Genomic DNA, 230,686 nt, shown 5'->3' on the forward strand with positions numbered 1-230,686 from the left:
ACCGCCACCCCAGCCCGGCTGGGGCGGCGGCTGGCGCGGCGCCGGCTGGCGTGGCGGCGGATGGGGCTGGGGCGGCCCCGCCGCGGTCGGCATCGCGAGCGGCCTCGCCCTCGGGGCGCTCGCCGGTTCGGCTGGCCCGGCCTATGGGTACGGCGGCTGCTACCTTCAGAACCAGCCCGTGTACGATAGCTGGGGCCAGTTTGCCGGTTATCAGCGGGTGCGCGTCTGCTATTGACCGCCTGCCAAAATGGCCCTCCGGCGAACTCTCCGGAGGGCCAAACGCTTTAAAGTGGCGAATTTGACACGCCATCCAGCGATCGATTCTCTGGTGTTGCTTTTTTCATATTTTTTTGCTGGAGCCCTGCAACCTTTCAGCTTCAGCTGCGTTTCTTGTGTGTTGTCGCACAGCACGGCCTCTTCAGATGGGAGAGGTTCACGTCAACGGATGTGCTGGGGCGGACGGGAGACGGGCTCATGTTTAATTCACGCAAGACGATCGGAATGCAGGCGCTGAAGATCACCATGGCCAGCGTCGCGGTATCCTGCCTTGGCGTGGCTGTCTTTGCGGCTCCGATGACCATGACGCCAAAGGCCAAGATCGCATTGAACGGCGACATCGTCGAGCACAGAAGCGCTTATACGCCTGGATACGCCCCCTTGGCAGCCGGCCCGGCGCTGCAGCTTGGCCGCGCGACCGTGGGCGAAGAGGAAGATTGCGTTCGCGTGACGCGGATGGTTGGACCCGATGGCCGCATTTATGTGAGCCGCGGTCTTGTCTGCGCCAATTAAGAGTTTCCGTGCGGCGCAAGCCGCCGGCCTAGCTTGCTGACGTATGGTCTCTTCCCCATCTCGGGATCATGTCGTCAGCTCATTTCCTCTCCCTTTCGCCCGCTGGCGTCTATTGCGCAGCGGGCGATTTTTTTATCGATCCCCTGCGGCCAGTCGCCCGCGCCCTGATCACCCACGGACACTCCGACCATGCCCGCGCCGGCCATGGCCACGTCCTAGCCACGCGCGAAACGCTGGCGATCATGGCGATCCGGCTTGGACAGGGCTTTGCCGGCCGGATACAGGCGATCGATTACGGAGACAAACTCCGACTGGGATCAATCGACGTCAGCTTTCATCCGGCCGGCCATGTCATCGGCTCGGCGCAAATCAGAATGGCGGACGGCAAGACGATCGTCGTCGCTTCAGGCGACTATAAGCGCGAGGCCGACCCGACCTGCGCCGGCTTCGAGCCCATAACCTGCGACGTCTTCATCACCGAGGCGACCTTCGGGCTCCCCGTATTCCGGCATTCGCGGACGGCGGATGAAATCGCCAGGCTGCTCGCCTCGCAGCAGCTGTTCCCGGATCGCGCCCATCTCGTTGGAGCCTATGCGCTCGGCAAGGCGCAGCGGGTCATCGCTTTGTTGCGCGGGGCCGGCTACGACCGCCCGATCTATCTGCATGGCGCGATGGAAAAGCTTTGCGCCTTCTACGAGCGGCAAGGCGTCGAGCTTGGCGATCTGCTGCCCGTCGCCGCCAACGACCGCGCCAAGCTCGCGGGCGAAATCGTGATCTGCCCGCCGGGCGCCTTGCAGGATCTCTGGTCGCGCAAATTTCCAGATCCCGTCGCCGCCTTCGCCTCGGGCTGGATGCGTGTGCGCGCGCGGGCGCGTCAGCGCGGCGTCGAGCTGCCGCTTGTTATATCCGACCACGCCGATTGGGACGGGCTGACCCAAACCATCGTCGAGACGCGATGCGAAAAAGTGCTGGTCACTCACGGCGAGGCTGACGCCCTCGTCCACTGGGCGCGCGGGCGCGGCCTTGCGGCGGAGCCTCTGCATCTGCTTGGCTATGGCGACGAAGAAGCCGACAGCGTCCCGGCGGAGAGCGAGGCTTGAATCAGTTCGCCGAACTGCTCGACCGCCTCGCCTTCGAGCCGTCCCGGCTCGGCAAATTGCGGTTGATGAGCGATTTCTTTCGCCGCACGCCAGATCCCGAGCGCGGCTACGCGCTGGCGGCCCTGACCGGCGCGCTCTCGTTCCAGCACGCCAAAGCCGGTCTCATCCGTGGGCTGATCACCTACCGCGTCGATCCGGTGCTGTTCGAATTGTCTTATGATTTCGTCGGCGATCTGTCGGAGACTGTCGCCCTGCTCTGGCCGGCACCGGCGGAGAATTCTTCTATGGGCAACGACGCGCCGCTCCTGCTCTCCGACGTCGTCCGCGGCTTGAGCGCGACCGGCAAGCTCGATCTTGCGCGAAACCTCGCCGGCTGGCTCGATTCGCTGGATGAAACCGGCCGCTGGGCGCTATTGAAGCTGATTACCGGCGCGCTGCGGATCGGCGTTTCGGCGCGTCTCGCCAAAACGGCGCTGGCCGAGCTTGGGGGCAAGACGCCCAATGAAATCGAAGAAGTCTGGCATGGGCTCGCCCCGCCCTATCTCGATCTTTTCGCCTGGCTCGAGGGACGTGAGGCGCGCCCCGACTCGTCCGACCCGGCGCCCTTCTGCCCGGCGATGCTGGCCCACGCCATCGAGACGAAGGATTTCGACGAGTTGCCGCCGTCCGGATTTTCCGCCGAATGGAAATGGGACGGCATCAGAGTGCAGGCCGCGAGCGGCCTCGCCGCGAATGGGCGGCGCGTGACGCGGCTGTTTTCAAGGACAGGGGAAGATGTTTCCGGCGCGTTTCCCGACCTCACGGACTGCATGGCCGCGCTTCCCTTCGAAAATTTTTCGCTCGACGGCGAACTCCTGATTCTGCGCGAGAGGAAAGTCCAGCCGTTCAGCGTGCTGCAGCAGCGGCTGAACCGCAAAACGACTTCGGCAAAACTGCTCGCCGATTTTCCCGCCCATGTCCGCGCCTATGATCTGATGCGGCACGACGGCGAGGATCTGCGCGCGCTGCCCTTCGCCGAGCGGCGCGGCCGGCTCGAATCCTTTGTCGCCCACGCGTCCTGTGAGCGCCTCGACCTTTCGCCGCTGGTCTCTTTCGTCTCATGGGCCGAGCTCGCGGAGGCGCGGAAAAACCCCGCCGCTTTCGGCGCCGGAGCTGACGCCGAGGCCATCGAAGGCTTGATGCTGAAGCGTAGGGACTCGATCTATGTCCCCGGACGGCCGAAGGGCCTCTGGTACAAATGGAAGCGTGATCCCTTCACGGTCGACGCGGTGCTGATGTACGCTCAGCGCGGCCACGGGAAACGCTCCTCCTATTACTCAGACTTCACCTTTGGCGTATGGCGCGATGAGGAGGAGGGCGCACGGCTTGTGCCTGTCGGCAAGGCCTATTTCGGCTTTACCGACGCAGAGCTGCGCGAGCTTGACCGCTATGTCCGCAACAATACGGCGAACCGCTTCGGGCCGGTGCGCGAAATCATTCATGGGGAAAGCCAGGGGTTGGTGCTCGAAATCGCCTTCGAGGGGCTCAATCGATCGAGCCGCCATAAATCAGGCGTCGCCATGCGCTTTCCCCGCATTGCGCGAATCCGTTGGGACAAGCCGGCGCGCGAAGCCGATCGCATCGAGAATTTGCAAGCGCTTCTGAAGGAAACAGGCCTAGGCGGCAGCCCGGCCGGATAACACGAGTCGAAAATTACGGCTGACGATATTTATGATTTGACAGACGGCATTTTTCGCCACAATCCTGCCATATTCTGGCGACCTTCGAGCAATTGGATTTCGGCGGCGCCTTGGGGGACCAGGCCATGGATCGAAGAGCGTTGTTGAAATCCACTCTGACCTCTGCCGCGCTCTTAGCCCTTGCGAGCGGCGCGGCGAGCGCGCTCACAAGGATTGCACCGCCGAGCTCCGTGTCGACGGCGGCGGATGATTCAAATGTCCAATCCGTCTGGTGGCGACGCCATTGGCATCACCGGCATTGGAGACACTGGCGGCGTTGGTAAGATCGCCTCGCCCCGGCCTTGACGCTCGGCAAACAAGATGAATCTGGATTGAACTTATTCCAGATTCAACTCCTGGACCGGCGCGCAGCAATGCGTTCAGTCCCTGGCGGGCGGCGTCAGCTCGCTTTTGCCGTCTGATCCAGAATCGCCTGGAAGCGTTCGAAGGGAATGCGGTAATGGCCGCGGCCGCCCGCAAGCGCCTGGAAGTAATTCGGCGCCATGCGGCACAAAAGGTGGAACCAAGCCTGAGCGCTCATATCGACGGGACGATTGTCGATTGTGTTGACGGCTCCATCCGGGAAAAAACGGACATTGACGATCACGTCTCCGAGGGTCTTTAGCGCCGGGCTGGCATTCGCTTCTTGGGGCGCATGAATTTCGGCTGTGTTCACGCTTTTAGAATCAAGATCCAGAGTCATCATTTTCTCCGCTGGAGCATGACGCCGAAAACTTGGGTTTCGGAGCGCTCATGCGTTTAGATCAAAGCTCGAAGCGGGATTGATTTCCCGCCCGGCCAAGGCCAAGACCGTCAACAGCTCAATATTGTATATTCGATTTATATTTAATGATGGAGTTGCTGCAGCCCGCCCTCGCGCCGTTGCGAATGTTGCGTCGGCGTCACGAAAATGACTCATCCGCAGCGCTCCCGCTTTGATGTCAAACAAGTTTATAAATCTTACAATTTCCTGACGCATCAGGGCGCGCCTTCTCAGTCTCGCGACGCAAAATGTTATTTCATATAGTCCGTCTATATGAATTGCGGCGCGACGCTGCAGACCTGCCGCGCGATTTGCTCGTTGCAAACGCGGCGCGCCCGGCTATTCCATCGCTGATCGACAGTAAACACTCCGGCGGCCCTCATGAAGCTCGACCCCAAGGAACTCGAAGACGCCGCGCGCCTGACGGTGAAACATTATGACGATTCCGCGGAAAGCTTTTGGGAAGGCACGCGCGACCATGACGTGCGCCAGAATATTGCGGCGCTGCTGGATCACCTTTCGGGTGAACCGCCGTTCAAGCTGCTTGATTTTGGCTGCGGGCCAGGCCGCGATCTGAAGACCTTTGCGGATCTCGGCCACAGCGCGATCGGGCTCGAAGGCTCCGAAAATTTCGCCGCCATGGCGCGCGCCCACAGCGGCTGCGAGGTGTGGCGGCAGGACTTCCTGAAACTCGATCTGCCGGCCGATCATTTCGACGGGGTTTTCGCGAACGCCACGCTGTTTCACGTGCCAAGTCAGGAATTGCCGCGCGTGCTCCGACAAATATGCGCCTGCCTCAAACCGGCTGGAGTCCTGTTCGCCTCAAATCCGCGCGGCGGCAACGAGGAAGGCTGGAATCGCGGCCGCTACGGCTCCTATCACGATCTTGCAGCCTGGCGCGGCTTTGCGACGTCGGTCGGATTTTTCGAACTGACCCATTATTATCGTCCGGAAGGGTTGCCGCGCGAGAAACAGCCCTGGCTCGCAACCGTCTGGAGGAAAGCCTAGGCCCGTTTCGCAACGCCCTCGCCTCCCCGCGATCTCTGCAAACTCAATCCGCGGCGAGAATGACATGCGAGGCGTTGAAGATCGCCTCGAGCCTGTCTCCCTCCGCGACCCCGAGATCGTCGGCGGTTACGCGCGGAGCTACGGCGATGAGAATTTTGCCGCCGCCGATGTCGAGTTCGATCTCGCTGTTCGTCGCGCCGTCGACCCGGCGCGCCACCCGCCCCGCAACCCGGTTGCGGCCCGCGGCGACTGCCGTCTCACCTGGCAGCGCGAGCATGACGAAAGAGGCCTTTACCAGCGCGATCGCGCTCCGCCCGGGCGCAAGCCGGAGATTCTCCGCGGCGCCACGCGTCACGACGGCGGTTATGTTGTTTGCCTCCGAGACCTGCAAAGTGACATTGACGTCGACAGGATCCAGATCGATTCGGGCGACCTTGCAGCGGAACGCGTTGCGGGCGCTGATTTTGACCGAAAGCCCCCAAAACAGGAGGTCGTCGAAATTATCGAGCCCTTCGGCGGCGATCGCATTTGAGATGCGGAGCAGCTTTTCCTCAAGCCTGTGAAAGGCCGAAATCAGCTTGCGGCCCTCCTCGGTGACTTCGGCGGCGCGACCGCGCTTGCCTCCCGCTTGCGTGACGAAGGCTGGCTGAGGCAGGAGGTTATTGATCGCCTGGACGGCGTCCCACGCCGCCTTGTAGCTGAAGCCCGCAACTTTGGCCGCTTGCGTCATGCTGCCATGCGCGATGACCGCTTCGAGCAGGGCGATGCGGTCGCGCCCGACGAGAAGGCGTCCCTCGCTTCGCAAGCTTAGCAGAGCATCAAGTTGATCGACCGGCATGACTATAATTCTCTTCACAAAGTCGGCGGCGCGGCCCTCGAGCATGTCGCGTTCGCTACGCTCGCCCGGCAGCCGTCGCAATTTTTCGGCCAGAGCGCCCAAACGCCCTCCTCCGGAATGCCCCCCGCATCTTTCGCGCATGGGTTGAAATCGGCGACAAGATGGCCCAAACCTGTTCGATGGGTTGTCCTGCCTTATTTCGGCCGCGCATTTTTCCTGTTATGCGCCGTTAGTCATGGCAAAAGAAATCCAAGCCGCGAGTTCTGATATCCGGCCAGGAAACATCAATCGAGAAAATGGCTTGCCAAGTCGAATGATGACAATCTAGGCAATAGCCCCTATGGTGATAGCTGGAGTCTTTCCGATGTTGTCCCGGTCTAGCGCCCGCCAAACCGGAAAACTCGGCAAAAGCAGAAACGCGGTCGCTGTTTATCGAGGTTTATTGCGTCGCAAAAACTGGCGCACTGAGGCTCGACTGCCGCTTGTCTGCCCGTTCATCTTCAATCCCAGCGGGCGACGCTTGCTTTCGACCGGCGGACCTCCGCCCCGCGCTCAAAAGCGCGTTGAACGAAGACAGCGCAGTGCTGGCGGCGACGCCAGGAAATGCTCTGGAGTTCGAAGTTAGGACCATCCATGCCCGTGATCGCGCTGGTCGACGACGACCGCAATATTCTGACGTCCGTCTCGATCGCTCTTGAAGGCGAGGGCTATCGCGTCCAGACCTACACCGACGGCTCGACGGCGCTTGACGGGCTGAAGAGCGACCCGCCCGATCTCGCCATCTTCGACATCAAGATGCCGCGCATGGACGGGATGGAGCTGCTGCGGCGGCTGCGTCAGAAATCCGACCTTCCCGTGATCTTCCTCACCTCCAAGGACGAGGAAATAGACGAGTTGTTCGGCCTCAAAATGGGCGCCGACGATTTTATCCGAAAACCTTTTTCGCAGCGGCTGCTGGTCGAGCGCGTCAAAGCCATCCTGCGCCGCGCCAATCCGAAGGACGCCGCCTCCCAGAAAGAGGCCGACGCCAAGATTTTGGAGCGCGGGCTGCTCAAGATGGATCCCGAGCGCCACGCCTGCACCTGGAAAGACGATCCCGTCACCCTGACCGTCACGGAATTTCTGATCCTGCAGGCGCTCGCCACCCGCCCCGGCGTCGTCAAGAGCCGCAACGCCTTGATGGATGCCGCCTATGACGACCAGGTTTATGTCGATGACCGCACAATCGACAGCCATATCAAGCGGCTGCGCAAGAAGTTCAAAGCCGTCGATGATGATTTTGAGATGATTGAAACCTTATATGGCGTCGGCTATCGCTTCAAGGAATAGCAAGCGGCTTGATTGACGCGCTCATCCGGGATGCGCTTTCTTGGGGGAAGACGCTATGACCCTTGAATTGCAGCAGGACGTCGAGTTCGAGCGAAAACGTGACGCGGCGGTGCGCGCCAAGCGCATGCGCCGCAGCGCCTCGGCGCGGATGCGCGGTCTTCTTCGCGCCATCGGCTCGCGTTTTTCATCGTCGCTGACCCGACGGATCGTCGTTTTAAACCTTGGCGGTCTGGTCGCCCTGCTGCTCGGTTTCCTTTATCTCAACCAGTTCCGCGAAGGGCTGATCGACGCACGCGTGCAAAGCCTGCAGACTCAGGCCGAAATCATCGCCGCCGCCGTCGCCGCCTCGGCCACGGCGGATAATGAGTCGATTACGATCGATCCGGAAAAACTGCTTCAGCTTGCTCCCGGCGAGAGCTACGGACTCTCCGAGGATACGGCGCCTTCGCTGGAATTCTCGATCAATCCGGAGCGGGTCGGCCCGGTGCTGCGCCGCCTCGCCTCGCCGACGCGCACCAGAGCCCGGATCTACGACCGCGACGGCTATCTCCTGCTCGATTCGCGCTCGCTCGCCAGCCGCGCAAATATCCTGCGGTTCGATCTGCCGCCTCCCGCGGCGAGCGACGAGGCCTCATTCTTCGAGCGGATCTGGGGCAAGATCAAATCCGTGATCTGGCGCTCGGATCTGCCGGCCTATGAGGAAAACGGCGTCGATAATGGCAAGGTCTACCCCGAGGTCACGCATGCGCTCGGCGGCGGCGTGCAGTCGATCGCCCGGCTCAACGCCAAGGGCGAGACGATCGTCTCCGTCGCTGCGCCGATCCAACGCTTCCACACCGTGCGCGGCGCCGTGCTCCTCTCAACCGAAGGCGGCGATATCGACAAGATCATCGCCTCCGAACGCTGGGCGATCGTGCGGATCTTTCTTGTCTCCGCGATCATCATGTTTTTGCTGTCCCTCTTCATCGCCGGCGCCATCGCCGAGCCGATCCGCCACCTCGCGGAGGCTGCAGAACGCGTGCGGCGAGGAACAAAATTACGTCGCGAGATCCCGGACTTCACCGATCGCGCCGATGAGATCGGCCATCTCTCCGGCGCGCTGCGCGACATGACCAAAGCGCTCTACAACCGGATCGAGGCGATCGAAAGCTTCGCCGCCGACGTCGCGCATGAACTCAAAAATCCGCTGACGTCGCTGCGCAGCGCGGTCGAGACCCTGCCAAACGTCAAGAAGCCGGAATCGCAGGCGCGTCTGCTTGCGGTCATCCAGCACGACGTCAAACGGCTCGATCGGCTGATCAGCGATATTTCCGACGCCTCCCGCCTCGACGCCGAACTCGCCCGCGCCGACATGGATATTGTCGATCTCGAGAAGGTGATGAATACCGTCACCGCCGTCGCCAATCAGGTCAAGGCCGAGTCGAACGTGCATATCAGCCTGACTGTCGCGCGCGGCTGTCATCACGACATTCGCAAGAGCGCCTTCCGCGTCCTTGGCCATGATTCGCGGCTCGGCCAGGTCTTCAATAATCTGATCGACAATGCGCGCTCCTTTTCCTGCGACGGCGGCTGGGTGCGCGTGCATATGCGGCCGGCCGAGGATTGCTCCTCCGACGACGGCCAATGGCGCGACGGCTTCGAGATCACCGTCGACGACGACGGGCCGGGTATTCCGGCCGACGCCTTCGAGCGGATTTTCGAGCGGTTTTACACGGATCGGCCATGTCAGGGTTTTGGCCAGAACTCTGGGCTCGGCCTCTCGATCTCGCGCCAGATCATCGAGGCGCATGGCGGCCGCATTTCGGCGCGCAACCGGATGGGGTCGGTCACGGAGGACGATGACGCGCCCGTTCTAGGCGCAAGGCTCACCATATGGCTGCCGCGCGCCTGAGACCCGCCCCAAAGCCTGGCGAGTCGCTCGATCTGCATGCCAGCGCCATCGTAATTCAGGAGGCCGGCGTATTGATCTGCGGCGCTTCGGGCGCGGGCAAGAGCTCGCTGGCGCTGGCGTTGATCCAGACGGCGACCAATGCCGGTCTGTTCGCCCGTCTCGTCGGCGACGATCGGATCAAGGCGAGCGCTCATCACGGCCGGCTGGTCGCGCGAGGCCACAAGGCGATCCTCGGACGCATCGAGCAACGCGGCGTCGGCATTCTCGAAAGACCTTACTCCAGCGCCGCCGTGATCCGGCTCATCGTCGATCTCGTCCCGCTGGAAGAGGCTCCCCGCATCCCTGAGGCCGCGCGCGGCCTTGCGGCTGGCCCGGAAACGCGGGAGCCTTGCGTCTGCGACGACTGGGATTTTCGCGGCCTCGAGCAAACCACGCTTTTGGGCGTCCGCCTGCCCCGCCTCAGGCTGCCGGATCGCGGGGCCGCCGCCGACCTCGCGCTCGCTATTCTGCAACGTTTTGGCTGCGTAAGAAGCGGCGACTGAAACATTTTTGACAGAGCGCCAAACAAAATCACGAAATCGCGCGCAGGATGATTCATTTCACTTGCCAAGCTGGACGCAACGCACAAAATGAGCCGACTACGCTAAGGCGAGGCGCTCGAGTGGCCCGTGCAGCGCTGCCCGGCGTGTGGAGACTTTCTTTATAAATCAGGAACATATACCTGATTGTCGTCATCTCGGAACTGTCGGTTCGATGGAATTTCCGGATCGCCCTTTGGCGCTCTGGCCAGAGCGAGCGAACAGCGCGTGGTCCTTCCCTTGAAGAATGTTTTCCTTGCAAGCGCTGATGATCGGCAAAGCTCCGGCATGATCGGGAGCTTCCGTTGATCGGAATGGTCCTCGTGACGCATGGGCATCTCGCCACCGCGTTCCGTGCGGCGTTGGAACATGTCGTCGGCCCGCAGAAACAGATCGCGACCATTTCAATCGGACCCGACGACGATATCGAGCAGCGACGCAAGGAGATCGTCGAGGCCGTCGAAGACGTCGACAGCGGCTTCGGCGTCGTCGTTCTCACCGATATGTTCGGGGGCACCCCCTCGAACCTCGCCATTTCGGTCATGAACGGCGCTCATGTCGAGGTCGTCGCCGGCATCAATCTGCCGATGCTCATAAAACTCGCCTCGGTGCGGGAAAGCTCCAGCCTTGAACAGGCGGTGATTCAGGCGCAGGACGCGGGGAGGAAATATATTTACGTTGCAAGCCGCGTGTTGAGCGGGAAATGAACGAAGACGAAGGCGACCCCTGCGACTGCGACAATTCCGCCGCGTTCACGCCGCCGGACGGCGCGCTGGTGCGCGAGTTGAAGATTGTCAACCGCAAGGGGCTGCACGCGCGGGCGACAGCCAAATTCGTCCGCTGCGTCGATAGCTTCGAGGCCGAAATTCTTGTCGGCCGCTGCGGCGACATGGTTGGCGGCACATCGATCATGGGCATCCTCACGCTCGGCGCAGGGCTCGGCTCGACGATCCTCGTTGCGGCGACCGGGCGCCAGGCGCAGGAAGCAATCGAGGCGATTACCGAACTGGTGGCGAACCGTTTCGGCGAGGACGAGTAAACGCCGCAAGGCCAGCGGTTGGCGCGTCGCAATATGAGGCAATAACGCCCATATTCGGCGCTGCGCCGGATCTGAAGCGAGAGCTTCACCATTATCGACATAAATCGAGCTGGAGACTTGAGGCCTTGACCCAGCCTGTTCTTTCGCCGGAAGAAATCGAGCGTTACGCCCGCCATATCGTGCTGCGCGGCGTCGGGGGCCCGGGTCAGCAGAGACTGCGCGCGGCGCGCGTCCTCGTCATCGGCGCCGGTGGGCTTGGCGCTCCGCTGTTGCAATATCTCGCCGCAGCTGGCGTCGGCTTGATCGGCGTCGTCGACGACGACCATGTCTCGCTGTCGAATCTGCAGCGTCAGGTGCTGCATCGAACCGAAGACGTCGGGCGCGCCAAGGTCGACAGCGCCGCGGACGCAATCGCAAGGCTCAATCCGCATGTTGAAGTGAAGCTGCACGCTTTGCGGCTTACAGAGGCGAACGCCCGCGCGCTCGTCGCCGGCTATGACGTGATCGCCGACGGATCGGATAATTTTGCGACGCGCTATAGCGTTTCCGACGCCTGCTTTTATGAACGCAGACCGCTTGTCACCGCCGCAGTCGGCGCCTTCGACGGATCGCTGACCGTGTTGAAGCCCTATGAAGCAGGCCCGAACGGCGAGCCAAATCCAACCTATCGCTGCCTTTTTCCGCAAGCTCCGCCGTCGCGGCTCGCGCCGAATTGCGCAGAAATCGGGGTGCTTGGCGCCTTGACCGGCATCCTCGGCGCAATGATGGCGCTCGAGGTCGTCCGCGAAATCGTCGGCTTTGGCGAAAATCTCGTCGGCCGGCTGGTGCTGCTCGATGCGCTCGACATGCGGTTCGAAACCGTGCGCTATCGCTGGGATCCGGAAAATGCGCTGAACGGCGCGACGTCGGCCGCCGCATCGGCCTCTCAACTCCCGGCCGGATCAGCGTTGACAGCGGCAATCCGAGGAACTAGATGACGACGGCGCTTACCGCCCAGCCGCCGCGTCGACTTTGGCTCGCAGGCCTCCGGTGGGGGATAGTTCAACGGTAGAACTGCGGACTCTGACTCCGTCAATCTTGGTTCGAATCCAGGTCCCCCAGCCAAATCCCAGTTTGAACCCGTAGCCTTTCATCTAGGCGCCAGGCCGCATCAAGGCGACGCCTGCCGGCACTTCAATTCCTGCGCGAGCAGCCATTCCGGCCCGAACATGTGTGGATCGACGCCCCGCCTGGGCAGGACCGAGGCGTCAGCCGGCGGGTTGGTCATATAGACCAACTCCCATTTGATCCCTTTCGTCTCGGGATTCGTGCGGGAGACAAAGCGGGCCGACTCAAAATCGGATTTAGACGGATAACCGTTCTTTCCCGGCGGCGCGCCCAGCACGACGACCAATTTGATGCGTTCGAGTTCGTTTGGCTTCAGTTGTTTGAGAATATGCAGCACGTCGTAGCCGCCGCCCGAAAATCCGTAGATCCCGGCGTATGATGAATCGTCTCGCAGCTTCAACACGGCCTGCACGGTCTGCGGATTTTTGTCGCGATCGCCGTCCTTCAGCGGATCGCCCGACACGTCGAGCACATCCCCGTCGTATCCCCTGCATGTTGCATAGTCCTTCGCGGCCTTCTCATGCAACGCCCCGTCGGGATAGGCGACGTTGTCGCCCTTCTCGTTGGGATATGTCGGCTTTTTGGCGCTGTTACCCCGCAGGATCAGCATCTTCGGATTCGACATCATCGTCTCTTGGTGTGAAGCGGCGCAGATTTCCGGAAGGCCCGCGCCCCGGGACTATCAGGCTACCTCGACGCCGCTAACTACGCGCGTGTGCGGGCGCACGCGACGCGCGTCCGCATCGCGGCGCACCACTTCATTGTTGCGGTCGGGGATGAAGTCGAAGCCAGGCTCGCGCTTCCGGTCCCTGCACGCGTCCCGCATAGACTTCGTCGGCCCAGCGGCTTTGGCCGCTATAGGTTGTTGTTTGCGTCGACGTTTGCGTTGAGGTGTTGGTGGACGTGTTCGTCGCCGTATTTCCAGAACTCGTATTTCTGGGTTGGGCGCCCGCCGCATAGGCTGCGGTTGACATCCCTATGCCGGCGAGGGCGGCGGCGACACAGACAATCAGCGGGTGGCGTTTGAACATATTTTCATTCCGTTTGACCGCTGCCTGACCCGCCGTCCTTCATTTGAAGGAGACGTCAGAACCCTCTTACCATCGACTGTCGGCTGCAACCGCAGACGCTCGCCTACGCGCGCCGGATCATGCTGGCGATAAGCGAAATAACAAAGAGGACGATCGCGACCCAGAACAGGATTTTCGCCGCTTCGACGGCCGTGCCCGCGACGCCGCCAAATCCAAACACCGCGGCAATAATGGCGACAACCAGGAACACGACGGCGTAGTACATAAGATTGCCCATATCGAAACTCCGCTAAGCAGCTCGTGACGAAGACGATCGGCGCAAACAACGCCGCTGTGCTTCAAACTGGCGGCGAGCCTGTTTGGTTCCGGCGCACGCCCGCGCTGAGGCCTGAATTCAGCGCCATTCCAGCTCCTTATAGGCTGCGATGACGTTGCGGCCGTTGTAGTCGTCGAACAAGGTCCATCGGTCCTTTTCGTCCTGCGCCACACGGGCGGATGCTTCTTCGATCGCGACGCCGGCCTCGATGGCTTTCTCGACGCCGCGCTGCAGCGTGGTCAGATAGCGGTCGATATCCGCAGCGCCATCCGGCCATGCGATGGCGACCGGTCCATGGCCGGGGACCGCACGGGGGGCGCCGATCTGCTTCAGTCCCTGCAGTTCCTTCAGCCAGCCCGGCAGCGAGCCGTCGAGCGAGGGCATGCGCTGGACGAAGACGAGGTCGGCTGTTAGCAACAGCCCCGTTTTGCGGTCGATCAGGCTGAGGTCAGAGGTCGTGTGCGCGACGCCATGCGCATGGGCCGAAACAATCCGGTCGCCGAGGTCGAACTCCGCCCCGTCCCGCACCGCAAGCGTCGGCGGAACGATTGTTCCGGCCCGATCCTCGCCGACAATGTCGGCCAGCACGCCGTGATAATAATCGCCGCGCTGGCGCATCGCCTCGGAAAGCGCATGATGGCCGACAAAAACAGGCTGATCCTCCAGGAAGGCGGCCGCGCCAAAAATATGGTCGGGATGAATGTGGCTCATCACCACATATTTGATGGGGAGCTTCGTCTTCTCGCGAATGGTCGCCCTCAGGCTTTGCCCGTCGATGAGGCTGCCGCCCGGATCGACGACGAGGACGCCGTCGCGGCCGATGATGAAGCCAATATTGGCGATCGCGTCGTCATTGGCGGCCGTTGCGTCCTGATCGACGCCGCGGCGAATGTGTACGCCCTCGGCGACCTCCTCCGTCGCGAAGGGCGCGACGGCCGCGAAGGCCCGCCGCGCCGTTGCGGGCAGACAGCAGAGGCAAAAGCCGCCGGCAAGCAGCTTCCGGCGCGTCAACACACTGAGGTCCAACTGTTCTCCTCCCAAGAATTTCCGGCGCTCTTGCGGGCGCCGTTAGCAGTTTCACGCGGTTCCGGTCAAATGCGCTAAGGCATTACCGGCGGCGTGTAGACAAGGGTCAAGCCGAGCGCCCAGAGCAAAAACAGTACAATCGGCAGATGAAAAGTGAGCTGCAGCGCTGTAAAGCCGACGATGTCGCGCGCCTTGACGCCAAGCACGCCGAGCAGCGGCAGCATGAAAAACGGGTTGATGAGGTTCGGCAAAGCTTCGGCCGCATTATAGACCTGCACCGCCCAGCCGAGATGCACTTTCAGCTCATTTGCGGCCTGCATGACATAGGGCGCCTCAAGCACCCATTTGCCGCCGCCTGATGGAATGAAGAAGCCGAGCGCGGCCGAATAGAGGCCCATGACGACGGGAAAGCTCTCCCGCGTATTGATGGCGGAAAAGAATTGCGCCAGCCGGAGCGCCAGCGAATGACCCTCCGGCGTCATCGCCGTCATGATCGCGGTGACGCCGCCATAGAGCGGGAACTGGATCAATATGCCGACCGTCGCGGGAACCGCTTTCGCCGTGGCGTTGAGGAAGCTGCGCGGGCGCCAGTGCAGCAGCAAGCCAAGCATCAACAGGCCGAAATTATAGGTGTTGAGATTGGAGATCGCCAGGATCCAGTTCTTCGCGGCGAATTCCTGAATGAGCCAGCCGCCGGCGAGTGCGGCGAGCAACAACGTTATAGCCGGACTGTATTCGAAAAATTCGCCGGGACGCTCGCGCGGACGCAGGGGCGGAGTTCTTGTTGCAACGTCGATCCCCATCATCGCCGCCGTCACCGCGCGCGAGGCTGAAGGCGCGGACCAGTAGGCGATCAGCGTCGAGACGACCGTCAGGACGGCCAGCATCGCCATCGATTGCCAAAGGAAGATCGTTTGCGTGAATGGGATGACGCCAGTAATCTCAATCAAGGCCTTGGGCATCGCGCTGGCGTTCGCCTGCAACTGGGCGGCCGAGGAGCTGATCCCGAGCGCCCAGGTGCAGCCAAGCCCCATATAGGCGGCGGCGCCCGCCGCGCGATAATCCATCTTCAGATCTTCGCGCTCGGCGATGGCGCGCGCGAGCAGCCCGCCAAAGACGAGGCTCAGCGCCCAGTTGACCAGCGAAAGCATCATGGTGACGAGCGCAATGAAGGCGATCGCGCCGCGGCCGCTGCGCGGCAAGGCGGCGATGCGATCGATGAGGCGCGCCACCGGCGGCGAGCTCGCGATGACATAGCCGCTGATCACCACCATGACCTGTTGCATGGTGAAGGGAATGAGACTCCAGAAGCCGTCGCCGAAGCTTTTGGTCACGACGGCGATCGACGCGCCATTGGCGAGCGCGGCGACAGCCACGACGACGACCGCCACGGCGGCGAAGATGAAGGCGTCAGGAAACCAATGTTCCGACCAGGCCGCAAAGCGCAGGGCGATGCGGGCGAGCAGATTTTCCCCTTCCACGCGCGGCTTTAGGCTCGCCTCAAAACTCATGCCTTCCCCCTGCCCTGTTCATTCAACTGTGATGCGCACGATTTTCGAGGCGCCCGGCCGCAGCGGCAAGCGCAGTTGAAACTGGTGCGCGCCCTTCTGCAGCGGCCAGTTGAGCGGCGCGTCGGGGTCGGCGAGGGCGAAGGGGGCGCCGTCGACATACCACACCACTTGCGGCGTCTTCGGCTCGACCAGCGCTTTCAGGGATATACGCGAGAGACCCGCGGGCGCGTCGGGATTGCGCCAGACGCGGATATCGTTTTCGGGCGAGACGATCGAAAGCCGGATGTTGTCCCGCGCCGTTTCCACGGAAGCGCCTTCTTCGCTTGTCACGCGATAGCCCTCCGCGATGGCCCAGGCCCTTTGCCGCGCCGGAATCGGCGCCTCGGCTTCCTCCACGGGTATTTCGTCCGGCCGCAGCCATTCGGTCAAGGTCTGGCCACACCCCTTCGCCGAGGACGCGCGCATGGCGCCAAACAGGCACAGTTCGACGGGGACGCGGCCCTGCGGCGGCGGAAAGCTGAGATCCTCGAGATCGCCGGGCCTTGCCTTGTGCAGATCGACCAGGATCGCCCGCGCCAGCCGCGCCGCCGAATTGGAGCCGGTGAGCCGCGTCATCGTTCCGGCGTCGGGCCGCCCGAGCCAGACGCCGACGATATAATCGCGCGTGAAGGCGAGGGTCACCGCATCGCGATATCCCTGCGACGTGCCGGTCTTGACTGCCGTCGGAAAGGGATATTCGAGCGGGCCGTAGCGCGGAAAGCTCGGCAGCCGCGCCATAGGATCCGACAGAAACGACGTCACCAGCCGCGCCGCGTCGGCGGACATCACCCGGACGGAGGGCGGGCGCGCGCCATCGTGGAGCCAAACGAGTTCGCTGAGCATCCCGTCATCAGCGAGCGCGCCATAGGCTCGCACCATTCGCTCCAGCGTCGTCGGCAGCGCGCCAAGCGCCATGGCCACGCCAAAGCTGTCGGCCGGCGCCGAAACCTCGGCGAGGCCAAGCTTGCGCAGGAAGCGCAGCGCCTCGTCGAGGCCGACGCCGCGCAGGAGATTGATCGCCGGCACATTGCGGGAATTGGCAAGCGCCTGGCGCGGCAGCATTGGCCCGAGGAAATGCCCGTCGGCATTGCTGACGCCCGAGGCCCCCTCGGGCAGATCGGCGAGGACGCCGCCCGGCCGCGCCACGCCGCGATCGAGCGCCAAAGCATAGATGAAGGGTTTTAGCGCGCTCCCCGGGGAGCGCGGCGCGCGGGTAAAATCCACCGCGCCGGCGCGCTTGTCGGCGTAGTCGCTGGAGCCGAGCGCAGCGACGACCGCGCCGCTGCCCCGCTCGACGACCAAAGCCGCAACCTGGCCCGCGCCGGCGCCGCGCCAGACGTTGAGAGAGCGCCGCGCCAAAGCCGTCAGCCGTCGCTGCGCGTCGAGGTCGATGCTGGTTTTGATGCGAGGATCATCGCCGTCGCGCAGGGGCCGAAGCCGCATGCGATTTTCATAGCGCAGCACCAGATGCAGCGCCTCCGGGCGGCGCGGCGGCGGCTGCGCCGACAGCGCCCTCAGCTGATTTTGCGCCAAGGAAAGTTCAGCTCCGTCGATGACTTTCTGGCGCGCCAATTCGGCCAGGGCGCGGGCGCCGCGCCTCTTTGCCTGAAACAGGCCAGACGGCCGCAGCGGATTGAGCCGCGTCGGCGATTGCGGCAGGCCCGAAAGCAACGCGATCTCGGCGAAACTCAGATCCTCGGCGGGCTTGTCGAAGTAGAAGCGCGCCGCATGGGCGATTCCATGGCTTCCGTTGCCATAGGGCGCGAGGCGCAAATAATGCGAAAGCAGCGCCTCGCGGCCGTAACGCCAGGTCAGCACGACGGCGGTGACAGCCTCCTCGATCTTGGCCTTGAGGCTGCGCGGCTGCGGGTGCTGCATGCGCGCGATCTGCATGGCGAGCGTCGAGGCCCCTGCCCGGCCACCGGAGCGCAAGCGGCGCCACGCGGCGCCCGCAACCGCAATGGGATCGACGCCGGGATGAGCGTGAAAGCGGCGATCCTCCAGAGCCAGCGTCGCGCGAACGATACGCTCGGGCGGATTTTTCAGCGGCCAATAGCCGTAGTCGAGCAGACGCGCCCCGGCTTTGCCACATGAAGCGGGATGAGGAAAAGTGGATGCCGGTTTTCCGCCCGCATCCCGCTCCAGACACTCGAATCGATCGCGTCTCATGGTTTTGGATTGATTCAATCCAAAACCATCGCGATCTATGCGCGGCGCGCCGATCTGCGCGATGAAACTTCCGCGCCGATCATAGAGCATCGGCGTCGGCGGCGGCGATGTGAGATGGGCGCGCTGATCGACGACGATCGCAAAACGCACGCCGAGCGCCGCCAGCGCAATGCCGCAGGCAAGCGCCAGGGACCGCCGCCAGTTCGGCGCGCGCGCTCTATCTGGCGATAATGATTCGCCGTCCGGCGCTCGAGCCATGGACCCCTGCCTGATACATCGTCTCAGTCTCGCCGGGCGGCTGCGTAAAGCTCCCCTCGATCATCGCCTTGGCGCGGAAAGCGAAGCGGTAGTTTCCTTTCGGCAGAAAATCATAGGCATAAAATACCTGATCGTCATCGAATGCGGTCCAGGTTGGCAGCAGCGTCGGAGCAAAGCTTGGCGAGGCCTCGCGCGGCGCCGTCGCGAGATTGGGATTGAGCGGGTCGAAGCCGGCCGCAAGCGGGATGGTGATTGCAACATGCGTGCGATCCTGCGGGCTGACAACCTCGACCGCCTCCTCGATCACATCGCCGCTTTGGAGGTGAAGCGCGCCGTCGGGGCCGGGCTCCAACAGCAGCGGCGGCGCGCCCTCCGTGATCTTGTAGGTCTTGCGTGAGACGACAAAACCCTGCGCGCTCGCCTGCGCCAGGTAGCCCGGCTCCGCCTGCAGATAGGAAACATTTGAAAGCGCCACGATCGGCGCGGCGCCCGCATTGGCGATACGGACTTCGCCGGCGCCGTTTACGCCAAGCCGGGCAAGGGGGACGCCGGCGCTGAGGCTCGCCTGCTCCGTCTTGCCGTCCTGCGTCACGCTGACATCGGTTTGCGCGGAAGTCTTCCGCCAGATCGAGGCCAGCGCGCGCATGGCGGCAGAGTTGGCGTTGGTGTCGCCCCAGCCGTCGCCGGCGCCAAGACGCAGCAAGCCGTCGCGCAGCACATTCGAGCGCGGATCCTGCGGCGCGACGAGCGCCGCCGCGCGGGTCATCTCGGCGAGGCCGCGCGTTTCGGAGGGCAGGACTTCCGGATCGCCATCATCAGCCGCTTGCCCGGCATAAACCTCTTTACCGTTGCGATTGAGGAATTTTACGCGGGTCCACATGTCTTCAAGAAGAACGCCGGCGATCTGCTTGCCGTCGCCGGGCAGCTGCATGGCGACCTGCGTCATCAGCGCCACCGAGACATTGGGCATCGCAGCGGCGCGCCGGCTGAGCTCGGCCGCATAGGCCTGATCGAGCCGTCCGCCATCGGCGAGCGCCGTCAGCGCCTCGACGCGCTCGCGCAATTCCTCGCCGGTGCGAAGCCGCGAATAGTCGGAGCGCAGCGACTGTTTCAAGACTGCGGCAAGGCGCTCGCTCAGCGCTTTGTCGACGGGTTCGCCCGCGCGTTGCGCCGCGACGAGAAAGCCATAGGCCCAGGCGGTGAGGGAAACGCTTCCGCGCGCTCGCGGCCAGAAGGCGACGAGGCCGTCGGCGTCGACGCTCTGCGAGATCGCGATGATGGTATTATGAACGTCATTCTTCAGCCGGTCGCCAAGATCGGAAGCGGCAAGCACCGCTTCGAAGGGTTTTAGCGCGAGCGCCGCGGAGGCGAGCGAGATACGCTGCTCGGTGCAGCCGTAAGGATATTCGACGAGATAGTTTAGGCCGGCGACAAGCCGGACGATCGCGGGATCGGAGGCGACATCGAGACTGCGCCGCAGCGATCCGGGACGCAGCTTCGCCGCGATGGCGGGAAGCGTCAGCGCGCCGCCTGCAGCAATGTCGAGCATCTTGCGCTCGCGCGTCACCGGCCTGTCAGGTCTGATGGGCAGCTCGATCTCCACGGCGTCGCGCGCCTGATCGGCGTCGCGCTTCAGGGTGAAGCGCAGGCGCGCGCTGCCGCCCGACGGCGGAACAACGACAGGAAAATCGAGTCGCGCCGGATGGTTTGGCTCGAAAGTGAAATTGCGTTCGCCGGACCCTTGCAGCGTGAGCCCGTCGACAGAAAGACTGGCGCGGCCGGAGCCCGCCGGCCCTTCCACCACGCGGCCCAGAAAAGCTGCCGAGAAGGCGTCGCCGTTGCGCAGAAAGCGCGGCAGCGCCGGCTGCGCGACGAGATCCTGCCGGATCAGCATTTCGCCCGTGGCAAAGCCGAACCGCTCCGGCCCGCTGATCGCCTTGGCGCGCAGTTTGAAGATGGTCAGGGAATCCGGCAGCTTGACCTTGATTTTGACCATCCCGCTCGGACCGACGATGACTTTCGGCAGATAGATCGGGACGGGCGTGAAATTCTTGCGCACCGACACATTGTTGTCTGAGCCCCATTCGTCGAGGCCGGCGTCTCCGCCCGGCGCCTCATCAAGGGGGATCAACCCGAACGCCATGTTGCGCGTGTCGCGCGCAGCCATCGTCGTCGGCCGGTCGACGATGAAATTCGGCAGCGGATCGAGCGGACGCTCCTTGGCGAGCGAAAGCACCGCCTGATCCACCATCCAGAAGGTCGCCTCGCCGGCGACCGGCTTTCCGAGATCGTCGGAAAGTTTCAGCGCGATCTCGATCTCCTGGCCCGGCCGCGCCTTCTGCGGATAGTCGAGCGCGACGGTCACGATATTCTTGACCGGCGTCACCGTGATCCATTTCGTCGCAGCGATGGTCACGGGCTTGCCCTGATCGAACGGCGCCGAGGCGTCGGCGCCTCCGTCCGGCAGCCGCCCGCGCATGATCAGGAAATGCACCGCAAGCCTCGGCAGATCGGGTGTCGCGACAGCGACCTCGAAACGTCCGAAACCATTCGTGATATTGACCCACTCATAGCGGAAGCGGCCGCCCGGATCCTCGACGATCGCCAGAGCGCGCGCGTTCTGGAACGGGCTTTGTATGATGAGGCTCGCCGTCTCGCCGGGCGCATAGGCCTCCTTGTCGGCGGCGACCTCGGCGGTCTGCGATGGCGCGCGCGCGAATGTCGCGGGGCTATCGCCGCCGACGAAGAAATCAACCGCGATCTTTTGCCTTCGCCCGCTGCGGTCGGAAGCCTCGAGCTCGACGAGATAGACTCCCGCCGCGCGCGCCTCGAAGCCAAGCTTCTGCGCCTCCTTGCCGCTCGTGATCTGTTTCTCGCTCACTGTCTCGTCGACGATTTCGGTTACATATTTCGCCGCGCCCTGGCTGAAGTCGCTCGCCTGCAGGGTCGAGCTCCAATTGCGCCGGACGAGGCGCGCTGTCATCGCGACGCCCTCGATCGGCGCGCCCTTGGCGTCGACGGCGAGGATTTCGGCGTCGATCGGCCCCGGCTGCTTCTGGTAGCGCGGGGTTTTGACGCCGAGCACGAAAGGCGGCAAAGCCGCGACCGAGACGATGTTGCGCACCTCGGACTGATCGTCGCCGGCGACGGTGGCCTCGATCTGATAGCGGCGCGGCTGCGCCGTCGGCTCGATCGACGGATCGAAGGTGATTTTCGCCGCCCCGGCGCTGTCTGTCGTCCCCTCGCGTTCGAGCACGGGCGTCGATTTGAACTTGCCGTCGCCCGAAAAACGCGCGTCGGTCGAAAAGAACCAGCCCTCGCGCCCGGGCGGCGTCCAGGCATAAGGGAACTGGCTGGCGCGCCATTTGATCGGCCGGTCGGCGACGAGGCCGCCGGCGAAATAGCGCGCCAGAAGCTCCACGGAAAACGCGCCGTCGAGCGCTGCGGTCTGCGGCGCGTTGAGCAGCACCTCGAAGGTCGGCAGGCGATAAGCCTCTTTCTTGAAGGGCGTTTCGCCGCAGGAGACCGGCCCCTCGTTCTCCGCTTGAGTTGCGTTCTCGTCCGGTTGCTCGGCGCCCTCGTCCAGCGCGCCTTCGGCAACCTCGCGATCGGGCTCGAAGGCCACCGAATAATCGCCCGTCGCCGGCGTCGCCGCGTCGAATTTGCGGTAGACATTCCCGGTCTCATCGATCGTCGCCGGCAGACGCCATTCCTGCCCGCCGGGGCCTTTGACGAGCAGCGTCCCCGTCCCCTTCGCATAGCTCAGCGCGCCGCCGAGATAGCGCCTGACATAGCCCTTGATCTGAACCGGCTCTTCCGGCCGGTAAATTGGCCGCTCGGTGAAAAGATGGCAGAGCGTGCGGGGCGCCTCTGCGCGGTCGGTCTGCGGATCGACCGTCCAGGCGAGCCAGGCCTCATCGGGCTTCGTCCAGTTCTCGCCCGCATATTCAGCCGGGCCATGCGCGGGATCGAGCGCCAGCACATCAAGGCCCTTGGCGACCGTGATGCGCTTGATCGTCGCCTTGGCGGGCTCGCCGACGCCCCATGTAAAGGCGCCTTCGGCGTCGGTGCGGCCGGCGACGAGGGTCTCATATTTATCCTCGCGCAGCCCTTCCAGTTTGACCTCGGCGCCCTCGACCGGCTTTGCGGTCGACAGCGAAGTAACGACGAAGCGGACGCGGCCCGTTTCCTCCACGGTGGTCAGCGTCAGGTCGGTGACCTGCACGCGCATAAAACTGCGCGTGTCAGCGCCGATCGGGCGCATCCCGACAAGATAGGCGCCGGCTTCGCCAGCGCCCTTGATCCGGTCGAAGAAGGGTTTCAGATCGAGCCCGAATTTGCCGCCCGCGCCCTGCCGCCCGATCGGCAGCGCCGCGAGTTCGGAGACGGCCGGGGAGCCGAGCGCCTTGATCCTTTGCGCGATCGCGCCGCCGTCGGCATCCTCATCCTTGCTCCACCGCTCCGGCGCATTGCCCGGCAGCGGCGGCTCTTTCGAATCGTCGGTATCGACGCCCTCCGCAGGAAATGGCCAGAAATCGCGCGAGAGCGGATCAATAGCGTAGATGCGCAGGTCGACCTTGTCGAAGCCCGCCCCGCGCATCGGGATCAACTGCGGGCCGAAGCGTTCGACGATCCCCTGCCGGACGTCGAAGGCAAGGCTGGCGCGCGCCGGCGCAAAGGCGAAGCGCTGCAGGAAAGGCGCGCCCGCGAGCTGACGCTTGCGGTCGTCGGAGAGACTGCCCGGCGCTAGGATCAGCTCATAAATCGTGTCGGCCAGAAATTTTCCGGAGATTTTGAGACGCGCGCCGTCCGGCTCAACAGCGAGGCGCTCGACCGGCGGCGAGATGCGCAGCGCGTCTCGCGCTTTTGCGATGTCGAGCGGCTCGGGCGTCGCGCTGAAGCCGAGCGAAAGGCTCCGCACGCGCGGCTCGTCCTCACCGCCCGCGGGCGCGCAGTGGAGCAGCCGGTCGCGACTTGCGCTCTCAAGCCCCTCGCCGCAAGAGGCGCCGGTGACGGCAAAGGGTGTGGCGCTTTGCAGGCGCAGCGCGAAGGAAGGCTCGTCAAGACCTGGCTCGTTGGAGAGTTTTAGCCGCAGGATGACGACGCGCCCGTCGGGAACCGCGTTCTTCAACCGGACAAGATAGGACCGGCCGGCGTCTTTCTTGGCTCCCTCAAGCGGCAGAATCGTAAAATCCTGCGCGGTGAGAAATTGCCCGTCGCCGCCGGCAAGGCCCGGCGCGGGGCGCAATTCGATCGACGTCAGCCGGCTCAAGGCGGCGAGATCGACAGGACCAGCGAAGGTCATGACAACATGATCGAGCTCGGCGATCGGCTCCGACTCGGCGGCGGGACTCGTGGTGATGGGCTCTGGCAACAGCGGGATCAGGCGCGTGGCGGCGCCCTCGGCCTCGAAAACGACCGGTTCGAGCGGGCGCCAGGCAGCTGAAGGCCGAAATTGCAGCGCGCGCGGGCCGAGCCATTGCCACGCGCCGGGAATGTCGGGCGTCATCTTGACGAATTGCGCCGGCGCGTCCTCCGGGCCGCCGCCCTGCGGCCCGGCGTCGCTTCTGAAAAACAGCGTTACAGGATCCCAGCTGCGCAGAAACCGCTCGGGCACGATCCGCGCGCCGTCCGCCCGTTCGAGAATGTCGAATTGCGGCGCGCCATCGGCCCGTACCGGATGCGGAGCAAATGACAAGCAAACGGCGGCGAGGAGCATAGCGCAGGCGAGCGCCAGATGTTTCATGGAAGCGTTCCTTGCGAACCTCGTCATGGCGCGCGGCTCGGTTTTAATCCGACAAGTTCCAGATAATGCTGCGCCACATCCGGCGGTGGTCCGTCCGAGGGCGGGGTCAGGCCGACAAGCGCCGGCCGCACCGTCAGCGTTGCGCCGTCAGCCGGCGCGCGCGCCTCGATGATGTAGCGGCCAGGCTGCAAGCGCTGGAGCTGCGCGACGCCCTCGCCGAGGCTGCGGCCGGACTCATCGAGCAGCCGCACGCGCGCGCTGTCGGGGTTGGAGCGGACGCCGACGCCGATGGTCGCCGCGCGCGGCAGATCGAAGGCAAACAGCGCTGCGTCGCCCGGGCCGAGCGTTTGCGCCGCGCCGACGCCTTCGTTGATCGGAATCAACGGATCGAGGGCGAGGGAGAGCGCGCCGGACAGCGGCCCGTCATGCGGCGAATAGATATTGAGTTCGGCGTCGCCCGCCGGCGCATAGGCGCGGAACTCGGCGCCGGCCGGAAACAGGGTCGGTTCGCCCAAAACGCCATTGCTCGAAAGGGCGAGAATGACCGGCGCGTCGGAGCGCGCGACGAGAAGCCCCGGCGCCGCAACGGCAAAGCGCAGCTTCATCGCCGCGCCGCCAAGTGCAACGCGCTGCGGCGGCGCAACGCTCTGCGGCTCGGTGCGCGGCCAGGGCGATTGATCGGCGTTTTCAACCCAGGCGGCGAGGAGGCCAGCGTCGTGGTCGAGGATCGCTGCGCCCGGACCCGGCAGGATCAACGAGCCGCCGCGCAGAACAGCGCCGGCGTCGCCGACGAAAGTAGTGTGGGCGCCTGCTGTGACAAGACGATCTCCCGCGGCGGCCTCGACGCGTAGCGCGGACGATCCCGCCGCGCCGAAGAAGCGCTTCATGATTGCGCCGGCGGCGAGCGGCTTGTCGTTCGGGGCGGGCGCCGATGCGAAGGACGCCGGCGCCGGCGCGGAGCCGATGTTGAACAAAAGAATGCGGGTCCAGGCGCCGGTGAGCCGGCGCGACAGCGCGCTGTCGCCGCCAAAGATCGTCGCCGGCGCAAAGCCTCCGTTCAGCACGGCGCCAGCGCCCGGCCCGAGATTGATCTCGATCTCCTTGCCGCCGGCGGGCAGCGCGACCATCTGCACGACGCCAACGGGAAGCGTCGCGGCAAAGCGGTCCGTCTCGGCGGCCATCGGCTGCGCCATGAGATCGAAGGCTTTGAGGCTGACGCGCAAGGCGCCGTCGTCGCCGGCGTTCCAGACGCGAAGCGCCTCGCCGCCGTTGAGCGCGAGCGCCTCACCGACCGGACCGGTCGACAAAACGCCCATGCCCTTCCCAGCCGAAAGCCCCGGCTGGCCGAAGCTCGAGCGGGCGCGCCAGACGCGCAGGCTCCCCTCGCCGGCCTTGGGCTGGGTCAGGGTCGCAACATCGCCAGCCGCCAGATCAAGCTCGATTTCGCGAAGGTTCGACGGCAAGGGCGCGACGGCAAGCGCTCCCGCGCCGCCGCGCTTGATAAACCACAATCGCTCCGACTGCGGCGCAAGCACGCCGTCGCCAGCCTCCGTCAGCACGCGTCCCGGCGCTGAGCCCTGCCGCAGGCCATCCGGAGCGTCGCCGAGGCGGACGAGGCTTTTTGCCGGGGCGCCCACCGCCGCAACCAGTACGGGCGGCGACATGCCTTCGATGGCGAGCGGCCGCAATTCCGGCGCGCGAAGACTTTCACGCGGATCGACGGCCCGCGCCGCGACGGCCATGGAGGCTTCGCCATCAAGCGGCCAGAGGGTGACGCGGAGCGGACGGTTTTCGTCGCCATCCGAGGGAATGGCGACGACAGGCGCGCGGCCGCGATCCTGCCCCAGCACGCGCCAGGCGCCGGCAGTCTCCTGCCGTTCCAGCGACAGTGCGCTATCGGAAGACGATTCGACAGCTACGACGAGCAGCGCGCCGGCGGCGACCGCAGGAAGCGCCATTTGCCGCGCGCCAGCGCCTTTAAAGCGCTGCACGCCCTCAAGATCGAGGTCAGGTCCTTTCATGGTTTCCGGCAGGGAGACGCGCAGTTCGACGGCGTTTCTGGCGGGCCGCGTGGCCTCAATCGGCTGTTCTTCGGCAGCCGCATCTCCTGTCGCTTCATTCTGATCGTCGGAGGAAGCGCTGTCTCCATCGGTGGCGTCTTCCGTGGACTCCTCGTTTGCAGAGTCGGCCTCGGGCTCGCCGCTGTATTCACGCGAAGCTGCGCCGCCGTCCATCGCCGCAAGTTCGAGCCGATAGGCGCCGGCGGGCAGGCGGCGCGCGAAGCCGAGATTCCAATCGTCCACGCTGCCCGCGAGCCGTTCGATCGTTCGCCCTTCCGCATCCTTGAGGACGCCGGTCAGCTCCTTTGCGCCAAAGCTCGTCAGATTGACGATATGCTCCGCGGCCAGTCTGAAGGGCACGGTCGCCGGCAGATTGACGCTGCGCGGCGCGCCGGGCTGAAGCTCGACTGAGGTCAGGGTCAGCGTGTAATCGAGCCGATCGTTGCGCCCGATCGCGCGAGCCTCGACGACATAGTCGCCCGCCGCAAGCTCACCGGCGAAACCATGCGAGGCCGAAAGGCGCGCCAACGGCGTCCCGTCAGCGCCGGATTTCATCAACTCCGCGCTCATGCCGTCGCTGACGCCGAGCGTGATTTGCGCCGGACCGGCAAGCGCGAAGGTCCATCGGTCGGGCTCGCGCGGCGCGGCGGAATCCGCCGGCTCGCGCCATTGCAATTTGGCCGGCGCCTCGAAGGCGAGCGGATGCGGCCCATGGCCCATGAGCGACTCGGGTTCGCGCGCATCGCGCAGCCGCGCGACGACGCGGGCGTCGCTTTCGACCGGCGGCACGACCAGCCGATAGCGTCCTTTATCGAGAGATTGGCGCAGCTGCGTCATCGGCCCAGGCGGCGTCAGCGGCCAGCCTTCGGCGTCTTCGAGACGGGCCGAAAAATCCTCGCCCAGCGAATAAAGGTCGAGTTGGTAGGGCGCGGCTTGCGGCGCGACGACATCGAACAGAGCGCCGGCGCCATTGCCCAGCGCCGCTTTGGCGCTTTGTTCGGGAGCCAAAGTACCGGCATCGTTCAGCACGGCGCGCCTTGCGACGACGCCGAGCCGTCCTTCCGAGCCGAGAGCCTTTATGGCAATCCGGTAGCGGCCGGCGCGCAAATAGATCTGCAATAAAGCGTTGTGGCCAGCGCCATTGTCGGAGGCGCTGTCGATCGACGGTTTGAACGAAGTTCCGATCGCAGCCGAGGTCTTGAGCCGCCCGAGGGTCTCGATGCGATAAAGGCCGCCCTCCACGACGTCGAGATTGAATTCGCGGGTTTCTTCGCGCGCGAGATCAAGAAAGCGCGGTTCGCCCGGCGCCAGAATAAGTAAAGCGGATGCGGGCGGGATCGCCGGGACGGCGGCGAGCGGCGCGGCCTTCGACCATGCGACGATCACGCGCCGGTCGTGGTCAGCCGGCGCAATCGCCGCGACGAGCGTACGGCCGTTGTTGTCAGCGACCTCGTTCAGGAAGGTCACGGCGATAGGCTTGCCGGCAACGTCGACCGCCGTAATCATTCCGCCTGCCGGCGCGCGCAGCGGAACGAGCAGGGCTCCAGGCGCCGCCTCGGCCTGCGCTTTCGGCGGCGCGGATTTGGCCACAGGTTTGGCCAAGGGTTTGGTTTCTGCTTTTTGCGCGGGCTTCGGCGCCGCCTGGCCCGCCGCCGCGGGCGTTTTTTTGTCCGGCGACTTCGGTGGCGCGAGGGGCTGAGGCTGCGGCGGACGGGGCGGCGGCAGCGGCGCAGCCGGCGCTGTCTCGGACGACGCAGGGCGCGGCTGTTCGAGCTGCGCCGCCTTTTGCTCGATGACCAGCGGCGCGGCGGAAAGGTCGGCGGGAAGTCTTCGCGCGACCGGGCCGAGCACGAGGCTCGGGGCGCTATTGGCGAAGATCTGGAAGTAGGCTCCCTTGTCAATCTCACGCAGGCCGAAGTCGATCGAATTGCGTTTCGGCAAGATCGCAACAGGCGGCGTGAGGCCGGGCTGGCCGAAAGTGAGGTCGATCACGCCGGCAGCGTCACGAATGGGCTCGAGCTTTAAAATGTAGTAGCCGGCCTCGACGTCCCAGGCTCGCAGCGAGGCGCCGTCGGCGCGCGGCGCGTTAACGCCGAGCAAAGGCTCAAGGGTCGCCGTCACCCCGGGCCCCTGCGTGCGCAGCGCCACAGGGCCGGAGCCGGTCATCTCGAAAATGAGACTTGTGGGGCCGCGGAGATTGAAGCGGCTGCGCCAAGCCTCGCCGGGCGCGACGCGTAGTGCTTTTGAGACGACAACCGCGCCTTTGCCTTTGGCGAAGCGCGCCAGCAGCACGGTCGCGGGCGCCTCGTCGCCGCCCTCCCCCGCGACGTCGACCGAAATCAGATGCGGCCCCGTCCCGTCGATCTTTAAATTGTCGGCGGGTTCCAGAGCGCGCAGCGCAAAGCGCTGGCCTTCAAATCCGGTCACTTCGGCGATGGCCGGCTCATTGCCCTGCAGAGGCGCGACGACGGATGCCAGCGGCTCGCGGCTGGTTTTGAGGATTGCAGCCGTCTGCGGCGCGGCGGCGGCCCGCGTGACGCTGAGCCGAGCCGGAGCCGATTCGGGCAGTTCGAGCCGGACATCAGTCGCAGGCGGCGGGATCTTGAACCGCGCCGAGCCCGACGCATCGATCACGCCCTCGAACCACCCCCCGGCAAGACTGCGCGGCGGACCGGCCCGCACATGAAGCGGGTTGTCTGTCGAGAGGTCCGCCCAGACGGCTGGCGGACCACCATAGGCTGTGGCGAGATAGAGACCCGGCTCGACGTCGCCCTCGAGCCTTATTCGCGTGACCGGATGGCCGGGCTGCGGCTCCGCCTGCACGACGATCGGGGGAAGATCGACAAGATCGGCGCCATTGCGCCAGAGTCGCAGATCCTTCAGAGCGCGCCCGGCCGCCTCGACCGATATGCGATTCCCGCCGCTGACAAGGATCCAGAAGGAGCGCTGCTCAAGATCGCTGAGCGTCGCGCTGATCGCGCCATTGCGCAATAGCTCGCCGGACACGGGAGCCGCCGCGCGAAAGGGGGTGAGGATGAGTTTGGCTTCGCCATCGGCGCCCTTCGCGCCGAAGCTGCGTAGTTTGTAGACGCCGCGATCGAGGAGAACATCGAGGCGGCCATCGTCCGCGCCGGCTTTTCCGGCGATCGCGCCGGGTCCGGTCATCATGTCGACGAGTTGCAGTGCGACGCCCGAGCCGCTCTGCGCGCGCAGGGAAAACCGTCCGGGCGTCTCGACCGTGAGCAGAACAGAATCGTCGGTTGCGGCCGATACGCTGGCGCGGGAGAGGCTGCCGGCGGGGTCGGCCGGTCCCGGGGGCAAAGCGCTCGCTGCGCGCCCCGCGCAGAGCGGGCTGCTCTCGCCCGGGCCGCCGCACTCCGCCGCACGCGCAATGGTGGCGCCGGAGTGGATCGACAACAGCGCCGCGAGCGTCAGCAGCAACGCCGAAATGAGTTGGCGGCTACGCCGGAAAGACCACGCTGCGCAGCCAGAATATACAAATCTCACCGGCGCGATTCCCGCTCTTGACCCCGCGACGGCGACATCTGCGCACGGAGCGGGCCGCCGGGATAGACGCATTTGAACAAATTTTTTGCGCCCGCGGCAGATCATCGACCGGCTCGATCACGTCGATGAAAAATAATATCGTGACCGATTGCAAAAGTTTGGAGCATGATCCCAGTCCGAAAAGTCTGCGGCTTTTCGCGTCATCGCCTGAAGCGCCAGAGGCCGAGATGGACTATCGCAAGCTGTTTTTCGTTGATCCGGGCCGACGCTTTCAGCTGAAGGACCAGGATCCCGACGCCTCACCGGGCCTTGACTCCAAGGCGGAGGGCGAAGCGGCCCTTGCTGCTGCCGGCGAACAGCTGACCCATCTGCAGCGCCTGCTCTACGCCGAGAAGAAGCACGGCCTGCTGATCGTGCTTCAGGGGATGGACGCGGCCGGAAAGGATGGCTCGATCAGGCGCGCCTTCACTGCGTTTCATCCGCTCGGCGTCATCGCCACGAGCTTCAAAGTCCCGACCCTTGAGGAAGCCGACCATGATTTTCTATGGCGCGTGCATCCCCACGCGCCTCGTCTCGGATCGATCGCCATCTTCAACCGCTCGCATTACGAGGATTTTCTGGTCAACCGGGCGCATCGGCGGCTCGATGACAAGGCCGCAGCTCTGCGCCTCGAGCAGATCCGCGATTTCGAGACCCTGCTGGCGCAAAACGGCGTCGTGATCCTCAAGTTCTTTCTCCACATCAGCAAGGAGGAACAGCTTGCCCGCTTCAAGAAACGTCTGCGCGATCCCGAAAGCAATTGGAAGATCGAAGAATCGGACTACACCGAACGCGTGTATTGGGACGCCTATATGAGCGCCTATGAGGAGGCGATGGCCGCAACCAGCCTTCCCGGCGCGCCCTGGTATGTGATTCCGGCCGACCGCAAATGGTTTCGCGACGTCGCGCTGATGCAGATCACGCTCGATGCGCTCAAGGCTCTGGATATGAAATTTCCAAAGCCCACGGTCGATCTTGCCGACATTGAACGCAGGTATCATACGGCGATGCTTGAACAAGAGAACAAAAGCTGAGGATGACGCCGAAAGGCTTTTGGATCAGGAGGGCGCGCTGCGGATCGAAAACCCCGACGCAGCGCGGGCGTTGCCAGCGGATTGCCGTAACCCTTTCGGTCAAATAACGTGGGTCCCTCCGATTGCAATTGGCGCGAAGGGGGCGGGATTTGAGACGGGCGCTGTATCTGATCTCTGGAATTGCGGGAGCGCTTGCCGCGCAGGAGCCTGCCGCGGCGCGCTCGCCCAATAGTCTGCCGCTGGAGCTTCGGCGCTATATCGTCGAGCTGAACAACTCCTGCAAGGAAGCCGGCGGCGCGCCGGGAAAATCGTCGAATCTTGTGAAATTCGTCGATCTGACCGGAGACGCCGTGATCGATTATGTTGTCGACGTCAGCGCCTATGAATGCGGCGGCGCCGCTTCCGCGCTCTCGGCCGGTCAAAGCGGCTCCGCGGCAGCGGTCTTTGTCGGCGGCCCGAACAACACCGCCGTCAAAGTCTATGACAACACTGTCTATGGCGTGAATGTAGACGAAAGCGGTCCGAAGCCGCGACTCTATGTTGACGTCGCAGCGCTTGACTGCGGGCAAAAGAATGCGGCGAAACTGCCCTTCAGCAGTTGGAAATTCTGTTCGCGGCCACTCGACTGGAACGCCGCCAAAAACACATTCGTTTTCGCGCCGCTCGCCGAAGCGCGGCCTGTTCGCTAAATCCGTGCGGCGACGCGCTCCAGCGCGTCCCGCGTATCGATGTCGATGAGGGAAAAATCGTCCTCGACCGGGCACTCGATCAGACGGTCGCCCGCGGCCTCGATCAGCGCCCTCGCGCCGCGATCACCCTCCAGCAGGGAGAGCGCCGGAAACAGCTCGCGGCCGATCAGCGCCGGATTTCCACGCGCGCCGTCGCGTAACGGGACAGCGGCCAGCGGCGGCTTGAGCGAAGCGCCGGACCTCACTTCAAAAGCGCCGATCAGGCGGTCGATCAGCGCCGCTGAAACGAGCGGCATATCGCCCAACAGGATAAGCGCTCCGGCGGCGCTGGCGGGAACGGCGGCGAGCCCCTGCTTCAGCGAGCTTGCAAGCCCCGTAGCATAGGCTGGATTATGCGCGAACATGAGCGGCAAACCCTGCAACGCCGCCTCGACCGCCTCGCTTTGATGGCCGGTGACGACGATGACCGGCCGCGCGCGCGAGGCAAGCGCAGCCTCAGCGACGCGGCGCACGAGAGGCCGGCCGTGGAGCCGGGCGACAAGCTTCGTTTCGACCTGATCGTTTTGCGAAAAACGGCGCGATCGGCCTGCCGCTAATATGATGGCCGCAACTTCAATCATGGCGCATTCAATCCTGGGCGGGCCGGCGCGGCTGCGGCCGCGTTTTGATTTCGCTGAGCAGGCCGCCAACGCCCATGCGCCTGATGTCGGCGGCGCCGACGTCAAGACCGGCGAGCATCCGGTGCAGGACCATGTCGAAGCCGTTCTCCTTCGGCGAGCGCGCGCAGCCTGGCGCGCCGATCACCGGCTTTTGCGGAAAGCCCGGCAGCGCGCCGATGAGGAGCAGATTTCCCGGATCGACCGGCATGCCGAAATGCGAGACGAGGCCGCCGCAGACCTCGATCGCCGCCGGAATGACGTCGCGCCGGTCGGCGATAGCGCTGGCGCCGAAGATGATGATGAGATCGCAGGCGGGCGCGACGCGCTTCAGCGCCCGCGCCAGCGCGGCAGTCTCATGCTGCGCCCGTTCCTCGACGGCAAGGCGTGCGCCTGTCCCGTCAAGACGCGCTTCGAGCGTCCGCAGCGTCTTATCGACGATGGAGGGTTTCAACCCGGGCAGAAGCGTCGAGACGACGCCGATCCGTAGCGGAAGAAAAGGTGCGATGCGCAGCGGTTTTTCGCCCGCCCCCGACATCGCGCGCTCGAGCGTCGCCTTTGGAAGCGCGAAAGGAATGATCTTCACCGTCGCCGCCGTCTCGCCCGCCGCGATGCGGCTCATGGGGCAAAGCGTCGCCACGGTCACGCTTTCATCGACGGCGTTAATCCGATCGATCGCAGCAGCGTCGACAAGCAGCACGCCGCTGCGGCCAGCGATCAGATTGCAGCGTCCGGTAAAGGCCTTCTCCAAGTCGAGATGCGCACCGGCCAGAAAGGCGGCGACGGTGTGCGCCGCCGGGTTCTCTTCGACGTCACCGTCTTCCGCGATCGCCACGACAATCTCCGCGACCCCCGCCTCGCGCAGCGCGACGACATGTCCCGCGCCGATGCGCTCGCCTTTCCGGAGGCTGAGGCCCGGCCGGCTGATCGCGTGGGCGAGCACGCCGCCCTGCGCCTCGTCGATGGCGACCGGGCCAAATCTCATGCGGCCTTTCCGGACGAGCCGGACCTTTGCTCGCGACGCAGATCCTCGATGATCTCGCCAAGGATGGCGACAGCGATTTCGGCGGGGCTTTTTGCGCCGATGTCGAGGCCGATCGGCGCATGGATGCGGGCGAGCGCGCTCTCGCAGAAACCGTCGGCGCGCAGCCGCTCCAGCCGCCGCGCATGGGTTTTGCGCGATCCAAGCGCGCCAATGTAAAAGCAATCCGAGCTGAGCGCGCCGCGGGCCGCTTCGTCGTCGATGCGCGGCTCATGGGTCAGCAGCGCGACCGCCGTGGCGGCGTCGAGCGCGAGGGCCTTCAGCGCCTCGGCCGGCCAATCCGCAACAAGACGCGCGCCGGAAAAGCGCGCGCTGCTCGCAAAACCCGTGCGCGGATCAACGATAATCGTCTCGAACCCCGCGACCGTCGCCATTGGAGCCAGCGCCTGCGAGATATGGACGGCGCCGATGGCGATGATGCGCGGCGACGGCGTGAAAACAGAAAGAAACGTCGGCTCTTCGCGCCCGGCGACAAGCCCGCTCGCACGCGCCGCAAATCGCGCCCCAAGCTCGGCCGCCAGCGCATCGCCGGCGAGTGCGCCCGCCGCAGCCACACGCTCCGTCCCGGAGCTGAGGCCGCTCACCAGAGCGCAGCTTTTCCGCGATGCGCGGGCGCGGTTGATTTCGGCGATGATGGCGGGCGCGAGGGGGCGCAAGAAGACGCTGATGCGGCCGCCGCAGGAGAGCCCGACCTTCCAGGCTGTCTCGTCCGCGACGCCGAATTCGAGCAAGCGACAATGGCCTAAGCCGATCGCCTCCTGCGCCTGCGCGATGACCTCGCCTTCGACGCAGCCGCCGGACACCGAGCCTAGAAATTCTCCGGCCGCGTCGATGATCAGGTGGCTGCCCGGCGGACGCGGCGCCGAGCCCCAGGTCTCGACCACGGTGGCGATGGCGACAGCGCGGCCCTGCCGGGTCCAGCGTTCCGCCTCAAGAAGAATGTCCTCGTCCGACGCCAGCATCGAAAATTCTCCGCCTCCGGGGCAAATGCCATTTTGGAATATGGGGCCGGCGGGTGGCTTTGCCAGCGAATGACTTTCATAATGATAGTCCGTCGCGACAAAGTCTAATCGACGGCGAGGCGCGGGGGCGTCGTCTCGGGAACCAGGATCTCGAAGACGATCGACACCAAAAGCAGAATGACGAGACCGAAACTGACGCCGCCGAGGCGCTCGACGGCCGGCCAGATGCTGGTCGGCGGCCCAAACCCCTGCACCAACGTCATGATGAAAACAATGGCTCCCTGCGTGCCGACATAGCCGATCTTGCGCGGGGTGGCCTGAAGGTGGCAGCCGATCCAGACGCCGCCCATCAGCGTTGCGAGCCAAACGACGAAATTGGTTAGCGGCGCGGCGAGGCAGACAAGCGCAATGACCCCGCCCAAAAAGCAGCCGAGCAGGCGGTGGAGCGCGCGGCGGACCATCATCAGGCCGGGGTCAGGCGTCGCGGCCGACGGCGCCGGCACGGCCATCACGGCGCTGATCGTAATCGCCATCTGCGCAAGGCTTGGCAGTTCGGCATAGCTCCAGACAATCGGAATGAGCATGACGGTGAACGCCGCGCGAAGCGCGTGCAGCCGCGCCATGGTTTGAGGGTCATCGAGAAAGCCAGCCCATCCGGCGGCGGAAAGCGTTGCGCCGCCGTCCTTTGGCGAAAAGAGAGCCGCAATCAGCAGCGCCGAGCCGACCCCGATGGCGACCTCCATGATGCGATAGATAGAAAAATAGAATGTGTTCTGCGGCGAGGACAGCGCCAGGAGGATAATAAAGTTGAATGTGATCGAGCCGAGCAGCCAGGCATAGGCGTGTGCGCTGAGCTGAAAGCCGAGCGTGCCGATGAGGGTCGACATAAAAAGGAACAGACAACAGGCGACCCAATCATAGGCGAGCCAGGACACAAGCATGAGTGCGACGAGGGCGCCGACGATGGTGCCAATCATGCGCAACACGCCTTTTGTCAGGGACGCCGGCAGGCTCGCCTGACTACACATAAAGGCGCTGATCGCCGCCCACCATACGTCGTCGACGTGCATGGCGAGCGCGACGATCGTCGCCACGCCGACGGACAGAGCAGAAGCAGCGCAAAATCGCGCGCGCGGACCTGAGAGGCTCGCTTCCTTGAGATCGGCGGCGAGCTCGCTGAAGATCGAACTTAAGGCCTCGCCCTCGGCTCTGATCGCGTCGCCGATTCCACTCACGGAAAAATCACCACGCGGGCGTCGGCGCCCATGTAGAGCGTCTCCGGCGGATCGACGAGCGTCAGGGTGACGGGAAAGCGCCTTTGCAGGCGGATCCAGTCCGTCGTCGGCGCAACATAAGGCATCAGCTTCTGCGCCCCCTCTTCGCGGCTGATGCCGCGCGCAATGCTTTTTATGCGCGCGCGATGAAAGCGCCAGGGCTCCGAATCGAGCCACACCCAAGCGTTCGCGCCAAGTGTGAAATTACGAATATAATCCTGCTTGTAGTTGGCGATGATCCTCCATCCCGTGGCGGCGACGATGCCGATCAAAGGATCGTTCACTGTTCCCGTGTCGCCGACGCGCACCGTGAGATTGTTGATGGCGCCGTCGAGCGGAGCGACGATCTTTGTGCGATCGAGCCGCCATTGCGCGATCGCCAGATCCGCCTCGGCCTTGCGTAGCGAGGCCTGATGCATCGCAGCGGTGGAAAGCGTTGCGGCGGCGTCGGATTGCGCCGACGCCACGCTTGCCTCGGCTCGGCTCAAGGCGTCATTGGCCCTGTCCACCGCCGCCTGCGAAACGTCTTCCGCGCTCATCAGCGTCGATGCGCGCTGTTGCGTCAGCCGCGCGAGGGCCAGCGCCGATGTTGCGCTTGCGACGGCGTCATTCGCCGCGGCGATGCGGTCCTTGTCGATCTCGACCTGCGCCCGCGCCTCTTGGGCCAGCGCCTGCCGCTGCCCGAAGTCGAGCTTGAAAGGAACGGGATCGATTTCAACGAGGAGATCGCCCGTCTTCACCGTCTGATTGTCGACGATATGGACGGCGACGATGCGGCCGGTGATCTCGGGAGCCACCGCGACGAGGTCCGATCGCACGAAAGCGTCGGCCGTATAGGCGACATAGCTCGTGACGACCTCATAAGCGAGGAAAACGGCCGCGACAACGCCGACGATCAGAGCGAATCGAATCCATCGCTTCACGAAACGTTTCGCCTCCAGGCCGAGCGTCAGATCGCCTGCCGCTGCAGCTCAGTTTATGGCATGATCGCGCCAAAGCGAAAGGGCCGCGTGAGATGCGGCCGCCGCTTCGGGAGGCGACATGTCCGATTTTGAGATTGACGCGGTGCGCGCCCTGCTCGGCTCGAAGCCGCGACCGGTCGGTTTCGCTGAGCGCCGCGAGCGGATCGAGGCCGTCGCCGGGCATCCGGCCGCCGCAGACATCGCGCTTGAAACGGAAGTTTTAAATGGCGTCCCGCTCGAATGGTCCCTCGCGCCAACGAGCGATCCCTCGCGCGCGCTCTTGTTTTTCCACGGCGGCGGCTATTGCTCCGGCTCGATCAAGAGCCACCGGGGCATGGTGACAGAGGCCGGACGCGCGGCCGGGGCGGGCACGCTTGCGGTCGGCTACCGGCTCGCGCCCGAACATCCGTTTCCGGCCGCACTCGATGACGCAAGGTCCGCCTACGCGCTGTTGCTTGATCGCGGATTTGCGCCCTCGCGCATCGCCGTCGGCGGCGACAGCGCGGGCGGCGGACTGTCGCTCGCCCTGATGATCGCCCTCCGCGACGAGCGAAAGGCCCTGCCCGCCTGCGTCTGGCTCATCTCGCCCTGGGTCGATCTCGAGATGACTGGCGCGAGCATGGAGACAAAAGCCGCGATCGATCCGCTGATTCACAAGGCCTATCTCGAAGAGCTGGCCGAGGCCTATCTGGCCGGCGCCGATCCGCGCAATCCGCTGATCTCGCCGCTCAACGCCGATCTGAGCGGCCTGCCGCCGATCCTGACGCAGGTCGGCTCAGCGGAAACCTTGCTTGACGACGCGGTGCGCATCACGGGAAAGGCCGGCGCGGCCGATGTCGCCGCAATCCTCGAAATCTGGCCCGACATGATCCACGCCTGGCCGCTCTGGGCCGATCGGGTCGGCGCCGGGCGCCGCGCCCTTGCAGCGGCCGGAGCCTTTATGAGATCGAAATTCGCGTAACTTCGGGACGCGCCGCGAGGTCGTCTCACGCCGCCCTGGCGGCAAAGCTTTCTTCGCTTTCCCGCAACAGCAGCGGATCGCTCATCGGCCGCCGCTCGGCGATGAGCGCTTCGATTTCGGCCGCAAACTCCGACCATGTGCGCAAGGGAGCTGCCTCGATCCTGCATTGAAATACAGCGCGCTGATCGGCGTCGAGAAGGCGCCGGATCGCGCTTTTCATGTCGTCGATATGATGCGGCGAGAAGGCGGAGCAAAGATTGCGCGCCACGGGGCCGATCGATTGCGCGTTCGACGCCGCGCATGGCTTGCCGAACCAGAAGCTTTCGCCGACCGGCAGGCCCCATCCCTCGAAGAGGCTCGGGAAGACGGTGAAGCTGCAGGAGGCGTAGAGCCAGCGCAATTCATCATCGCTCGGCGTCTCGATAAAGCCGATCGGTCCGTCCGGCTCGAGCGCGTCGATCCGGTTCAAGGTCGCCTGCGCCTTCCAGCCGCGCCGCCCGGCGATGACGAGCTTGGGCATATCGCCGCCACGCTCGGCCGCAAGCTCCTCCCAGGCGGTCATCAGGAGAAAATGATTCTTGCGAATCTCGATTGTGCCGACGCAAAGCGCGAACCCCTGCATGGAGAGCGCGGCGAGACGCGGCGGGGGAGGACCCGCAATTTCATTGCGCGGCGACCCTGGAAACTCATCAGCGAGCGGCGTAACCGTGGACGAAATGCGGCCGCCCCAGCCGTCAATGCGCCGGCGCGCCCGCTTGAGCTCGCTGCGCGTCTGTTCGGTCGTCACCACAAAATGGGCGGGAAGGCTCAGCATTTCGCGATATTCGCGCGCGAAATCATGGCCCGTGAATGAGGGCATCGACAAGGGAATGAGATCGTGAAACAGGACGACGAGATTGGCGCCTTTGGCGGCGGCGTCCTTGCACAGATTGACGATCTCCAGGTTAAGCCAGAATGCGCCGCCGATTAACAGCGCATCCTGCGGCCGCAGGTCCGGCGCCTCGGCGAAGGACTCGATATTGAGATTACGGCGGCGCCGGCGGAGCGCCAGCCGCGCTCCTTTGGCGTTCCAGCCGATGTCGCAGAAAGTCTCTTTTAGCAGAGCGAAGATCTGGTCGACGTCGCCATCGGCGGCAACGATCAGCGGGCCAAGATCACGCCATTTGTTGCGATGCCAGCCGAGCGCTTGCGCCATCGGATTGCGGGCGAGAAGGGCGCGGGCGATCTCAAGCTGCACGCGGGGAATGCCGGCGCAGGCGTCATGCCAGACCGCATGGCAGACCACATCGGTGAGATCGATGATGACGCGTGGCGGCGCGTCTTTGTCGCGAGCGCGCTCCCGCTGCGCCGGCGCAGCTTTACGACGCCTCACCCAATTTGGCAGGATTTTGCGCAGAAAACCGGATGGCGCGCGCGCCGGACGCAACGCGTCGCCGGCCTCGGCGGGATTTTTCACGGATTCAGCGAACATGGGCATGTCCTTGCAAAAAGGCGATCGACGGCGCCTGCGCCAGTCGTCGCATCGGCAAATTCAGGAACGAGCTTCGGGGGTCAGGGCTTCGGGGAGGCCGGACGGTCGAGCTGGATCGCGCCATAGGGCGATGTCGCGGAAATCTCGATCGGCCAGGCGCGGGCGGCCTGCAACTGCGCCTCGCTGTGCCGGGCGGCGATCGCCAGCGGCAGGATGAGGCTGGTGCAGACAGCGGCAAAGACGAGCGCGCGACAGAGCGCCTTCCCATACGGAGAGGCCTCCGAGCCGCCGTTGGCGCGCGATTGCGCGCGCCCGGCGAGCAGCCTTCTAATTTCTCTCTTGCGGGCGAAAGTGGAAAGAGCGCCAAACATGTCGGCTCCTCGGATGTGGGAAAATGTCTGACCCGCAAGCTACGTGGGTAAATTTCCCACGTCAAGTCCTTTGTGGGATTGTATCCCACGCTTGTTTCCGCCATATCTGTGGCGATGGACGCCCCGAACCTCCCTCCTCCCAGCCCCGACCGGCTTCAGTCGCCGATCGCCCGCTTGCTGCGGCCGCTCGTGCGGCTGTTCATCCGGAGCGGGATGACGTTTCCCGGCGTGGCCGATCTCCTGCGCGAGCTTTATGTCAATGTCGCCGAACATGATTTCGCGCTGCCGGACAAGGAGCAGACCGACAGCCGGGTGAGCCTGCTGACGGGCATCCACCGCAAGGAGGTCCGCCGCCTCCGAGGCGCCGGCGCGCCAATCTCGACAACGCCGGCCTCGGTCTCCCGCACAAGCGCCATCATTGCGCGCTGGCTGGCGGCGCCCGAATTCACGGACGTCGAGGGGCGCCCGCTGCCGCTCGCCCGCCTCTCGGACCAGGGCGCAACGCCATCTTTCGAAACGCTGGTCGCCTCCGTCACGCGCGACGTGCGGCCCCGCGCCGTGCTCGACGAATGGCTCGACCGAAAAATCGTCGCCATCGACGCCGATGGATGCGTTGTCCTCGCCGAGGGCGCCTTCGTGCCGCAGCGCGGCGCGGATGAGCAGCTTTATTATCTCGGCCGCAATCTGCACGATCATGTGGCGGCGGCGGTCGCCAATGTGCTGGAAGGGCCGCGCTTTTTCGAGCGCGCCGTGCACTACGATGGTCTTTCGGAATCGCTCGCCGAAACCCTTGAAAAAAGCTCGCGCGACATCGCGACGGGGGCCCTGCAGGAAGCCAATCGACAGGCCCACAAGGCGTGCGAATCCGATCCTGGCGGCGATCATCGCTGGATCATGGGAATCTATGTCTACCGCGAGGAAAATCCGGCGGCCGCCGGTCAGCCGGAGTCGATGAAGGCGACAACGACAAGCAAGTCCAAACCGCCGGGAAAGACGCCGTCGTGAGCCGATCGCCGGTCTTCAGCCGCAGGGATTTCTTCGCTGTTCTTGCAGCGCTCCCCGGCTGCGCCGGATTCGCCGCGCGCCTCATCGCCGACCCGCGCGATCAAGGCATCGGCGGTACAGGCGCGAGCTTCGCGCCCGACGAGAAAGAAAGCGACCGCGGCATTGGCGGCACCGGCGTGATCGGCACCATTCGAAAGTTCGGCAGCATCATCGTCAATGATCTGCGCATCGCCTATCCGAAGGACGCGATCGTTCGGATCGACGGCGAGACGGCGAGCGCGAGCCAGCTTAAGATCGGCCATGTCGTTCGGATCGTCGCTCTCGATGTTGGCGGTCAATTGTCGACGCGCCGCATCAACGTGACCAGCGAGGCCGTCGGCCGCATCGAATCCGCCGACGCCAACAAGCTGACCGTTCTCGGCCAGAAAGTCGCGCTATCTGGTCTGCCGAAGACCGCGCGGCGCACATGGAAAGTCGGCGATCATATTGCGGTGAGCGGTCTGCGGCGTCCCGACGGCGTCATCGCCGCAAGCCTCATTGAGCCGCGCGCATCCGATCTGCAGCAGGTTGCAGGTCCGATCGACGTCGCCGCGGACGGAACGCCGACCATCGGCGGGCTGAAGCTCGCCAATCTCGATCCCACTCTCGTCGGACAGCGCGCGGTGCTGCGCGGCGCATTGGCCGGCGGGTCCTTCAAGGTGACGGAAGGCCGCGACGAAGCCATGCTGCTCGGCGGCGTCCGGAAACTTTCGGTGGAAGCCTATGTCGAGCGCACCCGCGACGGGCTTCGCCTCGGCTCCGGCCTTCCGGTCCAAGGCGATGACGACGCCTTGCCGTTCGGCCGCCCGGTGCGCGCCATCTTGACGACCGCGCGCGACGGCGCGGACTGGCGGCTTCATTCGGTTCGCCTGGACCATGGCGGTATGCCATTCGGCGGCCCGAACGGGCCCCCGGGCGGCGGTGGTTCGGCGCCGGGGCCGCGCGGAGGTTCCTTCGGGACGCCTCCGCAGGGCGGCGCGCACAACGCGCATCCGGGGGCGGATCCGGGCTCACCTAACAAATTCTTCCCCTCTGGCGCCCCATCCAGCCCATCCGGTCCGCCAGGTTCTCCGCCGCCCTCCCCCGGCGGGTTCGGTGGTCCGGGGAGCTTCGGCAGCCAGGGTCCGGGGGGCTTTGGCGGCCAAGGTCCGGGCGGATTTGGCGGCGATGGAGGTTTCGGCGCCCCCGGGAGCGGAGGCAATCCCGGCGGCGGTAATCCCGGAGGCGGCTTCGGCGGCTTTGGTGGGGGCGGACGGCGCTAAAATCATCGCCGCACCTTTTCGGTTTCGGCGCTACAAGGTTACGCCGCGCCCGAACGCGAAAGGATGATATTCCAGATGAACACTGCCGAGCCGACGCCCGCCATCGCCGTTCTCGACGACTATCAGAACGTGGCGTTGGAGATGGCTGACTGGACGCGCGTCAAAGAGCGCGCCGCCATCACCGTCTTCAACGATCATCTCGCTGATCCCGAGGCCGTCGCCTCGCGGCTCGCGCCATTCGACATTCTCTGCGTAATGCGCGAGCGAACGCCCCTTCCGCGCGCGATGCTCGAACGCCTGCCGCGGCTGAAGCTGATAGTGACGACTGGCCGCCGCAACGCCTCGATCGACGTCGCTGCTGCGTCCGAGCGCGGGATCGTCGTCGCGCACACCGGCTATTCCTCGGCGCCGACCATCGAATTCGCCTTCGCGCTCATTTTGGCGAGCGTGCGCAACATTGCATCCGAGAACGCCTCGCTCCACGCGGGCGGCTGGCAGCGCTCGCTTGGCGGCTCGCTGCGCGGCGCGACATTAGGCGTGATGGGCCTTGGCAATATTGGCGCAGAGATCGCCCGCCTCGGCCTCGCATTCGGCATGAAGATCATCGCCTGGAGTCAGAATCTGACCGCTGAGCGCACGGCCGCAGCGGGCGCGACGCTCGTCTCAAAAACGGCGCTGTTCGAACAGGCGGACATCCTCTCGATCCATCTCGTTCTCAGCACCCGCACGAGGGGCCTTATCGGCGCGCAGGAACTGGCCCTGATGAAACCGACGGCGCGCCTCGTCAACAGCTCTCGCGGGCCGATCGTCGACGAGGCGGCGCTGATCGCGGCGCTGCGCGAAGGAAAAATCGCCGGAGCCGCGATCGATGTCTTTGATTGCGAGCCCTTGCCGCAGGACCATCCGTTCCGGACGCTCGCCAATGTGCTGGCGACGCCGCATATCGGCTATGTCTCTGAAGATATGTATCGCGTTTTTTACCGCGATACGGTCGAAAACATCATCGCCTATCTCGACGGCAGGCCGCCGCCGTTTCTGCTCACGCCCGGAGGATAGGCTGCGTGAATTTGCGCTGCGCCGCCATGTGCGCTTTCTCACGGACAGGGCGGGGAAAGCCAAATGGAGTGGCGGCTTGGCGTTTTGCTCTGGGGGAAGCTAAGCCCATGCGCACGAAGGTCCTGCCCGCCGCCGCCGCGGCCGTCGGCGTCTCTCTTCTCGGCTCGATCGCGGCTATGGCCGGGGCGCCCGAACAGATCTCCTTTCGCGGAGGCGACGGCGCGCTACAGGGCTGGCTCTATGCGCCGGTGGGCGCTGGCGCGCATCCGGCCGTCGTCGCCTTGCATGGATGCGCCGGATTGACCGACAAAAGCGGCGCGCCAAGCGCACGCCACGCCGACTGGGGCCAGCGCCTCGCCGCCGCCGGCTTTGTGGTGTTGTTTCCCGACAGTTTTGCCTCGCGCGGGCTTGGACCACAATGCAAGGAGAGCAATCGCGAGGCGAGAGCCAGCCGCGAGCGGGTCGCCGACGCCGAGGACGCCTTGCGCTTTCTTGCCGGACGACAGGACGTCGATCCGCGCTCGATCTTCCTCATCGGCTGGTCGAACGGCGGCTCCTCGACGCTTTATGCGGTCCAGCCGAAACACGGAGCCGATGGCGTCGATTTCGCGCGCGCCGTGGCTTTTTATCCCGGCTGCCGCACGCCGCTCGAAACGGGCCGGTGGAAAACGCGCATGCCGCTCTTGATCCTGATCGGCGGCGCGGACGACTGGACGCCGGCAGCGCCCTGCGTCGATCTCGCGGCGCAGGCAAAAGCGCAAGGCGAGGATGTAGAGACCGTGGTTTATCCCGACGCCTATCACGACTTCGACCATCCGGGACTTGCGGTGCATGTCGTCGACGGCCTTGCCTACACCGCTTCCGGCGCCGGCAGCGCGCATACGGGAACCAATCCCGCGGCGCGTATGGAGGCGATCAACCGCGTCGCCAGCTTTTTCGGCTTCGGACGGTTTCCGGCGCATTGAACAGCGGATGCGCGCTCAGCCCAAAACCTCGATCACGACGCCCTCATCCGGCCTCAGACCTAGCTCTTGATCGAACGTCTCGCCAGTGCGGTCGCAATAGGTCGAGATCGCCACGCGAAACGATGAGCCAATGGAATCGAGCCGCCGAAGCCTCGGCGCGGCGCCGAGATTGAGCGCGACGATCGTGCGTTCTTCGCCGGACCGGCGTTCAAAGACAAGCACATCACTGCCGCTCTCAACAAGACGCCAGGAGCCGAGCGACAGCGAGCGATGCGCGCGGCGATAGTCGAGCAGCATGCGCGTCAGATTAAGCAGCGATGCGGGGTCCTTCTCAAAGCGCTCGACGTTCCGCTCGGACCAGTCCGGCGTCAGCGGCAGCCAGGGTTCACCGGTCGAGAAGCCGGCGTTGGCGCTGCGATTCCATTGCATGGGCGTGCGCACCGAATCGCGCCCCACGGGAAGCGAAGGTTCGCGCAGGGCCCAGGGATCGCGGATGCGAGGCGGAGGAATGTCGACATGGCCGATCCCGAGCTCATCGCCATAATAGAGCGTCGGCGTGCCGCGCAGGGTCAGGAGCAGCATGGTCGCGACGCGCGCCTGGGCGTCGACGCGCGTTGCGACGCGCGGCCGATCATGGTTGCTAAGAACCCAGTTCGGCCACGCGCCCTCCGGCAACAGGGCTTCATAGGAGGCGATCATCGCGCCGAGCGATTCAGCCTCCCAGCGCGTTTCGAGAAGCTGAAAATTGAACGGCAGATGCGCGCCGGAAAGCGCCGCGCCGTAATAGGCGACGAGGCGCTCGACGGGCAGATAGATTTCGCCGATCAGCAAGGGATCGCCGTATTCGGCGAGCACGCCGCGCATTTCGGCGATCAGCGGATGAATATCGGCCTGATCGCCGGAATAGAGCTGCTCCAGCTCCTCGATCTGCGGGCGAAGCGGCGTCCAATGAGGATTAACCGGATTGTCGCGCAGCGCTTCGTCCTTCATCAACTGAGAAATGACGTCGACGCGGAAACCGTCGACGCCGCGCCGCAGCCAGAACCGCAGCACATCGAACATCGCCGCCTTGACGTTCGGGTTACGCCAGTTGAGGTCGGGCTGTTGCGGCAGAAAGGCATGATAATAATATTGGCCCCGAACCGGATCGAAGCTCCAGGCTGGGCCGCCAAAATGGCTGCGCCAATTGTTGGGCGGACCGCCGGAGGAGGCGCCGTCGCGCCAGATATACCAGTCGCTCTTGTCGTCCCGCCTTTGCCGGCTCGCCTCGAACCATTCATGTTCGATCGAGGTGTGGTTCGGTACGAAATCCAGCACGATCTTCAGGCCGCGCCAATGCGCGTCCGCCAGAAGAAGATCGAAATCCTGAAGCGAACCAAATATCGGATCGACGTCGCAATAGTTCGAGACGTCGTAGCCGAAATCATGCATCGGCGAGGGATAGAACGGCGAAATCCAGATGGCGTCGACGCCAAGACTGACGAGATAATCCAGGCGGCGCCGGATCCCTTCGAGATCGCCTACCCCGTCGCCGCCCGAATCCTGGAACGAGCGCGGATAGATCTGATAGATTACGCCGGCGCGCCACCAGGCGCCGGATGTCGCGGGGGCGGCGGCGTTCGTCATAAAATCTTCATCTCCCGATGCTCGAACGGTTGCGCGTCCCGTGCCGGAAACCTCAATCATGCTCGATCAGCCGTCCCGGATCATCGTGCGCCACTCGACCGAAGTCGACGTGCCCGCCATGGTCGAAATTTATGCCTATCATGTCCAAAACGGCCTTGGCGACTATCAGGCCGAGCCGCTGCGCGACGATGATCTGAAGCGCCGGCGCAAGGCTATGCTGAAACGCCGCCTGCCGCATATCGTTGCCGAACTTGGCGGCGCGGTCGTCGGTTACGCCTATGCCGTGCCCTTTTTGAAAAGGCCGGCCTATCGCTACGCGGTCAAGCATTCGATCTATGTGCACAAGGATCATCTTCACGCCGGCGTTGGCCGCATGCTGCTGCCGGTGCTGATCGAGGCCTGCGCAGCGGCAGGGTTTCGCCAGATGATCTGCTATGTCGACAGCGCCAATGCGCCGTCGCTCCGCCTGCACGATTCGACAGGCTTCGAGCGCATGGGCGTCCTGAAGTCGGTCGGCTTCAAATTCGGACGCTGGACCGACACTGTGCTGCTGCAGCGGCAGCTTGGCGACGGCGCCGCCTCGCCGCCGGCCGCACTCGACAGTCCGGGCGAGTACGCCGCGCCGGCGGCCGGTTGAGCCGACCGCTGCGATCAAAACTTCTAAATATGTTTCGATTTATGGATTGGCTGGCGGATCAGCCTTCAAAGCATCGGCGAATTTGCGCATAAGACGCACCAGCTCGTCGATGTCGCGCGCATCCCAACTCTCGAAGATGGCGCAGCCGATCCTCTCGCGCGCGGCGTCGACGAGGTCAGTCATGGCCTTGCCTTTCGGAGTGATGGCGGCCTCGCGCACGCGGCGGTCAGCGGCGCTTGCCTGCCGCTCCACCAGACCGAGGCTTTCAAGCTTCGCCACCTGACGGCTGACGGTGGTGTAGTCGCGTCCCACACGGTCGGCCATCTCCACCACGCCGATCGGCCCGAACCGCTCGATGCCAACGAGCAGCGGGAACAGCGCCCGGTCGAGGGGAATCCCAGCCTCCCTGATCAGCGCCTCGTCGCGCTGCGGCCGGTTCATGGCGCCGACGATATCAAGGACTGATCCGTGAAGCTGCCGGAGCTTGTCGCTTATATGTGTATTATGCACTTTCTTTCTTGACGGCATCGTCGACTCCCACATATATGCATTATACACATATATGTGGAATCTAAAAGGAAGACCCCGATGAAAGCCGCAATCGTTCGGAAAGCCGGGCAAACGCCCGTCTATGGGGATTTCCCGGAGCCGGCGCCGACCGCGGGCGAGAGCCGTATCGCCGTGACAGCGGCCGCCATCAGCCATGTCGTCAAAAGCCGCGCTTCCGGAGCGCATTATAGCTCATCCGGTGACTTCCCCTTTGTCGCTGGCGTCGACGGCGTGGGACGTCTCGAAGATGGAAGCCGGGTCTATTTCATCCTGCCGCGAGCGCCCTACGGCAGCATGGCGGAGTGGACAGTGGGGCCTTCGGCGCAATGTTTGGCGCTCCCTGACGGGTTGGATGACGCCACGGCCGCAGCCATCGCCAATCCCGGCATGTCGTCCTTCGCCGCCTACACCGAGCGCGCCAGACTCAAAGCCGGCGAGACTGTGCTGATCAACGGCGCTGCCGGAACAGCGGGGCGCCTCGCCGTGCAGATCGCCAAGTATCTCGGGGCAAAGAAAGTCATTGCGACCGGCCGCAATGCGGACGCTCTGCGTTCGGTCGCGGCCCTCGGGGCGGATGTGACCATCCCGCTCGTCGAGAGCGAGACAGCCCTCGAAAACAGTTTCAAGGAACAATTTGCCGAAGGCGTTGATGTCGTCATCGACTATCTATGGGGAAAGAGCGCCGAGCTTCTTCTAATCGCCGGCGCCAAAGCCGGAGCGGATGGTACGCCGATCCGCTTCGTTCAGGTTGGGTCCGCGAGCGGGCCGGACATAACGCTGCCAAGCGCCGCGTTGCGCTCGTCTGCGATCGAACTGATGGGCAGCGGCCTCGGCAGCATTCCGCTCGAACGCCTTCTCCAAGCCATCGCCGCGTTGCTGCGAGCGACTCAGGCCGGCGGCTTCGAAATCGCGTTCAAAGCCATCCCCTTGTCGGAGGTGGAACAGGCGTGGCTCACCGATGACAGCGCCAGGCGCACCGTGTTCACCGTGGAACAGCGCAGCGTCGTGATGTAATTCATCGTCTTCGACGCGCGTTATTCGCGCGCCACATAGGTATAGAATCGCACATGTCCATCGGCCTCGATCTCGCGATAGAGGCCCTGGATCTCCGCTTCAAATCCCGGAAACAGATTGGCGCTGCGCTCAAACATTTTAAGATAGTCGAGCATTGGCGAATTTTGCGCGGCGATGCGCTCGCCTGGCACCATCGTCGCGATGCCCGGCGGATAAACGACGAACAGCGTCGTCGCGATCCGGCCGGGGAGCTTGTCGAGCGGCAGATAATCGACTTTGTTGCGCACCATCAGCCGCACAGCCTCCTGCGGCGCCATCGCCATTTCCGGCAAATTCTCCGGGGCGAACTGCGCCTTCTGCAATTTGCTGACGCCGCAGCTTTTGTAGAAGGCATGCATCTCGCCACAGAGATCGCGCAGCCGCATGGTCTTGTAGCGAAGAGGCCGCGCCGCAACGAATTCCGGAATGACGTCGATCAGCCGCGCATTGTCGTCATGCAGCCTCTTGAAGGCGACTAGCGCGCTAAGGAGCGTCCATGCCTTGCTCGACTGGACGCCCGGCGTCAGCAGGAACAGCAGCGAATTGAGATCGTTCTTTTCCGCGACGATGCGGTTTTCGCGCAGATATTGCGCGACGACGGGCGCCGGAATTCCATGCGCCTCATAGGCGCCTGTCGCACGGTCGAAGCCCGGCGTCAGAATCGTCAGCTTCAGCGGATCGGTGATCGCGAAATTGTCCGCAACATGCGTAAACCCATGCCAGGCGACGCCAGGCGCAAGCTCCCAATAGCGCGCGTTGGAGGCGAGTTCTTCGGTCGAAACATCCTCCCAGGCCATCTCGCCGCCGCCGCCCGGCAGGCTGACCTTGTCGGCCACGAAAGCGTCGAAAAACCATTTGCGCGACGGATCCTGTTCCTTGACGTCCAATTCGCGGCGCACGGCGCGGATTTTCTTGCGCAGCTCGATTCCGAGCCGGATGGTGTCGTCCCACAGCACTTCGCCGGAACGCCCCTTCATCATCTGTGCGCCGACGTCGAGCGAGGCGAACAGCGGATAGAACGGCGAGGTCGAGGCGTACAGCAGAAAGGATTCATTGAAACGGCGGTGGCCGACATAGCGGTCCTGCCCGCGCAGATGACTGTCCTTCACATGAATCTGCGAGGCCTGCGAAAAACTCGCAAGCTGCTTATGCGTCGATTGCGTTGCGATGACGCCAGGAGACTCGGGTCCAAGTCCGCGCAGTCCCATAGCGAATCTGTTGGCGAAGAGCGGGTGGAATTTCATAAAGCCGGCCCAGGCCTCATCGAACAGGATGTAGTCGCACAGCGGGCCGATCGCCTCGAAGATCATCTGCGCATTGTAGATTGTGCCGTCATAGGTGCATTGCTCGATCACCGCCGCTCGGAACGGACGCTCCTTGCGCCAGGCGTCCTTGTCCTTCACCAGAGGGTTGTCGCGGATCTTCTCCCTGATCCGCTCCGCATTCAGCGCCTCCGGGTAGATCGGCCCGATCAGCCCATAGGCGTTGCGGTCGGTCTCGAGAAAAATCGGCACGCCGCCGGCGATCGTCAAGGCGCCGTGATGCGCCGCCTTGTGGTTGTTGCGGTCGAACAACACGAGATCGCCTTCGGCGACGAGCGCGGACAGCACGATCTTGTTTGAGGACGAAGTGCCATTGAGAACGAAATAGGTCTTTTCCGCGCCAAAGATGGCTGCGGCTTCCTTCTGGGCGCGCAGCGCCGGGCCTTCATGCGTCAGAAGATCGCCAAGCTCCAGCACCGAATTATCGAGATCGTCGCGAAACACGGCTTCGCCGAGATGCTCGACGAAGATGCGCCCGATCGGACTGCGGCTGTAGAAAATCCCGCCATTGTGGCCGGGGCAGGTCCACAGCTGATTGCCCTCATTGGCATAATCGACAAGCGCGCCGAAAAACGGCGTCTTCAGCGTGTCGGCATATTGGCGCAGGCGGCTGACGAGATTCTTGGCGATGAATTCCGGCGTCTCTTCGGCAAGAAACACATAACCGTCAATGTAATCCAGCACCTCAACCGGGATCTCCTCGAAATGACGGCGGCGGACAAGAATGACGATCGGCATTTCAAGGCCGCGGCGGCGCATCAAATTGATCAGCGCCGGGACTTTGCCCTCAAATCCTTTCTTGCCCCAGTCGATCACCATGCAGCCGATCGCGGCGTCGGTCTGTACGGCGATCTCGGCGTCTTCCGTGCGTCTTGCCCGGATGACTTCAACGCCGACGCTTTCGATCGCCGTGATGATTTGTTGCAGACGCTGCCCTTCGAGATCCTTCTCGTCGAAGGCCGGGGCGCACACGAGGAAGGTAAAACGCCTGTAAAAATCCATGGACCCAGCTCTTCGCCGATGCTTCGCGAAGGCTTTGATAGCAGAGCCGGGCCGTCCGCGTCGCGGCAAAAGGCGCTGCCGGAGCCGTCATAATTACGTCATTTCAATAGGGTGCGCCGCTCTCTTGCGCTCGGCAAAGGGCAAGCGCGCGCGGAAGCGGCCGGGCCGATTGGCGCGGAAGACGAATTCGCGCTATGTCAAGCGAGCCGCAAAACGCGGCCGCGCTCCGCCCGCAGTCGACGCAGCAGCGGCGCCCCTTGCCAAGGATATCTCAAAACTTGCCTTTCCAATCATCGAACCCGGCGCTGGCGCGCGCGCTCGCCGAACGCAATTACGATCAGGCGACCGACGTGCAGACGGCGACGCTTGAGCCCGCCGCCGCCGGGCGCGACCTGCTTGTCTCGGCGCAGACGGGCTCGGGCAAGACCGTCGCTTATGGTCTCGCCATCGCCGAGGATCTCTTCGCCGGCGCCCCGGCGCTCGGCGCCGCCGGCGAACCGCTCGCGCTGATCATCACGCCGACGCGCGAGCTTGCGCTGCAGGTGCAGCGCGAACTCGAATGGCTTTATCAATACGCCGGCGCCCGTGTGATCTCCTGCGTCGGCGGCATGGAGCCGCGGCGCGAGCGGCGCGATCTGGCCGCGGGCGCGCATATCGTCGTCGGCACGCCCGGACGCCTGCGCGATCATATCGAACGCGGCGCGCTGATCGTCTCGCGCCTGAAGGCGGTGGTGCTCGACGAAGCCGACGAGATGCTCGATCTCGGCTTTCGCGAGGATCTCGAATTCATCCTCCAAACGACGCCGCCCGAACGCCGCACCCTGTTGTTTTCCGCAACTATTCCGAAGGGCATCGCGACGCTCGCCAAACGCTTTCAGAAGAACGCGCTGCGCATCGAGGTCGCCGGCAAGGAACGCGGCCACGCCGACATCGAATATCGGGCGATGCGCGTCGCGCCGAACGAGATTGAGCACGCCGTCGTCAATGTGCTGCGCGTGATCGATCCGCCGGGAGCGATTGTTTTCTGCAATACCCGCGAAGCGGTCCGCCATCTGCACGCCTTTCTGGTCGAGCGCGGCTTTTCGGCGGCTCTGCTGTCGGGCGAACTCAGCCAGAACGAGCGCAACCATGCGTTGCAAGCCTTGCGCGATGGCCGGGCGCGGGTCTGCGTCGCGACCGACGTCGCCGCGCGCGGCATCGACTTGCCGGGCCTCGCGCTGGTCATTCATGCCGATCTTCCGCATGACGCCGAAATTCTGCAGCATCGCAGCGGCCGCACCGGGCGCGCCGGGCGAAAGGGAATCAGCATCATTCTCGTGCCCGCCGCGCGCAAGCGACGCGCCGAGCGCCTGCTGATGGAAGCCGGGTTGCGGCCGACCTGGAGCGGCCCGCCGACCGCCGAGGAAATCCGCCGGCTCGATCACGAGCGCCTGCTGCGCGATCCGCTGCTTGACCAACCGATCGGCGACGAGGATGCCGAAATCGCCCGGGCGCTTTTGGACGAGCGCTCGCCGGAAGCGATCGCCGCCGCCCTCGCCCGCCTGTTGCGCGCGCGCCTGCCGGCGGCCGAGGAAGTTCAAGATCCGGGCGAAGGCGCTCGAAGCCGGCCCTTGCGCGAGGGCGGCCCCCAACGGCCGCAGCGCGAAAGCGAAGGCGGCGTCTGGTTCAAGCTCGACATCGGCGCGCAGAAAAAGGCCGATCCGAAATGGCTGCTGCCGATGCTTTGTCGTCGTGGCGACGTGACCAAGCAGGACATCGGAGCAATCCGAATTTTCGATCGGGAAACCTGGTTTGAAGTCGCCGAACCCGCCGCGAAACAATTTTTCGCCAATGTGCAGCGTCAAGGCGGCGGCCACGGCAAGGATCAAGATGCGATCCGGATCGACCTGGCGGATGGCGCACCCCAGCCAGGCGCCTATGGCGGACCATCGCGCGGCGCGCCGCCCTCGCGCCGAACGAATCGTACAAAGGCCTGAGCGTGACGGACGGCGGCGCGACCGACGGCGCCTCTCCGCAAACCATTGAAATTTTCGTTGACGCCGACGCCTGCCCGGTGAAGGCCGAGATCTACCGCGTGGCGCAACGGACAGGCGCCGTGAATGTATTTGTCGTCGCCAACAGTTTTATCTCTGTTCCGCGCGACCCGGCGATCCAGCGCATCGTCGTCGACGCTGCGCCCGACGCCGCCGACGACTGGATTGCCGCCCGGGCAAGACCCGGAGCGATCGTCGTCACCGCCGATATTCTGCTGGCCAGCCGATGCGTCAAAGCCGGAGCCGACGTCATTTCGCCGACAGGCAAAGCCTTGACCGAGGCAAGGATGGGTCTTGTTCTAGCAACGCGAAACCTTCTTGACGATCTGCGGTCGCAAGGCGAGATCACCGGCGGGCCAAAGCCGTTTTCACCAAGGGATCGCTCTGCATTTCTGTCTGCGCTGGATCTCGCCATCGTCCGGCTGAGACGGCGCGGCTTCGCGTAAACGCGCTCAAAGTATGGAGCATGAGGCCGACTCTCCGGCCGGCCCCATACTCCGAATTTTGCGATCATTTAAGAGATGCTGGACCGATGCGGTCCAGATCCTCGCGGTCTATTGCGGCGGCTTTTCGTTGGAATTCATGTTCGACTTCGGCATTTCGCCGCTCTGCGCCCCCGGCTTGGCCGGAATTCCCGGCGCTCCGCCGCCAGCAGGCGTCAGCTGATCTTCCGCCGACCGGCCTTCCTGCTTCTGGACGGCGGTGCTTGGCTGAACGTTCTGGCCCGCCGCGGAGCCCGACGAGGTTCCCGCCGATTCCGCAAGGGCGGCCCCGGCGAACAGCAGCGGAGCAGCGGCGAGGGCAAGCAGTAAGCGTTTCGACATTTATTCCTCCCGTTTTCGTTGAACGGGGCTTTAACCGGACCCTGTCGATTAGGTTCCACGGTCAAAAGCGCGGCTTGCAGGCGGAGCAGCATCGTCATTCGCAGCTTGTGCGAATGACGCTTATTCCACTAGACGGATAGCCGGCAGGTCGAAACTGTCATATCAGGGTGATATAATTCACGCAATTAATGCAAACTGGTCCGATCGGATTGATTCGACCGATCGGGGCTCAAGCTTTACGCGCGGGCGGGCCGCGCCGCCAAGGGCGCGTGCTTGGCGTCAGGATGCTATGGCCAAGATCAGCTCGTTCAACGTTCCGGATTGAACGTTAGGCGAGATCGAACGTTTAAGGCGGCGGAGAATGGCGCCTGAATTTATTGAAACATCCCTTTCCGTCCAACTCGCCAAGGCGAAGATTGAGGTGGCCTCCGATTGCGCAAACCCCCGGCAAGGAAACCCTCGCCTGTCAGCCTTCAGTACGGCGTGCTGCCATATCGGTTCACTCAGGCTGGATCGCTCGAAGTTCTCTTGATCACGACGCGGCGGAGCAAACGATGGATCGTTCCCAAAGGTGATCCGATCAAGGGACTGAATCCGGCAAGATCCGCAGCGCGCGAAGCGTTCGAAGAGGCGGGGGTTCGCGGGTCGGTTGCGGACAAACCCTTCGGATCGTTTCGTTTCCATAAGACTCTTGAGGGCGCCCCGAGCTTGCTTTGCCATGTCAGGATCTATCCCTTGCTCGTCAAGGAGCAGATGCGTGACTGGCCAGAAGCGCAGCAGCGGGACTTGTGCTGGTTCGAGCCCGCCGAAGCGCAGAAAGCCGTCAATGACAGGGGGCTTCAGGAGCTGATCGCCCGCTTCGCCGAAAAGATTGAGGCGAAAGCGACGCGCAGCAGGAAATCGGCTGTGGCGACAGCCTCGGCGCCGGCCGGATCGCCGTGACGCGACGTCATCTAGACGGCGAGCGCCCAGACCGATAGCGGATAAGATAGGATAAAGCCAAACGCCGCCCCGGCGCAGATGTCGCTTGGATAATGATGGCCCGTGGCGATTCGCGCCCAGCCCATCAGAAGCAGCAGCGCCAGCGCGGCAGGAAGGCAGTCGGGCCAGGCGAGCACAATCGGCACAAGGACGCCGCAGAGGGTCATGGCGTGGCCGCTCGGAAAGGAATGTTCGTCAAGAACGCCCGACAGCGACAAAACCCGCGCATCCATACGAAAAGGCCGCGGCCGGCCGATCATGCGCTTGATGAGCGGATAGAGGCAGTGCAGCAGCCCCGCGTTGAGGCCGGCGGCCAGGATCACCCGCCCCCCCTTGCTGCCGAAATGTTCGACGATCATCAAGGCTAGAATCGGGTAAATCCAGCCGTTGCCAAGCCTGCTGATCAGCACGGCTGAGGTTCTGCCGACCCGCCATCGCGCCGAGCGGGAAAAGAATCGGACGGCGCCGAGGTCTGCCGAAGACAGCCGCTGCTTGGAGACGGCCCAAATGCGCCCGCCACGGCCGCCTTGGCGCGGAAGCGGTCGCGCCGGCGCTTCGGCTACGCGTTCGCCCTTCGCGCCGTCTGCGTCGAGCCGATCAGCCGTTGAGGCTTTTTCCGTCATGCGCGGCAATGTTTTGTTCCTTCGAGACCGCCGGCCCCATCATACGGGCCGGTCGCCGTCTCAACCAAGCACAACAATTTGACAATTTGATTGCCGCATGCAGGCGCAGCCTGCGACAGGTTCGCCGAGGCCGGCGGCCGTCGTCAAGCTCATCCGCTTCGAAGCCAAAGCACTTCAATTTTTTTGTCGTCACGTTTTTTAACGCGGAATTGCGCGAGGCATGACGCAAAGCGCAAAGCTGCGCGAGAAAAACTCCTTTTTTACCAAGCGCCTGTTTTCCGGCCGATTTCGGCGCCCGAGAGCGCTTTCCGACCACATTGAGACATGTGATCCGCAAGAAATCGCTCTACATCAATAAGTTGGAGCTTGTCCTTATCGTCCAGATGATTCCATCTGAACGGGACATGCTCTAAAATCGGTTTTCGGACTGCATTGGCTGCGTTTCGATCCAATTCGAGGATTCGTCGCAGTCCGCGACGGCGGTTCGCCGTCCATGAGAGGGACTGCCTTGTCCGCCGCAAGCGCCACCGAGATCGTAAGCTACATCATGGTCGGCCTCACCGCGCAGGGGAAGATCGCAAGCTGGGACGCGGCTGCGGAAGCTTTGACAGGGTTCGCGGCGCAGGACGTCACTGGCGGCGATATCGAACGCCTTCTCGTGGCCCCGACGCCTGAGTCGCATCGTGCGATCGCCGCCCTGCGCGCCGGGTTCGCCGCCCGATTCGGCTCCCTCATTCGCTGCAAGGACGGCGGCTTCGTCGCGGTTGAGATCGAAGCGAAAGCCCGCGGCGACGCGCCGGGCGCGATTTCGCTTCGCGATCTGACCGCCGAACGGCTTGCCGCCGGCGCCTCCCGCCACGCTGCGGAGAGGCTGAAACTCGCTCTCGGCGCGGCCGCGATCGGCGCGTATGAGATCGACCTTTCGACGCAGCGCTATCAGCTCGACGGGCGGGCCGCCGCAATGTGGGGCCGCGATCCGGGCGAATCTGTTTGTTTCGCCACGCTCGCCGATCAGGTGCTCGACGAGGATCGGCCGTCCGCCGAAGCGGCGCTCGCCGCCGCCAGCGATCCCGCCGGCGACGGCTCCTATGCGACTGAATTCCGCATTCGCCGGCACAGCGATGGCGTCTTGCGCTGGCTGTCGCTGCGCGGACGCACCTTTTTCGAGAACGGGCGGCCGGTCAGCCGCATCGGCGTGATGCTCGACGTCACGCAGAACAGGCGCCTTGAAGAAGACAACGCCCATCTCGCCGCTATCGTCGAAACCACCGGCGACGCAATCTACAGCCTGACGCTCGACGGGGCCGTGAAGAGCTGGAACCCCGCCGCCGAACGGATGTTCGGCGTCGCGTCGCAGGAGATGATCGGCAAGGCAGAGACGGCGCTGACCCCGGCGGAGTTGCAAGGCGAGGCCGGGACCCTTTTCGATGCGGCAAAGGCGGGCGCTATCGTGCGCCGCGAGACAAAACGCCTGCGCCGCGACGGATCGTCCTTCGATGTCCTTTTGAGCATCGCGCCGATGCGCGGCCGCAACGGCGAGACCGTCGCCGCCATTTCGGTGCTGGCGCGGGATATCTCCCATGAGAAGCGCGTGCTGGCGCAGCTCGAGCAGGCAAATGCGCGGATGGCGCAGCAGACCGCCGAGCTCGATGCGGTGTTTGAGGCGTTGAATGTTCCAGTGACGGTGTTCAACCGCGATGTTGCGATCGCCCGCACCAACGCTGCCGCCAGAGCCGTCTGGGGCGTCACCCCGGATATGCCACAGCCGCTCCCGTTCGAGGAAGTCGCCGCTCAGCTCAGCGTGCGCAATTCCGCAGGCGAGACAATCGACCCCGCCGCCCTGTCGGCCCGCCGCGCTCTCGCCGGCGAAAGCGTCGCGGCGCAGCATTACCAGATCACCTCGCCGAGCGGCCTGAAACATGATTTCGAGGCGGCGGAGCTGCCGCTGATCGTCGATGGCGCAATCACTGGCGCCGTCGCCGTCTGGCACGACGTCACGGAGGCGCGCCGGCGCGACGACCAAGCCTCGATCCTTTTGCGCGAACTGTCGCACAGATCGAAGAATCTTCTCTCGGTCATCGAATCGATCCTGCGCCAGTCGGCCAAGGGAAGCGTTTCGAAGGATGATTTCGTCGCCCGCTTCAGCGACCGTCTGCGCGCCCTCGCCAGTTCGCACGATCTGCTTGCCAAGACCAATTCGCTGAGCGTGTCGATGACCGATCTCATTTTTTCGCAGGTCGGCCATCACTGGGAGCCCGGCCAGCGCCGCATCGTGCTTAGCGGCCTCGGCGTCAGGCTGAAGCCGGATGCGGCGCAGATGATCGGCATGGCCCTGCATGAGCTTTCGACCAACGCCGCGAAATATGGCGCGCTGTCGAATGCGACCGGCCGCGTCTCGATTGGCTGGCGCGTCGATCATGAGGTGGAATCCGAACCGATGTTCGTTCTGAACTGGGTCGAACGCGGCGGGCCGCCAGTGCAGGCGCCCGAGCGCGCGGGGTTCGGGACGACCGTCATCCAGCGGGTCGCGGGTCAGTCCCTGCGCGGGACCGCGAGCCTCGCCTATCCCGAGGAAGGCGTCGCATGGACGCTGCGCGCGCCGCGCTCGTCGGTGATCGACGCGACCCAGCAGGACGCGCCCCGCGCGGAGCGCATCAGATCGCCCGCGCTCGAAAAACTGCAGGCCCTCTGGATCAATCTTTACCGCGACGGCAAGCTCCCCCGTCTTGATGATCTGGCCATCGACGAGATCGAGCCGCAGGACCATCTCATCGTCGCCGACGTCGATAATGCGATCAATCCGCCAGCCGTGCATTTCGTGTCGATCGGCAAGGCGCTGGTGGAGCGCATGGGCCTCAGGCGCGAATGCCAGGACATCGAAGTCTCCGAGACCGAAATCCTTGGCTCGGAGGACGGCGCCTACCGCCGCTGCATCCGCTCCGCGCGGCCGGCGTATGAATATGCCTATTTCAACCTCACGCAGGGCCGATCGTTCTTTTTCGAGCGGCTGCTGCTGCCGCTCTCCGACGACGGCCAGAGCATCTCCCGCATCATTGGCATGGCGAGCTTTGACGACAGCGCCTCCGCCGGAGCGAACTAAATCGCGGCGGATTTCGTGGCGGCCACGTGAACCCCACGGCGATGACGGCGTTGCGCTTGGCGAAAGAGAGGTCGAAATGTTTGCCTTTACATCAATCGATATCCTCAGAAATGCGGCGTTAGCCGGAGCCCTCGCCGCCGGCGTCGTGGTTGGCCTCGCGGCGGGGCCGGCAGAGGCAAGACCCGGCTGCCTCAAGGGCGCGCTCGTCGGCGGCGTCGCCGGGCATTTCGTCGGCCATGGCGTTCTCGGCGCGGCGGCGGGCTGCGCCTATGGCTCGCACGAGCGACATAAATACGATCGCCAACAGAATGACGAAGGGCGCTCGTCCTACGCGCCGCGGCACAATCCATATTGAAATCAAGAGACGAGAGAGCGGGCCGGGATGGCTGCGCTCTTCTCGAAACAGCCGTCCCTCCTAAATCTTAGGCAATGTGCCGCAGCGTGCGGCGAGAGACGCCAAACGGGCCGTCCCTCCAGCGGAACCTTGCCCGCAAGTTAGCGCCTGGATTTCCGGGAAGGTTCGGCTTTATCGCCCTTCGCCCATGGTCTAGCATGGCGCTTCGACCAAATGATCGCGAAGCGCGCAGCATGGCCCGCGCTTTGCTCCACAGCTGGTCCGCAGCGCTGTAACGACCTGCGCAGGAAGGGAGCGCCGCTCAGATGGATGGACAGGCCGATGCCTCGCTTGTGACGAATGTGGAGGCGACCGCCGCTGGGGCGGCGCCGGCGGTGACGGAAGTCGCCGAAATCCGTGACCGCATCCTCGAAAAGCTCAAACATTCGGTCAGCAAGAACGTCGCCTCGGCGACGCCGCACGACTGGTTCATCGCGACCGCGCTCAGCGTGCGCGACAAGATCGTCGAAAGCTGGCTCAACTCGATCGACAACGCCAAGAAGACCGGACGCAAGCGGGTCTATTACCTCAGCCTTGAATTCCTTATCGGCCGTCTGCTGATCGACGCCCTGACCAATATGGAGCTGATCGACCAGACACGCGCCGCGCTCGCCGAACTCGGAGTGGATCTCGAAACCCTGCGCGAGATCGAGCCGGACGCGGCGCTGGGCAACGGCGGCCTCGGCCGACTCGCCGCGTGCTTCATGGAAAGCATGGCGACGCTTTCAATCGCCGCCTATGGCTATGGCATCCGCTACGATCACGGCCTGTTCCGTCAGCGCATCAAGGACGGCCGTCAGCTCGAATATCCGGAAGACTGGCTCTCCTATGGCAATCCGTGGGAGTTCCAGCGGCGCGAACTCGTCTATGGAATCGGCTTCGGCGGCCATATCGAGACGCAGACGCTGCCGGACGGCGAATTGAAGCAAGTCTGGATGCCCGGCGAGACGGTTGAAGCGCTCGCCTATGACACGCCGATCGCGGGGTGGCGCGGCGCGCATATCAACACGCTGCGGCTGTGGGCCGCGCGCGCCGCCGATCCGCTGCGGCTCGACATGTTCAACAGCGGCGATCATGTCGGCGCCCTGATGGACCGGGTTCGCGCCGAATCGATCTCCAAAGTGCTCTATCCCGGCGATACCAGCCCGGCCGGGCAGGAGCTGCGCCTAAGGCAAGAATATTTCTTCGCATCGGCCTCGCTACAGGACCTCGTGCGGCGGCACCTGTCCTTGTTCGGAGACATCCGCACCCTTGCCGACAAGGCCGCCATTCAGCTCAACGACACCCATCCGGCGATCGCCGTCGCCGAACTGATGCATATACTGGTCGATCGCCACGACATCCCCTGGGATGAGGCTTGGGGGATCACCAAGGCGACGTTCAGCTACACCAACCACACCCTGCTTCCCGAAGCCCTCGAAACCTGGCCGGTGCCGCTCATGGAGCGGCTGCTGCCGCGTCATATGCAGATCATCTATCTCATCAATGCGCTCCACCTTGAAAAGGTCGGCAAGGGGCCCGATGCCAGCGGCGCGCGGCTCGCAGCGCTTTCGCTGATCGACGAATCGCATGGACGGCGCGTGCGCATGGGACATCTCGCCTTCCTCGGCTCGCATAAGGTCAATGGCGTCTCGGCGCTGCATTCCGACCTGATGAAGACGACCGTTTTCCGCGATCTTGAATCCGTTGAACCCGGCAAGATCACCAACAAGACCAATGGCATCACCTTCCGCCGCTGGCTCAAGGAGGCCAATCCCGCGCTCACCTCGTTGCTGACCGAGGTCGTCGGAGATACGCTTCTTGACGACGCCACAATCCTCGAGAAAGTCGCGCCCTACGCCGATGACGCCGCCTTCACGGAACGTTATGCGGCGATCCGGCGCGCCAATAAGGTTGCGCTCAGCGCCCTCGTTCGTGACCGGCTCGGCGTCAAGCTCGATCCAGACGCCCTGTTCGACGTGCATATCAAGCGTATTCACGAATATAAGAGACAGATTCTCAATATTCTCGAGACGGTGGCGATCTTCGAGGAAATTCGCGCTCAGCCTTTCCGCGAGTGGATTCCGCGCGTGAAGATTTTCGCCGGCAAGGCGGCGGCGAGCTACACAACGGCCAAGCTGATCATTCAGCTCGCCAATGACGTCGGCAAGGTGGTCAACTCGGATCCGACGGTGCGCGGACTGCTCAAGGTCGTGTTCCTGCCGAACTACAATGTGAGCCTCGCCGAACGCATCATTCCCGCCGCTGATCTCTCCGAGCAGATCTCGACTGCGGGAATGGAGGCCTCTGGAACCGGCAATATGAAGTTCGCGTTGAACGGAGCGTTGACGATCGGAACTCTCGACGGGGCCAATGTCGAGATCCTCGAAAGAGTCGGCGCGCCGAATATCTTCATCTTCGGACTGACGGCGGATCAAGTTGAAGCCAAAAGGACGCAGGGCATCAGCGGTCAGGAGGCGATCGCCAAGTCGCAGCGCCTGTCCGAGGCGCTGGAGTCGATCGCCTCGGGAGTGTTCTCGCCGGAGCAGCCGGATCGATACCGCCCGCTGGTTGACGCCCTGACCTACAATGACTTCTTCCTGGTGACCGCCGACTTCGACAGCTACTACAATATGCAGCGCGACGTCTTCAGGCGCTGGCGCGATAAAAAGAGCTGGTGGCGCTCCGCTGTCATCAACACGTCAAACATGGGGTGGTTCTCTTCGGACAGGACCATCACGGAATATGCGCAGGAGATATGGAACGTTCCAACGACGCCGCCCGGACGCCACTGACGATGAAACAAAACGCGGGCGCCCCGGCGAGGGACGTCCGTGGCTGGCGGCTTGGCGAGGACCACATCGCCGCCATCGGCGCTGCCCTGCACAGCGATCCCTTCGCTGTCCTCGGGCCGCATGAAACGCCCGAGGGCCTGGTCATCCGGGCCTTTTCGCCCGACGCCGACACGCTTGTCGCGGTGACCGCCGACGGCAGCTATTTTAAACTCGAGAACCGCGGCGGCGGGGTGTTCGAGGGGCTCGCCCCCGGCGTCTCCGCGCCGTTGCGCTATGAGCTCGAGGCCGCCAACGCCGGCGGCTCCTGGCGCTTCATCGACCCCTATTCCATTGGCCCCGTGCTCGGCCAGATGGATGATTATCTTCTCGTTGAAGGCACCCATCGCGCGCTCTATCAAAAACTCGGCGCGCATCTGATGCAGGTCGAGGGCGTCGCGGGCGTTCATTTTGCAGTTTGGGCGCCAAACGCCGCGCGCGTCTCGGTCGTCGGCGACTTCAATCGCTGGGACGGACGGTTGCATCAGATGCGCAAGCGCATCGATTCCGGCCTTTGGGAGATTTTCGCGCCGAATGTCGAGGCGGGAGCGGCCTATAAATATGAAATCATCGCCGGCGACGGCCGGCTGTTGCCGCTAAAGGCCGATCCTGTCGGCTTTGCCGGAGAAATGCGCCCCTCGACCGCTTCGATCGTCGCGCGGATCGATGATTTCCAATGGACCGACGACGCTTTTCTGGAGCTTCGCCGCAAGCGAGAGGCGTGGCGCGAGCCGATGACGACCCTCGAGGTTCACCTCGGTTCGTGGCGGCGCGGCGAAGGCGGCCGTTTCCTCACCTATGATGAACTCGCCGATCAGTTGATCCCCTACGCCCTCGATCTCGGTTTCACCCATCTCGAACTGATGCCCGTCTCCGAGCATCCGCTCGACGCCTCCTGGGGCTATCAGCCGATCGGGCTCTTCGCGCCGACGCGGCGATTCGGCGATCCGGCCGCTTTCGCGCGCTTCGTCGATCGGGCGCATGTCGCCGGGCTCTCTGTGATCCTCGACTGGGTGCCGGCGCATTTTCCAACCGACATGCATGGGCTCGCAGAGTTCGACGGCGCCCCGCTCTATGAGCACGCCGATCCGAGACGTGGATTTCATCCCGATTGGAACACGGCGATCTATGATTTCGGCCGGCGCGAAGTGTCGGCCTTCCTCATCGCCAACGCCTTGTTCTGGCTCGACCGCTATCACATCGACGGATTGCGCGTCGACGCGGTCGCCTCCATGCTCTACCTCGATTATTCACGCAATCCCGGCGAATGGCTGCCCAATGAGGACGGCGGCAATGACAATCGCGACGCGGTCGCGTTTTTGAAGCGCTTCAACGAGCTTGTGTATGAAACCCATCCAGGCGTCGTAACCTTGGCCGAGGAATCGACCTCCTGGCCGGGCGTCTCCGCGCCGACGGCGACGGGCGGGCTCGGCTTTGGCTTCAAGTGGAACATGGGCTTCATGCATGACACGCTGGAATATATGGAGATCGATCCGATCTACCGGCGCTGGGCGCATGACAAGCTGACCTTCGGCCTCGTCTACGCTTTTTCTGAAAATTTCGTGCTGCCGCTGAGCCATGACGAAGTCACCCATGGCAAGGGCTCGCTGCTCGAGAAAATGTCTGGCGACGACTGGCGCATGTTCGCCACCCTGCGCGCCTATTACGGCTTCATGTGGGGCCATCCCGGCAAGAAGCTGTTGTTCATGGGACAGGAGTTCGCCCAGCGCCAGGAATGGCGAGAATTCAGAGAGCTTGACTGGTTCCTGCTCGACGCGCCTGCCCACAAAGGCGTGCAGAATTTGATCCGCGACCTCAACAGGCTCGTCAAGGAGACGCCCGCGCTCTACCGGCGCGACAAGGATCCGGCCGGATTTTCCTGGATCATCGGCGATGATTTCGACCATTCCGTGTTCGCCTTCCTGCGCTATGGCGACGACGGCGACCTGCCGGTCGCGATCATCAGCAACTTTACGCCGGAGCCGCGCTACAACTACACAATCGGCCTGCCGCGCAGCGGGTTGTGGCGCGAGGCGATCAACACGGACGCCTCGCCCTATTGGGGCTCGGGCGTCGGCAATTTCGGCGCGATCCTGGCGCGAGACGAGCCTTCGCATGGGCAGCCAGCTTCGGCGCAAATCACCCTTCCTCCTCTCGCAACCCTGTTCTTCATTCCGAATATTTGAAACTGAGCAACGTCGAGCTGAAGCGAGCCGTCCCTGTTGAACGCGTCCAAAGGAATCAATCGATGAGAACGAGCGCGCCGATCGGCCGCCAGGCCATGGCTTTCGTGCTCGCCGGGGGGCGCGGCAGTCGCCTGCTCGAACTGACCGATCGCCGCGCCAAACCCGCGGTCTATTTCGGCGGCAAGATGCGCATCATCGATTTCGCGCTGTCGAATGCGCTGAACTCGGGCATCCGCCGCGTCGGCGTCGCGACGCAATACAAGGCGCACAGCCTAATCGGCCATCTGACGCGCGGCTGGAATTTCTTCAGGGCCGGCAGCAACGAGACCTTCGACATCATGCCGGCGAGCCAGCGCGTCTCGGAGGATCAATGGTATGCCGGCACCGCCGACGCCGTCTTCCAGAACATCGACATCATCCGCGACCGCGCGCCAAAATATATGGTGATCCTCGCTGGAGACCACATCTACAAGATGGACTATGAGATCATGCTGCAACAGCATGCCGATCGCGGCGCCGACGTCACGGTCGGCTGTCTTGAAGTGCCGCGCGAGGAGGCGTCCGCTTTTGGCGTCATGCATGTCGACCCCAAGGACCGCATCATCGACTTCGTCGAAAAGCCCGCCAATCCGCCGCCGATGCCGGGCAAACCAGACAAGGCGCTGGCGTCGATGGGCATTTATGTGTTCGAGACCAATTTTCTGTTCGATCAGCTCGAGCGTGACGCCGCCGACCCGCATTCGAGCCGCGATTTCGGCAAAGACATCATCCCCTATCTCGTCAAGCACGGCAAAGCGATCGCCCATCATTTTTCCGATTCCTGCGTGCAGTCGGGCGAGGCGGGCGCCGACTATTGGCGCGACGTCGGCACGGTCGACGCCTATTGGGAAGCCAATATCGACCTGACCGACATCGTCCCGGAGCTTGACCTGTTCGACAAGGAATGGCCGATCTGGACCGACGGCGCCGTTACGCCGCCCGCCAAATTCGTCCACGACGAAGATCTGCGGCGCGGCATGGCCGTATCCTCCGTCGTGTCGGGCGGCTGCATCATCTCCGGCGCCTATGTGAAGCGCTCGATGCTGTCCACCGGCGTTCGCATCAACTCCTATTGCGAGGTAGAGAACGCCGTCATTCTTCCCTACGTCGAAATCGGCCGCTCGACGCGGCTGCGCAATGTTGTGATCGACCGGGGCGTCAAGATCCCCGGCGACCTGGTCGTCGGCGAGGACGAAGCGCTCGACGCCGAACGCTTCCGCCGCACGGAGAAGGGCGTCTGCCTCATCACGCAAACGATGATCGACAAACTCAAATGAGCGATGTCAGCGTTCTCGCCATCGTTTCGGAAATTTATCCGCTGATTAAAACCGGCGGTCTTGCCGATGTCGCAGGCGCGCTGCCCGCAGCCCTCGCCGGAGAGGGAATCGAAGTCGCAACGCTTGTGCCGGGCTATCCGGCGGTCATGGCGCAGATCGAGTATGCCGAGACCGCGATCGACGCCAAGCCGCTTTATGGCGCGCCGGCGCGGGTGTTGCGCGGGACCGCAGCAGGCCTCGATCTCTTCGTGCTCGACGCGCCGCATCTTTATGATCGTCCAGGCAACCCCTATTTGCAGGCGGACGGACGCGACTTCCCGGATAATCCATTCCGTTTCGCGGCGCTGTGCCAGACCGGGCGCGAACTCGGCTTTGGCGCGGCGCCGGGATTTTTGCCCGATATCGTCCACGCCCATGACTGGCAGGCGGGATTAGCCGCCGCCTATCTTCACTACGACGGGCGCGAGCGCCCCGGGACTGTCGCCACCATCCACAACCTCGCCTTCCAGGGCAAATATCCCGCCGAGCTGCTTGGCGCGCTCGGCCTGCCGCCGCAGGCTTTCTCGCTTGAGGGCGTCGAATATTACGGGACGATCGGCTTCCTCAAGGCGGCGCTCGCCCTCTCCGACCGCATCACCACGGTCTCGCCGACCTACGCCGCCGAGATCCGCACGCCCGAACATGGCATGGGGCTCGACGGTTTGTTGCGCACGCGCGCCGAATACGTCACCGGCATTTTGAACGGCATCGACGACGAGGTCTGGGACCCCTCGAGCGATCCGCTGATCACCGAACCCTATGACGTCGAAACGCTGGCGCGTCGGCCGGCCAACAAGGCCGCGCTACAGGACAAATTCGGCCTCGATCCCGATCCCGGCGCGCTTCTTCTTGGCGTCGTCAGCCGGCTTTCCTGGCAGAAGGGCCTCGATCTTCTCCTCGCCAATCTCGATCTGCTGGAGCGCCTTGGCGTCCAGCTCGCGGTTCTCGGCTCCGGCGAACCCGAACTCGTGCGTCAGCTCCTTGAGGCCGCGGAAGCCCGGCCCGGCCGGGTCGGCGCAGTGATCGGCTATGACGAGGCGATCGCCCATCGCATTCAAGCCGGCGCCGACGCGATTGTGATCCCCTCGCGTTTCGAGCCCTGCGGCCTCACCCAGCTTTGCGCTTTGCGCTATGGCGCCTTGCCGATCGTCGCGCGGGTTGGCGGCCTCGCCGACACCATCATCGACGCCAATGAAATGGCGCTCGCCTCAGGGATCGGCACAGGCCTGCAATTCTCGCCGCCGACGGCGGACATGCTGGGAGCGACGCTTGAGCGAGCCGCCCGGCTTTGGGCCGAGCCGGAAATCTGGGACGAACTCGTCGAGAATGGCATGATGACCGACGTCTCCTGGAGGCGCCCGGCGGCGCTTTACGCCAAGCTGTTCCGCGACCTCGTCCGCGAACGCTAAAACCCCTGACCATTGCACCCCGGATCCGGACGCAACATGATCGAGACTATCGCCACGACGCCCCTCGAGGGACAACGGCCCGGCACCTCGGGGCTGCGCAAGAAGACGCCCGTTTTTCAGCAGAAGAACTATGTCGAGAACTTCGTGCAGTCGATTTTCGACTGTCTCGAAGGGTTTGAAGGCTCGACCCTCGTCGTCGGCGGCGATGGTCGCTTCTTCAATCGCGAGGCGATCCAGATCGTCATCAAAATCGCGCTCGCTAACGGCTTCGGACGCATTCTCGTCGGGCAAGGCGGGCTGCTGTCGACGCCGGCCGCCTCCAATGTCATCCGCCAATATGGCGCCTTTGGCGGCATCGTCTTGAGCGCGAGCCACAATCCAGGCGGCCCGCATGGCGACGTCGGGATCAAATATAATGTCGCCAATGGCGGCCCGGCGCCCGAAAAAGTCACCGAGGCGATATTCGCCCGCACCAAGGAAATCACGCAGTACCGCATTCTCAATGCGCCAGATCTCGATCTCGACGCGCTGCAAAAGCTGCGCTTCGGCGCGGCTACGGTGGAGATCATCGATCCTGTCTCGGACTATGCCGCCTTGATGCAGAAGCTGTTCGATTTCGAGCGCATCGCGGCCCTGTTCAAATCCGGCTTTCGTCTGCGCTTCGACGCCATGTCGGCGGTGACCGGCCCCTATGCGGCGCGCATTTTCGAGGAGCTTTTAGACGCGGCGCCCGGCTCCGTCCTGAATGCGACGCCGTTGCCTGATTTCGGCGGCCATCACCCCGACCCGAACCTCGTCCACGCCAGGCATCTCTACGATCTTGCGATGACGCCGGACGGCCCGGATCTTTGCGCCGCCTCCGATGGAGATGGCGATCGTAATCTCATCATCGGGCGCGGCCGCTTCGTGACGCCCTCCGATAGCCTCGCGCTGATCGCCGCCAATGCGCATCTCGCGCCCGGCTATGCCGGCGGCGTCAAAGGCATCGCCCGTTCGATGCCGACCAGCCGGGCGGCCGACAAGGTCGCCGAGAAACTCAAAATCCCGCTGTTCGAGACGCCGACGGGATGGAAATTCTTCGGCAATCTGCTCGACGCCGGAATGGCGACGATCTGCGGCGAGGAGAGCGCCGGCACCGGCTCCGATCATGTGCGCGAGAAGGACGGCCTCTGGGCCGTGCTGATGTGGCTCAACATTCTCGCCGCACGCGGCGAAAGCGTCGACGCTATCGTCACAAAACACTGGGCCGAGTATGGCCGCAATTATTATGCGCGCCACGATTACGAAGAAGTCGAGTCGGACGGCGCCAATGCGCTGATCGATGCTTTGCGCACCGCCCTGCCCAGCCTGAAAGGACGTCAGTTCGGCGACCTCCGGATCGCCGGCGCCGATGATTTTTCCTACCACGATCCGGTCGACGGATCAGATAGCGCGCATCAGGGGCTTCGCATCCATTTCGAGGATGGCGGGCGCATCGTCTATCGGCTTTCCGGCACCGGCACGGCGGGCGCAACCCTTCGCGTCTACATTGAGCGGTTCGAGCCAGATCCCGCGCGCCAGCAGATTGAGACGGCAGCTGCGCTGGCCGATCTCATCACCCTGTCGAATGAGATTGCGGGCATCGCCAAATTCACCGGCCGCGCCGCGCCCTCCGTCATAACCTGAGGCGCATCATTTGAAGCTTTATTCTGTTTCCCCGGGATCGCCGGAGCCGCTCGGCGCGTCGGTTCAGGACGACGGCGTCAATATCACCGTCGTCTCAAGCGCAGCCACAGCGATCTTTTTCTGCCTGTTCGACGACGACGGCCGCGAAATCCAGCGCATTAAATTGATCGGCCGCACCGGGGATGTCTTCCATGCGCACATTGGCGGCGTAGGCGCCGGCGCGCGCTACGGGCTGCGGGCGGAGGGCCCGTTCGATCTGTCGCAAGGCCTTCGCTTCAATTCGGCGAAACTGCTCGTCGACCCCTACGCGAGCGAACTCGACCGTCCGTTCAAATTGCATCCGTCCCTGTTCGACGCCCGCATTCATGGCGCGCCGGACGATTTGGCAGACAGCGCCGCTTTCGTTCCGAAAGCAATCGTAACCTCGCCGCCCGCGCTGACCGCGCCGCGCCGTCCATTGACGCCCTGGCGCGACCTCATCATTTACGAAATGCATGTGCGCGGCTTCACGCACAATCATCCGGACATTCCGCAAGAGATTCGCGGAACCTTCGGCGGCCTCGCCCATCCCGCCGCGATCGCCCATCTGACACGGCTCGGCGTCACCGCGGTGGAGCTGCTGCCGATCCAGGGCTGGCTCGACGAACGCCATCTGCCGGCGCTCGGCCTTACCAATTACTGGGGCTATAATCCGGTCGCCCTCAACGCGCCGGACCCGCGCCTTGCGCCCGGCGGCTGGCCAGAAGTCCGCGCGGCGGTGGAAGCGCTGCAGGCGGCCGGGATCAGCGTCATCCTCGATGTTGTGCTTAACCATTCCGGCGAAAGCGATCATCTCGGCCCGACCGTATCGCTGCGCGGGCTCGACAATCAGCTTTACTATCGGCTCGACCCGCATAACGCGGCGCTCTACGAAAATCAGGCGGGCTGCGGCAATGTGCTGGCGCTGGAGCGCCCGCAAGCGCTTCGCCTCGCGCTCGACGCGCTGCGCACCGCCGCGATCCGCGCCGGCGTCGACGGCTTCCGCTATGATCTTGCGCCTGTCCTGGCGCGCGGGCCGCAGGGCTTCGATCCCTCCCATCCCTTCCTCGCGGCCGTTGCGCAAGATCCGACCTTGCGCGAGCTGATTCATATCGCCGAGCCCTGGGATCTCGGACTTGGCGGCTATCAGCTCGGCGCCTTTCCGGCCTCATGGGGCGAGTGGAACGACAAATCGCGCGATACGATGCGCCGCTTCTGGCGCGGCGATCATGGTCAGCTCGGCGTGATGGCGACGCGCTTTGCCGGCTCCGCCGATATTTTCGCAGGGCGGCGCCGCGCCCTGTCGCGTTCGATCAATTTCATCACCGCCCATGACGGCTTCACCCTCGCCGATCTCGTCGCCTATGCCGGCAAGCACAATGAAGCGAATGGCGAGAACAATCGCGACGGAACCGACGACAATCTGTCATGGAACTGCGGCGCCGAGGGAGCAACGTCTGACCCCGCCGTGATCGAGCGGCGCAAGGGCGATGCGCGGGCGATGCTCACGACGCTGATCGCCTCGCGCGGCTCGCCCATGCTGACCATGGGCGACGAACTCGGCCGCAGCCAGCAAGGCAACAACAACGCCTATGCGCAGGACAATGAGCTCGCCTATGTCGATTGGGCGAACGCCGATGAGGAGCTCGTCGATTTTTGCGCGCGGCTCGTCAAACTTCGCCGCGAAACAGGAGCGCTCAACGGCGAGACGCCGCTCACCGGCGCGCCTCCTGACGCCTCCGGGGCGCCCGACGTCGAATGGCTCAGCCTTTCGGGCGAACCGCTGACGCCGCAGCAATGGGAGGACGCCGCCGCCGACGCCCTGACCGTCGTCTTCTACGATCAAGGCGACGCCGCCCGGGCGCCAAGCCGCGCCGCCGTCCTCATCAACCGAGGCTACGCCCTGCTGCACGCCCGCCTGCCCGGCGCGCGGGAAAACCACATCTGGACACTTAAGATCAATTCGGCCGAGCCGCGTGCAACGGGGGCTGAGGCGCCGGACGGAGCGGTCAGCCTGCCGCCGCGCTCCGTCGTCATACTGACCGAGACTGCAGCCGCCTCCACGGCGCCCCGCGCGGGCGTTGACGAGCGCGTGCTCGACGCTCTGGCCGCCGCCGCCGGCATCGCGCCCTATTGGCACGATATCGAAGGGCGCCGGACCGATGTAAGCGTTGAGACGAAACTCGCTCTGTTGCGCAGCCTCGATCTTGCCGCCGCCAATACCGGCGAGGCGCGGGGGCGTCTTGCCGAACTCTCGGAGGAACGCGCCTTCCGGCCGCTGCCGGTCGCTACCAGTCTCGTGCAGGATGGCGAACGGACGATCCGGCTCGGCGGCGCGCTCGCCGAGCGGCAGCTGCCCTTCGCCCTGACCATCGCCTGTGACGACGGGTCGACCCATGTCGTCGAAATCGGGCCGGAGATCGGCCGACGCGGCGAAATCCTCGCGCCGGACGGGCGCCGCGCCCTGGTGCGCGAAATTCCCCTGCCGGATTTGCCGCTCGGCCGTCATGAAGTGATGAGCGAGGCCGCTCCCGATTGCCTCGGCCATCTTGCAATCGTCCCGGCCGCCGCCTTTCTGCCAGACGCCTTGCGCGAGGGCCGTGTGTTCGGCGTCGCCGCACAGGTCTATGGGCTGCGGCGCGAGAGCGGCGGCGGCGATCAGGGCATCGGCGATTTCACCTGCCTGCGCCTCCTTGCCGAAGAGGCCGCCCGCGCCGGCGCGGCCTGCGTTGGCGTCAATCCGTTGCATGCGCTCTATCCGCACGATCCCGAGCGGGCGAGCCCCTACCACCCCTCGGACCGGCGCTTTCTCGATCCGCTGACGATCGACGTGTTCGATCTGCCGCCGGAATTGATGACCGAGGCAGTCGTGGCCGCGTTGTCGCGCGCAGCGCCGGAAGCCGCCGCGCTCTCGGCGGCGGGCTTCGTCGATTATCGTACCGTCTTCGCCCTAAAGGATCGGCTGTTCGACGTTATTCACGCCGCCTTCCGGGCGCGCCGGTTCGCTGCGCCCGACGATGCGCTGGTGATGGAGTTTGAGCGCTTTCTGGTCCTTGGCGGCGAGAGCCTGCGTCGCTTCGCCATTTTTACGGCGATCGAGCGCGCGCTCGGTGGAACGCTCGGCCAGTTTGGGTCCGAACTGAACGCTCCGCATGCGCCGGGGATCGAAAGCTTTGCGGCGCAGCATGACGATGAGGTCAAACGCGCAAAATTCCTGCAATTTTTGGCGGACAAGCAATTTGCCGCGGCGGCGCAAGCAGCGCGGGCCGCGGGATTGTCGCTCGGTTTCTATCGCGATCTTGCGGTCGGCTGCGCGCCGGACGGCGCCGAAGCCTTTTCCGAGATGAATCGGCTGATGCAGGGCTGCTCGATCGGCGCGCCGCCCGATCCGCTCGGGCCGCAGGGCCAGGTCTGGGGCTTGCCCCCGTTCGATCCGCGCGCCCTGGCGCGGGACGGCTATAATGGCTTCGGACGGCTGATCGCCGCCAACATGGCCTATGCCGGCATTTTGCGCATCGACCATGTGCTGGGCCTGAAGCGTCTCTTCCTCGTGCCGGAAGGCGCCGAGGGCAAGGACGGCGCCTATCTCGCCTGCCCGTTCGAGGCGCTGATCGGACAGGTCGCGCTCGAAAGTCAGCGGGCGCAAACGGCTGTCGTCGGCGAAGACCTCGGCACGGCCCCCGCCGGCCTGCGCACCGAACTGGCGGACGCCAATATTCTCTCCTACCGAGTCATGCGGTTCGAGCGCGAGGGCCGCGAATTTCTGCCGCCCGAGTCTTATCCGGCGCTCGCCGCAGCCTGCGTCGCGACGCATGATCTACCGCCGCTCGCCGGCTGGTGGAGCGGCGCCGATCTCAGCGAGGCCGCGGCGCTCGGCCATATCGAGGATGAAGCAAGCGCGGCGCGCGACCGGGCCGAAGAAAAAGGCGAACTGCTCGCCGCCGTCGCGAGCGGGGATTTCTCGGTTGACGGCGTCGACTATGACGCGCCATTGACCGAGACGGCGGCGGCGGCGATCCATGGGTTTGTCGCGCGAAGCGGCGCCGCTCTTGTGCTGATTCAGGCCGATGATCTGGCCATGGAGGTAGTGCCGACCAATCTGCCCGGCACCGATCGCGAACGGCCGAACTGGCGGCGGAAAATTTCAGAGCCGGTGGAGCAGATTTTCGGACTTCGCTCGGCGCGGACCATTCTGGACGCCGTCAGGCGCTGGCGGGGGAGTTAGGGCGGAGGCGCGCCAAGGCGCCTTTATCGAGCCCCACCCCCATCCTTCGAGACGCGCCTTTCAGGCGCTCCTCAGGATGGAGGCCGATCGGGTCATTCGATCCGATCGGCAGGTTTTTCAGGCCCCGCGCGGGCGGCGCAGGTCCAGCGTCAGCGGGAAATCGGCGGTGCGCTCCTCCGGCGGAACCTTGATCGCTCCCGGCGTATGGCCGAACGCCTCGAACCGTGCAAGGCGCCGCGCTTCGGCCTCGTAGGAATTGACCGGAAAAGTCTCGTAATTGCGCCCGCCCGGATGGGCCACATGATAAACGCATCCGCCGATCGACCGGCCGGACCAGGCGTCGATGATGTCAAAGGTCAGCGGAGCATGGACCGGCACGGTCGGATGCAGTCCGACGGCCGCCTGCCACGCCTTGAAGCGCACGCCGGCGACAGCCTCGCCCGAAACGTCGGTCGTCGTCATGGGCATGCGTCTGCCGTTACAGGCGATGATGTGACGCCCTTCGACAAACCCCTCGCATTTGATCTGCAGCCGCTCAATCGAGGAATCGACGAAGCGCACCGTGCCGCCGATCGCGCCTGTCTCGCCCATGACGTTCCACGGCTCAAGCGCCTGACGCAGCTCCAGCTTGAGGCCGCTATGCTCTATCGCGCCGTAGAAGGGAAAGCGGAACTCCCATTGCGCCTCGAACCAGGCCGGATCGAAGGCATAACCGGCGCGGCCGAGATCGGCGAGAACGCCGAGAAAATCCGCCCAGACGAAATGCGGCAGCATAAAGCGGTCGTGCAGCGTCGTTCCCCAACGCACCAGACCTCCCTGCTGCGGCTCACGCCAGAACCAGGCGATCAGGGCGCGCAACAGCAATTGCTGCGCAAGGCTCATGCGCGCGTCGGGCGGCATCTCGAAGGCGCGGAATTCGACGAGCCCGAGCCGCCCCGTCGGACCGTCGGGCGAATAAAGCTTGTCGATGCAGATCTCGGCGCGATGGGTGTTGCCGGTCACGTCGATCAACAGATTGCGGTAGAGCCGGTCGACCAGCCAGAGCGGGATCGATCCTTCCGGCCCCGGCGTGTTGGCGAGCGCGGTCTCGAGCTCATAGAGCCCGTCGTGGCGCCCCTCATCGACGCGCGGCGCCTGGCTCGTCGGGCCAATGAACAGGCCGGAGAAGAGATAGGAGAGGCAAGGATGGCGCTGCCAGTAGATGATGAGGCTTTTGAGGAGGTCGGGGCGGCGTAGAAACGGGGAGTCCGACGGCCGCGCGCCGCCGACGACGACATGATTGCCGCCGCCGGTGCCGGTGTGGCGCCCATCGACCATGAATTTATCGGCGCCGAGCCGTACCTGCCGCGCGTCCTCATAGAGGCCCTTGGTCGTCTCGACCGCCTCGCGCCAGCTGTGGCAGGGCTGGATGTTGACCTCGATGACGCCGGGATCTGGCGTCACCTTGATGACGTCGATGCGCGGATCATAGGGCGGCGGATAGCCCTCGATATGCACGGGGGTGTTCAGATCCTCGGCCGCGACTTCAACAGCGGTGACAAGCTCAAGATAGTCTTCGAGCCGTTCCGTCGGCGGCATGAAGACGCAGATCACGCCGTCGCGCGGCTCGACGCTGATCGCCGTGCGCACGGCGCCTTCGATCGCCAGTTGCTCGATGACGTCCTGGCGCGTGCTCGACGGTTCGAGCGATTTCTGGAAATGCTCGACGCGCTGCTTCAGTTTTACCGCGTCGGGCAAGGGGCCGCGGTCCTCCAGCGGATCCTGCGGATGGATATAGGGATAGGAAGATGGCGCGACATGAGGCAGCGAGGCCAGCGGCAGCCGATATCCGACCGGGGAATCGCCCGGCACCAGAAACAGCTTGCCGCGCCGCATGCACCATTTCTCGCTGACCCAGCGCAGCCCGCGCGAGAGCGAGGGCGGCGAATTCCAGCGCTGCACCGGCAGGACGAAGCCTGTCGGCTTGGTGAGCCCTCGCGCGAAAGCGCGGATCATGCGGTTGCGTTCTTCGGGATCCTCGATTTTTGGATCGAGCGGATTGACGTTGTCCGGCAGGTTGCCTTCCTTGACGACCCAGACCGCCGGATCCTCATAGGCCGGCATGACGCATTCTTCCGACACCCCGAGAAAATCGGCGACGCCGCGAGTCAAAGCCTCCGCCTTGTTGCGCTGTTCGTCGGTGAAGGACAGCTCGGCGGCCCCGGGCGTCTTTTCGGCCTCGGGGGCAATCGTGCGGCCGACCGAGCCGATCAGTGCGGGATCGCGCCAGATCGGCTGGCCGTCCTTGCGCCAATAGAGCGAGAAGCCCCAGCGCGGCAGTGATTCGCCGGGGTACCATTTGCCCTGGCCATAATGCAGGAGGCCGCCCGGCGCGACGCGGTTGCGAATCCGGCGGATAAGGGCGTCCGCGAAGGAGCGCTTGGTCGCCCCGACCGCCGCGGTGTTCCACTCGGAAGATTCGAAATCGTCGATCGAAACGAAGGTCGGCTCGCCGCCCATCGTCAGGCGGACGTCCTGCCGTATCAGATCCTCGTCGACCTGCTCGCCGAGCGCATCCAGCTTTTCCCAGGCCTCGTCCGAAAACGGCATGGTGATGCGCGGCTTTTCATGGACGCGCGTCACCGTCATGTCGAAGTCGAAATCGACCTTGGCGCCGGCCTCGACGCCGCCCGAGATCGGCGCGGCCGAAGAATAATGCGGCGTCGCGGCGACTGGAATATGCCCTTCGGCGGTGAACATGCCCGAGGTCGCGTCCATGCCGACCCAGCCCGCGCCGGGCAGATAGACTTCCGCCCAGGCGTGTAGGTCGGTGAAATCGACCTGCGTGCCCTTCGGCCCCTCGATCGGCTCGATGTCGGCGCGAAGCTGAATCAGATAGCCGGACACGAATCGCGCCGCGAGGCCGAAATTGCGCAGGATCTGCACCAGCAGCCAGGCCGAATCGCGGCAGGAGCCCGTCTTGAGCGTCAGCGTCTCCTCAGGCGTCTGCACGCCCGGCTCCATGCGGATCACATAGCCGACCGCCTTTTGCAGGCTGGCGTTGAGATCGACGAGAAAATTGACGATATGGACCGGCTCTTTCGGCAGCTTCGCCATATAGCCGGCAAGCTCCGGCCCCAATGGCTCCGGCTGCAGATAGGGCGCGAGGTCCGCCTTGAGTTCGGGCTCATAGGCGAAGGGGAATTGCTCCGCATAGGGCTCGATGAAGAAATCGAACGGGTTGACCACCGAGAGATCGACGGTCAGTTCGACCTCGACCTTGAATTCGCTGACCTTCTCCGGAAAGACGAAGCGCGCCTGCCAATTATTGTGCGGATCCTGCTGCCAATTGACGAAATGATCCGGCGGCGAAACCTTGAGACTATAGTTCAGTATCTTGGTGCGCGCGTGCGGCGCCGGACGCAGCCGCACAATTTGCGGGCCGAGCGAGACCGGACGATCATAGATGTAATGGGTGAGGTGGTAGATAGCGGCCGATATGGACAATGCTTCTGACCCGCGTTCCGCCGAGCGAGCCGGTCCCGCGCTTCCCGCGCCTGGACCTCAAGCCGCCGACAAAGCCTAATTTTCTATAGCAATCGAGCGTTTGTGGCGAAACAGCAGGCGCCTCCCAAGGCGCCTATGTTTTATTCACTTTCGCGCCAAAGACTCGCCAAAACGCTCGCGCCGCATGTCTTGGGCAATTCGCGCGCCAAAGGGAGCGCTGCGCCCTATTTCTCCGGCATGTTGAGCTTGATCGAGAGCTCGCGCAGCTGCTTTGCCGTCACATCGGAGGGGGCGCCGAGCAGCAGATCCTCGCCCCGCTGGTTCATCGGGAAAGCGACGATCTCGCGCAGATTTTCCTCGCCCGCGAGCAGCATGACGATACGATCGACGCCCGGCGCAATGCCGCCGTGGGGCGGCGCGCCATAGTGGAAGGCGCGATACATGCCGCCGAATTTTTCCTCAAGCACCGTCTCGTCATAGCCGGCGAGCGCGAAAGCCTTGCGCATGATGTCAGGGCGATGGTTTCGGATCGCCCCCGACGACAGCTCAAAGCCGTTGCAGACGACGTCATATTGAAAGGCGTTGATGCCAAGGATCGCGTCCTTGTCGGCGCCGTCCAGCGCGATGAAGGCGTCGGCGTCATAGTTCGGCATCGAGAACGGGTTGTGCGAGAAATCGATCCGCTTCTCGTCCTCATTCCATTCATACATCGGGAAATCGACGATCCAGCAGAGTTCGAACACGCCGGTCTTCGACAGTTTGAGCTCCGAGCCGATGCGAAGCCGCGCCGCGCCTGCGAGTTTGGCGGCCCGATCCGGCTTGTCGCAGGCGAAGAACACGGCGTCGCCGGATTTGAGGCCGGCCTTGGCGGCGATCGCCTGCTGCACGCCGGCCGGAAGGAATTTCGCGATCGGCCCCTTCCCGACGAGCGCGTCGGCTTCGCCCTCGAAAATCACATAGCCCAAGCCGGCCGCGCCCTCGCCCCGGGCCCAGTCGTTCAGCTTGTCGAAGAAGGAGCGCGGCTGCGCGCCGGCTCCCGTCGCTGGAATGGCGCGCACGACGCCGCCCTGCTTGATGACGTTCTTGAAGGCGTTAAAGCTGACGTCCTCGCGCGAAAACTCCTCCGTCACGTCGACGATGACGAGCGGATTGCGCAGGTCGGGCTTGTCCGTGCCATATTTCAGCATCGTCTCGGCGTAAGGGATGCGCGGGAATTGCGGCGTCACCGCAAAACCCTCGCCGAACTCCTCGAAGACGCCGCGCAGCACCGGCTCGACGGTGGCGAAAATATCCTCCTGCGTGACGAAGCTCATCTCGATATCGAGCTGATAGAATTCGAGGCTGCGATCGGCGCGCAGATCCTCGTCGCGGAAACAGGGCGCGATCTGGAAATAGCGGTCAAAGCCGGCCGTCATGAGCAGCTGCTTGAACTGCTGCGGGGCCTGCGGCAGGGCGTAGAATTTGCCCGGATGCAGACGCGAGGGCACGAGAAAATCGCGCGCGCCCTCGGGGCTCGAGGCGGTCAGGATCGGCGTCTGAAACTCGAAAAACCCCTGCCCCTTCATGCGCGCGCGCAGCGAATCGATCACCCGGCCGCGCAGCATGATGTTGTTGTGGAGTTTTTCGCGCCTGAGATCGAGGAAGCGATAGCGCAGCCGCATGTCTTCCGGATAATTCTGGTCGCCGAAGACGGGCAGCGGCAATTCGGCGGCCGCGCCCAGAACTTCGATCTCGGTGACGTAAACCTCGACCAAGCCGGTCGGCATCTCGGTGTTCTCGGTGCCCGCCGGGCGTTGGCGCACGAGTCCGTCGATGCGCACGACCCATTCGGAGCGCAGCTTTTCGGCGAGGGCAAAGGCGCCCGAATCAGGATCGACGACGCATTGCGTGATTCCATAGTGATCGCGAAGGTCGATGAACAGCACGCCGCCATGGTCGCGGATGCGGTGGCACCAGCCCGAAAGCCGGGTCGGCTGCAAAGCGTCGGTTTTGCGCAGGTCGCCGCAGGTATGGGAACGGTAGCGGTGCATCGTGTCATTCAGCCCGGAAGGAGTTGGCGCGGAGAAGGCATGGCGGTGCAGTCCTGTCAAGGCGCGGCCGGAGCGGGCCGCCACGCCTTGAGGGGAAGGATCGGCCTTGCCGATAGCGGCAAGGTAGCGGAGCGGCGAGCTTTGCTTTATCTAAAAAACATGAGCCTGATCACGACAACCGAGGCCCTGGCGGACGTCTGCCGGCGGCTTGCGACCCATGCATTCGTCACCGTCGACACGGAATTTCTGCGCGAGACGACGTTCTGGCCAAAACTCTGTGTGGTGCAGCTCGCCTCGGCCGACGAAGCCGTGGCGGTCGACGCCCTCGCCGACGGGCTCGACCTTGCGCCGCTATTCGCGCTGATGGCCGATCCCGCCATCGTCAAGGTGTTTCACGCTGCGAGGCAAGATCTCGAAATCGTCTGGAATTTGGCGAAGATCATCCCGGCCCCGCTGTTCGACACGCAGGTCGCTGCGATGGTCTGCGGCTTCGGCGATCAGGTCTCCTACGGCGACCTCGTGCAGACGGTATGCAAGGTCTCGCTCGACAAATCCTCGCGCTTTACCGACTGGTCGCGCCGACCGCTGCTGCCCGCGCAGGTCGATTACGCGATCGCTGACGTCACCTATCTGCGGGATATTTACGCCATTCTGCAAGGCAAGCTGAAAGAGACCGGCCGGCTCGGCTGGCTCAGCGACGAAATGGCGCTTCTGACATCGCCCGCGACCTATGAGCAGCACCCCGACAACGCCTGGGAGCGCTTCCGCAACCGCGTCCGCAAGCCGCGCGATCTTGGCGTGCTGATGGAAGTCGCCGGCTGGCGCGAGGCCGAGGCGCAGGCGCGCGATGTGCCGCGCTCGCGCATTCTGAAGGATGACGTGCTGATCGAGCTTGCCCTCGCCGCGCCGCGCACGGCCGACGCGCTCGGCAATCTGCGCGCCTTTCCGCGCGGCATGGAGCGCTCGCGCGCCGGAGTCGACATATTGGCCGCGATCGAACGCGGCCTCGCGCGCGACCCGAAAACGCTGCCGAAGCTTGAGCGCGACCGCCGGACCGGCGGCAATGGCGCGACCGTCGAGCTTTTGAAGGTGCTGCTGCGCCAGATCAGCGAAAGCCATGGCGTCGCGGCGAAGATGATCGCCAACGTCGAGGATCTCGAAGCGATCGCCGCCGACGACAACGCCAAGGTCGCGGCGCTGACCGGCTGGCGGCGCGATCTGTTCGGCCTCAAGGCGCTCGAACTGAAGCACGGCCGACTCGCGCTGACGGTGGAGCGCGGCCGCGTCGTGATGCTGGAATGGCAGGAGGCGCCGGAAGAGGCCGCGCAGCCAGCCGCGCCCGAGGCGGCGACCGGCTAGCTAGACTAGGCGCACTGTTAACCTCGGAGTTTCGAGCGACGCGTTCATGCGAGGGGCTCCGTCCCATCCTCGCGCGAACGGACGCCGCTCGCGGAAAGTTGATCTTCTGGCGGATCGCCGAGGCCCTGCTGCACATAAAGAACCTCCAGCGTGACGATCAGGAGCAGGGTGAGGGGCGCCGCCAGCAACACTCCTAAAGGCCCAAACAGGAGACCGAACGAGACAGTCGACAGAAGAGCGAGGACCGGTGGCAACGAGGTCGCTTCGGCCTGCACCAATGGGGTAATGAAGTTGCCTTCGACGAAATGAACGCCGGCATACATCAGGATGACGAGCGCGGCGTCGCCAGGTCCCTGGGTGAGGGCGACCAGCGTCGCAGGAACCGCAGCCAGTATGGCCCCGACAAACGGAATGAAGCAGAGCAACCCCCCCATTAATCCGAGCGCGAACGCAGCTTCGATGCCGAGGAGCCACAATCCAATGCCTGTCAGCAAGCCGATCGTGCACATGACGACGAGTTGGCCGACCAACCAGCGCTCAAGAATGTTCCCAATTGCGTCAAAAAGGTGTTCGGCCTTCAGGCGGTGCGCTGGCGGAACCAGGCGAATGCATAGATGACGATAGAGGTCGGGCTGGGCGGCCAGATAGATCGCCATGAAAAGTGCGATCACCACATAGCCGAGGCCGTGCGTAATCGAGCCGACTGCCCCGCCGCCAACCGATGTGGCCCAGCCGGTGGCTCCAGCGACATTCATGCCGCGCACCTGATCAAGGAATTGGCGACCGTATGGATTGCCAGTCAGCTGGTCCATGACGAGCTTAAATCCGGCGGGCGCGACCTTGAGCACGTCGCTCAACTGGGCCGCGATGACGGATCCGAATAGCCAAAGCGCGGCCCCAAAGGCGGCAAGACCGGCGACGGCAACGCCCGCCAATGCAAGCGCCTCGCGAACGCCGGTCCGGCGCGCCAGACCTCTTGCCGCCGCGTGAAGTCCTATCGCAAGCAGGATGGCGCCGAAGAGAAGCACGAGGACGTTGATGATCCGCCAGAGCGCAGCCGCCAGAGCGGCGATGACGACGACCACGAGCAAGCGCCCGGTGAATGCGCCAAGCGAGCGGTCTCCGGAAATAAGGGCTTTTCGACTCTCGCCGAACTCTGTTTGACCGCTCATCGCAAAATCACGGCAGCCGCGACAGCCCACGCCGCGGCGATCGACAGGAGGAGGCCTGGAACGATGCGCAGAGCGAAACCATGTGAACCTGCGGCGAGGGCCATCCCAGTCTTGGCAATTACATTGGTCGTCATCGCCGCCAGAATCGGCAACACGGCCTCTTGGGGCGTCAGTTTGGCCGCGGCGGCTAGTGAGGCCACGGAAATCGCAGCCGAATGGGTGTCGACGAAACCGGCAACCGCCGCTCCCGCAAGGATGCCTGTTTCCCCGAGCCAGTTCTTCAAGGCCGCGCCCGCGACCAGCATGACCGCCATCATCGCCGCCAGCCCGAACGCCGTGGAGACGCTAAAAGCCCGTCCTGGTTCCGAACTCTCGGCGGAGGTTGATGAAATGCCTGCAACTGCGAAAGCGAGCCCATAGATCGCGGCCACGATGCCACCCGCCGCCAAGGCAGGCGCGATCATGATGAGTGTAGGTGGGCTGATGGCGAGCAGCAGCAGCGCCATCTGAACGAAGGTGGCGACGGTCGATAGCGCCGCTCCAGCGACCGCGCCTCCCAAACTTGCTGGATCCTTCGCCGCCCGGCCGGCCATCGAGCCGATAGTCGCCGTGCTCGAGACAAAGCCGGAGGCGAGTCCGGCGATCGGCAGGCCGAAACGCGGCCCAAGCAGTCTCGTCGCCGCATGCCCGCAGGCCCCGAGCGCGAGCACCAGGACGACCAGCAACCAGATGCTATGCGGATTGAGCGCCTGAAACGGCCCGATATAACGATCGGGCAACTGCGGCCAGATCACAACGCTCACGACCGCGAAAACAAGACCATCATTGACCTCGGCGTCGGTGAGCACGCCCTTGACGAAACGGTGCAATGGCATCTTCGAAGCGAAGACGACGGCGACCGCCACGCCGAGCGCGGAGGCGAGCGCCGTATCGGACATTGCGAGGCCGCCGAGAAGAGGCGCAGCCATCAGGCCGACCTCGGTCGTCAGGCCAGGGTCGGGATCGCGGCTATAAGACAGCGCGGTCAAAGCGATGACGCCGCCCGTTGCAAGCGCAAGAAGCGGGACGCCTCCAATGTGAGCCGCGATAGCGCCGAAGAGCGCGACAAGCCCAAATGTCCGGATGCCCGCCGGGCGGCGGCCCAGACCTTCGCCTTTGCTGCGTTCGCGCTCGAGCCCGATCAACATGCCCAACGCGAGGGCGACCACAAAATTGAACCATGGCGAAGTCATCATTGGTCAAGAGCCAGACGCTGAGGCAGGACGCACGATCGAAGGGAGCGCCCGGCCTCCAACCTAGCTCTGGGCTCCCGGGCGCTTGCGGCCCGTAATCATGGACAAGACGAGGTTCTCTCGATGCGCTACGCTCGCTAGACCAACGCCAAGTACATGCAGGATGATGAGGCCGAGCGTGATGTTCGCCAGCACACCATGCAAGTCGCCAATGGCGCTCTCTGCGCCCTCACCTCCTTTTTTGGACCCGCCGTGCTCGTTTTCCTCCGCAACCGCCTGCGCAACCATGCCGCCGCCCGCGTTCCCGGCAGCTTGCTTGTCGCCGCCGCTGTTGGCCATCAGCCCGGTGCCGACGGTTCCCGCGAGAGAGAGTAGCAACGCGAAGACCATGACCGCGCCGGCCGGACTATGACCGATGTACCGCCGCGCCCGGCCCCGAACAAGTTCGCCAAGGTAGAGGATTCCGGCTATTGGACCGAAGGCGAAGTCGCCGAACCGGGCATGGCCCGCGGCGACGAAGCCCCACAACACCCGAGCCGCAACGATCGCCCCGATCGCGTATCCGCTCCAGACGTGAAGCTGGCTGGCGCCGCCGCTTTCTTCCTCCCCGCTGAGATAGGCGACAATGAACGCCGCCACCATGGCCCAATGCCCCGAGCGCACGAGCGGATCCCAAACATTGACCGATTTTTCCTGACTTGCGGAGGTCATCGCCGGATTCCCCTTTTTTTGCTGTTCGTCGCGAAGAGAGATGCGGTCAAGCCGTGCGTCATCGCCGGACGCCTCGTAGGGAGATCCGCTAGATCTATTTCCGAATGCTACTACGATCGATCACAAACGGCCTTGACCATTATCAATCCGCCCGGAGGCCGCTAACCCTCTAGCTAAAGCTCGCGGTTGCCCAGAGCTAGCCAGCGACGGCGATCGCCGCGTCGCGCCCGATCAGCCGGGCGAGCTGCTTGACGCGGCTGTACAGCCTGTCGCTAGCAAGATCGGCAAGATCGATGGGAAGCGTCAGCACGACCTTGTTCTTCGCACAAGTCAGCGGCGTGCGCGGCAGAACGCCCGGCATGGCTCCGGAGGCGATATAGGCGAGGCGCATCATTGCGGCGACGATCCGCGCGCGGTCGAGCACGCGGGCGGAGGCGAGCGCCCGGATCTGCGGACTGATTTCATCATCGTCGAGACCAAGATAGCGGTAGGCCATGGTCAAGGCGAGAAACGCGCGGCCGGAATGATCGATAGCGGTCAGGGACGAATTCTCGACGAGGTTGATGCTCTCTTCGCTGCGGTAGTCCGGATGCGCGCGCCAATTGACGTCGGCGAGCAGGCAGGCGGCATGCCGAAGCCGTTTTTCCTCTGGCAGCTCATCGAGTTGCGATGATTTGATAAAGTGATCTGTCCAGTCGCAAAGATCGTGCGCGTGGGCCGGCGCCCGGGAAAACAGCAGATTGGCGTCGGCAGTCGCCCGCAGGAGGGGATCCTCCCGCCGCTGCTGGGCGTCGAGCTTTTCATAGAGCAGCCCCTCGCGCACGCCGGCGCTGGATATCATGATTTCCTTGGGGCGGCCGCGGCGGATGATCTCGGCGATGACCGCAGCGCCATAGGGCAGCAGCGGCCGGCGCTGCGCGTTGACGGCGTCGATCGAAAGCAGCGTTTCCGTATTCACACGGGCGACGATATTGGCGAAATCGGCGGCGTCCTGCGCCGGGATGACATAGCCATGCATGACGGCGAGCGGATAGTTGCGCTGGCGCATATGCAGCTTCGCAAAAGCGCGCCATGTGCCGCCGACTGCATAGAAAGTGCGCCCTTCGAGCCGTTCGACGAGGCGCGAATCGGCAAGGGCGTCGCGCACGATCCTTGCCGCCGCGCGGGCGGATTTCTTGGAGGCGTCGATCAGGGTCAGGCCGCCGAGCGGCAGCGTCACGCCCTTGCTGAGTTGCGAGCCCTTGACGTCGATCATTTCGAGCGAGCCGCCGCCGAGATCGCCGACAAGGCCGTCCGGCTTGTGGACGCCCGAGACGACGCCATGGGCGGACAATTCGGCCTCGCGCGGACCCGACAGGAGCGAGATCGGCGCGCCGATCGCCTGCGTCGCCTCAGCGAGGAATTCAGGGCCGTTGGCGGCGTCGCGCGCCGCCGCCGTCGCCAGAACATTCAGTTCGCCGACGTCGAGAATCTCACACAGCACCTTGAACCGCCGCAGCGCCGCGAGCGCCTTTTCCATGCCGGATTTCGACAGGAGGCCGGTCGTTGCGACGCCGTCGCCCAGCGCGCAAAGGGATTTTTCGTTGAAGATCTGCCGCGGGGCGCGGCTCAGCCCTTCATAGGCGACGAGCCGCACCGAATTCGATCCGATGTCGACGATGGCGACGGGCTTGCCGCCGCCCGCCCTTGCTGCGCCGGAGGCCGGGCTGGCGTCAACGCCCATCCAGCCTCTTAAAGAGAGTTTTGGGGCTGGATGTTTTGAGAGATTTTCCACGGCCGGACAGACTCGGATTTGTCATGAAATAGGAATGCGCGTTGAAGGGCTCGGCCCCTGCCGGCGCCTGTATGCGCGCGCTCGAACCGTCAGGCAAGACGCTATAGCTCTGCTGATTGTCGATGAGGTTCGCGACCATGATCTGGTCAAGCACCTGCTCGTGGACGGTTGGATTGAGGATCGGCGAAAGGACTTCGACGCGCCGGTCGAGATTGCGCTGCATCAGATCGGCCGAGGAGATATAGACCCTCGCCTTTGGATGGGGCAGGCCATGGCCGGCGCCGAAGCAATAGATGCGCGCATGTTCCAGAAAGCGGCCGATGATCGATTTGACCCTGATGTTGTCCGAAAGGCCCGACACGCCGGGCCGCAGGCAGCAAATGCCGCGCACGACAAGGTCGATCGCGACCCCGGCCTGACTCGCCCTGTAAAAGGCGTCGATGATCTCGGGATGAACGAGCGAATTGCATTTCGCCCAGATCGCGGCGGGCTTGCCGGCCTTGGCGAAGGCGATCTCCTCCTCGATATGCTGCAGCAGGCGCGCTTTCAGCGAAATCGGCGACACCGCCATCAGTTCAAGCCCCTCGGGCTCGGCGTAGCCGGTGATGTAATTGAAGATCCGCGACACGTCGCGCCCGATGGCGGGATCGGCGGTGAAGAAAGAGATGTCCGTATAGATCTTCGCCGTGACAGGATGATAATTCCCCGTTCCGACATGGCAATAAGTGGTGAGGGCGCCGCCTTCGCGGCGAACCACCATCGACAGCTTGCCATGCGTTTTGAGTTCGATGAAGCCGAACACCACCTGCACGCCGGCGCGTTCGAGATCGCGCGCCCAGCGGATGTTCGCCGCCTCGTCGAAACGCGCCTTGAGCTCGACCAGCGCCGTCACCGACTTGCCGGCGTCGGCGGCGTCGATCAACGCACGCACGATCGGACTGTCCGACGAGGTGCGATAGAGCGTCTGCTTGATCGCGACGACATTTGGATCTGTCGCCGCCTGGTTCAGGAACTGGACCACGACGTCAAAGGATTCATAAGGGTGATGGACGACGAGATCCTTCTGCTTGATCGTGGCGAAGCAGTCGCCGCCATTGTCGCGCAGCCGCTCGGGAAAGCGCGGATTATAGGGCTTGAATTTGAGCTCTGGCCGATCGAGGCCGACGATCTCCGACAATTCGTTGAGGGCCAGCATGCCGTCGACGACGAAGATTTCCTCCGGCAGCACGTCGAGCTCTTCCTGCACGAAGCTGCGCAATTCGTCGGGCGTAAGGCTGTCGAATTCGAGCCGGATGACCGAACCGAGACGGCGCCGCTTCAGCGCTGTTTCGAACAACAGGACGAGGTCTTCGGCCTCTTCCTCGACTTCGAGATCGCTGTCCCGGATGACCCTGAAGACGCCGGCGCCGCGCACGCGATAGCCGGGAAAAAGAGCATGCGTGAACATCGCGACGAGATGCTCCAGCGCGAGGAACCGCGCGCCCGGACTGTCCGGATTTTCCGGCAGCCGGACGAATCGCTGGATCTTGGCCGGCAGGCGGATCAGCGCCTTCGACATTTTTCGGTCGACCGGCCCGATCAGTTCGAGCGCGATGGTGAAGCCGAAATTGGGGATGAAGGGAAAGGGATGCGCCGGATCGATAGCGAGCGGCGTCAGCACCGGAAACACCTGGGACAGGAAATATTGCTCGAGCCAGGCCTTGTCGCCGGCGTCGAGCTCGTTCCGGTCGAGGATCGCGATGCCCACTCCGATGAGTTCATCGCGCAGCTCGCGGCAGCGGCGCTGCTGCTCCACCGCGAGAAGGCTCGCGCGTTCGCGGATGCGGGCGAGCTGTTGCGTCGGGATCAGCCCATCCTCGGAGGGCGTCGTGACGCCTTCGCGCACCTGACCGCGGAGGCCCGCGACGCGAACCATGAAAAATTCGTCGAGATTGGTCGCCGAAATCGACAGAAAGCGCAATTGTTCGAGGAGCGGATGATTGCGGTTCGAGGCCTCCTGCAACACGCGCCAGTTGAATTCGAGCCATGAGAGTTCGCGATTGATGAAACGGTGCGGCGAGCGATGGAGATCGGCGAACTCTCCTTCCTCGCGCGGCTCGTCGGAAAGCGGCGCGGGGCCGGCCTCGTCGGCGACAGCCGCCGCGGCGATCGCGAAATCGGGCTCGCCGGCGAGTTCCAAAGGCAGGATCTCCTCGATGTCCTCTTCCAGGCATTCGGCCGAGCGCACGGCCGCGACCGAGTCCGCCTCTGGCGCGGAAGCTGGCTCCGGTTGGATCGCAGCGGCGCGCCTGCCAGGCGAGCGTCTTGCTCGCCTCGGTTTCATTGGCTCGGCTTCCGACGTCACTTCGGTTATCTCCTGCGGGAAAACGGGGGTGGGCGCTCTCAATGGAGGGCCAAAACGTCCGGCCCATCATGAGGAGCCGGCACGACGGTCGCGCGATAGCTTGACGGCCGCACCCGCGCTTGTAAAGCCTGTGCGGGTTGAAGACAGCGTTGGACAGGCCGCGCCCGGCGATCGGCAAGGCTCAACCCCGCAGACCGCCTGCACAACTGAATCGCTGCGTCGTTTCGCAGCGCCGCCGCGCAGTCTTGTGGCCCGCAATCGCCTGGAACGGCGCGCCGTTCGGAGAGCGCGGAAAAGAGCTTTAAAGCGCCGGTTAATGTGCTTTAGCGCTGGCGCAAGTTCAAGAAAGCGTGCAGCTCAAGCTATTGCGAACAACGACGCTTTCAGATAGGTTCCGCGGCGTCGATCCTAAAGAAACGACGGAATTTTGATGCAGAAGATTGTTATTCCTGCAACGAATATCTCAACATCTCGCTTTATATTTGGAACTGCCAGCCTTTTTAATGCAGGCTCCTTTCGTGACCGGCAGAAATTATTGGACGGCGCCGCAGATCACGGCTTTTCCCATTTTGACACCGCGCCCTATTACGGCTTCGGCATGGCTGAGCGCGACCTGCGCCATCTGCTGGAAAGGCGCCCCTCCCTCACGATCACGACAAAGGTCGGAATTTACTCGCCGGGCGGCGAAATGCAGCCGGCCGCCGCCATCCTTTTGCGTAAAATCGGCGGAAAACTGCTGCCTTCGCTGTCGAGGCCGACAATCGACTGGAACGTTGCGCGCGCGCGCAAAACTCTAGAGGGCAGCCTCCGGCGTCTCGGCCGCGAGCGGATCGACCTTTATATGATGCATGAACCGCTTCTGCCTCTCCTTGATGCGGACGAATGGCTGCGATGGCTGGAGCAGGTCAAGGCCGCAGGCCAGGTGGGCGCGTTCGGCCTCGCGCTCACAGCCGATAAGCTGGAGCCGTTCCTCGCTGCCGGGTCGGCGCTCGCCAATGTCGTCCAGACCTTTGACAGCCTGGAGAAAAAGGAAGCCGATGTGTTGACGCGCTACCATCGGCCTTTCCAGATCACCTACGGCTATGTCTCCGGCGCTCGGGCGCAGGGAAATCATTCGTCGGTCACGGACATTCTCCAAGAGGCGCTGAAGCGCAATCCGGACGGCGCGATCGTCGTCAGCACCAAGCGGCCGGAGCGCCTTGGCCAATATGCTGATCTCCTGGGGCATGGATAATGATCCGCGATCTTGCCGGCTATCAGGACCAGGGTTCCGAGCCGGTCACAGCCGATGTGCTTGTTATCGGCGCCGGCACTGCGGGTCTCGTCATCGCTGCTCGTCTTGCCGACGAAGGTTTCAGGGTGATAGTGCTGGAATCAGGCGATCGCCAGCAGGAAAAAGACGAGCATCCGCTCAATGAAGTGGTCCAGCTGCGGTCAATCTATTCCGGCGCGTCGCGCGGCCGCTTCCGCTGTCTTGGCGGAACCTCGACGCGATGGGGCGGCGCGCTCATCCCTTTTGTTCCGGCCGATATGGATCCGGCCCTGTGGCCTGTGTCTCACGACGAGATCTGCGCCTATTTGCCGGATGTCGAGGCGCTGTTTGGCCTCGCGCCGGGAACCTATGACTGGACCGACTGGGCGAAGTTCGGCGGCGCGCAGTCCGACCACGTCGCGCGGCTGGCGAAATGGCCTCCTTTCGGCAAGCGCAACGTCGCCAATCTGCTGTCGTCGTCGATCGATCGCCCGGACGGGGCGGAGATCTGGCTGAATGCGACCGCCACCGGCTTCGACATCAGCGATGACGGACGCTTGAAAGAGGTGACCGCCGAAGCGCCGGACAGATCGAAACTGCGCATCCGCGCGCAGCACGTCGTCATCGCTGCCGGCGCGATCGAAAGCACGCGGCTTCTGCTGCTCGCGGATCGACAGAATGGCGACAAGTTCTTCGCGCCGGACGGCGTGCTGGGCCGCTATTTTCACGACCATCTTTCGGTCGGCGTCGGCGATATCGAAGCAAAGGACAGGACGGCCCTCAACCGCGTCGCCGGATTCCGCTTCGAGAAAGGCGGCAGCATGCGCAACCTTCGCTTCGAGCTGTCCAAAGACGCGCGGCGGCGGGAGCATCCGCCGGCCTGCTTCGCCCATATTGCCTTTGAGGAAACGAGCCGCAGCGGCTTTGAAGCGTTGCGAGACGTTTACCGCCAGCTGCAAAAGCGGCGTAATCCCAGTTTCAAGACGCTGATGGAGCTTGCGCGCGGCTTTCCGTGGCTGACGCGCGCGGTGTGGTGGCGATTCGTCGAAGGGCGGCTGCTCTACCCGTCCGATGCCTCGATCAAGCTCATCATGGTGCTCGAGCAGCCGCCGCGCGCCGAGAACAGGATCTTCCTGTCCGACGATCGGCGCGATGTCTACGGCCAGCCTCTCGCGGTGATCGACTGGGCGGTCGGGGCGGAAGACCAGCGAGCCATGACGAAGGTCACGGACATGTTCTTGAAAAGCTGGGCTGAGACCGGGCTTGCGGGCCTTGGCCGCATCAACAGGCGACCGCCGCGGGAGGCCGAAGCCGACGTTGCCGGCGGCGGCGGCATCTATCATCCGGGCGGCACGGTGCGGATGGGGCGAACGCCCGCGGACGGGGTATTGGACGGCGATCTGCGCGTCTTCCGGCTTCCGAATGTGCATGTGATTTCGACCGCGGCTTTCCCCACGGGCGGCGGCGCCAATCCGACAATGATGCTCATGATGTGCGCCATGCGCTGCGTGGCCCAGCTCTCGAAAGAGCTGAAACCAACCGCCATGGGCCATTCCCCGACGGCGACGGCAGTGTCGACCCAATGAATCCATACGGTCGGAACGCGCTCAGGGGCTTGTACCGACTCGGTCCAAATTCATGAAACGCGATCGATTCCAGGTCTCCCTCTTTTCGGCGTGATGCTCTAAGCCTGATCGGCGTGAGCGCCGCCGCTGCGCCGACAAGGGGATGCGAGGCCAGATGCGCCGCCGAAAGAATCCATTCCGCCAATCCAATGCGCCGTCGTCGCCGTGAGTGAAACAAAGCCGCGGCCTTTCCCGAGGCGTCGGGCGTTCGCCCTTTTCTTCCTCATCGTCGCCGCAGCGCTCGCATACGCCGCAGCGCTGCGCATGTTCGACCTCACTGAAATTCCGATTGAACGCAGATTCGCCAAAGATCCGGACGCTGCGCCGCGGCTCAAGATTTATATCGAGCCTATCTCCGCCGATCCGGCCAGGGAATCGATTCAATTTCGCGTTCATGTCGCGCCGGGGCAAGGGATGCTCGGCAAGCGGCCGAACGCCGCCGATCGTGATCTGTACGTCATCGTCAGGTCGGGCGACGCCGTCGCGCAGCAGGTTTTTCGCGCCGATGAGCCGATGACCTTCCTGACAGTCGACGCAGATCTCAATGAAGGCAGCATCGCGCGCTACCCGTTTGATCGCTACGTCATCGACCTGCGCGTGCAGGCGCTTGAGGGCGTCGACGCCACGCCTGAAAACGAACACCCGATTGCGCTCGACATCACGGTCTGGGAGGGATTGCTCGGCTACAAGATCCGCTCCAGCCTCGCTCCCGGCGGCAACGCGGGCGATATCCGCCTTCGCTTCGAGCTTCGTCGCGTCGACGCGCATGTCTTCTTCGCGCTTGCGACCTATGGCGCGATGATCGTCCTCGCCTGCAGTTCGCTCTTGATCAGTTTTCTCGTCTTTCTGGGATATCGCAAGCCGGAGGCGGCTCCGCTCGGCGCGCTGGCGGCGCTGGTCTTCGCCCTGCCCGCGCTGCGCAACGCTCTGCCCCTCGCGCCGCCGCTCGGCGTTTGGGCGGATATTCTCGTGTTCCTCTGGGCCGAATTGGCGGCGGTCCTGGGCCTCGCGCTGTTTGTCGTCGCCTGGGCGCGCGAAAAACCCTTTGGATAGCCGCGAACCTCTCCGGGACTACATCGGCCGCGCCTTGAGCATCCGCGGCGCTTTTGCCTTACTGTCCGGCGCTGCGACATTCCGCCAAACCCCTGCATCAAGAGTGGATCGAACGAATGCTGACCAAAGCCTATGCCGCGCAATCGCCAACGACCCCGCTGTCGCCCTTCGCCATCGAGCGCCGCGCGCCTGGACCGCGGGACGTCGCAATCGACATTCTCTTTTGCGGCGTTTGCCATTCCGATTTGCACAGTGTGCGCGGGGAATGGCCAAACATTCCGTTTCCTTGCGTGCCCGGCCATGAAATCGTCGGCCGAGTCACCGCTGTCGGCGCCGAAGTCTCGAAATTCAAGGCAGGCGATATCGCTGCGGTCGGCTGCATGGTTGGCAGCTGCCGCCGCTGCATCTCCTGCGACGACGGGCTCGAGCAATATTGCGAGCATGGTTTCATCCAGACTTACAATGGTTCGACCACGGGCGTCGGGGAAAACACCTTTGGCGGCTATTCCGCCGCAATCGTCGTCGACGAGCATTTCGTGCTGCGCGTCAGCCACCCCGAAACCGATCTTGCAGCGGTCTCGCCCCTGCTCTGCGCCGGAATCACCACCTGGTCCCCGTTGCGCCACTGGAAGGCGGGGCCTGGCAAAAAGGTCGGGATCGTCGGCATTGGCGGCCTCGGCCACATGGGCATAAAACTCGCGCATGCGCTCGGCGCCCATGTCGTCGCCTTCACAACCTCGCCCGGCAAGACCGAGGCGGCGCTGATGCTCGGCGCGGACGAAGTTGTCGTGTCGAGGAATGCGGAGGAGATGCGCGCACATGCGCATTCTTTCGACTTCATCCTGAACACCGTCGCCGCGCCGCACGATCTCGACGCGTTCATCACGCTTTTGAAGCGCGACGGAACCATGACCCTCGTCGGAGCGCCGTCTTCGCCGCACCCCTCCCCCAATGTCTTCAACCTGATCTTCGGCCGCCGTTCCATCGCCGGTTCGCTGATCGGCGGCATCGCCGAGACGCAGGAGATGCTGGATTTTTGCGCAGAACGCGGCATTGTCGCCGATATCGAAATGATTGCGATGCAGGAGATCGAAAAAGCTTACGCCCGGATGCTGAAGAGCGACGTCAAATATCGCTTTGTCATCGACATGGCGACGCTGAAGCAGGCGGCGTAATCGCGATCTTCATCGCGCAGGCGCCGCAGTCGGAGCATTGCGATCAAAGCGTCGGACAAAAAAAAACGCCGCTCATCAAACGCTCGAAGGCGTGACGGAAGCGGCGCTGTTCAAGTTGGGGACCTGCCATTGAACAGCAAGTCTCAAGCAATTGCGGCGCCAACGGCTGGCCACGCCTGTACGTCTCGGCGTCGCCGGCCGTTGGCGCGCGAGTCAGCCCATGAGAGTGACATCACGGCCACATCGGCGAGCGAAATGCTTATCGACTGCGCATAAGCCCCTGTTCGATATGGTCAAGCCAAGGCTAGCGCCTTGCCGGAGATTCGTGATCGTGACATGATCCCTTCGAGTTCCGCTCGATCGTTTTCGTAAGGTTTGCCCAATGGCCCGCAGCAGATTCGTGTTTTCCCTCCTTGGCCTTTGCCTCGGAGCTTTCGCGCTTCCGGGCAGCGGCGCGGCCAATTCCCTCGGCGATGTCGACGGACTGCCTTTCTTCGGGCGGCCCTACCCTTACGGCTATGTTTATCACCGTCCCCCGGCGGAGTGCTATGATGTCAGCCCGGTCGACACGCCGGACGGCTGGCGCTGGAAGATCACCTGGATCTGCGACGGTCACGTCACCGCGAAATATTGATTCGCGATTTGCCCTGACGGCGGCTATGCGCCCTTACCGCGCAGCGCCGCCAGTTGGCTGCGTAGCTGCGCCGGATCGGCCAGCCGGAATTGCGCCGCGCTCGACGCCTCCATGGCGGCGATCCTGATCGAAACCCCGCCCTGCTCATTGACGAAGCCAAAGCCGATCTCATCGGTCAGATCGTCGCCGATAAATACCGGCGCGCGGCCAAGGAATGGCGCGCGCGCCATCAGGCTCGCGATGCCGGTCGCTTTGGTATGGGCGGTCTGCTTCAGTTCGGCGACCATCTTGCCGGGTTGAACCGAAAGATCCGGCCGGTCCACGAGGGAGCGCATAAAGGCCCGCGCCTCTTCGCCCAGCTCCGGCCGCTGACGGAAATGCAACGCCAGGGTCGCGCCCTTGTCCTCCAACCGTAACCCTTCATGCTTTTGCACGAAGGCGCGCAGCTTTGGCCGCGCGTCATCGACGGCCGAAGCGTCGGCAAAGGTGCGGGCGCCGTCTGGAAAACGAATCTCTGCGCCATGCAGCCCGGCGGCAGGCAAAATCAGGGGATGGAAAATCCGGTCGAGATCCACGATCGCGCGCCCACTGACCAAGGCGACGGCGCCGCCGCAAAACGCCGTCATGTCGCCGAGCAGCGCGCGCAGCGTCGCATCGGCCAGAACGTCTTCCGGCTGCGGCCTGAGCTCCAGCAGCGTGCCGTCGACGTCGAGAAAATAGGCCGAGGTCGCCGGCGGAGCGATCTTTTGCAGTTCGCCCGGCGCCAGAAGCGTTGGAGCGCTCGCCGCCGCTACCAAGCTCCGACATTCTCCATCGAGGCCCAAGGCTCTTGTTTGGCTTTCGCCTCGCCCTTCTGCAAAAGCTCGATCGAAATCGCGTCCGGCGAGCGGACGAAAGCCATGCGGCCGTCGCGCGGTGGCCGGTTAATCGTGACGCCCGCTTTCATCAGCCTGTCGCATGTCGCGTAAATATCGTCTACGGCGAAGGCAAGATGGCCGAAATTGCGGCCGCCGCTATAAGGTTCCGCGTCCCAATTATAGGTGAGCTCCAGCAAGGGCGCGTGTGCCTCCTTCGCCCGGCCGACGTCGCCGGGCGCGGCAAGAAAGACAAGGGTAAAGCGGCCGGCTTCGTGCTCCGTCCGACGCATCTCTACAAGGCCAAGTTTTTGCGTATAAAACTCGAGCGATTGGCCGAGGTCTGAAACCCGCACCATCGTATGAAGGAATTCCATGCCGCAGCTCCTGTTCCGACGCCTCTTTCGAGACCGGCGCTTATGATCCGCGGCCGCGATATAGCACAAAAGGCCCTGGCGGTAGGCGCCCGGCTGCGCGACGCCCTTCTCGCGCTGCCGAAAGCCTGGCTGATCCGTCTTTCCGCGATGGCGTCCACTGCGCCTCAAGAAGAAGCCGCCAGCGAGGCGAGTCAGGCCGAGGCGAATCAACAGCGCAAGGAGCGCGTCGCGCTCGTCTCGATCGCGGTTTCGACGACAATGGCGATCGCCAAGCTGATCGCCGGGCTCGCCTCGGGATCGCTGGCGGTGATGTCGGAGGCCGGCAATAATTTCGGCGATGTCGTGACGACCGTGCTGACCTATTATGCGATCCGAATCTCGAACAAGCCGGCTGACGACGAACATCATTACGGCCACGCCAAGGTCGAAGCGCTCACCGCGCTGATCGAGACTGGTTTTCTGTTCGCCCTCGCAACCTTCATCCTGATCGAGGCGGCGCGGCGCTTCTTCAGTCATGATGTCGCCGTGGAGGCGAGCCCGCTGGTATTTGGCGTGCTCATCGTCTCCATCGTGGTCGATTCCTTCCGCTGGCGCGCGCTCGACAAAATCGCCAAGGAAACCCGCAGCGAGGCGCTCGCCGCCGACGCGCTGAATTTTTCAAGCGACATCGTCGCCTCCTCGCTCGCCATCGCCGGCCTCATCGCCGCCCATTTCGGCTTTCCGCAGGGCGACGCCGTGGCCGCGCTTGGCGTCGCCGGCTTCATCGGCGTCGCCGGTTACAATATCGGCCGCCGCACCATCGACACGTTGCTCGACGCGGCGCCGAAGGGACTGACTGAAAAGGTCTGGGGCAGCGCCGCCGCGGTGCCGGGCGTCATCGAAGTGCCCTCCGTTCGGCTGCGCCCGGCCGGAAACGAGATTTTGGGCGATCTCGAAATTGCCGTCGCGCGCACGCTGTCGCTCGAAAGCGTCGCGGCGATCAAGGCGAATGTGGCCGAAGCGATCAAGGCGAGCCATCCGGACATCTCCGTCACGATCGCGACGCGGCCGATCGCAATCGACAGCGAGACCTTTCTGGAGCGCATTCTGCTAATTGCCGCCAAACGCCACGTTCCGATCCATCACATCACCATTCAGGACGTCGACGGCCGCGCCTCGGTCAGCTTCGATATCGAACTCGACGGGCGCATGTCGCATGGCTCCGCTCATGAGATCGCCTCAAGCCTCGAAAAGGAGATTCGCGAAGAGCTTGGCTCCGACGTCGAGGTCGAGAGCCATATCGAGCCGATGGAGCCGCGCCAGCTGGCCGGCCAGGACGTCGACCCGAAGATAAAGGCGAAGATCGAGGCGGCGCTGGTCAAGAAGGCGCATGATCAGGGCGCCCTGCTCGACGTCCACAATGTGCGAGTGCGGCGGACCCCATCAGGACTCGTCGTCAACTATCATTGCCTCGTCGATCCGGCGCTGAGCGTCGACGAAGTGCATGATCAGGTCGATGCGCTGGAGCGCAAGATGCGCGCAGGCTTCTCCACCATCACCCGCATCGTTGGTCACGCCGAGCCCGCGCGATGATGAGCGCGCTCCTGCGGCGCAACGGTCGCACGTGAAGGACCCCGGCTCGCCAAGCGGTCTTGCGACGCTCGCCGCGCTGATGCGGTCGAGACGATTCGCGCCTTTGTTCTGGTGCCAGTTTCTGTCCGCCTTCAACGATAATTTCGTGCGCAACATGCTCGCCATGCTGATCCTGTTCCGGCTTGGCGAAACCGGCGCCGGCGCGCTGATCACGCTCGCGGTCGGCATATTCGTCGCTCCGACGCTCATCCTGTCGGGGCTCGGCGGCGAAATCGCCGACGCCCAGGATAAGGCGCGCTTCGCCCGTGCGCTCAAGGCGGCGGAAATCGCAGTGCAGGCGCTCGCCGCGGTCGGCCTTTGGATGGCTTCCCTGCCGGTGCTTTATGCGGCGCTGTTCGGGCTCGGCGTAATCAGCGCGCTGTTTGGCCCGTTGAAATATGCAATCTTGCCCGAGCTGATGGCGCGCGATCAGCTTGTCGCCGGCAATGCGCTCGTCGAGGCGGCGACGTTTGCCGCGATCCTGCTCGGGCTCATCGCGGGCGGACTTTCGGTCGCCCGCTCGCCGGCTTCGACAATGTTGCAGCTGATGGCCATCGCCCTTGCCGCCTTTCTGACGAGCCTGTTCATCCCTTCGACCGCCCGCGCCGCCCCGGGCCTGTTGGTCACGCGCAATATTTTCGCCTCGACGGCCGGGCTGATCGCCGAATTGCGGCGCGACGGAAAGCTCTGGAGCCGCGCCATCGCCGTCTCCTGGTTCTGGATGGTTGGAGCAGTGGCGCTGTCGCTGACGCCGGTCATCGTGCGCGCCAAGACCGGCGGCGACATCGCCGTTGAGACCGCGATCAGCGCTTTGTTCGCGCTCGGCATAGGCGTCGGATCGCTCGTCGCCGCTCTGATCGCGAGGGACCGCATCAGCCTCGCGCCCGCTCCCTTCGCCGCGCTGGCAATGGGCCTGTTCCTGATCGATCTCGGCGTCTCGACCGCAGGGCTTCCGGCGGCGACGAGCGAGACGGGACTTGTCGCCTTCTTTACCTCCGCCGCGGGCGTTCGCGTCGCTATCGACGTTCTGGGGCTCGCCGGCGCCGGCGGGCTCTTTGTCGTGCCGCTATTTGCCGCCATTCAGGCGGACGCTCCCGCCGCATGGCGGGCGCGCCTCGTTGGCGCCGTCAATGTCTTGAATTCCAGCTTCATCGTCGCCGGCGTCGCCGCCACCGCCATTCTGCAAAGCGCTGCCATCGGGCTGTCCGAGCCTATGCTGTCGGCGCTGCTGGGGGCGCTGACGGTCGCCTTCGCCTTTTATGTCCGCCGCTGCGTCGCGCCCGCGACGGTCAAGACCTGACTCAGCGCGTCTCGCGCAGAAACAGGCCGAAAGAGCGCGGGCCGTCGCCAACCTCGATCTTCGCCGTGACCTTCAAGGTCTTTGGATCAATCGCCTGGACGTCATTCGAGAACCAGTCCACGACATAGAGCACGCTCCCGTCGGCGCTGGCCTGAAGCCCCTCGGGATATTCGCCGACCGACACGCGGCCGATCGGCTGGAGCGTTTCGAGATCGAAGGCCGAGACCGTTCCGCCATATTGATCGCTGGAAAAGCCACGACCGCCGGCCAGCGCGACGACATAGGGGCGCTTGCCGACGGGGACCGTTCCGATCAACGCGCGCGCCTTGAGGTCGATCACCGAAATATCGTTGCTTTCGACATTCGCCGTATAGGCGCGCGCGCCCTTGGCGTCGATCGTGACGCCGAAGGGATGCGCGCCCGTTTTCACCTTGGCGATCGACTGGAAACTGCTCGCATCAAGAATGGAGACAGCGTCGTCATCGCGGTCGGCGACGACGATCAGGCCCCCATCAGGCGACACTGCAACTCCTGAGGGCGATGCGCCGACCTCCGCGGTCGCGACGATGGCGCGCGCTTCGAGGTCGATCTTGTAGATGCGCGGCTGATAGAAGCCCGAGACATACAGGAAGCGCCCGGCCGGATCGGCGGCGACGCCGAGCGGCGTGTCCGGCATATCGATCCGCCCGCTGATCCGCCGCGAGGCGGCGTCGATCAGCGTGACGAATTTGCCCTCGGTGCTGGTGACGAAAGCGGTTGCGCCATCTTTCGACATGGCGATGCCGGCAGGCTTTCCGCCGACCTCTATACGGGCGATGGTCTTGCGCGCGACGAGATCGACGACGCTGACGCCGCCGCCGCTCTGCTCGGTGATGAAGGCTTCATCCGCCTGCGCGCGCGTCGCCGCGCCGGTCAGAAGCGCAAGCGCCGGAGCAAGCCGCAGCAGCAGAGGGGCGACGCGCCAGGGAATCCGGCGCATCAACCGATTTCGCAAACCGGCCGCCGTAGGGGGCGCATCATTTAGTTGGTCGCTTCGAGCTTCTTCTTGAGCGCCTCGAGCCCCGCTTTATAGACGCCGGTCACGGCGGTTTTGGCGGCTTCGTCGCTGAGTTCCGGCGGCGGATCATTGTTCGGATAGCCGCGATAAAAGGCGCCATGCCATTCGACCAGGCTCTTCTTGCCGTCGTCTTCCGCCTTCACCTCGAGCGTCGAGGAGTAATTGTTCACCGGCAGAACCTTCACGTCGACCTTGTCGATGCGATAGGAATAGCTGTGATCCTCAGCGCTATATTTATAGAGTTCTTCGTCGATCGTCGCGCCATTGCCGAGATCGAGCTGGCGCTTGGCGACGTCCGGCGTATTGCCGCCCTCGCCGGTCGTCTTCTGAATCGCGGGATGCCAGCTCATGTCCTGAAAATTGCCGATGACCGCCCAGACCTTGTCCGGCGGGGCGTTGATCTCGACGGATTCGGTCACTTTCTGCCGGGTCGGCCCATGCGCCAGCGCGGCGCCCGCGGCGCAGGCAATAAGGGCTGCCCCGCAGAGCGCAGAAGTGAGTAGGCTTCGAGCCATGGTGTCGCATCCCCTCGTTGCTTATTCTAAGTGTGGCGCGTCGCCGACGCCGCCGAACCGCGCTTCCCTGCACTTTGCGCCGCGCGGACGCAAGCCCTATGATCGCGGCAAAATCGGCCGGCGCCGCTTTCCGCGCCGCCCATTCTCCACGCCGAGGTCTTGATGCGTACAGACAGCGCTGAACCGGTTCGCCTGAAGGACTATAAAGCTCCCGACTATTTGATCGACAGCGTCGATCTCGCCGTCAAACTCCATCCGACCGCGGCAAGGGTCGTTGCGCGCCTCAACATCCGGCCAAATCCGAAAGGCCGCCCGGACGCCGCGCTGATCCTCGACGGCGACGGGCTGGTCGTCATCGGCGTCGCTATCGACGGCGAGTCGCCGGCGGAAGGAGCCGCCGCGATCAGCCCGCAGCAGTTCACCCTCGCCAACCCGCCGCAGCGGCCCTTTACCCTGGAAGTCGAGACCGAGATCAACCCTTCCGCGAACAGCCGCCTGATGGGCCTCTTCCGCTCCGGTTCGGCCTATTGCACGCAATGCGAACCGGAAGGGTTCCGCCGGATTACTTTTTTCCTCGACCGGCCGGACGTGCTCAGCGTTTATACGGTGCGGTTAGAGGCCGGCCGCGTCGAAGCGCCGCTCCTGCTCGCCAATGGCAATCTTGTCGAGGCAGGCGATCTTCCGCTCGATCAGGACGGCGGGGCGCGACACTACGCGGTCTGGCATGACCCTTTTCCAAAGCCCTCCTATCTCTTTGCGCTGGTCGGCGGCGACCTCGGCTCGATCCACGATGAATTTTTGACGCGGTCCGGCCGCAAGGTCGCGCTTGGCATCCATGTCGAACACGGCAAGGAGCCGCTCGCCGCCTATGCGATGGATTCGCTGAAACGCGCGATGACCTGGGACGAGACCGCCTTCGGCCGCGAGTATGATCTCGACGTGTTCAACATTGTCGCCGTATCCGATTTCAACATGGGCGCGATGGAGAACAAGGGCCTCAACGTCTTCAACGACAAATATGTGCTGGCCTCGCCGGCGACCGCGACGGACGCCGATTACGCCCATATCGAGGCCGTCATCGCACATGAATATTTCCACAACTGGACCGGCAACCGCATCACCTGCCGCGACTGGTTCCAGCTCTGCCTGAAGGAAGGCCTTACCGTCTTCCGCGACCATGAATTTTCGTCCGACATGCGCTCGCGCGCCGTGCATCGCATCGCCGACGTGCGCGCGCTGCGGGCCGCGCAGTTTCCCGAGGACGCAGGGCCGCTCGCGCATAATGTGCGGCCTGAAACCTATTACGAGATCAATAATTTCTACACGGCGACGATCTATGAGAAGGGCGCCGAAGTCATCCGCATGCTCAAGGTTCTGATCGGCGCGGAGAGTTTTTCGCGCGGCATGGATCTTTACTTCGAGCGTTTCGACGGGACCGCCGCAACGGTCGAGGATTTCATCTCCTGCTTCGCCGAGGCCTCTGGCCGCGACCTTGCCGATTTCTTCCGCTGGTACAAACAATCTGGCACGCCGCTGCTCGAAGCGGCTTCGTCCTATGACGCGAACGCCCGGACCTTCACGCTGCATCTCGCGCAATCGTCAAAGCCGACGCCCGGACAGGATCACAAAGAGCCGTTCGTCATCCCGGTCGCGCTCGGCCTCGTTGGTCCAAACGGAGATCTGCCGCTCACAACCGCGTCTGACGACGCCGCAAGCGCGCGCGAGATTGAAAGCGGCGTGTTTGTGCTGTCGACGCCGCAGCGAACCATCGCCTTCCGCGACGTCGGGAGCTGTCCCGCCCTTTCGATATTGCGCGGCTTTTCGGCTCCCGTGAGGCTCGATTATGCGGCGAGCGAAGCCGATCTCATTCGTCTCATCGCGCGCGACAGCGACAGTTTTACGCGCTGGCAGGCGGCCCAGACCTATGCGAGCCGGCTGCTCACGCGCGCGGTCGCCGACATCGTCGCCGGCAAGAACCCGGGCGAGGATCATGATTTCGTCGACGCGCTCGCCAGCGTGCTGACGGAAACCGCCGATCCCGCCTATGCGGCGCAAATGATTACCTTGCCGAGCGAGGCTGACATCGCCCGCGATATCGGCGAAAACATCGACCCCGACGCCATCCACGCCGCGCGGCTCGGCTTGCGGCGCGCGATCGGCAAGGGCCTTTCCTCGCATCTTCACGCCGCCTACGCCCGCCTTGCGCCGAACGGTCCCTATTCGCCCGACGCCGAGGCGGCCGGGCGGCGCGCGCTGCGCAACGCCGCGCTCGATCTTTTATGCGCGGGCGCGCCGGAGGAAGGCGCGGAGCTGGCGGCGCGGCAATTTGCGGCCGCCGACACCATGACCGACGAGATCGCCGCGCTCGGCGCTCTTGCGCAAACACAGGGCGAGGCGCGCGAGGAGGCTCTGACGATCTTCTACCGGCGGCACGCGCATGAAGCGCTTGTCATCGACAAATGGTTCGCGCTGCAGGCGATGCTGCCGGACGCCGATACGCTTTCCCGCGTCAAGGATCTGACGAGCCACCCGGCTTTCTCGATCGCCAATCCGAACCGCGTGCGCTCGCTCGTCGGCGCCTTCGCGACCGGAAATCTGACGCGGTTCAATGCGCCGGACGGCTCCGGCTTCGACTTCGTCGTCGAGATCGTTTTGAGGCTCGACTCGAAAAACCCGCAGGTCGCGGCGCGTCTCCTTTCCGCCTTCAAGAGCTGGCGCACGCTGGAGCCGGGGCGCAAAGCCCTCGCCAAGGCGGCGCTGCGCCGTATCGCGGTGCGCGATCGACTTTCCGCGGACGTCAGGGATATCGTCGACCGATCGCTCGGCTAATTACGGATGGACTTATGACGGAACAGCTTTGGACCGAGGTGGATTCTTATGTCTCCGGCCTGTTTGCGCCGGATGACGCGGCGCTCGAGGCCGCCCTCAAGGCCAGCGTTGAGGCCGGCCTGCCGGCGATCCAGGTCGCGCCGAACCAGGGCAAGTTTCTGCAGCTGCTCGCGCGCGCCATCGGCGCGCGGCGGATCCTCGAAATCGGCGCGCTCGGCGGCTACAGCACGATCTGGCTCGCCCGCGCGCTTCCCGCCGATGGAAGGCTGATCACGCTCGAAGCCGATCCGAAGCACGCCGCGGTCGCAACGAAAAACTTCGCGACGGCCGGCCTTTCCGACAAGATTGAGCTGCGCCTTGGCCTTGCAAAGGACACGCTGGCGCAGATCGCCGCCGAGGCGCAGGACCCATTCGATTTCGTCTTCATCGACGCCGACAAGGCGAACATCCCGGCTTATTTCACCGCGGCGCTTTCCCTGTCGCGCCCCGGCGCGCTCATCATCGTCGATAATGTGGTGCGCAAGGGCCGCGTGATCGAGCCGGACAGCGCTGATCCGGACGTAGAAGGCGTGAGAGCCTTCAATGACCTTGCCGCGCGCGAAACCCGGGTCAGCGCGACAACGATCCAGACGGTGGGATCCAAAGGCTATGACGGCTTCGCCCTGCTTTTGGTTAGAGCCTGAGCCCTCGTATTCGGCAGTCAGGCGTCGCTCGCGGACGGGCGCGCACGCCATTTTCGAAGCTCTGTTGAAGCGCAGTCTATCCGATTGATTTTTCAAATAGTCTTTGCGCGAAACACGCGCCGCGAGCATTTTGCGTCGCGTGCCTCATGTTATTTTTCAACAAGTTACAAGATCACCTGTGGCCTTGGCCAAGCAACCTCGGGATTTCGCCGTCAAGCCTATTTTTTTACATTCATTGTTAATGAATTCTCTGGACAAAAAAGCCAAGTCGGAGTCTCATGATTCTCGACTCGGGGGAGATGCGGCACATTTGCCCCGGGTCAGTTTCGAGGGGGACCGACATGGCGCGCGCAACCGCGGCCAGTGTGTCTGCACATGCAGACGCACGGCGTGAACTTGCCGGAAGCTCGGCGGCTGACGCTGAGATTGTACGTGCGGTCTTTCCGATCAGCGGCCTCGAAGTCTGGGTTCGCCGCGCCGTTCCCGCGATGGTCATTTTGTTCATCTGCGCGCTGGCCGCCATGACCGTGGCGATGGCGCGTGAGTCCTATGAGCGCGCCATCTCCGACTCGCTCGCCGATCTCGAGCTTCTCGCCGCAGTCGTCGCGGACGATCTGCGCGAGACGCTGAAGCACACATCGGCCAGCGAAATCCCCGCAGCCCTCACCGACGCCATGCCTTCGCGCGCCCTCGCCCGGGGCCAGCAAGCGATGATCACCGATCTCACCGGCGAGATCATTGCATCGACCCCTGGCGCACGCGCCATCCGCGGCCCCCTGCTCGACTTTCTCGGCCCCTCGCAGCCCTTGACGATCTTCGCCGAAAAGGCCGGCGTCCTGCGCATCATTCTGCCGGACGGCGCCGACGCGCTCGCAACCGTGCGCACGCTCAATCAACCCTTCGGCCAACTCGCCATCGTCTACCCGATGTCGGCCGTGCTGGCCGACTGGCGTGCATCCTCGCTGCGCACCGGGGTGCTGCTCATTGCAACGGCCCTGGTGTTGATCGCGCTGGCTCTTGCCTATTTCTGGCAGGCGTCCCGCGCACGTGAAGCAGACCGCGCTTGCGAACGGGTGCGCGACCGCATCGATACCGCGTTGAGCCGCGGCCGCTGCGGACTTTGGGACTGGGACCTCGCGCGCGGACGAATCTACTGGTCGGATTCGATGTACCAAATTCTGGGACTGGCGCCGGTTGGCAATTTCCTGTCGTTCGGCGACATCAACGCGCTGGTGCATCCGCAGGACGGCGACCTCGCCGCCATCGCCGAAATGCTCACCGCCTCGAAAGCGGAAAGCGTCGACCACGCGTTTCGCATGCAGAACGTCAAAGGCGAATGGGTATGGCTGCGCGCGCGCGCCGAACTCGTCCGCGAACAGCCCGGCGCAACGCCCCACCTTGTTGGCATCTGCGTCGACATCACTGAGCAGAAAACGCTTGCCGAACGCACGGCCACCGCCGACATGCGCCTGCGCGACGCCATCGAATCCGTGTCCGAGGCCTTCGTTCTCTGGGACGCCGACAACCAGCTCGTAATGTGCAATTCGAAGTTCCAGAAATTCCACAATCTGTCGAGCGAAGCGGTCATTTCCGGCACGCCTTATGCGCAGGTCATGGAGAAAGGCACGCCGCCCATGATCCAGGCGCAAACGGCGCTCGGCGAACGCCCGCAGGCAGGCGCGCGGACCTATGAGGCGCGGCTTGGCGACGGCCGCTGGCTGCAGATCAATGAACGGCGCACCAAGGATGGCGGCTATGTTTCCGTCGGCACCGACATCACCGCGCTGAAGCGTCACGAAGAACAGCTGATGGATAGCGAGCGGCGCCTTATGGCGACCGTCGCCGATCTCCGCAAATCGCGCCAAACGCTGGAGCAACAGGCGCAACAGCTCGCCGACCTTGCCGAGAAATATCTTGAACAAAAAGCCGAAGCCGAAACCGCCAACAGGGCCAAATCCGAGTTTTTGGCCAATATGAGTCACGAGTTGCGCACGCCGCTCAACGCGATCATCGGCTTCTCGGAAGTGATGCAACAGGAGACATTCGGTCCGCTGGGATCAAAAAAATACGTCGATTATTCGAGCGACATCAAGCAAAGCGGCGAATATCTGCTTGGCGTCATATCTGATGTGCTCGACATGTCGCGCCTTGAATCCGGCCGCGTGCGTCTGCAAAAAAGCGAATTCGAGCTCGACGCAGCGGTGGCCGGCGCCCTCGCAACCGTGGAGCAGATCGCGCGCGAGAAGGAGATCACCCTTGTCGCCGAGGCGATGCCCGGCAAGCGCGCCAACGCCGACCGCGCCGCCTTCGAGAAAATCCTGGCGATCCTCTTGCGCAATGCCGTCAAATTCACGCCAAAGGACGGCCGCGTCAGCGTGCGCGCGCGCTTCGTGCAGGGTGCCCTTAATGTTTATATCGAAGATACCGGCGTCGGCATCGCCCCGGCGGCGCAGGCCCGCCTCGGGCGCCCATTCGAGCAGTTGGGCGGAAGCCTCGACAATGGCATGAAGGGCTCGGGGCTTGGCCTTGCCATCGCGCGTTCGCTTGTTGATCTGCACGGCGGCTCCATGCGCATCCGCTCGACCGTCGGCTCCGGCACGATCGTGCTCGTGCATCTTCCGCAGTGGCGCGATGCGCCGCGTCAGAAACTGCTGTTGGCAGCGGCCGCCGCGCCGCGCCGGCCGCATGCGCCGGCGCAAAAGCTCCGCGCCTCTTCAGTGCGGCATTAGAACTTTCTCGAAGATCTTCCGCACAATGCGACGCCTGTCGCGAAAATCCGCTTCGAGGGCGCTGAGGCTTGGCAGCTCCGCCGCCGCCGCAAGCCGGCGCTTCACGCCCTCGCTGGCCTCGCGCGGATCTGCGCCGGGATCGAGCGCGAGCCGCAGCATTTGCATGACGCTCGTCATTACGTGGTAGGCGAAGAGCAAGTGGCGCGCGTCCTCGGTTTCGATCAAATGAAGCTCGGCCGCCGCCTCGATCATGCCGGACGTCGATGAGGAGATCATCGCCGGATAGTCCGCAGCATGGCGCAGCGTCAGATATTGCGCGATGAATTCGATATCGATCAATCCGCCGGACGCGAGCTTCAAATCCCAGCGGTCCTTGTCGCCTTTGACCTTGGCGATCAGCTTGCGCATCTCGCCGACTTCGCGCGCCAGCTGGTCCCCGCGCCTGCGCATAAGAACCGCGCGGATCGCCTGTTCGATCTCGTTCGTCAGGGCGCCGTCTCCGGCGATCGCGCGGGCGCGCGTCAGCGCCATATGCTCCCAGGTTTCCGCCGTGTTGTTTTGATAGTCGACGAAGCCGGCAAATTGCGTCGCCAGAGGCCCCTGACGCCCCGACGGGCGAAGCCGCATATCGACCTCGTAGAGGCGGCCCCGTTTGGTCGCGACCGTCAGCGCCGCAGTGAGCCGCTGCGCGACGCGCGTGTAATATTGCACGGCATGCAGGGGATGGGGGCCATCCGATTCCGGGTTTGCATGATCGAAGTCATATATGACGATCAGGTCGAGATCTGACGTCGCCGTCATCTCGCGCGCGCCGAGCCGGCCGAGCCCGAGGACGACGAGCCGCCCGCCCGGGACGCGTCCGTGCTCAGCTGCAAACATGCGCAGGATGAAGTCAAGGGCGGCGGCGACGATCGCCTGCGCAAGAAACGAATAGTCCCGCCCGGCATTGAGGGGCGTTATCGCTTCGGAAAAAAGCTTGAGGCCAATGCGAAACATCTCCTCACGCCCGAAATCGCGCAAAAGATCCAGAAACTCCTCGAAATGCTCCGTCTTCTGCGCGAGAAGCGCGGCGCGCGCGCGATAGACGGCGTCATCGGTCAGCGCCTCGAACATATGCGGCGCGATGGCGGCGTCGAGAAGATGCGGATTGGCGACGATCATTCGCGCCAGCCGCGGCGCGCCGCCGAGAATGTCGGCGAAGAGTTCGCAGATGGGCCGATTGGATTTCAAGAGCGAGAACAGTTCCACCGCGGCAGGCGTGTGCGCCAGCGCCTCGTCAAAGCCGGCGAGCGCAAGATCGGGCTCGCCAGACTTCGAGAAGGCTTGCAGCAGCGACGGAACGAGCTCGGTCAGCACCTCGCGCGCGCGCGCCGTGCGCACGGCGGGCCGGCGGCCGAAATGCCAGCCGCGGACGGTTTCAAGCGCCAGGGAGGGATCCTTGAAGCCGAGCCGCGTCAGCGTTTCCAGCGTTTCAGGGTCATGCTCCGCGCCCGTGAAAACGAGACTGCCGACGCTTGCGTCGAGCGCCGGCGCATGTTCGAACAGCCGCGCATAATGATGTGACACAAGGCCCATGCAGCGCATCAGGGCGCTCTCGAAGTCCGCCTCGCGTTCGAAGCCGCAGAAATGCGCGAAACGGGCCAGCTCGGCGGCGTCCTGCGGCAGGCGCTGGGTCTGTTCGTCTGCGATCATCTGCAGGCGATGCTCGACCTCGCGCAACACAACATAGGCGGCGCTGAGGTCGTTCACGGCGTCGGCCGGCGCCCAGCCGTCGGCGCCAAGTTCGGCGAGCATTTCGAGCGTGCGCGAGCCGCGCAGATTTGTCCGCTTGCCGCCGAAAATCAACTGTTGCGTCTGGACGAAAAACTCGACCTCGCGGATCCCGCCCCTCCCAAGCTTGACGTCGTGGCCCGGAACCGTCACTTCGGCGTGGCCGCGCACGGCGTGGATCTGGCGCTTCATCGCGTGGATGTCGGCGAGCGCCGCATAGTCGAAATATTTTCGCCAGATGAACGGCATCAGGGCGGCGAGAAACGCGCGCCCGAGCTCGAGATCGCCGGCCATTGCGCGCGCCTTGATGTAGGCGGCCCTCTCCCAGTTCTGGCCGAGCGTCTCATAATAGCTGTAGGCGGCCGGCAGCGAGACGGCGATCGCCGTCGAGCCGGGATCGGGACGAAGGCGCAGGTCGACGCGCAGCACATAGGAATCGGCGGACGCCTCCTGTAGCAGTTTGACGAGGCGCTTGGCGATCCGGACATAAACCGGCGAAGCCTCGCCGACGAGCGCCGGGCCGTGCGGATCGTAAAATACGACAAGATCGACGTCGCTCGAATAGTTGAGTTCGTTTGCCCCCAATTTGCCGAGGGCGAGAACGACGAGGCCGCAGCCGCGCTCCGGCGCGTCGAGCGAAGGAAGCTTCAGCTTGCCCGCATGATGCGCCTCGCGAAGCAGGAAGCGGAGCGCTGCCCCGATGAAGGCGTCGGCTGCAAGCGAGAGCGCCCGCGTCGTCTCGATGAGGTTTTTGGCGCCGCCAAGGTCGGCGAGCGCGATCAAAAGCGCGCTTTCCTGTTTGGCCTGCCGCAGCGCGCGCATGGCGACCGCTTCTTCCTGCGTTGAGTCGCAGGCCGCCGCCATTCGCGCGATCAATTCATGGAGCGAGCCGTCAAAATCGGCCTCAAGGCAGCGCGTCAGACGCGGGGGATCGCGGACGATGAGCCGCCAAAGGAAGGGCGAATGATCCGCCAGTCCAAGCAGGAGCCGTCTGACCTTCAGCTTTCGCACAAGGGGACGAAGTTCGACGCCCGTTTCCGAGCGGATGAGATCGGCGAGCCGCTCACGCGCGCGGGACGTATCGCTGACAAGGGGGGCCGTGCGAAGCGCCCGCCAGAGCGGCGTTGCGCCGGCCTCGCGCCCCGGCCGGGTCATGCGGCGGCCTCTGGCGGCGGCAGGCTGAGTTTCGGCGCCGGCTCGCTCTTGGCTCTTACGGTCGCGGCGGGAAGCGAGATGACGACGCGCAGGCCGGGCGCATTATCCTCAAGCCGCAGCGTTCCGCTATGCAGCCGCGCAACGGCTACGGCGAGCGAGAGTCCAAGGCCCGAACCAGGCCGCGAGCGCGAATTTTCGAGCCGCACGAAGCGGTCAAGCACGCGCTCGCGATCCGCCTCCGGAATGCCGGGGCCATGGTCGCCGACGACGATCTCGACGAAGGCGCCAGCGCGCCGCGCCAGGAGTTCGATAGTTTTTTGCGCGGGGCCATCCGCGGCCCCGGCCTCGGCAGGCTCCACGCCATATTTCAGCGCATTGTCGACGAGATTGGCGATCGCCTGGCCGACCAGTTCGCGGCTGCCGTGAATGATCAAATTCGGATGTGTCTGGACGTCAAGGCCGAGGCCAAGCTCTTCGACGGCCGGCTCGTAAAGCTCCCCAACGTCGGCGATCATTGCGCCGGCGTCGAAGTCGATTGCGCCCTCAGGGCCAGATCCCGCCTCAGCGCGGGCGATCTTGAGCAGCGCGTCGAAAATCTGGATCAGCCGGTCGGATTCCTCCAGCACCTTTTCGAGCGCGCCGCGATAATCTTCCGGCGTCTTGCCGAATTGCAGCGCGGCTTCCGCGCGCGCGCGAAGGCGCGTCAGCGGCGTCTTGAGGTCATGGGCGATATTGTCGCTGACCTGCTTCAGCCCCGTCATCAGAAGCGAGATGCGATCGAGCATGGCGTTGAGATTTTGCACGAGCCGGTCGAGTTCGTCGCCGGTGCCGGCAATCGGAAGCCGGCCGGTGAGATCGCCGGCGACGATGATTTTCGCCCGCGCATTGATAGCGTCCACCCGGTTCAGCACGCGGCGCGCCACCCAAAGCCCGCCCAGCGTGCCGATCGCCACCAGCCAGATCAGCGAGGTCAGCAAGGCGCCGCGCAAAATGTTGCGCAGACTTTCGCCTTCTTCGAGATCATGCCCGACGACGAGGCGGAAGCCAGCCGGCAGCACGAAGACACGGGCGAGCGCACGTCTTTGCTTACGAAGCGCTCCGGCCGGCTCATAGGTGGTCTCGACGAGGCCCGGCCGTTCCAGCACGCCCGGGGGCAGGCTGGCGATATTGCCGACAAGAGGCTCGCCCGCCCCGGTGGTCACGAGATAGAGATCGGCGCCCGGGCGCTGCGTGCGGTTTTCGACGCTTTGGACGAGACGGCGGATGCCGCCCTGCGCATATTGCTCTGCCAGTCCCGCAATGTCGGCGTCGACCGTATTGGCGATCTGCTGGTCGATCAGCATCTTCACATTGTCGCCGACGCTACTCAGGACGAGGCCGGCGCCGATGGCGGAAATGACCAGAAACGCCAGCGAAACCTTGAAAACCGTCGTGCGAAAAAGCTTAGCGAGCGCCGTCACGGACCATATATCCGGCGCCGCGAATGGTCTGCAAAAGGGGCGGTTCGAAACCCTTGTCGATCTTGCTGCGCAAGCGGGAAATATGGACGTCGATGACATTGGTCTGCGGATCAAAATGATAATCCCAGACATTCTCCAAAAGCATGGTGCGCGTCACCACCTGCCCCGCATGCCGCATCAGATATTCGAGCAGGCGGAACTCGCGCGGCTGCAACTGGACCTCCTTGCCTTCGCGCGTGACCTTATGCGCCAGCCGGTCAAGCTCGAGACCGCCGACGCGGTAGACGGTCTCTTCGCCCGTCCCGTTCTGCTTGCGCCGGGCCAGGACTTCAACGCGGGCGAGAAGTTCGGCGAAGGCGTAGGGTTTTGCGAGATAGTCGTCGCCCCCGGCCCTGAGGCCCTTGACGCGGTCGTCGACCTGCCCCAGCGCGGAGAGGATCAGCACGGGCGTTTCGACCTTCTGCGCCCGCAATCCGCCAATCAGCGACAGGCCGTCGAGCTTCGGCAACATGCGGTCGATGATGAGGACGTCGTAATCCTCCTCGCGGGCCCGGGCGTAGCCTTCGAGCCCGTCGCCAACATGGTCGGCGACATGTCCTGCCTCACGGAATGCCTTGGCCATGTAATTGGCCGCTTCCGAATCATCTTCGACGATGAGAATGCGCATGGACGGCATCATACTCGATTCTCCAAAAAGCATCAGGCCGGGAGTTTCCTCCCGGCCTGTGCGTCCTGGGGCCCGCGACGCAGCGGGGGGCGTCCCGTCGCGGACCCACTCAAGTCTCTCTAGGGAGCGAGACTCAGGAAGCGGGGTTGGTCGCCACGGCCACGAAGCGAGTGCCCTCGCCGCTCTTGACCCGCAGCAACACGGCCTTGCGGCCTTCCTTCTTCGCGTCGGCGATAATCGCCGCAATTTCGGACGGCTTGCTCACCGCGCGGCCGCCGGCCTCGAGGATGAGATCTCCGACCCTGAGGCCCTTCTGGGCGGCCGAGCCTTCGGGATCGATGTCGGCGACAACGACGCCATCATTACCCGCGCCCTGCACCGAGGAAGCCGGAGCCAGCTTCAGCCCGAGGCCGGCGATGGCGGAATTATCCTGCAGCGCCGCGGGCTTGGCCGCCTCCTTCTCGTCCGGCAGCGAGCCGAGCTTCACCGCGACGGTCTTTTCCGACCCGTCGTGCCAATAGAGCAGATCGGCCTTCTTGCCCGGACCAAGCGCCGCCACCTTCTTGGCGAGATCGCGCGGACCATCGATACGCTCGCCATTGACGCCGAGGATGATGTCGCCGGATTTGATGCCGGCTTCCTTGGCGGGCGAATTCTCCTGCGCGTCGGCGACAAGCGCGCCCTTGCTCGACTTGAGGCCGAGGCTGTCGGCGATCTCGTCGGTCACCGGCTGAATCTGAACGCCGATCCAGCCGCGGGCGACCGAGCCCTTGTCTTTCAGCGTGGCGATGATCGACTGCGCCGTCTCAGAGGGAATGGCGAAGCCGATGCCAACGCTGCCGCCGGACGGCGAGAAGATCGCCGTGTTGACGCCGACGACGTCGCCCTGCGTGTTGAAGGTCGGGCCGCCCGAATTGCCGCGGTTCACCGGCGCGTCGATCTGCAGGAAGTCGTCATAGGGGCCAGCGCCAATGTCGCGGCCGCGGGCCGAGACGATGCCGGCCGTCACCGTGCCGCCAAGACCGAACGGATTGCCGACCGCGATCACCCAGTCGCCGACGCGGGGCGTCGCGCTGGAGAATTTCACATGCGGATAGGAGCCGTCTTCCTTGATCTTCAGAAGGGCGAGATCGGTCTTCTTGTCGGCGCCGACGACAGTGGCGTGAAGGGTTTTGCCGTCGTCCGTGGTCAGGGTGACATCGGTCGCCTTCTCGACGACATGGTTGTTGGTGACGACATATCCGTCGGACGAAATGATGAAGCCCGAGCCCTGCGCCTGCGCCATATGCGGCTTGCCGGGACCGCCCTGGCCGAACTGATGCGGCGCGCCCGGCTGGCCAAAGCGCTTGAAGAAGCGCTCGAGCGGATCGCCCGGCTGGAGCCGCGGGATCTGGCCGGGACGCGGCGAATCACTGTTGTCGTCGTCATCGTCCGAGGCGTCGGCGGTCTCGGTAATCTTGACCTTGACCGAAACAACGGCGTGGCGAACGCTGTCGACGACATCTGCAAAGGAAACCGGCGAAACGGACGGCGCCTGCGCCGCGATGGGCGCGGCGGTTTCGGCAATTGCGGAATGAGGCGAAACGAAGCCAGTCGTCAGCGCTCCGGTCAGGGCGGCCGTCGCTACGGCGCCAAGCAGAACGACCCGAAGGCCGCGCCGGGGCGCGGGATGCGATTGGCCATTCTGTTCAGAACCAGGAAGCAAGGGAAGAGCCATCGAGTTTGTTCTCCATCATGGATAACGGGCAAAGGGGAAGGGCTTGCGCGCAAACAGCGGCCGGGCCGGGCTGATTGAGGCAGTTTGCCGGGGCCAGGCTTACGCCTCCGTTTCGGTCAGATGAAACTTAGGACAGGTTTGCCGCGCCAATTCGAAAGACCGCGCGGGTCGCGTCGCACCGGCAGGACGGGGGCGATTTGGTCTCGCCAGTCCACGCCACAGGCCGTATGTCCCCGATGGGTAGATTTGGCGCGCAATGCGCCAAAGCAAGGGCGCCCTCACCACTTCCGGGGGGTATTTTCAAGGCACGGGCAAGACAAGCCGCGGGACGCCCGCCAGGGGCAGCGCCAAGACGGTTGCCGGTGGTCCTGCTGCGCGCGATTACCGCGCGCGCGGATCTGGAATATCGCCGGGCGGAACGGGCGATTCGAAATCATCAAGCGGAGCCTGGCGCCGCGCGCGCGGCTGCGTCGGCGGCGGCCGGAATCCCGGCGGCGGCGCGACCTCGACGGGGGCCTGATCCTGAATGGGCGGCGGCTCGCCGAAATTATCCACAGGCGGCTGTGGCGGCTGCGGCTGGACGCGACGCGGTTTCGTCGCCTTCTTCGGCGCCGGGCTTGCGTTTTCCGGCGGCGGAAGCGACGGCTCGGCGACGGCCTCCGGGCTCGCGATGACCTCCTTGCCGCCTTTGCAGTCGGTCAGCCAGATGTCGTAGATCGGATGCTCGATGCCATGCAGGCCGGGGCTCGCCGCAAACATCCAGCCGGAAAATATCCGCTTATATTCGTTCTTGGCGTCGACCTCGTCGACCTCGACAAAGGTCGTCGTCTGCGGCGCTTCGGTCGCGGGTCGCGTGTAGCAGGCGCGCTCGGTGATCTGCAGCGTGCCGAACTGCACGGTTTCGTCGGTCGCGACCTCGAAGGTGATAATCCGTCCGGTAATCTTGTCGAGGCCGGAAAACACCGCGATCGGATGCTTGATGCGGTCGGCCTGAGCCGGCCCCGCCGCGAGGACGCCAAGCGCCGCGGCGGCGAAAAGCCCCGCGGCGGCGAAAAGCCGGCGAGCCGGCCAGCTTTTGCACCGAAGCGAGGGGCGGATCGCGGCTTCGCTCATGGATATTTTATGTGACAAGAGAGCCTGCCGATAGCTCGCGCAGGGCGTCCTGACGGAGCGGCCGCCCGGAAAACATCATATCGCGGGTCGCTCTCAATTAACCTTCGGGGGCCCAGGCCTCGTAATCGCCGGTGGCTTTCGGCCGGGCGTTGGCGCGCAGCGTCGAACCCGGCGGGCGCCATGCTTCCGGCGTGCCGGTCAGATTGGGCAGATGCGGCAATTGCCACGGACGCGGCTTGTAATCTTCTTCCGTCGGCGGCGTATCGACCGTGTGATGCAGCCAGCCGTACCAGCCGGGCGGCGTCTTCGATCCTTCGCTGACCCCGGCGTAAATCACCCAGCGCCGCTCGAAGCCCAGCGCCGGATCGATCACATGGGAGCGGTAATAGCTGTTGCCGAATTCGTCGGTTCCAACCAGCTTGCCGTGGCGGGCCGTGTAAAGCTTGGTGTTCAGGGTCTGCCCGTTCCACCATGTGAAGATCAACAAAAGCCATTTCATCACGGCGCGCCTCGAACTTGAGCTTGGCAGACGGGTCCCTGTCGCGCTGACTTTATGGCGGGCGCCGGGCTTGCTGTCCAGCCCGATGGCGCCGCGCGCTCAGGGCGCCGGCTCGAGATGGCGCGCAAGGGCGAGGGCCAGCGGAAAGATGGAAAGCGCAACCATCGCTGTGGCGGCGACTGCCCAATTCGCGCCGACGGCGTCGCCGAGCACGCCATAAAAAATGGGCGAGACGGCTCCCGACCCGATCGTGCCGGTATAAAACAGTGCAAAGGCCCGCTCGACGCGATGGGGCGGCGTCAGCTCCGGGACCGTTCCATAGAGGACCGACGAGGTTCCGTTCAGCATGATTCCGAGCAGCGGCAGCAAGACGAGGATGGCCGGAAGCGGCAGGATCAGAACGGCCAGAATGGCGGCGGCCGTCCCGCCCTCGGTCAGCAGCACGGTCCGCAGCACGCCGATGCGCGCGCCAAGCCAGCCGCAGGCGAATTTTCCGGCCGCCCCGCCGATGAAGACGAAAGACAGCGCGAGGCCAACAGTCGGCAAAGAGGCCCCATGCGCCTTGAGAATAAAGGGAAGGAAGGTCAAAAAGCCCATCCGCACGCCGGTATCGAGCACGCCGATGGCAAACAGCAGCGGAAAGCCGCCGCGCCCTTTGCCCCTCGCTTCCGGTCGCTCGTCCGCCGCGCCCGCTCGGGGGATCGGCGGCATCAGAGCGGCAATAGCAATCGCCGTGGCGACGCCGATAAGGGCGAGGAGCCAGAGGGCATGGCGCCAGGACATGAAGATGAGCAGCAAGGAAGTGAGAGCGGGAATGGCCGCTTTGCCAAGATCGCCCGAAAAATTATAGACGCCAAGCGGCCCGCGCGAGGCCTTGCCATAGGCGCGCGACACGGCCGCCGAGGCGATCGGATGCTGCGTGCTGGAGCCGGCGCCGGAGATGGCGAGCGCGGCGCAAAGACCCGCCAAGCCGCCGGACGCCCCGGCAAGAGCGTAGCCGATCCCTGACAGGGCCGTGCCAAGCGCCAGAATGATTCGGCCGTCCCATCTTTCGGCGAGACGCCCGACCGGAACCTGCAGCGCCGCCATGCTCGCGGCGTAGAGCGCGCGCAGCAGCGCCAACATGCCAAAGCCAAGCGCAAACTCGGCCTGCCAGACAGGCAGCAGGATGTAAATCAGGTCCGTATAGCCATCGTGCAGCGCATGCGCCGTTCCGGCGACGGCGAGGGTGCTGCGCGCCTGCGAAGGGCGCGCCCCGACCGCGCCGTCAAAAGCGTTTTCACCCGGTCTCGCGCCGCGATGTACCGTCAATAGCCGGGTCCTTCTCCCACTCCGACGAACGGCCGCCCATTTTTCGGCGGCGAAGGCGCCGCGCCCTGCCCTTCTTTTTCATGATTCTGGATCGATGAGAATCCCAAATCGTCATGATCGAAAGCGGCTCATTTGCATTAAATTACCAAATGATCAGCGCTCTGGCCGCAGCAGGCGAGACCTTGGCGGACGATTCGACTGGCCTGGATCGGAGTTCTCCACAAGCCTCGTTAAACTGTGTGGAAGGCAAATTTATTCATTGTTCCTTGCCACAAGATGTACGACATTTACGGCATCTTAAACGTTCAGCCACTATATATGGTAGAGACGACAGCCGGGGATACGACAGATGCAGATCGCGCGCCGCTATACGAAAGAGGGTCAGTCTCCCTATGCGGAGATCGAATTCCGCTTCGCCAACAGCGAGATCCGCAATCCCGACGGATCCGTCGTGTTCTCGCTGAAGGACGTCGAGATTCCGGCTGCCTGGAGCCAGGTCGCGACCGACGTTCTGGCGCAGAAATATTTCCGCAAGGCCGGCGTTCCCGCCCGCCTCAAGCGAATCGAGGAGACCTCCGTCCCCTCCTTCCTCTGGCGCACGGTCGCCGATGAGGCGGCGCTCAATGCCCTGCCCGAGGCCGAACGCTGGACCTCCGAGATCTCTGCCCGGCAGGTGTTCGACCGGCTCGCCGGAACCTGGACCTATTGGGGCTGGAAGGGAGGCTACTTCGATTCGGAAGATGATGCGAGCGCCTTTTTCGACGAATTGCGCTACATGCTGGCAAAGCAGATCGCCGCGCCGAATTCGCCGCAATGGTTCAACACCGGGCTGCATTGGGCCTATGGCGTCGACGGCCCGAGTCAGGGGCATTTTTACGTCGATCCCTTTAGCGGCGAACTGACCGCCTCGACGTCATCCTATGAGCATCCGCAGCCGCACGCCTGTTTCATCCAGTCCGTCGCCGACGACCTCGTCAATGAGGGCGGCATCATGGATCTTTGGGTGCGCGAGGCGCGTCTGTTCAAATATGGTTCCGGCACCGGCTCCAATTTCTCGAAGCTGCGCGGCGAGAATGAAAAGCTCTCGGGCGGCGGCAAATCCTCCGGCCTGATGTCGTTTTTGAAGATCGGCGACCGCGCCGCCGGCGCAATCAAGTCGGGCGGCACGACGCGCCGCGCCGCCAAGATGGTCGTGGTCGACGTCGATCACCCCGACATCGAAGACTACATCCAGTGGAAGGTGCGCGAGGAGCATAAGGTCGCCGCGCTCGTCGCCGGCTCCAAGGCGCTGCGCAAGGCGTTAAAGGCCGTGGCGCGCGCCTGCGTCAATTGCGACGGCCCGGGCGATGATTGCTTCAACCCGGAAAAAAACCCGGCGCTGAAGAAAGAGATCAAGCTCGCCCGCCGCGCCTTCGTGCCCGACGCCTCGATCAAAAAGGCGATCCAGCTCGCGCGTCAGGGCGAGCGGGAGATCGACTATGAGACCTTTACGACCGATTGGGACAAGGAAGCCTATCTCACCGTCTCCGGCCAGAACTCCAACAATTCCGTGCGCGTCACCGACGATTTTTTGCGCGCGGTTGAGGAGGATTCCGACTGGACGCTGACGCGCCGGCTCGACGGCAAGGCGCACAAGGTGTTGAAGGCGCGCGCGCTGTGGGAGAAAATCGGCGAGGCCGCCTGGGCTTCCGCCGATCCGGGGCTGCAATATCACACGACGATCAACGATTGGCACACCTGCCCGGCCGAAGCGCCGATCGTCGCCTCGAACCCCTGCTCCGAATATATGTTTCTCGACGATACGGCGTGCAATCTCGCCTCGCTCAATCTGTTGCAGTTCCGCGAACCCGTCACCGGCGCAATCGACATTCAATCCTATGAACACGCCGTGCGGCTGTGGACCGTCGTGCTCGAGATTTCGGTGATGATGGCGCAATTTCCCTCAAAGGAGATCGCGGTCAACTCCTACCGCTATCGCACGCTCGGTCTTGGCTATGCCAATATCGGCGGTCTTTTGATGTCGTCCGGCATATCTTACGACAGCGATCAGGGCCGCGCGATCTGTGGCGCCTTTTCGGCGATCCTGACCGGCGTCTCCTACGCCGCCTCGGCCGAGATGGCGCGCGAGCTTGGCGCCTTCGAGGGCTATGGCGCCAACGAAGAGGCCATGCTGCGCGTGATGCGCAACCACAAGCGCGCCGCCGATGGCGAGGCCTTTGGCTATGAGGCGCTCTCGATCGCCCCTGTGCCGCTGGATCTTGCGGCGCTCGGGCAATTCAGCGCGCTCGGCGCCCATGCAAAAGCCGCCTGGGCGCAGGCTGTCGAGCTTGGCGAGACGCATGGCTATCGCAATGCGCAGGTCTCCGTCGTCGCCCCGACCGGCACGATCGGCCTCGTGATGGATTGCGACACCACCGGCATCGAGCCGGATTTTGCGCTGGTCAAATTCAAGAAACTCGCCGGCGGCGGCTATTTCAAGATCATCAACCGCGCCGTTCCCGAAGGGCTGCGCTCGCTCGGCTACGGGCAAAAGGAAATCGACGACATCATCGATTACGCGGTCGGCCGCGCCACCTTGAAAAGCGCGCCGGGGATCAACCATGAGACGCTGAAGGCGAAGGGCTTTACGGAGAAGAAGCTTAACGAGCTGGAAGGCACGCTGAAGGGCGCCTTCGACATCAAATTCGTCTTCAACAAATGGACGCTTGGCGCGGAGTTTCTGATGCAGGAGCTGAAAATCCCGGCTGACAAACTCGAGGATCAGAATTTCAGCCTGCTGACATGGCTCGGTTTTTCACGCGGCGAAATCGAGGCCGCCAACACCTATGTCTGCGGCGCCATGACGGTCGAGGGCGCGCCGCATCTGAAGCTTGCCCATTATGGCGTGTTCGATTGCGCGAGCCCGTGCGGGCGCACGGGAAAACGCTATCTGTCGACGCAAAGCCACATCCGCATCATGGCGGCGGCGCAGCCCTTCATTTCGGGCGCGATCTCGAAAACCATCAACATGCCGAACGACGCCTCGGTGGAGGATTGCAAGGACGCCTATATGTTGTCGTGGCGGCTTGGCCTCAAGGCCAATGCGCTCTACCGCGACGGCTCGAAACTGTCGCAGCCGCTGAACAGCCAGCTGATCGAGGATGACGACGACGAGGCGGAGGAAGCCGTCGAAGTGTTGATGGCCTCCAACGCGCCCGCGCGAACCGCGGCCGTCGCGGAAAAAATCGTCGAACGCATTGTCGAGCGGATCGAGCGCACCCGCGAGCGCGAGCGCCTGCCCGACCGCCGCAAAGGCTACACCCAAAAAGCCGTCGTCGGCGGCCACAAGGTCTATCTGCGCACCGGCGAATATGGCGACGGGCGCATCGGCGAAATCTTTATCGACATGCATAAGGAAGGCGCCGCCTTCCGCTCGCTGATGAATAATTTCGCCATCGCCATTTCGGTCGGCCTGCAATATGGCGTGCCGCTCGACGAATATGTCGACGCCTTCACCTTTACGCGCTTCGAGCCGGCGGGCCTCGTGCAGGGCAATGACGCGATCAAGAACGCCACCTCGATCCTCGATTATATTTTCCGGGAGCTGGCGATCTCCTATCTCGGCCGCAACGACCTCGCCCACATCGACCCGTCCGACATTGGCCATGACGTGCTCGGCAAGGGCGAGACGCAGGGCAAGCCGCCGGCGGGCGGTTCGGGCGGCGGTTCTTCTGCGACTGCGGCGCCGGGGGCGGCAAAATTCGTCTCGAGCGGTTTCGTACGCTCCAAGAGCGACAAGCTGATGCTGATCTCCGGCGGCTACGGTGGCAGCCAGGCCGCGACGGCGCTGAAGGAAAATCTCGAACAAGACGTCGAGGCTGAACTCGGCCAGCTCAACTGGACAACGCCGGCGGAAGGCGCAGCCATAGCCGAAAAGCGCAGCCAGGCCCGCATGAAAGGCTACACCGGCGAAGCCTGTGGCGAATGCGGGAATTTCACGCTGGTGCGGAATGGCACGTGCTTGAAGTGTGATACCTGTGGTGGGACCACGGGATGTAGTTGAGGATTAATGCGACCGGCGCGCACGATAAGCGTTCACCAGCTAGAAGCGAACACTGTTAGCTCAACATTGCGGAACTTCTGCGAGGAACGTCTAAGGGACGCTCAGAAAAGTAGAGAGCGCTCGCGACCTTGGTTGCGCGCTCGCGATGCAATAAAGGTTCGCTTCTGGGTGGTGAATGGCTCGAGTTAAAGACCCCACGCTTTTTTCTGTGTACTTTGGGGTCGAGAGTGACGCTCTTCAAGCGGCCGGTCTAATTGATCCCTTTTTAGACGTGGACATAAACCTCTTCATCGATCCTGTTCTCCTTGAGAAATCGTCACATCCGCAGATCAGAAAACAGGGTATCGACGAATTCCGTAGGCACTTTCAGAACTTTGTGCGTCTGCTTGCGATATCTAAAGAAGAGAACGATGCGGCTTGGAAGGCTGCCCGACGTCAACTTGATCTGCGAGAGCCTCCGGAAAACGGTCTTGGATACGGGGGCAGCGGGCGGTCAGGTAGTTCGCGACCCGAGGACGTTCGCATAGCGATTATGCGCACTAGCAAGGAGATCATTGAGCTGGGGGCTAATGACCCGGAGATGGTATCCTTGATGGGGTTTTTCGAAGAGAATGTAGGGGCTGACACCATAAGTGACTTTACCGCCCGTGTGATTACTGAGCAGCTAGCGTCAATAACTGAAGCATTTTGCAAAGCCAACAGCATTCCCGTGCACGATTGCAATGTGAGCACCGATCACAAGCTCCCTCTATTCACAACCGTTAGGGGACGGAAAGTGCCAATCGTGCTCGTGCCGTTAGATATCGTTCGGGAGCTTCCAGTCGCTAATGATTGGTCAGAAATAGAAAGAGCCGCACTTCAAAATGCCCGCATACGTGACAGGGTCAATAGATACTTGGGAGGCCTTGCACGACCAACCATAGCAGACCGAAAATTTGCCTTGCGAAAAGCGGCTATGGGATCAGTGGAAGACTTCGACCTTTTCCTTGCCGCTGTGAAAGACAATGTAACCAGCTATGATCCCAATCTTGATGCGCTTGGATATTACCGCCTAAAGGCGATCTTCTCAAATGGATTTGAGGGATTAAAGCAACCGCGCACCTACAATTTGTCAGTCGGGCCGCAAGAGATCATCAGGTTGGTCAATGATACGCTCGACTTATTCAAGCGGCATGTTGAAAAAGGCAACCTCTGGGAGGAGTTGTGGATTGAGGGTAAACCAAAGAAAGAGCGAGCTTCCCAGCTAATCTATTACGCAATCGCCGACGCTTTCTGCAAGGCCAACAACGTAGATATTTCCCCGGAGGCGAACATGGGCGGCGGCCCAATCGATTTCAAATTCTCATCAGGCTACGCCGCACGAGTGCTCGTTGAGATGAAGCGCTCTGGTGGCACTGTGGTCCACGGATATGAGAAACAACTGGAATTCTACAAAGACGCTTCACAGACGGAGTTCGGTATTTTCGTGATTATCGACTATGGAGACCTGGGTAACAAAGTGAATGAGATCAGGCAAATTCAGCAAACTCGAATTGATATTGGTGCGAGGGCATCGGAGATAATCGTAATCGATGCAACCCCAAAGGCTTCGGCGAGCAAGAGAAAATAATGCGCCCTCGCGTTTGCCGCCTCTGGCCGCACCACACCATTCATCGCACGGCTGACCCGAGCGCATCGGGATTTTGAAGTCAGGGACGAGCCACCGATCTCGGGTCTGCCCGAGATCGGCATGATGGACGGTCAGGTCGGGTAGACGCGACCGGACTGGCGCCGCTGCAGGCGGGCTTCGCTCCTTGAGTTCAAAATCTCGATGCGCTTTCCTGCCGCCATGCGCTGAATGGCTTTCTCTGCGCACGCGCGCCTTAAGTGGCGATCCGATTTGAAATCGCGCGCGCGTGGATCTTATACTGAGGACGCGCACCGCAGACAGTCTATTCTCCGAAAATCCACCAGCGAACCACAGGAGCCCACCATGGCCGACATCGAACAGATCGAAATGGAGCGCCATCGCGGGCAGCTCGCGGGAGACGTTAAAAAGCTCGTCGAAAAATATCGCGCTATCTTCGACTGGGACGTGCCGGACATCGATCAGGCCGCCGCCGACAGGCTGATCCTCGCCGAAATCCGCACGGCGCTCAGCGCGGTCGAGACCGAGATCGCCGCCAAATAGCTCTGCTCCACGGAAGCGGGGGCATGATTGGATCTGCCACTCAGCTTTCGTTACCTTTTGTTTTCCCGACAAAAGCAATCCAGCTCGCAGTCCGTGAAATCCATCGTATTGAGCCGCCGACAAGATAGATTTGCGGGCGCCGTGACGTCTGATCGCTTTTACCCAGATCAACTGGACGGCGCCGTCTTCAGCCAGCGTGGTCTGTCGTCGGCGTTGCGAGGCGCGGAAAGAGCCGGCGCCAGCGCTCCTTCGCGGCAAGGCGGAAGCTGTCCATGTAGAGGTAGATAACCGGCGTCGTGTAAAGCGTCAGCATTTGGCTGACGATCAGCCCGCCGACGATGGCGACGCCGAGCGGCCGGCGCATTTCGGCGCCTTCGCCGGCGCTGAGCGCGAGCGGCGCGGCGCCGAGGATTGCCGCGAAGGTCGTCATCATGATCGGCCGGAAACGCAAAAGGCAGGCCTCGAAGATCGATTCCCTTGGGCTGAGGCCCCGCAAGCGCTCGGCCGCCAGGGCGAAGTCGATCATCATGATCGCGTTCTTCTTGACGATGCCGATCAGCAAGATCACGCCGATCATGGCGATGACGCTGAATTCGAGACGAAAGCCCATCAGCGCCAGCACCGCTCCGACGCCGGCCGACGGCAGAGTCGACAGGATCGTGATCGGATGGATGAAGCTCTCATATAGAATGCCAAGCACGATGTAGACCGTCGCGAGCGCCGCCAGAAACAGCACGGCCTGATTGCCAAGCGAGGACTGAAAGGCCTGCGCCGCGCCCTGCGGCACGCCGCGGATCGACGCCGGCATGCCGATTTGCGCCGACGCCTTGTTGATTTCCGTAATCGCCTGACCGAGCGAGGCGCCGGGACGCAGATTGAAGGAGAGCGTGCTGGCGACGAAGAGCCCTTGATGATTGATGTTGAGGGAGGTTTTGCCCGACTCGAAATGCGCCATCGCCGCCAGCGGAATCATTTTTTCCCGCGACGTGCTGACGGCGGCGCCGGCGGAGGCGCTCGACTTGCCGCTTGAAGCGATCGCATTTGTCGCGGCGTTGCGCGCGGAATTGTCCACCGACTGCGTCGCGGCCGTCCCGCTAGAGGTCGCAGCGCTGGTCACGGTTCCGGACGGCAGGGCGCTTTGCGCGGAGCCGCTGGGATTGCCGCCGGCCGGGCTGACGTAAATGTCTTTCAGGATCGAGGGGTCCTGCCAATAGCGCGGCGCGACCTCCATCACGACATGATATTGGTTGACGGCGGAAAAGATCGTTGAAACCTGGCGCTGCCCGAAAGCGTCGTAAAGCGTCTGCGAGATTTCGTTCATGCTGACGCCAAGCCGTGCGGCGGCGTCGCGATCGATGACGATCTGAGAGGCGAGGCCGCCCTGTTGCTGATCGGCGTTGATGTCGGCGATCACGCGGCTGCCCCGCAGAGCCTCGACCAGCTTCGGCGCGAAGCGGTAGATCTCATTCGCATCGTCGCCCTGCAGCGTATATTGATATTGCGCATTGCCGAGGCGTCCGCCCATGCGCAGATCCTGCACGGCTTGCAGATAGAGCGTAACGCCCGGCACGGTCGCGAGTTTGACGCGCAGGCGCGCAATCACCTCATCGGCCGAAGCGTCGCGTTGCGCCCGCGGCTTCAGGCTGATGAAGGATCGTCCGGAATTGGTTTCGCTGCCGCCGGTGAAACCGACGATGCTTTCGACGGCCGGATCGGCGCGGACGATGTCCTGCAGCTGGCGCAGTTTCTCCCGCATAGCCTGGAACGAGATGCTCTGATCCGCCACGATCGAGCCCATGATGCGGCCGGTGTCGACCTGCGGGAAGAAGCCCTTGGGGATGATCGTGAACAGTGAAATATTGAGGCAGATGGTGGCGAACAGCGCCAGCATGATGAAGCCGCTGTGGCGGAGCGCCCAGCCGAGCGTGCGGCCGTAGCCGCGCTGAAGCGCCGCCAGCGGATCGAAGCGGCGCCCGGCCCCCTCCCGCGCCGACCGCACCCGCAAGACCAGCGAGCACATCATCGGCGTCAGCGTCAGCGACAGCACGAGCGAAATGATGATAGCGAAGGTGAGGGTCAGCGCGAATTCGCGGAACAGACGCCCGATGATGCCGCCCATGAACAGGATCGGGATGAATACGGCGACCAGCGAGACGCTGATCGAAATGACGGTGAAGCCGACCTCGCGCGCGCCGGCGAGCGCCGCCTCGCGCGGCCGCGCGCCCGCCTCGATATGGCGCGCGATATTCTCGAGAACGACGATGGCGTCGTCGACGACGAAGCCGGTCGCGATCGTCAGCGCCATCAGCGAGAGAATATTGAGGCTGAAGCCCGCAAGATACATGGCCCCGAACGCGCCGACGATCGACAGCGGCGTCACCACCGCGGGAACGGACGCCGAACGCCAGTCGTGCAGGAACAGGAAAACGATCAGCGTGACGAGAGCGATCGAGAACAGGAGCGTTCGCTCGGTGTCCTGCAGCGAGGCGCGGATCGTGTTGCTCCTGTCGCCGGTAACGATCATGTCGACGTCGGCGGGCATCGCCGCGCGCAGATGCGTCAACTCGGCCTTGATCGCATCGACCGTGCGGATGATGTTCGCCCCGGGCTCCGGGGAGACGATGACGAGAACGCCGGTTGAGCCGTTGATGAACCCTTCATTGCGCAGATCCTCGATGGAATCGACGACCTCGGCGACGTCGGTAAGGCGCACCGGCGCGCCATCGCGGTAGGCGATCACGAGATTGCGGTAGTCGGCGGCGACATTCGCCTGATCGTTGGTGTAGATCTGAAAATGGCGGTCGTCGCCCTCGATCGCGCCTTTCGGACTGTTCGCGTTGGCGGCGGCCAGCGCGGCGCGGACATCTTCGAGGCCTATGCCATATTTCGACAGCGAATGCGGGTTGATCTCGACGCGGACGGCGGGCAGCGCGGATCCGGCGATAGACGCCTGACCGACGCCCTCGAGCTGTGACAGGCGCGGCTGCAGGATGTTGGTGGCCAGGTCATACATCTGGCCGGCCGTCTTCGTTTTCGAGGTCAGCCCGAGCACGAGCATCGGCGCGTCAGCGGGGTTTAACTTGCGGTACGTTGGATTGCTGCGCAGGCTCGTCGGCAAATCAGCGCGCGCCGCATTGATCGCGCCCTGAATGTCGCGCGCGGCGCCATTGATGTCGCGGTCGATATCGAATTGCAGCGTGATGGAGGTGAGGCCAATCGTGCTGCGCGAGGTCATTTCGGTGACGGAGGCGATCTGGCCGAGCGAGCGCTCGAGCGGACTGGCGACGCTTGAGGCGACCGTTTCCGGGCTCGCGCCCGGCAGCACGGCGGACACAGAGATCGTCGGGAAATCGACCTGCGGCAAGGGCGAGACGGGCAGATTCAGAAAGCCGAGCACGCCCGCAAGGCCGATCCCTACGGCGATCAGAATCGTCGCGACCGGACGCCGAATGAAGGGCGCCGAGATATTCACCTCAGGCGCCCTCCTCGATGATCGCGCCCGGCGCCTCGCGCCGACTGAAGCGGCTCGCGAGCCGGTCAAAATAAAGATAGATGACCGGCGTTGTGAACAGGGTCAGCACCTGGCTGACGATGAGGCCGCCGACGATGGAAACGCCAAGCGGCTGGCGCAGCTCCGAGCCGACGCCCTGCCCGAGCATCAGAGGCAGCGCGCCGAGCAGGGCCGCCATGGTGGTCATCAGGATCGGCCGGAAACGCAACAGACAAGCCTCGAAGATAGCGTCTTCCGGCGACAGCCCCCGGTTGCGCTCGGCGTCAAGAGCGAAGTCGATCATCATGATCGCGTTCTTCTTGACGATGCCGATGAGCAGGATGACGCCGATGACGGCGACAACGTCGAGCTCGAAGCCGAAGGCGATCAAGGCCAGCAGCGCGCCGACGCCGGCCGATGGCAGAGTGGAGAGAATCGTCACCGGGTGGATGAAGCTCTCATAGAGCACGCCAAGGACGATATACATGGTGACGACAGCGGCGATGATGAGGAACAGCTCGTTGGAGGTCGAGGCGGAGAAGGCGCGGGCGGACCCTTGCAACGACACGGTGAAGCTGTTTGGCAGGCCGATCTCGGTCTGCGCCGCGTCGATCGCCTTGACGGCCGCATCGATCGAATAGCCGGGGGCGGTATTGAACGATATCGAGGCCGCGGAAAACTGGTTGAGATGGCTGATCAGCAGCGGCTTCTCGGTCTGCTCGAAATGGGCGATAGCCGACAACGGCACCTGTCCCTGCGTCGAAGAGGCGGACGAGGGCAAATACAGCGAATCGAGATACGAGAGATCGCGCTGCAGCTTCGGATCGACCTCGAGAATGACGCGATACTGGTTCGATTGCGTGAAGATGGTCGAGACGATGCGCTGGCCGTAGGCGTCGTAGAGGGCGTTGTCGACGCTGGCCAGGGTGATGCCAAAGCGCGCCGCCGTAGCGCGGTCGACGACGAGGTCGACCGCCTGCCCGCGCGCCTGCGCATTGCTAGCGACGTCGGTCAGCGCCGGCGATCGATGCAGACGGTCGATCAGGCGCGGGAGCCATTCTGTGAGTTCGGCCGGGTTGGCGTTTTGCAAAATGAAGCTGTATTGCGCCCGGCCAATGGTTGAATCGACGGTGAGATCCTGCACCGGCTGCAGAAACAGCTGCGCGCCGGGAATCTTCGCGACCTCCGTCTGCAGCCGGCGAATCACGTCGCGCGCGCCGACGCGCTCGTCGCGCGGCTTCAGATTGATAAGAAACCGGCCGCTGTTCAGCGTCGGATTGTCGCCGTCGACGCCGATGAAGGAGCTGACGCTGGCGACTGCTCCGTCCTTCGAAATCGTCTCCGCCATCCGCATTTGCAGCTTGGACATGGCGTCGAAGGAAATTCCCTGCGCGCCTTCCGACACGCCCTGGATCATGCCTGTGTCCTGCGCCGGGAAAAATCCCTTCGGAATGACGATATAAAGAGCGACGGTCAGGCCGAGGGTCGCGATGGCGACGAAGAGCGTCAGCGGTTGGTGACGCAGGACGATCCGGAGCAGCCGGCCATAAAAGGCGATGACGGCGTTGAACGCGCGCTCGGCCCAAAGATCGAGGCGGCTGCGCTGGCTCTCGGGGCGATGGCGGATAAGGCGGGCGCACATCATCGGCACGAGAGTCAGCGAGACGACCGCCGAAATGATGATGGTGACCGCGAGGGTGATGGCGAATTCATGGAACAGCCGGCCGATGACATCGCCCATGAACAACAGCGGGATCAGCACGGCAAGCAGCGAAACCGTCAATGAAATGATGGTGAAGCCGATCTGGTGCGAGCCCTTCAGCGCGGCCTCCAGCGGCTCGTCGCCGTCCTCGACATAGCGGCTGATGTTCTCGATCATCACGATGGCGTCGTCGACGACGAATCCGGTCGAAATCGTGAGCGCCATCAGCGACAGATTGTCGAGGCTGAAGCCGAGCAGATACATGGCGACCAGCGTGCCGACGAGCGACAGCGGCACCGAGAGGCTCGGGATGATCGTCGCCGGCACATTGCGCAGGAAAACGAAGATCACTGCGACGACCAGCGCCACTGAAATGCCGAGCTCGACCTGCACATCCGCCACCGAGGCGCGGATCGTGGTGGTGCGGTCGCTCAAAATCGTAATGTCGACCGCGGCCGGCAAGGTGGAGCGCAAGGTTGGCAGCAGCTTCTGCACGCTGTCGGCGACGGCGATGACATTCGCGCCGGGTTGACGACGAACATTGATGATGATCGCCGGTTCGCCATTGGCCCAGGCTCTGAGCTTGGTGTTTTCGGGGCCGTCGACGATTGTCGCGACGTCGCTGAGCCGCACCGGCGCATTGTTGCGGTAGGCGATGACGATGTTGCGATAATCCTTGATCGAGGTCAGCTGATCATTGGCCGTGATCGTCGAGGATTGATGCGGGCCGTCGAAACCGCCTTTCGGCGCGTTCACATTGGCGTTGGAGATCGTGGAGCGCAGATCGTCGATGTTCAGGCCATAGGCCGCAAGCGCCTGCGGGTTGAACTGGATGCGGATCGCGGGTCGCTGGCCGCCGCTGATGGTGACCTGGCCGACGCCCGGCAATTGCGCGATCTTCTGGGCGATCCGCGTTTCGCTGACATCCTGAAGACCCGTCAGGGACAGAGTCTGCGAGGTCACCGCGAGCGTCAGGATTGGCGCGTCTGCGGGATTGACCTTGGAGTAGATCGGCGGCGCCGGCAGATCCGCCGGCAAAAGGCTATTGGCGGCGTTGATCGCCGCCTGCACCTGCTGCTCGGCGACATCGAGGGTCAGATTGAGGTTGAACTGCAGCGTGACGACCGAGGCCCCGGCGGAGCTCGACGAGGTCATCTGGTTGAGGCCCGGCATCTGCCCGAGCTGGCGCTCCAGCGGCGCGGTCACCGCCGAAGTCATGACCTCCGGGCTCGCGCCGGGCAGGAAGGTGCGCACCTCGATCGTCGGATAGTCGACTTCCGGCAGCGCGGCGAGCGGCAGGAACCGATAGGCGACCGCGCCAGCGATGAGAATCGCCGCCATCAGCAGCGATGTCGCGACCGGACGCAGGATGAATAATCGCGAGGGGTTCATCAGCCAAACCGTGCGACGACGTCAGGACTTGTCTGCGCGCCGACCGTCATTGCGCCCCCGGCTGCTGCCCGTGACGCCCGGAGCCGCGCCCGGATTTGCCCCCGGGCGTCGCGGCGGCATCTTTTGCCGGGGCGTCGGTGGCGACGCCGTCAATGGCGGCGATGGACACTTCGGCCTCGTCGCGCAGCCTGTCCGTCCCGTCGACGACGACGTGGTCGCCCGGCGCCAGCCCGGAGGTTATCGCCACGCGGCCGCCTTCCTGCGGACCAAGCGTCACCTTGCGCATGACAACCTTGTTGTCCGCGCCGACGAGATAGACATAGGTCCCGGGCGCGCCGCGCTGGATCGCCGTCACCGGAACGATCACGGCGTCGTGCAAGGTGTCGATCAGAAGCTGCGCGTTGACGAACTGGTTCGGAAACAGTTTGTCGTCGAGATTGTCGAATTCGGCGCGGATCTTGACGGTGCCCGTCGTGGCGTCGATCTGATTGTCGATATTTGAAAGCTTGCCGGTCGCAAGCTTGTTCACATAGGCGCGGTCGAAAATGGAGACCGTGAGTTCGGCGCCTGTCTTCAGCCGGTCGAGGATGGCCTGGAGCTCATCCTCCGGCACCGTGAAGATCACGGAGATCGGGTGCAGCTGGGTGATGACCGCGATGCCGGAATCGCTCGTTTGCACGTAGTTGCCGGGATCGACGAGGCGAAGGCCGACGCGGCCGTCGAGCGGAGACACGATGCGGGCATAGGTGAGATTGAGCGTCTGCGCGTCGATCTGCGCCTGATCCGTCTTGAGCGATCCCTCATATTGCTTGACGAGATAGATCTGATCCTCGGCGGTCTGGCGGGCGATCGAATCCTGTTTCAGCAACGTCTGGAAGCGCTTCATATTATTGCGCGCCTGATCGAGCAGGCCCTGGTCGCGGTCGCGTTGCCCTTCATATTGCTCTTTGGAGACCTGATAGGGTCGCGGATCGATCTGCGCCAGAAAATCGCCCTTCTTCACGAGCTGGCCTTCCTTGAAGCCAACATCGATCAGCTGTCCGTTGATCTGCGTCTTCACGGTCACATTGGCGAGAGGCGTCACCGTCCCAAGCCCGCTGACGAGAATGTTTATGTCGCCCTTCGCCACTGTTGCGACGCCGACCGGCTGCGCCTGGGCCGCCTGCGGCGCGGGCCCTGTGGCGCTCGAATGGTCGGTCGTGACGAAGCGATAGGTTCCGAAAGCGATCAGCGCCGCGAGCACGATCAGGATCGCGCGCCGCAGCGTCGATCTGGCCGGGGCCGTCGGCGCGTCCGGCTGGGGCGGCGCAGAGCCCTTCTTGGGCGCCCTCGCCTCCTCGCGAAGATAAACCGGATCGAGAGGGTCTTCGCCCGGCGGCCGGGTGCGATCATCCATGAGATTGGTCCAAAGCTGAGCTTCGCGTTAGAGAATTCACCCGATTATCGCAGCGGGCAAATGACCGGGCCGTGTCCGCAATATGAGATCTTCGCCAGCATTCGCCAGGCGCGGCGGCCCAACCGCCAGGGACTCGGTTGCGGCGACGCACAAATCTCGCGGCTCAATGAAACATAATGATGGCGGATCTCTAATCAATTCTTTGTAGTGATTAACGTTCTTTTGATTTGCCAACTTGCGATCGGCTCCGCGCGCGATGGTTGGCGTTGGCTATAAACGGGGCAGCAGCGGGTTGGAGTCCTCAAGGTCAGTGATCGCCGGAAGCTGCCGAACGTCCCAGCCGCCGCCAAGGGCCTCGATCAGCTGGACCGTGGCCAAAAATCGATTCTGCCGGATGGTCAGCGCTGAGGTCTGGTTGGTGAGCAATTGCGACTGGGCGACGACAACAGCCGTGAAGGCGACCGTGCCGGCGGAATATTGGTTGAGCAGAACGTCCACCTCTTCCTGCGCCGCCCTGACCGCGTCATCCTGAACCTTGGCCTGCTGCGCCAACAGGCGCAGGGCGACGAGTTGATCCTCGACTCCCTGAAACGCCGAGAGCACCGTCTGCCTGTAATTGGCGACGCTTTGATCATAGGTCGCACGCGCCGCGTCGACCGTGGCGCTGCGCAATCCGCCGTCGAATACTGTCTGGGCCGCCGCCACGCCGACGCTCCACGCCTCATTGGCGAGAGACACGGCGAGCGGTCCGCGGCCGGCGAAGCCGAACGCGCCCGAGAGGCTGATATCCGGATAATAGGCCGCGATAGCGACGCCGATCAGGGCGTTTTGCGCCTGCATGGAGCGCTCGGCCGAGGCGATATCAGGCCGGCGTTCGAGCAGAACCGAGGGCAGACTGACCGGAACCGTCGGCGGCGTCATCTTGAACGGCGCAACCGCGATGTTGAGTTCGGCCGGCGGTCTGCCGATCAGCACCGCGATCGCATGCTCGTATTGCGCGCGGGCGATGCCGGCGTTGATCGCTTCCGCCTGCGTGTTGTAAAGCTGCGCCTGAGCCGTCGCGACATCCGCTTTGGAGACGGTTCCGGCCGCATACTGGCGCTGCGTAATCTCCAGCGTGCGCTGAAATTCCTTTGCGGTGCGCTCGAGCAAATCCTTTAGCGCATCGGAGGCGCGAAGGTTGAAATAGGCCGTCGCGAGCAAGGATTGCGAGGAAAGCGTCGTATTGGCGAGATCCGCAGCGGAAAGCTGCGCGCCCGCCGCATTGTTTTCGATCGAGCGCCGCACCTGACCCCAGATGTCCGGCGTCCAGCTGGCGTTGGCCGTCAGGTCCGAAGTAAACAGGGTGGAGGAGCTGCCGGTGTTGAACCCGCTCGTCTTGCTTCCGCTATGCGCTCCGGTTCCGGAATAATTGACGGAGACCGTGGGGAACAGCCCTGCCTGCGCTTCGCGTACGAGCGATTTCGCGGTGCGATAGGCGCCCTCGGCGCCGATCACATTCTGGTTCGAGATCGACACCTGGCTGATGAGCGAATCAAGCGTTTTATCCCGGAACGGGGCCCACCATTGGCCGCGATCGGCGCCGTCAAGAGGCGTCGCCGTCTTCCAGCCCTTCAGCTCCTTATAGCGGATGGGGGTGGGAGCCGAGGGCTTCACATAGTCGGGGCCGACAGCGCAGCCGCAAAGGCCGACCGCCAGCGCCGCGATGGAAGCCAGGGCTGGAAACGGGGCGCGAAGAGTCAATCAGCCTCGCTTATTCGTCGTAGAGGTCAAAACGCGCGTTCCCAAAGGTCAGTCGCTCCTTAGCGCCGCCCGCTCACCGGATCCGCCGACGCAAAGGCCATGGCTGCGGTTCCGTGGTCGTTAGCAACATAGCGTGGCGCGAGCAAGGCTGGGCAAGCCGTGCAAGCGTGGCGCCTTCCTAACGATGCGCTTAGGAGGCGAAGCAAAGGCCCCTAAAATATCAATAAGATGTGATGCTAGATCAAACACGGCCTGAAACAACAAGGCGCGCGGAAACGAAGTAGGATCAACGCCGCAAAGGAGCTCGCGCGAAGTGCCGTTACTGTGGACCCCTCTCACCGACCGCGCCGGCCGGTTCGCGCCGTTGAAATGCGCCGCGCTGGCGGCGACGCTAGCGCCTGCGCTGTGGATCGCAATATCCGCTGTCGAGGGACGGCTTGGCTCCCGCCCGGTCATGGAGGCGATCCACCAGACGGGGTTATGGGCCGTGCGGATGCTCGCCCTGACGCTGGCCGTGACGCCGTTGCGGCTCGCGACGCGGTGGCCGAAGCTTGTCTCGATCCGGCGGATTCTCGGGGTGTCCGTGCTCGCCTACGCGATTTTGCATGTCGGGCTGTTCGCCTATGACCAGCATTTCGCCGCGCTACATATCGCCTCCGAAATCGTCAAGCGGCTGTATCTGACGATTGGCTTTGTCGCGCTCGTGCTTCTTTGCCTGCTCGGCGCGACCTCGACGGACAGGATGATTGCGCGGCTCGGATCGCGGCAATGGACGCGCTTGCACCGCGTCATCTATGCGATCGCGGCGCTGGCGAGCGTGCATTTTTTCATGCAGTCCAAGCTGGACATCACGCAGCCGACGATCATGGCTGGAATTTTTGCGCTTCTCTTCTGCTATCGTCTTTTCGCGGCGCGTTCGGGCGGCGATCTCTCCGCTCTCAGCGTCGCCGCGCTCGCCTTGGGCGCGGCGACGGCGACCGCGCTCGGGGAGGCGCTGTGGTTTGCCGTTTCGGCGGGAGCTCCACTCGCGCTTGTGCTCGCCGCGAATTTCGATTTTTCCTACATGGCCCGGCCGGCCTGGTATGTGCTGGCGGCGGGGCTCGTTCTCTTCGCCGCGCGGCTGTCGAGACCGGTCTTCGCGCCACGCTCGGCGGCTGCGGTCAGACGGCGCGCGCTTGGCGACGCCAAGGCTTCGGGGTGAAGGGCTCGGGGGTGAAGGGGTCGGGACCGCCCGGCTGCGGGCCAATTATTTGCGTCAAGGCGCTGTCCGGCGCGGAGGCAGGAGCGACCGGCGCGAGATGCGGCTTTATCGGCAGGCTGCCGTGCTTGGCGAGGTAGCGGGCGGTTTTCTCCGCCGCGGCGGGATCCTCGAAGCGCTGGCCTTCCATTGCGTTGAACATTTGCGAAGCGGCGAAAAAATTGAACGATCCGTCGCGTCCGTCCCGCGCGACGATGCCGGCGGTTCGGCCGCCAATCTGGATCACATAGGCGTCGGGCATTTTGGAGGCCTCTCAGCTTCGCTCAAGCCAATAATACACTAAATTTATAGACTAATGTCAATGCGATACTCAAATGGCAACGCAAAATGCGTTCCACTTCTCCCCGCTCGACCGCTTCGAAAAGTGACACAAGAATGTTGCGCGAGGCTGGTTGTTCCGAGCGTAAAATAAATTGAGAAAATTTGATTTGCTTCAGGTCAAACGGCAGCCGCGCAACCAAACCGCGACGGCAAACGCTGTTACACAAGAATGCTACAGTCGTGCGTCACCGCGCGACGCGCCGTTTCGCACAGCCCGCTCTCGCCGGAAGACGGATCGGCGCGTCAGTCGAACAGGCTTGAGACGCTTTCTTCCTTGGCGATTCGTGTGATGGCTTCGCCGATGAGGGGGGCGACGGAGACGATCCGGATATTTTTCGAAACGCGGATCGCCTCCGTCGAGGAGATCGTGTCCGTCAGCACCAGCTCTTTCAGACTCGAGGCCGAGATGCGCGCGGCGGCGCCGCCGGAGAGCACGCCGTGGGTGATATAGGCGTAGACCGCGATCGCGCCCTCGGCGCGCAGCGCGTCGGCGGCGTTGCACAGCGTGCCGCCGGAATCGACGATGTCGTCGATCAGGATGCAGACCTTGCCGGCGACGTCGCCGATGATGTTCATCACCTCGGATTCGCCGGCGCGCTCGCGCCGCTTGTCGACGATGGCGAGCGGCGCGTCGATGCGCTTGGCCAGCGCCCTTGCGCGCACGACGCCGCCGACGTCGGGCGAGACGACCATCAGATTGCCTTTCGGCAGCCGCGCCTCGATGTCGCGCACCAGCACCGGGGCGGCGAACAGATTGTCGGTCGGGATGTCGAAGAAGCCCTGGATCTGGCCGGCGTGCAGATCGACGGTGAGGACGCGGTCGGCGCCGGCTCTCGTGATCAGATTGGCGACGAGCTTGGCCGAAATCGGCGTGCGCGGGCCGGCCTTGCGGTCCTGCCTTGCGTAGCCGAAATAGGGAATGACCGCGGTGATGCGGCGGGCCGAGGCGCGGCGCAGCGCGTCGGTCATGATCAGCGCCTCCATCAGATGATCATTGGTCGGATAGGAAGTCGACTGGACGATGAAGGCGTCCTGGCCGCGGACGTTTTCCTGGATCTCGACAAAGATCTCCATGTCGGCGAAGCGGCGCACCTGACATTTGGTCAGGGCGACGCCAAGATAGGCGGCGATCGCCTCGGCAAGAGGACGATTGGAGTTGCCCGCCAGAATTTTCATGAGCGCAATGATCCCGCTAAAGCACGATGAGGTCGGATTTTATCATCCAAAATCAGGAACGTGATCGACCCCAGCGGTCAGAGCGTCGCGCTTTCAGGCGCAATGCTTTTGCCGCCGATGCTCTCTCTTACGCATTGCGCCGGTGTCGGCGCAATGGCAAAGCTCGCGATGTTCTGGGACAGGAAGAAACGGGAGTTTTGCGGCCGCGCGCTATCTAACGCGGGTCCATGTTTCCGAGCCGCAGACTCCGCCATTCGCGCCGCAACCCTTGATTTCCAGCGAGCGTTCGCCGCTCTGCGTCACGGTGGCGTTATAAAGCAGGCCATCTTCGGCGTTATAGGTCGTGCCGGTCCAGACATTGTTGCCGGACGGCCTCAGATTAATCAAAACCTCGATGCCGAGGACGGAACGATTGCGCTTGGCGGGATCCGGATTGCGCTCGTCTTTGCCGGGCGCGCCCTTCGTCGAGGCGACGAAACCGCATAGGCCTGCGCCACATTTCTTGATGCGCACGGTTGCGCCCCCGTCTGCGACTCGCCAATCGCCGATCGGATCAGCGCTGGCCGCGCCGGCAAAAAGGGTGACGAGGGCAAAGGCTGTCAGGACAACGCGCTTCATATTTCCTCCAACTTCATTCTCTGCCGGGCGGCGCGACTATAGCCGCGCGCACGGCGCTGTCGAGGTTGAACTCGATCTGCGCGATCATGTTCGCGCAGGAACGCGGAGGCATAAGGCATGGCGCGGCGGAGTGTAACTAAAATCAGCTTTTAGCCGGCGAAGGCGAACTCGCCGCCGCAAAGGCCGCGATCCGAAGGGCGGCGGGGCCGCCTCTTGCGCTCAAAGCAAAAAGGCCAAAACTCCCCGACGTCCGAAGCCGGCGGACGGCGTTTGGCGGCGGCTGCGACCCGTCTATGGGTGCGAGGCCCAGAGGCCGCGGCGGGCCAGCGAAAGAGCGGGAAGAAGGCTCGCCATCAATGACGCGACATAGCCAAATTGCACGGCACCGAGAATCATCAGGCCGTTGCCGCAGGATGACCAGAAAGAGTGCGCAAAGATGCCGGGATCCGTCATCGCCAAAGCAATCATCACACCGCTCGCGGGAAACAGAACATAGACCCTGAAGAAACGGCCGAGAATCATGCCTAATAATGCGCCAACCAGAAGTAAGTTTATCATTCGATGCCTCCCGATATTTTTCTTAGTCTTTTTATCTTGTCGTTGTCTTGATTTCCCGCAATCTGCTCCAAACACAGGCGAAGCAAAAGCCTCATTTTGCGGCAATCCAACGCCAGTAGGGCGCCGCCGCTCCAACCGTCGATCCCCTCGCGCGAACGCAGGGCCGTACCGAACGCTGTCAACGCGGCATAAAACAGCCGCGACGCTTCAATTAGCCCAGCTTTGGACGGGGGATCACCGATCACCCCGAATCCTCACCGCCCTGTTGTAACTCTCGTTAAAATAGAACCGACGTCCTCTTTCCCGCAAGCCGAATTTGATCGGTCGCTTTGGAGATGACCTAAAATACTGTCGCGAGACCGGGCCATTTACTTGCTGCGACGCAATATAGACAGCTAAAGCCCGAGCGACGCGCTTTGACGGCATCACCGCCATGGAGGGTCAGGCGCGGGCGGAACGCGGGCGTCACCGAGGCGCTGACTGCTGCTGCGCCAGAGCCTTAACTTATTGATAAACAGTTAAGCTTGCGTAATTGCGACAGTCTTCGTTCGACCGGCGCGCGAAGGCTTATTCAACCACGGTTGGGCCCAAGCAGCGCGCGCGCATTGCTAATTCGCAGGTCCCGGCCGCCCCGGGAGTTCTGATTTGGTCAGAATCGCCCCGCTGCAACGCAAAATACCAGCCGTCGCCGGCCAATCCGAATATCGCCTCAATCGACCGGCCGTGCGTCGGGCGCGCGGCTTTTGCAACGGGCGTGGCAATTTTATCTCACAAATAGCGGCGGGTGAGACGGCGTACGGGCGCGGGCGCGGCCATAAAACGGCAATTATAGATCAAATTGGCGATGATCTTCGTCGCGACCAAGGCGGCGGCGAAAAGGAAAAGGTGACGCATGGCGAACCTTTCGGAAAAGTCGCAGCGGCTTGCCCGCAACGCTTGCGCAACGTCGCCTCCGGCCCAGAGGTTCCCATGGCCGGCGCCGGAGAAGCCACCTCTAGGCCCCCGCAAAAAAAATCCGCCGAGGCAAGCCTCGGCGGAACTGCAAGCCAGGCTTTGCCGGCAAGCTGCGGTTCAGAGCCCTTCGAACAGGGCCGTCGACAGATATCGCTCGGCAAAGGACGGGATGATGATAACGATCGTCTTGCCTTCGCTCTCGGGCCGCGAGGCGATCTCGATCGCGGCGGCGACCGCGGCTCCGGACGAAATGCCGACGGGAATGCCTTCGAGCCGGGCCAGCAGGCGGGCGGTGTCGAACGCCGTCTGATTGCCGACGGTGACGACCTCGTCGATCACCGACCGATCGAGAATCGAGGGCACGAAGCCTGCGCCAATGCCCTGGATCTTGTGCGGGCCAGCCTGGCCGCCCGACAGCACGGGCGAATCTTCAGGCTCGACCGCGACGATTTTCAGGCCGGGGCGGCGCGGCTTCAGCACCGTGCCGACGCCGGTGATCGTGCCGCCGGTGCCGACGCCCGCGACGAAAATGTCGACTTCACCCTTGGTGTCGTTCCAGATTTCCTCGGCCGTGGTCTTCTTGTGGATCTCCACATTGGCCGGATTGTCGAATTGTTTCGGGATCCACGAGTCCGGCGTCGAATCCACCAGCTCCTGCGCTTTGGCGATCGCGCCCTTCATGCCTTGCGCGGCGGGCGTCAGCACCAGTTCGGCGCCGAGCAACGCAAGCATCTTGCGGCGCTCGATCGACATCGATTCTGGCATGACGAGAATGAGTTTATATCCGCGCGCCGCGGCGACGAAAGCGAGCGCAATGCCGGTGTTGCCGGACGTCGGCTCAATCAGCGTCGTTTTGCCGGGCGTGATCTTGCCTTCGGCTTCGAGCGTCGTGATCATATGTTCGCCGATGCGGTCCTTGACGCTCGCCAGCGGATTGAAAAATTCAAGCTTGGCGAGAAGGCGGGCTTTGAGGCCTTTTGCCTGTTCGATCTTGCCGAGCCGCACCAGCGGCGTATCGCCAATCGTGTCAGTAATCGACTCGTAAATGCGTCCACGTCCCGGGACGTGGTCAGCTACGGCCGTTTCGGCCGGCCGGACAGCGCTCTGCGCCATGGGTGTGCTCCATCATTATCGGTTCAAGCCGCGTCTTGCGGCGAAATCGGCGCGTTCGTTCATCTTGACCGGCGATCGCCTCGCGGCGGCACTCTATAAAGTCTAGTAAATCTGTCAACATTAACGCGCCATCAAATCTAGGCGGCGCGCGACAGTCCCGTCGCCGTCGCCAGCGCCTGATCGAGATCGGCGATAATATCATCGATATGCTCGACTCCGACAGACAGGCGCACATAGCCGGGCGTCACGCCAGTCGCCAGCTGATCCTTGCCAGAGAGTTGGGAATGCGTCGTTGTCGCCGGGTGGATGGCGAGGCTTCGCGAGTCGCCGATATTAGCGACGTGATAGAAGAGTTCCAGCGCGTCGATGAATTTGCGGCCTTCCTCGGCGTTCGACAGTTCGAAGCCGACGAGACCGCCATAGCCGCCCTTGAGATAGCGGTCGGCCCGCTCCCGCGTCAAGCCGGTCTGCAACGAGGGATAGATCACGGTCTTGACCCCGGCGTGGCGGGAAAGATGGCGGGCGACCGCTTCAGCGTTGCTGACATGCCGCTCGATCCGTAGAGGCAGGCTCTCGATCCCCTGCAACAGCAAAAAGGCGTTGAAGGGAGAGAGCGCCGCGCCGATATCGCGGAGCAATGTGGTGCGCGCCTTGATGATATAGGCGACGGGGCCGATCGGCTTCACCGCCTCGGTCCAGACGGCGCCATGATAACTCGGGTCCGGCGTATTGAGCGCGGGCTGGCGCTCCTTATGGCCTTCCCAATCGAAATTGCCGCCATCGACGATCAGGCCGCCGATCGAATTGCCATGGCCGCCAAGATATTTGGTGGCCGAATAGACCACGATCGCGGCGCCGTGGTCGAGCGGGCGGCAGAGGATCGGCGCGGCGGTATTGTCGACGATGAGCGGAATGCCAAGGGCGCGGCCGATCGCGGCGATTTCGGCGATCGGCAGGACGGTCAATTTCGGGTTCGGCAGCGTCTCCGCGTAATAGGCCCTGGTACGTGCGTCGGTCGCGCGCCGAAACGCCTCGGGGTCGTCCGGATCGACGAACCGGACCTCAATGCCTTGATCTTTCAAGGTGTTGGCGAAGAGATTCCAGGTGCCGCCATAAAGATCCGTCGCGCTGACGATATTGTCGCCTGCACGGGCGAGGTTTTGTACGGCGAAGGCCGAGGCCGCCTGCCCGGAGGCCAGCGCCAGTGCGGCGACCCCGCCCTCAATCGCCGCCACGCGCTGCTCCAGCACGTCGAGAGTCGGGTTGCCGATGCGGGTGTATATATTGCCAAGCTCGCGCAGCGCAAAAAGGTCCGCGGCGTGCTGCGTGTCGCGGAACTGGTAGGATGTGGTCTGATAGATCGGCACGGCGACGGCGCCGGTCGCGGGGTCGGCGCGCCAGCCGGCGTGCAGGGCGAGAGTCTCCGGCTTGTTTGTCGGGCGGGGCATGCGGCGTCTCCTTTTCTTTGCGGCCGGCGCAGCGGGCGCTCTCTTCTTGGCGGAGATTATTAAAGACTAAAAAGTCAGAGGCGAGGGCGCCCGCGCAGAGCGTCGCTCCCGGCGGCGGCGGCCTTTCGTCCGGCGGCCGTCGCTTCCCCATGGCGCTCGGCTCTTTCGTCCGGCGGTGCTACGGGCGCCCGCTCGCGGATTCGGACACGGGAAGAGACGGTGACAGAGGCGGGAAAATTCTGAAGCAGCATACGGTCGTCGTTCAAGGCCATGAATTCGGGTCCGGCAGGTGGTTTTGCAGAGGGATTAAAGTCTCGCGGAGCGGAGAGGCGCGCCCGGCGCGCCTCTCCGCATCTGCTGCGATTGATCGGGCCCCCGGGCATCGCTCGCCGTCGGCTTTTGCCAATGCCTGGAGATTAGTTGATAAAATTTGTGAAGTAAAGACTTTGGGGCGTTTCAGGACGCAGGAGATCGCAATTCCACGGGCTGTCTAGGCTCCTTTGATGAAGGAATTATTGCGTGGAGGCAATTGCTCCTCGCGGCCTCGCGCCTTGTTGATGTCTCGAGCCAAAAATCAGATCGTTTTCGGCAAAGGCCGCGTCCGCTTGCGCCAGTTTCAGCAATTCCTTGACTTCGGGGAGCGAAATCGCCAGTTTCCGCCCTCCCCGGCAACCGATTATTTGACCATGACCTTTCCCGTTTCTCCGCAAGATCAGGCCGCGCTGCGGCCGGCCTCGGCGCGGAGCTATCTCGATTTCGAAAAGCCTGTCGCCGAACTCGAGGCGAAGGTGCAGGAGCTGCGCTCGCTCGCCGCCGATGGCGAAGGCGTGCAGATCAGCGACGAATTGTTCCGGCTCGAGGGCAAATCGGAAAAGGCGCTGGCCGATCTCTACGCCAGCCTGACGCCCTGGCAGAAGACGCAGGTCGCGCGCCATCCGCAACGCCCGCATTTTACCGATTACGTCAAAGGACTCATCACCGATTTCAGCCCGCTCTCCGGCGACCGGCAGTTTGGCGAGGACGCGGCGCTGATCTGCGGGCTTGGGTGGTTTCGCGGCTATGCCGTTTGCGTGATGGGGCAGGAAAAGGGCACCGACACTGCGGCGCGCATCAAGCATAATTTCGGCATGGCGCGGCCGGAAGGCTATCGCAAGGCAGTGCGCGTGATGCAGCTCGCCGCTCGTTTCAACCTGCCGGTGATTTCGCTGGTCGACACGCCCGGAGCTTTCCCCGGCGTCGATGCGGAAGAGCGCGGCCAGGCCGAAGCCATCGCCCGCGCGACGGACGCCTCCCTTTCGCTGGGGGTGCCGAATATAGCGGCGATCGTCGGCGAAGGCGGATCGGGCGGCGCGATCGCCATCGCCACCTGCAATCGCGTGCTAATGCTGGAGCACGCGATCTATACCGTCGCTTCGCCCGAAGCCTCGGCCTCGATTTTGTGGCGCGACGCGGCAAAAGCCGAAGACGCCGCGACGACCATGAAAATCACGGCGCAGGATCTCTACCGATTCGGGATCATCGACGCGATCATCGCCGAACCCGTCGGCGGCGCGCATCGCGATCCGGCCGCCGCGATTCAGGCGGTGGGCGATGCGGTGCAGCGCGCGCTCGAAGGGCTGCTGCCGCTTTCGCATGAAGAGATCAGGCGCAGCCGCGCCGATAAATTTCTGGCGATCGGCCGCACGGTCTGATCTTGGGCGCTCCGCAAGCGTGGCGCCAAAGCAACGCCCGGCGGGAATCGTGGGCCGCGCATAAGCGCCGGCGTCGGCAGCAGGCTTCAGACAAGGTTAGCGAGAGATAAACGGCGCGGAAACAAAACGCGCCGGCAATGGCCTTTGCGGCCCGGAGCAGCTCGGTTTCCGGGCGCAACGGCATTAACAGCGCCGTTTTTTCGGTTCTTTCGTCGAATTTGCCTCTCAAGCGGCGCAAAACGTCGCAGCTGCCAGGATGACGCGCGGCGTCCTCGCGCCGGGGGAGCCCGGCGGCTTCGCCTCATTGCCGCCGTAGTGCCGGCTGAAGTTGGGTAGGTCCAAGCTCGACCAGCGTTATCGACGGAGCGATTCTGACGGCTAGACTTTTTCAGGCTTCGGCAATGGGCGAATTAGCCTTGGCGCGAGAGCGCCGTTACTGAAAACGCTAAGAGTTTATTTACCGTTTTGTGTAAAATTGCTGGGTCTCAACTCACTTGCGAGGAACGGCCCGGCGCGGTAGACTGCATCTGCATCATGGATGCAAACCTTATAGAACGCGCGAGACGCTCATGAGTTCCAGCCGCGACTTCCCCGTCCGCCTCGGTCTTGTCGCCATGGCCGCCGCCGCCGCCCTTTCCCTCGCCGGCTGCGAAGACACAGGCTTCGACAGCATCAGCGCGCGCGCCAACGCCCCGGTTCCGAAGGAAACCGTTGCTCTGATGACGGAGAAGGGAACGACCCCGAGCGCGCCCGTCCTGATCCGCACGTATAAGAAAGAATCAGAGCTCGAAGTCTGGAAGATGAAGGCGGACGGCAAATATGCGCTGCTCAAGACCTATCCGGTCTGCCGCTGGTCCGGTCAGCTCGGCCCCAAGACGCGCGAAGGCGACCGGCAGGTTCCAGAAGGCTTTTATTCTATCACCCCGGCGCAGATGAAGCCGAATTCGGCCTATTATCTCGCCTTCAACGTCGGTTATCCCAACGCCTATGACCGCGCGCTCGGGCGCGACGGCGGCTCCATCATGGTGCATGGCATCTGCTCCTCGGCGGGCTGTTTCTCCATGACCGACCCGCAGATCGGCGAGATCTACGCCCTCGTCCGCGACGGTTTTTCCGGCGGCCAGCGCGAAATCCAGATGCAGTCTTATCCCTTCCGGATGACCGCCGAGAACATGGCGAAATATCGGGCCGATCCGAATATCGGCTTCTGGAAGCAGCTCAAGGAAGGCTCCGACAATTTCGAGGTGACCAAGCAGCAAGTCGCCGTCGGCGTCTGCAGCAAGCGCTACGTCTTCAACGCCGAGCCGGTCGCCGGCCGCTTCGATCCTTACGGCCCCTGCCCGCAGCTGAAGCAGGATGAAAGCGTGCGCAGCCAGGTCGCGGCCAAGGCCGCCCGCGACGATGTGAAAGTGGCTGAACTCGCGGCGCAGGCGAAGCCGATCCGCACCCTCTACGTCGATGGCGGCCAGCATCCGCAGTTCGCCTCGCTGTCGGCCTTCGCCAGCCGTCCGGAGGCGCTCGCGCGCGGCCCGGTCGACGTCGTGATCGAGGATGTGAAGACGAAATTCGCCTCTGACGACGGCAAGGCCCGCAGGACCCGCGTCTCGCCGGTCGTGCAGATGGCCAAGGCCGCTCCGGCTCCCGCCGCTGCCGCTCCCGCCGTCAAACTGGCCGACGCCGGAGACGTGACGGGCTCGGTGGGCGGCGCTTCCGCCAAGGAGCCGGATCGGCTGGCGATGATTACCGGCTGGTTCGGCGGCAAGAAAACCGAGCCGGTCGCGGCGGTCGCCGCCCAGGAGCCCTTGGTGCCGCAATTCGCCGATGTTCCGACGCCGCCGCAACGCGCCGACGCCTCGGTTAAATCCGCCGCTGCGACCGCCGCGACGGCTGGCCCTGCCGCCGTGGCCCAGATTGTCCGCTAGAGCATTTTCACGAGTTATGGAATCGTAAAAACGCTCTATCCTTGTTTCAACGCATTTTCTTATCGCAAAAGTCTGCAACTTTTGCGGAAAATGCTCTAGCAGGACCCGGCGGATCGCCGGCGCGCCGCGCCCTTCGTCCGCCTGTCGCGCTTGAAGCGGACCGCCGCGCGGTCCATCTTGCTGGCATGAGCAAGGCCTTCACCAAGGAAAGCGAGAGCGACGAGGTCGATCTCGAAGACGAAGCTCCGGCCCTCCCGGCCGGCGTCAAGAACTACATCACGCCGGAAGGGTTGCGGCGGATGCAGGAGGAATTCGATCAGCTTTTCCGGATCGAACGGCCGAAAGTCGTCGAGACGGTGTCCTGGGCCGCGGGTAATGGCGATCGCTCCGAAAATGGCGACTACATTTATGGCAAGCGCCGCCTCCGCGAGATCGATCGCCGCATGCGTTTCTTGCGCAAGAGAATGGAGATCGCCGAAGTCGTCGATCCTGCGCGCCAGACCAATCGCGACCGGGTGTTTTTCGGCGCAAAGGTCGAATATCGGAACGCGCGGAATGAGATGAAGATGCTCCGGATCGTCGGCGTCGACGAGGCGCGCTCCGAGCTCTCCGAAGTCAGCTGGATCTCACCGATCGCAAAATCCCTGCTCAAGGCAGAGGAAGGCGATATGGTCGAGGTGAAAACGCCAAAGGGAACCGAGCGGATCGAAATCGTCAAGATCAGCTACTGACGATCTGCGCCAGCGCCGTTTGCGGCGCATCAAATTGTAACACTCCTCAGCGATATAGTCTGCGTGGCGGGGTTAGAGGAGATTGACGCTTATGGCCGACGCGCCAGCCGTAACTTATGATAAAACGACGATCTCGCTGCATTGGGCGAGCGCCGGTCTTATCGCTTTGCTCTGGATCGGCGGCCAGACCGGCGACTGGTTTTCCGGCCAGCCGAAGGTCATCGCGTGGTCGATGCATGTGACGCTCGGCTTTGCTTTGGCGCTTGTCATCGTGTGGCGACTGGTCTGGCGCAGGAGGGGCGGACGCCATCTGCCGCCGGCAAACTCCGGCGCGCTGCAAATAATCGCGCAATCCACGCATCATCTGCTCTACGGGTTGCTGCTGATCGTTCTCGCGCTCGGGATCGTCAACGCTTTTGTGCGCGGCTTCAATCTGTTCGGCCTCGTGAGCCTGCCGCAGCTGGGCGATCGCGAATGGCGCAAGCCCATCACCGAATTGCATGGCCTTGCCGCCAATATTCTGCTCGGCCTCGCCTTTCTTCACGCCGCCGCGGCGCTGGCGCATCATTATCTGCTCAAGGACGGCGTGCTGACGCGCATGCTGCCTGCGCGCGTTCCCACCGAAAAGCCGTCCGTCCATTGATCCAGCGCGGCGGCCGAGGCCGTCGCCGCGCTCTTGGCGCTCCCGTCTCCCGTCAGAAGGATAGTCCCTTGGCTGGCCGATTGCACATTGAAGGCCATCTTGTCGATCGAATCGGCTGGCTGCGCGCCGCTGTCCTTGGCGCCAATGACGGCATCATCTCTACCGCAAGCCTGATGCTGGGCGTCGCCTCGGCCTCGAGCGCGGCGAGCGAAGTGCTGGTGGCCGGGATCGCCGGGCTGATCGCCGGCGCAATGTCGATGGCGGCCGGCGAATATGTCTCGGTCAGTTCGCAGGCCGACACGGAGCGCGCCGATCTCGCGCGCGAGCGGCAGGAGCTCGCCACAGATCCTGAATTTGAAACGCGCGAGCTGACGCAGATTTATGTACGGCGCGGCGTCGATTCGGCCCTGGCGCGAAAAGTCGCCGAACAGCTCATGGCGAAAGACGCCCTCGGCGCGCATGCGCGCGACGAACTCGGAATATCTGAAGCCGTCACCGCCAAACCAATTCAGGCGGCGCTGACCTCGGCCGCGACCTTTGCGGTCGGCGCGGCGCTGCCAATTGGCGCTGCGCTGATCGCCCCGCCGCACCTCTTGCAATGGGTGGTTTCCGGATTGTCTTTGGTCTGCCTTGCCGGCCTCGGAGCTGTGGGCGCGAAGGTCGGCGGCGCCAAAATTTTGAAGCCGACGCTCCGCGTCGCCTTCTGGGGCGCGCTGGCGATGGCGATCACCGCAGGCATAGGCGCGCTCGTAGGCCGGGCCGTCTAACATCGCATCGACGCCGGCTTGAATCCTGGACTGCGAGAATCCAGGATCACGAAAGTTGGTATGCGGCGCCGAATAACCTGCTTGCTGGCAAAACGCCGCCCCTCACCCCAGATTCAGCTCCTTGAAGAAATCATTGCCCTTGTCGTCGATCACGATGAAGGCGGGGAAATTTTCGACCTCGATGCGCCACACTGCCTCCATGCCGAGCTCGGCATATTCCAGAACTTCGACCTTCTTGATGCAGTCCTGCGCCAGCCGCGCCGCCGCGCCGCCAACCGAGCCGAGATAGAAGCCGCCGTGCTTCGCGCAGGCCTCGCGCACTTGCGGCGAGCGATTGCCCTTGGCGAGCATCACCATCGAGCCACCAGCGCCCTGAAACTGCTCGACATAAGAGTCCATGCGCCCTGCGGTTGTCGGGCCGAACGAGCCCGAGGCGAAGCCCTGCGGCGTTTTGGCGGGACCCGCATAATAGACCGGGTGATTCCTGAAATAGTCCGGCAGACTTTCGCCGCCCTCGAGCCGCTCGCGGATCTTGGCATGGGCGAGATCGCGCGCGACAATCATCGGTCCGGTCAGCGAGAGACGCGTCTTGATTGGATATTTGGTGAGTTCGGCGAGAATTTCCGACATCGGCCGGGTCAGGTCGATCTTGACGACGTCGCCGCCGAGCGTGGCCTCGTCGACCGGCGGCAGGAAGCGCGCGGGATCATGCTCGAGCTCCTCCAGAAAGACGCCGTCGCGGTTGATTTCACCCAGCGCCTGCCGATCCGCCGAGCAGGACACGCCGAGCCCGATCGGCAGCGACGCGCCGTGCCGGGGCAGCCGCACGACGCGCACGTCATGGCAGAAATATTTGCCGCCGAACTGCGCGCCGACGCCTGAACGTTGCGTCATTTTCAGGATTTCCGCCTCCATTTCGAGATCGCGGAACGCGTGGCCATCCTCGCCGCCCTCTGTCGGAAGCTGATCGAGATAATGGGTCGAGGCGAGCTTGACCGTCTTCAGATTGAGTTCGGCCGAGGCGCCGCCGATGACGATGGCGAGGTGATAGGGCGGACAGGCGGCGGTGCCGAGCGTGAGGATTTTCTCGTGCAGGAAGGCGAGCAGGCGGTCACGCGTCAGCAGCGAGGGCGTGCCCTGAAACAGAAAAGTCTTGTTGGCGGAGCCGCCGCCCTTGGCGACGAAGAGGAATTTATAAGCGTCCTCCCCTTCCGCATAGATTTCGATCTGCGCCGGCAGATTGTTTTTGGTGTTCACCTCCTCGAACATGCTGAGCGGCGCCAGCTGCGAGTAGCGCAAATTTTTCTTGTCATAGGCGTCCCTGATTCCCTCGGCGATGGCGCTCGGGTCGTCGCCCTCGGTGAACACCATCCTGCCCTTCTTGCCCATGACGATCGCGGTGCCGGTGTCCTGGCACATCGGCAGCACGCCTCCCGCGGCGATATTGGCGTTCTTCAAAAGATCATAGGCGACGAATTTATCGTTCGAGCTCGCCTCGGGGTCGTCGAGAATTTTGGCGAGCTGCTGCAAATGCGCTGGACGCAGCAGATGATTGATGTCGATCAGCGCCGCCTCGGCGAGGGCGCGGATGGCTTCGCGGTCGACCACCAAAAATTCCCGCGATCCGAATTTCTCCATCCGCACGCCGCCACATTCGATCTTGCGAAAAGGAGTCTTGTCCTTGCCGAGGGGAAAAGGCGAGTGATATTGGAAAGTCATGGCGGTGGCCTCGTTCGTGCAGTTCCGTTCCTGCGCTTTTAACCAATTCTAGAACAACGGGCAGAAAAACGCAGCGCTTTTGCAAGAGCGAAAGCAAAACGGCGCCACGCGAGGGAACCCCCGCGCCTGTGGATGCTTGTCCGCCCTTTGAACTCTCGCTCGAGATCATGCTCCAGCTTTTGGATATTTGGAGAAAGGCGTTCGCTTGGATTTTCCTTTCCCGATCATGCTGTGCGACATCGGCGGAACAAATGCCCGATTCGCCCTGAAATCGGCTCCCGGCGCATCCCTTTTGCCGGGTCCTCCAATCAAGACCGCAGATTATCCAAGTTTTGAGGCGGCGCTTTCGACCGCTTTCCTGGGTTTTGCCGCAAAGCCGCGCTCGGTCATCGCCTGCGCGGCGGGCCCGGTTTTCGGACGCAGCGCCAAGCTGACGAACGCCGCCTGGGAGATCGACGGCGAGGCCGTCGCACGGGAGTTGTCGCTCGACCAGGGGCTGCTCCTCAATGATTTCGAGGCACAGGCCTTGACGCTCCCCGTGCTGGAGCATGACTGGACGACGCATATCGGCCCTCCGGTCGAGGCGACGCCGGGCGTCCGTCTCGTCATTGGCGTCGGCACCGGCCTTGGCGCAGCCGCGCTCGTTGAGGTCGAGGGCCGCTATCTGGCGCTCGCAAGCGAAGCCGGGCATGTCGATTTCGCGCCGGTCGGCGCCGTGGAAGCGGCGATCTGGCCACATATCCGCATGTCGGATCAAGGCCGGATCAGCGCCGAGACGATCCTCTCGGGTCATGGCATCGCGCGGCTGCATCAGGCGCGCTGCGCTGCGGCCGGCCTGACGCCGCCGGCGCTCGACGAGATCGGCGTTGTTCGGGACGCGCTCGCAGCGCCGGATGGCGAGGAAGCGCGCACGCTCGGCCTGATTTGGATGCTTGTCGCGCGCTGCGCCGGCGACCTCACGCTCAACCTGCTGGCTAAGGGCGGCGTCACTTTTTCAGGCGGGGTGCTGCCACGTCTCACCGCTTTTCTCGATCCGGCGCAATTTCGCGCCCGCTTCGAGGACAAGGCTCCATTCGGCGAGATGATGAAGCAGATCGGAACTCGCCTCGTCATCGCCAATGAGGTCGTGCTGCCGGGAATGGCGGCGGTCGCCGTCGATCCGGACCGCTACATCATCGACTATGCGACGCGCGCCTGGCGATGAGGAGCGTCAAGCCGCGTGCGAGGCAGCGTCCTCGGTCAGGACGGAATACAGCGCATTGACGTCGCGCGCCGCACGCAGCTTCGCCGTGATGGCAGGCTCGCGCAACATCCGGGCGAGACGGGCAAGCGCCTTCAAATGATCCGCTCCGGCCGATTCCGGCGCGATCAGGAGGAAGATCAGATCAACCGGAGCGCCGTCGATCGCTTCAAAATCGATCGGACGCGACGCACGGGCGAAAATAACCAGCATCCCTGTCGCCTTGGCGAGCTTGGCGTGGGGAATGGCGATCCCGTCGCCGGCGCCGGTCGAACCGAGACGCTCGCGCTGCAAAAGCGCGTCATAGATCTCGCGGGCGGAGATGCCGCCAAGCTCGGCGGCGCGCTCGCTCAATTCCTGCAATGCTTGTTTCTTGCCGGTCGCCTTCAAAGCGGGAATAATCGCCTCGGGTGAGATCAGATTGGTCAGCACTGTTTGTCCAAGCAGTCTGAGCGGCGCCGGGGTTGCGGCCGGGCGGCTCGAGGAAATTTAAACCCGGCGCCAGCCTATGACGCGCCGGATCGATCATGCGATGGACACGAAATCGCGCCCGGTTCCAAAGCTTGAGCGTATTGCCGTTGACGGGATCGATTCAATCTCATCGGTTCAGACGCTGGCCGCGACGTGCGCCCCATGGTTCCCGCGACGCGGCAAGCGATACGGAGCGTGAATGGACGCGGAAGATGGCTGCGCTGTGACGGCGACGGCTTTATCCCCTCCAGACATCCTCATCCGAGATGAACAGCCATGCCCAAATTTCGAGTCGGACCCCAGCGCCGTCCTTGCAAGGGAACGCTGCCCCGACGCTTGATGACCGACAGATGGGAACTCGCCCCAAAAGCGCAAAGCCACTCTCTCCCCCGCTTCCGGCCCGATGCAGGACCGCATTTTTTGGCAGAGTTAGGCGGATGGATCAACGAAGTCAAGAGTCGCATGCCCGAACCCATATGGCAAAGCCTGGAAAGATTGCGCAACAAAAAATGTCAAATAGAGCCTTGTCGCGGCAACCGGGCGTTGCGTTGTACAGGAGTCTCTACGACCGTACATTTTACATATTCAAATTCTAGCCATCGCAATTTGGAAATCGCTGTTTTCTTCTTGTGATCGAAATCACTTCCTCCAAACAGCAAGGCTCAATACATGTGAGATTTTTCGCGGCGCCGTTCGACCGAGGAGCGGATTTTGAGGCTTTCACGATATTTGGCGACGGTGCGCCTCGCGATGTCGATGTTGACGTCCTTGAGTTTAGCGACGATGGCGTCGTCCGACAGAATGTCGGTCGGGCTTTCCTGCTCAATCATGTGGCGAATGCGAAACCGCACGGATTCGGCCGAATGAGCGTCGCCGCCATTGTTCGAGGCGATCGAGGCGGTGAAGAAATATTTCAGCTCGAACAGACCGCGCGGGGTCGCCATATATTTGTTCGAGGTGACGCGCGATACTGTCGATTCATGCATTCCGATCGCTTCGGCTATGGTTTTCAGGTTCAGCGGGCGCAGATGTTCGACGCCCTGACGGAAGAAGGCGTCCTGCTGGCGGACGATTTCGCTCGACACTTTCAAAATCGTCCGCGCCCTCTGCTCGAGGCTTTTGGTCAGCCAGTTCGCCGTCTGCAGGCAGGTCGACATGAAGGTCTTGTCGACATCGTTCGACTGGGATTTCGTGACGCGCGCGACATAGCTGTTATTAACCAGAATGCGCGGCAGGACCTCGGTGTTGAGTTCCACATGCCAGGCGCCCCCCGGCGCCGCGCGGACAATGACGTCGGGCACGAGCGGCTGGATCGAGCCGCCGCCAAAGGCGCGGCCAGGCTTCGGATCGAGCTGGCGAATTTCCCCCAGCATATCGGCGACGTCCTCCTCGTCGACGTTGCAGATCTTGCGCAGGGCGGCGAAATCGCGCTTGGCCAGCAGGCCGAGATTGGCGACAAGCGCCTGCATCGCCGGGTCGAAACGATCCTTTTCGCGCAGCTGAATGGCGAGGCACTCGGCCAGATCGCGCGCTCCTACGCCCGAGGGATCAAAGCCCTGAATGATGGACAGCACGCGTTCGACGCGGGCGATCGGCGTCTTCAGCCGCGCCGCGGTCTCGGCCATATTGTCAACGTAGTAGCCGGCGTCGTCGATGCAATCGATGAGCATCAGCCCGATCATTCGCTCGGCTGGATCGGAGGTGGCGAGCATCAGCTGGGCTTCGAGATGATCCTTGAGATTGGTCGGGTTCGCCGCATAGGCCTCGAGATTGGCGCCTTCGCCGTCGCCCTGCCCGGCCGAGGAGCCGGTCCAGGATGTCGCCGACAGGCCGGCCCCTTCGGCAAAACCCGCCGCGGGGGCGGTGCGGTCATCGTCAAAGGCGTTGCCAAGCTCCGTGCCAAGACTGGCCTCGAGCGCGCCGCGGTCGACGGCCAGCGCGTCGGAACTCCAGTCCGCTTCGCCCGGGTCATTGAAGTCGAGACTGGCGCCGTTTTGGGCGTCCGACATGGGCTCGACGTCGGCGAGCAATGCATGCGGATCGGGCGCCTCATCGGTGCGCTCGAGCAGCGGGTTGCGTTCAAGCTCCTCCTCGACGAAGGCGCTAAGCTCCATATTGGAGAATTGCAGAAGCTTGATCGCCTGCAACAGCTGCGGGGTCATGACCAGGGACTGCCCCTGGCGCATCATGAGCTTCGTGCTAAGAGCCATGCGAACTCGGCCTTGTTAAGCGAAAAAAGAAACGGCCCGTTTCTTGCTTTACACTATAAAAGCTTGGGTTGCACGCCATGTGCGAAAAAAATTTAGGCCAAAAGGGTGAGACATTAGGAAGCAAGCGCGGCTTCCTCTGGTTTCCCGCAGCTGCGCCTTTCTCAGGCGCCGATGGCTTCGCCTCACGCCATGCGCCACGCCGGCGCGATCAGATTCATTCAATCTCTGATTGAATAGGGTCATGCGCCCGCCGCGCCAATTCGCTTCCGGGCGGGCCCGCGTCGACCGAAGGGCCCGATCCAAAATTATCCAGCTCTAAAGCACAAAGCTATCGCCGAGATAGAAGCGCCGCACCTCGGCGTCGGCGACAATGTCCGCCGGCGTTCCTTGCGTCAGCACGCGCCCGGCGTGGATGATATAGGCGCGGTCGATAAGGCCAAGCGTCTCGCGAACATTATGGTCGGTGACCAGCACGCCGATGCCGCGTGTCTTGAGATGCTGAACGAGGGTCTGGATGTCAGCGACGGCGATCGGATCGATGCCGGCGAAAGGCTCGTCGAGCAGGATGAACGACGGCCGGCAGGCGAGAGCGCGGGCGATCTCGCAGCGGCGCCGCTCGCCGCCGGACAGCGCCACCGACGGCGACCGCCGCAGCGCCGCGATGTCGAACTCCTCCAGCAAGGCGTCAAGCTCGTGCTCGCGCTTGTTCCTGTCGCTTTGGGTGATCTCCAGCACGGCGCGGATATTGTCCTCGACCGTCAGGCCGCGGAAGATCGAGGGTTCCTGCGGCAGATAGCCGATGCCAAGCCGGGCGCGGCGATACATCGGCAGCCGCGTCACATCATGACCGTCGAGCTCAATCTTGCCCGCGTCCGGCCGGATCAGCCCGGAGATCATGTAGAACAGCGTGGTCTTGCCGGCGCCGTTCGGACCCAGCAAACCGACGGCCTCGCCGCGGCGCACGGTGAGGCTCACATCCTCGATGATTCGGCGCATCTTGTAGGATTTGCGCAGGCGCGTGACCGAGAGGACGCCCTCCGAATCGGTCGCGGCGGCAGCGTGATGCTGGCGGGACTCGGCGAAGGATCCATCGCCGAACCCGTCCGCAGCGGAGGTCATGCGCGCAGCCGGCGCGGCGCTCACAGCCGCCGCCTCGCTGCGGGACGCGGCGATCCGATGCGCTTTCGGCGGGCGCGGGAGCGCCGGCACCGCGCCCTGCCCGCCAAATCCCATAAGGGCGACGGCGCAGGTAAAACCTGGAAGCAAGCGCAGATGCAATCGTGGAAGTCCTTCGCCGATCGCCCGCCGATGACGGGCAAGCGCCCTTCGAAACGTCGACGCCGCCTCGGCGCGAGAGCGGCGCAAATCCGGTTATTGGCACAGTCGCGGGAAGAGGTCCAACCTTCCCATCGCCGCCCCGCCGGAGCGAGTTCGCCGAACCGATTTACGATTTGGGCTTCTTGGGCTTGGCCGCGTCCTCTTTCGGCGCAGCGCTTTTCGCGGAATTGTCTTTCTGCGCCGTGGTTTCCGGCAGGAACATGCTTTTCACACGTCCGCTCACGATCGCCTTTTTCGTCGTGAGATCATAGGTCATTTTGTCGCCCTTGGTGACATTGGTCCCCTGGGTCACAGTCACGTTATCGTAAAGATAGAGCTTGTTCTCGCCCTTCTCATAGACGCCGCGATCGCCGGTGCTGACCTGATCCTTGGTGATCATCGTGACGGGTCCGGTCGCCTCCATGCGGCGCAACTGGCTGGACGAAGATGGCACTCCGGCCTGATCGGGGTCGGTCTTCGGCGTTAGATACAAGACGAGGACGCTCGATTTGAGCGTGCTCCCCCCCTGCGTCGCCACGACATTGCCGGTGTAGATAAGCTTCTGCTCCTTATCGAAATAATCGAGCTTTGCCGCTTCGATATGGATTGGCTCCTTCGAATCGCCGCCTGGCAGAACCGCGCCGCCTTGCTGCTCCGCCGCGCGCGCGCCGACGCTCAGCGCCAGAGCGACCAATCCCACAGCCGCAAGCGCGACGCCCGGGCGGGTCCAACGGATCAGGCGTTGCGTCAATTGCCCTACTCCGTCACCGGAGGAGTCAAAGGAAGCTCCTTGGCGTCTGAGCCGGAGTCGATCGTCGATTTGACGTCGCCTTCGAAGGAAATAATGCCGTCATTGCCGATGTTCATTGTGTCCGCGGCGACATGCCCGCCCTTGAGCACCACCTTGACCGGCTCACGGGAAAGCAGTCCGCCCGTCTTGAAATCCATCTCGGCGGTTTTCATAAAAATAGCATATCCGACCTCGTTGCGGATCTGCGCCCATCCGTCAAGCAAAAGACTGTCGTGCTGATTGTCGTAGGAGCCGTGTTCGGCAGTCAGCTTCAGGGTCGAGGCGTCGCGCATGCCGATTCTGGCATCGACGCCGGTCAGTTCGACGAGATTTGGGTTGGTCGTATCCTGCAAACCCGTGCGCGCCGTGATCTCATACGGGCGTCCGTCCCGTTGGAAGCCGCTGATCTTCGGCGTTTCAACGGTGATACGCGTGCCGTCGACGTGAACCTGCCCGATCGTAATGTTGCCGGGAAGCCTGCGAAAGGGATCGAACAGGCCGATGGTCGCCACCGCGGCTGCGGCGAGGATGCAGAAAATGGCAATGGACCAGCGCAGGAAACGCACGCGCGCTGAATGGCGTCCCGCCGCCTTGACGGCGCCGCTCCAAGGCGATTGCGCGACCTCGAGGACATCGCCAAGGCGCTGCCTTGGCCGTTCGCGCATCAGCTCTCCCGCGTTCTGCGCCGGCCAGTTCGTATCGCCTGAGACATCCGTCATTCGAAATGCTTCGTTCCAGTGATCCGCGGGGCGCGGCGCGCAGAAAGGACTCCCCTCAGACAGCAAGCAAGCAAGGCGAAGTCAAGGCGAGGTAAATTTTGCGCTCACTGGTGAGAAAAAATATCAGAATCGCCCCAGCCCATCAGATCGAGCTTCGCCCGCGTCGGCAAGAAGGCGAATGACGCCTCGGCCAGCGCCTTGCGTCCTTCCCGCTCGAGCATGGCGTCGAGCTTCGCCCGCAGGGCGTGCAGATGCAGAACATCCGACGCCGCATAGGCGAGCTGCGCATCGGACAAAGTGTCGCTGCCCCAATCCGAAGATTGCTGCTGTTTCGACAGTTCGACGCCGAGAAGCTCCCGCGCCAGATCCTTGAGGCCGTGCCGGTCCGTATAGGTGCGCGCCAGTTTCGAGGCGATCTTGGTGCAATAAATCGGGCCGGTCATCACGCCGAAGGTCTTGTAGAGGACGGCGATGTCGAACCTCGCGAAATGGAACAGTTTTTCGACCTCCTTGTCCGCGAGCAGGCGCGTCAGATTAGGCGCGGCGATCTGACCCGGCGCGATCTGGACAAGATCGGCGGAACCGTCGCCGCGCGACAATTGAACGACGCAGAGCCGGTCGCGCACGGGCGCGAGTCCCATCGTCTCGGTGTCGATTGCGACGGCGCCGGAAAACGCCGCGTCGTCGGGGAGATCGCCCCTGTGCAGCCGGATCGTCATCGCCGGCAGCTTTTTGACGGACGGCATGTGGGCATGGCGCGAAGTTTTTGCATCCGCGGCGCCTAGCATTCCGCGGCGTTCGAGGCAAGCGCGACGCCATTCGGCGCGCCCTTTTGTCGGAACCCGCCGCCGCGCGGTCGCGTTAGAAGCGCGAATCCAAAGCAGGCGGGAGATCAAGATGCAGAAAAGATTTGGCATCGCCGTCGTGGCGGCATTGATCGCAGCCCCCGCCGCCTTGCAGGCGCAAGGGCTTGTCGGCGGCGCGCAAGGCGGCGCAGCGCAGGGCGACGCCAGAGGAGGCCCGATCGGCGGCGTTGTTGGCGGCGTAGTCGGCGGCGCGACCGGAGCGGCGACAGGCGTCCTCGGCCTCGACCAGGCGCCGCAATTTCGCGACTACGCGCTTCGCGAGCATCGCTCCAGCTTCCGCTTCGACCGCCGGCTTCAGGCGGGCGAAAGACTGCCCTTGACCGGAGTGACCTACTATCCGGTCCCCAAGGAATATGGCGTCGATGCGCGTTATCGCTACACCGTTGTGAACGACCATGCTGTGATCGTCGATCCGCAGACGCGCCGCATCGTGCAGGTTATTGATTAGATCGCATGGGAAAACGATGCCCGAGAGCGCCTTTCGAGGCGCTCTTTTTGTTTAGCGGCTAGCCGCTCGAGCGAGCCTGATCTTCGTCGTCAGCTTCGGCCCGCGTTCAGAAAGTGACGATCATGCGATAAAGCCGCCAGGTCGCAAAGCTCAGCACCGGCACGGCGACCAGCAGACCGAGGAACGCTGGCAGAGCGGCGATGAGCAGCGTCGCAAAAACGATTGCCGCCCAGATCAGCATGGGTCCCGGGCTTGCGGCCACCGCGCGTAGGCTGGTGATCATCGCGGTGACAAAATCCACCTCGCGGTCGAGCAGCAGCGGAACGGAGACGACTGTCAGCGAAAACACCGCAAACAGTGTCGCCGCGCCGAGCAAATTGCCGACGATGAGGAAAAGCCAGCCTTCGGGCGTGGTCGCCATCAGAGCGAGAAATCCCGACAGCGTCGAGAAGGCGCGCAGGCCGAAGAAGATGGCGACCAGCATTTGCGCCGCATAGATCCACGCCATGAAGATAAACAGCGTCACGAACGCCATCCAGGCGAGCTCCGCGCCGCCCTGCGCGACCAGCGTGCGGGCGATCGCGCCCCAGGAAGGGCGCTGGCCCCTTTCCTGCAGCCGGCTAACTTCATAAAGGCCGACGGCGGCGAAGGGCCCGATCATCGCAAAGCCGATGATGGCGGGATACATCAGATAGCTGAGGCCACGTTCATAAGCCCACGCTGCGATCGCGATTCCGCCAAGAGCGAAAATTGCGCCGAAGACGAGGCCGTAGACCGGCGCGTTCTTGAAATCGCGCCATCCCTGTTTCAGCGCGTCAAAGACGTCATCGGTGGAGATCGATCGGACGACGAGATCTGCCTCTCTGGCGTCCTGCCCCCTATGCGTCGCGTCAACGGGAATTCTCTCGCTCATGGCGCCCTCGACAACAGCATTTCTCCCGGCGCCGTTTCTGTGGCGGCGCTCTGACCGAAGAGTGCATCTGCGCGAGAAATTTGGCAATGTTCTTTGATGGTCAGGAGCGAGCCGGATGGAAAGCAAAGGATCGGCGGCGAGCGCTGGCCTGCAACATCAGCTCGTCATCAAGCCCCGATACGACTGGCGACCAAGGCGCCGCCGCTCATCCCAGACCCAGCTGCTTATGGCCGGCAGCGATCCCTGCCGCGCGGGCGAGGCCGATTCCGGCGCCATCAAAACAGGTGCGCGACAAAACAAATAAATCAATAAAAACAAACACCATAAAATTGAATGGTGCCCTGGAGAGGACTCGAACCTCCACGGCTTTCACCACTGGTACCTGAAACCAGCGCGTCTACCAATTCCGCCACCAGGGCACTTGCCGCTCTGATACGCAGGCCGGTTCCGTCTTGTCAATCGGCGGTGACGCGCGGCCGGCAAAAAGCTGCATGGGTTTGGCGCTCGTCCGCGAACGGATCAAACCGCTGTTGAAGGCGCCTCTCAAGGCTGTACAGGCGCGGGCTTGGCGCTTAAAACGACGCGGGAGCGCGACAAGCTCCCGCGGCGAGGGCGAAAACCATGGCGGATCAGCTGATCAGGACGAAACGGCTTGCGGTCGTATTCGGCGGCTCGGGCTTCATTGGCAGGCACGTGGTTCGCGCGCTGGCCAAGGACGGCTGGCGCGTGCGGGTGGCCTCGCGTCGACCCGACCTCGCGTTCCACTTGCAGCCGCTCGGCAAAGTCGGCCAGATCCACGCCGTGCAGGCCAATCTGCGCTATCCCGACTCGATCGAGCGCGCCCTGCGCGGCGCGGACGCCGCCGTCAATTGCGTCGGCATTTTGAGCCCCTCGGGCGAGCAGACGTTTGACGCGATCCATGCCTCCGGCGCCGAGGCCATCGCCAAGGCGGCGAAAGCTGCGGGCGTGAAATCCTTCGTGCAAATCTCGGCGATCGGCGCAGACGAGGCCAGCGCCTCCGCCTATGCCAAGACCAAGGCAAAGGGCGAGGCGCTCGTCGCCGCCGCCTTCCCCGGCGCGGTCATTTTGCGCCCTTCGGTCGTCTTCGGCCCCGAGGATGAGTTTTTCAATCGCTTCGCCGCCATGGGCCGCTTCATGCCCGTTCTGCCGCTCATCGGCGGCGGCGAAACCAAGCTGCAGCCGGTGTTCGTTGGCGACGTCGCACGCGCCGCCGCGCTCGCCCTCGACGGCAAGGCAAAGCCCGGCGCGATCTATGAGCTCGGCGGGCCGGAAGTCGCGACCATGCGCCGGATCATGGAGTTCGTCCTGAAAATCACCGAACGCAAGCGCCGGCTCGTGACGCTGTCCTTCGATCAGGCAAAGAGCGTCGGCGGCGTGACGGAAGTTCTTTCAAAACTGTCGCTCGGCCTGCTGCCCAAGATGTTGGAGATCACGCAGGATCAGGTCGAGCTTTTGAAACACGACAATGTCGTCTCGAAAGCGGCGATCGCCGAGGGACGGACTCTGCAAGGGCTGGGTCTTGCGCCGGAATCCTTCGAAGCCTTCACGCCGACCTATCTGACCCGCTATCGCGCGACGGGACAATACGCCGACCGCCGCATGGCCTGATCTAAGCCTCTGCTGGCGGCGCCACGGGTCCCGTTCGGCGGATCGCCGCGGCGATCCGCGCCATGAAGGCGGCGCCAAAGAGCGGGGTCAGCAGATTGAGCACCGGAACCGCGAGCATGGCCGCCATGACGAGGCCCGCGCCGAACAATTGCAACGCATTCGCCCGGCGCAGGCGCGCGACCTCCGGCGGTGGCAGATAGCGCAGCGCGGCGAGTTCGAAATAGCCACGGCCGAGCAGATAGGCGTTGGCCCCGAAAAACGCGACGAGATTGACGCCGGGAGCGAAAAGCAGCAGCAGCGCGACCAAATTGACGGCGAGCGCGACCGCTGCGAATTCCAGAGCGACGCGCGTCGCAAGGCCGATCGGCATGGCGCGGCCGATATCTTTCGGATCGAGCCCAGCTTCGACATGTTCGGCAAGTTCGTCGAAGAAAAAGCCGGCGACGAGGAAAGAAACCGGCGTCACCAGAAAAACGAGGCCAATGAAAAGCCCGACGCCGCCGACAAAGGACAGCACCGCCGCCACCCACGGATAGGTCGCCATCGACGGCAGCGCGAGGCCGGCGAGGATCAGCTTTTCGAGGCCGATCCAGACCAGCGCCAGCAGCGCGAGGGTGAGGCCAAGCGTTTTCCAGAGAACGCCGCGAAACGGCGGCGTAAAAATCTGACCGGCGGCGGCGACAGCGGCGTCGAGCACGTGTGTCCCTTCGATTTTCCTGGATATCAGCGGCGCTGCGCTTGAGTCTTTGCGGATCAGGTCTGGCGCGATCTGAAGAGGACTTAGCGGCGCTGGCCGAGCGCGCGGCCGATTTTCTCATCCGTCCTGAACTGGCTCAACGCATAGACCGCCCAGAGCGCCGCCGGAATCCATCCGATGAGAGTGATTTGCAAAATCAGGCAAATCACGCCGGCAAGCGGACGGCCGATGGTGAAAAACAAAAGCCAGGGCAGAAACACCGCAATCAGCAGGCGCATGGACGTCCTTTCACAGCTCGGCGGTCCCGATAGGCGGCGCGCCGGTCGCCCTAAAGATGCTCATGCGCCGGCGTTTCGCAAGACTGCGCGCCCGTAAAAGCGGCGTCCCGCTCAGCCTCGCTCGGGTTGAAGCTGCACGTTCATTCCTATAGCCTCGGCCGCTGAACTCGTCGCTTCCTGTCGCGGCGGCGGGCCGGCGCACAGCCGAAGACGCACTCCGGAAAGCGAACGCATGACGCATCAAGCCGCCGACCCCTTCACCCGGCATGACTGGACCATCGACGAAATCGTCGCGATCTATCAATCGCCGCTGCTGGAGCTGATCGCGCGGGCGAACGCGATCCATCGCGAATTTCACGACGTCAACGATGTGCAGAAGGCGAGCCTGCTCAGCATCAAGACCGGCGGCTGCCCGGAAAATTGCGGCTATTGCCCGCAATCGGCGCATCACAAGGAAGTGCATCTCGACCGCATCCATATGATGAAGACGGATGAGGTTCTTCAGATGGCCGCGAAGGCGAAGGCGGCGGGCGCCGACCGTTTCTGCATGGGCGCGGCCTGGCGCAGCGTGCGCGACGGGCGTGAATTCGACTCCGTGATCGACATGGTGCGCGGCGTGCGCGAACTCGGGCTCGAAGCCTGCGTCACGCTCGGCATGCTCAATGCCGCGCAAGCGGGGCGGCTGAAGGAAGCAGGGCTCACGGCCTATAATCACAACCTCGACACCGGGCCGGACTATTACGACAAGATCGTCACGACCCGGACTTATGACGACCGGCTGGATACGCTGAAAGCGGTGCGCGGCGCCGGCATCGAAATGTGCTGCGGCGGCATCGTCGGCATGGGCGAGAGCGTCACTGACCGCGCCGCCATGCTGCAGACTCTCGCAAGCTTCAATCCGCATCCCGAAAGCGTGCCGATCAATGCGCTGGTGCCGGTCGAGGGCACGCCTCTTGGCGAGCGCGAGCGGATTGATCCGCTCGACTTCGTGCGCATGATTGCGGTCGCGCGCATCGTGCTGCCGGCCTCGCGCGTGCGGCTTTCGGCCGGCCGGTCGGTGCTTAACCGCGAGGCGCAGGTGCTGTGCATGGTGGCCGGCGCGAATTCGATCTTTTATGGCGAGCAGTTGTTGACGACGGCGAATGTCGGGGAAACTGACGACGACGCGCTCTTTGCGGCGCTGGCCGCCAAACCACAGCTGAAAGACCTCCTGCCAACAGATTAAATCGAGAGCCGTCGGATGGTCTCAAGGGAGAACGCCAGCCGCAAAGCGGGCGGCGCGTCTGTGCTCGGCGCGCTGGCGCTATTCGGATTGGTCCTTGTTCCTGCGCGGGCAGAAGAAGGGGCGGCGCAAGAGACCGTCGCTCCAGCGGCGGCGGCGACGGCGCCGCTCGACCCCGGGATGGACGCCCGCCACGCCGCCGCTGAGCGTCTCAAGCCGAATCTCGCCAAAATCAAGCTGCCGCCTGGCTTCGAGATCAGTGTTTTTACGATCGCGCCCGGCGCGCGCACGATCGCCGTCGGGCCGCAGGGCAAAGCCATTTTCGTCGGCACGAAGGGCGAAAAAGTCTTTGCGGCGCCCTACCGCAATGAGGAAACGTTTACCGACGAAGTGTCCGAATTCGTCACCTCGGCAAACATGAAGATGCCGCACGGCCTCTGTTTTGCGCCGGACGGCGCGTTGTTTGTCGTGGAGCAAAACCGTATTCGGTCCTACGCCAATGCAGAATGGGGTTATCACGACCCGTTCCTGCCCGCGCAGACCGTCGTCGCTCAGGGCAAACTGATCCCCCCTCAATTTGAATCGACGAACCACTCGACGCGGGTCTGCCGCGTCGGCGCGGACGACAAGCTCTATGTCTCGCTCGGCCAGCCTTACAATGTCCCGCCGAAAGACAAGCAGGCCGCCTTCATCAAGCTCGGCATCGGCGCCATCATCCGCATGAATCGGGACGGATCGCAGCGCGAGATCTTTGCAAATGGAATCCGCAATTCGGTTGGCCTCGATTTCAACCCGGCCGACAAGACGCTGTGGTTCACCGACAATCAGGTCGATCAAATGGGCGACGATCGGCCGCCCGGCGAATTGAATCGCGCAACAGCGAAAGGCCAGAATTTCGGCTTTCCCTGGTATGGCGGCGGCCATGTGCGGACCAACGAATACAAGGATGAAACACCCCCCGCGCGTTTGGTCTTTCCGCAGGTCGAAATGGATGCGCACGCCGCCGACCTCGGCATGACTTTTTATCGCGGGGCGCAGTTTCCATCCGACTACAAAGGCGGCATTTTCTCGGCGCAGCACGGCTCATGGAACCGCACGACGCCGATCGGAGCGCGGATCATGTTTACGCCGGTCAAACCGGACGGGACTGCTGGCAAAGCACGAGTCTTTGCCGAAGGCTGGCTCAACAAGGACGGCTCCTACTGGGGCCGGCCGGTCGATGTCGCGGAATTGCCGGACGGGTCGCTGTTGGTGACGGACGATGAGAATGGCGTCGTCTACAGGATCGCCTACAAGCAACAATAGCCGCCGCCGGCCCTGCGCGCCAATATTCGACGCTCTATTTATAAAGGCTCAGTTCCGGCCGGGGGTCTGGAATGAAGCCGTCCCGATTGGGCATCTTCACCTTTGGCAACTCCGCCGCATTGATCTTGTCGTCTGGGCCGATGATATGGCCTTCGGCCAGAATGAAAGCGACAACGGCGTAGACTTCGTCATTCGTCAAGGAGCCCGGCGCATTGAACGGCATGGCGCGTTTGATGTAGTCGAACAGCGTCGTCGCATAAGGCCAATAGCTCTCCGTCGTCTTGACAGGCTTGTCGGTGGCGAGCGAGCCGCGTCCTCCGACGAGCTTGTCGCCGCCAAAGCCCGGCTGCGGATTGCCTTCGAGCTTGTCGCCATGGCAGACGGCGCATTTCTCCGCGAATACGACACGCCCCGCCTTGGCGTCTCCCGATCCTTGAGGAAGACCGCGGCCATCTGGCGGAATCGCGAAATAGCCAGCGAGCTGATCGGCCGGAAGCGGCGCGCCCAGATTGAGCCGCGTATCGCCAGCGGTCTGCGCGGAACCCGTGGCGGCGCCCGCCAGGGAGGCAATGAGGATGAGCGCGAGACGCGCGGCGTTAGGCGTGAACATTGGCGACGCTCCCGTCCTCGGCCACCGCCCAGCTTTGAATGGCGTTCAAATGATAGACCGAAGCGAAAGGCCCGTGGTCGCCCCGGATCGCAAGCAATTGTTGGCGCGTCGGCTGGATGTAGCCGGTCTCGTCCATGCAGCGGCTCTGCAAGATCGCGCCCTCCCCGCCCCAACTCCATGGAAAGGAGAAGCGGACGGCGCACATCGGCTCGGCCGGCGTGTCGAGCCGCGCCGGAAACCAGCTCGTGCCGCCATCGGTCGAGACGTCGACGCTTTGGACGCGCCCGCGCCCCGACCAGGCGAAGCCGGAAATATTATAAAACCCCGGCCCCGGCAGCTTCATGTCGCCCGAGGGGAAGACGATGACCGATTTCGCCTCCATATCGAGGGTGAACATGCGCGCGCGGCCGTCCTCCATGAGGTCGGTATATTTCGAGGTCTCCTCGCGCGTCATGAAAGGCTTGTCGCTGACCTCAAGACGGCGCAGCCACTTTATGTGGGTGTTGCCTTCGTAGCCGGGCAAAAGCAACCGTAGGGGATAGCCCTGCTCGGGCCGGATCGCCTCGCCATTCTGGCCATAGACGATCATGCCGTCGGTCAGCATTTTTTCGAGCGGGATGCTGCGAGTCATCACCGCAGCATCGGATCCTTCGCCAAGCACCCAGGTAGCGCCATCCTTCAGGCCGACTTCGCGCGCGAAGGTGGAAAACAACACCCCGGTCCATTCGGACGTGCTGAGCAGTCCATGCGTGCCCTGAACGGTTTTAGCGGTAGGCTTTTTCCACTCGGTCAGGCCATTGCCGGAACATTCGATGAAATGGCGACGCGTGACCGAGGGCATGCGCTTGATGTCGTCCATGCTGAAGCGCTTCGCCGCGCCAACCATGCCATGCACGAGAAGACTGTGGCGCGACGGATCGATCGTCGGTATGCCGCCGTGATGGCGCTCGAAATGCAGCCCCGAGGGCGTGATGACGCCGACAAGCGCGGCGAGCGGCGTCAACGACCAGGAGGTATTTTCATTTGGCGTTGGAAAACGCACGCGCACAGCGGTTTCAAACTGCGAGCGGCCGCCATAGCCCCCATCGGCCGCCACGGGACGCCCCTGCACTTTGGTTGGATCGTCCGGGACATCGAACCATTGCGCGCCGGGAGGCGCTTTTTCCGCCGCAACCGCTACTGACGCGCCCAAAGCCGCGGAAGCCGCGCCGACCGCAGAGCCGGCGGCGAAAAGAAAACGCCGCCGATCGGCGCGCGGAGCGAACATGCCGTCCCTGCAAGGGCAGCCGGCGTCATCTGCAGAAACGGGCCGCATCGCTCCTCCCTCCCGTCCGGCCGTGCAAAGAGGCGATACGCCCTCGTCGCGCGGCCGTCTGATCTTGATCGGACTTTTGCCGTTCTCGGAGCCGTGGTTTCGCCGCGTAGCGCGACAAGGCTCCGATTCAGCTTTTATGCGCCGATCTTGCCGCCACTATACGATGAGTTGATCCAGATCAAAGCGGATTTAGCGATGGCCCAAGCCGCAGCGAAGCGTGGCTGTTGTTGCTACGGGCGCCGAAAAGCGTCAGGCGGGTAGATCCCATCGCACCTTGAAGACTACATGCCGCCGAGATGGTCCGCGACGGTAAAAATGTCCTTGTCGCCGCGGCCGGAAATATTCACCACCATCAGATGATCGCGCGGCTTCTGCGGCGCGATCTCGCCGACCTTGGCTAGCGCATGCGCCGGCTCCAGCGCCGGGATGATGCCTTCGAGTTTTGAGCATTGCTCGAAGGCGGCCAGCGCTTCCGCGTCGGTCGCGGACAGATAGGTCACTCTGCCGGATTCCTTCAGCCAGGAATGTTCGGGGCCGATGCCGGGATAGTCGAGCCCGGCCGAGATCGAATGGCCTTCCTCGATCTGGCCGTCCGCATTCATGAGAAGATAGGTGCGGTTGCCATGCAGCACGCCCGGCCGCCCGCCCGCGAGCGACGCCGCATGCTTGTCATGGAGGCCAAAGCCCGCCGCCTCGACGCCATAGATCTCAATCGATGGATCATCGAGGAAAGGATGAAACAGGCCGATGGCGTTGGAGCCGCCGCCAATGCAAGCGAACAGCGAATCCGGCAAACGGCCTTCGGCCTCCTGCATCTGACGCCGCGTCTCATCGCCGATGATGCACTGAAAATCGCGCACCATCGCCGGATAGGGATGCGGCCCCGCCGCCGTGCCGATGCAATAAAAGGTGTCGGCGACATTGGTGACCCAGTCGCGCAACGCCTCGTTCATCGCGTCCTTCAGCGTCCTCGCGCCGGATTCCACCGGCACGACCTTGGCGCCGAGCAGCTTCATGCGGAAGACATTGGGCTTTTGCCGCTCGACGTCGACCGAACCCATATAGACGACGCAATCGAGCCCGAAGCGCGCGCAGGCGGTGGCGGTCGCGACGCCATGCTGGCCAGCGCCCGTTTCGGCGATGATGCGCGTCTTGCCCATGCGCCGCGCCAGCAAAATCTGGCCAAGCACATTGTTGATCTTATGCGCGCCGGTGTGGTTCAGATCCTCGCGCTTGAAATAGATCTTTGCGCCGCCCGGGGCGCCTGAGTCCGCCGCCTTGCTCCGGAAAAATTCGGTCATGCGCTCGGCAAAATACAGCGGGCTCGGCCGGCCGACGTAATGGGTCAGAAGATTGTCGAGTTCGGCCTTGAAGGCCGGGTCAATCCTTGCCGCCTCATAGTGACGTTCGAGGTCGAGGATCAGCGGCATCAGGGTTTCGGCGACGAACCGGCCGCCGAAAACGCCAAAATGGCCGCGATCGTCCGGTCCCGTGCGATAGGAGTTGAGGTTTTGCGCAACAAAAGCCTGGCTCATTTGGCCGCCTGTGATCGGGACGAAAGCCGCGCCGCGCCAAGCGCCGCGGACTGGCGCCATGCGTCGGACCTTCAAAAAAACGAAATTCTCGCCTGTTTCCAATGCCGCGCATGTCGGCGCGCGCGCTCTTTGTCTAGCCGTTTCGCCGCGCCAAACCAAGCTTCTCCTGCAGCCCGCCCTTGCCCCGCGCGGCGGCTTTCGTCGCTGGGGCAAGGCTTTCCGCCGCAGCGCGCGCGGCCTTGACGAAGGCGGCGATCTTCTCGGCGTCCTTGACGCCCGGAGCGCTCTCGACTCCCGAAGAGACGTCGACACCATGGGCGCCCGACGCTCGCAGCGCCTCCGCCACATTGCCGGAATGAAGGCCGCCAGCGAGCAGCCAGGACCGGCTGATTTTCTGCCCGGCGAGCAGTCTCCAGTCGAATACGGCGCCGTTGCCGCCGGGATGCGCGGCGTTCGCCGGCGGCTTGGCGTCGAACAGCAGCATATCGGCGACCTCGTCAAAGGCGCGAATCCGATCGAAGCTGGCGCGGCTCTCGATTTCAATCGCCTTGATGACCTTCAGACCGAAATTGGCGCGGATGGCGGCGACCCGCTCGGGCGTCTCCTTGCCGTGCAATTGCAGATAGACCGGGCGCAGGGCGGCGATCGCCGCGGCAAGCAGGGCGTCGTCGGCGTCGACCGTCAAAAGCACCTTGGCGACGCCCGCCCCGACGCGCGCGCCAAGCTCCTGGCCCAGCTCCAGAGAAATATGCCGTGGGCTCTTTTCGAACACGACGAAGCCGATCATGTCCGCGCCGGCCGCGACGGCGGCGTCAACGCTCTCAGGTGTCTTGAGGCCGCAAATTTTGATCAATGTGCTCATGATGCGCCTTGGCGCTGCGCCGTCGCGGCGTCCGCCTGCCGGTGTTTCAATCAACGCGCCTTCCGGCCGGATGGTGGCCATCCGGGCAGGATAATTCGCGCAACTTTGCGAGTGGGCCGTGATCAATCCGCCAGGGGCGGAAGCGAGTCTTAAGCTCTTCGATTTAGCTCATGTTGATCCGAAAAGCCTGGAACTTTTCGGCGCGATGCTAGACGCCCTTGCGGTGCTCGATCGCCGGATGCAGCGTCTGGCGCGCTCGTTCGGCGTTGACGCGGCGCAATTCGGCCCGCGCGCGCCGGCCTGCGCGCCGCTGCGCGCCCTGCCCCATCCAGGTGGCGACGCCGCCTAAAACCACCCCAACCATTAGAGTCAGGAAAAGCACCAGATAGAAGGGGGCGCTCAGCTGCGGGCCATTGACCCCGCCATTGGGAAACGGATCGAGATAAAGCGTCACGGCGTGCCGGTTCGCCAGCGCGAGCGCGAGCACGACGAAGATGACGGGAAGCAGGATCAGCCATTTCAAAAAACGCGCCATCGCATCCGCCGGCCTGGGTTCAAGCGCATGAAGCGCAAGTTGTGAATGAAGTTTCGCGTGACAGGTCGACCTTTAACCCCGAAACGCCCGGGACGCCAAGGCCTGCGGGCCGGGCGCCGGAGCGAGGGACTCAGCCATCTACGCCATTGTTCAGCCTCTCGCGCATTTCCTTGCCGGTCTTGAAGAAGGGAACCACTTTTTCATCGACCGACACATGCGCGCCCGTGCGCGGATTGCGTCCGACGCGGGCGTCCCGGTGCTTTACGGAAAAGGCGCCAAAGCCGCGCAATTCGACTCGGTCGCCGCGCGACAAGGCGTTGGTGATCTCGTCCAGAATGGCGTTGACGATTTTTTCAACGTCGCGAAGGTAAAGATGCGGATTACGGTCGGCGATACGCTGTACCAGCTCGGATTTGATCATTCGCCCCGCCCGCTAAAGGACTTCCGCATGGATTAAACAGGGGGCAGCTCGAGCGAATTAGAAGCCCTTCGCAAATCGATCTTGCGGCTCGTGAGCCGCCGCCGTCGCTCCCCCCTCGCAGCGACGACAACCGTCAGGCCGCAAGGGCCTTTCAATTCGCGCCGTCAACTTGCCAAATCGAGACCAGACCGTCAAGCATCCGCGTCTCGACAAACTGGCTGGAGCGCTCCAAAAGCCGGCTTAATTCGTCGAAGTGAAAAATGCTCGCGACGCGTGCAGCAAAACTGAACAGACCGATGCGGCCGAACGAGCCCTGCTGCTTCCAATCACGAATTTTCAGCCCCTTTGGCACAGCTTTTTCCTGCTCGAGCCAGGCGATCGCTTCTCTCTCGCCGCCGAGGCGATCGACGAGATGCAGGGAAAGCCCCTGTCTGCCGGTAAAGACTCTGCCGTCGTCGACCGCGGCGAGTTGCGGCGCGGTCAGGTTGCGGCGCTCGCGCACGAGATCCTTGAACCAGACGAAACTGTCGTCGACCAGCGCGGCGAGCGCGGCGCGCGCCGCCGGGCTTGTCGGCTCAAATCCATTCGGCGCCGCTTTCAGGGGCGACGATTTGACCGCTTCGACCTGGACGCCGATCGTATCGAGCAGCTTCGTCACATTTGGATATTCGACGAGGACGCCGATCGATCCGACCAGCGAATTGCCCAGAGCGACAATCTGATCGGCTCCAAGAGCGGCGATATAGCCGCCGGAAGCGGCGAGCGAGCCGACGACGGCGACCGTCGGCTTCTTGGCCGAAAGGCGGCGAAGCTGGTCGTAAAGCCGCTCCGCGCCCGCCGTCGTGCCGCCCGGACTATCGATCGACACCAGCACGGCGGCGGCGTCCGACTCCTCGATCCTGGAGATAAGCTTGAGCGTGTCGCGGTCGCCGGTGATTACGCCAGTGATTGACAGCCTTGCGATGTGCGGCGCGAAGCCGACGGCGTCATCCGTTGCAGCGAGCCGCAGGCCGATCGCCAGAACGCCGAGCGCGGCGGCGCCGAAGGCAAGGATGCGCCAGAATGACAGGCGCCGGCGCAAAAGCCGGCGCTCGACGAGATAATCTGAAAAGTGGGGCGCAGCCATGGACGATCCAGCTTTTGGATCACGCTGATTTTGGATCGGTCCAAAATCGTGACGCGATCGATTGCGAAGGCGCAGAACAGGAAGGCGCAGCGCATGTTGTCGCGACATCATGCGCCTGGCGCAGCGCCATTTTTGCCGCCGACGCGCGTGAACTGCGTGCTTTGCGCCGGACGATAGGAGGCAAGGCGGCGCGAGGCAAATGAATTAAGGGCGCCCGCCTCAGCCTGGCGGTTGGCGCAGATCGATCGTCACATGAGTGACGCCGGCTTCCGGCCTGACGGTTAGCGGAAGGCCGGCGCCCTTGAATACGGAAAGCATCGCGAGGTTGCCGGCGAGAACCTCCGCCTCGAAGACGCCGACGCCATTGGCTCTTGCGAGCGCGACAAGCTTGCGCATCAGCGCGCGCGCCAGCCCCTGCCCCTGAAACTCCTCCTCGATGGTGAAGGCGACTTCGGCGCGATGGGGCGGATTGTTGTCGTCGAGCGCAAAATAGCTGGCGCCGCCGATGACGATCTCCTCATCACCGACCCGGGTCGTGACCAGAAGCGAGACGTCGCGGACAAAATCGACGTGGGTAATGTGTTCGAGCTCTGCTTCGGTGACATTGGTTTTGTAGTTGAGAAAGCGCCTGTAGACCGTCTCGGCATCGAGATGCCGGAAGGCCTGACGGATTGCTTCATTGTCGTCCGGCCGCGCCGGGCGAAGCGTCGCCGGGGCGCCATTTTTTAGTTTCAGCTCGACAGGAAGCAGATCTTTCGCAAGCGCCATAACCCTAACTCGACTTAAACGCCCGGCGGTTCGCGCCCGCGCGCAGTTCAGCCAAAACAGTTTCGCCGGCGACGGCTTTTGAGCCGATCGTCACCAGCGCGCGTGTCGCTCCCGGCAGATAGACGTCGACGCGCGAACCGAAACGGATCAGGCCGATGCGGTCGCCAACCCCGATCGACTCACCCTGTCGGACGAAACAAACGATGCGGCGCGCGACGAGGCCGGCGATCTGCACGACGCCGAAGCGGCCGGCGGCCGTCTCGATCACGAGGCCGTTGCGTTCATTGTCCTCGCTCGCCTTGTCAAGGTCGGCGTTGAGGAAGAGGCCCGGCTTATAGGCGATCTTGACGATGCGGCCCGCCACGGGCGCGCGATTAACGTGGCAATCGAACACCGACATGAAGACGGAGATGCGCTGCAGCGGCTCGACGCCAAGGCCAAGCTCGGGCGGCGGCGGGAAAAATCCGACCGCTGAAATCACGCCGTCGGCAGGCGAGATTACGAGACCCTCGTCGAGTGGGGTCTGCCGCACCGGATCGCGGAAGAAATAGGCGCACCAGGCGGTCGCAAAGGCGCCAATCCAGCCAAGCGGACTGAAAAACGATCCGAGCACCAGCGTTGCGACCCCAAAGGAGGCGATGAATACATAGCCTTCTGGGTGGATCGGCGTGACCTGCTTGCGAATGGACTCGATGAGCGACATGGGGCTCTCTTGCTGCGCGATCTTCAGGCCCTTGCGGGTCCGCGTCGACGGTGTCGCATAAAGGGGCGGAAATCCCAAGTCCGGCCAAAAGCGCCTGCGGCCAACCCTGCGCTTTAAATGCGTCTCTTGAGTGAAGGTCCGACGTCAGACCGCCGCAGGACCTTTCTCAACGCCAGGCAGCGGCGCGCTTTCGTCTTCGTCTGCCGCCTCGCCCGGCTCGATGCTGATGCTGATCCGTTCGCCATCCTCGCGCGCGGCGCGGCGCAGCACCTCTTCCGCTTTGCGGATTTCATATTGCCTGCTCCACATGGCGGCATAGGCGCCGCCGCGGGCGATCAACTCGTCGTGCGAGCCGCGCTCGATGATCGCGCCCTTGTCGAGCACGATGATCTCGTCGGCGTTGACGACGGTCGCCAGCCTGTGGGCGATGACGAGCGTGGTGCGGCCCCTGGCGACGCGGTCGAGCGCGTCCTGGATCTCATGTTCGGTGAAGGAATCGAGCGCCGACGTCGCCTCGTCGAGCACCAGGATGGGCGGTCCCTTGAGGATAGTGCGGGCAATTGCAACGCGCTGCTTCTCGCCGCCGGAAAGCTTCAGTCCGCGCTCGCCGACCTGCGCCTCATAGGCGCCCGGCGCGCCTTCGATGAAGCGGTCGATCTGGGCGTGGCGTGCGGCCTCGCGCACCTCCTCGTCGCTCGCGCCCTCGCGGCCGTAGCGAATATTGTAGGCGATGCTGTCGTTGAACAGCACCGTGTCTTGCGGGACGATGCCGATCGCCGCCCGCAACGAGGTCTGCGTGACGAGATTGATGTCTTGTCCATCAATCAGAATCCGGCCCTTCGCCGGTTCATAGAAGCGAAACAGCAGCCGTGCGATGGTCGATTTGCCGGCGCCCGACGCGCCGACGATGGCGATGGTGCGCCCGGCCGGAATCTCGAACGACAACCCCTCGAGAATCGACCGGCGCGGGTCATAGTGAAAGGATACATTTTCGAAGCGGATGGCGCCCCGCTCGACAGCGAGCGGCTTTGCGCCCGGACGGTCCTTCACTTCCGGGTTTTGCGCCATGATGTCGAACATCATCTCGATATCGATCAGCGACTGGCGGATCTCGCGATAGACCATGCCCAGGAAGCTCAGCGGCTGGAACAGCTGGATCATCATCGCATTGACGAGGACGAAATCGCCGATCGTATTCTTGCCGCTCATGACGCCTTTCATGCTCATGATCATCACCGCGGTCAGCCCGCAGGTGAAGATCACCGCCTGCCCCGCGTTGAGAAAGGCGAGCGAGGTGTAGGTTTTGACGCTCATGCGCTCATAGCGCGACATCGACACGTCATAGCGCCGCTTCTCGCGCTCCTCCGCGTTGAAATATTTCACCGTCTCGAAATTGAGCAGGCTGTCGATGGCTTTGGTGTTGGCGTCGGTGTCGCTTTCGTTCATGGCGCGGCGGATGCCGATGCGCCAGTTCGTCGCCGCCAGCGTGAAGGCGAGATAGGCGACGATCATGATCAGCACGGCGGCGACGAAGCGCCAGTCGAACTCGAAGAAGAACACCGCGAGAATCAGGCAGAATTCGACAAGGGTCGGAACGGCCGTCAGCATGGACGTGCGCACGATCGTCTCGATCGAATTGCGCCCCCGCTCGAGAACGCGGGTGAGACCGCCGGTCTTGCGCTCCAGATGAAACCGCAACGAGAGAAGATGCAGATGCTCGAAGACATCGCTCGCGAGGCGCCGGACGGCGTGCATCGCGACGTCGGCGAAGACTGCGTCGCGGACCTGCGTGAACAGCGCCATGGCGATGCGCAAGAGCCCATAGACGAGGGTGAGGATCAGAGGCGCCGCGAGAAAACCCGAAAACGGCAGATGGCCCGGATCGACAAGCGAATCCGTCGCCCATTTGAACGAATAGGGCACCGCAATGGTGACAAGCTTTGCGGCGAGAAGGAGCAGAATGGAGATATAGATCCGCCGCCGCAGATCGGGCCGCCCCGCGGGCCAGATATAGGGCATGAGCCGTCGTACCAGCGGACCGAGTTGGCCGCGCGGACGTGGCGCGGACGCCGGCTTTTGCTGCGCTGGCGCGGCTTGCGGCGGCTGCGACGCTTCGCCTTCGAGCGGCAGCGATCCGCCTGCGATTTTCTGCTGAAATGTCAAGCTTAAGATAAACCTTTCGTGAGCGGCGCGCGCGTGAGATCAAATGAGGCCTTCCGCCTATATAGGCCGCGTTTTGAGCAAACGCACCGGCTCCCTGCAAGATCGGGCCATCGGCGCGGCTCCTTTAGAGGCGGCGGCGGCTTGATTCATTTCGGGCGGCAGGCCACAACGAGGCATGATCGAGGCTTTGAACGCGGCTGAGCGAGCCAATACCGACCGCATCGCGCCGGATCGCATCCGCGCGATCTGCGTCTATTGCGGCTCGGCCAAGGGAGTCGAACCCGCCTATGAGGCAAGCGCAGCGGCGCTCGGCCGGGCGATCGCCGCGGCCGGCCTCGAACTCGTCTATGGCGGCGGCGACAACGGCCTCATGGGCGCTGTGGCCCGGGCCGCCATCGAGGCGGGCGGCAAGGTCACGGGCGTTATCCCCGATTTCCTGCACCGGAAGGAAGGCCTCCTCGCCGATATCCAGGAGACGATCGTCGTCCCCGACATGCACACGCGCAAGCGGCTGATGTTCGAGCGGGCTGACGCCTTCGTCGCGCTCCCCGGCGGCGTCGGCACGCTGGAGGAGCTGGTCGAGCAGCTGACCTGGGTGCAGCTGGAGCGCCATACCAAGCCAGTCGTGATCGCCGATATCGACGGATTCTGGCAGCCGCTGCTGGATCTCTTCGCGCATATGCGCGAGCGGCGTTTCATTCAATCCTCGTTCGAAATCCGCTATCTGGTGGCCGAGAAAATCGAAGACGTGCTGCCGATGATCTGGACCGCCGCGGCGCGAACCGATTTGCTCGGCCTTCGCAAGGAGACGGTGGATCCGCGGCTGTGAGAGAAAATGCTGCAGAAGATCTTTCGCGGCGATGACGCCTTAGCCATCCTGACCGGCGCCCGCGCGGCGCCGGGCGGCGAGGATGACTCGCTTTCGTCGGATGAGGCGGCGCTTACGGCGGGCGCCGAGGATCATCTGGCCGAACCGACTCCCGCTGCTGAGACGTCGCGCCGCCGGTTCTGGCTCATTCTCACCGCCTGCCTCTTCGCCCACGCGCTGATTCTCGCCGCGATCCTTTATGAAAACAATGTGCAGCCGCCGATCGCCGCAGAGGAGGAAATCCCGGTCGAGCTCGTGCAGGAGGTACCGCAACCCAAGGTCGAGCCGCCTCCTCCGCCGCCCCCTAAAAGCGAGGAAAAAAAGCAGAAGCAAAAAATAGAAGACGACGACCGCGTCGCCTATGACGCGCCGCGCGCGGAGAACAAGGAAAAGATCGAGCGCGAGGCGCCAAATCCGGAGACCAAGGCGCAGCGCCAGGCGCCGCCCTCCGAGCAGACCGCTGAGACCCCGTCCCCGCCGCAAAAAGCGGAGGCGCCCCCTATTGCAACCGTGATCGCGCCGCCCGAGGAAGCGCCGGCGAAACTCGCCGACGACAAGCCCGACGCCGAGCCGCTCGACAAGGCCGAGCCTGCGCCCAAGAAAAAGCCCACCGAAACAAAGGCGCCCGTCGTCTCAAAGGCGCCGCCGACAAAAGCCAAGAAGCAGAGCGTCGCCGACCAGCTCGCCTCGCTGACGCCGACTCCCGACTACAAGGTGGGATCGGCGGCAAAGCCCTCGCCCGTCGCCGGCGGCACTGCCAAGACCACCTATCTCTCGATCCTCTACGGCCTCATCATGCGCCAGATGCATGTGCCGGCGGACCTTCAGAATGGCCATCAGCAGGCTGACGGCATCGTCGCCTTTTATGTCGACGAAAGAGGCAATCTCACGCATCAGGCGATCTATCGCGCCAGCGGGCGCCCGGACTTCGACGCGGCGGCGCTCAACGCCGTGCGCCGCGCCGCGCCCTTCCCACCGCCGCCGCGCGGCGATCCGCACTCGATCTGGTTTCACTACGATACGCGGTAGACGTTATTTTTCGTGCATGATGTAAGCCCGAAAAGTCTGCAGCTTTTCGGCTACGCTCTACGCCCCAGCCTTCAATAGCTTGTAGGTGATGGCGTCGGTCAGCGCTTGAAACGAGGCGTCTATGATGTTGGCGGAGACGCCGACCGTCGACCAGGTCTCGCCGGAGGCGTCGCGGAATTCTACCAGCACGCGCGTCACAGCGTCGGTGCCGCCCTGGAACACGCGGACGCGATAGTCGATCAGCTCAAGGTCCTCGATGTAGCGCTGATAGCGTCCGAGATCCTTGCGCAACGCGAGATCAAGCGCATTGACCGGCCCCTCGCCCTCCGCGGCCGAGATCGAGGTCTCTCCGTCGATGCGCACCTTGACCACCGCCTCCGAGACGGTGACGAGATCGCCCTGCGCATTGTGGCGGCGCTCGACGTCGACGCGAAACCGCTCGACCTCGAAAAAATCGCGAATGTCGCCAAGAACGCGCCGCGCCAGAAGTTCGAAGGAGGCGTCGGCTCCCTCATAGGCGTAGCCGAGCGCCTCCTTCTGCTTGACCTCGTCGAGCAGCCGGCCAAGCCTCGGATCGTCCTTGTCGAGCTTGACGCCGATGCGTTCGAGCTCGGCCAGTATGTTCGACTTGCCAGCCTGATCGGATACAAGCAGGCGGCGCTTGTTGCCGACCGATTCCGGCGGCACATGCTCGTAGGTTTTCGGCTCCTTCATCACGGCTGAGGCGTGGATGCCTGCCTTGGTCGCGAAAGCGGAGGCGCCGACATAGGGGGCCTGGCGGTTCGGCGCGCGATTTAAAAGTTCGTCCAGCGTATGGCTGACCTTGGCGAGGCTCGCGAGCCTCTCCATCGGCACGCCGATTTCAAAGTTCTCGGAGAAATCCGGCTTCAGCAACAAGGTTGGTATGATGGATGTCAGATTGGCGTTGCCGCAGCGCTCGCCGAAGCCGTTCAGCGTCCCCTGGATCTGCCTTGCGCCAGCCCGCACCGCCGCAAGCGAATTCGCCACCGCGTTCTCGGTGTCATTGTGGGCGTGAATGCCGAGCCGGTCGCCGGGAGCCCTTGCACAAACCTCGGCAACGATGCGCTCGACTTCATGCGGCAGCGTCCCGCCATTGGTGTCGCAAAGCACAACCCAGCGCGCTCCTGCCTGCAGCGCAGTCTCGACAACGGACAGCGCATAAGAGGGGTTGGCCTTGTAGCCGTCGAAGAAATGTTCGCAGTCGAGAATGACCTCGCGCTGGCGCGATTTCGCCGCCTCGATCGACTCGCCGATCGCCGCAAGGTTTTCTTCAAGCGTCACGCCGAGCGCGACGCGCACATGATAATCCCACGCCTTGGCGACGAAAGTGATGGCGTCGGCCTTGGCCTCCAACAGCATGGAAAGGCCGGGATCATTGTCGAGCGAGCGGCCGGCGCGTTTGATCATGCCGAAGGCGGCGAAGCGCGCATGGCCGAAGTGCGGCGGATCCTGAAAGAACGCCGTATCGGCTGGATTGGCGCCGGGATAGCCGCCCTCGATATAATCGACGCCGAGGCCGTCGAGCAGCGCGGCGATGTGGCGCTTGTCGGCCAGCGAAAAATCGACGCCGGCCGTTTGCGCGCCATCGCGCAAGGTGGTGTCGAACAGGGTCAGCCGCTCTTTTGGCGCAACTTCTCCAGTCATAGCCCTCGTCATTGCGGCGGTCCCGCCGGCAAAGCTTTCTTCATGCGGGTGTTGCCGAGCCAGGCGTCCTCATAGGCGACCGTGTTGCGCCGCTGCGCGACATAGCCGCGCTTGTCGAAGAGAGGTTTTGCCGTGTCGCTGGCGTCGACTTCCAGCGCCGTCAGTTTGCGCGCCGCGGCGAGCTTTTCGATGGCGTCCAGCAGCGCATCGGCGACGCCGGTGCGCGCGACCGCGGGATGCACATAAAGCTGGTCGATCCGATTTCCGGTGAGCACGGCAAAACCAACAGCCGCGCCATCGCGCAAGGCGACGATGCTGAGGCCGCCTTTCAAAATCTTCTCAAGCACATCCTCATCGCTCGCCGCCTCTGCCCAGGCGCGGCGCTGCGAATCGTCGTAATCGTCGGCGGTCAACTCCTCGATGGCCGACAGCCTGATCTCATAGAGCAGCGGCAGATCGGCGGCGAGATAGGGCCGCAGCGAGGGCGCGGACGCGGTCGGTCTTACGCTCATGGTTTCAGCTCCCAGCTTGTCGCGCCGCCCTTGTTGTCTTTCAGGATCACGCCCATCGCGGCGAGCTTATCGCGCAGGCGATCTGACTCCGCCCAATTCTTGTTATGCCGCGCCGCCTCGCGCTCGGCGATCAGCGCCATGATCTGTTCGAACGCGCTTTTTGGCAGCGCGCGTTCGTCCCCGCTGAGATCGGTTAGATCGACACCGAGCAGGGCGAGCCCGCCAAGCAGCGCGCCGGGACGCTTCGCCTTCAATGCATGGAGTTCGGAGATCGCGCGCGGCGTGTTGAGATCGTCCGAGAGCGCGTCGATGAAACTCTCATCCGGCGCCTCGGGCTGCGCGCCGTCGGCGGCGCGGCGCCATTCGCCCAGCGTGCGTTCGGCTTCTTCCAGCGCCTTCACCGTAAAGTCGATCGGCTGGCGGTAATGCGTGCGCAGCATGGCGAGCCGCAGCACGGCGCCTGGCCATTTGCGCCCGCCAAAACTGGCGCTGTTCAGCAACTCATGGATCGTCACGAAATTGCCGAGGCTTTTCGACATTTTTTCGCCTTCGACCTGGAGATGGCCGTTGTGCATCCAGACATTGGCCATGACGCTGTGGCCAAAGGCGCAGCGCGTCTGCGCGATTTCGTTCTCATGATGCGGAAAGACGAGATCGATGCCGCCGCCGTGAATATCAAAAACCTCGCCGAGATGGCGCCAGCTCATCGCCGAGCATTCGATATGCCAGCCGGGCCTTCCGCGTCCCCACGGGCTCTCCCAACCAGGCTCGGACGGCGCGGCCGGCTTCCACAGCACGAAATCCATCGGCCCGCGCTTGTAGGGCGCGACTTCGACCCTAGCGCCGGCGATCATATCGTCGAGCGGCCGTTTCGACAGCGCGCCATAATCCTGCATCGCCGGCACGTCGAACAACACATGGCCTTCGGCCTCATAGGCCGCGCCCTTGTCGATGAGTTTCTGGATGATGACGACCATTTCCGCCATGTGATCGGTGGCGCGCGGCTCGACCGTCGGCGGCAGGCAGCCAAGGCCGGCGGCGTCCTCATGGAAGATCGCCGTCATCTTATCGGTCAAAACGCGGATATCGACGCCGCGCTCGGCGGCGCGGGCGTTGATCTTGTCGTCGACGTCGGTGATGTTGCGGACGTAGCGGACGTGGTCTTTCCCGTAAACATGCCGCAGCAGACGGAACAGGAGATCGAACACAATCAGCATCCGCCCGTTGCCGATGTGCAGATGATCATAGACCGTCGGGCCGCAGGCGTAGACGCGCACGTCGTTCGCGTCGATCGGCGTAAAAACCTCTTTCTGGCGGGTCAGCGTATTATGAAACCGCAGCGACATAAAATTCCCTCGAGCCGGCCCGACATCGGGCCTCGGAGCCTGTTCCAACCCTGGACCAACTGATCCGGAGGCTGAAATGCGCTGGCCGGCTAAGGCGTCGCTGTTGAACTCTTTATGAGGACAAGACGGCTCCAGCCAGCGGCAAGGCTAGCGGATACAAATGGACGCGATCAACGTCCGTTCAAGGCGGGCAGCCTGCGTCATGGAGGAGTTTTATGCGCGAGAGGGCGCCGCCGCGTCAAGTTTTTCCGCGAGCGACGACACTCGATGGCGATTAACGGAAATTTCAAACGAATTCGACACAATTCCTGCAGAACTTCTCAAGGTCGCGCGAGAGCCTCATGTCGTCAGTCACCCTGTCCCCGGTCCGGCGCGCCCCGCCGAGTTCGTCTTCGCCCGGAGCCGTCCCCAGCAGGGCTTTTCCACGCGGAGCGCCTGCCGCTGGGCTCACCCGACGCCAGCGCCAAAAATTGTTTCGCGTGGTGCTGTTTGCGCTCGGCGGCGTGATGGCGGTGTTTGCGCTGGCGCAATCGGCGAGCGCCCAGGTGCTGATCATCCCCGAGAGCGATGGCTATGGTTTCGATGAATGCCTGACGACGAAGTCGGCCTGCGGCGCTGTCGTCGCGGACGCCTGGTGCCAAGCCAATGGCCTCAAGGCGTCCAAGGCTTTCGGCCGCGCGGAAGATTTTTCGGCGCCGCCCGGCGAGGAGCGGCCCGCCGATATCCAGCCGGGCTCGTTTTTCGTCGCCTGCGGCGAGAAGATCTGAACTTCCCCGCACGCTCGGCGCGGGCGCCCGCCGCCATTCAGACCCCGGGCTAAACCTTCATCCCTTGACGAAATCCGCGCATTTCGGCGCGTCGCCCGATCCGCCCCAAGGCTGGATCGGCACCGTCGAGGTCGAGTTCTTTGGCGAGCCTTCGACAAGCTTGTCGCTATAAACCATATAGACGAGCACATTGCGCTTCGCATCGCAGCCACGCACGATCTGCATGCGCTTGAAGATCAGCGACCGTCGCTCGCGGAACACGACGTCGCCCTGTTCGAACTTGTCCTTGAATTTGATCGCGGCATATTGCCGGCAGGCGAGCGAAACATCGGACGCCTCCTCGGCGACCCCGAACATGCCGGCGACGCCGCCTTTTTCCGGAATCGTATAATAGCAGGCGACGCCTTCGACGCCTGGGTCGTCGATCGCATAGGTCGCCAGCTTGTCGTTCGGGGTCAAGAGCTTGAATACAGTTGATTTTCGGAAAATGAGGTCCGGATCGCCGGAATCCGCGCGCGCGCTCCCTGCGGCGAGCGCGAAAGCGCCAAGCGCCCCGAGGATGAAAGATCGGGATCGGATCGAAATCATGAGCGTGGCGTCTCCGCGGGATGAAGGCTGACATATGCGGGCTTGCCTCTGCGCCGGCAATAGAGCTGCATTGAGCAATCCAGATAGCCTCGACAAACGTCCCATCGCCAAATCTGTTCAAAGCCTATAGACAAGCGCCCTGCGCGATTGCGCCGAAGCCACGCTTCCACCATGAAGCCGTGACAGGACAACGCCCAATCGAGGCTCTGCTTTCGTCGGCAGGTCTTCCTCTCCAGCTCCTGCCGACAGGACACGCTGAAGGCCCTTGATGACCGACCGGTTCCCGTTTCGCGGCTTTTTTTTGCGATGCTTCAAGGACGTCTGGCTGCCTGCGCGGCGTCTCAGCCTGGCTAGGGCGACTTTCGCGCTGACCCTGTTTGCGCTGACCCTCGGCTCAACCGATGCGCTGACGCAGACATATGATTGCGCCGGGCTGCAGGCCAAGATCGCTGAAATCGACCGCGGCGGCGGACGCCCGGCGCGCGGGGCCGGTCCCTCGCGCGAGCAGGTCGCCAATTTGAATCGGATCATCGGCGTTGCGCGCTCGCTCGGCTGCGACCGGCCCGACGTCGCCTTTTCGGGCGCCGCCGGCAATCGGTGTCCCGGCCTCAACGCGCAGATCCGCGACCTGCAGGCTTCCGTCGGTCTGGCGCAATCCCAGGGCGGCCCTGCGGACCGGGCGGCGGCGAGGGTGGAACTGGTCGCGCGGTTCAACACCTATTGCCGCAATCAGCCGCCGCGCCAGCGCGGCTTCTTCGAGCAGCTGTTCGGCATCCCGAGCGCGCCGGAGACTCAGCCACAGCCGGAGATGCCGGGCGTCCCGGAGGAGGCGCATGAGGAAGAATCGCGGCCGCACGGCGGCTCGCAGGCGCTTTGCGTGCGTACCTGCGACGGCGGCTTCTTCCCGTTGAACGTCTCGGCGCGGGGCGCCGATTCAGGGCAATTGACCAGCCTCTGCCAGGCGCTTTGTCCGAACACGACTGTCGCGGTCTATACGCGCGCGCCGAACCGCGAGGTCGAAAGCTCCGTCTCGCTCGAAGGCGGCCTCTATTCGGAAATGCCCAACGCCGGGAAATTCGAGAAAACCTTTGATCCCGCCTGTACCTGCAAGCCCCCGGGGCAGAGCTGGGTCGAGGCGCTCGCCGGAGCCGACAATGTGCTCAATCAGCAGCGCAAGGGCGATATTTTGGTGACGCCGGAAAAATCCGCCGAGCTCTCCGCTCCCAAGGCGGGCGCACGCGCCGGCGCGCCGGACGCGCCCGCTTCCGCGGCCGGAAAAAGCCCCGGACCAGCCGGAGCCGGCGGCCCTGAGGCCTATCGCGAGGTGGTCGGCCCGGACGGCGTCAAGCGGCGCGTCCGCATAGTCGGGCCGACGCCCTGACCCGGCCGATCAGAGGCATCAGCGCCGCGAGCTCCGGCCCGTTTTCCTGACCCGTCAGCGCGAGACGCAGCGGATGGAACAGCGCCCTGCCCTTTCGCCCCGTCCGTTCTTTCAGAACATTGATCCAAACGCTCCAGGTCGTCTCGTCGAAAGGCTCCGGCGGCAGCGCCGCGGCGGCCTCTTTCAGGAAAGCCTCGTCCGACGAATCCCGGGCGGGCAGCGCGATCTCCCCCTCGACGACGCGCCACCAGTCGACGACATCCAAAAAAACCGACAGATTGCCGCGGACGGCGAGCCAGAACGGCTCGGCCTTATAGCCTACGATCTCATGCGCGCCGAGACGGTCGCGCACCGCCTCGAAGCCGAGTCCATGCAATGTGCGGGCTGACAGAGCGGCGAGTTCTGCCGGATCGAAGCGAGTCTGCGTGCGCGAGAGCTGCCTGAAATCGAGGATTGCGGTGAGTTCGGCGAGCGAGACGACCGGATGCAGCGGGATAGACGAGCCGATCAGCACGGCGGCGGCGGCGACCGCGAGCGATTCGAGGCCCGCGTCGCGCAAGCCGCCGATCGAAAGCGCGCCAGTCCGCTTCGAGAGCCCTTCGCCGCTGACCGACGACAGCAGATTGTGATGCCCGAAGCCGGGCGCGGACCCCGCTCCCGCCAGCGCCTCGAACAATTCGATCTGCACGGCCGTATTGGTGACGTGATCCTCGCCACGAATGATGGCCGTGACCTTGCAGTCGAGATCATCCACCACCGACGGCAGCGTATATAGAAACGTGCCGTCCTCGCGAATCAGCACCGGATCCGACAGCGACGCGGAATCGATGTGGCTCTCGCCGCGAATCAGATCGTCCCAGCGCACGATCCTGCGCTCGAGCAGGAAGCGCCAATGCGGCCGCCGGCCCTCCGCTTCGAGCCGCGCCCTGTCTTCCGCGCTCAGCGCCAGCGCCGCCCGATCATAGACTGGCGGCTGGCCCCGCGCCTGCTGGCGCCGGCGCTTGCGCTCGAGCTCCTCGGCGGTCTCATAGCAGGCATAAAGTCGCCCGGCGGCGCGCAATTTTTTGGCGGCGGCCTCGTAAAGCGCGATCCGCTGCGACTGCCGCAACACGCGATCCGGGACGATTCCGAGCCAGGCGAGATCGACCTCGATCGCCTGCGCGTATTCTTCCTTCGATCTTTCGGCGTCAGTGTCATCGAAGCGAAGAATGAATTCGCCATGATGTTTTTTCGAATGAAGGAAGTTCAACAAAGCGGTTCGCGCGTTGCCAATATGAATGGCGCCGGTCGGCGAAGGCGCAAAACGGACGATGGGATGCGGCATCTAGGTCCTGCAAATGTTCCGGAAGCTGTTCCATGCGGGAAGGCGCTACGGCGCGCCTTCGACGATTTTAGGACTCTTATCCATCGCCCCTCAAGAAAGGCCAGCCCCGGAGCGCGCTCATGACGTCGATTTATGCGGCCGCTTTTTTCTGCGCGACGCTGATTCTCCTGAATCTCGTCAGCATCGGCATCGCGATGGTCCGGACAAGGCTGAAAATGCGCCCCGCGCCGACGCCGGCGCCAGCGCCCGGCGTCAGCCTTGTGCGGCCGGTCTGCGGCCTCGACAATTTTTGCGAGGAGACCTTGGGGTCGAGCTTTTCGCTCGATTATCCGCTTTATGAGATCATTTTCTGCGTCGCGCGCGGGTCTGACCCGGCCGCGCCGCTGGTGCGGCGGCTGATCGCGGCTCATCCGCAGGTCCCAGCCCGGCTCATCGTCGGCGACGAAAAGGTCAGCGCCAACCCCAAGCTGAACAATTGCGTGCGCGGCTGGGACGCCGCCAAGCATGACTATATCGTGCTGGCCGATTCGAATGTGATGATGCCGAAAGATTACATCCAGCGCCTTTTGGCCGGTTTTGGTCCGACGACCGGCCTCGTCTGCTCCATGCCGCTCGGCTCGCGACCTCAAAACCTCTGGGCCGAACTCGAATGCGCGTTTCTGAACACTTTCGAGGCGCGCTGGCAATATGCGGCGGCGGGCGTCGCTGGAGGCTTTGCGCAGGGCAAGAACATGATGTGGCGCCGGCAGGTGCTCGAGGCGGGCGGCGGCATCCGCGCGCTCGCCGCCGAGATCGCCGAGGACGCCGCCTCGACCAAGCTGGTGCGGGCGCAGGGCTTGACCGTCGATCTCGTCGACAGGCCGTTCGAGCAGCCGCTTGGCCGACGCAGCCTCAGCGACGTCTGGATGCGGCAGCTGCGCTGGGCGCGGATGCGGCGCAAGACCTTTCCGCTGCATTATGCGCCGGAAATTTTCGCCGGCGCGGCCCTTCCCTGCCTTGTCGCCGCCTATGGCGCGCACGCCCTTGACGCCGGCGCGCCCGGCATCCTGGGCGCCGCCGTTCTGATGGTCCTCCTCTGGCACATCCCCGAGATGGTTTTGGCGCGCACGGCGGGCTGGCATTTCTCCTGGCGCATGCCGCTGATGCTCATCCTGCGCGATCTCATGTTGCCGATCATGTATGTCGACGCCTGGTTCGTCGACAATTTCACCTGGCGCGGCAATGAGATGAGCGTGCGCGAGGAGCCGACGGCGCACGGAGGGTAAAGCGCGGCCCGCGCCTCAGCCTGGAAGGGCTTCGGCTAAGCGGTACCGATCGGCCGGAGTCGTGCGCGACAACTTGGTCGACATCGCGCGGCGAGCGGCCTCGAATGTCTCCCAGTCTGCTACGTCGGGCAGGGCCGGGATGGTGACCCGTTCGCCCTGGTCAAAGCCAACCAGCGCGGCGTCAACCATGTCTTCCGCCGTCATCACCATCCCCTCGGGCAAGTTCTGGTGCGGGAGACCCGCGATCTCCCAAAACTCCGTCGCCGTTGCGCCTGGCAGCACGGCCTGGACGCGGACTCCTTTCGCGGTCAGTTCATGCTGAAGCGAAAGACTAAGCGTCAGGACAAAGGCCTTGGTCGCGCCGTAGACGCCGTTCAGAATTTCCGGCGCAATCGCCGCGATCGAGGCGATGTTGATGATGGCGCCCGAGCCCCGCGCAACGAAGCCGGGCGCTGCGGCATAGGTCAGCCGGGTCAGCGCGGTGACGTTCAGGGTGATCATCTCCTCCATTTTATCGACGTCGGATTGCAATAGAGGCGTCACAGCGCCGTTCCCGGCATTGTTGACCAGCAGCGTCAGGCGGGGCTCCTCGCGAAGTCTTGCTTCAACACGGGCGAGATCGTCGCGATCGCTGAGGCTCGCCGCCAGCGTCTCGATGGACCGCCCTGTTTCGTCCCGCAACCGCTCGGCCAGCGCGTCGAGCCGCGTCTGGCTGCGCGCGACCAGAATGAGGTCATAGCCGCGCCTCGCCAGCCGGTCTGCATAGACGGCGCCAATGCCCGCGGAGCCGCCAGTGATCAGCGCGACGCCCTTTTGTTCATTATTGGTCATGTTCGTTCCCTCAGCCGGCCGATGATCGGCCTTGCATGAGGAGACGTTTACGCTTGCCGGCTCGCGTCTCAAATGTCATATAGACGTCTCTTTAGGACACAACGAGCCCTCCATGCAGCGCGTCGGCTTCACCATTTTCCCCGGCTATTCTATGATGGGCCTTGCTGTCATCTCGGTGTTCGATCTTGCGAACATGCTGGCTGAAAAGCCCGTCTATGACGTGCGGCTGCTTTCGGAGAGCGGCGGGCTGGTCCAAAGTTCGGTCGGCATGCGAATCGAGACCGAAGCGTTCGATGCGGCGGACTACGACACGCTCATCATCGGCGGGGGGACCGAGATTGCGCCGCCAAGCCCTGGGCTCACGGCCTTCTTGCGGGAAACGCCGCAGCGGCGCCGGCGCACCGCGTCAATCTGCACGGGCGCGTTCGTTCTGGCGGAAGCCGGACTGCTCGACGGACGGCGCGCGACGACGCACTGGTTTCACGCGCGGCATTTGCAGGCGTTATTTCCCAAAGTGAAAGTGGATGAAGATCGCATCTTTGTCATCGACGGCCCGATCTACACCTCCGCCGGGATGACGGCAGGGATCGATCTCGCCCTCGCCCTGATTGAAGAAGATCTGGGGCTTGAGATCGCACGCTCGGTCGCTCGCAAACTCGTCGTCTACCATCGCCGCGCGGGCGGCCAATCGCAATTCTCGGCGCTGCTCGAGCTTGAACCGAAATCCGATCGCATCCAGAGCGCGCTGGCTTACGCCAAGCGCAATCTGCATTCGAGATTGACGGTTGAGCAATTGGCCGAGGCGGCGCACCTCAGCCCGCGCCAGTTCAGCCGCGCCTTTCATGCCGAAACCGGGCAATCGCCAGCGAAGGCCGTCGAGCATCTCCGCATCGAGGAGGCGCGAATGATGATGGAGCAAAGAACGCGTCCGATCGACAGCATCGCGCGGGATACCGGATTTTCCGATCGCGATCACATGCGCCGCGCGTTTTTGCGCGCCTTCGGCCAGCCGCCGCAGGTTATCCGGCGGAACGCGCGCGGCGAGGCGCGAATTTGAACCTGCGGCTGAAGTCTCGCGCCCTGCGGCGGCGGTTCAAAAGATAGCCAAAGCTTTGATCCAAGCTGGTCGCGTCCTATCTATAGAACGCAAAGGCAGGGGCCAAGCGGCTCCGCCCTCCTGCGGCCCTCTTGAGACAAAGGACGACTCCCTTGAAGCGCTTGACCTTGTTTCTTTCCTTTTGCCTTGGGCTTTTCTCAACCGGCGCGATGGCGGCGCTTAAGCCAGGCGACGCCGCGCCCGATTTTTCGCTTGAGGCGGCGCAGGGCGGCAAACCGTTCAAATTCTCGCTCGCCGAAGCCCTGAAAAAAGGGCCCGTGGTTCTTTATTTCTACCCGAAATCCTTCACCAGCGTCTGCACGCTGGAGGCGCATGAATTTGCCGAAAGCATCGAGGATTTTGCCGCCGCAGGCGCCAGCGTCATCGGCGTCTCCAGCGACAACATCGTGACGCAACAGGAGTTTTCGAGCAAGGAATGCCGCGACAAATTTCCGGTCGGCGCCGATCCCGAGTTTTCGGTGATTAAGGCCTATGACGCGGCCTTTACCCTGCCGATCGCCGGGCCAGCCTATGCGCATCGCATCTCCTATGTGATCTCGCCGGCTGGAAAAATCCTGTCCGCCTATGCGGATTCGGGCGCGGAGAACCATATCTCGACGGCGCTGGCCGCGGTCCGAAAGTGGCGCGAGGCGCATAAGCCCTGAGCGGCGCGAGCCCACAAAAGCCAACCGTGATAAACCGGCAGCCGTCCTTGTTCCCACACACGGAATCTGCCTATGAAAAAATGGTTGGCCGCGGCGCTGGACTATATTCCCCGCTGGATCGCGTTTCAGCTGCGTCAGCAGGACTTGCCGGGCATAGCCGTCGCGGTCACGGCCGGCGGCAAACTGGCGCTCGACTGCGCCTTTGGAATCGCCGATCGCGCTGCCGGCGCCGCCCTGACGCCGGGCCATAATTTCCGCGTCGCGTCCCATTCGAAGACTTTCACTGCCGCAGGAATCCTCAAATTGGTCGATACGGGCCGGCTCCGCCTCGACGACGCCGTCGGCCGCTATGTCGAAGGGCTCGATCCGCAGATCGCCAGGGCAAGCCTCGCGCAGCTTCTCAGCCATTCGGCGGGCGTTATTCGCGACGGGCGCGACGGCGGTCAGTGGGTCGATCGTCGGCCGTTTCTCAGCGAGGCGGAATTGCTGGAGGCCCTCGCCGAGCCGCCCATTCTCGAGCCCAATCTCCGCTTCAAATATTCCAATCATGGTTATGGCCTGCTCGGGCTTGTGATCGCCGCCGCAACGGGCGAATCCTACAATGACTGGATCGCGCGCGAGGTGGTCGCGGCCGCCGGCCTGACGGAAACCTACCCCGATACAGGCGATGGCGCCGGCGTCACACTCAGTCAAGGACACAGCGCAAAACTGTTGTTCGGCGAGCGCCTCGTCATACCGGGCGACAACCCGACCAATGCGTTGGCGGCCGCGACCGGCTTCGTCAGCTCGGCCAAAAACCTTGCGCTATTCTACGGCCAGCTCAATCCGGACGCAGACCAAAGCATCCTCAGCGTCGCGAGCCGCCGCGAGATGACGCGGCGCCATTGGCGCGTTCCCGACACGAGCGCGGAGCGGCACTATGGGCTCGGCCTCATTCACGGCGATATCGGGGATTGGCCCTGGTACGGCCACTCCGGCAGCTTTCAGGGCTTTTCCACCCACACCGCTGTGACGCCAACGCAAGACCTTTGTATTTCCGTGCTGACGAATGCGGGCGACGGCGCAGCGGCGCTGCTGTTCGAGGGCGCCGTCCATATTCTGCAAGCCTATGCGCAGAACGGTGCGCCGCGGGACGATCTCGCGCATTGGGTCGGGCGGTGGTGGAGCCTTTGGGGCGCGCGGGATCTTGTGCCGATGGGCGACAAAGTGCTGGTCGCGCTTCCGGCGCAGTTAAATCCATTCGCCGACGTCAGCGAGCTGACGTCCTGCGGCGCCGGCGCCGCCACAATTACAAAGGCCGGCGGATTCGGCAATTTTGGCGAGCCGGCGAGGCTCGTTCGCAGCGACAAAGGGGAAGTCAGCGAGGTTTGGCTGGCGGGCGACAGGCTGCAAAGCGAACAGGCCTTTGCTGACGAGGCAAGACGGCGCTACCCGCGCGAATGAACCCCGGCGCTACACAACATCGTCGGCCGGGGCCACGCCCAATCCGCTCAGGCCTTGCTTTTCGGGCGCCGGGGCGGGAGCGCCAGAATCGCGGAATTTGTTGAGGATCGGGTAGCGGCGGTCTCTGCCGAAATTCTTCTTCGTCACCTTGACGCCGGGCGCGGCCTGACGGCGCTTGTATTCGGCAAGATAAAGCAGCCGCTCGACCTTCTTGACCGTCTCAGCGGCAAAACCCGCCGCAATCAGATCGGAGACGCGCATTTCCTTTTCGACCAGCCCTTCCAGAATGGCGTCGAGCTCTTCATAGGGCGGCAGCGAATCCTGATCCTTCTGGTTCTCGCGCAGCTCCGCCGAGGGAGGCTTCACCAGAATATTTTCCGGAATCACCGCGCCATCGGGTCCGAGCGCGCCTTTCGGCTTCCAGCGGTTGCGCAGGCGGCACAACCGAAAAACCTCCATCTTGTAGAGATCCTTCAACGGATTGAAGCCGCCATTCATGTCGCCATAGATGGTGGCGTAGCCGACCGACAATTCCGACTTGTTGCCAGTCGTCACCAGCATCGCGCCGAATTTGTTGGAGATCGCCATCAGCGTCGCGCCGCGCACCCGGCTCTGGATGTTTTCTTCGGTGAGGCCCGGAACGGTTCCGGCAAACAGCGGCCGCAGCGCGGTTTCGAAGCCGGAAACGATCGGCTCGATCGGTAAAATGTCGTAGCGCGCGCCAAGCATATTGGCGCAGGCCTTTGCGTCGGCAAGCGACTCACTCGAGGTGTAGCGATACGGCAGCATGACGCAATGTACGCGGGCGGCGCCCAGCGCATCCACCGCCATGGCGGCGCAAAGCGCGGAATCAATTCCGCCCGAGAGACCGAGCACGACGCCGGGAAATCCGTTCTTCTCGACATAGTCGCGAAGACCGAGCACGCAGGCGCTGTAATCGGCCTCCTCGCCCTGTTCGATGGCGGTCTTCGGCCCTTCGACGCAGCCAAAACCGTTGTCGCCGCGCCGCCACACGGTTTTCGCCACCACGGAGGTAAAGGCCGGAAGCTGGAAGGCGAGCGTCCGGTCGGCGTTGAGGCCGAAGGAGGCGCCGTCGAAAACCAATTCGTCCTGGCCGCCGACCTGATTGAGATAGATCAGCGGCAGGCCGCTCTCGACGACGCGGGCGGCGACAATGGCGAGCCGCTCGTCGGCTTTGCCGCGCCAATAGGGCGAGCCATTGGGAACGAGCAGAATTTCGCCGCCCGTCTCAGCGATGCATTCAACCGGATCAGGCCCCCAGATATCTTCGCAGATCGGCACGCCGATGCGCACGCCGCGTAGCGTCAAGGGTCCCGGCATGGGCCCTTGGGCGAACACGCGCTTTTCGTCGAAAACGCCGTAATTGGGCAAATCGACCTTGTAGCGTATGGCCTCGATGCGGCCGCCGTCGAGCAGCGCATAGGCGTTGTAGGCAAGTCCGTTTTCGACAAGCGGAACGCCAACGAGAATCGCCGGACCACCGTCGGCGGTGTCGCGCGCGAGATCGTCGAGGGCGGTGCGGCAGGCCTCCAGAAAGGCCGGCTTCAGGACCAGATCCTCCGGCGGATAGCCGGCGATAAAAAGCTCCGAAAACATCACGACGTCGGCGCCGAAATCCGCCGCTTGCGCGCGGGCCGCGCGGACGCGTGCGACATTGCCGGCGATCTCGCCAACCGTCGAATCGATCTGCGCGAGGCCGATGACGAGCGTGTCGGTCATTGAAGAATGCAGCCTTGCGCTAGAGCATCCGCCCGAAAAGCTGAAGGCTTTTTGGACCAAGCGGATGCGTTGAAACAATGGGTCAGAGCAAAGGTCCGTTCAGTCAGACCAGCTTTTGCTTTAGCGTCATCAAATGTCCTCGCTTACCGCCAAATGGCTGACGCAAGCGCAGGGCTCGCCTCCGGGAGCGCAGGTGGTTGCGCTTGTCCGCCATTCTCGTCGTGGGGATCGGCCGAGATCAAAAAGCCGCGCGCATAAGGCGCGGCTTGTGTCTCATTCGGCCGCGGCGGGATGGGCCTGCAGGCCCTTGCCCATACGGCCGGTCTTCAACAGTTCTGCGATCAGGAAAGCAACCTCGATCGCCTGCTCCGCATTGAGGCGGGGATCGCAGTAGGTATGATAGCGATCATGCAGATCCGCGTCGGAGATCGCGCGCGCGCCGCCGGTGCATTCGGTGACGTTCTTGCCGGTCATTTCGAGATGCACGCCGCCTGGATAAGTTCCGGCGGCTTGATGGACCGCGAAAAAGGCGCGGATCTCGCTCATGATCCTGTCGAACGGCCGCGTCTTGTAGCCGGAGGCGGCCTTGACCGTGTTGCCGTGCATCGGATCGCAGGACCACACGACGCTGCGGCCTTCCTGTTGCACGGCGCGGATCAGGGCCGGCAGGCTGGCCTCGACCTTGTCAGCGCCGAAGCGGCAGATCAGCGTCAGGCGCCCGGCCTCATTGTCCGGGTTCAGGATGTCGATCAGCCGGATCAGCTCATCCGGGTTCAGCGTCGGGCCGCATTTGAGGCCGATCGGATTTTTGACGCCGCGCGCATATTCGATATGGGCGTGGCCGGGCTGACGCGTGCGGTCGCCGATCCAGATCATATGGCCGGAGGTCGCGTAATAATCCCCGGTCGTCGAATCGACGCGCGTCAGCGCCTCCTCGAAGCCGAGCAGCAGCGCCTCATGCGAGGTGTAAAAATCAGTCTGCCGCAGCTCCTGATGGGACTCGGGATCCAACCCGATCGCCCGCATAAAGCCGAGCGTTTCAGTGATCTGGTCAGCAAGCTCTTGATAGCGCGCCGACTGCGGGCTGTCCTTGATGAAGCCGAGCATCCATTGATGGGCGTTTTCGAGATTGGCGTAGCCGCCGGTCGCGAAGGCGCGCAAAAGATTCAATGTGGCCGCCGCCTGTCGATAGGCCATGAGCTGGCGCGCCGGGTCCGGCACGCGGGCGCCCGCCTCGAAGGCGATATCATTGACGATATCGCCGCGATAGCTCGGCAGCGACACGCCGCCGACGGTCTCCAGCGGCGCCGAACGCGGCTTGGCGAACTGGCCGGCGATGCGGCCGACCTTGACTACCGGCAGCGCGGCGGCGAAGGTTTCCACCACAGCCATCTGCAGGAAGACGCGAAAGAAATCGCGAATATTGTCCGCCGAATGCTCGGCAAAGCTTTCGGCGCAGTCGCCGCCCTGGAGCAGGAAAGCTTCGCCATTGGCGACCTTGCCCAGCATGCGCTTCAGCTTGCGCGCTTCGCCGGCAAAGACGAGCGGAGGGAAACCGGCCAGCTGCCGCTCGACATCCGCGAGCGCTGCGGCGTCGGAATAGACGGGCGACTGCTCAATCGGCTTGGCTCTCCAGCTCGACGGCGACCAGGACTCGACGGACATTTTTATACTCCCGAGCGGCGCGGGCCGCTCCCAACGATTGCATTTTGGGCCGGAGCCCGGACGGCGCAGATCCTCCGCGTCCTAAATAGGACTTTTTGGAAAGAAAGCATCTAGCAGGCGCGGCCCCCCGGATGCAATGTTTGCGCTTTGGGCCTATCTGAGCCGCCGCGCCGGATTGCCGGCGACGGTCGCGCGTGCGGCGACGTCGCGCGTCACCACCGCCCCTGCCCCGACGATCGCGTCGTCGCCGATCGTCACGCCCGGCAGGATCAGCGCCCCCGCGCCGATCCAGCAATTGGCGCCGATGCTGACCGGACGGCCGGATTCGAGCATGGCCCGGCGCTGCGCCGGATCGCGCGGATGGTCGGCCGCGAGAATTTGCACGCCCGGCCCGATTTGCGTCAATTCGCCGATGTTCACCGCAACGACGTCGAGAATGACGCAGTTGAAATTCAGGAAGGCGCCCGCGCCGACGCGAATGTTGAAGCCATAATCGCAATAGAAGGGCGGCCGAATATTGGCGCCTGCCCCTACCTCGCCAAGCAATTCGGCCAGCAGCGCATGGCGCTCTGCGATCGAGACGGCAAGCGTGGCGTTGTAGCGCTCAAGCCAGGCGCAGGCTTTGCGGTGGGCCGCCGAGATCTCCGCGTCGTCGGCGCGGTAAAGCGCGCCGGCGAGCATTTTCTGCATCTCGCTTTGGCTCATGGGCGGAAATCGGCGAGGAGGGTCATCCCTCGAGAAACTCGGCGTCGACGGCGTCCGGGGCTTCGGGCCCGGCGATCGCGCGCTCGAACCGGGCGGTGCGCGTGCGCATCGTGACAAGCTCCTCGGCCGAGGTCGGATGCACCGCGATGGTCGCGTCGAAATCGGCTTTCTTTGCGCCGAGGCGGATGGCGATCGCGAGGACTTGCGCCAGTTCCGCGGCGCCTTCGCCCAAAATATGGACGCCGAGCACCACGTCGGTGCGGCCATCGACGACGATCTTCATCATGGTTTTCTCGGTTCGCCCCGAGAGCGTCGCCTTCAGCGGGCGAAAGCTCGCCTGATAGACGTCGACGCAATCGCAGGCCTCGCGCGCCTGCGTCTCCGTGAGGCCAACCGCGCCAAGTTCCGGGGTCGTGAAAACGGCGGTCGGCACATGGGCGTGATCGACGGCGGTCGTCTTGCCGCCGAACACCGTGTCGGCGAAGGCATGGCCCTCGCGGATGGCGATCGGCGTCAGCTGAAGGCGGTTGGTGACGTCGCCGACGGCATAGATCGAGTTGACATTGGACCGCGAGAAGTCGTCGACGATCACGGCGCCAACGCTATCGAGCGTTACGCCCGCGCGCTCGAGGCCGAGCCCCCTTGTATGAGGCAGGCGGCCGGTGGCAAGCATCACCTGATTGACGTCGAGCTGAAGGCCGGAGGTCAGGTGAACGCGCAAACCGCCGTCGATCTTTTCGATCCGCGTCGGAAGATGGCTAAAGTGCATCTCGACGCCCTCCTCCACGAGCGCGTCGCGCACGCCGCAGCGCATGTCGTCGTCAAATCCGCGCAGCACATTCTCGCCGCGCGACGCGATTGCGACTTTTGATCCGAGCCGCGTGAAAATCGAGGCGAACTCCACCGAAATATAGCCGGCGCCGACGATCAGGAGACGCTGCGGCATGACGGCGAGATCGAAAACCTCATTCGAGGTGATCGCCAGTTCGCGGCCCGGAATATCCGGCTCAAGCACCGGCGTCCCGCCGGTCGCGACAAGGATGGTTTTCGCGCCAAGCCTGCGTCCGTCGCCGAGAATTATGGTGTTCGGATCTTCGATTTCGGCGCGGCTGTCGATCATCGCGACGCCGGCTTTTTCGAGATTGGTCCGATAGATCGCGGACAACCGCGAAATTTCGCGCTCCTTGGCGGCGACGAGCTTTGGCCAGTCGAAGGCCATCTCAGGGATCGTCCAGCCGAAGCCGGCCGCATCCTCGAATTCGTCACGAAAGCGGCTGGCGTAGACCATCAGCTTCTTCGGCACGCAGCCGCGAATGACGCAGGTTCCGCCGACGCGGAATTCCTCAGCGATGGCGACGCGGGCGCCATGGCCCGCCGCGACGCGGGCGGCGCGTACGCCGCCGGAGCCGGCTCCGACCACGAAAAGATCAACATCGAAATCAGTCATTCGCCCCGCCTTGGCCTATCGGACGCCGCGGCGGCGCAAGCCGTCACGCGCTTAGATGTCGTGGCCTTTTTTCTTCATTTCTTCCCTTACCCGGGTCATCATATCGGTCGATATCTTGCCCTGCCAGCCCTGCATGGCGGTCACGATGTCGCTGAGGACGGCCGGCTGCGAGGCCACGTAATTCTTGCCGGCGGCGCTGGAGAAGAATGCGACGGCCGCGTTGATGTCAGGCTCGCTGAGATGCTGGGCGAAAATTTGCGCCGCAAAGCCCGTCATTTGATCCGGCAACCTGTCGAATTCCGGCTGGAGATTGGTCAAAACCTCTTTGAGATCCTGACTCAGCTCCGGGCGGGTCTGGCTCAGCGACGCGCCGATCTGATCGACGAATTGCGGGATTATGACGGTGAAGGAGCGCGCCATGCCTGAGCTCAGCACCAGCGCGCGCGCCGCGGCGAGGTGGGACGGTTTGATGACGCCCGCGGGCGCGGGCGCAGCGCCGGGGGCCGCGGCCTGTGGCGCGGACTTCTGCGCCGTGGCGAGGCCCGCAAAGGCCGCGATGAAAATCGCGCAGGCCGTTGTCAGCCTGATGGAACGAAAAACGCTCTGCAACCGAAGTCTCCCTAAATCTTCTCGTTAAGACCTGGATCTATCCGTCGCGCGACCCGGCGTCGTTTTAGAGCGAGCGCGTTTTTTTCGGCTCAGGGCGGCGGCGGCGCTTCGACCCGGCCAAAAATCTCGATTCCGCCGGGGCCGGCGCAGATCACCGCTTTGGCGAGGCCGATGAACAGCCCGTGCTCGACGACGCCGGGGATTGCGCTGAGATCCTGCGCCAATTGCTCGGGACGCGGCAGCGCGCCGAAATGGCAGTCGAGGATGAAATTGCCATTGTCGGTGATGAAAGGCTGACCGGGGCCCTTGTCGCGCAGCACGATGTCGCCGGCGCAGCCCGCCGCCGCCGCCCTCGCGCGGATCAGCCGGCGCGTCGCCTCAAGGCCGAACCGGGTCACCTCGACCGGTAGCGGGAATTTGCCCATGAGCTCCACATGCTTGGAGGCGTCGGCGATCACGACCATCCTCTTCGAGGCCGTCGCGACGATTTTTTCTCTCAGCAGCGCGCCGCCGCCGCCCTTGACCAGCCGCAGAGCGTCATCGAACTCGTCGGCGCCGTCGACGGTAAGGTCGAGCTCGGGCTCGGCGTCGATTGTCGTCAGCGCGACGCCAAGCGCCGCCGCCTGGGCCCGCGTCTCCTCGGAGGTCGGCACGCAGAGAACGTCGAGCCCGGCGGCGACGAGACCGCCGAGGAGATCGACGAAATGCCGCGCCGTGGATCCCGTGCCAAGACCAAGCTTCATGCCGGGCCTGACCAGCTTGATGGCCTCGGCGGCGGCGGCGCGCTTGGCCTCATCGGGACTTAGGGCGGTCATTTCCGGGATGTCCTCGCTGCCGCGAACGCGGTTCGCAAGCGGCGTAGTCCCTTGCGGGGCGCCCCGTCAAGGCGGGCGAGCCTTGCCGATTCGGTCAGCGCGCCTGCGGCGTGCACACCACCCCCTCGTTCAGGACATAGCAGATCGACATCATGCCGGTGCGCAGATCGACCCGAAAAACGCCGCCCTCGCGTTCATGCCGGGAGGCGACCAGCGAATATTCGCTCGAGGCCTGCGGCCCCGCGCCTTCGCCGGGCGGATAGCAGAGCGTAACCCCGACCGATCCGTCTTTCAGGCCATATTGGCAGGCGCCGACTTCGCCCGTGGCGCGATCAAGCCGGTAGACGCGATTGAGGTCCGTATGGGGGGCCGCTAAAAATTCATAGTTCGCGGCGGCGGCTCCACCTGCTCCGCCGGCCGCCGCGGCGAGCCCGACGACGCAGGCGGCAAGATGCGAAAGGCGCCGCGCCCTTAAAAAACCGATGCCCCGCATATCGACTCTCCGCCCCTTCCAGCCCGTGCCGGTCCTTGATTTCGACATTCTTCTACACCACATCGCCTTGGCGCCGAAAACCGCGCCTGTCTCGGCGCGTGACGAAATGACCGAAACTGCGGCTTGCGTCGGGAGCTGTCTTCCCCGAAGCTCCGCGCCACTCTCGACCTCCGGCTTGAGCAGGACCCATGACCAAGTCTCTCTCGATCCCGCCGCTGCTCATCTTCGACCTTGACGGCACTCTGGCCGACACCGCAGCCGACCTCGTCTCGACCCTGAACGCCATCTTGACGGCGGAGGGCCTCGCCGCCGTCCCGTTCAAGGACGCGCGCGCAATGGTCGGCGCTGGAGCCAAAGCGCTGCTGCAGCGCGGGCTCAAGGCCAATGACGTCGTCGTCGACGAGAAACGGCTCGATCAATTATTCGCCGACTATCTCGAACATTACGAGGCGCATATCGCCGATGAGAGCGTGCTCTACCCTGGCGTGACCGCCGCGCTCGACCGCTTCGAGGCGGCCGGCTGGAGCTTTGCCGTATGCACCAATAAATTCGAGGCGCCCTCGCGTCTGCTTTTGACGGCGCTCGGCATCGCCGATCGATTCAAGGCGATCTGCGGCAAGGACACATTCGCAGTGAGCAAGCCTGATGGCGACGCTTTGCTGCAGACAATCGCCAAAGCCGGCGGCGATCCGCGCCGGGCGATCATGGTCGGCGATTCCAAGACCGATATAGACACGGCCCATAATGCCAAAGTTCCGGTCGTCGCCGTCACTTTCGGCTATACGGATCTGCCGGTCGAAACGTTCGAGCCGGATCGGATCATCGGCCATTTCGACGCGCTCTGGGACGCTGTCGAAGAGATTTCCGCCGTATTTCACGTCGCATGACGGCTCCTGAATAAGTTTTTCTGGCTTCAGGCGGGCGGTCTTGCCGCTCCCCCTCAGCGCCTGCAATCATTTCGGGACGCCGGAAGAAAATTGGAGCTGACGGCTGGCCGCGATCTTGCCTTTCCATCGGGCAATTCATGCAATCGGTTCGGGCCATTCGGAGTGACGCGATGAGCGCAGGCGACGGCAAGCTCTCCTTGGAAAATGACGCGTTCATTCCAGATCAAAACAGACCAGCGGCCGGTTCTCGCCTCGACGGCCTGCGCCAGTTCGCCGAGATGTGCGTCCTCTACGCGATGGCGACCGTCGCCTTCTTCCTGATCTTCTTCAAATTCTCGCCCGACGCCGGCTTTGTCTATTTTTACAATATGACAAACGACGTCAAGCTGGCGTCTGACCTTGTCAGTGTCGAGCAGTTCAAGCAGCATTATTTAAGCTCGAACTCGATCAACTATCCAAGATTCTTGGGTAATCTGATTGTCTACGATCTGTCGAACTGGATCGGCGCGCTGTTCAAATCAACCGATCCCCGCCTCAATCCGCTGCGCCTGTCGGCCGCGGTCGTCGCCTGCGTTTCTTTCTATATCGCGACAGTAACGCCCGTTCTGAACGCAAGACTGCTCGACCGTAAAACCTTTTTTTGCCTGTTCGCTTTCATGTGCCTGATCGGCCAGTATGTTTATTATCCAGGAGACATGAGCAGCCTCGCCTTTCTGAGCCTGTCTCTCTACTTCGTCCTGCAGGAAAAATTCATTCCCGCCGCCATATTCATGCTGGCGACCGGGCTCTTTCGGGAGAGCGCCTTCCACGTCGTTTTTTTCGTGGCTGTGTGGGCCGCTTGCGATTGGCGCATGCCGCTGAAAAACCGCGCTGCGCTCGTGCTCGGCTTCGCCGTGCTGTTTGTCGTCGAATATAAATTGATCCGATTGTTCTATCCGGCCCCGATCTCTGTCGTTGCGAGCGAGACGGGTATTGAAACCTCGATCACAAAGATCTTTTTCGAGCGCGGGCTCTGGTCGCTGACGACGGTCGCCACGCTCGCGCTCCATTTTTTGTTTTTGGCCTATTATTTCGTGACGCGCGATGGACGAAATTCCCGCTCGTGGCGCGATCGTTTTTTCCTCGTTAACTGCCTCGCCCTGCCCCTGTGGATTATTTTTTATCGGATGTTAGGGGGCAATATCAGCGAGTTTCGCCTGCTGTTTCCGGCTCTGCTGCCGATTGTCTATGGCGTCGCCTACAACGCGCGGAGCGAATGGCCGACCGATACAGCCGCACCGATCGCTACGTCGAAAAGCGAGGCCTGACTCATTTCGGGCGCGATTTTGCTTCGCGAGGAAGATCTATCGCGGCCCGGCCAAATTGAAGAAGCGTCTTCGCCTCGCAGCGCAATGCATTGAACGAATTGGCAATCGAAGCGTTACCACAGGCGTCCGGAACATGCGCGGCTTAACAGTCCGCATAGGCCATTCTGGCGGAGGGAAAAGATGAGCACGCTTCTCATAATCATTATTTTAATAATCTTGTTCGGCGGCGGAGGCGGCTATTGGGCCTATGGCTCCTACGGCGGCGCAGGTCTCGGCGGGGTGCTCGGCACCGTCCTGATCATTTTGCTGATCTTGTGGTTGCTCGGCGCCTTGCGTTGAACGACGCCTAAGCCGCAAAAAATGCCCGGCGTTTCAGCCGGGCATTTTTTCGTTAGCGCGAAAATTTCTTGTATTTCATCCGGTGCGGAATGAGGCTTTCCTGGCCGAGGCGGCGTTTCTTGTCCTCCTCGTAATCCTGGAAATTGCCCTCGAACCATTCAACATGGCTGTCGCCTTCATAGGCGAGGATGTGGGTGGCGATACGGTCCAAAAAGAAGCGGTCATGCGAGATGATGACCGCGCAGCCGGCGAAATCGGTCAGCGCCTCCTCGAGCGCGCGCAGCGTCTCGATGTCGAGGTCATTGGTCGGCTCATCGAGCAACAGCAGATTTGCGCCTGATTTCAGCATCTTTGCAAGATGCACGCGGTTACGCTCGCCGCCCGACAACTGACCAACCTTTTTCTGCTGGTCAGGACCCTTGAAATTGAAGGCGCCGGTATAGGCGCGCGAATTGATCTCGCGCTTGCCAAGATAGATCACTTCGGCGCCCTCGGAGATTTCCTCCCAGACGTTCTTCTTCGGGTCGAGCGAATCGCGCGACTGATCGACATAGCCGAGATGGACGGACTCCCCGACCGTCACCGTGCCCTTGTCCGGCTTCTCCTGACCGGTGATCATGCGAAACAGCGTCGTCTTGCCCGCGCCATTCGGGCCGATGACGCCGACGATGCCGCCGGGCGGCAGCTTGAAGGTCAGATCGTCGATCAGCAGCTTGTCGCCAAAACCCTTCGACAGATGCTCGAAATTGACCACCGTGTTGCCGAGCCGCTCGGCCACGGGAATGACGATCTGTCCGGTCACCGCCTGCTTGTCGTTCTGCTTGTTGACGAGGTCCTCATAGCGCTGAATGCGGGCTTTCGACTTCGCCTGCCGCGCCTTCGGGCTCGACGAAATCCAGCCGGCTTCCGCCTCGATCGCGCGCATGCGCGAGGCGTCCTCGCTCTTTTCCTGCTGCAGGCGCTTTTGCTTCGCCTTCAGCCACGCCGAATAATTGCCCTCGTAAGGAATGCCCCGGCCGCGGTCGAGCTCGAGAATCCAGCCCGTCACATTGTCGAGAAAATAGCGGTCATGGGTCACGATCAGGATCGCGCCCGGATAGGCCCGCAAATGACCTTCGAGCCAATTCACCGTCTCGGCGTCGAGATGGTTGGTCGGCTCGTCGAGCAACAAAAGCTCCGGCTGTTCGAGCAGCAGGCGGCAGAGCGCGACGCGGCGGCGCTCGCCGCCGGACAGCTTGTCGACCGCCCAATCGTCCGGCGGGCAGCCGAGCGCGTCCATGGCGAGCTCCACCTGCGCGTCGAGATCCCACAGGCCCTTGGCCTCGATCTCGTCCTGCAGCGTCGTCATTTCATCCGCTGTCTCGTCGGAATAGTTCATGGCGAGGTCGTTGTAGCGTTCGAGGATCGCCGTTTTCGCCGCGACGCCCTGCATGACATTGCCGCGCACGTCGAGCGTGGAATCGAGCTGCGGCTCCTGCGGCAGATAGCCGACGCGGGCCCCTTCCGCCACAAAGCCTTCGCCTGTGAACTCCTTGTCGATGCCGGCCATGATCTTCAAAAGCGTCGACTTGCCCGCGCCATTGACGCCGAGCACGCCGATCTTGGCGTCCGGATAAAAGGAGAGATTGACGTTTTCGAGGATCTTCTTGCCGGTCGAAAACGTCTTCGTCAGGCCTTGCATATGATAAATGAATTGCCGCGCCATAAGGGCTCCGCGTCCGCATTCGAAAGTTTCGTGGGTTTGGACGCTATGTAGACGCAGGAACCCGGTGGGTCCAGATAAATGGGCGCCTTTCGAGACAAGCCGGCCTCGCGCCCGGGCGACAAGCGCGACCGCGGCGGGGCGGCCGGTCGCCCCACGCGATCGCTGCGCCTGCCCGGCGCCGGAGCTTTTAATGACCGACATCGCTCAAGGATTTCGCAACGCGGACGGCGAAATGCTGCCGGAGCTGACGCATTGCCTCGATGCGCTGAACGACCTGGCGTTCTTCCGATCGTATAAGGCGGCCACATGGGCGGCGCTCGACGTTCGGGAGGGAGACCGCCTCCTCGATGTCGCCTGCGGAACCGGGTTCGACGTCATCGAACTGGCGCGGCGCTTTCCGGCCGCGGAGATCTTGGGCGTCGACCGCAGTGAGGGCCTCCTTGGCGTCGCGCGCTCACGCGCACAGGGGCTGGCGAACGTCACATTGCTGCAGGCGGACGCCGATCGCCTTCCGTTGCAGACAGACGCCTTTGACGGCGCGCGGATCGATCGCGCACTGCAGCACATCGAAGATCCGCGCGCGAGCCTGCGGGAGATGGTTCGCGTGACGCGCCCCGGCGGCCGGATCGTCGCGGCCGAGCCTGACTGGGGAACCTTTGTCCTCTATAATGGCCCCGGCGTCGCGAGCGCAAAAATGAGCGACGTCTGGCTTCGATCGTTCCGCAACCCTCTCATCGGGCGGGAGCTCGGCGTCATGCTCGACGCATGCGGCGTCACCGATCTGCAATCGGAAGCCCATGCGCTGGCGACGAGCGATCTCGCCTGCGCCGACGCCGTCTTTGACTTGCCGCGCCTTACCAGCAATTGCGTCAAGGCCGGCGTCCTGACGCAGGACGAGGCCGACCTCTGGCGCGAGAACGCCAAGGCCGCTTCGGAAAAGGGCGCGTTCCTCGCCGGCGTGAATATTCTGACATTCCACGGGACCGTTGCGGCAAAGGCCGCTTGAAGGCGGATCAATCGGCGGTGAATGAAGCTCCGCCGTTCGAGCGCGACAGTTTTCGTTCGCGGCGCGTATGGGCTAGAACAGCCGAAACTCGATAAGGAAGATCAGCCTTGCCCGACATCGGATTACGAAATCTCGGATCTCTCATTCCCGGCGCCAAGGCTGAACCGCCGCCGGCCGCGCCGAAAGCCGGGACCGGGAAAATCGAGCCGAAACTCGCCGGCTCCCTGCCGCCGGCGCCGACGCCCGCCGCCGCGAAAGCGCTCGCGACAACGGCGCGGCCGAAAGCCGAGAGCGCGCTTTTTGCCGCCGACGCCGGCGATGACGGCGCCGCGCCCGGGCCTGCCGACGCGCCGCTGAGCCTGCTCGCCGAGCTCGCGCTCCACCGCAGGACGCAGACTCCTTTCTCGATCGGCCTCCTCGGGCCATCCGGCAGCGGCAAAAGCGCCGCCCTCGCCAGGCTGATCGAGAACGTCGAACGGCTCGCCGCCGCGGCGCGCGGCGCGACATCCTCGCCCTTCCTTGCAAATATCCTGACCTTGCGGGTCGACGCCGCCGACCTTGACGGCCCCGCCGCAACCGCCCTTGCCGGCGCGCTCTACGCCCGTCTCGCGCTCGATCAGCCGCAGCTCGCGGTTGAGGCCTCGAACGCGGCGCGCGATCCGGGGCTCGCCACGCGGGAAGCCTTCGAGCGGCTCGACGCCGCCAGCCGCAAGCTCGAATCCGAGCGTCGCCTCCTCGAGGAGGCCGACGGGCGCCGGGCGCGTCTTGCTGACACCGTGCTCTATGAGACGCCGGGCTCCAAGATCGACGCCTTTGCCGCGCGCGCGCGCGGCCGCATCGCCGCGACCATGTCGCGCTTCGCCGCCCCAGGCGATCCGCTGCTCGCCTATAAGGACATGGTGCGCACGCTCACGGACGCCCGCGGCCCGTCGCGGCTCGGGTTTTTTGCCGAGGCGTTCTGGGGCCGCAAGGGACAATCGAGCCGGATCGTCTGGGCGATCATCTTTGCTGCGGCCGGATTCGGCCTTGGCGTTGCGCTAGGCCATCAATCGACATGGCTCGACTGGCTTCGCGCGCAGCCGCAAATGGCAGCGGCGGCCGACTGGATCGCCGCCCATATCGATTGGCTCGCAACATTGCGCGGATCCTTTTACGTCGGCGCCGGCCTGATGCTGTTGAGCAATCTCTGGCGCGGCCTGCGGCTGCTTCAGCTCGTCTTTCGCGGCGAGCGCCTGCTGAACGCCGACCTCCTCGAACGGCGCCGCGAGGCCGACGCCTTTCTCGGTCATCAGTCCCGCCGCGTGCAGGATCTCGCGAGCGAAGTCGATCGGCTGAGCCGGAAAGCAGCCGAGGCGGAGCGGCGCGCGGGCGGCCTCAACATCGCCAATCCGGCTCTGGCGGAACCCTCCCCCTTTGCCGCCGATCTCATCAAGCAGCAGGCGCAGCGCTTCCTCGCCGCCGTTGGCGCGTTGGCGCAAAAACAGGCTGAAGGCGCTGAGGCCAAATCGAGCGGATCGTCAGCCGGCGCGGCGCAACGAATTATCCTCGCGCTCGATAATCTCGATCTCGTTCCGGCGGCGCGCGCGCTGGAAATTCTAAGCTGCGCGCCGGCTCCCGGCTTTGTCAGCCTGATCGCGGTCGATCCGGCGCGATTCGCCGATGCGGCGGTTGACCTCGAAAAATGGATTTCGGCGCCCTTTTCGATTGGCGTCCTCGCCGGACGGCGCGATCCCGCCGCGCAGATTCGCCACCTTCTGAGCATCGGCTCGGGCGCAGAGGCGTCCAAGATCGCGGCGCCCGACGCCGCGCGCTCCGCGCTCGACGAACCCTTGAGCGATCTCGAGACGCGGCTCCTTGCGGCGCTGGCCCCCGTTGCGGGCCCCTCGGGGCGCCGTCTGAAGCGCTTCGTCAATCTCTATCGCCTCCTGCGCGCGCAATGGCCAAACGACGCTGAAAGGCGCGCCTGCCTCGCCTTGGCTCTGGCTCTCGACGCTGGCGGGACGAGCGAGGATTTCAGCGCGCTGGAAGCGGCGGTTCTGGCGCCGGGCGAGCCTGTGTTCGATCACCACCGCGTGAGCCAGCGTCTCGGCCTCGCGCTGCAGGCCACGGCCGCAACGCAGGCGCGGCTTACCAGCGAGGCCCTGCGCGACGCGCTCGACGCCGTACGGCTGTTCTCCTTCAAGCCTTAAGCTTCCGGCGCCTCATTCGTGGCGCCTTCTATGCCTGCAGGAGGGTCACGGACCAAACAGGGAGGGAACCCGTGAAGCGTGAAGAGCTCACAGAAAAAATTCTCGACATCAAGCGCGCCAGGGGCTGGAGCTGGAAGCATATCACGACCGAGATCGGCGGCATGTCCGAGGTTCTCGTCGTCGGCGCCCTGCTCGGCCAGATGAAGCTCGTCAAACCTCTGGCGAAGAAAGCGGCGCAGCTGTTCGACCTCTCGGAGAGCGAAGAGCGCATGCTGAATGAGACGCCCTATCGCGGCTCGCCAATGCCGCCGACCGATCCGTTGCTTTACCGGTTCTTCGAAATGATCATGGTCAACGGTCCGGCGTGGAAGGCGCTGATCGAGGAGGAATTCGGCGACGGCATCATGTCGGCGATTGATTTCGACATGCAGATCGAGCGCGAGGCGAACGCCAAGGGCGACCGCGTCAAGCTGACCATGTCGGGAAAATTCCTGCCCTACAAATATTACGGCGCCGAACAGGGCATTCCCGAGCTCGGTTACAAGGAAGACTGAGCCCAAGAAAAAGGGCGCCCCGCGGGACGCCCTTGGTCTTGATCCAAGGTTTGGTCAGAACATCTTGGCTGCGCTCTCGAGCGCCTTCCACACGCCCCAGAGAATCGGCAGACCGACCAGCGCCCATGGAATTGCGGTCGCCGCGCTAAAACCGCCTGCGCCAATGGCCGAAACCGCCGTAGAGGCATGCTTTGCGGCAAAGGCCGCCGGCGCGGGCGGCTCGTCTCTCATCAGCCATTTGCTGTTGACAGGACGCACCATCGCATTGGCCAGAAACCCGACCGCAAGGAAGCTGGCGAGGATGTACATGGTCCGGTCATAGACAAGCGCGCGCTCGACGCCGGCCGCAATCTGCGCGTCGCGGATATAGCCGACGACGACCGGACCAATGATGCCCGCCGTCGACCAGGCGGTGAGCAAGCGGCCATGAATGGCGCCCACGTAGCGCGTGCCGAAGATGTCGGCAAGATAGGCCGGCACCGTGGCGAAGCCGCCGCCATACATCGAAAGGATGATGCAGAAAGAGGCGACGAACAGCAGCTTCGATCCCATATGGGCGAAGCTCGGGGCCGCGGCGTAAAGGAGAATGCCAAGGCCGAAGAACGTAAAATAGGTCAGCTTGCGGCCGAGCTTGTCCGACAGCGAGGCCCAGAAGAACCGGCCGCCGATGTTGAACAGCGACAAGAGGCCGACGAAGCCCGCCGCGACCGTCGCGACCGCCGCCTTCTGGCCCGTGTCGAGCGCCGAAAAGCCCACCTCGGGGCGGCCGACCAAGGAGCCGGCGAAGATTTCCTGCAGCATCGGCGAAGCCATGGCGAGGACGCCGATGCCGGCCGAAACGTTCATGCACAACACAATCCAGATCATCCAGAATTGCGGCGTTTTATGTGCGTCCTTGAGATCGACATTGCCGCTGGTCACGAGCGCGCTCTTGTGCTCCGACGGCGTCCAGCCGCCAGGCTGCCAGTCTTTTGGCGGCACGCGATAGCCGAAGGCGCCGCACAGCATCGCGACGAGATAGATAAGCCCCATCGTCAACAGCGTCTGGGATACGCCGACGTCGGTCGGCGTCTTGAAATTGTTCATGAGGATGTTGGCGAGCGGTGAGCCGATCAGGGCGCCGCCGCCGAATCCCATGATGGCCATGCCGGTCGCCATGCCGCGGCGGTCGGGAAACCATTTGATCAGCGTCGACACGGGGGAAATATAGCCAAGTCCAAGGCCAATTCCGCCGACGACGCCGATGCCAATCCAGAGCAGCCAGAGCTGATGAATATGGACGGCGTAGGCTCCAATGAGAAATCCGCCGCCCCAGCAGATGGCCGAAACGAGGCCGGCCTTGCGCGGGCCCGCTCGCTCCAGCCAGCCGCCGAACAAGGCGGCCGACAGGCCGAGGAAGACAATGCCAAGCTCGAACACCACGAGCAGATCGCTGACGCGCCAGTCGCAGCTCGTGGTGAACAGAGCGGTCGCGATCGACATGTCCGGACACGCGATCGCCTTGTCGTGTCCCAGCGCGCGCGACAGCGGCAGCCAGAATACGCTGAGGCCATAGGCCATGCCGATGCAAAGATGGATGGCGAGCGCGGCGGGAGGCACAAGCCACCGGTTGAAGCCCGGCTTCGCCACCGTGGCCTCGCGCGAAAGAAAACCGGGCGCGGGTTCCCCGCCCTTAAGATCGACTGTAGACATTGGCCCTCCCAAGCCCTGTTTCCGCCGCTCTCGCTGGCGGCTGAACGCAAATCATGACACAGGAAGGGCGAGCCGCAGCCCGCCCCTGGTCATCAGACTTGACGTTTGCATTCTCGCGATTCTAGCGAAGGAGCTAGACTGGCACAACCGGAGTCTTGCTCTGCGCCATTTTGCGCAAGGTTGGGACGTCGATATTGAGATGAGCCGACACAAGTTCATGCGGCACATTATTCATCCAGGACGCCAGCGAGATGTCGGCATATTTGGCCGAGGTGAAGACTTCGAGGAAACGAAGCGTGTCCTTGCCAATGTTCTTCACGTAATGGCCGATCGACTGCGGCACATAGCCGACGTCGCTTGGGTGGAACTCGACGGTGTTGTTGCGTCCCTCGCCGTGAAAAATGCCCATCTGCGCGGTTCCGCTGATATAATACTGCCATTCGTCCGAAAGCGGATGCCAATGCAATTCGCGCATGCCGCCCGGCGCGATCTCGACCAGGGCAGCCGCCATGGTAGTCGCCGGAAAATTCTCGGAATCCGCGATGCGGACCGAGCCGCCTGCCGACTGAAACACCGGCGTCTGGTCGCCGAGCGGAAACGCGTAGGAGTTCGGCACGAAAGGCTGCTTGCTCTCCTCAAGGTCGGCGGCAAGATCACCCGGCACAGGCGCGCCAAAGATCCACAGATCTTTCCTGGTGGTATTGTCGAAGGTTGATGCGGGAACCCCGAAATTCTTGGCGAGCACGTCTTTTGGCGTGTGGTTGAACCAGTCGGTGATGAGGAAGGTCGAGTCCTCGGAAAAATTGCCGTCATTGAAGACGAGCACGAATTCGCAGCCGTCGGGACCAAGGCCCTGGATCGAATGCGGCACCCCGCCGGGGAAGAACCAGAGGTCGCCCGCCTTCACATCGGCGACGAATCTTTGCGCGCCGGAGTCGACGGCGGTAATGCGCCCTTGGCCATAGGTCACGAAGGCCCATTCGGCCGGAACATGCCAATGCAGCTCGCGCACCGCGCCGGCCGGCAATCGCATATTGACGCCGGCCATATTCTTCGAGATCGGGAAATTACGGACGGTGACCTCGCGCGCCCAGCCCGCGTCCGTATGACGATTGTGCACCTGCGAAAAGGAATGCCGCAGCGTGCCCAGATTGCCATGGTCGGTCGGCAGGCCCTGCCACTCGAACGGATTGATCGCTTCTTCGGCGGCCTCGCGCGGGCCTGGATCGCTCATGGCCGCGGCGGAGTAGGTTTCCGCCGCCGCGCCGCGCGCCGCGGCCGCCGCGATGAGGCCGCCGGCCGCGCTGGTCGCAAGTAGCTTGCGCCGGGAATAGAGCGTCATTTAATCCTCCTTGTCTTTTCTCGTTGGAAGCGCCAACTGCAACGCGCGCATTATGGCGGGCCGCCTTCCCGCGTGAACGCCGATTATCGTGATGAGTGCGATGGCTTTTTCCGATAGCCTTTTGCTGGATCCGGTTTGCCTGAGGACATTCCTCGTCATCGCCGAGGGGGCGAGCTTTTCGGAGACGAGCCGGCGCCTCGGCCTCGGTCAGCCGACGGTGAGCGAGCATGTGCGCAAGCTCGAAAAGGCGGTCGGACGCCGCCTGTTTATCCGCGACACCCATTCGATCACGATGACGCCCGAGGGCCAGGCGATGGTGGCCTTCGCGCGCAGCATTCTGGAAACCAATGAGAGGGCGAAGCGCTATTTCGCCGGCGCGAAGCTGCGCGGGCGCCTGCGCTTTGGCGCGTCGGAGGATCTGGTTCTGTCCTGGCTGCCCGAGATCCTCGCCGGATTCGTACAAAACCATCCACTGGTCGATCTAGAATTCACGATCGGCCTCAGCAGCACCCTGATCAATCGCTTCGACGCCGGCGAGCTCGATCTTGTGCTGTGCAAGCGCTGGCCGGGCGAGGATCGCGGCGATCTGATCTGGCGCGACAAACTCGTCTGGATCAGCGGCGAAAAAGAGCCGCCCTCGCAAACTGACCAGGCGCCGCTCATTCTCTATCCGCCGCCGAGCCTGACGCGCTTTATGGCGATCGCAGCGCTCGAGCGCGCCGGCGCGTCCTGGCGGATCGCCTGCACTAGCGGCAGCCTCTCGGGTCTCGTCGCCGCCGCCGAAGCCGGCCTGGGATTCATGGCGCATTCGCGCAAGCTGATCCCGAAAGGCCTCATCGAACGCGCCCCGCGCGAGGGCATGCCGCCTCTGGGCGAGCTTGAATTCGTGATGCTGCGCTCACGCCGCAACGCGCAGCCGGCGGTCGCCGAATTGAGCGCGGCGATCGCCGTCAAGGGCGAGAAATTTTGAGAAAGCTGGCTGGCCGCCGCAGTTCTGGCCCGGCCGGCCCGCGTCAATGACAGCTGGCCGTCATATCACGCAGATTGGCGCGGGAGAGCCCGCGCCAATTTCGAGACGATCAGCGGCGCCCGGGCGCCCACCCGTCAGGCCGCGAACCGCCGCCGCATCGGCCGCAGCAGCGCAATCGCCAGCAATGCGGTGATGATGTTCAGCGCCGCTGCGATCCAGAACGTCAAATGCCAGCTGCCGGTGGCGGCCGTGAGCATGCTGGAAAAAGGAACCAGCAGAGCGGCTGTTCCCTTCGCTGTGTAGAGCAGACCGGCGTTGGCCGCGGCGAATTTGCCGCCGAATGTGTCGGCGCAAGTGGCCGGAAACAGACTGTAGATTTCGCCCCAGGCAAAAAACACGAGGCCGGTCAGCAGAACAAACATTCCAGGCGTGTGGCCGAATTTGCTGAGCGCCAGAATAGCCAGCCCTTCCAGACCGAAGGCGACAAACATCGTGACTTCGCGCCCGATCTTGTCGGACACCCATCCGAAAAAGGGACGCGTCAGCCCGTTCAGCACGCGGTCGATTGAAAGAGCAAATGTCAGCGCCGGCAAAGTCAATCCGAGAATGCTGACCGGAACGCCGGCGACGCCGAAATCCTTTGCGATCGGTCCCAGTTGCGCCGTCGCCATGAGGCCGCCGGCCGCCATCATGACGAACATGGCGTACATGAGCCAGAACACGGGCGTGCGCGCCATCTCCCAGGGATTATACTGGCGCCGCTCGCCCGCGACCGCCATATCGGCGGCTTTAGTGACGTCAATCTTCTCGGGCGCTTTCAGGAAAATCGCGCAAACGCAGAGCACAATTCCCTGTAGAAGACCAAAATATAGGAACGCCTGCTGAAAGCCCTGATTGGCGATAATCGACGCGATCGGGATGATCGTCAGCGCCGAGCCCATTCCGAAACCCGCCGCGGTGACGCCTGCAGCGAAGCCGCGGCGATCCGGGAACCATTTCAAAGCGCTGCCAATGCTTGCCCCGTAGACAGCGCCGGCACCAACGCCGCCGACCGCCTGAGCAAAATACAGCATGGGTAGACTTGTCGCCTGCGAATTCAGCACCCAGGCGAGGCCGCACAGCAACCCGGCCAGCAGAACCACGACCTTCGGTCCCATCCGGTCGACGACGTATCCGTGCAGCGGCACGAGCCAGGTTTCGGCGACGATAAAAATCGTGAAAGCGATCTGAATAGCGGAGCGATCCCAGCCAAACTTTTCCTGCATCGGATTGACGAAGAGGGTCCACCCATATTGCAGATTGGCGATCATGGTCATGCACAGCACGCCCAAAACAAGCTGCAGCCACCGGTTCGGCAGGGCCCGACTTCCAACCAACACAGACTCTTCGGCCACTTGGACAAATCCTCAGCTGACAACCAGAGCGCGTCTGGCGCAGAAGTTTTGATTGCCGCGGCGCGATTGGGCAAGCAATTTTTTCTTGTGAAAGGCCAAGAATATTATGCTTGAAAGGAGATCCCTCTTGGGTGCATTGCGGCATCAACTGCGCGACGATCGAGCCGGGGGATGGAGCGCGGCTCCGGAAGCTTCGGGCTCGCTTGAGCGTTGCGCGGGGCGCGCGAGAGAGAACAAAGGCGGAAATTTTCGGGATTGACCGAGCGGCCGATTTTTGCGCTTCCTGCGGCGTCGGCGCAGAATTTTTGCGATTTCGACCTCTCGGACTGGACATCGCGCCGGCGGATGCGGCATGGAACGCGCCTCGCGAAAGCGGCTATTCCCCTGCAAGATAGGACGAATGGAAATCGATCGATGAAAATCTGCGTAATCGGCGCCGGCGCGATCGGCGGCCTCCTCGCCGCCAAACTCGCCCATGCCGGCGAAGAGGTCAGCGTCATCGCGCGTGGGGCGCATCTCGTGGCCATTGCGAAAAATGGGCTGACCCTGATCGAAGAGGGCGAGACGATCGTCGCGCCCGTCGTCGCCTCCGACCGCATCGCCGACCTTCCCCAGCAGGACCTGATCATCCTCGGCATGAAGGCGCATCAGGTCGCGGCTGTCGTCGGCGACCTGCCGGAGATCATGGGCCCGAACGCCATCGTGCTCACGGCGCAGAACGGAATTCCATGGTGGTATTTCTTCGGGCAAGGCGGGCCGCATGAGGGCGTGCGCCTGCATAGCGTCGATCCGGGCGGGATGATCGCCGACAATCTGCCGGTCCGCCATGTCATCGGCAGCGTCGTCTATCCGGCAGCCGAGATCGAGAAGCCCGGCGTCATCCGCCACATCGAAGGCAACCGCTTTTCGCTCGGCGAACTCGACGGCTCGAAAAGCGAGCGCATAACGCAAGTCTCCGAGGCTTTTACGAAGGCTGGCTTCAAGGCTCCGGTGGTCACGGATATTCGCTCCGAACTCTGGACCAAGCTCTGGGGCAATCTGAGTTTCAATCCGATCAGCGCGCTGACGCACGCGACGCTGGAAGATATCTGCCGCTTTGCGCCGACCCGCGCGCTGGCCGCCGAGATGATGCGCGAGGCGCAGACGGTCGGCGAGGCGCTCGGCATAAGGTTCCGCATTTCGCTCGAAAAGCGCATCGCCGGCGCGGAAGCCGTCGGCGCGCACAAGACATCGATGCTGCAGGACGTCGAAAGCGGCCGCGCGATCGAAGCCGACGCGCTGATTGGCTCCGTGATCGAACTCGGCCGCACGGTCGGCGTCGCAACGCCGCATATGGACGCCGTCTATGCGCTTGTTAAGCTGCTAAACGAAACGCTGACCCGCGCCAAGGGCAAGCTCGCCGTGACGCCCGCGTGAGACGACCGCGGAATTTGAATAGTTTGGGAGTATCTGGAAATGACCTCAGTGCGGACATTCGAGGGATTGTTTGCGGCAGGTCGCGGCGAGGACGTCGCGATCGCGGCCTCCAATGCCGCGCCTTTGACCTATGACGGCCTCCGGGCGCTGGTCGCGGAAACGATCGCCGCGCTGAACAGCCTTGGCGTCGGCCGCAACGACCGCGTCGCTATCGTCCTGCCGAACGGCCCGGAGATGGCGACGGCGTTCATCGCGATCGCCTCCGGCTCGACCTCCGCGCCGCTCAATCCGTCCTACCGCGCCGATGAATTCGAATTCTACATGAGCGATCTCAACGCCAAGGCGCTTGTGGTCGAGGCGGGAAGCGCGTCGCCGGCGATCGAGGCCGCAAAAAAGCTCAACATTCCGCTGGTGACGCTGACGCCGGATGCAAAACGCGGAGCGGGCTACTTCACCCTTGCGGGCCAAGCGAAAGGCGCCGCGGCCCAGCCCGGCCGCGCTGAACCGGGCGACATCGCCTTGATCCTGCATACCTCGGGTACGACGTCGCGTCCCAAAATCGTGCCGCTGACTCAGGCCAATGTCGCGAAATCGGCAACCAACATCGCGGCCACGGTGGAGTTTTCCGACAAGGATCGCGGGCTGAACATCATGCCGCTGTTCCACATCCACGGCCTCATCGCGGGCATATTGGCGCCGCTGTCGCGCGGCGGCAGCGTGTTCTGCACGCCAGGATTCAATGCGCTGAAGTTCTTCGCGGCAATGGACGAAGCAAAGCCCACCTGGTACACGGCGGTTCCGACGATGCATCAGGCGATCCTGACGCGGGCGGGACACAACAAGGAAATCATCGCGCGCTATCCGCTGCGGTTCATCCGCTCGTCGTCGTCCTCGATGCCGCCGCAGGTCATCACCGAACTCGAAGCGACCTTCCATTCGCCGGTGATCGAGTCCTACGGCATGACGGAAGCCGCGCATCAGATGGCGTCAAACCCATTGCATGGCGTCAGAAAGCCCGGCTCCGTGGGTCTTGCCGCGGGTCCGGAAGTCGCCATCATGGACGAGGCGGGCGGCTTCTTGCCCGCGGGCGAGATCGGCGAGATCGTCATCCGCGGCGAGAATGTCACCGCAGGCTATGAAAACAACCCGAAGGCCAACGCCGAGGCTTTCGTCAACGGTTGGTTCCGCACAGGCGACCAGGGCGTGATGGACGAAGGCGGCTACGTCACTTTGACCGGCCGCCTCAAGGAGATCATCAACCGGGGCGGCGAAAAGGTCTCGCCGCGCGAAGTGGATGAAGCCCTGATGGATCATCCGGCGGTCTTGCAGGTCGTGACCTTCGCCGTGCCGCACGACAAGCTCGGCGAGGACGTCGCCGCGGCTGTGGTGTTGCGAGAGGGAGCGACGGCCACCGAGCAGGAGCTGCGCGCCTTCCTGTCCGAGCGGATCGCGGCATTCAAGACGCCGCGCAAGATCCTGTTCCTGGCGGAGATCCCGAAAGGCGCCACCGGCAAGCTGCAGCGCATCGGCCTCGCGCAGAAATTGGGCCTCGCCTGATTTAGACTTTCTGTTGATTTTGCCGAACAGGCAGTTGCGCGGGGCGAATGCGAAATTCGCCCCGCGCAAACTCTGGCGGGCGTATCAGCCCGCCGCCTCGCGCTCATGGCGCCTGAGGTCCGGCAAAAAAGCGGCCATGAGGCCGATCGCCGGCAAAAACGCGCAAATCCGGTACACCACATCAATTCCGTAAGCGTCGGCGACCGCCCCCAACAGAGCGGCCCCAATTCCGCTTATGCCGAAGGCGAAGCCGAAAAACAGGCCGGAAACCATGCCGACCTTGCCGGGAACCAGCTCCTGCGCGAACACTACGATCGCCGGAAACGCCGAAGCCAGAAGCAACCCGATCACGACGCTGAGCGCGCCCGTCCAGAACAGGTCGACATGCGGCAGCAGCAGAGTGAAAGGCAACACCCCAAGGATTGAAACACAGATCACGTTTTTGCGCCCGAAGCGATCGCCAATCGGGCCGCCGATCACCGTTCCGGCGGCGACCGCTGCAAGGAAGGCAAAGAGATGGAGCTGCGCTCCTTCCACCGACACGCCGAAGCGGTGGATGAGATAGAATGTGAAGTAGCTGGTAAGGCTCACCAGATAGACATATTTCGAGAAGATCAAGATCAGCAGGATCACAATCCCGCGCCTCGCCGCACCCTTTAGCGGCGCAATCTGCTCGAGCTTCTTTCGCCCATGCGCCAGCCGGGCGAGGCCATGGTCGCGATACCACTGCCCGACTTTCCATAAGATCGCGCAAGACAGCAGGGCAAGGAGCGCAAAATAGGCAAGGCTCGATTGACCCCAGCGCACGACGACGAGCGCCGCCGCCAGCGGTCCGAGCGCGGAGCCTGTATTGCCGCCAACCTGAAAGATCGACTGGGAGAGGCCGTTCCGCCTCCCTGCCGCCATTCGTGCGACGCGTGAGGCTTCGGGGTGAAAAATCGACGACCCGACGCCGAGCAGCGAGGCGCCCGCCAGCACCATCCAATAGCTGTGGGCGCCCGAAAGGATCAACAGTCCGGCCAGAGAGAACAGCGTGCCGCCAGGCAGCGCGAGGGGCGCCGGCCGCCTGTCCGCATAAAGGCCGATCACCGGCTGCAAAATCGAGGCCGTGACCTGGTAGACAAGGGTGACGACGCCGATTTGACCAAGGCTCAGGCCAAGGCCGGAGGCAAGGTTTGGATAGATCGCCGGAAGCAGCATCTGCATCATATCATTGAGAAGATGGCACAGGCTGATGGCGAAGATGACGCCAAAGGCCGTTTTCTGCATCGGCGGCGGCGTTATGGCGCTTGGCGCCGGCGCTCGGACAAGCATCGGATGTTTCCTCGTTGAGGGCTGTGTGGTAGCCCAATAAAAAACGTCCCGCATTCCTTAGCGGGTCTTTTATTTTCGAGAGTGGGACATGGCGCAAGGCTGGAAAGACCCGCACGATTACGACGACGTTCCGCGTCCCATCGTTGCGACCGGCAATGATTATCCGCCCTCGTTCGAATTGGGCGTGCACAGCCATGGACGCGGGCAGCTGCTTTACGCAGCCAGCGGCGTCGTCGTGGTCAGCACGCCGCATGGGTCGTGGATCGCGCCGCCCGAGCGCGCGGTGTGGACGCCCGCGGGCATCTCTCATTCGGTGCGCATGGTCGGCGCGGTGAGCACGCGTGCCTTGCTGCTTGATCAAGCAGCCTCGCGCGCGCTGGGAGACGAAAGCCTCGTCATCGGCGTCTCGGCGCTGATGCGAAGCCTGCTTGTCGCAGCCTGTGAAATCGAACCCGACTATGATGACGCGGGACGGGATGGCCTGGTCATGGCCCTGTTGCTGGCGGAACTCGAACGTGCGCCACGGCTGACCTTGGGGGCGCCCTTTCCGGCGACGCCGGCTCTCGCTCGCAAATGCCACGCCTTTTTGGAAAAACCGGAGCCGCACGACACCATCGATGGATGGTGCGCTGATCTTGGCATCGGACGGCGCGCCTTCACGCGGGCGTTCCGGCGAGAGACCGGAATGAGCTTTGGCGCGTGGCGCCAGCAAGCGTGCCTTGTCGTGGCGCTGCCCCAGCTGGCGGCCGGAGAACCCGTCACATCAGTCGCGCTGAATCTCGGTTACGACAGCCCGGCTGCGTTTTCGACCATGTTCAAAAGACGGCTCGGCATCCCGCCGAACCGCTACGGAAAATGACGCTTATCACGCCCCGCCGATCAGATGAGGCCCGTCATGCCTTCCAGATAAAAAAACGGACCCTCCGCACAAAGCGAAGGGTCCGCTGGATTTTAACGCGTCGCCGCGCGAGGCGGCCGCTTAAATTTAGCGCGAGTAAAACTCGATGACGAGATTCGGCTCCATCAGAACCGGATACGGCACATCGGCCGGCAGCGGAACGCGCGTCATCTTCGCCGTCATCTTGTTATGATCGACTTCATAATAATCCGGCACATCGCGCTCGGCGAGCTGCTTTGCCTCGAGCACGATCAGGATCTCGCGCGAGGATTCCTTGACCTCGATCACATCGCCGACCTTGACGAGGTAGGAGGCGATGTTGACGCGCTTGCCGTTGACCTTGACATGGCCATGGTTGACGAACTGGCGCGCAGAGAACACCGTCGGCACAAATTTGGCGCGGTAGATCACGGCGTCGAGGCGGCGCTCCAGCAGCCCGATCAGATTGTCGCCCGAGTCGCCGCGAAGGCGAATGGCTTCGGCGTAATATTTGCGGAACTGCTTTTCCGAAATATTGCCGTAATAGCCCTTGAGCTTCTGCTTGGCCTTGAGCTGCGTGCCGAAGTCGGACAGCTTGCCCTTGCGGCGCTGGCCATGCTGGCCGGGGCCATATTCGCGGCGGTTGACCGGGCTTTTGGGACGGCCCCAGATATTCTGGCCCATCCTTCGGTCGATTTTATATTTTGCTTCTGCGCGCTTTGTCATCGCGTGTCCTCTAAATTCATTGCATCGGCAATGAGGACGCGCGCGCAAACGCCGCCGCTTTGATTACAAAGCGCGGCGCTCAAAACTCGCGTCCTCCCGCCAACAGGGGGAGGAACGCGCCCTCCTCTGCCCCGCCCGTTTGGCGGAGCCGACAGGCGGTCATCTGCAAGGCAGAGACGCGCCACGGGTGCGTTTGGACTGGAAAACCAGGCCAAAAAGTTTGCCGCGCAGAAAGCGCGGCAAGCGGCGTTGGTTAAAGGAGTTTCGCCATTGCGTCAAGGCGGTGCGCTCAAATCGAGTTAAGCCCGACCCGCGCGGCCAGCTTTTCCGTCTCCTCCTTGCGCTCGCTATAGCGGTCCGTCAGATAGGCGGAGGCGGCGCGGGTCAGAAGCGTAAACTTGACCAATTCCTCCATCACGTCGACCACGCGGTCATAGTAAGGCGAGGAATGCATTCGCCCGTCTTCGTCGAATTGCTCATAGGCCTTGGCCACCGAGGATTGATTGGGGATGGTGATCATCCGCATCCAGCGGCCGAGGATGCGGAGTTGATTCACTGCATTGAAGGATTGCGAACCGCCGCTGACCTGCATCAAGGCGAGGGTCTTTCCCTGCGTCGGCCGAACCGCGCCGATCGAGAGCGGAATCCAGTCGATCTGCGCCTTCATGATGGCGGTCATCGCGCCATGCCGCTCGGGCGAGCACCAGACCTGCCCCTCGGACCAGGCCGAAAGATCGCGCAATTCCTGCACCTTCGGGTGCGTTTCGGGCGCGTCGTCCGGCAAAGGCAATCCGCTCGGATCATAGATCCGGGTTTCGGCGCCGAACGCCTTCAAAAGGCGTTCGGCCTCGAGAGTCAGGAAGCGGCTATAGGAGCGCTGGCGCAAGGAGCCATGGAGCAAAAGAATGCGCGGCGGGCGCGCCCGGTCCCTTTGCAGCCTGTCCGGATCTGGAACTTCGAAGACGGAAGGCGCGATGTTCGGCAATTCATCCAAAGGATTCATCCTTCCGCCCGCCGCGGCGCCGGCTCCGGCCCCACGCGCTCATACCAACCGCGGCTGGCGTTGACGACATAGACAAGAGACAGCATCGCCGGGACTTCGATCAGCACGCCGACCACCGTCGCCAGCGCCGCGCCGGAGCGAAACCCGAACAGGCTGATTGCGGCGGCGACCGCAAGCTCGAAGAAATTGCTGGCGCCGATCATCGCGGAGGGGCCGGCGACGCAATGCGGCTCGCCGACAATGCGATTGAGCAGATAGGCAAAGCCCGCATTGAAATAGACCTGGACCAGGATCGGCGCGGCGAGCATCAAAATAACCAGCGGCTGAGCCACGATCTGCTGACCCTGGAACCCGAACAGCAACACTAATGTTGCGAGCAATGCGGCAAGCGACAATGGCTGTAGAATGGCCAGAACGCGCGCGAAGACGTCGGCGCCGCCGGCAAGCAGCGCGCGCCGGGCCAATTGCGCTGCAACGACGGGAATCACAATGTAGAGCCCGACAGATAAAGCGAGCGTATCCCACGGAACGACGATCGCCGACAGGCCGAGCAGCAGCCCGACCAGCGGAGCGAAAGCGACAACCATGATGACGTCATTCAGCGCCACCTGACTCAAGGTGAAATGGGGCTCTCCCTTGACGAGATTGGACCAGACGAAAACCATCGCCGTGCAGGGAGCCGCGGCCAGGAGTATGAGGCCCGCAATATAGGAGTCGATTTGATCGGCCGGCAGCAAGGGCCGAAAAATATGGCCGATGAACAACCAGCCGAGCGCCGCCATGGAAAAGGGCTTCACCGCCCAATTGATGAAGAGCGTCACGCCCATGCCGCGCCAATGGCGCCGCACTTCGCCCAGCGCGGCGAAATCGATTTTGAGCAGCATGGGGACGATCATCAGCCAGATCAGCGCCGCAACGGGCAGATTGACCTTGGCGATTTCAATCGCGCCGATGGCCTGGAACAGGCCCGGCGCCAATTGGCCGAGAATGACGCCCGCAGCGATGCAGGCGCAGACCCAGAGCGAGAGTGTGCGTTCAAAAAAAGACATGTTGATCGTTCCTGCAGACGCCCTGCGGCGGCGATGATCCGTGCCGTCAGGCGCTCGCCACGTGGCGTCCTTTTTCATCGACGACGCGCTCGCCGTCTTCCTTGAAAAATTCGCCTTGCTGCGCCGGGAGAAGATCGAGCACGAGTTCGGAAGGACGGCAGAGTTTCACGCCCTTGGGCGAAACCACGATCGGGCGGTTGAGCAGCACGGGATGCTTTTCGATAGCGTCGAGCAGCACGTCATCCGACACATCGGGCTTATCGAGGCCAAGGCTCGCGAAGACCGCTTCCTTGTCGCGCAGCAAAGCGCGCAGCGGCTGGCCTGTGCGCGCCGCAAGCTGGCTGATCAACAGCCGCGTCGGCGGCGTTTTCAGATATTCGATGACATGCGGCTCGATCCCCGCGTTGCGGATGAGGCCAAGCACATTGCGCGACGTGCCGCATTTTGGATTATGGTAGATGATGACATCCATGATCGATTCCTTTGACGACGTTGCAACAGTGTCTCAACCTTAAGACGCGTCGAGCCGCGCGAGGTCCGCGAGAAACGGGCCGCAGGCGCCGGGACGCCCGCCGCAGCAATCCTCCACGAGATAGGCCGCCAAGCGCCCGATTGCGCCAAGATCCGCGCGATAGATGATGGAACGGCTCTGACGTTCGGCGCGGATTAGCCCTGCGCGTGCGAGAATCGAAAAATGCGTCGAAAGCGTATTATGCGGAACGCCGATGCGGCGCGCGATCTCGCCCGCTGAGAGGCCGTCTGGCTCATGCCTCACCAACAAGCGAAACACGTCAAGACGCGTCGCTTGCGCCAGCGCAGCCAGTCTTTCGATTGCCGTCTCACTTTCCATATGTCGATACTAGCCGACATATGGAAATAAACAAGGGCGTAGTCGCCTAGCGCCCCGTTTCGAGCACGATTTTGCCGGTGTGGGCGGACGATTCCATCAGTTCATGGGCGACCCAGATCTGTTCCAGCGGAAACGTCGCATGAACCAGCGGCCGCACCTTGCCCGCTTCGATCAGCGGCCATACGTGCTCGCGCACGGCCGCAGCGACCGCGGCTTTCTGCGCCAGCGTGCGGGCGCGCAAGGTCGAGCCGGTGAGCGTCAGGCGGCGAATCAGCACCGGCCAGAGGTTGAACGCTTCGACCCGCCCGCCGCCAGAACAGGCGATCTCGACCAGCCGGCCCTCGAAGGCCAGAAGCGATAGATTCCTGGCGAAATAGGGCGCACCAACCATGTCCAGAATGACGTCGACGCCGTGCTCGCCCGCAAAAGCCTTCGTCTCGGCCGCGAAATCCTGCGTCTTGTAATTGATGGAAAGATCGGCGCCGAGCGTCCGGCAGAAGGCGCATTTGGCGTCCGAGCCCGCCGTCGCGATCACAAGCGCGCCGGCGGCCTTGGCGAGCTGGATCGCGATCGAGCCAATGCCGGAGGACCCGCCATGGACCAAAAAGGTCTCGCCGGCCGTCAGGCGCCCGCGGGTAAATACATTATCATATACGGTGAAGACATTTTCCGGCAGCGCCGCCGCCTCTTCGAAGCTGAGGCCCTGCGGCGCCGGCAGACACAGCGACGCGGCGGCGACGGCGTAATCCGCATAGCCGCCCGAGCCGAGCAGCGCGCAGACCGAATCGCCAGCCTCAAAACCGGTGACGCCCTCACCGAGAGCGGCGATGCGGCCGGCGACCTCAAGCCCGGGAATGTCCGATTCGCCCGGCGGCGGCGGATAGGAGCCGGCCCGCTGCATGCAGTCCGGGCGGTTGACGCCCGCCGCGACGACTTCGATCAGAACCTCGCCGGGACCTGGAGCCGGCCTCGCCGCTTCGCCAATCCTGATGACCTCCGGGCCGCCTGCTCCGTCGAAATAGGCGTAGCGCATGCGAGCCAAACCTCCCCGATCCGACACTCACGGCGTCTTGACAAAGAACAGGACGGTGAGAATCAGGCCTATCATAATGACGAAGCCCTTCACAATGCGCGTCGGCAGTCGCCGCGCCGCATGGATGCCGGCGTAGCCGCCGATGATCGCAGCGGAGGCCGCGACGATCGTCAAATGCCAATATACGAGACCGGCGACGATGAAAGTGACGACAGCGGCGGCGTTCATCAGCACGGCGAGCAGGATTTTGAGGCTGTTCATCAGCCAGATGTCGCGCATGCCATAGAGCGTCAGCGCGGCGAGCATCAAAATTCCAATACCCCCGCCAAAATAGCCGCCATAGATCGAAACCAGCGCCTGCGCGAGATAGATCCCGGCCGTGTTCAGCTTGAACAGCTTGCTGTCCTCGCGGATGGCGTTGCCGCCTGCGAAAATGACGGTCGCAAACAGAATGAGCCAGGGAATCAGCCGCGCAAAAATCGCCGGCGGCGTGACGAGCAGCAGCAGGCCGCCAATGAGACCGCCGATGAGGCTGATCGCCGCGAGGACAGGCGCGTTGATGCGGGGGTCTTTCGCCGCCGCAGCAATGCCGTCACGCGCGGCGAAACCCGTGGCGATCTGACCCGGAAACAGCGCCACCGTGCTGGAGGCGTTGGCGGCGATCGGCGGAACGCCTGCGGCGATAAAGGCGGGCAGCGTCAGAAAGGAGCCGCCGCCGGCAAGGGCGTTGATGAAGCCGGCCGCAAAGGCCGCGAGGGCGACGATGGCGATTGCGAGCAAAACAATCCCTTTCGACGCGCCAGCGCGAACGCAGCCGGCCCGCGCAGCCTCGGAAGGTCTCTATCTAAAACGCGATTGTTTCGGACGAAAGCCATATTGCATTCCGATCAAACGCCGATCGCGCGCCTCTGGCGCAATCGAGGCCCCTCGGCGCTCATCAAATCAGGGCGCCCGCCGACGGGGCGCCGGATTCGATCGGGGCCGTGAGCATGATGAAATGTCATTCTGCTTTCGGCGACACGCTCCATACGCCAACCGCCCGGAAAGCCGAAACTTTCCGGGCGGGGCTTGCGTTCGTCGATGCCCTGGACTTTCGACGGTGGCTGCCGAGCAGCCGTCCGACGCCGGCCGCTTATTCCGCGGCTTCGGCGATGGTCTCGATGGGGGCGAGGCCAGTGGCCTCCCGGATGGAGGCTTCGAGCTGGCGGGAAACCTCGCCAAGAGCGAAATGGATGGAGCCGGCCGTCGCGCTGCGATGGCGGCCGAGCACATAATGCCGAACGCCGCATTTGCGATAAACCCGCGCCATCGGGGCTTCATAGATCGCGATCAGCTGTGACACACCATGCTCCAGACCGAACAGGCAGGTTCCAAGCATGATCTCGCAGGCGGCGCGCGACACGCCATTAGGCTGGATGCGCGGATCGTCCGGCACGGCAAAACGCGTCGCTTCCCAGATCGTGGGCGAGCGCACGGTCAAATCCGGAAACATCTCTTTGAAGGGCCCGTTAGCCATATGATCGGTGAGCGTGTTCAAAAGACGAACTGAACCGGCAAGCGAACCATCTGGCCTCAGGCTGCAGACATAGACCGTATCGTCACGGTCATATTCGTCGATCTCGAACTCTCCGTCAGTAACTTTCAGATCCCACTTCTTTTCGTCGACGAAGACTTGCTTGCGCTGGCGAAACATTTCATCGAAGAGTTCGTGTTGCTCTTCGCGCTCGTAACCATAAACTACAGTAATCATCTCAGGGCTCCCGTTCGGGTGGATGCCCAAATATGCTATCGGCCGAAGTTTAATGATATTCCCCCGATCGGGGATATGCGGCAGATGTTGGACGTGCGTTGTGAACGGACTCCGCGCCGGATTCCATGCTGCAATTCATGACGGGCGTGGCTGCCGGGCGTTATTTGGACCACTTTCCGACCGGATGAAACCACGGCGATGAGAAATCGGTCCAAATTCAGGAGCCTGAGCAGATTTAATTCAATCTGATCGGAATAGGCTCGAGACTTAAAAAAATCGGCGCCGACGCTGATGCCGGCCCCAGCGTGGACCGGCGTGTCCAGCACGAATTGGCCAGCGTTCGACTGCGCGAGCCCTCTACGGCCTATCTGATCAGGCCGGCTCGAATTGCCTTGGTCACCGCATGGACGCGATTAAGCGCGCAGAGCTTGTAGCGCGCCGAATCAAGATGCGCCTTAACGGTTTCGACCGAGATGCGCATCAAAATAGAGATGTCGGCGAGCGACTTGCCTTCGGCCGACCATTCGAGCGCCTCAATCTCCCGCTTGGTGATGGTGTTGAGGTCGAGCTCATCCTCTTTCGCGTGCAGCTTATAGGCGCGCTGATGCACGTAATGGGCGAGATGCACCATGTCCTTGGTCAGTTCGAACCGGCGCCGCGCCCATTCTGTATCACTCTCATCCGACGTAACGCTAAACAGAGCCCAGAGCCCATTGGTCGGACCGCGCACGGGAATGGTCAAGCCCTGCTTGCCTACCCCCGCCTCGGCGGCCTCGCCGAACAGTCGCTGCACCTTCTTTTCGGCGCGCGGCAGCCGCGCCCAGTCGAGAGGCAAAACCGAGCGGGCGCCTATATTATGGACGGGATCGATCAGGCCGTAGCCCTCATCCTTGTAGTGCTCGACCCATTCTTCGCCGTATGTCAGCGCCATGAAAGGATCGGCGACGGAGCGGCCGCGGAAGGATGGGCAAAGATAAGCGATATTGGCCAAGCCATAGTGGTGACGTATATATTCGATGAATCCATCCAGGGTTTCGTCGCTTAGGTCGGTCTCCAATTGGAGCAACGTCCTGATGTCGACATCCTCTAATCCCTGCATTCCGCACCGCTCCCGAACATCCAGCGACTATTTGCACACAGGCGCCACGCGAACGCCAGAAAAAAACCGTCAAGCGCGCAACGCCCCCCGGAGACGAACCCATTCTATGATAGGTGAACGTTGCCAGGCTCCAGCTGATCAGCGACAAATAGGGCGTAAAATAGTTATAATGACCAAGTTGGTAGCTAATATTATAACAAGCAATAAATTTTGTTCGGCTGACGGCTTTCCCGCGCGCGAAACGCTCGACGCAACAGCTATTTGCGGGCATAAACGTCGCGAATCCGCGATTCACGTTCACGTGGAAGTTGAACTGTAAAGGTTACGTTAACGTGCATTTGGGTCCCATATAGGTGAAGCTTTTCCGTTGGAAGCGTTGTAAGGTCCTCCCTGTCAATTGGGGATTGCGATAGAATGAAAATCGTCAGCGAACAAAAGGAAACCGATCCGCACCAAAATATCGTGGAAGTCGCGGAGCGTTTGTTCAGCCAGATCGGATTTCAGAAGACCACTGTCGCGGATATCGCCCGTGAACTGCGGATGTCGCCCGCCAACGTTTATCGATTTTTTTCGGCGAAGGCCGAAATAAACGAGGCGGTCGGACGCCGTCTGCTGACCGAGACCGAGGCCGCACTCGACGCCATTGCAGCGCAGCCAGGGTCGGCGAGCGAAAAACTTCGCAGCGCCATCGCAGCGCTCGAAAAGGCCAACGCCCAGCGCTTTGTCGCCAACCGCAAGCTTCATGAATTGCTCGAGACGGCGTTCAACGAAAACTGGCCAATCGTGCAGGATCATTCCAAGAAGCTGAACAAGGTGCTGACGAACATCATTTCGGAAGGCAATAGCGCCGGAGAGTTCCATGTCAGCGATTGCGAGCTCGCCGCCATTCTCGTGCGCAGCGCCTGCATCCGATTTTGCCACCCAAGGCTGATGGTCGAATGCGCGCAGGAGCCGGAGCCGACGCTCGACCAGATGGTCGATTTTTGTCTCGTCGCCCTCGGCTAGAGCAAAGCCGTTCCGATTGGAGCGAACTTCTGCGCTAACCCATTGTTTCAACGCATCCGCGTGCTCCAAAAAGTCTTCAGCTTTTCGGACGGATGCTCTCGACCCGGCTCCAACCGCCGTTCGATTCGGTCGCAAAACACCGCAAGCCTTCGATCTCCTGCAAGGAATCGGCTACGGTGCCTTCCAGCAGGGTAAAATGATTCGGTCTATGAGAATCACTCCGATTCAAACCCTTCAGCGTGTTCTCGCCGATCAGCTTTATTCCAATCTCTAGAATAATAGCTGCTGCGCAGGGCCGTCCTGCGGCTCCGAGGCCCGCGGCAGAGGCGCGGCGCCCGCGGGCTCCTGCACCTCCTTGTAATCATTCGCAGCTTTATTGATCTGGGGCCCGATTACAAAGAAATCGAGCGCGTCATTTGCGGGGGGCCGCAACTGGCGGAGGGCGGCCTCAGTCGTCGCCTCGTCCGGACAAAGCCAGGCTTCGATGGCTTCGCGCTCGATGATTGCGGGCAGACGGTCGTGAATGGCGGCGGTCGATCCATTCGCCGCCGTGGTAATGACGCAGGCTGTGTCGAGCTCCTCGCCATTGGGCCCGCTCCAGCTTTCCCAAATTCCGGCAAGCGCCAAGGGCTCGCCATCCGCGCGCCGGAACAGGTAAGGGCGCGCGCCGCCTCGGGGCGAGCCCGTTTCGCGTCGCCATTCGTAGAATGCGTCGGCGAGAAACAGGCAGCGGCGGCGTCTGAACGCGGCGGCGAAGCTTGGTTTTTCAAGCAGCGTTTCGGCCCGCGCATTGATAATCAGCGGAAAATGTCGCGGATCCTTGACGAAGGGCGGGAGGAATCCCCATCGCACGAGATCAAAGTGGCGCACGAGGCGGTGGGCGGCGTCGAACCGCCCGCGCACGATCGGCACTGGCTGCGTCGGCGCGATATTGTAGCGCGGCGGAAAATTGGGCTGCTCCAGATAGCCGAAGAAGCGCCGCGTCGCCTCAGGCGGCGAGGTCATGGCGAAGCGGCCGCACATCAGGGCTGAGCTTTCGAGGAATGGGTCAGCTTATACTGATCCGCTGAAGCGGATTTGACGCCATCAGGATCAACCCAGGCGCGAAACTGCTCAAGGCAGGTCTCGCGCGCGAACATCTGCGCAAGGCGCCGGCCGTCGCCCAGCGCCGGATGCGCGCCGTCAGCGGCCAACCGGCCGATCTCCGCGGCCATCGCCGCGCTGTCTCCAGCCGGAACCACAATGGCCGCGCCCTGCAAAACCTCGAACAGCTCGGTGCCGGCGTCGGCCGTGGCTAGAACCGGCTTGCCGCTGGCCAGCATGCCGCCAAGTTTCGAGGGCAGGACGAGGTCGGCTGCGCCGCGGGCCTGCGGCAAGACATGCAAATCAGCAAGATTGAGCAATTCGCACAGTCGCGCTTCGGGCTGCAAAGGCAGAAAATGCACATTGGCGAGGCCGCCATAATCGCGCATCAGCCGCGCTTTCTCGGGTCCATCCCCGGCGATGACGAAATGGATGGTCTTTACGCCGGCAAGCGCGCGCGCCGCGTCGAGAACCACTTCAAGAGCCTGTTTTGCGCCGATGTTGCCCGCGTAGAGAATGACGAAATCGGCGGCGCCAAGACCAAGCTCGGCGCGAAACCCATTGTCGCCTTCAAGCGGCCGGATCTGGTCAAGGTCGACCCAATTGCGGACGATGCCGATACGATCTGCCGCAACGCCCTTTTCAATCAGGCGCTTGCGCATTTGGCTCGAAATCGTGACCAGGCCGTCGAAGCCGCGCAGAAGCCAGGATTCGACAGCGAAGATGGCCTTCTTCAATGCCCCGCCCTGCAAATGGCCGACCGCGAAGGCGGCGTCGACCTCAAGATCCTGCACGTGCAGCAGCACGCGCGCGCCGAACAATTTGCCGATGAGGCCGATTGGCGCGGCGGCGAGCGTCGGCTCGACGCATAAAATGACATCCGGCCGCTGCGTCACAATTTGCCAGAGCGCGACAGGCGCCGCCGTCATCGCAAAGCTCACCGGCGCAATTAATCGCCAGACGCCGCGCATATCCGCGCGCAGCAGGATCGGGCAGCGCAACACCGCGACGCCGTCTCTGGTCTCGCGCGCATAGCGCCCCGCGTGAAAGGGCGGCTTGACGCTCCAGCCCGGATAGTGCGGAGGCGCGGCGACCACCGCGACGTCATAGCCACAGGCGGCGAGATAGGCGCCGATTTCGCCCGTAAACCGGCCGACGCCGGTCATCTCCGGCGCGTAATTCTCGCCGATGATCAGAATCTTCAAGCGTTTGTGACGGTCGGCGGCGAATATTTGCATCAAGTCCCGTCGAAGTGACGCGCGGGCCGAAAATAATCAAAGCGCGCTGGATAAGCCTCCAAAATCATCATGATCTCAGAACAGCTCCGCCACTCGCTCCGTGAGGCCGTCAGCCCGGCGCGGGCAAGATCTCAACCGCAAGATCTTCAACCGGGCGGACAAATGCAAGCGTTGCGCCGAAGCTCCTGCCAGACGCTAGCGCGGCGCTTCGCCTCATGCCTGCCGCAGCAAGCCGAGAGCCGCTATTGAATGACCGCCGCGCCGGCCAGCGCGTGGCCGTGAATGGCCGCTGAGGCGGTCGGCACGCCGACGATGGCCGAGGTCGTGATCGCCGAGGCGGAGGAGACCGTGTTGACGAAGTTGAAGAATTTGCTGAGATCGTTCGACTGCGCATTGGACACGTAGATCACGTCGCCGTTGCGCATTTGCGTCCGCGTGGCGATGAAATAGCCGCCCGGATCACGCAGATTGACCTGGAAGATGACCGGCACCAGATCGCCGGCAAAGCGGCTGATATCGACGCCGAGCAGCTTTGCGACTTCCTTCGGCTCCCTGCGGTACAGGAACACGGCGCTCGCGTCGGCGCGGGCGTCTTGCAAGCCGCCCGCCTTGGCCACCGCCTCGGCGAGATTGATGCGCCAGGCGTCGAAGTTGAACTCTCCCTGGCTGCCGATCGCGTCGATGGCGCCGGTCGCGCCAAAGGCAATGAACTTCTGCTGCTCCTGATAGACGTAAATGCGGTCGCCCGGTTGGATATAGATATTGTTGGACGCGTTCATAACCAGGTTTTCAAACGGCACAGTGGCCCGTTTACCGCCGCGCTCGAGCATCACCCAGGTCGAGAAGCCCTGCCCCTTGATGCCGCCCGCTCGGGTGATGGCGTCGAGAATGCGATCGCCCGCGCCCGTCGCCGGAACGGCGAAGCGCAGCGGCGTATTGACCTCGCCGATGACGCTGATCAGCGAGGTCCGCTGCTGCGCCAGCGTAATAATGATCTGCGGCTCGATCGCGCGATTCTTGATCCGGTCGACGATCTCGTTCTGGATCTCGACATTGTTTCGGCCGGCGGCGCGTATGACGCCTGCGAAGGGGAACGAGATATTGCCGTGGTCGTCCACCGCCTGATCCGGCAGGGTGACGAAATTGCCGGGGCGCGCGCCAGCGTCGAGCGGAATGAACAGGCCGCCGGCGGTCGCCTCGAAAACCGTGGTCGAGACAATGTCGCCGATGCCGAATTTGATGTTGGACGCCGGGCGCCGGTCCGTGAACGTGCCGGCGAGTCCCTTCGGCTCATAGGCGGCGAGGATGTCCACCGTCTCGGGCGAGAGCTTTACGAGGCCGTAGGGGAGAAGATCCGACTTTTGCGACAGCACGTCGACCGAAGCCGGCCCGTCCTGGGGAAAGAAGGAACACCCGCCGACGCCGATCAGCGCTGTCGCCAGTAAGGTGATGCCGCTCAATCGCAATCCGGACATGAACTCTATCCTCTCCGCCTTTCCTGACAGATACCCTGATGGGGCGGATCGGACTAGAGCAACGGGCCGCTTGCCGCCTCATCAGCAGGCAGTATGTCGCCGTCTGTTACAAAATTGGCACAGCCGAGATCAAGCCGATAGCCCTTGCGCAGGCGTTCCGGACCGACCCCGCATTGCGAATGGCCGACATCCGGCCGTATGGAACAAATATTCTTTGTCAGAGGTTGCACCGCAGCATTGGTTTCACTGGCGCTCCGCTACTGTTCAAAGGAACCTCATGAAAATTCTCCAAGCGATTTTACCGGCGCGCCGTAATTCGAAAGCGGCGCATTATGCCCTTGTTGCCGCCGCTGGCGGCATTGCGCTGGGGGGGATGGCGCTGTTCGCCCGCGAACAAACGAAAGTAGCGGAGCGACGCCATCCCCCGGAAGGCGAATTCCTCGATGTGGAGGGCGTTCGCCTGCACTATCTGGAGCGTGGCGCCGGGGAGCCGCTCATTCTCTTGCACGGAAACGGAACGCAGGTCGAAGACTTCGAGACGAGCGGGCTCCTCGATCTGGCCGCCAAGAATTATCGTGTGATCGCATTCGACAGACCCGGCTTCGGCCATAGCTCGAGGCCGAGGGGAACCATCTGGACGCCGGCCGCGCAGGCCGATCTCATTCATGAGGCCATGATTCAACTCGGAGTCGAGCATGCAACAGTGCTCGGACACTCGCTCGGGGCGTCGATCGCTGTTGCGCTCGCCTTGCGTCATCCGGCCTCCGTCAAGAAACTCGTCCTGGTGTCAGGATATTTTTATCCCACCGATCGGTTCGACGCAGCCCTGCAATTCGTGGGAGCCCTTCCGATCGTGGGCGACGTCATGCGCTACACGATTTCTCCTTTGCTTGCGCGCCTGGCGTGGGGCGGGGTGATGAAGAAGATCTTCGCGCCAGCGGACGTGTCGAAATCCTTCTCGGCCGCAATCAAAGAGATGGCGCTGCGCCCCTCGCAGCTCCGTGCAAGCTCGGCCGACTCTGCGCTCATGATCCCGAACGCAATAGCAACGCAGAAAAGTTACGGAGATCTAGCTATGCCGGTAAGCATCGTCGTGGGCGGGAACGATCGGTTGATCAAACCCGACTCTCAATCGTTGCGATTGCATCACGACATTGCAGGCAGCGAGTTGCGCGTCATTCCGCGCCGCGGAAATATGGTTCATCACGGAGCCGCCGCAGAGATTATGCGGGCAGTCGGCGCCGTGACGACATAAGTTGGAGGCGGCCCGGGGACGGGCATTCGCCGGAAGACAGTCAGCCGACGAACGTCGATCCAAACCGGGGCGGCGAGGGACCGCCCCGGTGGCGTCGAGCTGCTTTCCGAGAGTCTAATCCACTGTTTCCACGTATCCGCTTGGTCCAAAAAACCTTCAGCTTTGGGCGGCGTTTTAGCGAACTTTCTCAACCGGCCGAGCCTTCCCCTTGGGAACAGCCTTTCGCGCCGAACGCTCGTCATCCGGATTGACCGGCGGCGCCGGCATGCCGCCGTCAGGCTGCGGATTGGCGATATATTCGAAATCGGGCTGTTCGTTCCACGGGCCGCGCGCATCATCGCCTTGCGAAAGATTGAACACCAGCTTGACCGTCTCGTCCGGTTCGATGTTGCCAAAGAACGGGTCGTCCAGCTTGCCCATTTGGTCGAGCGCCTTCATGAACATGTTGGCGTGCGTGATTTCGCGCGTCAGCAGATGAACCAGAACTTTTTTAGTCCCTTCGTCCGTACAGGCGTTGATGAGCGCCTCATAGGTTTGGCGCGCGCCGGCTTCGGCGGATATATTGGCCCGCAAATCACGCACCACATTGCCCCCCTCCTGAATGTAGGCCGCAGTCCAGCAGCTTCCCTGGCTGTCAAGAAAATGCGGGCCCCCGCCCTTTAATTTAAAGAGGGGCGCGTCATACACGGGGGTTTGATCGATCTTGCTGGTATGAGCGGCAATGAGTTTGCCGACCATTTCAAGGTGACTGAATTCCTCGATCGCGATGTCTTGCAGCATATCGCGAATGCCGGCATTCTCGACATGAAACGACTGCACCCAATATTGCAGAGCGGCCGTCAATTCGCCGGTTGCGCCGCCGAACTGTTCGAGAAGAAAGGTGCCGAACGCCGCGTCTGGCGTGCCGACTTCTACAGGCTGGATTAGCTCTTTGCGATGGAAAAACATGGGCGCCTTTCTAAGAGTTAGATGTGTGTGACGTGTTGGTCGCCTGATGGGTTGCCTGTCCCGCCGCGCGCCCGCGCCCGGCAAGCAAGACTTAACTGCTTTCGATAACGCGCGAAGATTATGGTGTGGGCAGTCGCGCCGTGGCCCTCGAACGTCATGCTTGTTAAGAAGTTCCCGGTTTGCGCCGTCGCCTGGCGATGCAACGTCAGAGGCGCAGCGGGGCGCCGATCGCGCTTCGTTTCCGGGGATTCGCGGCTGGGGCGCCTGCCTGCGCGCGCGAAGCGGCGGGGCTCGAGGCGCGGCGCATCATCAGCGCAAGGCTGCGGCAAACGGGCGGCGAACCGGGCGCAAGCTGGACCATTAGCTCCGCCGATTGCCCCCGCCGAGATCAGACCCGGGCGGAGCGTTCGGGTCTCGTCTTCAGCCGCCCTTCAGAAAACGATGAGGGTCGGCGAGAATTACGTCCCGCACGGCCTCGTGATATTTGATGTAGCCCGTGCATCGGCAAAGGTGCCCGTCGAGGGCATCGGCAATGATTGTCTCGAGATCGGCGCGGGCTGCCGGCGTTCTCGCCAATTGCTCCAGCAGAACCTGCCCCTCGTTGAGAAAACCCGGGGTGCAATAGCCGCACTGGAACGCGAAATGCTCGATGAAGGCCTTCTGCAACACGGTCAGCTGGCCGTCCCCGGAGTGACCCTCGATCGTGCGGATCTTCTTGCCGTCGAAGCTTGCCGCGGACGCAACACAGGTCGGCTCGGTGTGACTGGTCCCGTCCGGCAGATCGACGATGACCGCGCAGCTGAGACATTGCGCGGCGCCGCATCCGAACTTGGTGCCGGTCATCCCCAGAACTTCGCGCAGAAAATCGTTCATGGTCAGATCGTCGCGTACGTCCACAGGTCCTTGGGCGCGACCGTTGATCGTCAGGGCAAGTTTCGTCATGCGAGCGCCCGTTTCAGCATTTCCGGCGTGACCGGCAGCGACTGGAAGCGGCGCCCCGTCGCGTCGAAGATGGCGTTCAGCAGCGCCGGAACGACAGGAATCATCACCACCTCAGCCATGCCTTTCGGCGGTTCGTTCGATGCGAGCGGAGACAAAATCTCGATCTCGAGATCATGCAGCGGCAAATCGGATCCCCGCGCCACGAGATATTGGCCGAGATTCCATTGCCCGTTGCCGGGGCCGTCCTCAAACGGGGGCAGAGTCTCGAGCAGCGCGTAACCGACGCCCATCGCAAACCCGCCCTGCGCCTGCCCAAGCACCACCTCGGGAACGAGCACCTTGCCGCATTCAAGAACGCTGTAAGCCTTCGCGATGCGCAGCGCCCCTGTCGCGCGCTCGATCTCGACGCGCACCAGCGTGCCGCAAAGCGACGAAAAGGCCGTGCCGATCCGATTGTAGTCGGTCGGCGGAAAGGCGACCGCCTTGCGATCGAGGCGCACGAACCTGTCGCCTCCGTGACGCACCGCCAGCGCGTCGATGTCGGCCGGCCAATCCTCGCCGGCGATGTTGAATACGCCCTGCGACCAGGCCCAACGCGAAAACGCATGCGCCATGGCGCCTGTCACGCCCTTCTGGGCATGCGCCTTTGCAGCGATCGCCGACAAGGGCAGCGGGGAAAGCCCGGTCATGATCAACGTCTCCCCCTGCCAGTAGGCCTCGTCCGCCTGTTTGGATCTTGGATCGGTCGATGCGATGCCCCAAAGCGAGAGCGCGGCGGGCCACAATCCAAAACGGAATATGATGCGCGCCGCCTCCGCTACCGCCTGAGTTCCGACGTGGGCGCCGATCGAGGCGCTGGTCGCCGAACTGATCGCCGGCACCCAGCGCGGGTTCTTCGCCGCTTCGTCCTGCGCCGCCTGGGTGATCGTGTAGGCGTCGCCGGACGTCATGAGTTCGAGCGCATCGAACACATCGACCTGCGCCACAGTCACCTCGTCGGCGATGCCGCCGATAGAGAGCGCGGCCCGATTGGCGAGGGCGGTTCCGATGCCGTTGCCCATCTCCACGGCGTCGCCGTGGATCGAAATGCGGCCTTCCGCATCGATCTCGACCGATCCAAGCGAACAATCGGCGCCCGTTCCGTAATCCTTGGCGGCGCAGGCAACGCCGACGCCGATGACGAAGCCTGGTTTTGCACGCGCCTTCTCGTCGGCGCGCTTTTGCCAGATCGGATGTTTGTCGAGCTTGTCGAGGATTTCCTTTGTGCGCACCGAGACCGAGTAGGGATTGCCAGTCATTGTCCGGCCGCCAGGTCGCAACGCGTTGCGCCGGCGGAACTCGATCGGATCCAGCGGAAGCGCGGCCGCCGCCTCGTCAACCAGCACCTCAAGCGCGGTCATCGTTTGCAGCGTTCCATAGCCGCGCATCGATCCGGCGGTAACGCCGCGCGAATGAACGGCGACCGTGGTCACATCGACCTTGGGAATATCGTAGACGCCGATCGCGCCCGTGGCGGCCACCACGGCAACGCTGATCGAATAGTTCATCTGGCCGCCGCCGTCGAGGACATGGTCGGCCGCGAACGCCGTGATCTTGCCGCTCGCCCGATCGACGCCAATCTGCGAGCGCATCTTGAATGCATGGCGTTTGACGCCGCCCTGGAACTGTTGAGGGCGATCATGCGCCAGGCGAACCGCATGGCCCGGATAGAACATCGCCGCCAGCGCCACATAGAGCGGAAATGGCGTGTGGTCGCGGCCGCCGAAGCCCCCGCCAATATAGGCGAACTGGGCGTCAATGTTCTGCGGCTTGAAACCGGCCTGCGCTTCGCCGAGGAGAAACGCGATCGCCTCCGTCGCCTCGAAAGGCGATTGCACACCAAGCACGATTTCGAGGTTCGCGGCATCCGGATCATACCACGCAAGCCCGCATTCGGGCTCGAGGAACATCGGATCCACCGACTGCGTCTCGAATTGACGGTCGAGCGTCAGGACGGCCGGGTTGTCGCCGGCAAGCTGGGCGCGTATCGCCTCGCCATAGGTGGCGCCCTTGACGTACTCGCCGCCTTTGGCGACCGGAAGCGGCTTCCAGATCGGCCGCCCGGAACTCTCGAGTAGGCCGGGGCTAATCCAGCCTTCCTGAAGCGGCGAATAGATATCGGGGGCGTCTGGCGTCGCGCCGGCGACGCGGGTGAAGCGGAAGGCGCCGTAGTTGGGGACGGCGACGGGGCCGGTTTCAGCGCCGAATTTTAGAAAATCGCCGTCGCGGAAAACGAGCCGGGCTCGGTCGAAAGCGTCGAAAGTCTCGAAAATCAGCAGAGCTGCCGGCTGGCCGAGATAAGACGGGGTCTTGCCCACCGGGCAGAAGAGATCGCCGGCGTAGAACTCCGGCGCGCGCGCGCCAATACGCGCGAGATCCTCGGCCGTCACAACGACCGAAGGCTGCGCATTCTTGCCCAGTCGCGTCAGGTCGAAGCCTGCATAGACATGGGTCGCGTCCGCTACGCGCACAAGGAGAGCATGCGAGGTATTGGCCGGCCAGCCGGGAAGATCGGAGGCCCGAAAGTCGGAAGCATAGAGCTTGGCGCCCGTGACCTTGGCGACTCCGTCGACGCGACCGACCGTCGGCTTAAAGACGCCTCTTCCGGGTAGTGTTTCATGCGCCAGAAAAGCGGATGTCTCCGCCAGGGCGAGGCGCGAAACGCCGAGCGTGATGCCGCTTACGGCGGCCAACTTCATGAATTTTCGTCGCGAAGCGTCGATGATTCCACCCTCTTTCCTAGAATCCGGGGCCGCGTTGTCGCCACGCTGGCCGCACAGAATTCCTCGAACTAGTCGCCGCCGACGGCGGCCGCTCGCGCGCCTTCGAGGGATAAGATCTCACCAAGCAGAGCAGGCTGCAGAACCGTCGCCTTTGGGTCCGCCCTGATGAAATCGAACTTGAGGACACGCGCGCCTTGCGGCGACGTTCCGCTCACCAGCAGATTCGCGCCCATTGTGGTGCTCGTCGTGGCGACCTGCGCGCCAGAGGCTCCCACAAAGGGCTCGAAGCTCGCGATCTCGCGGAACCTGGCGTGCTCGTGCTGCGCCGGATTTTGCAGATACATAGCAGGACCTCCATCCAGCGCCGAACCGCTCGAATAGACCTTGACGGCGCCCCTGTCCGCAAGCTGGCTGACGATGATGCGCCTGGCTCCGCCAAGTGATCCCGCGAGCCAGCCCGTCGCGATGGAAACGCCGCCACGGTACTGCGGACCGAATGGCAGGAAGGCGGTCGCATTTACCGGCTTGGCGTTCGCCGCCTTCTGCGCATCGCCCTGCGCAATGGCCGCCATCAGCGGGAAGACGAACACCTTGACCATGGCGATGCTTCCGGGGCCGGAAGCGGTGACGAGGCTGTTGCGGCCTGTCGTAAAATCCACGAAACCCGCTGCGAGGCTGACGCCGGACGCGTCGTCGGCATTGGGCTTGAACGACGAAAAGAGCGGCGGCGCAACGCCCGGCGATGTCGGCAGACTTGTGCCAAACACGCGCACCTCGCTTGGCGAACCGGGCCCGGAACCCACTACTATGTTGTCGGACGTCGTACCGTCGATCTGCGCAGCGGTCACAGAGACGCCGCCGCGCATTTCGGAGGGGAAGGCCTGAAACCGCGCCAGTTCGGTCTCGAAAGGTTGCGCGGATTTACTCTTGCCGGAATAGACGACGACCTCCGGCGCATGATCCTTGCCTGCGCCGACGACAAGGTCGAGGACGCCGTCGCCATCGACGTCGCCCATGGCGATGCTGACATTGCCTTCGTAACCGGGAAAGGGGACCACCGTGGCGATATGACGGTCGTCCTTGCCGTCGAACAGGCGAACCTCCGTCGGCTTGCCGGCTCCGCCCGGAACCGCTGCCGCATAGCTCGACACCGCAGGAATGACGTTAATGAGCGCCATCAATCCGTTGTCCTCATGGTTGAGGCGATGGCAATGCATGACGAACAGGCCGATATAGTCGTCGAACCGCGTGCGGATCGACAGGATGCCCGGCTGGATCACGCTTTCGTCGATCTGCATGGTCGGGGCCGGCGCGTTGCTGTTGTCGGCGCCAAAATGGTCCGGGCCCGTGCGCACGCCAGTCGTCGGGTCGAAATATTCAACCACTTGGAAGTCGTTGACATGGACGTGGATGGGATGCTCATCATTGTTATGGTTGATGAATTTCCACTCCTCGACGGAGTCGAGGCGCGGCTGGATCAGAGGCATGTTGGGGAAGGCGGCGCTATCAAAGGCGTAGACGAAGGCCTTCGGGTCGGTCGGCGTCGCCTTGTCGTTCAGGAATCCGCCGGAAATCAGGATTTGCCGCTTCACGTCGGGCTTGGCGTCGGCGAGCTCGACGAAAGACGTGTAGGCGTCCAGCTTTTGCCCCTCCACGAAGGCCGTCGTCACGCCCTTCTCCTGTGAGGGAGCCGCCCGCGCCAGCACCTGCGTGGGAAAGGCGAAGAATCCATCGGTATAGCTCACAGCCGAAGGCAGTACGCTGAGGCTGCCGAGAACCGCGGGAGGATTTTCCGTTCCATTGTTGGTGTAGAGCACGCCGGGCGCGGTAATCGTCTTGGCGCCTGCGCCGCGCGGAGGCATTTCGAGGATCAGATCGCCTTCGGCCGGCATCGTCACGGCGATCGCGTACCGGCTGGCGGGCGAGATGACGAGACGAGTCCCGTTTTCAGTGACCGGATAATGCACCGTGGCGGAGGGATTGCCGTCCTGCCCCACAATTGCGATCGGCGGGTGCCGTCCGGTCGCGGTCTCCGTGAGTTGGACGCTCATATAGGCAAAGTCGCTTATATTCGCGAGCACCCAGATCTCGGTCTGGCCCGGCTTGCTCCTGATGGTCGGTTCGAATTGTCCGTTGACCGTGAACTGTACGTCCCGCTTGCTGTCCGGCAGCGTGGGATCGGCCGGAACGTCCTTGTCGGTTTGACCGCTGGCCGCCGTGAAGCTTTGAAGATTGCTGGGAATCGTCTGAAAAAGCCCGCGATCATTGCGGATCGACAGCGGGCCCGCATACCATACAGTAAAATAGGCGGCGCCCACCTTGGATTGGCTGAAGTTGACGGGCGCCAGCAGCGGTCGATAGGCGCCCGTCGCCAGTTCATCGCCCTTGGGCGGCGCTATAGTGCTCACATATTGCGGCCAGTCGGGGTTGTCGAGTTGCGCCAGGCCGCCGGCGCGATCGAAAACAAAATTGTACTGAAGCAGCATGTTTCGGATAGGGATCTGCTTTTCCGTGACCACCGGAAGATTGCCGTCCGTACGACCGATCGACAGGAGGCCAGCCAGACCGGTATAGGTCTGCGGCCCCGTCAAGGTATGAAGGTGGCTGTGATACCAATACGCCCCCTGCGGCATGTTGGTTGGAATGTTGTAGGTATAGGTGTTCGACATGCCCGCCGCAATGTGCAGCATGACATTGTCGGAATTGCCTTTCGGGCTGACGTGAAGGCCGTGAACATGCAAGTTCACTGGCGACGATTTCATTTGTATCGGGTAAAGCGGAACAACGCCGTTCGTCGCTGTATATTGCGGACTGAAGTAGTCCGCGATGGTCAGATCGCTCAGCGCGTTGTCCAGATGTACGATCAGGGTTTCGCCGGGGAACACCTGCAACGTCGGCGCCGGATAGAGGCCGCCGGCGGACATTTTTCCATCCGACGGCGCGCCGCGGATCACTTCATAATCGAAGAGGAGGAAGTTCTCGACAGGCCTCGCCACCGTATCCAGCGAGGCAGCGCCCTGACGCGCGGTTAGTCTCACCTCAAGGACGCCATCCTTGCTCGCCAGCGTTACCGGCTCGCGAAACTCGGAAGAAACGCCCTGCCCCAGAGCGTCGCCCGCAGCATTTGCCCGAACCGCCAAACCAGTTGCGAACAGCACCAAAAAGGCGATGAACGAGCCAACGAACGCAGCACGGAACGGGCGACAAAATCCGCAATCGCCGGGATGACCCATAATCTTCTCCGTGGAACGCAGCGCGGCGACTTGGAGCACATTTTTTCTATGCTTCGCGCTAAAAGCGTTGCGGGCATGCTTAAGATCGTTCTCCAATAAGCGCCAGCCCTATTTGTCTTTGCGATTCCTGCGACGCCTATCTCTGCGATTGAGTCCCAGGGGTGGGTCGGTTTGCCCTTTCCGACTGAGACGGCAAGATTGATTTGACCGCGTCATGGCCGCACCTATCCTGCTTCGCTTGGACTTCGACGCTGCTTTTGCTTCGAAGGCTTGCGCGTCGATCGCGCGATCCCGATCAGATCCGGCATCACGCTCTTGCCGCTGCCGCCGAAATCGCTTGAACTCAACCCGTTCGAAAATATCGGGCGGTTCATGCGCGACAACTGGCTCTCCCAATCGGCTCCTCAAATCCTTCGACGATCTTCTCGACCACCGCTGCTTCGCGTGGAACAAGCTCATCGATATGCCTGAAAAAATCATCTCCGTAAGAACACAAAGCGTGGGCCTATCGGTCATGA

181 protein-coding genes, 2 tRNA genes and 1 pseudogene are annotated in these 230,686 nt (G+C 63.4%); 77 read left to right on the forward strand and 107 right to left on the reverse strand.

Going from position 1 to position 230,686, the window contains the following annotated elements; genetic code table 11:
- From CR492_RS20955 to CR492_RS03555, 4 genes and pseudogenes are all read left to right on the forward strand, one after another.
- A pseudogene (locus CR492_RS20955) lies at positions 1–235 on the forward strand (hypothetical protein); the annotation flags it as partial.
- 239 nt (positions 236–474) lie between these two features.
- A complete protein-coding gene (locus tag CR492_RS03545; protein ID WP_102842374.1) occupies positions 475–789 on the forward strand; it encodes a hypothetical protein in 315 nt (104 codons plus the stop codon).
- Between the two features lie 68 nt (positions 790–857).
- Positions 858–1,889, forward strand: coding sequence for a ligase-associated DNA damage response exonuclease (locus CR492_RS03550; RefSeq protein ID WP_102842375.1), 1,032 nt, complete (start codon positions 858–860; stop codon positions 1,887–1,889).
- Positions 1,886–3,568 carry a cisplatin damage response ATP-dependent DNA ligase gene (locus CR492_RS03555; RefSeq protein WP_102842376.1) on the forward strand — a complete coding sequence of 561 codons (1,683 nt, stop codon included), beginning with the start codon at positions 1,886–1,888 and terminating at the stop codon, positions 3,566–3,568. The genes CR492_RS03550 and CR492_RS03555 overlap by 4 nt, the downstream gene beginning before the upstream one ends.
- A gap of 439 nt (positions 3,569–4,007) precedes the next feature.
- On the opposite strand, the gene CR492_RS03560 is transcribed toward CR492_RS03555, so the two are convergent.
- Both CR492_RS03560 and CR492_RS20390 read right to left on the reverse strand, forming a co-directional pair.
- On the reverse strand, positions 4,008–4,310 hold the full coding sequence (locus CR492_RS03560) for a hypothetical protein (protein ID WP_245411946.1): 303 nt from the start codon (positions 4,308–4,310) through the stop codon (positions 4,008–4,010).
- A gap of 48 nt (positions 4,311–4,358) precedes the next feature.
- Positions 4,359–4,586 carry a hypothetical protein gene (locus tag CR492_RS20390; RefSeq protein WP_146030158.1) on the reverse strand — a complete coding sequence of 76 codons (228 nt, stop codon included), beginning with the start codon at positions 4,584–4,586 and terminating at the stop codon, positions 4,359–4,361.
- A 165-nt stretch (positions 4,587–4,751) separates the two neighbouring features.
- Here CR492_RS20390 and CR492_RS03565 point away from each other — a divergent pair, with 165 nt between their 5' ends.
- Positions 4,752–5,378: a class I SAM-dependent methyltransferase gene (locus CR492_RS03565; protein WP_102842377.1), complete on the forward strand. Its 627-nt coding sequence runs from the start codon at positions 4,752–4,754 to the stop codon at positions 5,376–5,378.
- A 43-nt stretch (positions 5,379–5,421) separates the two neighbouring features.
- On the opposite strand, the gene CR492_RS03570 is transcribed toward CR492_RS03565, so the two are convergent.
- The gene (locus CR492_RS03570; protein WP_102842545.1) at positions 5,422–6,216 is read right to left on the reverse strand and encodes a TOBE domain-containing protein; all 795 of its coding nucleotides are present in this window, start codon (positions 6,214–6,216) and stop codon (positions 5,422–5,424) included.
- 633 nt (positions 6,217–6,849) lie between these two features.
- Between CR492_RS03570 and CR492_RS03575 the strand changes: the two genes are divergently transcribed.
- The 7 genes from CR492_RS03575 to CR492_RS03605 all read left to right on the forward strand — a co-directional run bounded on the left by CR492_RS03575 (position 6,850) and on the right by CR492_RS03605 (position 12,157).
- Positions 6,850–7,545, forward strand: coding sequence for a response regulator transcription factor (locus tag CR492_RS03575; protein ID WP_012589305.1), 696 nt, complete (start codon positions 6,850–6,852; stop codon positions 7,543–7,545).
- 55 nt (positions 7,546–7,600) lie between these two features.
- Positions 7,601–9,436 (forward strand): stimulus-sensing domain-containing protein, encoded by a 1,836-nt coding sequence (locus tag CR492_RS03580; protein ID WP_102842378.1) that lies wholly within the window; start codon positions 7,601–7,603, stop codon positions 9,434–9,436.
- On the forward strand, positions 9,418–9,978 hold the full coding sequence (locus CR492_RS03585) for an HPr kinase/phosphorylase (RefSeq protein WP_102842379.1): 561 nt from the start codon (positions 9,418–9,420) through the stop codon (positions 9,976–9,978). Before CR492_RS03580 ends, CR492_RS03585 begins: the two co-directional genes overlap by 19 nt.
- A 341-nt stretch (positions 9,979–10,319) precedes the next feature.
- Positions 10,320–10,721 carry a PTS sugar transporter subunit IIA gene (locus CR492_RS03590; protein WP_102842380.1) on the forward strand — a complete coding sequence of 134 codons (402 nt, stop codon included), beginning with the start codon at positions 10,320–10,322 and terminating at the stop codon, positions 10,719–10,721.
- Positions 10,718–11,053: an HPr family phosphocarrier protein gene (locus CR492_RS03595; protein ID WP_102842381.1), complete on the forward strand. Its 336-nt coding sequence runs from the start codon at positions 10,718–10,720 to the stop codon at positions 11,051–11,053. Before CR492_RS03590 ends, CR492_RS03595 begins: the two co-directional genes overlap by 4 nt.
- 125 nt (positions 11,054–11,178) lie before the next feature.
- Entirely contained in the window at positions 11,179–12,030 is an 852-nt protein-coding gene (gene moeB, locus CR492_RS03600) for a molybdopterin-synthase adenylyltransferase MoeB (protein WP_102842382.1), read from the forward strand.
- 53 nt (positions 12,031–12,083) lie between these two features.
- Positions 12,084–12,157: transfer RNA gene (locus tag CR492_RS03605), tRNA-Gln, on the forward strand.
- Positions 12,158–12,203: 46 nt separating this feature from the next.
- Here the strand turns inward: CR492_RS03605 and CR492_RS03610 are convergent.
- The 7 genes from CR492_RS03610 to CR492_RS03640 all read right to left on the reverse strand — a co-directional run bounded on the left by CR492_RS03610 (position 12,204) and on the right by CR492_RS03640 (position 29,823).
- A complete protein-coding gene (locus CR492_RS03610; protein ID WP_146030159.1) occupies positions 12,204–12,785 on the reverse strand; it encodes a hypothetical protein in 582 nt (193 codons plus the stop codon).
- 509 nt (positions 12,786–13,294) lie between these two features.
- Positions 13,295–13,468 (reverse strand): DUF1328 domain-containing protein, encoded by a 174-nt coding sequence (locus tag CR492_RS03615; protein ID WP_102842384.1) that lies wholly within the window; start codon positions 13,466–13,468, stop codon positions 13,295–13,297.
- A gap of 117 nt (positions 13,469–13,585) precedes the next feature.
- A complete protein-coding gene (locus CR492_RS03620) occupies positions 13,586–14,533 on the reverse strand; it encodes a quinoprotein relay system zinc metallohydrolase 2 (protein WP_102842385.1) in 948 nt (315 codons plus the stop codon).
- Positions 14,534–14,607: 74 nt separating this feature from the next.
- Positions 14,608–16,044 (reverse strand): short-chain fatty acid transporter, encoded by a 1,437-nt coding sequence (locus tag CR492_RS03625; RefSeq protein WP_102842386.1) that lies wholly within the window; start codon positions 16,042–16,044, stop codon positions 14,608–14,610.
- A gap of 18 nt (positions 16,045–16,062) precedes the next feature.
- Positions 16,063–18,510, reverse strand: a complete 2,448-nt coding sequence (locus CR492_RS03630) for a transglycosylase domain-containing protein (protein WP_102842387.1) — start codon at positions 18,508–18,510, stop codon at positions 16,063–16,065.
- A complete protein-coding gene (locus CR492_RS03635) occupies positions 18,470–24,256 on the reverse strand; it encodes an alpha-2-macroglobulin family protein (RefSeq protein WP_102842388.1) in 5,787 nt (1,928 codons plus the stop codon). The genes CR492_RS03630 and CR492_RS03635 overlap by 41 nt, the downstream gene beginning before the upstream one ends.
- A 23-nt stretch (positions 24,257–24,279) precedes the next feature.
- Complete coding sequence (locus CR492_RS03640; RefSeq protein ID WP_146030160.1) at positions 24,280–29,823, reverse strand: hypothetical protein; 5,544 nt, start codon at positions 29,821–29,823, stop codon at positions 24,280–24,282.
- 125 nt (positions 29,824–29,948) lie between these two features.
- Here CR492_RS03640 and CR492_RS03645 point away from each other — a divergent pair, with 125 nt between their 5' ends.
- Positions 29,949–30,896, forward strand: coding sequence for a PPK2 family polyphosphate kinase (locus CR492_RS03645; protein ID WP_245411947.1), 948 nt, complete (start codon positions 29,949–29,951; stop codon positions 30,894–30,896).
- Between the two features lie 149 nt (positions 30,897–31,045).
- Positions 31,046–31,585 (forward strand): hypothetical protein, encoded by a 540-nt coding sequence (locus CR492_RS03650; RefSeq protein ID WP_102842390.1) that lies wholly within the window; start codon positions 31,046–31,048, stop codon positions 31,583–31,585.
- On the opposite strand, the gene CR492_RS21045 is transcribed toward CR492_RS03650, so the two are convergent.
- The 5 genes from CR492_RS21045 to CR492_RS03670 form a co-directional block, all read right to left on the reverse strand.
- Positions 31,582–32,205 (reverse strand): nucleotidyltransferase family protein, encoded by a 624-nt coding sequence (locus CR492_RS21045; protein ID WP_245411948.1) that lies wholly within the window; start codon positions 32,203–32,205, stop codon positions 31,582–31,584. The genes CR492_RS03650 and CR492_RS21045 overlap by 4 nt on opposite strands.
- A gap of 7 nt (positions 32,206–32,212) precedes the next feature.
- Positions 32,213–33,226 carry a molybdopterin-binding protein gene (locus CR492_RS21050; protein ID WP_245411949.1) on the reverse strand — a complete coding sequence of 338 codons (1,014 nt, stop codon included), beginning with the start codon at positions 33,224–33,226 and terminating at the stop codon, positions 32,213–32,215.
- Positions 33,223–34,245: an XdhC family protein gene (locus CR492_RS03660; RefSeq protein WP_102842391.1), complete on the reverse strand. Its 1,023-nt coding sequence runs from the start codon at positions 34,243–34,245 to the stop codon at positions 33,223–33,225. Before CR492_RS03660 ends, CR492_RS21050 begins: the two co-directional genes overlap by 4 nt.
- A gap of 104 nt (positions 34,246–34,349) precedes the next feature.
- Positions 34,350–35,480, reverse strand: a complete 1,131-nt coding sequence (locus tag CR492_RS03665; RefSeq protein WP_180982408.1) for an FUSC family protein — start codon at positions 35,478–35,480, stop codon at positions 34,350–34,352.
- On the reverse strand, positions 35,477–36,442 hold the full coding sequence (locus CR492_RS03670; protein WP_102842393.1) for an HlyD family secretion protein: 966 nt from the start codon (positions 36,440–36,442) through the stop codon (positions 35,477–35,479). Before CR492_RS03670 ends, CR492_RS03665 begins: the two co-directional genes overlap by 4 nt.
- Positions 36,443–36,560: 118 nt before the next feature.
- On the opposite strand from CR492_RS03670, the gene CR492_RS03675 reads away from it, so the two are divergent.
- Positions 36,561–37,442 (forward strand): alpha/beta hydrolase, encoded by an 882-nt coding sequence (locus tag CR492_RS03675; RefSeq protein WP_102842394.1) that lies wholly within the window; start codon positions 36,561–36,563, stop codon positions 37,440–37,442.
- Positions 37,443–37,467: 25 nt separating this feature from the next.
- Here CR492_RS03675 and CR492_RS03680 read toward each other — a convergent pair whose 3' ends face one another.
- Positions 37,468–38,913: a glycosyltransferase family 4 protein gene (locus tag CR492_RS03680; RefSeq protein WP_180982409.1), complete on the reverse strand. Its 1,446-nt coding sequence runs from the start codon at positions 38,911–38,913 to the stop codon at positions 37,468–37,470.
- 80 nt (positions 38,914–38,993) lie between these two features.
- Positions 38,994–39,284 carry a hypothetical protein gene (locus CR492_RS03685; protein WP_102842396.1) on the reverse strand — a complete coding sequence of 97 codons (291 nt, stop codon included), beginning with the start codon at positions 39,282–39,284 and terminating at the stop codon, positions 38,994–38,996.
- A 114-nt stretch (positions 39,285–39,398) separates the two neighbouring features.
- Here CR492_RS03685 and CR492_RS03690 point away from each other — a divergent pair, with 114 nt between their 5' ends.
- The 4 genes from CR492_RS03690 to CR492_RS03705 all read left to right on the forward strand — a co-directional run bounded on the left by CR492_RS03690 (position 39,399) and on the right by CR492_RS03705 (position 43,611).
- Complete coding sequence (locus tag CR492_RS03690) at positions 39,399–40,289, forward strand: DUF6502 family protein (protein ID WP_102842397.1); 891 nt, start codon at positions 39,399–39,401, stop codon at positions 40,287–40,289.
- Positions 40,286–41,590 (forward strand): DUF5666 domain-containing protein, encoded by a 1,305-nt coding sequence (locus CR492_RS21330; protein ID WP_102842398.1) that lies wholly within the window; start codon positions 40,286–40,288, stop codon positions 41,588–41,590. The genes CR492_RS03690 and CR492_RS21330 overlap by 4 nt, the downstream gene beginning before the upstream one ends.
- Positions 41,591–41,665: 75 nt before the next feature.
- Complete coding sequence (locus CR492_RS03700) at positions 41,666–42,646, forward strand: D-2-hydroxyacid dehydrogenase family protein (protein ID WP_102842547.1); 981 nt, start codon at positions 41,666–41,668, stop codon at positions 42,644–42,646.
- Between the two features lie 107 nt (positions 42,647–42,753).
- Positions 42,754–43,611 (forward strand): dienelactone hydrolase family protein, encoded by an 858-nt coding sequence (locus tag CR492_RS03705; protein WP_102842399.1) that lies wholly within the window; start codon positions 42,754–42,756, stop codon positions 43,609–43,611.
- Between the two features lie 15 nt (positions 43,612–43,626).
- Here CR492_RS03705 and CR492_RS03710 read toward each other — a convergent pair whose 3' ends face one another.
- A complete protein-coding gene (locus CR492_RS03710; RefSeq protein ID WP_102842400.1) occupies positions 43,627–45,237 on the reverse strand; it encodes an alpha-amylase family glycosyl hydrolase in 1,611 nt (536 codons plus the stop codon).
- Positions 45,238–45,295: 58 nt separating this feature from the next.
- On the opposite strand from CR492_RS03710, the gene CR492_RS03715 reads away from it, so the two are divergent.
- Positions 45,296–45,874, forward strand: coding sequence for a GNAT family N-acetyltransferase (locus CR492_RS03715; RefSeq protein WP_102842401.1), 579 nt, complete (start codon positions 45,296–45,298; stop codon positions 45,872–45,874).
- 39 nt (positions 45,875–45,913) lie between these two features.
- On the opposite strand, the gene CR492_RS03720 is transcribed toward CR492_RS03715, so the two are convergent.
- Positions 45,914–46,402 (reverse strand): MarR family winged helix-turn-helix transcriptional regulator, encoded by a 489-nt coding sequence (locus CR492_RS03720; RefSeq protein WP_102842402.1) that lies wholly within the window; start codon positions 46,400–46,402, stop codon positions 45,914–45,916.
- 60 nt (positions 46,403–46,462) lie between these two features.
- Between CR492_RS03720 and CR492_RS03725 the strand changes: the two genes are divergently transcribed.
- Positions 46,463–47,437, forward strand: a complete 975-nt coding sequence (locus tag CR492_RS03725) for a quinone oxidoreductase family protein (protein WP_102842403.1) — start codon at positions 46,463–46,465, stop codon at positions 47,435–47,437.
- Positions 47,438–47,457: 20 nt separating this feature from the next.
- Here the strand turns inward: CR492_RS03725 and CR492_RS03730 are convergent, their stop codons facing one another.
- Positions 47,458–49,800: an Orn/Lys/Arg decarboxylase N-terminal domain-containing protein gene (locus CR492_RS03730; RefSeq protein WP_102842404.1), complete on the reverse strand. Its 2,343-nt coding sequence runs from the start codon at positions 49,798–49,800 to the stop codon at positions 47,458–47,460.
- A gap of 278 nt (positions 49,801–50,078) precedes the next feature.
- On the opposite strand from CR492_RS03730, the gene CR492_RS03735 reads away from it, so the two are divergent.
- Both CR492_RS03735 and CR492_RS03740 read left to right on the forward strand, forming a co-directional pair.
- On the forward strand, positions 50,079–51,776 hold the full coding sequence (locus tag CR492_RS03735; protein ID WP_102842548.1) for a DEAD/DEAH box helicase: 1,698 nt from the start codon (positions 50,079–50,081) through the stop codon (positions 51,774–51,776).
- A gap of 2 nt (positions 51,777–51,778) precedes the next feature.
- Positions 51,779–52,279: a YaiI/YqxD family protein gene (locus tag CR492_RS03740; protein ID WP_102842405.1), complete on the forward strand. Its 501-nt coding sequence runs from the start codon at positions 51,779–51,781 to the stop codon at positions 52,277–52,279.
- A gap of 108 nt (positions 52,280–52,387) precedes the next feature.
- Here CR492_RS03740 and CR492_RS03745 read toward each other — a convergent pair whose 3' ends face one another.
- Positions 52,388–52,657, reverse strand: coding sequence for a hypothetical protein (locus CR492_RS03745; protein WP_102842406.1), 270 nt, complete (start codon positions 52,655–52,657; stop codon positions 52,388–52,390).
- Positions 52,658–53,140: 483 nt separating this feature from the next.
- On the opposite strand from CR492_RS03745, the gene CR492_RS03750 reads away from it, so the two are divergent.
- Positions 53,141–53,599, forward strand: a complete 459-nt coding sequence (locus CR492_RS03750) for an NUDIX hydrolase (protein ID WP_245411961.1) — start codon at positions 53,141–53,143, stop codon at positions 53,597–53,599.
- Between the two features lie 11 nt (positions 53,600–53,610).
- On the opposite strand, the gene CR492_RS03755 is transcribed toward CR492_RS03750, so the two are convergent.
- The gene (locus tag CR492_RS03755) at positions 53,611–54,048 is read right to left on the reverse strand and encodes a phosphatase PAP2 family protein (RefSeq protein WP_245411950.1); all 438 of its coding nucleotides are present in this window, start codon (positions 54,046–54,048) and stop codon (positions 53,611–53,613) included.
- Between the two features lie 721 nt (positions 54,049–54,769).
- Here CR492_RS03755 and CR492_RS03765 point away from each other — a divergent pair.
- The 8 genes from CR492_RS03765 (at position 54,770) to CR492_RS03800 (ending at position 71,423) form a co-directional block, all read left to right on the forward strand.
- Complete coding sequence (locus tag CR492_RS03765) at positions 54,770–57,361, forward strand: PAS domain S-box protein (RefSeq protein ID WP_180982411.1); 2,592 nt, start codon at positions 54,770–54,772, stop codon at positions 57,359–57,361.
- A gap of 76 nt (positions 57,362–57,437) precedes the next feature.
- Positions 57,438–57,716: a hypothetical protein gene (locus CR492_RS03770; RefSeq protein WP_102842411.1), complete on the forward strand. Its 279-nt coding sequence runs from the start codon at positions 57,438–57,440 to the stop codon at positions 57,714–57,716.
- Positions 57,717–58,021: 305 nt separating this feature from the next.
- On the forward strand, positions 58,022–60,529 hold the full coding sequence (locus CR492_RS03775) for a glycogen/starch/alpha-glucan phosphorylase (RefSeq protein ID WP_102842412.1): 2,508 nt from the start codon (positions 58,022–58,024) through the stop codon (positions 60,527–60,529).
- Between the two features lie 2 nt (positions 60,530–60,531).
- Entirely contained in the window at positions 60,532–62,751 is a 2,220-nt protein-coding gene (gene glgB / locus CR492_RS03780) for a 1,4-alpha-glucan branching protein GlgB (RefSeq protein WP_180982417.1), read from the forward strand.
- Between the two features lie 62 nt (positions 62,752–62,813).
- Positions 62,814–64,067: a glucose-1-phosphate adenylyltransferase gene (gene glgC, locus CR492_RS03785; RefSeq protein WP_102842550.1), complete on the forward strand. Its 1,254-nt coding sequence runs from the start codon at positions 62,814–62,816 to the stop codon at positions 64,065–64,067.
- Entirely contained in the window at positions 64,064–65,515 is a 1,452-nt protein-coding gene (glgA, locus tag CR492_RS03790) for a glycogen synthase GlgA (RefSeq protein ID WP_102842413.1), read from the forward strand. The genes glgC and glgA overlap by 4 nt, the downstream gene beginning before the upstream one ends.
- A 36-nt stretch (positions 65,516–65,551) precedes the next feature.
- Complete coding sequence (locus tag CR492_RS03795) at positions 65,552–67,180, forward strand: alpha-D-glucose phosphate-specific phosphoglucomutase (RefSeq protein ID WP_102842414.1); 1,629 nt, start codon at positions 65,552–65,554, stop codon at positions 67,178–67,180.
- Positions 67,181–67,190: 10 nt separating this feature from the next.
- The gene (locus CR492_RS03800; protein WP_102842415.1) at positions 67,191–71,423 is read left to right on the forward strand and encodes a bifunctional glycogen debranching protein GlgX/4-alpha-glucanotransferase; all 4,233 of its coding nucleotides are present in this window, start codon (positions 67,191–67,193) and stop codon (positions 71,421–71,423) included.
- 117 nt (positions 71,424–71,540) lie between these two features.
- On the opposite strand, the gene CR492_RS03805 is transcribed toward CR492_RS03800, so the two are convergent.
- Together CR492_RS03805 and aspS are read right to left on the reverse strand one after the other, a co-directional pair.
- Positions 71,541–74,909, reverse strand: a complete 3,369-nt coding sequence (locus CR492_RS03805; protein ID WP_102842416.1) for a DUF2126 domain-containing protein — start codon at positions 74,907–74,909, stop codon at positions 71,541–71,543.
- 224 nt (positions 74,910–75,133) lie between these two features.
- Positions 75,134–76,939 carry an aspartate--tRNA ligase gene (aspS, locus tag CR492_RS03810; RefSeq protein WP_102842417.1) on the reverse strand — a complete coding sequence of 602 codons (1,806 nt, stop codon included), beginning with the start codon at positions 76,937–76,939 and terminating at the stop codon, positions 75,134–75,136.
- 159 nt (positions 76,940–77,098) lie between these two features.
- Between aspS and rnd the strand changes: the two genes are divergently transcribed.
- On the forward strand, positions 77,099–78,298 hold the full coding sequence (gene rnd / locus CR492_RS03815; protein ID WP_102842551.1) for a ribonuclease D: 1,200 nt from the start codon (positions 77,099–77,101) through the stop codon (positions 78,296–78,298).
- A 44-nt stretch (positions 78,299–78,342) separates the two neighbouring features.
- Here rnd and CR492_RS03820 read toward each other — a convergent pair whose 3' ends face one another.
- The 5 genes from CR492_RS03820 to CR492_RS03840 form a co-directional block, all read right to left on the reverse strand.
- The gene (locus tag CR492_RS03820) at positions 78,343–79,470 is read right to left on the reverse strand and encodes an AI-2E family transporter (protein WP_102842418.1); all 1,128 of its coding nucleotides are present in this window, start codon (positions 79,468–79,470) and stop codon (positions 78,343–78,345) included.
- Positions 79,467–80,705, reverse strand: a complete 1,239-nt coding sequence (locus CR492_RS03825; protein ID WP_102842419.1) for an MgtC/SapB family protein — start codon at positions 80,703–80,705, stop codon at positions 79,467–79,469. The genes CR492_RS03820 and CR492_RS03825 overlap by 4 nt, the downstream gene beginning before the upstream one ends.
- 60 nt (positions 80,706–80,765) lie before the next feature.
- A complete protein-coding gene (locus CR492_RS03830; protein WP_102842420.1) occupies positions 80,766–81,413 on the reverse strand; it encodes a cytochrome b/b6 domain-containing protein in 648 nt (215 codons plus the stop codon).
- A 196-nt stretch (positions 81,414–81,609) separates the two neighbouring features.
- Complete coding sequence (gene ppx, locus CR492_RS03835) at positions 81,610–83,136, reverse strand: exopolyphosphatase (protein ID WP_102842421.1); 1,527 nt, start codon at positions 83,134–83,136, stop codon at positions 81,610–81,612.
- Positions 83,126–85,510 carry an RNA degradosome polyphosphate kinase gene (locus tag CR492_RS03840; protein ID WP_245411951.1) on the reverse strand — a complete coding sequence of 795 codons (2,385 nt, stop codon included), beginning with the start codon at positions 85,508–85,510 and terminating at the stop codon, positions 83,126–83,128. The genes ppx and CR492_RS03840 overlap by 11 nt, the downstream gene beginning before the upstream one ends.
- A 451-nt stretch (positions 85,511–85,961) precedes the next feature.
- Here CR492_RS03840 and CR492_RS03845 point away from each other — a divergent pair, with 451 nt between their 5' ends.
- From CR492_RS03845 to CR492_RS03865, 5 genes are all read left to right on the forward strand, one after another.
- Positions 85,962–86,765, forward strand: coding sequence for an aldo/keto reductase (locus tag CR492_RS03845; protein WP_102842423.1), 804 nt, complete (start codon positions 85,962–85,964; stop codon positions 86,763–86,765).
- The gene (locus CR492_RS03850; RefSeq protein WP_102842424.1) at positions 86,765–88,369 is read left to right on the forward strand and encodes a GMC oxidoreductase; all 1,605 of its coding nucleotides are present in this window, start codon (positions 86,765–86,767) and stop codon (positions 88,367–88,369) included. The genes CR492_RS03845 and CR492_RS03850 overlap by 1 nt, the downstream gene beginning before the upstream one ends.
- 303 nt (positions 88,370–88,672) lie before the next feature.
- Positions 88,673–89,461: a DUF4436 family protein gene (locus tag CR492_RS03855; RefSeq protein WP_146030161.1), complete on the forward strand. Its 789-nt coding sequence runs from the start codon at positions 88,673–88,675 to the stop codon at positions 89,459–89,461.
- A 116-nt stretch (positions 89,462–89,577) separates the two neighbouring features.
- A complete protein-coding gene (locus tag CR492_RS03860) occupies positions 89,578–90,636 on the forward strand; it encodes an NAD(P)-dependent alcohol dehydrogenase (RefSeq protein WP_102842426.1) in 1,059 nt (352 codons plus the stop codon).
- A gap of 382 nt (positions 90,637–91,018) precedes the next feature.
- Positions 91,019–91,270, forward strand: a complete 252-nt coding sequence (locus tag CR492_RS03865; protein ID WP_102842427.1) for a hypothetical protein — start codon at positions 91,019–91,021, stop codon at positions 91,268–91,270.
- A gap of 23 nt (positions 91,271–91,293) precedes the next feature.
- Here CR492_RS03865 and otsB read toward each other — a convergent pair whose 3' ends face one another.
- The gene (otsB, locus tag CR492_RS03870) at positions 91,294–92,067 is read right to left on the reverse strand and encodes a trehalose-phosphatase (RefSeq protein WP_102842428.1); all 774 of its coding nucleotides are present in this window, start codon (positions 92,065–92,067) and stop codon (positions 91,294–91,296) included.
- The gene (locus CR492_RS03875; protein WP_102842429.1) at positions 92,061–92,501 is read right to left on the reverse strand and encodes a VOC family protein; all 441 of its coding nucleotides are present in this window, start codon (positions 92,499–92,501) and stop codon (positions 92,061–92,063) included. The genes otsB and CR492_RS03875 overlap by 7 nt, the downstream gene beginning before the upstream one ends.
- Before the next feature lie 42 nt (positions 92,502–92,543).
- On the opposite strand from CR492_RS03875, the gene CR492_RS03880 reads away from it, so the two are divergent.
- Positions 92,544–94,073 carry a cation diffusion facilitator family transporter gene (locus CR492_RS03880; protein WP_245411953.1) on the forward strand — a complete coding sequence of 510 codons (1,530 nt, stop codon included), beginning with the start codon at positions 92,544–92,546 and terminating at the stop codon, positions 94,071–94,073.
- Between the two features lie 31 nt (positions 94,074–94,104).
- A complete protein-coding gene (locus CR492_RS03885; protein ID WP_245411954.1) occupies positions 94,105–95,412 on the forward strand; it encodes an MFS transporter in 1,308 nt (435 codons plus the stop codon).
- Position 95,413: 1 nt separating this feature from the next.
- On the opposite strand, the gene CR492_RS03890 is transcribed toward CR492_RS03885, so the two are convergent.
- Together CR492_RS03890 and CR492_RS03895 are read right to left on the reverse strand one after the other, a co-directional pair.
- Positions 95,414–96,391: a cytochrome D1 domain-containing protein gene (locus CR492_RS03890; RefSeq protein ID WP_180982412.1), complete on the reverse strand. Its 978-nt coding sequence runs from the start codon at positions 96,389–96,391 to the stop codon at positions 95,414–95,416.
- Positions 96,392–96,432: 41 nt separating this feature from the next.
- A complete protein-coding gene (locus tag CR492_RS03895; RefSeq protein ID WP_102842430.1) occupies positions 96,433–96,984 on the reverse strand; it encodes an SRPBCC family protein in 552 nt (183 codons plus the stop codon).
- A gap of 162 nt (positions 96,985–97,146) precedes the next feature.
- Here CR492_RS03895 and pepN point away from each other — a divergent pair, with 162 nt between their 5' ends.
- The 3 genes from pepN (at position 97,147) to CR492_RS03910 (ending at position 103,225) form a co-directional block, all read left to right on the forward strand.
- Positions 97,147–99,813: an aminopeptidase N gene (gene pepN, locus CR492_RS03900; protein ID WP_102842431.1), complete on the forward strand. Its 2,667-nt coding sequence runs from the start codon at positions 97,147–97,149 to the stop codon at positions 99,811–99,813.
- A gap of 14 nt (positions 99,814–99,827) precedes the next feature.
- Entirely contained in the window at positions 99,828–100,496 is a 669-nt protein-coding gene (locus tag CR492_RS03905) for an O-methyltransferase (protein ID WP_102842432.1), read from the forward strand.
- A 341-nt stretch (positions 100,497–100,837) separates the two neighbouring features.
- Positions 100,838–103,225, forward strand: a complete 2,388-nt coding sequence (locus CR492_RS03910; RefSeq protein WP_102842433.1) for a PAS domain-containing sensor histidine kinase — start codon at positions 100,838–100,840, stop codon at positions 103,223–103,225.
- Here the strand turns inward: CR492_RS03910 and CR492_RS03915 are convergent.
- The 7 genes from CR492_RS03915 to CR492_RS03945 form a co-directional block, all read right to left on the reverse strand.
- Entirely contained in the window at positions 103,211–106,150 is a 2,940-nt protein-coding gene (locus CR492_RS03915) for a bifunctional [glutamine synthetase] adenylyltransferase/[glutamine synthetase]-adenylyl-L-tyrosine phosphorylase (protein ID WP_102842434.1), read from the reverse strand. The two genes, CR492_RS03910 and CR492_RS03915, sit on opposite strands and share 15 nt — an antisense overlap.
- Positions 106,147–107,610, reverse strand: a complete 1,464-nt coding sequence (locus tag CR492_RS03920; protein WP_102842435.1) for an ATP-binding protein — start codon at positions 107,608–107,610, stop codon at positions 106,147–106,149. The genes CR492_RS03915 and CR492_RS03920 overlap by 4 nt, the downstream gene beginning before the upstream one ends.
- Complete coding sequence (locus CR492_RS03925) at positions 107,594–108,277, reverse strand: response regulator transcription factor (RefSeq protein WP_102842555.1); 684 nt, start codon at positions 108,275–108,277, stop codon at positions 107,594–107,596. The genes CR492_RS03920 and CR492_RS03925 overlap by 17 nt, the downstream gene beginning before the upstream one ends.
- A 133-nt stretch (positions 108,278–108,410) precedes the next feature.
- On the reverse strand, positions 108,411–109,994 hold the full coding sequence (locus CR492_RS03930; RefSeq protein WP_102842436.1) for a Do family serine endopeptidase: 1,584 nt from the start codon (positions 109,992–109,994) through the stop codon (positions 108,411–108,413).
- Between the two features lie 381 nt (positions 109,995–110,375).
- A complete protein-coding gene (locus tag CR492_RS03935) occupies positions 110,376–111,107 on the reverse strand; it encodes a DUF2155 domain-containing protein (RefSeq protein ID WP_102842437.1) in 732 nt (243 codons plus the stop codon).
- A 97-nt stretch (positions 111,108–111,204) separates the two neighbouring features.
- Positions 111,205–111,606 (reverse strand): NADH:ubiquinone oxidoreductase subunit NDUFA12, encoded by a 402-nt coding sequence (locus tag CR492_RS03940; RefSeq protein WP_102842438.1) that lies wholly within the window; start codon positions 111,604–111,606, stop codon positions 111,205–111,207.
- Positions 111,607–111,705: 99 nt separating this feature from the next.
- The gene (locus CR492_RS03945; protein WP_102842439.1) at positions 111,706–112,917 is read right to left on the reverse strand and encodes an MFS transporter; all 1,212 of its coding nucleotides are present in this window, start codon (positions 112,915–112,917) and stop codon (positions 111,706–111,708) included.
- A gap of 349 nt (positions 112,918–113,266) precedes the next feature.
- Here CR492_RS03945 and CR492_RS03950 point away from each other — a divergent pair, with 349 nt between their 5' ends.
- The 3 genes from CR492_RS03950 to CR492_RS03960 all read left to right on the forward strand — a co-directional run bounded on the left by CR492_RS03950 (position 113,267) and on the right by CR492_RS03960 (position 119,129).
- On the forward strand, positions 113,267–116,959 hold the full coding sequence (locus tag CR492_RS03950) for a vitamin B12-dependent ribonucleotide reductase (RefSeq protein ID WP_102842440.1): 3,693 nt from the start codon (positions 113,267–113,269) through the stop codon (positions 116,957–116,959).
- 175 nt (positions 116,960–117,134) lie between these two features.
- Complete coding sequence (locus CR492_RS03955; protein ID WP_102842441.1) at positions 117,135–118,568, forward strand: hypothetical protein; 1,434 nt, start codon at positions 117,135–117,137, stop codon at positions 118,566–118,568.
- Between the two features lie 363 nt (positions 118,569–118,931).
- Entirely contained in the window at positions 118,932–119,129 is a 198-nt protein-coding gene (locus CR492_RS03960) for a hypothetical protein (protein ID WP_102842442.1), read from the forward strand.
- A gap of 187 nt (positions 119,130–119,316) precedes the next feature.
- Here CR492_RS03960 and CR492_RS03965 read toward each other — a convergent pair whose 3' ends face one another.
- From CR492_RS03965 to CR492_RS03980, 4 genes are all read right to left on the reverse strand, one after another.
- Positions 119,317–122,601: an efflux RND transporter permease subunit gene (locus CR492_RS03965; RefSeq protein WP_102842443.1), complete on the reverse strand. Its 3,285-nt coding sequence runs from the start codon at positions 122,599–122,601 to the stop codon at positions 119,317–119,319.
- A 1-nt stretch (position 122,602) separates the two neighbouring features.
- Positions 122,603–125,713 carry an MdtB/MuxB family multidrug efflux RND transporter permease subunit gene (locus tag CR492_RS03970; protein ID WP_102842444.1) on the reverse strand — a complete coding sequence of 1,037 codons (3,111 nt, stop codon included), beginning with the start codon at positions 125,711–125,713 and terminating at the stop codon, positions 122,603–122,605.
- 46 nt (positions 125,714–125,759) lie between these two features.
- Positions 125,760–127,109, reverse strand: coding sequence for an efflux RND transporter periplasmic adaptor subunit (locus CR492_RS03975; RefSeq protein WP_102842445.1), 1,350 nt, complete (start codon positions 127,107–127,109; stop codon positions 125,760–125,762).
- A gap of 270 nt (positions 127,110–127,379) precedes the next feature.
- Positions 127,380–128,852, reverse strand: a complete 1,473-nt coding sequence (locus tag CR492_RS03980; RefSeq protein WP_102842446.1) for an efflux transporter outer membrane subunit — start codon at positions 128,850–128,852, stop codon at positions 127,380–127,382.
- A 313-nt stretch (positions 128,853–129,165) separates the two neighbouring features.
- Here CR492_RS03980 and CR492_RS03985 point away from each other — a divergent pair, with 313 nt between their 5' ends.
- Positions 129,166–130,053: a sulfite oxidase heme-binding subunit YedZ gene (locus tag CR492_RS03985; protein ID WP_245411955.1), complete on the forward strand. Its 888-nt coding sequence runs from the start codon at positions 129,166–129,168 to the stop codon at positions 130,051–130,053.
- On the opposite strand, the gene CR492_RS03990 is transcribed toward CR492_RS03985, so the two are convergent.
- From CR492_RS03990 to CR492_RS04015, 7 genes are all read right to left on the reverse strand, one after another.
- Positions 130,013–130,351: a hypothetical protein gene (locus tag CR492_RS03990; RefSeq protein ID WP_102842447.1), complete on the reverse strand. Its 339-nt coding sequence runs from the start codon at positions 130,349–130,351 to the stop codon at positions 130,013–130,015. The two genes, CR492_RS03985 and CR492_RS03990, sit on opposite strands and share 41 nt — an antisense overlap.
- A 323-nt stretch (positions 130,352–130,674) precedes the next feature.
- Positions 130,675–131,607, reverse strand: coding sequence for a ribose-phosphate pyrophosphokinase (locus tag CR492_RS03995; protein ID WP_102842448.1), 933 nt, complete (start codon positions 131,605–131,607; stop codon positions 130,675–130,677).
- 210 nt (positions 131,608–131,817) lie between these two features.
- Positions 131,818–132,225 (reverse strand): DUF2147 domain-containing protein, encoded by a 408-nt coding sequence (locus CR492_RS04000; RefSeq protein ID WP_102842449.1) that lies wholly within the window; start codon positions 132,223–132,225, stop codon positions 131,818–131,820.
- 291 nt (positions 132,226–132,516) lie between these two features.
- Positions 132,517–132,747: a hypothetical protein gene (locus CR492_RS04005; protein ID WP_102842450.1), complete on the reverse strand. Its 231-nt coding sequence runs from the start codon at positions 132,745–132,747 to the stop codon at positions 132,517–132,519.
- Between the two features lie 32 nt (positions 132,748–132,779).
- Entirely contained in the window at positions 132,780–133,028 is a 249-nt protein-coding gene (locus tag CR492_RS20395; RefSeq protein WP_146030162.1) for a hypothetical protein, read from the reverse strand.
- An 826-nt stretch (positions 133,029–133,854) separates the two neighbouring features.
- Positions 133,855–134,850, reverse strand: coding sequence for a cysteine synthase A (gene cysK, locus CR492_RS04010; protein ID WP_102842451.1), 996 nt, complete (start codon positions 134,848–134,850; stop codon positions 133,855–133,857).
- A 137-nt stretch (positions 134,851–134,987) separates the two neighbouring features.
- Positions 134,988–136,298 carry an O-acetylhomoserine aminocarboxypropyltransferase/cysteine synthase family protein gene (locus CR492_RS04015; protein WP_102842452.1) on the reverse strand — a complete coding sequence of 437 codons (1,311 nt, stop codon included), beginning with the start codon at positions 136,296–136,298 and terminating at the stop codon, positions 134,988–134,990.
- Between the two features lie 686 nt (positions 136,299–136,984).
- On the opposite strand from CR492_RS04015, the gene CR492_RS04020 reads away from it, so the two are divergent.
- The 5 genes from CR492_RS04020 to CR492_RS04040 all read left to right on the forward strand — a co-directional run bounded on the left by CR492_RS04020 (position 136,985) and on the right by CR492_RS04040 (position 142,052).
- Positions 136,985–137,989, forward strand: a complete 1,005-nt coding sequence (locus tag CR492_RS04020; protein ID WP_102842557.1) for an acetyl-CoA carboxylase carboxyltransferase subunit alpha — start codon at positions 136,985–136,987, stop codon at positions 137,987–137,989.
- 569 nt (positions 137,990–138,558) lie between these two features.
- On the forward strand, positions 138,559–139,911 hold the full coding sequence (locus CR492_RS04025) for a L,D-transpeptidase family protein (protein WP_102842453.1): 1,353 nt from the start codon (positions 138,559–138,561) through the stop codon (positions 139,909–139,911).
- A 185-nt stretch (positions 139,912–140,096) separates the two neighbouring features.
- Positions 140,097–140,642: a transcription elongation factor GreB gene (greB, locus tag CR492_RS04030; protein WP_102842454.1), complete on the forward strand. Its 546-nt coding sequence runs from the start codon at positions 140,097–140,099 to the stop codon at positions 140,640–140,642.
- A 91-nt stretch (positions 140,643–140,733) separates the two neighbouring features.
- A complete protein-coding gene (locus CR492_RS04035; RefSeq protein ID WP_102842455.1) occupies positions 140,734–141,285 on the forward strand; it encodes a cytochrome b in 552 nt (183 codons plus the stop codon).
- A 68-nt stretch (positions 141,286–141,353) separates the two neighbouring features.
- A complete protein-coding gene (locus CR492_RS04040; RefSeq protein WP_102842558.1) occupies positions 141,354–142,052 on the forward strand; it encodes a VIT1/CCC1 transporter family protein in 699 nt (232 codons plus the stop codon).
- Positions 142,053–142,154: 102 nt separating this feature from the next.
- On the opposite strand, the gene CR492_RS04045 is transcribed toward CR492_RS04040, so the two are convergent.
- A complete protein-coding gene (locus tag CR492_RS04045; RefSeq protein ID WP_102842456.1) occupies positions 142,155–143,771 on the reverse strand; it encodes a fumarate hydratase in 1,617 nt (538 codons plus the stop codon).
- A 205-nt stretch (positions 143,772–143,976) separates the two neighbouring features.
- Here CR492_RS04045 and CR492_RS04050 point away from each other — a divergent pair, with 205 nt between their 5' ends.
- Positions 143,977–144,975: a glucokinase gene (locus CR492_RS04050; RefSeq protein ID WP_245411956.1), complete on the forward strand. Its 999-nt coding sequence runs from the start codon at positions 143,977–143,979 to the stop codon at positions 144,973–144,975.
- 6 nt (positions 144,976–144,981) lie between these two features.
- Here CR492_RS04050 and ptsN read toward each other — a convergent pair whose 3' ends face one another.
- From ptsN to CR492_RS04080, 6 genes are all read right to left on the reverse strand, one after another.
- On the reverse strand, positions 144,982–145,443 hold the full coding sequence (gene ptsN / locus CR492_RS04055; protein WP_102842457.1) for a PTS IIA-like nitrogen regulatory protein PtsN: 462 nt from the start codon (positions 145,441–145,443) through the stop codon (positions 144,982–144,984).
- A gap of 701 nt (positions 145,444–146,144) precedes the next feature.
- Positions 146,145–147,692, reverse strand: coding sequence for an RNA polymerase factor sigma-54 (gene rpoN, locus CR492_RS04060; RefSeq protein ID WP_102842458.1), 1,548 nt, complete (start codon positions 147,690–147,692; stop codon positions 146,145–146,147).
- Positions 147,693–148,007: 315 nt separating this feature from the next.
- On the reverse strand, positions 148,008–148,970 hold the full coding sequence (gene lptB / locus CR492_RS04065) for an LPS export ABC transporter ATP-binding protein (protein ID WP_102842459.1): 963 nt from the start codon (positions 148,968–148,970) through the stop codon (positions 148,008–148,010).
- A gap of 166 nt (positions 148,971–149,136) precedes the next feature.
- A complete protein-coding gene (locus CR492_RS04070) occupies positions 149,137–149,760 on the reverse strand; it encodes an LptA/OstA family protein (protein ID WP_102842460.1) in 624 nt (207 codons plus the stop codon).
- Between the two features lie 5 nt (positions 149,761–149,765).
- The gene (lptC, locus tag CR492_RS04075) at positions 149,766–150,518 is read right to left on the reverse strand and encodes an LPS export ABC transporter periplasmic protein LptC (protein WP_102842461.1); all 753 of its coding nucleotides are present in this window, start codon (positions 150,516–150,518) and stop codon (positions 149,766–149,768) included.
- A gap of 104 nt (positions 150,519–150,622) precedes the next feature.
- Complete coding sequence (locus tag CR492_RS04080) at positions 150,623–151,237, reverse strand: ribonuclease D (RefSeq protein WP_102842560.1); 615 nt, start codon at positions 151,235–151,237, stop codon at positions 150,623–150,625.
- Between the two features lie 178 nt (positions 151,238–151,415).
- Between CR492_RS04080 and CR492_RS04085 the strand changes: the two genes are divergently transcribed.
- On the forward strand, positions 151,416–151,832 hold the full coding sequence (locus CR492_RS04085) for a DUF1236 domain-containing protein (protein ID WP_102842462.1): 417 nt from the start codon (positions 151,416–151,418) through the stop codon (positions 151,830–151,832).
- A 106-nt stretch (positions 151,833–151,938) separates the two neighbouring features.
- Here CR492_RS04085 and CR492_RS04090 read toward each other — a convergent pair whose 3' ends face one another.
- From CR492_RS04090 to CR492_RS04100, 3 genes are all read right to left on the reverse strand, one after another.
- Positions 151,939–152,745, reverse strand: coding sequence for a DUF2189 domain-containing protein (locus CR492_RS04090; RefSeq protein ID WP_102842463.1), 807 nt, complete (start codon positions 152,743–152,745; stop codon positions 151,939–151,941).
- A gap of 205 nt (positions 152,746–152,950) precedes the next feature.
- Complete coding sequence (locus tag CR492_RS20680) at positions 152,951–153,118, reverse strand: hypothetical protein (RefSeq protein WP_180982413.1); 168 nt, start codon at positions 153,116–153,118, stop codon at positions 152,951–152,953.
- A tRNA-Leu gene (locus CR492_RS04100) sits at positions 153,080–153,164 on the reverse strand. The genes CR492_RS20680 and CR492_RS04100 overlap by 39 nt, the downstream gene beginning before the upstream one ends.
- 202 nt (positions 153,165–153,366) lie before the next feature.
- Between CR492_RS04100 and CR492_RS04105 the strand changes: the two genes are divergently transcribed.
- On the forward strand, positions 153,367–154,374 hold the full coding sequence (locus CR492_RS04105) for a complex I NDUFA9 subunit family protein (RefSeq protein WP_102842465.1): 1,008 nt from the start codon (positions 153,367–153,369) through the stop codon (positions 154,372–154,374).
- Between the two features lies 1 nt (position 154,375).
- Here the strand turns inward: CR492_RS04105 and CR492_RS04110 are convergent, their stop codons facing one another.
- Positions 154,376–155,071: a sulfate transporter family protein gene (locus tag CR492_RS04110; RefSeq protein WP_245411957.1), complete on the reverse strand. Its 696-nt coding sequence runs from the start codon at positions 155,069–155,071 to the stop codon at positions 154,376–154,378.
- A gap of 83 nt (positions 155,072–155,154) precedes the next feature.
- Positions 155,155–155,349, reverse strand: coding sequence for a YqaE/Pmp3 family membrane protein (locus CR492_RS04115; RefSeq protein ID WP_102842467.1), 195 nt, complete (start codon positions 155,347–155,349; stop codon positions 155,155–155,157).
- 232 nt (positions 155,350–155,581) lie between these two features.
- Between CR492_RS04115 and bioB the strand changes: the two genes are divergently transcribed.
- Positions 155,582–156,574, forward strand: a complete 993-nt coding sequence (gene bioB, locus CR492_RS04120; protein WP_102842468.1) for a biotin synthase BioB — start codon at positions 155,582–155,584, stop codon at positions 156,572–156,574.
- A gap of 15 nt (positions 156,575–156,589) precedes the next feature.
- Entirely contained in the window at positions 156,590–157,876 is a 1,287-nt protein-coding gene (locus tag CR492_RS04125; protein WP_210200233.1) for a PQQ-dependent sugar dehydrogenase, read from the forward strand.
- 34 nt (positions 157,877–157,910) lie between these two features.
- Here the strand turns inward: CR492_RS04125 and CR492_RS04130 are convergent, their stop codons facing one another.
- The 10 genes from CR492_RS04130 to CR492_RS04180 all read right to left on the reverse strand — a co-directional run bounded on the left by CR492_RS04130 (position 157,911) and on the right by CR492_RS04180 (position 167,914).
- The gene (locus CR492_RS04130) at positions 157,911–158,486 is read right to left on the reverse strand and encodes a c-type cytochrome (protein WP_102842469.1); all 576 of its coding nucleotides are present in this window, start codon (positions 158,484–158,486) and stop codon (positions 157,911–157,913) included.
- Positions 158,473–159,753, reverse strand: a complete 1,281-nt coding sequence (soxC, locus tag CR492_RS04135; protein WP_102842470.1) for a sulfite dehydrogenase — start codon at positions 159,751–159,753, stop codon at positions 158,473–158,475. The genes CR492_RS04130 and soxC overlap by 14 nt, the downstream gene beginning before the upstream one ends.
- Before the next feature lie 329 nt (positions 159,754–160,082).
- Positions 160,083–161,336: a tryptophan synthase subunit beta gene (gene trpB, locus CR492_RS04140; protein WP_102842562.1), complete on the reverse strand. Its 1,254-nt coding sequence runs from the start codon at positions 161,334–161,336 to the stop codon at positions 160,083–160,085.
- Positions 161,337–161,469: 133 nt separating this feature from the next.
- A complete protein-coding gene (locus CR492_RS04145) occupies positions 161,470–162,198 on the reverse strand; it encodes a phosphoribosylanthranilate isomerase (protein ID WP_102842563.1) in 729 nt (242 codons plus the stop codon).
- A 208-nt stretch (positions 162,199–162,406) separates the two neighbouring features.
- On the reverse strand, positions 162,407–162,733 hold the full coding sequence (locus CR492_RS04150; protein ID WP_102842471.1) for a lipopolysaccharide assembly protein LapA domain-containing protein: 327 nt from the start codon (positions 162,731–162,733) through the stop codon (positions 162,407–162,409).
- A gap of 130 nt (positions 162,734–162,863) precedes the next feature.
- Positions 162,864–163,154 carry an integration host factor subunit beta gene (locus CR492_RS04155; protein ID WP_102842472.1) on the reverse strand — a complete coding sequence of 97 codons (291 nt, stop codon included), beginning with the start codon at positions 163,152–163,154 and terminating at the stop codon, positions 162,864–162,866.
- A 151-nt stretch (positions 163,155–163,305) separates the two neighbouring features.
- Positions 163,306–164,280 carry a signal peptide peptidase SppA gene (sppA, locus tag CR492_RS04160; RefSeq protein WP_102842473.1) on the reverse strand — a complete coding sequence of 325 codons (975 nt, stop codon included), beginning with the start codon at positions 164,278–164,280 and terminating at the stop codon, positions 163,306–163,308.
- A 219-nt stretch (positions 164,281–164,499) separates the two neighbouring features.
- Positions 164,500–165,048 carry a GNAT family N-acetyltransferase gene (locus CR492_RS04170; protein ID WP_102842475.1) on the reverse strand — a complete coding sequence of 183 codons (549 nt, stop codon included), beginning with the start codon at positions 165,046–165,048 and terminating at the stop codon, positions 164,500–164,502.
- Between the two features lie 4 nt (positions 165,049–165,052).
- A complete protein-coding gene (locus tag CR492_RS04175) occupies positions 165,053–165,772 on the reverse strand; it encodes a phosphatidylserine decarboxylase (RefSeq protein ID WP_280951516.1) in 720 nt (239 codons plus the stop codon).
- 123 nt (positions 165,773–165,895) lie between these two features.
- Positions 165,896–167,914, reverse strand: coding sequence for an ABCB family ABC transporter ATP-binding protein/permease (locus CR492_RS04180; RefSeq protein ID WP_180982414.1), 2,019 nt, complete (start codon positions 167,912–167,914; stop codon positions 165,896–165,898).
- A 175-nt stretch (positions 167,915–168,089) separates the two neighbouring features.
- Between CR492_RS04180 and CR492_RS04185 the strand changes: the two genes are divergently transcribed.
- Together CR492_RS04185 and CR492_RS04190 are read left to right on the forward strand one after the other, a co-directional pair.
- On the forward strand, positions 168,090–168,743 hold the full coding sequence (locus tag CR492_RS04185; RefSeq protein WP_102842476.1) for a TIGR00730 family Rossman fold protein: 654 nt from the start codon (positions 168,090–168,092) through the stop codon (positions 168,741–168,743).
- Positions 168,744–168,749: 6 nt separating this feature from the next.
- Positions 168,750–169,811, forward strand: coding sequence for a TonB family protein (locus tag CR492_RS04190; RefSeq protein ID WP_102842477.1), 1,062 nt, complete (start codon positions 168,750–168,752; stop codon positions 169,809–169,811).
- A gap of 57 nt (positions 169,812–169,868) precedes the next feature.
- Here CR492_RS04190 and cimA read toward each other — a convergent pair whose 3' ends face one another.
- Genes cimA through cysS form a run of 3 tightly spaced genes read right to left on the reverse strand, consistent with a single transcriptional unit; the run spans position 169,869 to position 173,334 of the window.
- Positions 169,869–171,476 (reverse strand): citramalate synthase, encoded by a 1,608-nt coding sequence (cimA, locus tag CR492_RS04195; protein WP_102842478.1) that lies wholly within the window; start codon positions 171,474–171,476, stop codon positions 169,869–169,871.
- A gap of 8 nt (positions 171,477–171,484) precedes the next feature.
- Entirely contained in the window at positions 171,485–171,988 is a 504-nt protein-coding gene (locus CR492_RS04200) for a GNAT family N-acetyltransferase (RefSeq protein ID WP_102842479.1), read from the reverse strand.
- Complete coding sequence (cysS, locus tag CR492_RS04205) at positions 171,985–173,334, reverse strand: cysteine--tRNA ligase (RefSeq protein WP_102842480.1); 1,350 nt, start codon at positions 173,332–173,334, stop codon at positions 171,985–171,987. Before cysS ends, CR492_RS04200 begins: the two co-directional genes overlap by 4 nt.
- Before the next feature lie 341 nt (positions 173,335–173,675).
- Between cysS and CR492_RS04210 the strand changes: the two genes are divergently transcribed.
- Positions 173,676–174,101: a hypothetical protein gene (locus CR492_RS04210; protein ID WP_146030163.1), complete on the forward strand. Its 426-nt coding sequence runs from the start codon at positions 173,676–173,678 to the stop codon at positions 174,099–174,101.
- A 57-nt stretch (positions 174,102–174,158) separates the two neighbouring features.
- Here the strand turns inward: CR492_RS04210 and CR492_RS04215 are convergent, their stop codons facing one another.
- Positions 174,159–174,689, reverse strand: coding sequence for a CreA family protein (locus tag CR492_RS04215; protein WP_102842482.1), 531 nt, complete (start codon positions 174,687–174,689; stop codon positions 174,159–174,161).
- A gap of 268 nt (positions 174,690–174,957) precedes the next feature.
- Here CR492_RS04215 and CR492_RS04220 point away from each other — a divergent pair, with 268 nt between their 5' ends.
- Positions 174,958–176,070: a DUF2865 domain-containing protein gene (locus CR492_RS04220; RefSeq protein ID WP_102842483.1), complete on the forward strand. Its 1,113-nt coding sequence runs from the start codon at positions 174,958–174,960 to the stop codon at positions 176,068–176,070.
- On the opposite strand, the gene CR492_RS04225 is transcribed toward CR492_RS04220, so the two are convergent.
- Complete coding sequence (locus CR492_RS04225) at positions 176,033–177,394, reverse strand: glutamate--tRNA ligase (RefSeq protein WP_102842484.1); 1,362 nt, start codon at positions 177,392–177,394, stop codon at positions 176,033–176,035. The two genes, CR492_RS04220 and CR492_RS04225, sit on opposite strands and share 38 nt — an antisense overlap.
- Positions 177,395–177,513: 119 nt before the next feature.
- On the opposite strand from CR492_RS04225, the gene CR492_RS04230 reads away from it, so the two are divergent.
- Positions 177,514–178,659 carry a ceramide glucosyltransferase gene (locus CR492_RS04230; RefSeq protein WP_102842485.1) on the forward strand — a complete coding sequence of 382 codons (1,146 nt, stop codon included), beginning with the start codon at positions 177,514–177,516 and terminating at the stop codon, positions 178,657–178,659.
- Between the two features lie 15 nt (positions 178,660–178,674).
- Here CR492_RS04230 and CR492_RS04235 read toward each other — a convergent pair whose 3' ends face one another.
- A complete protein-coding gene (locus tag CR492_RS04235; protein ID WP_102842486.1) occupies positions 178,675–179,490 on the reverse strand; it encodes an SDR family NAD(P)-dependent oxidoreductase in 816 nt (271 codons plus the stop codon).
- A gap of 112 nt (positions 179,491–179,602) precedes the next feature.
- Here CR492_RS04235 and CR492_RS04240 point away from each other — a divergent pair, with 112 nt between their 5' ends.
- From CR492_RS04240 to CR492_RS04250, 3 genes are all read left to right on the forward strand, one after another.
- Positions 179,603–180,547 (forward strand): GlxA family transcriptional regulator, encoded by a 945-nt coding sequence (locus tag CR492_RS04240; protein ID WP_102842487.1) that lies wholly within the window; start codon positions 179,603–179,605, stop codon positions 180,545–180,547.
- A gap of 152 nt (positions 180,548–180,699) precedes the next feature.
- Entirely contained in the window at positions 180,700–181,251 is a 552-nt protein-coding gene (locus CR492_RS04245) for a peroxiredoxin (RefSeq protein ID WP_102842488.1), read from the forward strand.
- 72 nt (positions 181,252–181,323) lie between these two features.
- Positions 181,324–182,694: a serine hydrolase domain-containing protein gene (locus tag CR492_RS04250; protein ID WP_102842489.1), complete on the forward strand. Its 1,371-nt coding sequence runs from the start codon at positions 181,324–181,326 to the stop codon at positions 182,692–182,694.
- A 9-nt stretch (positions 182,695–182,703) separates the two neighbouring features.
- On the opposite strand, the gene CR492_RS04255 is transcribed toward CR492_RS04250, so the two are convergent.
- From CR492_RS04255 to CR492_RS04285, 7 genes are all read right to left on the reverse strand, one after another.
- Positions 182,704–184,434 carry an NAD+ synthase gene (locus CR492_RS04255; RefSeq protein ID WP_102842490.1) on the reverse strand — a complete coding sequence of 577 codons (1,731 nt, stop codon included), beginning with the start codon at positions 184,432–184,434 and terminating at the stop codon, positions 182,704–182,706.
- Between the two features lie 273 nt (positions 184,435–184,707).
- A complete protein-coding gene (locus CR492_RS04260) occupies positions 184,708–186,099 on the reverse strand; it encodes a class II 3-deoxy-7-phosphoheptulonate synthase (RefSeq protein WP_102842491.1) in 1,392 nt (463 codons plus the stop codon).
- Between the two features lie 153 nt (positions 186,100–186,252).
- Positions 186,253–186,804 (reverse strand): sugar O-acetyltransferase, encoded by a 552-nt coding sequence (locus CR492_RS04265; RefSeq protein WP_102842492.1) that lies wholly within the window; start codon positions 186,802–186,804, stop codon positions 186,253–186,255.
- A 22-nt stretch (positions 186,805–186,826) separates the two neighbouring features.
- Positions 186,827–188,251: a glutathione-disulfide reductase gene (gor, locus tag CR492_RS04270; protein WP_102842493.1), complete on the reverse strand. Its 1,425-nt coding sequence runs from the start codon at positions 188,249–188,251 to the stop codon at positions 186,827–186,829.
- 51 nt (positions 188,252–188,302) lie between these two features.
- The gene (locus CR492_RS04275) at positions 188,303–188,860 is read right to left on the reverse strand and encodes a DUF2059 domain-containing protein (RefSeq protein ID WP_102842494.1); all 558 of its coding nucleotides are present in this window, start codon (positions 188,858–188,860) and stop codon (positions 188,303–188,305) included.
- 89 nt (positions 188,861–188,949) lie between these two features.
- On the reverse strand, positions 188,950–189,675 hold the full coding sequence (gene rpiA / locus CR492_RS04280) for a ribose-5-phosphate isomerase RpiA (RefSeq protein WP_102842495.1): 726 nt from the start codon (positions 189,673–189,675) through the stop codon (positions 188,950–188,952).
- 94 nt (positions 189,676–189,769) lie between these two features.
- A complete protein-coding gene (locus tag CR492_RS04285) occupies positions 189,770–190,168 on the reverse strand; it encodes a hypothetical protein (RefSeq protein ID WP_102842496.1) in 399 nt (132 codons plus the stop codon).
- A 188-nt stretch (positions 190,169–190,356) separates the two neighbouring features.
- On the opposite strand from CR492_RS04285, the gene CR492_RS04290 reads away from it, so the two are divergent.
- The 3 genes from CR492_RS04290 (at position 190,357) to CR492_RS04300 (ending at position 192,701) form a co-directional block, all read left to right on the forward strand.
- Positions 190,357–191,055 carry an HAD-IA family hydrolase gene (locus CR492_RS04290; RefSeq protein ID WP_102842497.1) on the forward strand — a complete coding sequence of 233 codons (699 nt, stop codon included), beginning with the start codon at positions 190,357–190,359 and terminating at the stop codon, positions 191,053–191,055.
- A 170-nt stretch (positions 191,056–191,225) separates the two neighbouring features.
- The gene (locus CR492_RS04295; RefSeq protein WP_102842498.1) at positions 191,226–192,362 is read left to right on the forward strand and encodes a hypothetical protein; all 1,137 of its coding nucleotides are present in this window, start codon (positions 191,226–191,228) and stop codon (positions 192,360–192,362) included.
- Positions 192,363–192,542: 180 nt separating this feature from the next.
- Positions 192,543–192,701 (forward strand): DUF3309 family protein, encoded by a 159-nt coding sequence (locus CR492_RS04300; RefSeq protein WP_012589168.1) that lies wholly within the window; start codon positions 192,543–192,545, stop codon positions 192,699–192,701.
- Between the two features lie 52 nt (positions 192,702–192,753).
- Here the strand turns inward: CR492_RS04300 and ettA are convergent, their stop codons facing one another.
- A complete protein-coding gene (ettA, locus tag CR492_RS04305) occupies positions 192,754–194,406 on the reverse strand; it encodes an energy-dependent translational throttle protein EttA (RefSeq protein ID WP_102842499.1) in 1,653 nt (550 codons plus the stop codon).
- A gap of 190 nt (positions 194,407–194,596) precedes the next feature.
- Between ettA and CR492_RS04310 the strand changes: the two genes are divergently transcribed.
- The 3 genes from CR492_RS04310 (at position 194,597) to cynS (ending at position 198,155) form a co-directional block, all read left to right on the forward strand.
- Positions 194,597–195,412 (forward strand): methyltransferase domain-containing protein, encoded by an 816-nt coding sequence (locus tag CR492_RS04310; RefSeq protein ID WP_102842500.1) that lies wholly within the window; start codon positions 194,597–194,599, stop codon positions 195,410–195,412.
- 107 nt (positions 195,413–195,519) lie between these two features.
- A complete protein-coding gene (locus CR492_RS04315) occupies positions 195,520–197,601 on the forward strand; it encodes a hypothetical protein (RefSeq protein WP_102842501.1) in 2,082 nt (693 codons plus the stop codon).
- A 71-nt stretch (positions 197,602–197,672) separates the two neighbouring features.
- Positions 197,673–198,155: a cyanase gene (gene cynS / locus CR492_RS04320; protein ID WP_102842502.1), complete on the forward strand. Its 483-nt coding sequence runs from the start codon at positions 197,673–197,675 to the stop codon at positions 198,153–198,155.
- A gap of 54 nt (positions 198,156–198,209) precedes the next feature.
- On the opposite strand, the gene CR492_RS04325 is transcribed toward cynS, so the two are convergent.
- Positions 198,210–199,847, reverse strand: a complete 1,638-nt coding sequence (locus CR492_RS04325) for an L-lactate MFS transporter (protein WP_102842503.1) — start codon at positions 199,845–199,847, stop codon at positions 198,210–198,212.
- A 133-nt stretch (positions 199,848–199,980) separates the two neighbouring features.
- Positions 199,981–201,189 (reverse strand): cupin domain-containing protein, encoded by a 1,209-nt coding sequence (locus tag CR492_RS04330; RefSeq protein WP_102842504.1) that lies wholly within the window; start codon positions 201,187–201,189, stop codon positions 199,981–199,983.
- Positions 201,190–201,289: 100 nt separating this feature from the next.
- Here CR492_RS04330 and CR492_RS04335 point away from each other — a divergent pair, with 100 nt between their 5' ends.
- Positions 201,290–202,159 carry a LysR family transcriptional regulator gene (locus tag CR492_RS04335; RefSeq protein ID WP_245411958.1) on the forward strand — a complete coding sequence of 290 codons (870 nt, stop codon included), beginning with the start codon at positions 201,290–201,292 and terminating at the stop codon, positions 202,157–202,159.
- A gap of 134 nt (positions 202,160–202,293) precedes the next feature.
- Here CR492_RS04335 and oxlT read toward each other — a convergent pair whose 3' ends face one another.
- On the reverse strand, positions 202,294–203,475 hold the full coding sequence (oxlT, locus tag CR492_RS04340) for an oxalate/formate MFS antiporter (protein WP_245411962.1): 1,182 nt from the start codon (positions 203,473–203,475) through the stop codon (positions 202,294–202,296).
- A 492-nt stretch (positions 203,476–203,967) separates the two neighbouring features.
- Here oxlT and CR492_RS04345 point away from each other — a divergent pair, with 492 nt between their 5' ends.
- Positions 203,968–204,969, forward strand: coding sequence for a 2-dehydropantoate 2-reductase (locus tag CR492_RS04345; protein WP_102842566.1), 1,002 nt, complete (start codon positions 203,968–203,970; stop codon positions 204,967–204,969).
- 39 nt (positions 204,970–205,008) lie between these two features.
- Complete coding sequence (locus CR492_RS04350) at positions 205,009–206,526, forward strand: acyl--CoA ligase (protein ID WP_102842507.1); 1,518 nt, start codon at positions 205,009–205,011, stop codon at positions 206,524–206,526.
- 84 nt (positions 206,527–206,610) lie between these two features.
- Here the strand turns inward: CR492_RS04350 and CR492_RS04355 are convergent, their stop codons facing one another.
- The gene (locus tag CR492_RS04355; RefSeq protein ID WP_102842508.1) at positions 206,611–207,840 is read right to left on the reverse strand and encodes an MFS transporter; all 1,230 of its coding nucleotides are present in this window, start codon (positions 207,838–207,840) and stop codon (positions 206,611–206,613) included.
- An 88-nt stretch (positions 207,841–207,928) separates the two neighbouring features.
- On the opposite strand from CR492_RS04355, the gene CR492_RS04360 reads away from it, so the two are divergent.
- Complete coding sequence (locus CR492_RS04360; RefSeq protein WP_102842509.1) at positions 207,929–208,699, forward strand: AraC family transcriptional regulator; 771 nt, start codon at positions 207,929–207,931, stop codon at positions 208,697–208,699.
- A 126-nt stretch (positions 208,700–208,825) separates the two neighbouring features.
- Here CR492_RS04360 and rpsD read toward each other — a convergent pair whose 3' ends face one another.
- The 9 genes from rpsD to CR492_RS04405 form a co-directional block, all read right to left on the reverse strand.
- Positions 208,826–209,443, reverse strand: coding sequence for a 30S ribosomal protein S4 (gene rpsD / locus CR492_RS04365; RefSeq protein WP_102842510.1), 618 nt, complete (start codon positions 209,441–209,443; stop codon positions 208,826–208,828).
- 289 nt (positions 209,444–209,732) lie between these two features.
- Positions 209,733–210,437: an arsenical resistance protein ArsH gene (arsH, locus tag CR492_RS04370; protein WP_280951514.1), complete on the reverse strand. Its 705-nt coding sequence runs from the start codon at positions 210,435–210,437 to the stop codon at positions 209,733–209,735.
- Between the two features lie 5 nt (positions 210,438–210,442).
- Complete coding sequence (gene arsB / locus CR492_RS04375; protein ID WP_102842512.1) at positions 210,443–211,495, reverse strand: ACR3 family arsenite efflux transporter; 1,053 nt, start codon at positions 211,493–211,495, stop codon at positions 210,443–210,445.
- A 46-nt stretch (positions 211,496–211,541) separates the two neighbouring features.
- A complete protein-coding gene (arsC, locus tag CR492_RS04380; RefSeq protein WP_102842513.1) occupies positions 211,542–211,967 on the reverse strand; it encodes an arsenate reductase (glutaredoxin) in 426 nt (141 codons plus the stop codon).
- A 39-nt stretch (positions 211,968–212,006) separates the two neighbouring features.
- Positions 212,007–212,345: an ArsR/SmtB family transcription factor gene (locus tag CR492_RS04385; RefSeq protein WP_102842514.1), complete on the reverse strand. Its 339-nt coding sequence runs from the start codon at positions 212,343–212,345 to the stop codon at positions 212,007–212,009.
- 46 nt (positions 212,346–212,391) lie between these two features.
- Positions 212,392–213,378 carry an NAD(P)H-quinone oxidoreductase gene (locus tag CR492_RS04390; RefSeq protein ID WP_102842515.1) on the reverse strand — a complete coding sequence of 329 codons (987 nt, stop codon included), beginning with the start codon at positions 213,376–213,378 and terminating at the stop codon, positions 212,392–212,394.
- Positions 213,379–213,405: 27 nt separating this feature from the next.
- On the reverse strand, positions 213,406–214,158 hold the full coding sequence (locus tag CR492_RS04395) for a sulfite exporter TauE/SafE family protein (protein WP_102842516.1): 753 nt from the start codon (positions 214,156–214,158) through the stop codon (positions 213,406–213,408).
- A gap of 352 nt (positions 214,159–214,510) precedes the next feature.
- Positions 214,511–215,158, reverse strand: a complete 648-nt coding sequence (locus CR492_RS04400; protein ID WP_245411959.1) for an acyl-homoserine-lactone synthase — start codon at positions 215,156–215,158, stop codon at positions 214,511–214,513.
- 334 nt (positions 215,159–215,492) lie between these two features.
- Entirely contained in the window at positions 215,493–216,227 is a 735-nt protein-coding gene (locus CR492_RS04405; protein ID WP_102842518.1) for a helix-turn-helix transcriptional regulator, read from the reverse strand.
- A 414-nt stretch (positions 216,228–216,641) separates the two neighbouring features.
- Between CR492_RS04405 and CR492_RS04410 the strand changes: the two genes are divergently transcribed.
- Positions 216,642–217,232 (forward strand): TetR/AcrR family transcriptional regulator, encoded by a 591-nt coding sequence (locus tag CR492_RS04410; RefSeq protein ID WP_102842519.1) that lies wholly within the window; start codon positions 216,642–216,644, stop codon positions 217,230–217,232.
- Between the two features lie 270 nt (positions 217,233–217,502).
- On the opposite strand, the gene CR492_RS04415 is transcribed toward CR492_RS04410, so the two are convergent.
- The 3 genes from CR492_RS04415 to CR492_RS04425 all read right to left on the reverse strand — a co-directional run bounded on the left by CR492_RS04415 (position 217,503) and on the right by CR492_RS04425 (position 221,028).
- Complete coding sequence (locus tag CR492_RS04415; RefSeq protein WP_102842520.1) at positions 217,503–218,255, reverse strand: SOS response-associated peptidase; 753 nt, start codon at positions 218,253–218,255, stop codon at positions 217,503–217,505.
- Positions 218,255–219,553 carry a WcaI family glycosyltransferase gene (locus CR492_RS04420; RefSeq protein WP_102842521.1) on the reverse strand — a complete coding sequence of 433 codons (1,299 nt, stop codon included), beginning with the start codon at positions 219,551–219,553 and terminating at the stop codon, positions 218,255–218,257. The genes CR492_RS04415 and CR492_RS04420 overlap by 1 nt, the downstream gene beginning before the upstream one ends.
- A gap of 242 nt (positions 219,554–219,795) precedes the next feature.
- Positions 219,796–221,028 carry a polysaccharide biosynthesis/export family protein gene (locus CR492_RS04425; protein ID WP_102842522.1) on the reverse strand — a complete coding sequence of 411 codons (1,233 nt, stop codon included), beginning with the start codon at positions 221,026–221,028 and terminating at the stop codon, positions 219,796–219,798.
- 277 nt (positions 221,029–221,305) lie between these two features.
- On the opposite strand from CR492_RS04425, the gene CR492_RS04435 reads away from it, so the two are divergent.
- Positions 221,306–222,283 carry an alpha/beta fold hydrolase gene (locus tag CR492_RS04435; protein WP_102842524.1) on the forward strand — a complete coding sequence of 326 codons (978 nt, stop codon included), beginning with the start codon at positions 221,306–221,308 and terminating at the stop codon, positions 222,281–222,283.
- Between the two features lie 174 nt (positions 222,284–222,457).
- Here the strand turns inward: CR492_RS04435 and CR492_RS04440 are convergent, their stop codons facing one another.
- The 4 genes from CR492_RS04440 to CR492_RS04455 form a co-directional block, all read right to left on the reverse strand.
- A complete protein-coding gene (locus CR492_RS04440) occupies positions 222,458–223,231 on the reverse strand; it encodes a manganese catalase family protein (RefSeq protein WP_102842525.1) in 774 nt (257 codons plus the stop codon).
- A 420-nt stretch (positions 223,232–223,651) separates the two neighbouring features.
- On the reverse strand, positions 223,652–224,173 hold the full coding sequence (locus CR492_RS04445) for a (2Fe-2S)-binding protein (protein WP_102842526.1): 522 nt from the start codon (positions 224,171–224,173) through the stop codon (positions 223,652–223,654).
- Positions 224,170–226,911 carry a xanthine dehydrogenase family protein molybdopterin-binding subunit gene (locus tag CR492_RS04450; protein ID WP_102842527.1) on the reverse strand — a complete coding sequence of 914 codons (2,742 nt, stop codon included), beginning with the start codon at positions 226,909–226,911 and terminating at the stop codon, positions 224,170–224,172. Before CR492_RS04450 ends, CR492_RS04445 begins: the two co-directional genes overlap by 4 nt.
- Before the next feature lie 92 nt (positions 226,912–227,003).
- Positions 227,004–230,168 (reverse strand): multicopper oxidase domain-containing protein, encoded by a 3,165-nt coding sequence (locus CR492_RS04455; RefSeq protein WP_102842567.1) that lies wholly within the window; start codon positions 230,166–230,168, stop codon positions 227,004–227,006.
- Between the last annotated feature and the right edge of the window lie 518 nt (positions 230,169–230,686).

This window comes from Methylocella silvestris, assembly GCF_002891535.1.
Taxonomy (GTDB): domain Bacteria; phylum Pseudomonadota; class Alphaproteobacteria; order Rhizobiales; family Beijerinckiaceae; genus Methylocapsa; species Methylocapsa silvestris_A.

What these genes read in the sequence shown, in the direction of transcription:
- CR492_RS03545 (WP_102842374.1), top strand. Translation starts at nt 475, where the DNA reads ATGTTTAATTCACGCAAGACGATCGGAATGCAGGCGCTGAAGATCACC.
- CR492_RS03550 (WP_102842375.1), top strand. Translation starts at nt 858, where the DNA reads ATGTCGTCAGCTCATTTCCTCTCCCTTTCGCCCGCTGGCGTCTATTGC.
- CR492_RS03560 (WP_245411946.1), bottom strand. Translation starts at nt 4,310, where the DNA reads ATGACTCTGGATCTTGATTCTAAAAGCGTGAACACAGCCGAAATTCAT.
- CR492_RS20390 (WP_146030158.1), bottom strand. Translation starts at nt 4,586, where the DNA reads ATGCGTCAGGAAATTGTAAGATTTATAAACTTGTTTGACATCAAAGCG.
- CR492_RS03565 (WP_102842377.1), top strand. Translation starts at nt 4,752, where the DNA reads ATGAAGCTCGACCCCAAGGAACTCGAAGACGCCGCGCGCCTGACGGTG.
- CR492_RS03570 (WP_102842545.1), bottom strand. Translation starts at nt 6,216, where the DNA reads ATGCCGGTCGATCAACTTGATGCTCTGCTAAGCTTGCGAAGCGAGGGA.
- CR492_RS03575 (WP_012589305.1), top strand. Translation starts at nt 6,850, where the DNA reads ATGCCCGTGATCGCGCTGGTCGACGACGACCGCAATATTCTGACGTCC.
- CR492_RS03580 (WP_102842378.1), top strand. Translation starts at nt 7,601, where the DNA reads ATGACCCTTGAATTGCAGCAGGACGTCGAGTTCGAGCGAAAACGTGAC.
- CR492_RS03585 (WP_102842379.1), top strand. Translation starts at nt 9,418, where the DNA reads ATGGCTGCCGCGCGCCTGAGACCCGCCCCAAAGCCTGGCGAGTCGCTC.
- CR492_RS03595 (WP_102842381.1), top strand. Translation starts at nt 10,718, where the DNA reads ATGAACGAAGACGAAGGCGACCCCTGCGACTGCGACAATTCCGCCGCG.
- CR492_RS03610 (WP_146030159.1), bottom strand. Translation starts at nt 12,785, where the DNA reads ATGTCGAATCCGAAGATGCTGATCCTGCGGGGTAACAGCGCCAAAAAG.
- CR492_RS03615 (WP_102842384.1), bottom strand. Translation starts at nt 13,468, where the DNA reads ATGGGCAATCTTATGTACTACGCCGTCGTGTTCCTGGTTGTCGCCATT.
- CR492_RS03625 (WP_102842386.1), bottom strand. Translation starts at nt 16,044, where the DNA reads ATGAGTTTTGAGGCGAGCCTAAAGCCGCGCGTGGAAGGGGAAAATCTG.
- CR492_RS03630 (WP_102842387.1), bottom strand. Translation starts at nt 18,510, where the DNA reads ATGGCTCGAGCGCCGGACGGCGAATCATTATCGCCAGATAGAGCGCGC.
- CR492_RS03635 (WP_102842388.1), bottom strand. Translation starts at nt 24,256, where the DNA reads ATGAAACATCTGGCGCTCGCCTGCGCTATGCTCCTCGCCGCCGTTTGC.
- CR492_RS03645 (WP_245411947.1), top strand. Translation starts at nt 29,949, where the DNA reads ATGAAAAATAATATCGTGACCGATTGCAAAAGTTTGGAGCATGATCCC.
- CR492_RS21045 (WP_245411948.1), bottom strand. Translation starts at nt 32,205, where the DNA reads ATGATTGAAGTTGCGGCCATCATATTAGCGGCAGGCCGATCGCGCCGT.
- CR492_RS21050 (WP_245411949.1), bottom strand. Translation starts at nt 33,226, where the DNA reads ATGAGATTTGGCCCGGTCGCCATCGACGAGGCGCAGGGCGGCGTGCTC.
- CR492_RS03660 (WP_102842391.1), bottom strand. Translation starts at nt 34,245, where the DNA reads ATGCTGGCGTCGGACGAGGACATTCTTCTTGAGGCGGAACGCTGGACC.
- CR492_RS03675 (WP_102842394.1), top strand. Translation starts at nt 36,561, where the DNA reads ATGTCCGATTTTGAGATTGACGCGGTGCGCGCCCTGCTCGGCTCGAAG.
- CR492_RS03680 (WP_180982409.1), bottom strand. Translation starts at nt 38,913, where the DNA reads ATGTTCGCTGAATCCGTGAAAAATCCCGCCGAGGCCGGCGACGCGTTG.
- CR492_RS03685 (WP_102842396.1), bottom strand. Translation starts at nt 39,284, where the DNA reads ATGTTTGGCGCTCTTTCCACTTTCGCCCGCAAGAGAGAAATTAGAAGG.
- CR492_RS03690 (WP_102842397.1), top strand. Translation starts at nt 39,399, where the DNA reads ATGGACGCCCCGAACCTCCCTCCTCCCAGCCCCGACCGGCTTCAGTCG.
- CR492_RS03700 (WP_102842547.1), top strand. Translation starts at nt 41,666, where the DNA reads ATGAACACTGCCGAGCCGACGCCCGCCATCGCCGTTCTCGACGACTAT.
- CR492_RS03705 (WP_102842399.1), top strand. Translation starts at nt 42,754, where the DNA reads ATGCGCACGAAGGTCCTGCCCGCCGCCGCCGCGGCCGTCGGCGTCTCT.
- CR492_RS03710 (WP_102842400.1), bottom strand. Translation starts at nt 45,237, where the DNA reads ATGACGAACGCCGCCGCCCCCGCGACATCCGGCGCCTGGTGGCGCGCC.
- CR492_RS03715 (WP_102842401.1), top strand. Translation starts at nt 45,296, where the DNA reads ATGCTCGATCAGCCGTCCCGGATCATCGTGCGCCACTCGACCGAAGTC.
- CR492_RS03720 (WP_102842402.1), bottom strand. Translation starts at nt 46,402, where the DNA reads ATGCCGTCAAGAAAGAAAGTGCATAATACACATATAAGCGACAAGCTC.
- CR492_RS03725 (WP_102842403.1), top strand. Translation starts at nt 46,463, where the DNA reads ATGAAAGCCGCAATCGTTCGGAAAGCCGGGCAAACGCCCGTCTATGGG.
- CR492_RS03730 (WP_102842404.1), bottom strand. Translation starts at nt 49,800, where the DNA reads ATGGATTTTTACAGGCGTTTTACCTTCCTCGTGTGCGCCCCGGCCTTC.
- CR492_RS03745 (WP_102842406.1), bottom strand. Translation starts at nt 52,657, where the DNA reads ATGTCGAAACGCTTACTGCTTGCCCTCGCCGCTGCTCCGCTGCTGTTC.
- CR492_RS03770 (WP_102842411.1), top strand. Translation starts at nt 57,438, where the DNA reads ATGTTTGCCTTTACATCAATCGATATCCTCAGAAATGCGGCGTTAGCC.
- CR492_RS03775 (WP_102842412.1), top strand. Translation starts at nt 58,022, where the DNA reads ATGGATGGACAGGCCGATGCCTCGCTTGTGACGAATGTGGAGGCGACC.
- glgB (WP_180982417.1), top strand. Translation starts at nt 60,532, where the DNA reads ATGAAACAAAACGCGGGCGCCCCGGCGAGGGACGTCCGTGGCTGGCGG.
- glgC (WP_102842550.1), top strand. Translation starts at nt 62,814, where the DNA reads ATGAGAACGAGCGCGCCGATCGGCCGCCAGGCCATGGCTTTCGTGCTC.
- glgA (WP_102842413.1), top strand. Translation starts at nt 64,064, where the DNA reads ATGAGCGATGTCAGCGTTCTCGCCATCGTTTCGGAAATTTATCCGCTG.
- CR492_RS03795 (WP_102842414.1), top strand. Translation starts at nt 65,552, where the DNA reads ATGATCGAGACTATCGCCACGACGCCCCTCGAGGGACAACGGCCCGGC.
- aspS (WP_102842417.1), bottom strand. Translation starts at nt 76,939, where the DNA reads ATGCACCGCTACCGTTCCCATACCTGCGGCGACCTGCGCAAAACCGAC.
- rnd (WP_102842551.1), top strand. Translation starts at nt 77,099, where the DNA reads ATGAGCCTGATCACGACAACCGAGGCCCTGGCGGACGTCTGCCGGCGG.
- CR492_RS03820 (WP_102842418.1), bottom strand. Translation starts at nt 79,470, where the DNA reads ATGAGCGGTCAAACAGAGTTCGGCGAGAGTCGAAAAGCCCTTATTTCC.
- CR492_RS03825 (WP_102842419.1), bottom strand. Translation starts at nt 80,705, where the DNA reads ATGATGACTTCGCCATGGTTCAATTTTGTGGTCGCCCTCGCGTTGGGC.
- CR492_RS03830 (WP_102842420.1), bottom strand. Translation starts at nt 81,413, where the DNA reads ATGACCTCCGCAAGTCAGGAAAAATCGGTCAATGTTTGGGATCCGCTC.
- ppx (WP_102842421.1), bottom strand. Translation starts at nt 83,136, where the DNA reads ATGGGCGTTGACGCCAGCCCGGCCTCCGGCGCAGCAAGGGCGGGCGGC.
- CR492_RS03840 (WP_245411951.1), bottom strand. Translation starts at nt 85,510, where the DNA reads ATGAAACCGAGGCGAGCAAGACGCTCGCCTGGCAGGCGCGCCGCTGCG.
- CR492_RS03845 (WP_102842423.1), top strand. Translation starts at nt 85,962, where the DNA reads ATGCAGAAGATTGTTATTCCTGCAACGAATATCTCAACATCTCGCTTT.
- CR492_RS03850 (WP_102842424.1), top strand. Translation starts at nt 86,765, where the DNA reads ATGATCCGCGATCTTGCCGGCTATCAGGACCAGGGTTCCGAGCCGGTC.
- CR492_RS03855 (WP_146030161.1), top strand. Translation starts at nt 88,673, where the DNA reads ATGTTCGACCTCACTGAAATTCCGATTGAACGCAGATTCGCCAAAGAT.
- CR492_RS03860 (WP_102842426.1), top strand. Translation starts at nt 89,578, where the DNA reads ATGCTGACCAAAGCCTATGCCGCGCAATCGCCAACGACCCCGCTGTCG.
- CR492_RS03865 (WP_102842427.1), top strand. Translation starts at nt 91,019, where the DNA reads ATGGCCCGCAGCAGATTCGTGTTTTCCCTCCTTGGCCTTTGCCTCGGA.
- CR492_RS03875 (WP_102842429.1), bottom strand. Translation starts at nt 92,501, where the DNA reads ATGGAATTCCTTCATACGATGGTGCGGGTTTCAGACCTCGGCCAATCG.
- CR492_RS03880 (WP_245411953.1), top strand. Translation starts at nt 92,544, where the DNA reads ATGATCCGCGGCCGCGATATAGCACAAAAGGCCCTGGCGGTAGGCGCC.
- CR492_RS03890 (WP_180982412.1), bottom strand. Translation starts at nt 96,391, where the DNA reads ATGCGCCGGATTCCCTGGCGCGTCGCCCCTCTGCTGCTGCGGCTTGCT.
- CR492_RS03895 (WP_102842430.1), bottom strand. Translation starts at nt 96,984, where the DNA reads ATGGCTCGAAGCCTACTCACTTCTGCGCTCTGCGGGGCAGCCCTTATT.
- pepN (WP_102842431.1), top strand. Translation starts at nt 97,147, where the DNA reads ATGCGTACAGACAGCGCTGAACCGGTTCGCCTGAAGGACTATAAAGCT.
- CR492_RS03905 (WP_102842432.1), top strand. Translation starts at nt 99,828, where the DNA reads ATGACGGAACAGCTTTGGACCGAGGTGGATTCTTATGTCTCCGGCCTG.
- CR492_RS03910 (WP_102842433.1), top strand. Translation starts at nt 100,838, where the DNA reads ATGGCGCGCGCAACCGCGGCCAGTGTGTCTGCACATGCAGACGCACGG.
- CR492_RS03915 (WP_102842434.1), bottom strand. Translation starts at nt 106,150, where the DNA reads ATGACCCGGCCGGGGCGCGAGGCCGGCGCAACGCCGCTCTGGCGGGCG.
- CR492_RS03925 (WP_102842555.1), bottom strand. Translation starts at nt 108,277, where the DNA reads ATGCGCATTCTCATCGTCGAAGATGATTCGGAAGCGGCCAATTACATG.
- CR492_RS03930 (WP_102842436.1), bottom strand. Translation starts at nt 109,994, where the DNA reads ATGGCTCTTCCCTTGCTTCCTGGTTCTGAACAGAATGGCCAATCGCAT.
- CR492_RS03935 (WP_102842437.1), bottom strand. Translation starts at nt 111,107, where the DNA reads ATGAGCGAAGCCGCGATCCGCCCCTCGCTTCGGTGCAAAAGCTGGCCG.
- CR492_RS03940 (WP_102842438.1), bottom strand. Translation starts at nt 111,606, where the DNA reads ATGAAATGGCTTTTGTTGATCTTCACATGGTGGAACGGGCAGACCCTG.
- CR492_RS03950 (WP_102842440.1), top strand. Translation starts at nt 113,267, where the DNA reads ATGCAGATCGCGCGCCGCTATACGAAAGAGGGTCAGTCTCCCTATGCG.
- CR492_RS03955 (WP_102842441.1), top strand. Translation starts at nt 117,135, where the DNA reads ATGGCTCGAGTTAAAGACCCCACGCTTTTTTCTGTGTACTTTGGGGTC.
- CR492_RS03960 (WP_102842442.1), top strand. Translation starts at nt 118,932, where the DNA reads ATGGCCGACATCGAACAGATCGAAATGGAGCGCCATCGCGGGCAGCTC.
- CR492_RS03970 (WP_102842444.1), bottom strand. Translation starts at nt 125,713, where the DNA reads ATGAACCCCTCGCGATTATTCATCCTGCGTCCGGTCGCGACATCGCTG.
- CR492_RS03975 (WP_102842445.1), bottom strand. Translation starts at nt 127,109, where the DNA reads ATGGATGATCGCACCCGGCCGCCGGGCGAAGACCCTCTCGATCCGGTT.
- CR492_RS03990 (WP_102842447.1), bottom strand. Translation starts at nt 130,351, where the DNA reads ATGCCCGACGCCTATGTGATCCAGATTGGCGGCCGAACCGCCGGCATC.
- CR492_RS03995 (WP_102842448.1), bottom strand. Translation starts at nt 131,607, where the DNA reads ATGAAAATTCTGGCGGGCAACTCCAATCGTCCTCTTGCCGAGGCGATC.
- CR492_RS04000 (WP_102842449.1), bottom strand. Translation starts at nt 132,225, where the DNA reads ATGAAGCGCGTTGTCCTGACAGCCTTTGCCCTCGTCACCCTTTTTGCC.
- CR492_RS04005 (WP_102842450.1), bottom strand. Translation starts at nt 132,747, where the DNA reads ATGATTCTCGGCCGTTTCTTCAGGGTCTATGTTCTGTTTCCCGCGAGC.
- cysK (WP_102842451.1), bottom strand. Translation starts at nt 134,850, where the DNA reads ATGGCGCAGAGCGCTGTCCGGCCGGCCGAAACGGCCGTAGCTGACCAC.
- CR492_RS04015 (WP_102842452.1), bottom strand. Translation starts at nt 136,298, where the DNA reads ATGCCCCGCCCGACAAACAAGCCGGAGACTCTCGCCCTGCACGCCGGC.
- CR492_RS04020 (WP_102842557.1), top strand. Translation starts at nt 136,985, where the DNA reads ATGACCTTTCCCGTTTCTCCGCAAGATCAGGCCGCGCTGCGGCCGGCC.
- CR492_RS04025 (WP_102842453.1), top strand. Translation starts at nt 138,559, where the DNA reads ATGAGTTCCAGCCGCGACTTCCCCGTCCGCCTCGGTCTTGTCGCCATG.
- greB (WP_102842454.1), top strand. Translation starts at nt 140,097, where the DNA reads ATGAGCAAGGCCTTCACCAAGGAAAGCGAGAGCGACGAGGTCGATCTC.
- CR492_RS04035 (WP_102842455.1), top strand. Translation starts at nt 140,734, where the DNA reads ATGGCCGACGCGCCAGCCGTAACTTATGATAAAACGACGATCTCGCTG.
- CR492_RS04045 (WP_102842456.1), bottom strand. Translation starts at nt 143,771, where the DNA reads ATGACTTTCCAATATCACTCGCCTTTTCCCCTCGGCAAGGACAAGACT.
- rpoN (WP_102842458.1), bottom strand. Translation starts at nt 147,692, where the DNA reads ATGGCTCTTAGCACGAAGCTCATGATGCGCCAGGGGCAGTCCCTGGTC.
- lptC (WP_102842461.1), bottom strand. Translation starts at nt 150,518, where the DNA reads ATGACGGATGTCTCAGGCGATACGAACTGGCCGGCGCAGAACGCGGGA.
- CR492_RS04080 (WP_102842560.1), bottom strand. Translation starts at nt 151,237, where the DNA reads ATGACGATCCGGCTGCACAGGGGCGATCTCCCCGACGACGCGGCGTTT.
- CR492_RS04085 (WP_102842462.1), top strand. Translation starts at nt 151,416, where the DNA reads ATGCAGAAAAGATTTGGCATCGCCGTCGTGGCGGCATTGATCGCAGCC.
- CR492_RS04090 (WP_102842463.1), bottom strand. Translation starts at nt 152,745, where the DNA reads ATGAGCGAGAGAATTCCCGTTGACGCGACGCATAGGGGGCAGGACGCC.
- CR492_RS04105 (WP_102842465.1), top strand. Translation starts at nt 153,367, where the DNA reads ATGGCGGATCAGCTGATCAGGACGAAACGGCTTGCGGTCGTATTCGGC.
- CR492_RS04115 (WP_102842467.1), bottom strand. Translation starts at nt 155,349, where the DNA reads ATGCGCCTGCTGATTGCGGTGTTTCTGCCCTGGCTTTTGTTTTTCACC.
- bioB (WP_102842468.1), top strand. Translation starts at nt 155,582, where the DNA reads ATGACGCATCAAGCCGCCGACCCCTTCACCCGGCATGACTGGACCATC.
- CR492_RS04125 (WP_210200233.1), top strand. Translation starts at nt 156,590, where the DNA reads ATGGTCTCAAGGGAGAACGCCAGCCGCAAAGCGGGCGGCGCGTCTGTG.
- CR492_RS04130 (WP_102842469.1), bottom strand. Translation starts at nt 158,486, where the DNA reads ATGTTCACGCCTAACGCCGCGCGTCTCGCGCTCATCCTCATTGCCTCC.
- soxC (WP_102842470.1), bottom strand. Translation starts at nt 159,753, where the DNA reads ATGTTCGCTCCGCGCGCCGATCGGCGGCGTTTTCTTTTCGCCGCCGGC.
- trpB (WP_102842562.1), bottom strand. Translation starts at nt 161,336, where the DNA reads ATGAGCCAGGCTTTTGTTGCGCAAAACCTCAACTCCTATCGCACGGGA.
- CR492_RS04145 (WP_102842563.1), bottom strand. Translation starts at nt 162,198, where the DNA reads ATGAGCACATTGATCAAAATTTGCGGCCTCAAGACACCTGAGAGCGTT.
- CR492_RS04150 (WP_102842471.1), bottom strand. Translation starts at nt 162,733, where the DNA reads ATGGCGCGTTTTTTGAAATGGCTGATCCTGCTTCCCGTCATCTTCGTC.
- CR492_RS04155 (WP_102842472.1), bottom strand. Translation starts at nt 163,154, where the DNA reads ATGATCAAATCCGAGCTGGTACAGCGTATCGCCGACCGTAATCCGCAT.
- sppA (WP_102842473.1), bottom strand. Translation starts at nt 164,280, where the DNA reads ATGGCTGCGCCCCACTTTTCAGATTATCTCGTCGAGCGCCGGCTTTTG.
- CR492_RS04170 (WP_102842475.1), bottom strand. Translation starts at nt 165,048, where the DNA reads ATGGCGCTTGCGAAAGATCTGCTTCCTGTCGAGCTGAAACTAAAAAAT.
- CR492_RS04185 (WP_102842476.1), top strand. Translation starts at nt 168,090, where the DNA reads ATGATCGAGGCTTTGAACGCGGCTGAGCGAGCCAATACCGACCGCATC.
- CR492_RS04190 (WP_102842477.1), top strand. Translation starts at nt 168,750, where the DNA reads ATGCTGCAGAAGATCTTTCGCGGCGATGACGCCTTAGCCATCCTGACC.
- cimA (WP_102842478.1), bottom strand. Translation starts at nt 171,476, where the DNA reads ATGACTGGAGAAGTTGCGCCAAAAGAGCGGCTGACCCTGTTCGACACC.
- CR492_RS04200 (WP_102842479.1), bottom strand. Translation starts at nt 171,988, where the DNA reads ATGAGCGTAAGACCGACCGCGTCCGCGCCCTCGCTGCGGCCCTATCTC.
- cysS (WP_102842480.1), bottom strand. Translation starts at nt 173,334, where the DNA reads ATGTCGCTGCGGTTTCATAATACGCTGACCCGCCAGAAAGAGGTTTTT.
- CR492_RS04210 (WP_146030163.1), top strand. Translation starts at nt 173,676, where the DNA reads ATGTCGTCAGTCACCCTGTCCCCGGTCCGGCGCGCCCCGCCGAGTTCG.
- CR492_RS04215 (WP_102842482.1), bottom strand. Translation starts at nt 174,689, where the DNA reads ATGATTTCGATCCGATCCCGATCTTTCATCCTCGGGGCGCTTGGCGCT.
- CR492_RS04220 (WP_102842483.1), top strand. Translation starts at nt 174,958, where the DNA reads ATGACCGACCGGTTCCCGTTTCGCGGCTTTTTTTTGCGATGCTTCAAG.
- CR492_RS04225 (WP_102842484.1), bottom strand. Translation starts at nt 177,394, where the DNA reads ATGCCGCATCCCATCGTCCGTTTTGCGCCTTCGCCGACCGGCGCCATT.
- CR492_RS04230 (WP_102842485.1), top strand. Translation starts at nt 177,514, where the DNA reads ATGACGTCGATTTATGCGGCCGCTTTTTTCTGCGCGACGCTGATTCTC.
- CR492_RS04235 (WP_102842486.1), bottom strand. Translation starts at nt 179,490, where the DNA reads ATGACCAATAATGAACAAAAGGGCGTCGCGCTGATCACTGGCGGCTCC.
- CR492_RS04240 (WP_102842487.1), top strand. Translation starts at nt 179,603, where the DNA reads ATGCAGCGCGTCGGCTTCACCATTTTCCCCGGCTATTCTATGATGGGC.
- CR492_RS04250 (WP_102842489.1), top strand. Translation starts at nt 181,324, where the DNA reads ATGAAAAAATGGTTGGCCGCGGCGCTGGACTATATTCCCCGCTGGATC.
- CR492_RS04255 (WP_102842490.1), bottom strand. Translation starts at nt 184,434, where the DNA reads ATGACCGACACGCTCGTCATCGGCCTCGCGCAGATCGATTCGACGGTT.
- CR492_RS04260 (WP_102842491.1), bottom strand. Translation starts at nt 186,099, where the DNA reads ATGTCCGTCGAGTCCTGGTCGCCGTCGAGCTGGAGAGCCAAGCCGATT.
- CR492_RS04265 (WP_102842492.1), bottom strand. Translation starts at nt 186,804, where the DNA reads ATGAGCCAAAGCGAGATGCAGAAAATGCTCGCCGGCGCGCTTTACCGC.
- gor (WP_102842493.1), bottom strand. Translation starts at nt 188,251, where the DNA reads ATGACTGATTTCGATGTTGATCTTTTCGTGGTCGGAGCCGGCTCCGGC.
- rpiA (WP_102842495.1), bottom strand. Translation starts at nt 189,675, where the DNA reads ATGACCGCCCTAAGTCCCGATGAGGCCAAGCGCGCCGCCGCCGCCGAG.
- CR492_RS04285 (WP_102842496.1), bottom strand. Translation starts at nt 190,168, where the DNA reads ATGCGGGGCATCGGTTTTTTAAGGGCGCGGCGCCTTTCGCATCTTGCC.
- CR492_RS04290 (WP_102842497.1), top strand. Translation starts at nt 190,357, where the DNA reads ATGACCAAGTCTCTCTCGATCCCGCCGCTGCTCATCTTCGACCTTGAC.
- CR492_RS04295 (WP_102842498.1), top strand. Translation starts at nt 191,226, where the DNA reads ATGAGCGCAGGCGACGGCAAGCTCTCCTTGGAAAATGACGCGTTCATT.
- CR492_RS04300 (WP_012589168.1), top strand. Translation starts at nt 192,543, where the DNA reads ATGAGCACGCTTCTCATAATCATTATTTTAATAATCTTGTTCGGCGGC.
- ettA (WP_102842499.1), bottom strand. Translation starts at nt 194,406, where the DNA reads ATGGCGCGGCAATTCATTTATCATATGCAAGGCCTGACGAAGACGTTT.
- CR492_RS04310 (WP_102842500.1), top strand. Translation starts at nt 194,597, where the DNA reads ATGACCGACATCGCTCAAGGATTTCGCAACGCGGACGGCGAAATGCTG.
- CR492_RS04325 (WP_102842503.1), bottom strand. Translation starts at nt 199,847, where the DNA reads ATGTCTACAGTCGATCTTAAGGGCGGGGAACCCGCGCCCGGTTTTCTT.
- CR492_RS04330 (WP_102842504.1), bottom strand. Translation starts at nt 201,189, where the DNA reads ATGACGCTCTATTCCCGGCGCAAGCTACTTGCGACCAGCGCGGCCGGC.
- CR492_RS04335 (WP_245411958.1), top strand. Translation starts at nt 201,290, where the DNA reads ATGGCTTTTTCCGATAGCCTTTTGCTGGATCCGGTTTGCCTGAGGACA.
- oxlT (WP_245411962.1), bottom strand. Translation starts at nt 203,475, where the DNA reads ATGACCATGATCGCCAATCTGCAATATGGGTGGACCCTCTTCGTCAAT.
- CR492_RS04345 (WP_102842566.1), top strand. Translation starts at nt 203,968, where the DNA reads ATGAAAATCTGCGTAATCGGCGCCGGCGCGATCGGCGGCCTCCTCGCC.
- CR492_RS04350 (WP_102842507.1), top strand. Translation starts at nt 205,009, where the DNA reads ATGACCTCAGTGCGGACATTCGAGGGATTGTTTGCGGCAGGTCGCGGC.
- CR492_RS04355 (WP_102842508.1), bottom strand. Translation starts at nt 207,840, where the DNA reads ATGCTTGTCCGAGCGCCGGCGCCAAGCGCCATAACGCCGCCGCCGATG.
- CR492_RS04360 (WP_102842509.1), top strand. Translation starts at nt 207,929, where the DNA reads ATGGCGCAAGGCTGGAAAGACCCGCACGATTACGACGACGTTCCGCGT.
- rpsD (WP_102842510.1), bottom strand. Translation starts at nt 209,443, where the DNA reads ATGACAAAGCGCGCAGAAGCAAAATATAAAATCGACCGAAGGATGGGC.
- arsB (WP_102842512.1), bottom strand. Translation starts at nt 211,495, where the DNA reads ATGTCTTTTTTTGAACGCACACTCTCGCTCTGGGTCTGCGCCTGCATC.
- arsC (WP_102842513.1), bottom strand. Translation starts at nt 211,967, where the DNA reads ATGGATGTCATCATCTACCATAATCCAAAATGCGGCACGTCGCGCAAT.
- CR492_RS04385 (WP_102842514.1), bottom strand. Translation starts at nt 212,345, where the DNA reads ATGGAAAGTGAGACGGCAATCGAAAGACTGGCTGCGCTGGCGCAAGCG.
- CR492_RS04390 (WP_102842515.1), bottom strand. Translation starts at nt 213,378, where the DNA reads ATGCGCTACGCCTATTTCGACGGAGCAGGCGGCCCGGAGGTCATCAGG.
- CR492_RS04405 (WP_102842518.1), bottom strand. Translation starts at nt 216,227, where the DNA reads ATGCAGGGATTAGAGGATGTCGACATCAGGACGTTGCTCCAATTGGAG.
- CR492_RS04410 (WP_102842519.1), top strand. Translation starts at nt 216,642, where the DNA reads ATGAAAATCGTCAGCGAACAAAAGGAAACCGATCCGCACCAAAATATC.
- CR492_RS04415 (WP_102842520.1), bottom strand. Translation starts at nt 218,255, where the DNA reads ATGTGCGGCCGCTTCGCCATGACCTCGCCGCCTGAGGCGACGCGGCGC.
- CR492_RS04420 (WP_102842521.1), bottom strand. Translation starts at nt 219,553, where the DNA reads ATGCAAATATTCGCCGCCGACCGTCACAAACGCTTGAAGATTCTGATC.
- CR492_RS04425 (WP_102842522.1), bottom strand. Translation starts at nt 221,028, where the DNA reads ATGTCCGGATTGCGATTGAGCGGCATCACCTTACTGGCGACAGCGCTG.
- CR492_RS04435 (WP_102842524.1), top strand. Translation starts at nt 221,306, where the DNA reads ATGAAAATTCTCCAAGCGATTTTACCGGCGCGCCGTAATTCGAAAGCG.
- CR492_RS04440 (WP_102842525.1), bottom strand. Translation starts at nt 223,231, where the DNA reads ATGTTTTTCCATCGCAAAGAGCTAATCCAGCCTGTAGAAGTCGGCACG.
- CR492_RS04445 (WP_102842526.1), bottom strand. Translation starts at nt 224,173, where the DNA reads ATGACGAAACTTGCCCTGACGATCAACGGTCGCGCCCAAGGACCTGTG.
- CR492_RS04450 (WP_102842527.1), bottom strand. Translation starts at nt 226,911, where the DNA reads ATGAAGTTGGCCGCCGTAAGCGGCATCACGCTCGGCGTTTCGCGCCTC.
- CR492_RS04455 (WP_102842567.1), bottom strand. Translation starts at nt 230,168, where the DNA reads ATGGGTCATCCCGGCGATTGCGGATTTTGTCGCCCGTTCCGTGCTGCG.